At 71.9% G+C, this 230,686-nt stretch carries 179 protein-coding genes, 3 tRNA genes and 7 pseudogenes (2 of these 189 running past the window's edge); 88 read left to right on the forward strand and 101 right to left on the reverse strand.

Going from position 1 to position 230,686, the window contains the following annotated elements; genetic code table 11:
• The 3 genes from wecB to ACSMXR_RS10875 form a co-directional block, all read left to right on the forward strand.
• Positions 1-537 carry the 3' portion of a non-hydrolyzing UDP-N-acetylglucosamine 2-epimerase gene (gene wecB / locus ACSMXR_RS10865; RefSeq protein ID WP_473171735.1) on the forward strand. 567 nt of this gene lie to the left of the window's left edge, so only the last 537 of its 1,104 coding nucleotides appear in the window; its start codon lies off the left edge, out of view; the stop codon is at positions 535-537.
• A gap of 165 nt (positions 538-702) precedes the next feature.
• Positions 703-2,025 carry a glycosyltransferase gene (locus ACSMXR_RS10870; protein WP_381797369.1) on the forward strand — a complete coding sequence of 441 codons (1,323 nt, stop codon included), beginning with the start codon at positions 703-705 and terminating at the stop codon, positions 2,023-2,025.
• Positions 2,022-4,142, forward strand: coding sequence for a glycosyltransferase (locus ACSMXR_RS10875; RefSeq protein ID WP_473171736.1), 2,121 nt, complete (start codon positions 2,022-2,024; stop codon positions 4,140-4,142). Before ACSMXR_RS10870 ends, ACSMXR_RS10875 begins: the two co-directional genes overlap by 4 nt.
• A 72-nt stretch (positions 4,143-4,214) precedes the next feature.
• Here ACSMXR_RS10875 and galE read toward each other — a convergent pair whose 3' ends face one another.
• From galE to ACSMXR_RS10970, 19 genes and pseudogenes are all read right to left on the reverse strand, one after another.
• Complete coding sequence (gene galE / locus ACSMXR_RS10880) at positions 4,215-5,192, reverse strand: UDP-glucose 4-epimerase GalE (protein ID WP_473171737.1); 978 nt, start codon at positions 5,190-5,192, stop codon at positions 4,215-4,217.
• Between the two features lie 2 nt (positions 5,193-5,194).
• Positions 5,195-6,481 (reverse strand): nucleotide sugar dehydrogenase, encoded by a 1,287-nt coding sequence (locus ACSMXR_RS10885; RefSeq protein WP_473171738.1) that lies wholly within the window; start codon positions 6,479-6,481, stop codon positions 5,195-5,197.
• A 4-nt stretch (positions 6,482-6,485) separates the two neighbouring features.
• A complete protein-coding gene (locus tag ACSMXR_RS10890; protein ID WP_473171739.1) occupies positions 6,486-8,099 on the reverse strand; it encodes a glycosyltransferase family 2 protein in 1,614 nt (537 codons plus the stop codon).
• A complete protein-coding gene (locus ACSMXR_RS10895) occupies positions 8,096-9,133 on the reverse strand; it encodes a Gfo/Idh/MocA family protein (RefSeq protein ID WP_473171740.1) in 1,038 nt (345 codons plus the stop codon). Before ACSMXR_RS10895 ends, ACSMXR_RS10890 begins: the two co-directional genes overlap by 4 nt.
• Positions 9,130-10,248, reverse strand: a complete 1,119-nt coding sequence (locus ACSMXR_RS10900) for a DegT/DnrJ/EryC1/StrS family aminotransferase (protein WP_473171741.1) — start codon at positions 10,246-10,248, stop codon at positions 9,130-9,132. The genes ACSMXR_RS10895 and ACSMXR_RS10900 overlap by 4 nt, the downstream gene beginning before the upstream one ends.
• A gap of 335 nt (positions 10,249-10,583) precedes the next feature.
• Positions 10,584-14,834 carry an Rne/Rng family ribonuclease gene (locus tag ACSMXR_RS10905; RefSeq protein ID WP_473171742.1) on the reverse strand — a complete coding sequence of 1,417 codons (4,251 nt, stop codon included), beginning with the start codon at positions 14,832-14,834 and terminating at the stop codon, positions 10,584-10,586.
• Between the two features lie 228 nt (positions 14,835-15,062).
• A complete protein-coding gene (locus ACSMXR_RS10910) occupies positions 15,063-15,845 on the reverse strand; it encodes a TIGR03936 family radical SAM-associated protein (RefSeq protein WP_473171743.1) in 783 nt (260 codons plus the stop codon).
• Positions 15,846-15,988: 143 nt separating this feature from the next.
• A pseudogene (locus tag ACSMXR_RS10915) lies at positions 15,989-17,203 on the reverse strand (hypothetical protein); the annotation flags it as partial.
• Between the two features lie 67 nt (positions 17,204-17,270).
• Complete coding sequence (locus tag ACSMXR_RS10920; protein ID WP_137233048.1) at positions 17,271-19,199, reverse strand: TIGR03960 family B12-binding radical SAM protein; 1,929 nt, start codon at positions 19,197-19,199, stop codon at positions 17,271-17,273.
• Between the two features lie 52 nt (positions 19,200-19,251).
• On the reverse strand, positions 19,252-20,778 hold the full coding sequence (locus tag ACSMXR_RS10925; protein ID WP_473171744.1) for a CYTH and CHAD domain-containing protein: 1,527 nt from the start codon (positions 20,776-20,778) through the stop codon (positions 19,252-19,254).
• 30 nt (positions 20,779-20,808) lie between these two features.
• Positions 20,809-22,002 (reverse strand): rod shape-determining protein RodA, encoded by a 1,194-nt coding sequence (gene rodA, locus ACSMXR_RS10930; protein ID WP_137233046.1) that lies wholly within the window; start codon positions 22,000-22,002, stop codon positions 20,809-20,811.
• On the reverse strand, positions 22,002-24,224 hold the full coding sequence (gene mrdA / locus ACSMXR_RS10935) for a penicillin-binding protein 2 (protein ID WP_473171745.1): 2,223 nt from the start codon (positions 24,222-24,224) through the stop codon (positions 22,002-22,004). The genes rodA and mrdA overlap by 1 nt, the downstream gene beginning before the upstream one ends.
• Before the next feature lie 34 nt (positions 24,225-24,258).
• The gene (gene mreD / locus ACSMXR_RS10940) at positions 24,259-24,924 is read right to left on the reverse strand and encodes a rod shape-determining protein MreD (RefSeq protein WP_103513157.1); all 666 of its coding nucleotides are present in this window, start codon (positions 24,922-24,924) and stop codon (positions 24,259-24,261) included.
• A gap of 11 nt (positions 24,925-24,935) precedes the next feature.
• Positions 24,936-25,985 carry a rod shape-determining protein MreC gene (mreC, locus tag ACSMXR_RS10945; protein ID WP_218527533.1) on the reverse strand — a complete coding sequence of 350 codons (1,050 nt, stop codon included), beginning with the start codon at positions 25,983-25,985 and terminating at the stop codon, positions 24,936-24,938.
• 183 nt (positions 25,986-26,168) lie between these two features.
• Complete coding sequence (locus ACSMXR_RS10950) at positions 26,169-27,188, reverse strand: rod shape-determining protein (protein WP_007448937.1); 1,020 nt, start codon at positions 27,186-27,188, stop codon at positions 26,169-26,171.
• Positions 27,189-27,476: 288 nt separating this feature from the next.
• Entirely contained in the window at positions 27,477-27,890 is a 414-nt protein-coding gene (gene ndk, locus ACSMXR_RS10955; protein ID WP_137233043.1) for a nucleoside-diphosphate kinase, read from the reverse strand.
• A gap of 181 nt (positions 27,891-28,071) precedes the next feature.
• On the reverse strand, positions 28,072-28,425 hold the full coding sequence (locus ACSMXR_RS10960) for a DUF4233 domain-containing protein (RefSeq protein ID WP_137233042.1): 354 nt from the start codon (positions 28,423-28,425) through the stop codon (positions 28,072-28,074).
• Between the two features lie 3 nt (positions 28,426-28,428).
• Positions 28,429-29,952: a bifunctional tetrahydrofolate synthase/dihydrofolate synthase gene (gene folC / locus ACSMXR_RS10965; RefSeq protein WP_137233041.1), complete on the reverse strand. Its 1,524-nt coding sequence runs from the start codon at positions 29,950-29,952 to the stop codon at positions 28,429-28,431.
• A 125-nt stretch (positions 29,953-30,077) separates the two neighbouring features.
• Positions 30,078-32,699: a valine--tRNA ligase gene (locus ACSMXR_RS10970; protein ID WP_473171746.1), complete on the reverse strand. Its 2,622-nt coding sequence runs from the start codon at positions 32,697-32,699 to the stop codon at positions 30,078-30,080.
• Positions 32,700-32,837: 138 nt separating this feature from the next.
• Here ACSMXR_RS10970 and ACSMXR_RS10975 point away from each other — a divergent pair, with 138 nt between their 5' ends.
• A complete protein-coding gene (locus ACSMXR_RS10975) occupies positions 32,838-33,851 on the forward strand; it encodes a hypothetical protein (RefSeq protein ID WP_473171747.1) in 1,014 nt (337 codons plus the stop codon).
• An 88-nt stretch (positions 33,852-33,939) separates the two neighbouring features.
• Here ACSMXR_RS10975 and clpX read toward each other — a convergent pair whose 3' ends face one another.
• The 5 genes from clpX to ACSMXR_RS11000 form a co-directional block, all read right to left on the reverse strand.
• On the reverse strand, positions 33,940-35,238 hold the full coding sequence (gene clpX, locus ACSMXR_RS10980) for an ATP-dependent Clp protease ATP-binding subunit ClpX (RefSeq protein WP_003969179.1): 1,299 nt from the start codon (positions 35,236-35,238) through the stop codon (positions 33,940-33,942).
• Positions 35,239-35,394: 156 nt separating this feature from the next.
• Positions 35,395-36,078, reverse strand: a complete 684-nt coding sequence (locus tag ACSMXR_RS10985; RefSeq protein ID WP_030077756.1) for an ATP-dependent Clp protease proteolytic subunit — start codon at positions 36,076-36,078, stop codon at positions 35,395-35,397.
• An 82-nt stretch (positions 36,079-36,160) separates the two neighbouring features.
• Positions 36,161-36,766, reverse strand: coding sequence for an ATP-dependent Clp protease proteolytic subunit (locus ACSMXR_RS10990; protein ID WP_030077754.1), 606 nt, complete (start codon positions 36,764-36,766; stop codon positions 36,161-36,163).
• A gap of 266 nt (positions 36,767-37,032) precedes the next feature.
• Positions 37,033-38,439, reverse strand: a complete 1,407-nt coding sequence (tig, locus tag ACSMXR_RS10995; protein ID WP_030077752.1) for a trigger factor — start codon at positions 38,437-38,439, stop codon at positions 37,033-37,035.
• Positions 38,440-38,589: 150 nt separating this feature from the next.
• Positions 38,590-38,666 (reverse strand) — tRNA-Pro (locus ACSMXR_RS11000).
• A 200-nt stretch (positions 38,667-38,866) separates the two neighbouring features.
• Between ACSMXR_RS11000 and ACSMXR_RS11005 the strand changes: the two genes are divergently transcribed.
• Positions 38,867-38,940 (forward strand) — tRNA-Gly (locus tag ACSMXR_RS11005).
• A gap of 87 nt (positions 38,941-39,027) precedes the next feature.
• Here ACSMXR_RS11005 and ACSMXR_RS11010 read toward each other — a convergent pair.
• Positions 39,028-39,222 (reverse strand): hypothetical protein, encoded by a 195-nt coding sequence (locus ACSMXR_RS11010; protein ID WP_026290750.1) that lies wholly within the window; start codon positions 39,220-39,222, stop codon positions 39,028-39,030.
• A gap of 512 nt (positions 39,223-39,734) precedes the next feature.
• Here ACSMXR_RS11010 and ACSMXR_RS11015 point away from each other — a divergent pair.
• Positions 39,735-40,913 (forward strand): acyltransferase family protein, encoded by a 1,179-nt coding sequence (locus ACSMXR_RS11015; RefSeq protein ID WP_137233038.1) that lies wholly within the window; start codon positions 39,735-39,737, stop codon positions 40,911-40,913.
• A 110-nt stretch (positions 40,914-41,023) separates the two neighbouring features.
• On the opposite strand, the gene ACSMXR_RS11020 is transcribed toward ACSMXR_RS11015, so the two are convergent.
• Positions 41,024-41,524: an HD domain-containing protein gene (locus ACSMXR_RS11020; RefSeq protein WP_218527529.1), complete on the reverse strand. Its 501-nt coding sequence runs from the start codon at positions 41,522-41,524 to the stop codon at positions 41,024-41,026.
• A gap of 294 nt (positions 41,525-41,818) precedes the next feature.
• Between ACSMXR_RS11020 and ACSMXR_RS11025 the strand changes: the two genes are divergently transcribed.
• Together ACSMXR_RS11025 and ACSMXR_RS11030 are read left to right on the forward strand one after the other, a co-directional pair.
• Complete coding sequence (locus tag ACSMXR_RS11025) at positions 41,819-43,003, forward strand: cation:proton antiporter (protein ID WP_030077749.1); 1,185 nt, start codon at positions 41,819-41,821, stop codon at positions 43,001-43,003.
• A 199-nt stretch (positions 43,004-43,202) separates the two neighbouring features.
• Positions 43,203-44,627, forward strand: coding sequence for an eCIS core domain-containing protein (locus tag ACSMXR_RS11030; RefSeq protein WP_473171748.1), 1,425 nt, complete (start codon positions 43,203-43,205; stop codon positions 44,625-44,627).
• 24 nt (positions 44,628-44,651) lie between these two features.
• Here ACSMXR_RS11030 and ACSMXR_RS11035 read toward each other — a convergent pair whose 3' ends face one another.
• The 3 genes from ACSMXR_RS11035 to ACSMXR_RS11045 all read right to left on the reverse strand — a co-directional run bounded on the left by ACSMXR_RS11035 (position 44,652) and on the right by ACSMXR_RS11045 (position 47,356).
• Positions 44,652-45,746: a PP2C family protein-serine/threonine phosphatase gene (locus tag ACSMXR_RS11035; protein WP_256343284.1), complete on the reverse strand. Its 1,095-nt coding sequence runs from the start codon at positions 45,744-45,746 to the stop codon at positions 44,652-44,654.
• A gap of 203 nt (positions 45,747-45,949) precedes the next feature.
• Positions 45,950-46,774 carry an Fpg/Nei family DNA glycosylase gene (locus tag ACSMXR_RS11040; protein ID WP_364883863.1) on the reverse strand — a complete coding sequence of 275 codons (825 nt, stop codon included), beginning with the start codon at positions 46,772-46,774 and terminating at the stop codon, positions 45,950-45,952.
• Between the two features lie 93 nt (positions 46,775-46,867).
• Positions 46,868-47,356 carry a ribose-5-phosphate isomerase gene (locus tag ACSMXR_RS11045; RefSeq protein WP_010062974.1) on the reverse strand — a complete coding sequence of 163 codons (489 nt, stop codon included), beginning with the start codon at positions 47,354-47,356 and terminating at the stop codon, positions 46,868-46,870.
• Positions 47,357-47,632: 276 nt separating this feature from the next.
• On the opposite strand from ACSMXR_RS11045, the gene ACSMXR_RS11050 reads away from it, so the two are divergent.
• Positions 47,633-49,066 carry an amino acid permease gene (locus ACSMXR_RS11050; RefSeq protein WP_137233033.1) on the forward strand — a complete coding sequence of 478 codons (1,434 nt, stop codon included), beginning with the start codon at positions 47,633-47,635 and terminating at the stop codon, positions 49,064-49,066.
• A gap of 118 nt (positions 49,067-49,184) precedes the next feature.
• Positions 49,185-49,519: pseudogene (locus ACSMXR_RS11055) on the forward strand (FAD-binding protein); the annotation flags it as partial.
• A 7-nt stretch (positions 49,520-49,526) separates the two neighbouring features.
• On the opposite strand, the gene ACSMXR_RS11060 reads toward ACSMXR_RS11055, so the two are convergent.
• Positions 49,527-50,120, reverse strand: a complete 594-nt coding sequence (locus ACSMXR_RS11060; RefSeq protein ID WP_473171749.1) for a biotin transporter BioY — start codon at positions 50,118-50,120, stop codon at positions 49,527-49,529.
• Between the two features lie 284 nt (positions 50,121-50,404).
• Between ACSMXR_RS11060 and ACSMXR_RS11065 the strand changes: the two genes are divergently transcribed.
• From ACSMXR_RS11065 to ACSMXR_RS11075, 3 genes are all read left to right on the forward strand, one after another.
• On the forward strand, positions 50,405-51,859 hold the full coding sequence (locus ACSMXR_RS11065; RefSeq protein WP_473171750.1) for an amino acid permease: 1,455 nt from the start codon (positions 50,405-50,407) through the stop codon (positions 51,857-51,859).
• A gap of 121 nt (positions 51,860-51,980) precedes the next feature.
• A complete protein-coding gene (locus ACSMXR_RS11070) occupies positions 51,981-53,426 on the forward strand; it encodes an amino acid permease (protein ID WP_473171751.1) in 1,446 nt (481 codons plus the stop codon).
• A 228-nt stretch (positions 53,427-53,654) separates the two neighbouring features.
• Positions 53,655-54,734 (forward strand): glycerophosphodiester phosphodiesterase family protein, encoded by a 1,080-nt coding sequence (locus ACSMXR_RS11075; protein WP_473171752.1) that lies wholly within the window; start codon positions 53,655-53,657, stop codon positions 54,732-54,734.
• Positions 54,735-54,840: 106 nt separating this feature from the next.
• On the opposite strand, the gene tkt is transcribed toward ACSMXR_RS11075, so the two are convergent.
• Positions 54,841-57,099, reverse strand: a complete 2,259-nt coding sequence (tkt, locus tag ACSMXR_RS11080; RefSeq protein ID WP_473171753.1) for a transketolase — start codon at positions 57,097-57,099, stop codon at positions 54,841-54,843.
• Positions 57,100-57,290: 191 nt separating this feature from the next.
• On the opposite strand from tkt, the gene ACSMXR_RS11085 reads away from it, so the two are divergent.
• From ACSMXR_RS11085 to ACSMXR_RS11105, 5 genes are all read left to right on the forward strand, one after another.
• Positions 57,291-57,932 carry a superoxide dismutase gene (locus tag ACSMXR_RS11085; protein ID WP_073216666.1) on the forward strand — a complete coding sequence of 214 codons (642 nt, stop codon included), beginning with the start codon at positions 57,291-57,293 and terminating at the stop codon, positions 57,930-57,932.
• A gap of 170 nt (positions 57,933-58,102) precedes the next feature.
• On the forward strand, positions 58,103-58,447 hold the full coding sequence (locus ACSMXR_RS11090) for a metalloregulator ArsR/SmtB family transcription factor (RefSeq protein WP_044370784.1): 345 nt from the start codon (positions 58,103-58,105) through the stop codon (positions 58,445-58,447).
• On the forward strand, positions 58,444-59,223 hold the full coding sequence (locus tag ACSMXR_RS11095) for a DUF2071 domain-containing protein (protein WP_473171754.1): 780 nt from the start codon (positions 58,444-58,446) through the stop codon (positions 59,221-59,223). The genes ACSMXR_RS11090 and ACSMXR_RS11095 overlap by 4 nt, the downstream gene beginning before the upstream one ends.
• Positions 59,224-59,295: 72 nt before the next feature.
• Positions 59,296-59,958, forward strand: coding sequence for a CatB-related O-acetyltransferase (locus tag ACSMXR_RS11100; protein ID WP_473171755.1), 663 nt, complete (start codon positions 59,296-59,298; stop codon positions 59,956-59,958).
• A 30-nt stretch (positions 59,959-59,988) separates the two neighbouring features.
• Positions 59,989-60,510: a hypothetical protein gene (locus tag ACSMXR_RS11105; protein ID WP_381795771.1), complete on the forward strand. Its 522-nt coding sequence runs from the start codon at positions 59,989-59,991 to the stop codon at positions 60,508-60,510.
• A 12-nt stretch (positions 60,511-60,522) separates the two neighbouring features.
• On the opposite strand, the gene ACSMXR_RS11110 is transcribed toward ACSMXR_RS11105, so the two are convergent.
• Both ACSMXR_RS11110 and ACSMXR_RS11115 read right to left on the reverse strand, forming a co-directional pair.
• A complete protein-coding gene (locus ACSMXR_RS11110) occupies positions 60,523-61,140 on the reverse strand; it encodes a hypothetical protein (protein WP_473171756.1) in 618 nt (205 codons plus the stop codon).
• A gap of 124 nt (positions 61,141-61,264) precedes the next feature.
• Positions 61,265-61,630 (reverse strand): annotated as a pseudogene (locus ACSMXR_RS11115) (GNAT family N-acetyltransferase); the annotation flags it as partial.
• A gap of 64 nt (positions 61,631-61,694) precedes the next feature.
• Between ACSMXR_RS11115 and ACSMXR_RS11120 the strand changes: the two are divergent.
• Positions 61,695-62,675: a GNAT family N-acetyltransferase gene (locus ACSMXR_RS11120; protein WP_473171757.1), complete on the forward strand. Its 981-nt coding sequence runs from the start codon at positions 61,695-61,697 to the stop codon at positions 62,673-62,675.
• 97 nt (positions 62,676-62,772) lie between these two features.
• Positions 62,773-63,678, forward strand: a complete 906-nt coding sequence (locus ACSMXR_RS11125; protein ID WP_473171758.1) for a MerR family transcriptional regulator — start codon at positions 62,773-62,775, stop codon at positions 63,676-63,678.
• A 40-nt stretch (positions 63,679-63,718) separates the two neighbouring features.
• Here the strand turns inward: ACSMXR_RS11125 and ACSMXR_RS11130 are convergent, their stop codons facing one another.
• Genes ACSMXR_RS11130 through ACSMXR_RS11140 form a run of 3 tightly spaced genes read right to left on the reverse strand, consistent with a single transcriptional unit; the run spans position 63,719 to position 65,047 of the window.
• Entirely contained in the window at positions 63,719-63,925 is a 207-nt protein-coding gene (locus ACSMXR_RS11130) for a DUF397 domain-containing protein (protein ID WP_473171759.1), read from the reverse strand.
• A gap of 34 nt (positions 63,926-63,959) precedes the next feature.
• Entirely contained in the window at positions 63,960-64,169 is a 210-nt protein-coding gene (locus ACSMXR_RS11135) for a DUF397 domain-containing protein (RefSeq protein WP_473171760.1), read from the reverse strand.
• Positions 64,166-65,047 carry a helix-turn-helix domain-containing protein gene (locus ACSMXR_RS11140; protein WP_473171761.1) on the reverse strand — a complete coding sequence of 294 codons (882 nt, stop codon included), beginning with the start codon at positions 65,045-65,047 and terminating at the stop codon, positions 64,166-64,168. Before ACSMXR_RS11140 ends, ACSMXR_RS11135 begins: the two co-directional genes overlap by 4 nt.
• Positions 65,048-65,301: 254 nt before the next feature.
• Here ACSMXR_RS11140 and ACSMXR_RS11145 point away from each other — a divergent pair, with 254 nt between their 5' ends.
• The 6 genes from ACSMXR_RS11145 (at position 65,302) to ACSMXR_RS11170 (ending at position 69,478) form a co-directional block, all read left to right on the forward strand.
• Positions 65,302-65,655 carry an ATP-binding protein gene (locus tag ACSMXR_RS11145; protein ID WP_364883901.1) on the forward strand — a complete coding sequence of 118 codons (354 nt, stop codon included), beginning with the start codon at positions 65,302-65,304 and terminating at the stop codon, positions 65,653-65,655.
• Between the two features lie 293 nt (positions 65,656-65,948).
• Positions 65,949-66,182 carry a putative ATP-grasp-modified RiPP gene (gene tgmA, locus ACSMXR_RS11150; protein WP_473171762.1) on the forward strand — a complete coding sequence of 78 codons (234 nt, stop codon included), beginning with the start codon at positions 65,949-65,951 and terminating at the stop codon, positions 66,180-66,182.
• A complete protein-coding gene (gene tgmB, locus ACSMXR_RS11155) occupies positions 66,182-67,147 on the forward strand; it encodes an ATP-grasp ribosomal peptide maturase (protein WP_473171763.1) in 966 nt (321 codons plus the stop codon). Before tgmA ends, tgmB begins: the two co-directional genes overlap by 1 nt.
• Entirely contained in the window at positions 67,144-68,292 is a 1,149-nt protein-coding gene (gene tgmC / locus ACSMXR_RS11160; protein ID WP_473171764.1) for an ATP-grasp peptide maturase system methyltransferase, read from the forward strand. The genes tgmB and tgmC overlap by 4 nt, the downstream gene beginning before the upstream one ends.
• Positions 68,293-68,370: 78 nt before the next feature.
• Positions 68,371-68,808, forward strand: coding sequence for a hypothetical protein (locus tag ACSMXR_RS11165; protein WP_364883913.1), 438 nt, complete (start codon positions 68,371-68,373; stop codon positions 68,806-68,808).
• 46 nt (positions 68,809-68,854) lie between these two features.
• Positions 68,855-69,478 (forward strand): SMI1/KNR4 family protein, encoded by a 624-nt coding sequence (locus ACSMXR_RS11170; protein WP_381795761.1) that lies wholly within the window; start codon positions 68,855-68,857, stop codon positions 69,476-69,478.
• A 27-nt stretch (positions 69,479-69,505) separates the two neighbouring features.
• Here the strand turns inward: ACSMXR_RS11170 and ACSMXR_RS11175 are convergent, their stop codons facing one another.
• A complete protein-coding gene (locus tag ACSMXR_RS11175; protein WP_381795758.1) occupies positions 69,506-70,153 on the reverse strand; it encodes a helix-turn-helix domain-containing protein in 648 nt (215 codons plus the stop codon).
• Positions 70,154-70,490: 337 nt separating this feature from the next.
• Between ACSMXR_RS11175 and ACSMXR_RS11180 the strand changes: the two genes are divergently transcribed.
• A complete protein-coding gene (locus ACSMXR_RS11180; RefSeq protein ID WP_137233022.1) occupies positions 70,491-71,939 on the forward strand; it encodes an NCS2 family permease in 1,449 nt (482 codons plus the stop codon).
• 46 nt (positions 71,940-71,985) lie between these two features.
• Here ACSMXR_RS11180 and ACSMXR_RS11185 read toward each other — a convergent pair whose 3' ends face one another.
• Positions 71,986-72,333 carry a VOC family protein gene (locus tag ACSMXR_RS11185; RefSeq protein ID WP_137233021.1) on the reverse strand — a complete coding sequence of 116 codons (348 nt, stop codon included), beginning with the start codon at positions 72,331-72,333 and terminating at the stop codon, positions 71,986-71,988.
• Between the two features lie 106 nt (positions 72,334-72,439).
• Positions 72,440-73,090, reverse strand: a complete 651-nt coding sequence (locus tag ACSMXR_RS11190; protein ID WP_030077705.1) for a mycothiol-dependent nitroreductase Rv2466c family protein — start codon at positions 73,088-73,090, stop codon at positions 72,440-72,442.
• Positions 73,091-73,250: 160 nt separating this feature from the next.
• Between ACSMXR_RS11190 and pepN (ACSMXR_RS11195) the strand changes: the two genes are divergently transcribed.
• From pepN (ACSMXR_RS11195) to ACSMXR_RS11210, 4 genes are all read left to right on the forward strand, one after another.
• Positions 73,251-75,857 (forward strand): aminopeptidase N, encoded by a 2,607-nt coding sequence (gene pepN, locus ACSMXR_RS11195; RefSeq protein ID WP_473171765.1) that lies wholly within the window; start codon positions 73,251-73,253, stop codon positions 75,855-75,857.
• A 212-nt stretch (positions 75,858-76,069) separates the two neighbouring features.
• The gene (locus ACSMXR_RS11200; protein WP_376187882.1) at positions 76,070-77,155 is read left to right on the forward strand and encodes a hypothetical protein; all 1,086 of its coding nucleotides are present in this window, start codon (positions 76,070-76,072) and stop codon (positions 77,153-77,155) included.
• Between the two features lie 288 nt (positions 77,156-77,443).
• Complete coding sequence (locus tag ACSMXR_RS11205; protein ID WP_473171766.1) at positions 77,444-80,752, forward strand: S8 family serine peptidase; 3,309 nt, start codon at positions 77,444-77,446, stop codon at positions 80,750-80,752.
• A gap of 255 nt (positions 80,753-81,007) precedes the next feature.
• Positions 81,008-82,036, forward strand: a complete 1,029-nt coding sequence (locus ACSMXR_RS11210) for an aspartate-semialdehyde dehydrogenase (RefSeq protein WP_098025823.1) — start codon at positions 81,008-81,010, stop codon at positions 82,034-82,036.
• A gap of 77 nt (positions 82,037-82,113) precedes the next feature.
• On the opposite strand, the gene ACSMXR_RS11215 is transcribed toward ACSMXR_RS11210, so the two are convergent.
• Positions 82,114-82,614: a DUF1203 domain-containing protein gene (locus ACSMXR_RS11215; RefSeq protein ID WP_376187885.1), complete on the reverse strand. Its 501-nt coding sequence runs from the start codon at positions 82,612-82,614 to the stop codon at positions 82,114-82,116.
• A gap of 125 nt (positions 82,615-82,739) precedes the next feature.
• Between ACSMXR_RS11215 and pepN (ACSMXR_RS11220) the strand changes: the two genes are divergently transcribed.
• Positions 82,740-85,316: an aminopeptidase N gene (pepN, locus tag ACSMXR_RS11220; protein WP_381795747.1), complete on the forward strand. Its 2,577-nt coding sequence runs from the start codon at positions 82,740-82,742 to the stop codon at positions 85,314-85,316.
• A 197-nt stretch (positions 85,317-85,513) separates the two neighbouring features.
• Positions 85,514-86,047, forward strand: a complete 534-nt coding sequence (locus ACSMXR_RS11225; RefSeq protein ID WP_381849763.1) for a hypothetical protein — start codon at positions 85,514-85,516, stop codon at positions 86,045-86,047.
• A 98-nt stretch (positions 86,048-86,145) separates the two neighbouring features.
• On the opposite strand, the gene alc is transcribed toward ACSMXR_RS11225, so the two are convergent.
• The 5 genes from alc to ACSMXR_RS11250 form a co-directional block, all read right to left on the reverse strand.
• Positions 86,146-87,300, reverse strand: coding sequence for an allantoicase (gene alc, locus ACSMXR_RS11230; RefSeq protein WP_381849760.1), 1,155 nt, complete (start codon positions 87,298-87,300; stop codon positions 86,146-86,148).
• A gap of 65 nt (positions 87,301-87,365) precedes the next feature.
• Positions 87,366-88,274, reverse strand: coding sequence for a LysR substrate-binding domain-containing protein (locus ACSMXR_RS11235; RefSeq protein WP_137233012.1), 909 nt, complete (start codon positions 88,272-88,274; stop codon positions 87,366-87,368).
• A gap of 118 nt (positions 88,275-88,392) precedes the next feature.
• On the reverse strand, positions 88,393-88,623 hold the full coding sequence (locus ACSMXR_RS11240; RefSeq protein WP_432023646.1) for a hypothetical protein: 231 nt from the start codon (positions 88,621-88,623) through the stop codon (positions 88,393-88,395).
• A 20-nt stretch (positions 88,624-88,643) separates the two neighbouring features.
• A complete protein-coding gene (malQ, locus tag ACSMXR_RS11245) occupies positions 88,644-90,845 on the reverse strand; it encodes a 4-alpha-glucanotransferase (protein ID WP_381795743.1) in 2,202 nt (733 codons plus the stop codon).
• A complete protein-coding gene (locus tag ACSMXR_RS11250; RefSeq protein WP_218527502.1) occupies positions 90,846-91,157 on the reverse strand; it encodes a hypothetical protein in 312 nt (103 codons plus the stop codon).
• A gap of 355 nt (positions 91,158-91,512) precedes the next feature.
• On the opposite strand from ACSMXR_RS11250, the gene ACSMXR_RS11255 reads away from it, so the two are divergent.
• The gene (locus ACSMXR_RS11255; RefSeq protein ID WP_473171767.1) at positions 91,513-94,503 is read left to right on the forward strand and encodes a beta-N-acetylglucosaminidase domain-containing protein; all 2,991 of its coding nucleotides are present in this window, start codon (positions 91,513-91,515) and stop codon (positions 94,501-94,503) included.
• A 47-nt stretch (positions 94,504-94,550) separates the two neighbouring features.
• On the opposite strand, the gene ACSMXR_RS11260 is transcribed toward ACSMXR_RS11255, so the two are convergent.
• A complete protein-coding gene (locus ACSMXR_RS11260; protein WP_003969129.1) occupies positions 94,551-95,087 on the reverse strand; it encodes an HNH endonuclease in 537 nt (178 codons plus the stop codon).
• A 314-nt stretch (positions 95,088-95,401) separates the two neighbouring features.
• Between ACSMXR_RS11260 and ACSMXR_RS11265 the strand changes: the two genes are divergently transcribed.
• From ACSMXR_RS11265 to ACSMXR_RS11310, 10 genes are all read left to right on the forward strand, one after another.
• Positions 95,402-96,469, forward strand: a complete 1,068-nt coding sequence (locus tag ACSMXR_RS11265; protein WP_137233008.1) for a mechanosensitive ion channel family protein — start codon at positions 95,402-95,404, stop codon at positions 96,467-96,469.
• A gap of 230 nt (positions 96,470-96,699) precedes the next feature.
• Positions 96,700-97,923 (forward strand): ROK family transcriptional regulator, encoded by a 1,224-nt coding sequence (locus ACSMXR_RS11270; protein WP_218527500.1) that lies wholly within the window; start codon positions 96,700-96,702, stop codon positions 97,921-97,923.
• Positions 97,924-97,981: 58 nt separating this feature from the next.
• Entirely contained in the window at positions 97,982-99,313 is a 1,332-nt protein-coding gene (locus ACSMXR_RS11275) for an ABC transporter substrate-binding protein (RefSeq protein WP_137233006.1), read from the forward strand.
• A gap of 6 nt (positions 99,314-99,319) precedes the next feature.
• A complete protein-coding gene (locus tag ACSMXR_RS11280) occupies positions 99,320-100,261 on the forward strand; it encodes a carbohydrate ABC transporter permease (protein ID WP_137233005.1) in 942 nt (313 codons plus the stop codon).
• Between the two features lie 3 nt (positions 100,262-100,264).
• Positions 100,265-101,176: a carbohydrate ABC transporter permease gene (locus tag ACSMXR_RS11285; RefSeq protein ID WP_381908378.1), complete on the forward strand. Its 912-nt coding sequence runs from the start codon at positions 100,265-100,267 to the stop codon at positions 101,174-101,176.
• A 1-nt stretch (position 101,177) separates the two neighbouring features.
• Positions 101,178-102,443 (forward strand): 6-phospho-beta-glucosidase, encoded by a 1,266-nt coding sequence (locus ACSMXR_RS11290; RefSeq protein WP_473171768.1) that lies wholly within the window; start codon positions 101,178-101,180, stop codon positions 102,441-102,443.
• Entirely contained in the window at positions 102,434-103,408 is a 975-nt protein-coding gene (locus ACSMXR_RS11295) for an N-acetylglucosamine kinase (protein ID WP_473171769.1), read from the forward strand. Before ACSMXR_RS11290 ends, ACSMXR_RS11295 begins: the two co-directional genes overlap by 10 nt.
• Before the next feature lie 303 nt (positions 103,409-103,711).
• Complete coding sequence (locus ACSMXR_RS11300; protein WP_381849747.1) at positions 103,712-105,100, forward strand: hypothetical protein; 1,389 nt, start codon at positions 103,712-103,714, stop codon at positions 105,098-105,100.
• Between the two features lie 11 nt (positions 105,101-105,111).
• Complete coding sequence (locus tag ACSMXR_RS11305; protein WP_364883960.1) at positions 105,112-106,149, forward strand: glutamate ABC transporter substrate-binding protein; 1,038 nt, start codon at positions 105,112-105,114, stop codon at positions 106,147-106,149.
• Positions 106,150-106,254: 105 nt separating this feature from the next.
• On the forward strand, positions 106,255-107,616 hold the full coding sequence (locus tag ACSMXR_RS11310; RefSeq protein ID WP_103507254.1) for a hypothetical protein: 1,362 nt from the start codon (positions 106,255-106,257) through the stop codon (positions 107,614-107,616).
• A 34-nt stretch (positions 107,617-107,650) separates the two neighbouring features.
• On the opposite strand, the gene ACSMXR_RS11315 is transcribed toward ACSMXR_RS11310, so the two are convergent.
• Positions 107,651-107,929 carry a hypothetical protein gene (locus ACSMXR_RS11315; protein ID WP_449657935.1) on the reverse strand — a complete coding sequence of 93 codons (279 nt, stop codon included), beginning with the start codon at positions 107,927-107,929 and terminating at the stop codon, positions 107,651-107,653.
• Here ACSMXR_RS11315 and ACSMXR_RS11320 point away from each other — a divergent pair.
• The 4 genes from ACSMXR_RS11320 to ACSMXR_RS11335 all read left to right on the forward strand — a co-directional run bounded on the left by ACSMXR_RS11320 (position 107,910) and on the right by ACSMXR_RS11335 (position 114,764).
• Positions 107,910-110,450 carry a serine/threonine-protein kinase gene (locus ACSMXR_RS11320; RefSeq protein WP_473171770.1) on the forward strand — a complete coding sequence of 847 codons (2,541 nt, stop codon included), beginning with the start codon at positions 107,910-107,912 and terminating at the stop codon, positions 110,448-110,450. The genes ACSMXR_RS11315 and ACSMXR_RS11320 overlap by 20 nt on opposite strands.
• A gap of 2 nt (positions 110,451-110,452) precedes the next feature.
• The gene (locus ACSMXR_RS11325) at positions 110,453-111,916 is read left to right on the forward strand and encodes a protein phosphatase 2C domain-containing protein (protein ID WP_473171771.1); all 1,464 of its coding nucleotides are present in this window, start codon (positions 110,453-110,455) and stop codon (positions 111,914-111,916) included.
• 19 nt (positions 111,917-111,935) lie between these two features.
• Positions 111,936-113,297: a vWA domain-containing protein gene (locus ACSMXR_RS11330; RefSeq protein WP_376187910.1), complete on the forward strand. Its 1,362-nt coding sequence runs from the start codon at positions 111,936-111,938 to the stop codon at positions 113,295-113,297.
• A gap of 96 nt (positions 113,298-113,393) precedes the next feature.
• Complete coding sequence (locus ACSMXR_RS11335) at positions 113,394-114,764, forward strand: FHA domain-containing protein (protein ID WP_473171772.1); 1,371 nt, start codon at positions 113,394-113,396, stop codon at positions 114,762-114,764.
• A 48-nt stretch (positions 114,765-114,812) separates the two neighbouring features.
• On the opposite strand, the gene ACSMXR_RS11340 is transcribed toward ACSMXR_RS11335, so the two are convergent.
• Positions 114,813-115,805, reverse strand: a complete 993-nt coding sequence (locus ACSMXR_RS11340; RefSeq protein ID WP_473171773.1) for a methyltransferase domain-containing protein — start codon at positions 115,803-115,805, stop codon at positions 114,813-114,815.
• A gap of 110 nt (positions 115,806-115,915) precedes the next feature.
• Between ACSMXR_RS11340 and ACSMXR_RS11345 the strand changes: the two genes are divergently transcribed.
• From ACSMXR_RS11345 to ACSMXR_RS11360, 4 genes are all read left to right on the forward strand, one after another.
• Positions 115,916-116,320: a globin gene (locus tag ACSMXR_RS11345; protein ID WP_030077640.1), complete on the forward strand. Its 405-nt coding sequence runs from the start codon at positions 115,916-115,918 to the stop codon at positions 116,318-116,320.
• Positions 116,321-116,553: 233 nt separating this feature from the next.
• Entirely contained in the window at positions 116,554-119,844 is a 3,291-nt protein-coding gene (locus tag ACSMXR_RS11350) for an FtsX-like permease family protein (RefSeq protein ID WP_473171774.1), read from the forward strand.
• Between the two features lies 1 nt (position 119,845).
• Positions 119,846-122,704: an ABC transporter permease gene (locus ACSMXR_RS11355; protein WP_473171775.1), complete on the forward strand. Its 2,859-nt coding sequence runs from the start codon at positions 119,846-119,848 to the stop codon at positions 122,702-122,704.
• A complete protein-coding gene (locus ACSMXR_RS11360; protein ID WP_381849732.1) occupies positions 122,701-123,732 on the forward strand; it encodes an ABC transporter ATP-binding protein in 1,032 nt (343 codons plus the stop codon). Before ACSMXR_RS11355 ends, ACSMXR_RS11360 begins: the two co-directional genes overlap by 4 nt.
• A gap of 30 nt (positions 123,733-123,762) precedes the next feature.
• Here the strand turns inward: ACSMXR_RS11360 and ACSMXR_RS11365 are convergent, their stop codons facing one another.
• The 7 genes from ACSMXR_RS11365 to ACSMXR_RS11395 all read right to left on the reverse strand — a co-directional run bounded on the left by ACSMXR_RS11365 (position 123,763) and on the right by ACSMXR_RS11395 (position 132,518).
• Positions 123,763-124,464 (reverse strand): DUF8010 domain-containing protein, encoded by a 702-nt coding sequence (locus ACSMXR_RS11365; RefSeq protein WP_137232990.1) that lies wholly within the window; start codon positions 124,462-124,464, stop codon positions 123,763-123,765.
• Positions 124,461-124,883 (reverse strand): acyl-CoA thioesterase, encoded by a 423-nt coding sequence (locus ACSMXR_RS11370; protein WP_030077631.1) that lies wholly within the window; start codon positions 124,881-124,883, stop codon positions 124,461-124,463. Before ACSMXR_RS11370 ends, ACSMXR_RS11365 begins: the two co-directional genes overlap by 4 nt.
• A 5-nt stretch (positions 124,884-124,888) precedes the next feature.
• Positions 124,889-126,553, reverse strand: a complete 1,665-nt coding sequence (gene ettA / locus ACSMXR_RS11375; RefSeq protein WP_137232989.1) for an energy-dependent translational throttle protein EttA — start codon at positions 126,551-126,553, stop codon at positions 124,889-124,891.
• 125 nt (positions 126,554-126,678) lie between these two features.
• Positions 126,679-128,172 carry a Cys-Gln thioester bond-forming surface protein gene (locus ACSMXR_RS11380; protein WP_137232988.1) on the reverse strand — a complete coding sequence of 498 codons (1,494 nt, stop codon included), beginning with the start codon at positions 128,170-128,172 and terminating at the stop codon, positions 126,679-126,681.
• Positions 128,173-128,369: 197 nt separating this feature from the next.
• A complete protein-coding gene (locus ACSMXR_RS11385; protein ID WP_364883991.1) occupies positions 128,370-128,831 on the reverse strand; it encodes a single-stranded DNA-binding protein in 462 nt (153 codons plus the stop codon).
• 112 nt (positions 128,832-128,943) lie between these two features.
• Positions 128,944-130,878 carry a YfjP family GTPase gene (locus tag ACSMXR_RS11390; RefSeq protein ID WP_473171776.1) on the reverse strand — a complete coding sequence of 645 codons (1,935 nt, stop codon included), beginning with the start codon at positions 130,876-130,878 and terminating at the stop codon, positions 128,944-128,946.
• Positions 130,875-132,518, reverse strand: a complete 1,644-nt coding sequence (locus ACSMXR_RS11395; protein ID WP_473171777.1) for an ATP-binding protein — start codon at positions 132,516-132,518, stop codon at positions 130,875-130,877. The genes ACSMXR_RS11390 and ACSMXR_RS11395 overlap by 4 nt, the downstream gene beginning before the upstream one ends.
• Before the next feature lie 306 nt (positions 132,519-132,824).
• On the opposite strand from ACSMXR_RS11395, the gene ACSMXR_RS11400 reads away from it, so the two are divergent.
• Positions 132,825-132,897: transfer RNA gene (locus tag ACSMXR_RS11400), tRNA-Arg, on the forward strand.
• Between the two features lie 219 nt (positions 132,898-133,116).
• Positions 133,117-135,000, forward strand: a complete 1,884-nt coding sequence (locus tag ACSMXR_RS11405) for a TerD family protein (protein WP_473171778.1) — start codon at positions 133,117-133,119, stop codon at positions 134,998-135,000.
• A gap of 72 nt (positions 135,001-135,072) precedes the next feature.
• Here the strand turns inward: ACSMXR_RS11405 and ACSMXR_RS11410 are convergent, their stop codons facing one another.
• The 6 genes from ACSMXR_RS11410 to ACSMXR_RS11435 all read right to left on the reverse strand — a co-directional run bounded on the left by ACSMXR_RS11410 (position 135,073) and on the right by ACSMXR_RS11435 (position 141,204).
• Entirely contained in the window at positions 135,073-135,795 is a 723-nt protein-coding gene (locus tag ACSMXR_RS11410; protein ID WP_473171779.1) for a type I-E CRISPR-associated protein Cas6/Cse3/CasE, read from the reverse strand.
• Between the two features lie 26 nt (positions 135,796-135,821).
• Positions 135,822-136,697, reverse strand: a complete 876-nt coding sequence (cas5e, locus tag ACSMXR_RS11415; protein WP_381849713.1) for a type I-E CRISPR-associated protein Cas5/CasD — start codon at positions 136,695-136,697, stop codon at positions 135,822-135,824.
• Positions 136,694-138,055 (reverse strand): type I-E CRISPR-associated protein Cas7/Cse4/CasC, encoded by a 1,362-nt coding sequence (locus tag ACSMXR_RS11420; RefSeq protein WP_381849710.1) that lies wholly within the window; start codon positions 138,053-138,055, stop codon positions 136,694-136,696. Before ACSMXR_RS11420 ends, cas5e begins: the two co-directional genes overlap by 4 nt.
• The gene (gene casB, locus ACSMXR_RS11425) at positions 138,052-138,648 is read right to left on the reverse strand and encodes a type I-E CRISPR-associated protein Cse2/CasB (RefSeq protein ID WP_381849706.1); all 597 of its coding nucleotides are present in this window, start codon (positions 138,646-138,648) and stop codon (positions 138,052-138,054) included. Before casB ends, ACSMXR_RS11420 begins: the two co-directional genes overlap by 4 nt.
• Positions 138,645-140,219 carry a type I-E CRISPR-associated protein Cse1/CasA gene (gene casA, locus ACSMXR_RS11430; RefSeq protein ID WP_473171780.1) on the reverse strand — a complete coding sequence of 525 codons (1,575 nt, stop codon included), beginning with the start codon at positions 140,217-140,219 and terminating at the stop codon, positions 138,645-138,647. Before casA ends, casB begins: the two co-directional genes overlap by 4 nt.
• An 808-nt stretch (positions 140,220-141,027) precedes the next feature.
• Positions 141,028-141,204, reverse strand: a complete 177-nt coding sequence (locus tag ACSMXR_RS11435; protein ID WP_473171781.1) for a hypothetical protein — start codon at positions 141,202-141,204, stop codon at positions 141,028-141,030.
• A gap of 137 nt (positions 141,205-141,341) precedes the next feature.
• Between ACSMXR_RS11435 and ACSMXR_RS11440 the strand changes: the two genes are divergently transcribed.
• On the forward strand, positions 141,342-145,076 hold the full coding sequence (locus tag ACSMXR_RS11440; protein WP_473171782.1) for a hypothetical protein: 3,735 nt from the start codon (positions 141,342-141,344) through the stop codon (positions 145,074-145,076).
• Positions 145,077-145,089: 13 nt separating this feature from the next.
• On the opposite strand, the gene ACSMXR_RS11445 is transcribed toward ACSMXR_RS11440, so the two are convergent.
• From ACSMXR_RS11445 to ACSMXR_RS11460, 4 genes are all read right to left on the reverse strand, one after another.
• Positions 145,090-145,851, reverse strand: a complete 762-nt coding sequence (locus ACSMXR_RS11445) for an ABC transporter permease subunit (protein WP_473171783.1) — start codon at positions 145,849-145,851, stop codon at positions 145,090-145,092.
• Positions 145,848-146,792 (reverse strand): ABC transporter ATP-binding protein, encoded by a 945-nt coding sequence (locus tag ACSMXR_RS11450; protein WP_473171784.1) that lies wholly within the window; start codon positions 146,790-146,792, stop codon positions 145,848-145,850. The genes ACSMXR_RS11445 and ACSMXR_RS11450 overlap by 4 nt, the downstream gene beginning before the upstream one ends.
• Positions 146,793-146,878: 86 nt before the next feature.
• Complete coding sequence (locus ACSMXR_RS11455) at positions 146,879-147,577, reverse strand: response regulator (RefSeq protein ID WP_376187931.1); 699 nt, start codon at positions 147,575-147,577, stop codon at positions 146,879-146,881.
• The gene (locus ACSMXR_RS11460; RefSeq protein ID WP_473171785.1) at positions 147,574-148,749 is read right to left on the reverse strand and encodes a sensor histidine kinase; all 1,176 of its coding nucleotides are present in this window, start codon (positions 148,747-148,749) and stop codon (positions 147,574-147,576) included. Before ACSMXR_RS11460 ends, ACSMXR_RS11455 begins: the two co-directional genes overlap by 4 nt.
• A 365-nt stretch (positions 148,750-149,114) precedes the next feature.
• On the opposite strand from ACSMXR_RS11460, the gene ACSMXR_RS11465 reads away from it, so the two are divergent.
• Entirely contained in the window at positions 149,115-149,990 is an 876-nt protein-coding gene (locus tag ACSMXR_RS11465) for a peptidoglycan-binding protein (protein ID WP_218527478.1), read from the forward strand.
• A 120-nt stretch (positions 149,991-150,110) separates the two neighbouring features.
• On the opposite strand, the gene ACSMXR_RS11470 is transcribed toward ACSMXR_RS11465, so the two are convergent.
• Positions 150,111-151,580: an FG-GAP-like repeat-containing protein gene (locus ACSMXR_RS11470; RefSeq protein ID WP_473171786.1), complete on the reverse strand. Its 1,470-nt coding sequence runs from the start codon at positions 151,578-151,580 to the stop codon at positions 150,111-150,113.
• Positions 151,581-151,712: 132 nt separating this feature from the next.
• Here ACSMXR_RS11470 and ACSMXR_RS11475 point away from each other — a divergent pair.
• Together ACSMXR_RS11475 and ACSMXR_RS11480 are read left to right on the forward strand one after the other, a co-directional pair.
• Positions 151,713-152,006: pseudogene (locus tag ACSMXR_RS11475) on the forward strand (GNAT family N-acetyltransferase); the annotation flags it as partial.
• Between the two features lie 171 nt (positions 152,007-152,177).
• Positions 152,178-152,477, forward strand: a pseudogene (locus ACSMXR_RS11480) (GNAT family N-acetyltransferase); the annotation flags it as partial.
• Positions 152,478-152,480: 3 nt separating this feature from the next.
• On the opposite strand, the gene ACSMXR_RS11485 reads toward ACSMXR_RS11480, so the two are convergent.
• The 4 genes from ACSMXR_RS11485 to ACSMXR_RS11500 all read right to left on the reverse strand — a co-directional run bounded on the left by ACSMXR_RS11485 (position 152,481) and on the right by ACSMXR_RS11500 (position 158,487).
• A complete protein-coding gene (locus ACSMXR_RS11485) occupies positions 152,481-152,948 on the reverse strand; it encodes an anthrone oxygenase family protein (RefSeq protein WP_381795705.1) in 468 nt (155 codons plus the stop codon).
• A gap of 157 nt (positions 152,949-153,105) precedes the next feature.
• Positions 153,106-154,710, reverse strand: a complete 1,605-nt coding sequence (locus tag ACSMXR_RS11490; protein WP_240805950.1) for a vWA domain-containing protein — start codon at positions 154,708-154,710, stop codon at positions 153,106-153,108.
• Positions 154,711-154,924: 214 nt separating this feature from the next.
• Positions 154,925-155,836 (reverse strand): ABC transporter permease, encoded by a 912-nt coding sequence (locus tag ACSMXR_RS11495; protein WP_030077599.1) that lies wholly within the window; start codon positions 155,834-155,836, stop codon positions 154,925-154,927.
• A complete protein-coding gene (locus tag ACSMXR_RS11500) occupies positions 155,833-158,487 on the reverse strand; it encodes an alpha/beta fold hydrolase (RefSeq protein ID WP_473171787.1) in 2,655 nt (884 codons plus the stop codon). The genes ACSMXR_RS11495 and ACSMXR_RS11500 overlap by 4 nt, the downstream gene beginning before the upstream one ends.
• A 144-nt stretch (positions 158,488-158,631) precedes the next feature.
• Between ACSMXR_RS11500 and ACSMXR_RS11505 the strand changes: the two genes are divergently transcribed.
• Complete coding sequence (locus ACSMXR_RS11505) at positions 158,632-159,057, forward strand: GNAT family N-acetyltransferase (protein ID WP_137232976.1); 426 nt, start codon at positions 158,632-158,634, stop codon at positions 159,055-159,057.
• 566 nt (positions 159,058-159,623) lie between these two features.
• Positions 159,624-160,772, forward strand: coding sequence for a sporulation protein (locus ACSMXR_RS11510; protein WP_240805949.1), 1,149 nt, complete (start codon positions 159,624-159,626; stop codon positions 160,770-160,772).
• A 6-nt stretch (positions 160,773-160,778) separates the two neighbouring features.
• Here ACSMXR_RS11510 and ACSMXR_RS11515 read toward each other — a convergent pair whose 3' ends face one another.
• The 6 genes from ACSMXR_RS11515 to iolC all read right to left on the reverse strand — a co-directional run bounded on the left by ACSMXR_RS11515 (position 160,779) and on the right by iolC (position 167,911).
• Positions 160,779-161,384 (reverse strand): DUF4291 domain-containing protein, encoded by a 606-nt coding sequence (locus ACSMXR_RS11515; protein ID WP_364884020.1) that lies wholly within the window; start codon positions 161,382-161,384, stop codon positions 160,779-160,781.
• Between the two features lie 81 nt (positions 161,385-161,465).
• On the reverse strand, positions 161,466-162,968 hold the full coding sequence (gene mmsA / locus ACSMXR_RS11520; RefSeq protein ID WP_137232973.1) for a CoA-acylating methylmalonate-semialdehyde dehydrogenase: 1,503 nt from the start codon (positions 162,966-162,968) through the stop codon (positions 161,466-161,468).
• Between the two features lie 41 nt (positions 162,969-163,009).
• Positions 163,010-165,019, reverse strand: a complete 2,010-nt coding sequence (iolD, locus tag ACSMXR_RS11525; RefSeq protein WP_473171788.1) for a 3D-(3,5/4)-trihydroxycyclohexane-1,2-dione acylhydrolase (decyclizing) — start codon at positions 165,017-165,019, stop codon at positions 163,010-163,012.
• Positions 165,016-165,936, reverse strand: coding sequence for a 5-deoxy-glucuronate isomerase (gene iolB, locus ACSMXR_RS11530; RefSeq protein WP_381908398.1), 921 nt, complete (start codon positions 165,934-165,936; stop codon positions 165,016-165,018). The genes iolD and iolB overlap by 4 nt, the downstream gene beginning before the upstream one ends.
• Positions 165,933-166,844 (reverse strand): Cgl0159 family (beta/alpha)8-fold protein, encoded by a 912-nt coding sequence (locus ACSMXR_RS11535; protein ID WP_218527468.1) that lies wholly within the window; start codon positions 166,842-166,844, stop codon positions 165,933-165,935. Before ACSMXR_RS11535 ends, iolB begins: the two co-directional genes overlap by 4 nt.
• Entirely contained in the window at positions 166,841-167,911 is a 1,071-nt protein-coding gene (gene iolC, locus ACSMXR_RS11540) for a 5-dehydro-2-deoxygluconokinase (protein ID WP_473171789.1), read from the reverse strand. The genes ACSMXR_RS11535 and iolC overlap by 4 nt, the downstream gene beginning before the upstream one ends.
• Before the next feature lie 146 nt (positions 167,912-168,057).
• Here iolC and ACSMXR_RS11545 point away from each other — a divergent pair, with 146 nt between their 5' ends.
• Positions 168,058-168,993 (forward strand): sugar phosphate isomerase/epimerase family protein, encoded by a 936-nt coding sequence (locus ACSMXR_RS11545; protein ID WP_364884037.1) that lies wholly within the window; start codon positions 168,058-168,060, stop codon positions 168,991-168,993.
• A 60-nt stretch (positions 168,994-169,053) separates the two neighbouring features.
• On the opposite strand, the gene ACSMXR_RS11550 is transcribed toward ACSMXR_RS11545, so the two are convergent.
• Positions 169,054-169,572 carry a DinB family protein gene (locus ACSMXR_RS11550; protein ID WP_473171790.1) on the reverse strand — a complete coding sequence of 173 codons (519 nt, stop codon included), beginning with the start codon at positions 169,570-169,572 and terminating at the stop codon, positions 169,054-169,056.
• Positions 169,573-169,796: 224 nt separating this feature from the next.
• Between ACSMXR_RS11550 and ACSMXR_RS11555 the strand changes: the two genes are divergently transcribed.
• Positions 169,797-169,988: a helix-turn-helix transcriptional regulator gene (locus tag ACSMXR_RS11555; protein WP_010064909.1), complete on the forward strand. Its 192-nt coding sequence runs from the start codon at positions 169,797-169,799 to the stop codon at positions 169,986-169,988.
• 52 nt (positions 169,989-170,040) lie between these two features.
• Here the strand turns inward: ACSMXR_RS11555 and ACSMXR_RS11560 are convergent, their stop codons facing one another.
• Positions 170,041-170,805: a class I SAM-dependent methyltransferase gene (locus tag ACSMXR_RS11560; protein ID WP_364884042.1), complete on the reverse strand. Its 765-nt coding sequence runs from the start codon at positions 170,803-170,805 to the stop codon at positions 170,041-170,043.
• A gap of 229 nt (positions 170,806-171,034) precedes the next feature.
• The gene (locus ACSMXR_RS11565; protein WP_473171791.1) at positions 171,035-173,359 is read right to left on the reverse strand and encodes an MMPL family transporter; all 2,325 of its coding nucleotides are present in this window, start codon (positions 173,357-173,359) and stop codon (positions 171,035-171,037) included.
• A gap of 158 nt (positions 173,360-173,517) precedes the next feature.
• Between ACSMXR_RS11565 and ACSMXR_RS11570 the strand changes: the two genes are divergently transcribed.
• The 3 genes from ACSMXR_RS11570 to ACSMXR_RS11580 all read left to right on the forward strand — a co-directional run bounded on the left by ACSMXR_RS11570 (position 173,518) and on the right by ACSMXR_RS11580 (position 177,178).
• Positions 173,518-174,240 carry a TetR/AcrR family transcriptional regulator gene (locus ACSMXR_RS11570; RefSeq protein ID WP_218527462.1) on the forward strand — a complete coding sequence of 241 codons (723 nt, stop codon included), beginning with the start codon at positions 173,518-173,520 and terminating at the stop codon, positions 174,238-174,240.
• Between the two features lie 170 nt (positions 174,241-174,410).
• Positions 174,411-174,728: a heavy-metal-associated domain-containing protein gene (locus tag ACSMXR_RS11575; RefSeq protein WP_473171792.1), complete on the forward strand. Its 318-nt coding sequence runs from the start codon at positions 174,411-174,413 to the stop codon at positions 174,726-174,728.
• 98 nt (positions 174,729-174,826) lie between these two features.
• Positions 174,827-177,178 (forward strand): heavy metal translocating P-type ATPase, encoded by a 2,352-nt coding sequence (locus ACSMXR_RS11580; RefSeq protein ID WP_473171793.1) that lies wholly within the window; start codon positions 174,827-174,829, stop codon positions 177,176-177,178.
• A gap of 570 nt (positions 177,179-177,748) precedes the next feature.
• On the opposite strand, the gene ACSMXR_RS11585 is transcribed toward ACSMXR_RS11580, so the two are convergent.
• The 3 genes from ACSMXR_RS11585 to ACSMXR_RS11595 form a co-directional block, all read right to left on the reverse strand.
• Positions 177,749-179,047, reverse strand: a complete 1,299-nt coding sequence (locus ACSMXR_RS11585) for a citrate synthase (RefSeq protein ID WP_030085548.1) — start codon at positions 179,045-179,047, stop codon at positions 177,749-177,751.
• 215 nt (positions 179,048-179,262) lie between these two features.
• On the reverse strand, positions 179,263-181,488 hold the full coding sequence (gene recD2, locus ACSMXR_RS11590; RefSeq protein ID WP_218527460.1) for an SF1B family DNA helicase RecD2: 2,226 nt from the start codon (positions 181,486-181,488) through the stop codon (positions 179,263-179,265).
• Positions 181,489-181,549: 61 nt separating this feature from the next.
• Positions 181,550-182,152 (reverse strand): MarR family winged helix-turn-helix transcriptional regulator, encoded by a 603-nt coding sequence (locus tag ACSMXR_RS11595; protein WP_473171794.1) that lies wholly within the window; start codon positions 182,150-182,152, stop codon positions 181,550-181,552.
• A gap of 126 nt (positions 182,153-182,278) precedes the next feature.
• Between ACSMXR_RS11595 and ACSMXR_RS11600 the strand changes: the two are divergent.
• A pseudogene (locus ACSMXR_RS11600) lies at positions 182,279-183,964 on the forward strand (MFS transporter).
• Between the two features lie 16 nt (positions 183,965-183,980).
• On the opposite strand, the gene ACSMXR_RS11605 reads toward ACSMXR_RS11600, so the two are convergent.
• The 3 genes from ACSMXR_RS11605 to ACSMXR_RS11615 all read right to left on the reverse strand — a co-directional run bounded on the left by ACSMXR_RS11605 (position 183,981) and on the right by ACSMXR_RS11615 (position 186,271).
• Positions 183,981-184,670, reverse strand: coding sequence for a response regulator (locus tag ACSMXR_RS11605; RefSeq protein WP_473171795.1), 690 nt, complete (start codon positions 184,668-184,670; stop codon positions 183,981-183,983).
• Complete coding sequence (locus ACSMXR_RS11610; RefSeq protein WP_473171796.1) at positions 184,667-185,821, reverse strand: sensor histidine kinase; 1,155 nt, start codon at positions 185,819-185,821, stop codon at positions 184,667-184,669. Before ACSMXR_RS11610 ends, ACSMXR_RS11605 begins: the two co-directional genes overlap by 4 nt.
• Before the next feature lie 129 nt (positions 185,822-185,950).
• Entirely contained in the window at positions 185,951-186,271 is a 321-nt protein-coding gene (locus tag ACSMXR_RS11615; RefSeq protein WP_473171797.1) for a hypothetical protein, read from the reverse strand.
• 144 nt (positions 186,272-186,415) lie between these two features.
• Here ACSMXR_RS11615 and ACSMXR_RS11620 point away from each other — a divergent pair, with 144 nt between their 5' ends.
• Genes ACSMXR_RS11620 through ACSMXR_RS11630 form a run of 3 tightly spaced genes read left to right on the forward strand, consistent with a single transcriptional unit; the run spans position 186,416 to position 188,004 of the window.
• Complete coding sequence (locus ACSMXR_RS11620; protein WP_473171798.1) at positions 186,416-187,255, forward strand: helix-turn-helix domain-containing protein; 840 nt, start codon at positions 186,416-186,418, stop codon at positions 187,253-187,255.
• On the forward strand, positions 187,227-187,451 hold the full coding sequence (locus ACSMXR_RS11625) for a DUF397 domain-containing protein (protein ID WP_473171799.1): 225 nt from the start codon (positions 187,227-187,229) through the stop codon (positions 187,449-187,451). Before ACSMXR_RS11620 ends, ACSMXR_RS11625 begins: the two co-directional genes overlap by 29 nt.
• Before the next feature lie 13 nt (positions 187,452-187,464).
• A complete protein-coding gene (locus tag ACSMXR_RS11630) occupies positions 187,465-188,004 on the forward strand; it encodes a hypothetical protein (RefSeq protein WP_473171800.1) in 540 nt (179 codons plus the stop codon).
• Here the strand turns inward: ACSMXR_RS11630 and ACSMXR_RS11635 are convergent.
• From ACSMXR_RS11635 to ACSMXR_RS11650, 4 genes are all read right to left on the reverse strand, one after another.
• Entirely contained in the window at positions 188,001-188,657 is a 657-nt protein-coding gene (locus ACSMXR_RS11635; RefSeq protein WP_137232954.1) for a peptidoglycan recognition protein family protein, read from the reverse strand. The two genes, ACSMXR_RS11630 and ACSMXR_RS11635, sit on opposite strands and share 4 nt — an antisense overlap.
• A gap of 96 nt (positions 188,658-188,753) precedes the next feature.
• On the reverse strand, positions 188,754-189,638 hold the full coding sequence (locus tag ACSMXR_RS11640; protein ID WP_473171801.1) for a lysozyme: 885 nt from the start codon (positions 189,636-189,638) through the stop codon (positions 188,754-188,756).
• 247 nt (positions 189,639-189,885) lie between these two features.
• Positions 189,886-190,674, reverse strand: coding sequence for an NPP1 family protein (locus tag ACSMXR_RS11645; RefSeq protein WP_473171802.1), 789 nt, complete (start codon positions 190,672-190,674; stop codon positions 189,886-189,888).
• Between the two features lie 117 nt (positions 190,675-190,791).
• Positions 190,792-192,291, reverse strand: a complete 1,500-nt coding sequence (locus ACSMXR_RS11650; RefSeq protein ID WP_473171803.1) for a glycoside hydrolase family 76 protein — start codon at positions 192,289-192,291, stop codon at positions 190,792-190,794.
• A gap of 274 nt (positions 192,292-192,565) precedes the next feature.
• Here ACSMXR_RS11650 and ACSMXR_RS11655 point away from each other — a divergent pair, with 274 nt between their 5' ends.
• The 3 genes from ACSMXR_RS11655 to ACSMXR_RS11665 all read left to right on the forward strand — a co-directional run bounded on the left by ACSMXR_RS11655 (position 192,566) and on the right by ACSMXR_RS11665 (position 194,503).
• Complete coding sequence (locus ACSMXR_RS11655; RefSeq protein ID WP_473171804.1) at positions 192,566-193,273, forward strand: bleomycin resistance protein; 708 nt, start codon at positions 192,566-192,568, stop codon at positions 193,271-193,273.
• A 428-nt stretch (positions 193,274-193,701) separates the two neighbouring features.
• Positions 193,702-194,061 carry an RNHCP domain-containing protein gene (locus tag ACSMXR_RS11660; RefSeq protein WP_137232949.1) on the forward strand — a complete coding sequence of 120 codons (360 nt, stop codon included), beginning with the start codon at positions 193,702-193,704 and terminating at the stop codon, positions 194,059-194,061.
• A 22-nt stretch (positions 194,062-194,083) separates the two neighbouring features.
• Positions 194,084-194,503 (forward strand): RNHCP domain-containing protein, encoded by a 420-nt coding sequence (locus ACSMXR_RS11665; protein WP_164617456.1) that lies wholly within the window; start codon positions 194,084-194,086, stop codon positions 194,501-194,503.
• Positions 194,504-194,559: 56 nt separating this feature from the next.
• On the opposite strand, the gene ACSMXR_RS11670 is transcribed toward ACSMXR_RS11665, so the two are convergent.
• From ACSMXR_RS11670 to ACSMXR_RS11685, 4 genes are all read right to left on the reverse strand, one after another.
• Positions 194,560-195,114 (reverse strand): DinB family protein, encoded by a 555-nt coding sequence (locus ACSMXR_RS11670; RefSeq protein WP_381908411.1) that lies wholly within the window; start codon positions 195,112-195,114, stop codon positions 194,560-194,562.
• A gap of 202 nt (positions 195,115-195,316) precedes the next feature.
• Positions 195,317-196,162 carry a sugar phosphate isomerase/epimerase family protein gene (locus ACSMXR_RS11675; RefSeq protein WP_381908412.1) on the reverse strand — a complete coding sequence of 282 codons (846 nt, stop codon included), beginning with the start codon at positions 196,160-196,162 and terminating at the stop codon, positions 195,317-195,319.
• Positions 196,159-197,313 carry a dihydrodipicolinate synthase family protein gene (locus ACSMXR_RS11680; protein WP_137232945.1) on the reverse strand — a complete coding sequence of 385 codons (1,155 nt, stop codon included), beginning with the start codon at positions 197,311-197,313 and terminating at the stop codon, positions 196,159-196,161. Before ACSMXR_RS11680 ends, ACSMXR_RS11675 begins: the two co-directional genes overlap by 4 nt.
• Before the next feature lie 40 nt (positions 197,314-197,353).
• The gene (locus ACSMXR_RS11685) at positions 197,354-198,505 is read right to left on the reverse strand and encodes a Gfo/Idh/MocA family protein (RefSeq protein WP_473171805.1); all 1,152 of its coding nucleotides are present in this window, start codon (positions 198,503-198,505) and stop codon (positions 197,354-197,356) included.
• A 109-nt stretch (positions 198,506-198,614) separates the two neighbouring features.
• On the opposite strand from ACSMXR_RS11685, the gene ACSMXR_RS11690 reads away from it, so the two are divergent.
• From ACSMXR_RS11690 to ACSMXR_RS11715, 6 genes are all read left to right on the forward strand, one after another.
• Positions 198,615-199,733: a LacI family DNA-binding transcriptional regulator gene (locus tag ACSMXR_RS11690; protein ID WP_473171806.1), complete on the forward strand. Its 1,119-nt coding sequence runs from the start codon at positions 198,615-198,617 to the stop codon at positions 199,731-199,733.
• Between the two features lie 128 nt (positions 199,734-199,861).
• Entirely contained in the window at positions 199,862-200,377 is a 516-nt protein-coding gene (locus ACSMXR_RS11695) for a hypothetical protein (RefSeq protein ID WP_381795631.1), read from the forward strand.
• Between the two features lie 167 nt (positions 200,378-200,544).
• Positions 200,545-203,844, forward strand: a complete 3,300-nt coding sequence (locus ACSMXR_RS11700) for a type 2 lanthipeptide synthetase LanM family protein (RefSeq protein ID WP_473171807.1) — start codon at positions 200,545-200,547, stop codon at positions 203,842-203,844.
• Positions 203,845-203,921: 77 nt separating this feature from the next.
• Positions 203,922-204,119, forward strand: coding sequence for a hypothetical protein (locus ACSMXR_RS11705; RefSeq protein WP_137232940.1), 198 nt, complete (start codon positions 203,922-203,924; stop codon positions 204,117-204,119).
• 79 nt (positions 204,120-204,198) lie between these two features.
• Positions 204,199-207,132 (forward strand): helix-turn-helix transcriptional regulator, encoded by a 2,934-nt coding sequence (locus ACSMXR_RS11710; RefSeq protein ID WP_473171808.1) that lies wholly within the window; start codon positions 204,199-204,201, stop codon positions 207,130-207,132.
• 205 nt (positions 207,133-207,337) lie between these two features.
• Positions 207,338-209,239: an AfsR/SARP family transcriptional regulator gene (locus ACSMXR_RS11715; protein ID WP_473171809.1), complete on the forward strand. Its 1,902-nt coding sequence runs from the start codon at positions 207,338-207,340 to the stop codon at positions 209,237-209,239.
• On the opposite strand, the gene lanKC is transcribed toward ACSMXR_RS11715, so the two are convergent.
• The 4 genes from lanKC to ACSMXR_RS11735 form a co-directional block, all read right to left on the reverse strand.
• A complete protein-coding gene (lanKC, locus tag ACSMXR_RS11720; RefSeq protein ID WP_473171810.1) occupies positions 209,226-211,913 on the reverse strand; it encodes a class III lanthionine synthetase LanKC in 2,688 nt (895 codons plus the stop codon). The two genes, ACSMXR_RS11715 and lanKC, sit on opposite strands and share 14 nt — an antisense overlap.
• An 11-nt stretch (positions 211,914-211,924) precedes the next feature.
• Positions 211,925-213,196: an MFS transporter gene (locus ACSMXR_RS11725; RefSeq protein WP_218527429.1), complete on the reverse strand. Its 1,272-nt coding sequence runs from the start codon at positions 213,194-213,196 to the stop codon at positions 211,925-211,927.
• 243 nt (positions 213,197-213,439) lie between these two features.
• On the reverse strand, positions 213,440-213,598 hold the full coding sequence (locus tag ACSMXR_RS11730; protein WP_165891054.1) for a hypothetical protein: 159 nt from the start codon (positions 213,596-213,598) through the stop codon (positions 213,440-213,442).
• Between the two features lie 89 nt (positions 213,599-213,687).
• The gene (locus ACSMXR_RS11735; protein WP_170994579.1) at positions 213,688-213,849 is read right to left on the reverse strand and encodes a hypothetical protein; all 162 of its coding nucleotides are present in this window, start codon (positions 213,847-213,849) and stop codon (positions 213,688-213,690) included.
• 334 nt (positions 213,850-214,183) lie between these two features.
• On the opposite strand from ACSMXR_RS11735, the gene ACSMXR_RS11740 reads away from it, so the two are divergent.
• The 7 genes and pseudogenes from ACSMXR_RS11740 to ACSMXR_RS11770 form a co-directional block, all read left to right on the forward strand.
• Positions 214,184-215,347 carry a radical SAM protein gene (locus ACSMXR_RS11740; protein WP_473171811.1) on the forward strand — a complete coding sequence of 388 codons (1,164 nt, stop codon included), beginning with the start codon at positions 214,184-214,186 and terminating at the stop codon, positions 215,345-215,347.
• On the forward strand, positions 215,344-216,108 hold the full coding sequence (locus ACSMXR_RS11745; RefSeq protein WP_218527427.1) for an iron-containing redox enzyme family protein: 765 nt from the start codon (positions 215,344-215,346) through the stop codon (positions 216,106-216,108). The genes ACSMXR_RS11740 and ACSMXR_RS11745 overlap by 4 nt, the downstream gene beginning before the upstream one ends.
• Entirely contained in the window at positions 216,105-216,323 is a 219-nt protein-coding gene (locus ACSMXR_RS11750) for an aroma-sacti cluster domain-containing protein (RefSeq protein ID WP_103508274.1), read from the forward strand. Before ACSMXR_RS11745 ends, ACSMXR_RS11750 begins: the two co-directional genes overlap by 4 nt.
• Positions 216,324-216,413: 90 nt before the next feature.
• Positions 216,414-219,671 (forward strand): adenylate/guanylate cyclase domain-containing protein, encoded by a 3,258-nt coding sequence (locus tag ACSMXR_RS11755; RefSeq protein ID WP_473171812.1) that lies wholly within the window; start codon positions 216,414-216,416, stop codon positions 219,669-219,671.
• 3 nt (positions 219,672-219,674) lie between these two features.
• Complete coding sequence (locus ACSMXR_RS11760) at positions 219,675-220,619, forward strand: S8 family peptidase (protein WP_239144251.1); 945 nt, start codon at positions 219,675-219,677, stop codon at positions 220,617-220,619.
• The gene (locus ACSMXR_RS11765; protein ID WP_337964319.1) at positions 220,603-221,226 is read left to right on the forward strand and encodes a GAF domain-containing protein; all 624 of its coding nucleotides are present in this window, start codon (positions 220,603-220,605) and stop codon (positions 221,224-221,226) included. Before ACSMXR_RS11760 ends, ACSMXR_RS11765 begins: the two co-directional genes overlap by 17 nt.
• Positions 221,227-221,312: 86 nt before the next feature.
• Positions 221,313-221,978 (forward strand): annotated as a pseudogene (locus tag ACSMXR_RS11770) (sugar phosphate isomerase/epimerase family protein); the annotation flags it as partial.
• Here the strand turns inward: ACSMXR_RS11770 and ACSMXR_RS11775 are convergent.
• Positions 221,920-222,966: an EamA family transporter gene (locus ACSMXR_RS11775; RefSeq protein WP_455680180.1), complete on the reverse strand. Its 1,047-nt coding sequence runs from the start codon at positions 222,964-222,966 to the stop codon at positions 221,920-221,922. The pseudogene ACSMXR_RS11770 and the gene ACSMXR_RS11775 overlap by 59 nt on opposite strands.
• A gap of 113 nt (positions 222,967-223,079) precedes the next feature.
• Here ACSMXR_RS11775 and ACSMXR_RS11780 point away from each other — a divergent pair, with 113 nt between their 5' ends.
• From ACSMXR_RS11780 to ACSMXR_RS11790, 3 genes are all read left to right on the forward strand, one after another.
• A complete protein-coding gene (locus ACSMXR_RS11780) occupies positions 223,080-223,988 on the forward strand; it encodes a LysR family transcriptional regulator (protein WP_364884131.1) in 909 nt (302 codons plus the stop codon).
• A gap of 134 nt (positions 223,989-224,122) precedes the next feature.
• Complete coding sequence (locus tag ACSMXR_RS11785; protein ID WP_473171813.1) at positions 224,123-225,955, forward strand: glycoside hydrolase family 3 protein; 1,833 nt, start codon at positions 224,123-224,125, stop codon at positions 225,953-225,955.
• A gap of 126 nt (positions 225,956-226,081) precedes the next feature.
• Positions 226,082-226,744, forward strand: a complete 663-nt coding sequence (locus tag ACSMXR_RS11790; RefSeq protein WP_032787512.1) for a hypothetical protein — start codon at positions 226,082-226,084, stop codon at positions 226,742-226,744.
• A gap of 20 nt (positions 226,745-226,764) precedes the next feature.
• On the opposite strand, the gene ACSMXR_RS11795 is transcribed toward ACSMXR_RS11790, so the two are convergent.
• The 3 genes from ACSMXR_RS11795 to ACSMXR_RS11805 all read right to left on the reverse strand — a co-directional run.
• Positions 226,765-228,246, reverse strand: coding sequence for a S28 family serine protease (locus ACSMXR_RS11795; RefSeq protein ID WP_473171814.1), 1,482 nt, complete (start codon positions 228,244-228,246; stop codon positions 226,765-226,767).
• 91 nt (positions 228,247-228,337) lie between these two features.
• Complete coding sequence (locus ACSMXR_RS11800) at positions 228,338-228,703, reverse strand: hypothetical protein (RefSeq protein WP_137232926.1); 366 nt, start codon at positions 228,701-228,703, stop codon at positions 228,338-228,340.
• A gap of 166 nt (positions 228,704-228,869) precedes the next feature.
• Positions 228,870-230,686 carry the 3' portion of an ABC transporter ATP-binding protein gene (locus ACSMXR_RS11805; protein ID WP_473171815.1) on the reverse strand. It continues 1,915 nt past the right edge of the window, so 1,817 of the gene's 3,732 nt are visible here — the last part of the coding sequence; its start codon lies beyond the right edge, outside the window; it ends in the stop codon at positions 228,870-228,872.

Below are 230,686 nucleotides of genomic sequence, written 5' to 3' on the forward strand. Positions count from 1 at the left end.
GCCCTGCCCGAGGGCATCGACCCCTCGCAGCCGTTCCTGCTGGCCACCCTGCACCGCCCGGACAACACGGACGACCCGGCCCGACTGTCCGCCATCATCGACGCTCTCGCGGGCCTGCCCGTGCCCGTCGCGCTGCTCGCCCACCCGCGCCTCGTGGCGCGCGCCGAGGCCCATGGCATCGAGCTGGCCAGGGGCGCCGTCCACGTCGGGCGGCCGCTGCCCTACGCGGGCCTCGTCGCCGCCGTCCTCGCCTCGTCGGGCGTGGTCACCGACTCGGGAGGCCTCCAGAAGGAAGCTTTCCTCCTGGAGCGGATCACCACGACCATCCGTCCCGAGACCGAGTGGGTGGAAACCATCCACACCGGTTGGAACGTCTTGGTACCCGACCCGCACGAGATGGACCCGGCGCAGTGGGCCGCCACCGTCTCCCGCCCTGTGCCCACGAGTGATCCCGGCACGCCGTACGGCGACGGACACGCCGCGGAAAACGTCGTCCGGATCATGGAAGAGTGGAAAGGGGGCAGCCGGTCCGCGTGACATGCGCAGCGCCGCGTTTGGTGCTAATAGGCATATGTCACCGTGCTAGCGTCACCATTTATGTCAGTGTCTCCCAGGTCTGGGCTGCCCGCGAAAGGCACGCGACCTCATGTGATCTATTTCGCCATCGGTTTTCCACCAGCAGCAAAAAGCTGTGCCTACCGCATGCGCGAAACCGCGAACCAGTTCATCAATGTGGGCTGGGACGTCACCGTCGTCACCATCTCCCAGGAATCATGGGAACTGGACTCCGGCATCGACCTCACCCTGCTGGAGCAGGTCGACCCGCGCGTAAAAGTCGTCGAGCTGCCGCTCTCGCGCGAAGACCTGGAGACGGACATCCGTCTCTTCGACGAGGCGCGGGCTCTCAGCCCCGCCAAGTGGGTCACGGAACTGCGCAAGCGCCAGGCCAAGACCTTCCCCGAGGCCAGCTTCGGTGAGTGGCGCGAGACCCTGGAACAGGCGGCGCTGGACATCCACCAGGAGCACCCCGCGGACCTCCTGGTCGCCAGCTGTGTCCCGTACGTGAACCTGGCCGCAGCTTGGAAGCTGTGGGAGGAAGCGCACGTTCCGTACGCCGTCGACTTCCGCGACGGCTGGTCCATCGACGTCATCGACGGCACGGAGGCCTTCTCCCGCGACTCGGAGCTCGGTCGCTGGGAGCAGAAGATCCTGGACCACGCGGTCTCGCTGTGGGTGGTCAACGACCCGATCGCGGAGCACTACCGCGCCCGCTACCCGGACTTCGCCGATCGCGTGCGTGTCGTGCGCAACGGCTACGACGCGGACAGCTCGCCGGGCCACGCCCACAAGCCGGACCTCGACGCCGGACTCACCTTCGGCTACCTCGGCACGGTGAACTTCACCGCGACGCACCTCGAAACGGTGCTGGACGCCTGGCGCGCGGCGCGCGAGCAGGAACCATTGCTCGCCAACGCCCGTTTCGAGGTCCGCGGCCACATCGGCAACGGTGCGGGCCGCGGAGCAACCCGGCACGCCGAGATACTGAAGGAGGCGGAGGCGGATGGAGTCCACTTCGGCGGACCCGCCTCCAAGGCCGAGGTCGCCGAGATCTATGCGCGCTGGGACGCCATGGTTCTCATCCTCATCGGTGGCCGCTTCGTGACGTCCGGCAAGGTCTACGAGTACATGGCCACGGGACTTCCGATCGTCTCCGCCCATGTCGTGGAGCACGACGCGTCGAACGTGCTGCGGGGCCACCCGCTGTGGACGGGAGCCGTGGGACTCGATGTCGAGGCCATGACCGATGCGTTCATCCGCGCCGCCCACCTGGCGGTCGACACGAGCGACGAGGCCCATGCCGAGGCGATGGCCCACGCCGACCAGTACACGCGGGAGTCGCTGATGACCGTGGCCGTGCGCGAGCTGGTGGACCGTCTGACCGCCGACACATCCGAACCCGTCGGCGTCAAGGGCACGACCGCCCTCCCCGAGAAGTCGATCGTCACCGGAGGACCCGCGTCGTGACCGACGTCCTGTTCATTGCCAGCAAGAGACCCGCGCTGGGCCTCTTCACCGACTCCCTGGTGAAGTTCCGGGAGCGCGGCGCCAAGGTGTACCTCGCCGGCACCTTCAAGATGACCTCGACCGCCGAAGAGCTCACCGACGCCGGGCTGGACGGACTCCACCAGCTGCCGCGCAACCTCAACACGCGCAGCTCCGCCATGCGCCGCAAGGCCAGGAAGTCTCCGGCGGGCATGCGCGTGTGGATGCAGTCGCAGCGGGACCGCTGGCTGCGTCAGCAGGCCCGCACGGCCCATGTGATCGTGGCCCTGGACCCGGCCGCCGTCTACACCGTCTGGCGGCTCGCCCAGTACAACACCACGGCCGAGGCGCACTTCGGTCTCGCTCCGGCGCTCAGGGCCGTCGACCGGATCTCCTCCGAGCCGCCCCGTCCCACGACGCTGCCCCCGGTCGGCGTCGTGGCCCGCGACGTGCGGCGCTCCATCAGCGGGCTTCCCGCCGCGGTGATGCGGACCGCCACCGCGCGCCCGGTGATGCGCTCCACCGTGGGGGCCCGGCTCTGGCGTTCGGCCGTGACCGTCCCCGGTATGCCGGGGACCGTCCGCGCCTCGGCCTCGCGCTACGTGGCCGAGGGCATGGAGGAGGCGGGGCGGATCAGCGGTGCGGCCATAGCGCTCAGTGCCGCGGCCGAGAAGATCCCCGACCTCGCGCTCAAGGCCCAACTGCTCCACGAGAGCGCCATGACCGAGGTCTCCAAGGGCATCAGCCCGCGTGATCTCGGCAAGGCGGTCGACGGACACCTCGCCCACGCCGACGACCAGTTCGCCAAGGGCGATTACGCATCGGCGTCGGTGGCCCTGTACCGGGCGCTCTCCCTCGACTTCCACCGCGTCCTGCACATCGACCAGCTCAGCTCACCGCTGGCCAAGGACGCGGAGGGCTTTGTCGCGCCGCTCCAGAAGTCCCCGGCCTACCGGGCTGTCGCACGGCCCCGCGGCAGGAAGACACCGCCGAAGAGCCCGCCGTCCGACCGGCCGTTGCGGCTGCTGGTGACCACCAGCACCAATGCCAACTTCCTCCAGCACATCCGCACCCGGTACGAGGACCACCCCGGTGTCGAACTGCGGTTCCTGGACCTCGCCGCCCACAAGCCGCTCAAGAAGATCGCCTGGGCCGCGCCCCAGATGCTGGAGGACCGGCTGTCCGGCGGCACATCGGAGTACCAGGACGATGTGGAACGGCTGATGCGGCCGCACCTCGACTGGGCGGACACGGTGTTCGTCGACTGGTCGGTGGGCCCGGCCGCCATGCTGACCACGATCGATCCCGGTGACACCAGGATCGTCGTACGGCTGCACAGCTACGAGGCGTTCACCCGCTGGCCGCACATGACCGACTTCTCGCGGGTGGACGATCTCGTCTTCGTGGCCCCGCATGTGAAGGATCTGGTGACGTCGCTGGTGCCTCAGCTGCGCGAGGCGTCAGCACCTCGGATGCACGTCCTGGACAACGCGATGGAGCTCAAGGGCTTCCTCCGCCCCAAGTCGGCCGACGCGCGCTTCAACCTCGGTCTGATCGGGATCAGCCAGGTCGCCAAGGACCCGCGGTGGGCCGTGGACGTGCTCAACCGCGTGCGCGAGCAGGACGATCGCTACCGGCTTCTCCTCGTCGGCAACGAGATGAGTCCGAAGACGAGCAAGGCCACCGCCGACTACCTGACGCAGCTGCGGCGCGAGCTCAAGCCGCTGGAGGAGTCCGGCGCCGTCGTACGCCTCGGCGCCACCGACGACGTACCGGCCGCGCTCACCGACATCGGGGTCATCCTCAGCTCGTCGGTGCGTGAGGGATGCCATGTGGGTCTGATGGAAGGGGCCGCCAGCGCGGCGGTGCCGGTCGTCCGCGACTGGCCGTTCTACGCCGGAAAGCCGCACAGCGCCCGCACGCTCTACCCGCAGGGCTGGGTCGTGGACTCGCCGGAGGAGGCCGCGAAGCGCATCCTCGAGGTCACGGCGTCCGAGGAGTCCTGGCGTGAGGCCTGCGAGCAGGCTTCCGCGCACGCGGTGGGGACCTGGGACTGGTCCGTCGTCCAGAAGCGCTTCGACGACCTGTTCCTGGGCTGACCCCGGGTCGATACGGCGGAGGGCCCGCACCCACCAGGGTGCGGGCCCTCCGCCGTACAGGTGCGACGCCGGTCAGACGAGCACGCCGGGGTGGCGCAGCCGCCACCCCGCCCAGGCCGACTCGACCATGGTCCGAATGCCGTACCGGGCCGACCACTCCAGCTCCGCGGCGATGGCGTCCACGGAGGCGACCACCCGGGCCGGGTCGCCGGGGCGGCGGGCCCCGGCGACCGGGGGCAGGCCGGTGCGGCCGGTGACGTCGAGGATGATGTCGATCATCTCGGCGACGGAGGAGCCCTCGCCCCGGCCGATGTTCAGGACCAGTTCGGCGGACGGGTCCCGGGCCAGCCGGCGGGCCGCGGCGACGTGGGCGGAGGCGATGTCCTCCACGTGGACGTAGTCGCGGACGCAGGTGCCGTCCGGGGTCGGGTAGTCGTCGCCGAAGATCCGGGGGGCCTCGTCGGCCTCCAGGCGTTCGAAGACCATCGGGACCAGGTTGAAGACGCCTTCGTCGGCCAGCTCCGCCGAAGCGGCTCCGGCGACGTTGAAGTAGCGCAGCGACGCGGTGGCCATGCCGTGCGCCCGGCCGGCCGCGGTCACCAGCCATTCGCCCGCCAGCTTGGTCTCGCCGTACGGGCTGAGCGGGAGGCAGGGGGTCTTCTCGGTGACCAGGTCGACGTCGGGCATGCCGTAGACCGCCGCCGACGAGGAGAACAGGAAGCGCCGGACACCGGCTGCGGCGGCGGCCTCCAGCAGGGTGCGCAGGCCGTCGACGTTCTCGCGGTAGTAGTACAGCGGTCGTTCGACGGACTCCGCGACCTGCTTCTTGCCCGCGATGTGCACGATGCCGGTCACCGCGTGCTCGGCCAGCACCCGGTCGAGGAGCTCCCGGTCCAGGACCGAGCCCACGACGAGCGGGACGCCCTCGGGAAGGCGCTCCGCCCGTCCGGTGCTGAGGTCGTCGAGGACGACGAGGCGCTCCTCGCCCGCCATCTCCGCGACCACGTGGGACCCGATGTAGCCGGCCCCACCGGTGATCAGCCAGGTCATCGTCAGCCGCCGATGACGACGCGGCGTACGCCCGCCCAGTTGGCCGGGTCCGTGGTGCGGCGGCCGTCGACCAGGACGCGGACGTCCGGGAGGTCGGCGGCGGCCAGCTCGCGGTACTCGGCGTGGTCGGCCTGGAGGATCGCCGCGGTGACGGCCTGGTGGCCGTCGTGCGGGACGAGGCCGAGGGCGGTCAGTTCCTCGGGGGTGTACATCGGGTCCGAGACGAACGGCACCGCGCCGCGCGTCTTCAGGGCCTCGACGACGCCGAAGACTCCGGAGAACGCGGTCTCCTTGACGCCGCCCCGGTAGGCCGCGCCCAGCACCAGGACCCCGACGCCGTCCAGGTCGCCGTAGGCGGCGGCCAGCAGGTCGACGGCGTACGAGGGCATCGCGGCGTTGGCCTCGCGGGCCGAGCGCACGACGGTGGCCTCCGGGTCGTTCCACAGGTACATCCGGGGGTAGATCGGGATGCAGTGGCCGCCGACGGCGATGCCGGGCTGGTGGATGTGGCTGTAGGGCTGGCTGTTGCAGGCCTCGATGACCTTCTTGACGTCGATGTCGTTCTGGTCGGCGAACCGGGCGAACTGGTTGGCCAGACCGATGTTGACGTCGCGGTAGGTGGTCTCGGCGAGCTTCGCCAGCTCGGAGGCCTCCGCCGTGCCGAGGTCCCAGACGCCGTTGGGGCGGGGCAGGTCCTCGCGCTCGTCGAAGTCGAGGACGGCCTGGTAGAAGGCGACGCCGCGCTCGGCGGACGCCTCGTCGATGCCGCCGACGAGCTTGGGGTAGCGGCGCAGGTCGGCGAAGACCCGGCCGGTGAGGACGCGCTCCGGGGAGAAGACCAGGTGGAAGTCCTCGCCGGGGGTCAGGCCCGAGCCCTCGGCGAGCATCGGCGCCCAGCGGGTACGGGTGGTGCCGACCGGCAGCGTGGTCTCGTAGCTGACCAGGGTGCCGGGCTTGAGGCCGGCCGCGATGGCCTTGGTGGCGGCGTCCATCCAGCCGAAGTCGGGGGTGCCCTCGGCGTCCACGAAGAGCGGGACGACGACCACGACGGCGTCGGACGCGGCGACCGCGGCCGTGGTGTCCGTGGTGGCGGAGAGCAGGCCGGCGCCGACGGTCTCCTTGAGCAGACGGTCGAGGTCGTGCTCACCGGGGAACGGCTCGGTGGCCGCGTTGACGAGTTCGACGACCTTCTCGTTGACGTCCGCGCCGATGACCTTGTGGCCCTTGGCGGCGAACTGCACGGCGAGCGGAAGTCCGATCTTGCCGAGCGCGACTACACAGATATTCATCGGGTTACTTCCTCTTCGACCTGGACAGCGTGCGGCGCAGCCGTGCGCCCACGCCGGACTTCGGTTCCCGCAGCGGGGCCGTCGTGATCACGAGCCGGCCCTTGGTGTTGATGTTCGCCGAGACGCGGTGGGGGTCGGCGGTCCCCCAGCGGCGCGCCAGCGGCATCGGCTGCCCTTCGGTGCGGACCGGGATCTCGTACGTGGAGCCCGCCACGTCCACGTAGAGGCGGACGCCCCTCTTGGTGCGGGCGGGTGCGAGCGGGATACGGGCGGTCAGCAGGGTGCCGCCGTCCTCGGCCGGGCCGGCGGTGAGCGTGCCGCCGCGCTGCGGGCGCGGGGCGTCTGCCGGGAGCTTGCGCGCGCCGGCCTTGTCCGCGCTCTGCGGCATGGCGCCCTGGGCCAGGGCGACGACGGCCGTCGAGGTGTCGCCGGTGATGCCGACGCGCAGGTTCACCACGCAGGTCAGGTCCGTGCCGTGCTGCTCCCAGCCGGCCGACTCCAGTCGCGTACCGGTGGAGAGGCGGCCCGAGACCGTCTCGCCGAGCACCTCGTAGTAGCGGTCGTCGAGGCCGACGGCCGGGTCCCGGAATCCGGGGTAGGAGGCGAAGGCGCGGTCGCCCTCCAGCAGGAAGGGCGGCGCTCCGTGCTCGGTCTCGTCCGCGATGGCGCGGGTGAGCTCCTGGACGGCGCCGCTGCGGGCGAGGCCGAAGCGCACCCGGCGCTTGACCCCGGTGCCGTCGCGCAGGCCGTCGGTGAAGTAGGCGTCCACCAGTTCGCCGACGCCTTCGCACACCTGGCGGCGGGTGTCGAGGTCGAGTGCGGGGAAGTCCTTCTGCAGGAGCTTGGTCAGCTCCCAGTCGAAGTGGCGCTTGAACACGGCGTCGCGCCGCGGGCCCGCCGGGATCAGGGCCGCCGTGTGCTCCATGATCCGCTGGACGCAGCGGAGCCGGGCCAGGTGGTTCGCCCGGTAGGTGATGTTGCTCGCGTCGCCGCGCTTGACCGCGTAGTAGCAGGTGTAGTCGGAGAGCACGGAGATCTTCCGGGCCCGGACGCACGCCTCGATGGTGAACGGCTGGTCGCTGCCGACCGGCATGTCCTCGGGGAAGCGGAGCCCGTGCTTCTCGACCAGTTCCCGGCGGAAGAGCTTGGTGTTGGCCAGGGTGAAGGGCAGCTCGGAGTCGTCGAGGGTGACGTCGCGGTTGCCGGTGTACAGCTTCTGATGGACGTAACGCCCGTTCGTGCCGACCATCTTGCCGACGACCACGTCGGACTCGTGGGCGTCGGCGTAGCCGACCATCCGCTCCAGCGCCTCTTCGCCCAGGTGGTCGTCCGAGCCGATGAAGTAGACGTAACGGCCGGTCGCCAGGTCGAGGGCGCGGTTGCTCGGAGCGGCCGGGCCGCCCGAGTTGGGCTGGTGGACGACGGTGAAGACGTCGGGGTGGAGCTGGGCGAAGCGGTCGAGTTCCTTGCCGCTGTCGTCGGTCGAGCCGTCGTCGACCGCCACGACCTGGAGCCGCTCGTGGCCGATGCTCTGGCCGACGAGCGAGTCGAGACACTCGGTGAGGTACGGCATCGTGTTGTAGACGGCCACGATCACCGTGACGTCGGGTGTGGTCACCTTCTCGGCTCCTGCTCCTGCTCCTGCTCCTGGCCCCGGTCCGCCGGGATGAGGACCGTGGTGCCGCCGGTGGCGGACTCCAGTACGGAGGCGGCCACCTCGACCGTACGCAGACCCTGGCGCAGCGTGCAGATGTCGGCGGGCTTGCCCTGCACCGCGTCGCGGAACAGTTCGTGCTCGACGAGGAGCGGCTCGCGCTTGGGGATGGCGTAGCGGATCATGTCGCCCTCGGAGACCCCGCGGAAGGCGCGCAGCGCCTCCCACTCGGTGGTGACCGCGGCGTTGGAGTGGAAGGTGAGGTCGGCGGTGAGGGTGTCGGCGATGAAGCAGCCGCGCTCGCCGGTGACCGAGGTGAACCGCTCCTTGAGCGGGCTCAGCCAGTTGACCAGGTGGTTGACCATCGTGCCGTCGGACAGCTGGCCCACGGCGGAGACCATGTCCTCGTGCGGGCGGCCGGACTTGGAGACGGTGTGGGCGGCGATCGAGGTGTACGTCTGCCCGGTGACCCAGCCCGTGAGGTCGATGTCGTGGGTGGCCAGGTCCTTGACCACGCCGACGTCGGCGATCCGGTGCGGGAAGGGGCCCTGGCGGCGGGTGACGACCTGGTAGACGTCGCCCAGCTCGCCGGCCTCCAGGCGGGCGCGGAGCGAGAGCAGGGCCGGGTTGCAGCGTTCGATGTGACCGACGCCGGCCACCAGGCCGCGCGACTCGAAGGCGTCGACGAGGCGGCGGGCGCCCTCGACGGTGTCGGCGAGCGGCTTCTCGACCAGGGCGCTGATCCCGGCGTCGGCGAGCTGGAGGCCGACCTCCTCGTGCAGCGCGGTCGGGCAGGCCACGACGGCGTAGTCGATGCCGAGGGCGATGAGCTCCTCGACGGTGGCGAGGACGGGTGCGCCCTGGGCCCAGCCGTTCTTGTCGCCCATCGGGTCGACGACGCCGACCAGGTCGACGCCTTCCAGGCCCGCGAGGACGCGGGCGTGGTGGCGGCCCATGGAGCCGAGGCCGATGAGCCCGGCCTTCAGTGCGGCGCTCACAGGTTCTCCCCCAGCGCGTTCACGGCGGCGGCGATCCGCGCCAGGTCGCCCTCGGTGAGCGAGGGGTGGACGGGCAGCGAGACGACCTCGGCGGCGGCCCGCTCGGTCTCGGGCAGGTCCCAGGTGCGGCCGGCCTTCTGGTCCGGCTCCCAGTAGGGCTTGAGCCGGTGGATCGGCGTCGGGTAGTAGACCGCGTTGCCGATGCCCGCCTCGGTGAGCTTCGCCATGGCGGCGTCGCGGTCGCCGCTGATCCGCACGGTGTACTGGTGGTAGACGTGCCGGGCGCCCTCGGCCACCGGCGGCGTGGTGACGGCCGGGGCGATGATGTGGGCGTCGAGGTACGCGGCGTTGGCGCGGCGCTGCTCGGTCCAGCCCTCGACCTTGCCGAGCTGTACGCGGCCGACGGCGGCGGACACGTCGGTCATCCGCATGTTGGCGCCGACGATCTCGTTGGCGTACCGCTGCTCCATGCCCTGGTTGCGCAGCAGGCGCAGGGTGCGGGCCAGTTCGGCGTCGGCCGTGGTGACCATGCCGCCTTCGAGGGAGTGCATGTTCTTGGTCGGGTAGAAGCTGAAGGTGCCGCCCGCGCCGAACGCGCCGACGGGGGTGCCGTTCAGGGCCGCCGCGTGGGCCTGGCAGGCGTCCTCGACCACGGCGAGCTTGTGCTTCTCGGCGATGGGCATGAGCTGGTCCATCGCGGCGGGGTGGCCGTAGAGGTGCACCGGCATGATCGCGGCGGTGCGCGGGGTGATGGCGGCTTCGACCGCCGCCGGGTCGAGGCCGAAGCTGCCCGGCTCGATGTCGGCGAACACGACGTCGGCGCCGACGAGGCGGACCGCGTTCGCGGAGGCGGCGAAGGAGAAGGACGGGACGATCACCTCGTCGCCGGGGCCGATGCCGAGCGCGAGCAGCAGCAGGTGAAGGGCCGAGGTGCCCGAGTTGACGGCGACGCAGTGCCGGTCGTCGACCAGGCGCGAGAAGCCTTCCTCGAAAGCGGCGACTTCCGGGCCCTGTACGACGCGACCGCTGCGCAGCACGCGTACGGCGGCCTCGATCTCGTCTTCCCCGATGACCGGGCGGGCAGCGGGAATCGGCTGCTCGTTGATGCTCGTCATGAACGTCCTCCTTGAACACCGCAAGAGCTCGTACCAGGCAGAGCTCCGAGGTGCGGGACGTCTTACCGAGGTCGCGCGTAAACCCCACCGGCGCGATGCCGACGCCCTGCCGAGGAATCCGGCCCGGTCGGTATCGCCGCCGGGCCTTGTCACCAACCGTAGTTTTCGTGAAGAACGCTCACACGCATGGCAACCGCCGTCACATTATCAGGGATTTCTCAGCCCATTTCGGGCTCGTTAACCAGCCCTTGCATCAGTTCTGAAACAAAGCAGGTGTCCCGCCCCGATGTGCTCGGAGCGGGACACCTGAAGATGAACAACCGGTTACGGATGCATCAGTTCGCCGACGAATCGCCCTCCGCGGAAGGCGCGGAAGCCGTTACGGACGGCGACGACTGCTCGGCGGCGACGGTCTTCTTCGTCGTCTTCTTCGCGGCCGTCTTCGCCGTCGTCTTCTTGGCGGCGGTCTTCTTCGCGACGGTCTTCTTGGCGGCCGCCTTCTTTGCCGGGGCCTTCTTGGCGGCGGCCTTGCGGGCCGTCTTCTTCGCGGGGGCCGGCTCGGCGGATTCGGAATCCGGCGTACCGGATTCCGGCGCCGTGGTTTCGGGCTCCTCGGCCTTGGCCTCGGGCGCCGAAGCGACCACGACGATCTCCGCCTCGTCCGACCCGGTGGGCGAGCCCGCCGGAGCGGTGACCTTACGGGTGGCCCGGCGCCGGGCACGCGGCGGGGCGGCCACCGGGGCCTCGGCCTCGGGTGCCTTCTCCGCCGAGGCCTCGGGGGCCGGGGTCTCGGCGGCGGGCGCCTCGACGACCGGGTCCTCGGCCGCGACCGGGTCCGTGGTGGGCTCGGCCGGCCGGACCGGCTCCGCGGCCTGCTTCGGCGAACCCGCCGGGGCGGTCGCCTTACGGGTGGCCCGGCGGCGCGTACGGCCCTGGGGCGCGGCCTCGGCCGGAGCCTCGGGTGCCTCGGGGGTCTCCGCGACCTCCACGACCTCGGTGACCTCCACGGCCTCCGCGGCCGGGGCCTCGGCGGGCGTGTCGACGACCGGCTCGGGCCGGGTCTCGGCGACGGGTGCCTCGGCCTTCGGGGCGCCGGCCGGGGCCGACGCCTTGCGGGAGGCCCGACGGCGGCCACGGCGCGTGGCGGCCGCCTCCGCCTCGGCGGGGCTGCTGTAGAACTCCTCGTCGGCGGTGACCTCGGGCTCCACGGCCACCGGGGCGGCGACCTCGGCGGCCAGCTCGGCCTCGGTCTCGGCGGGCTCGGCCGCGTGCTCGTCGTGGCCGTGCTCGTGGTCCTGGCCCGCGCCGCCGCGGCCGCGCTTCTTGGACTTCTTGCCGCCGCCACCGCCGCCGACGGCCGTCGGCTGCTCCATGTGGACGATGACGCCGCGGCCGTTGCAGTGGACGCAGGTCTCGGAGAAGGACTCCAGCAGACCCTGGCCCACCCGCTTGCGGGTCATCTGGACCAGGCCCAGCGAGGTGACCTCGGCGACCTGGTGCTTGGTGCGGTCGCGGCCCAGGCACTCCAGGAGCCGCCGCAGCACCAGGTCCCGGTTGGACTCCAGCACCATGTCGATGAAGTCGACGACGACGATGCCGCCGAGGTCGCGCAGCCGCAGCTGGCGCACGATCTCCTCGGCCGCCTCCAGGTTGTTCCTGGTGACGGTCTCCTCCAGGTTGCCGCCCTGGCCGGTGAACTTGCCGGTGTTGACGTCGACGACGACCATCGCCTCGGTCTTGTCGATCACCAGCGAACCGCCGCTGGGCAGGTAGACCTTGCGGTCCAGCGCCTTCATCAGCTGCTCGTCGATGCGGTACGTCGCGAAGACGTCGACCTCGGAGGTCCAGCGCGAAAGCCGCTCGGTGAGGTCGGGCGCGACGTGCGAGACATAGCCGTGGATGGTCTCCCACGCCTCGTCGCCGCTGACGATGACCTTGGAGAAGTCCTCGTTGAAGATGTCGCGGACGACCCGGACGGTCATGTCCGGCTCGCCGTAGAGCAGCGTCGGCGCGTTGGAGCCGCTGGTGCCCTTGGCCTTCTTCTGGATGTCCGCCCACTGCTGCTGGAGCCGCTCGACGTCACGGCGCAGCTCGTCCTCGCTCGCGCCCTCGGCGGCGGTGCGCACGATGACGCCCGCGTCCTCGGGGACGATCTTCTTGAGGATGGTCTTGAGGCGGGAGCGCTCGGTGTCGGGCAGCTTGCGGCTGATCCCGGTCATCGAGCCCTCGGGCACGTAGACGAGGTAGCGGCCGGGCAGCGAGACCTGGCTGGTGAGGCGCGCGCCCTTGTGACCGATCGGGTCCTTGGTCACCTGGACCAGGACCGACTGGCCGGACTTGAGCGCGGTCTCGATGCGGCGCGGCCCGTGGGCCATGCCGAGCGCCTCGAAGTTGACCTCACCGGCGTACAGGACGGCGTTGCGGCCCTTGCCGATGTCGACGAACGCGGCCTCCATGGACGGCAGGACGTTCTGGACCTTGCCCAGATAGACGTTGCCGACGTAGCTGGTGGCCTGCTCCTTGTTGACGTAGTGCTCGACGAGCACGTTGTCCTCGAGAACGCCGATCTGGGTGCGCTCGCCGCTCTGGCGGACGACCATCACCCGCTCGACGGCCTCGCGGCGCGCCAGGAACTCCGCCTCGGTGATGATCGGGACGCGGCGGCGGCCCTGCTCGCGGCCCTCGCGGCGGCGCTGCTTCTTGGCCTCCATACGGGTCGAGCCCTTGATGGACTGGACCTCGTCGAAGCCGGTGCCCGGCTCGCGCTCCTCCTTCTTGCGGGGCTCGCGCACCTTGACGACCGTACGCTCCGGGTCGTCGGCGGTGGTGCCGTGCTCGGCCTCGGCGGCGGCGTCACCGCTGCGGCGACGGCGACGGCGACGACGGCGGCTGCTGCTCGAACCGGAGGGAGCGGAGTCGTCGTCCTCGTCGCTCTCCTCGGCGGCGTCCGGGGTCCGGTCCTGGGTCCGGCCCCGGTCCTGCTCGTCCTCGGAGCGGGGCTCCTCGGCGCGGGACGGCGCGGGCGCGTCCTCGGTGTGCTGCTCGTCGTCCGCGTCGCCGGCCTCGCCACGGCGGCGGCGACGGCCACCACGACGGCGACGGCGCGAGGGGCGGTCGCCGTACTCGTCGGTGTCCTCGCCCTCGTGCTCGTCCGCCTCGGCCTCGGGGGCCTCGTCGGCGGGCTGTTCGGCGGGCGTCTCCACCGGGGCGGCCTCGGCGGCCTGCTCGGTCGCCTCGGCCTCACCGCGGCGGCGGCGACGGCGGCGCGAGCCGCCCTGCGGCGCGGCCTCGGCGGGCGCGGGGGCCTGCTCGACCTCGGCGGTCTGCTGCTCCTCGGCCTCGTCGACCTCGTCGTACGCGGCGGAGGAACCGGCCGCGGCAGCGGCGGCGGCTGCCGTCTCGGGGGTCTGGAACATCGGCTCGGCGAAGACCGGGGCCTGGAAGACGGCGACGGCGGGGCGGGTCGCGCGCCGGCCCTTGCGGGTCGGCTCCTCGGTCTTCGCGGTGAACTCGGGGCGGCCGGCGGCGGCGGTGGCCCGGCGGCGCTGACGTCCGCGCGGGGCGGCCTCCTCGACCTCGTCCGCCTCGGCGGCGAGCTCCTCGGCGACGGCGGCGGGCAGGCTCTCGCCGGTCCCGGCGGCCTCGACGGCGGTCTCCACGGGCTCGGCCGCCTGCGGCGTACCGGCGGGCGCGGACGCCTTGCGGGAGGCGCGGCGGCGGGTGCGCGGCGCGGGGGTCTCCTCCGCGGCCTCCGCCTCGGCGGCGGGTGCCTCGGCGGCCGGCGCCGGCTCGGTCGCAGGCTCGGCGACGGGCGCGGCGGCCTGCGGCGCACCGGCCGGGGCCGAAGCGCGGCGGCGGGTGCGGCCGCGCGGGGCCTCGGCGGGCTCCGGCTCGACGACGGCGGCGGGCTCGGCGGCCGGGGCGGGCTCGGCCACCACGGCGGGCTCGACCACGACGGCCTCGGCGGCGGCCGGGGCGCCCGCGGGGGCGGTGGCCTTGCGGGAGGCTCGACGGCGGCGGGGCGCGGGGGTCTCGTCGGGGGTCTCCACGGCGACCACGGTCTCCTCCTCGTCCTCGACGGCCTCGGGGGCGACGTCGGCGACGGACTCGGCCGGGGTCTCGACGACCGGGGCGGGGGTCTCGGCGGCCTCCGGCGCACCGGCCGGGGCGGTCGCCTTGCGGACCGCGCGGCGGCGGGTGCGCGGCGCGGGTGCGGCGGGCTCCTCCTCGGCGGCGGCCGGCTCGGGGGCCTCGGCGGCCGGGGCGGTCTCGACGACCACCGGGGCGGGCTCGGCGGCCGGCTCCGGGGCGCCGGCGGGCGCGGTGGCCTTACGCACGGCGCGGCGGCGCGTACGGGCGGGCGGGGCGGTCTCGGCGACCGTCTCGCCGGGCGTGTCGTCCGCGGCCGGTGCGGCGGACCCGTCGGCCGGTATGGCCGGCATGACGTCCTCGGCGGCGGCCACGGCGCCGCCGGGCGGGCCCGCCGGGCGGGAAGCGGCGCGGCGCCTGCGGCGCGGCGGCAGCTTGTCGCCGGGGGTGTTCTCTTCGTTGTTCCCGGTCGTGCCGGGTTCGTTCGGCTGAGGCATGCGGGCGGTTCTCCCGTCGTGCTCCCGGGCGCCGCGTCTGATTCCGGTCCGGCTCGGTCCGCAGTGGTGCGATACCGCCGTCCGGGGCGCGGGCGCCGCACGGGAACTGATGTCTGGCTCGCCGGTTCCGTATGCGGTGTGCGTACGGCCTGGCGAAAGTCTTGTGGGTCAGTGCGCGGCCCGACCCAGGTGGCTCCCGAGTCGGAGGGCTGCGCTACAACGACCGCCTTACGCGGAACCTGCACCTTCCGGCGCCGTCGCGACGGCTGCCCCGGCGACCACGGGATACGCGGTCGGGGCGGCCTCGCGGTCGGGCGCGAGCGGGTCGGTCACCGTGCCGGACTCCTCGTCGAAGAGCCCCTGCGCCAGCCTCGTCACCGCGGCGGGGACGGGCGGCGCCAGGTCGGCCACAGCTCGGAGACCGGACAGGACGTCGTCGGGTCGCACGGCAGGTGTCACGTGCCGAACAACCAGGCGCAGTATCGCACAGGGCCGCTCGCCCGGCCTATCGGCCGGATCGTCGACGACCCGCAGATCGGCGACGGCGGCACGGGCGTCGAACGTCCGGATGCCGTTCTTGGCCTTGCGCTGGACCTCCACGGTCTCGGCGTCGTCGAAGGCGGCCACGGCCGCGCGGAGCTCCTCGGGGTCGACGCCGTCCAGGCGCAGCTCCCAGACGGAGGCGGTGAGCCGTTCGGCGAGGCCCGAGGTGCGGGCCTCCACCGCGTCGACGATGTCGAGGCCGGCCGGCATCGACGCGTCGAGCAGTCCGCGCAGGACCTCGGGGTCCCGCGTCTCGGTGAGGGCGATCTCCAGGAACTCCGCCTCGCTGCCCGTGCCGGTGGGTGCGGCATTGGCGTAGGAGACCTTGGGGTGGGGCGTGAAGCCCGCCGAATACGCCATCGGCACCTCGGAGCGGCGCAGTGCCCGCTCGAAGGCCCGCTGGAAGTCTCGGTGGCTGGTGAACCGGAGGCGGCCGCGCTTGGTGTAGCGCAGACGGATGCGCTGCACTGCCGGTGCGGGCGGCGGGCCTTCGGGCTGTCGCTTGCCCAGTGGTTCTTCTCCTCGGTGCGGGGCGGGCGCGGTGGCGCGCCGCCCACGAAATACGGGTGGCCCCCGGGGTGCCGCTCCGGCTCACACCCGCTTGACGAATTCTCGCCGAGCGGGGCGCTCTCGGTTGCCTGCGCCGCGCTGGGGACAGTCGTTGTACTACCCAGAGTACGCGCAGGGATCCCCCTCGGTTCCCGGGACCGTGCGCCGTCCGTGGAGCCGACCAGCGCCCGCCAGGCGTCGCGGCGGGCCTGGCGCACGGTTTCCCGGGCGGTCGCGAGGGCCGCGCGGGCGGCCCGGCCGGCCTCGGCGGCGGCGCGCCGGGCCGGGGCCCACACGGAGTCCCGTACGAAGTGGCCGAGGGGGGTGCACACGGTGCGGTACGCCCAGGAGACCGGTGCGCCGATCAGCTGCCACGCGAGCCAGGCGAGGGCCCGGCCGACGGCCCGGGAGACGTACCCGGCGATCCGCCAGGCGACTTCGAACGCGGCGGCGATCTCGCGGCCGACCGGGGTGAGGATCCGGCGGTACGTCCAGGCGATGGGCGCGACGAGCAGCGTCATCACCAGCCAGGCGACCGCGAGGCCGAGACCCCGTCCGGTGGCCGCGATCCCCCGCCAGAGCTGTGCCAGGACCCAGGCGGTGCCCTGCCAGAGCGTGCCCAGGACCCAGGCCGTGCCCTGCCACAGCCTGCTCAGGACCCAGGCCGTGCCGAGGCCGATCGGCGTGAGCACGTTGGCGTACAGCCACACCACCGGGACGACCAGGCCGTAACGGACCACCGGGACGATCGCGTACCGCCACAGGAACTCCAGCGGCACGATCAGCAGCACGGTGAGCAGCCACCCGATGCCGTTGCCGAGGCCGTGGAGCGCCGGGAGGAGCAGGGCGGTGCCGATCCACCGCAGACCGTGGCCGAGCGGGGTGAGGACGGATCCGTACAGCCATACCGCCGGGGCCGCGATGCCGTAGCGGGCGACGGGGACGATCACGTACCGCCACAGGCCGATCCAGGGCCAGACCAGCAGGGCGACGGCCAGCCAGGCGGCGGCCTTGCCGAGCGGGGCGAGGACCCAGGTGTACAGCCAGGTCAGCGGGGTCAGGACGAGCGTGTCGAGGAGCCACACGACGGCCCGGCCCAGCGGGCGGAGCAGGACACGGTCGACGGCGTGCCAGAGCGCGGTGAGCGCGTCCCAGACCATGCGGACGGGCAGGACGAGCACCAGGATGACGATCCGGACCGGGATCCTGATCAGGGTCGTCAGGATGCCCTCGCCGGGCTCGTATCCCTGGGGCGCCTGGTGCTTGCCGTAGTCCATGTCGTCAAGGACGCGTCAGGCCCGGTCCGGGGTTGCCGGACCGGGCCTGTGGTGTGTCACGGAGCTGCTACTTGTTGACCACGCTGAGCGGCAGGAGCTTCTTGCCGGTCGGGCCGATCTGGATGTCCAGGTCGAGCTGCGGGCAGACGCCGCAGTCGAAGCAGGGGGTCCAGCGGCAGTCCTCGACCTCGGTCTCGTCGAGCGCGTCCTGCCAGTCCTCCCAGAGCCAGTCCTTGTCCAGGCCGGAGTCGAGGTGGTCCCAGGGCAGGACCTCCTCGTAGGTGCGCTCGCGGGTGGTGTACCAGTCGACGTCGACGCCGAACTCGGGCAGCGTCTTCTCGGCGCAGTTCATCCAGAGGTCGTAGCTGAAGTGCTCGCGCCAGCCGTCGAAGCGGCCGCCGGACTCGTAGACCGCGCGGATGACGGAGCCGACACGGCGGTCGCCGCGCGAGAGCAGGCCCTCGACGATGCCGGGCTTGCCGTCGTGGTAGCGGAAGCCGATGGAGCGGCCGTACTTCTTGTCGCCGCGGATCTTGTCCCGGAGCTTCTTCAGCCGGGCGTCGGTGTCCTCGGCGCTGAGCTGCGGGGCCCACTGGAAGGGGGTGTGCGGCTTGGGCACGAACCCGCCGATGGAGACGGTGCAGCGGATGTCGTTCTGGCCGGAGACCTCGCGGCCCTTGGCGATGACGTTGACCGCCATGTCGCCGATCTGCAGGACGTCCTCGTCGGTCTCGGTGGGCAGGCCGCACATGAAGTACAGCTTCACCTGACGCCAGCCGTTGCCGTAGGCGGTGGCGACCGTGCGGATCAGGTCCTCCTCCGAGACCATCTTGTTGATGACCTTGCGCATGCGCTCGGAGCCGCCCTCGGGGGCGAAGGTGAGACCGGAGCGACGGCCGTTGCGGGTCAGCTCGTTGGCCAGGTCCACGTTGAACGCGTCGACGCGGGTGGAGGGCAGCGAGAGGCCGATCTTGTCGTCGGTGTAGCGGTCGGCGAGGCCCTTGGCGATGTCGCCGATCTCGCTGTGGTCGGCGGAGGAGAGCGAGAGCAGGCCGACCTCCTCGAAGCCGGTGGCCTTGAGGCCCTTCTCGACCATCTCGCCGATGCCGGTGATGCTTCGCTCCCGCACGGGGCGCGTGATCATGCCGGCCTGGCAGAAACGGCAGCCGCGGGTGCAGCCGCGGAAGATCTCCACCGACATCCGCTCGTGCACGGTCTCCGCGAGCGGGACGAGGGGCTGCTTGGGGTAGGGCCACTCGTCGAGGTCCATCACCGTGTGCTTGGAGACCCGCCACGGCACGCCGGACCGGTTGGGCACGACCCGGCCGATGCGGCCGTCGGGGAGGTACTCGACGTCGTAGAAGCGCGGGACGTAGACGCCGCCGGTCTTCGAGAGCCGGAAGAGCACCTCGTCGCGGCCGCCGGGGCGGCCCTCGGCCTTCCAGGCGCGGATGATCTCGGTGATCTCCAGGACGGCCTGCTCGCCGTCGCCGACGACCGCGCAGTCGATGAAGTCCGCGATCGGCTCGGGGTTGAACGCGGCGTGGCCGCCCGCGAGGACGATCGGGTGGTCCACCGTGCGGTCCTTGGACTCCAGCGGGATGCCCGCGAGGTCCAGGGCGGTGAGCATGTTGGTGTAGCCCAGCTCGGTGGAGAAGCTCAGCCCGAAGACGTCGAACGCGCCGACGGGGCGGTGGCTGTCCACGGTGAACTGGGGCACGTTGTGCTCGCGCATCAGCTCTTCGAGGTCCGGCCAGACGCTGTACGTGCGCTCGGCGAGGACGCCCTCGCGCTCGTTCAGTACCTCGTAGAGGATCATGACGCCCTGGTTGGGGAGCCCGACCTCGTAGGCGTCGGGGTACATCAGGGTCCAGCGGACGTCACAGCTGTCCCAGTCCTTGACGGTGGAGTTCAGCTCACCGCCGACGTACTGGATGGGCTTCTGCACATGCGGGAGCAGAGCTTCGAGCTGTGGGAAGACCGATGCGGCAGACATCTCGCGAACCTTCGTGAGCCGGCAGGGGTGACCATCCAGCGTACCCCGCGTCTCAGTGCTTCAGATCCGCCCGCAGCCCGGGGTCCGACGCGCGGGCCCAGACCTCGGGCAGCTCGCGCTCCCGGGCCTCGGCGGCGGCCTCCTCCTGCCCGTACAGAAGTCCCCAGGTGAACGCGGTCTCGCCCGCCGCGTGCGACTGGATCGCGAGGGTGCGCAGGGCCTCGCGGGCGACGACGCTGTCCTGGTGGTCGCCGAGGACGGTCTGCACGGCCTTCACCCTCTTGGCGAACCGCTTGGCGGGCCTGCCGAGCGCGGGCCGGGCCGACTCGCCCGCGTACCGGGCGCGCTTGGCGGCCTTGCGGGCCTCGTGCATCGCGGTGTCGCGCTCGGGGCCCGGCGGGTGCTCCAGGGCATGGTCCATGCGGCGCGCGAGCTTCTCGTAGTCCCCCAGCACCGCCCGGGGCAGGGCCTTCTCCGGTGCCCGGCGGGCGGCGGGGCGCAGCGGCGGGTCGGCGCTCAGCGCGTCGAGGGCGTCCAGGAGGTCCAGATACCGCTTCCCGTCGAGTACGTCGATGATCCTGCGGCGCGATCCGGTGCGGCGGGCGGCCGACCAGGCGCGGAGGCGGCCGCGCACCGGGCCGAGGGCCAGGGTGGCGGGCAGCGCCTCGACGCGGGCGCCGAGGCGTTCGTCCAGGACCTCCTGGTCGCGGTCGAGGCCCAGTTCGGCGGCGAGCCACTTGAGCTCGGCGCCGAGCGGGTCGGTGACCGCGCGGTCCAGGAGCTTGCGGTGGGTCTTGAAGGTGCTGCGCAGCCGGCGGGTGGCGACGCGCATCTTGTGCACGGAGTCGGGAAGGCCGCGGCGGACAGCGGGGTCGAGGTCGACGATCGTGCGGATCTGCTTGCGTACGTAGGCGAGGACGTGGTCGCCCGCGGTGTGCGGCGCGTTCTTCCTCGGCTTACTCCCGTCCCGTACGGGTGTCGTCTCCGCCAGCGCCCGGGCGAGCTTGGACGCGGAGTGCGCGGGGCGGATCCCGGCCTTGCGCAGCCGCTTCTCGACGGCGTCCAGGACGGCGGGGTCGCCGTCGTCGGCCAGCTCGACCTCGATCTCGGTCCAGGCGGCCGTGGTGCCGCTCCCCTCCCCCGCGAGCCGCTCGGCGCGCACCCGGTCGACGCTGACCTCGGCGAGGAGGGCGCCGTCGGCGGCGGTGAGGTGGTGGACGTCGCGGGCGGAGCGCAGCCGGACGACGGGGGCGAGCTCCGCGTGGCGGACGCGGGAGCGGAGCAGGGCGGCCAGCGGGCGCGGCAGGGTGTCGGCGAGGGGTTCGTGGAGCTCGTCCCGGATGCCGGTGGCGACGGGGAACTTCAGGTGCCAGCCCTCGTCGGCCCCGCCGATCCTGCGGCGGAGCGTGAGGGCGTCGGCGGCGAGGCGGAGGTCCGCGGTGTCGTAGTAGACGGCGTCCAGCTCGGTCAGGCCGCGGTGGACGCTCCGGTCGACCCCGGCCGCCCGGGTCAGGTCGGGCAGCCGGGTGTCGTCGGTGGCTTCGTACTTCCGCTCGATCTCGCGTTTGGTGTCCGCCATGTACGGACACCTACCCGCGAGCGTCCGGGTTCAGGCGGACATGGGCCGTTGCACCCGGATCGACTGGAGCAGTCCGATCGCCACCCAGACGGCGAACATCGAGGATCCTCCGTAGGAGACGAAGGGCAGCGGCAGTCCGGCGACCGGCATGATGCCGAGCGTCATGCCGATGTTCTCGAAGGCCTGGAAGGCGAACCAGGCGATGATCCCGGCGGCGACGACCGTGCCGTACAGCTCGGTGGTCTCGCGGGCGATCCGGCAGGCGCGCCACAGGACGACGCCCAGGAGCAGGATGATCAGGCCCGCGCCGAGGAAGCCCAGCTCCTCACCGGCGACGGTGAAGACGAAGTCGGTCTGCTGCTCGGGCACGAACTGACCGGTGGTCTGGGTGCCTTCGAAGAGTCCGGTGCCGGTGAGTCCGCCGGAGCCGATCGCGATACGGGCCTGGTTGGTGTTGTAGCCGACGCCCGCCGGGTCGAGCGCGGGGTTGGCGAAGGCGGCGAAGCGGGCGATCTGGTAGTCGTCGAGCAGACCGAGCTGCCAGATGGCGACGGCCCCGCCCGCGCCCGCGCCGATGAGGCCGAAGACCCAGCGGTTGGAGGCGCCGGAGGCCAGCAGGACGCCGAGGACGATGACGGCCATGACCATCACCGAGCCGAGGTCCGGCATGAGCATCACGATGGCCATCGGGACGGCCGCGAGGCCGAGCGCCTTGGCGACGGTGCGGTGGTCGGGGTGGGCCTGGTCGCCCGCGTCGACGCGGGCCGCCAGCAGCATCGCCATCACCAGGATGATGGTGATCTTGGTGAACTCGGAGGGCTGGATCGAGAAGCCGGCCGGCAGCTTGATCCAGGCGTGGGCGCCGTTGACCGTGGTGCCGAGCGGGGTGAGGACCGCCAGGACCAGCAGCACCGAGATGCCGTAGAGGACCGGGACGGCCCCGCGCAGGGTGCGGTGGCCGAGCCAGATCGTGCCGATCATCAGGGCGAGGCCGATGCCGGTGTTGAGGGCGTGCCTCAGGAGGAAGAAGTACGGGTCGCCCTGGGTGAGGTGGTCGCGGTTGCGGGTCGCGGACCACACGAGCAGCGAGCCGAGGGCCGAGAGCGCCAGCGCGGCCCCGAGCAGCGGCCAGTCCAGCCGCCGTACGAGGGAGTCGCGGGCGGTCAGCTTGGCCCAGGAGCCCTCGTCGGGGGCGTACCGGGAGACGGAGAATCCACCTGCCATTACGGCTGCCTCCCCGTCGACGCCGGTGACCCGGTGAGTCCGGGCTGGCCACCGGGCTGCAGCGGCAGCTGGGGTTCCTGTCCCCCGGGCTGCTCCTCGGGCGTGACCGGATTGGGGTCGTACGGCTTGACCTTCGGCGCGTAGATCGAGCCGTCGGGCTGGATCTTCGGCAGCGCCTTCTGGGGCTTCGGCAGCAAGGCCCTCTTCTTGTCCTGGTTGCCCTCGGCGTCGAGGCCGTAGAGCGCGTCGTAGATCTTGCGGACCGCGGGCCCGGCGGCGCCGGAGCCGGTGCCGCCCTGGGAGATCGTCATGACGATCGTGTAGTCGTCGGTGTAGGTCGCGAACCACGCGGTGGTCTGCTTGCCGTACACCTGGGCGGTACCGGTCTTGGCGCGCATCGGGATCTTGTCCTGCGGCCAGCCGCCGAACCGCCAGGCGGCGGTGCCGCCGGGCTCGACCACCGAGCGGAGCCCCTTGTCGAGGTCCTTGATGGTCTGGGCGTTGACCGGCAGCTTGCCGCTGGCCTTGGGCTTGATCTCCTGGACGGTCTTGCCGTCGGGGCTGATCACGGCCTTGCCGACGGTGGGCTCGTGGAGGGTGCCGCCGTTGCTGATGGCGGCGTAGGCGGTGGCCATCTGGATGGGGGTGACGAGGACGTCACCCTGGCCGATCGCGTAGTTGATGCTGTCGTAGGCCTTGAGCTGGTTGCCTTCGAGGCAGCTCTCGTACGCGATCTGCTGGACGTAGGTGCCGCCCTTCTTGCCCTCCTTGCACCAGGCGTCCTTGTTCGCCTTCCAGAAGTCCTGCTTCCACTGGCGGTCCGGGATGCGGCCCTTGACCTCGTTGGGCAGGTCGATGCCGGTCTCGGCGCCGAGCCCGAAGTCACGGGCGGTCGTGTAGAACCAGTTCTTGGCGTCCTTCTTGGGCTTTATGCCGCCGTCCTTCACCCACTCCTCGTGGCCGAGGCGGTAGAAGACGGTGTTGCAGGAGTACTTGAGCGCGTCGCCGAGGGTGATGGGGCCGTGGCCCTGGGACTCGAAGTTCGCGAACGTCTGGTTGCCCAGGCTGTAGGAGCTGCTGCACTCGTAGCGGTCGTTGAAGGCGTGGCCGCCGCGTACGGCCGCGCTCGCCGAGACCACCTTGAAGATCGAGCCGGCCGGCGCCTGGCCCTGGATGCCCCGGTTGAGCAGCGGGTAGTTGGACTTCTTGCTGGTGAGCTTGGCGTACTCCTTGCCGGAGATGCCGCCGACCCAGGCGTTGGGGTCGTAGTCGGGCTGGGAGGCCATCGACACGACGCGGCCGGTCTTCGACTCCATGACGACGACGGCGCCGGAGTCGGCCTCGTACTTCCGGCCGGTGATCTTGTCGGTCTCCTGGCGGACGGTCTTCATCGCCTGGGCGAGCTCGTACTCGGCGACCGCCTGAACGCGCGCGTCGAGGCTGGTGACCAGGGTGGAGCCGGACACCGCCGGGTCGTTCTCGGCCTCGCCCATGACGCGGCCGAGGTTGTCGACCTCGTAGCGGGTGACGCCCGCCTTGCCGCGCAGCTCCTTGTCGTACGTGCGCTCAAGACCCGATCGGCCGACCTGGTCGGAGCGCAGATAGGGCGACGGGCCGTCCAGCGCCTGCTGGATCTCGTCGTCGGTGACGGGCGAGAGGTAGCCGAGGACCTGTGCGGTCTTCGCCTTGCCGGGCGCGGTGTAGCGGCGTACGGCGGTGGGTTCGGCGGTGATGCCGGGGAAGTCCTCGGCACGCTCGCGGATCTGGAGGGCCTGCTGGGTGGTGGCCTCGTCGGTGACCGGGATCGGCTGGTAGGGCGATCCGTTCCAGCAGGGCTGGGGGGTCTTGGAGTCGCAGAGGCGGACCTTGTCACGGACGTCCTGGACCTTCATGTCCAGCACGTCGGCGAGCCGGGTGAGGACGCCGACGCCGTCGTCCTTCATCTTCAGCAGCTCGGTGCGGCTGGCGGAGACGACGAGGCGGGTCTCGTTGTCGGCGAGCGGTACGCCGCGGGCGTCGAGGATCGAGCCGCGCACGGCGGGCTGGACGACCTGCTGCACCCCGTTGCCCGCGGCCTCGGCGGTGTACTCGTCGCCGTTGCGGATCTGGAGGTACCAGAGGCGGCCGCCGAGGGTGAGCAGCAGCGAGAAGACGAGGACCTGGATGACGATGAGCCGGATCTGGACCCGCTGGGTCCGCCCGGTCTCGGGAATGTTGCTCACGCGGTTCCCCCGGCGTCCTCTGTCGCGTACGGCTTCACAGTCGCTTGACCCCCTTGATCCTGCCCGCGCGGGCGGCGCGGTTGCGGGCGGCCTTGACGCGCAGGCCGCCGCGCTGGTTGCCGATCCGCAGCCCGGTGCCCGAGGAGAGCCAGCCGGCGGCGACGTCGCTGCCACCGGAGGAGGCCTCGGCGATCGGGTCGTTCTCGGTACGTCTGGCCAGCGCCATGATGAGCGGCACGGTGAACGGCGCCAGCAGCAGGTCGTAGATCGCGGCCGTGAACAGCAGGCTGCCCAGGCCCACATGGCGGGCGGCGGTGTCGCCGACGAGCGCGCCGACGCCCGCGTACAGCAGGGTCGAGCCGATCGCGGCGGCGACGACCACGGCCATCGGGGCGAACGCCGACTTCAGCTGCCCGTTCTCCGGCCGGGCCAGGCCCGCGAGGTAGCCGATGACGCAGAGCACCAGGGCGTAGCGCCCGGCGGCGTGGTCGGCGGGCGGGGCGAGGTCCGCGAGGAGGCCGGCGCCGAAGCCGATGAGGGAGCCGCTGACGGGCCCGTACACGAAGGCGAGTCCGAGGACGGTGAGGAGCAGCAGGTCCGGGACGGCGCCGGGGAGCTGGAGGCGGGCGAGGACGGAGACCTGGATGACCAGGGCGACGACGACCAGGGCGGTGGAGAGCAGAGTCCGGTTGATGCGCATGGGGATCAGCTCTACTCCTGGTCGTTGGCCGCGTTGTCGGGTTGGGCGTTGCCCTGCTGGTCGCCTGCCGCGTCACCGGCGGCGTCGCCGCCCGGTTGCTCGTTGATGTTGCCGACGACCTTGCCGGAGCCGTCCACCAGATCGCCGTTGGGCTGGACGGTGACGGTGACCGTGGGGGTCGGCTTCGGCTTCGCCTTGGCGGGCCGCTTGGGCAGGACCGTGTCGCGCGGGTCCTCGCGGGGGGCCTGGACGACGACGCCGACGATGTCGAGCTTGGTGAACCCGACGTACGGCTTCACGTAGACGGTCCGGGTCAGTTCGCCGCCGGAGGGGTCGACGCGGACGACCTCGCCGACCGGGACGCCGGGCACGAAGGGCTTGTCCTTGCTGGAGCCGAAGGTGACGAGCCGGTCGCCGGCCTTCACCTTGGCCTTGCCGTTGAGGAACTGCACCGACAGCGGGCGCGAGCCCTGGCCGGTGGCGAAGCCGAGCTCGTCGGTCTTCTCCATCCGGGTGCCGACGGTGAAGTCGGGGTCGTTGGCGAGCAGGACCGTCGCGGTGCTGGGCCCGACGGTGGTGACCCGCCCGACCAGCCCCTCCCCGTTGAGGACGGTCATGTCGCGGCGGATGCCGTCGTCGGCACCGGCGTCGATGGTGACCGTCCAGGAGAAGCCCTGGGCCGCTCCTATGGCGATGACCTCGGCGCCCTTGATGCCGTACTGTCCGGCGCCCGCGTTCTTCAGCATGGCGTCGAGCTGGCGGACCCGGCTGTTGGTGCGGTCGTCGCTGCCGAGCTTGGCCTTCAGCGCGGCGTTCTCCTGCTCCAGGGTGGAGATCCGGTCGTGCCGGTTGCCGGAGTCCCGGACGGCCCCTATGGCGTTGCCCACCGGGTCGACCGCTGCCGCTACGCCGTTCTCGACCGGCCCGAAGACGGTGGCCGCGGCCTGCCGCGCGCCGTCGACCGGTGACTCCTCGCCGCCTCGGATATCGACCGTGATCAGGGCGAATGCGATGGCGATCAAGAGCACCAGGAGCAGCCGGCTCTCTCGTGTGTCCCTCACGTGCGGCGGCCGTGCCTTCCTCGTCGGAATGTTCGTGCCTGTGTAGGTGTCGCTGTCCGTACACCGATACGTCTGTCGTCAGGTATCGATACGTGTACAGCAACGATCTATATCAACGATCCGGCGGGCGGAGCCGCAGCGTCCGCGGTCCGCGCGCCGGATCGGGTGATGCTCTGCCCGCCCTTAGCGGCGGGGCTGGGCGTCCAGCACCTGCTGGAGCGCCTCGAACTCCTCGACGCACTTGCCGGAGCCGAGCGCCACCGAGTCCAGCGGGTCCTCGGCGATGTGGATCGGCATGCCCGTCTCGTGGCGCAGCCGCTCGTCCAGACCGCGCAGCAGCGCGCCGCCGCCGGTGAGGACGATGCCGCGGTCCATGACGTCGCCGGACAGCTCGGGCGGGCACTTGTCGAGCGTCGTCTTCACGGCGTCGACGATCGCGTTGACCGGTTCCTCGATGGCCTTGCGGACCTCGGCGGCCGAGATGACGACCGTCTTGGGCAGCCCGGAGACCAGGTCGCGGCCACGGATCTCGGTGTGCTCGTCCTTCTCCAGGTCGAACGCCGAACCGATGGTGATCTTGATCTGTTCGGCGGTCCGCTCACCGAGGAGGAGCGAGTACTCCTTCTTGATGTGCTGGATGATCGCGTTGTCCAGCTCGTCACCGGCGGTGCGGATCGACTGGGCGGTGACGATTCCGCCGAGCGAGATCACCGCGACCTCGGTGGTGCCGCCGCCGATGTCGACCACCATGTTCCCGGTGGCCTCGTGGACCGGGAGGCCGGAGCCGATGGCGGCGGCCATGGGCTCCTCGATGATGTGCACCTGGCGCGCGCCGGCCTGCGTCGATGCCTCGATGACGGCGCGGCGCTCGACCCCGGTGATACCGGAGGGCACGCAGACGACGACCCGGGGGCGGGCGAGATAGCGACGCTTGTGGATCTTGAGGATGAAGTAGCGGAGCATCCGCTCGGTGATCTCGAAGTCGGCGATCACGCCGTCCTTCAGCGGTCGCACGGCAACGATGTTGCCCGGCGTGCGCCCGATCATCTTCTTGGCCTCGGAGCCGACCGCCAGAATTCCGCCGGTGTTGGTGTTGATGGCCACGACGGACGGCTCGTTCAGGACGATGCCGCGCCCCCTGACGTACACCAGCGTGTTGGCAGTCCCGAGGTCGATAGCCATGTCACGGCCGATGAACGACATTGAGTTCCCCTTGTTCCCCATGAGGATGCGTCGGGCCTTCCCAGGTAGCGAAGATGGCTTGTTCTGGTAGGCGAGGTTGGCGCTGCGGGCGTGGAAGCTTCCATCGTAGTGCCGTATGCACGGACACAGCGCGAGGGTCCTTCGCCATTGTGAGCGGAACGGGTGGCCGTTCTACCCATGGTGACGTTACGTCGGAGGGATGCGTTCCCGCGATCCCAAACCCTATGCCGAGGGGCGACCGAATTACTTCGGTCGCCCCTCGCGTACAGCGCTGTTTGGCCGATCGGGTCAGGAAAGTCCCGGAAAGAAAAGCTTCAGTTCTCGCTCTGCGGACTCCTCGGAGTCCGAGGCGTGGATGAGGTTCTCGCGGGTGATCGTGCCGAAGTCACCACGGATCGACCCGGGCGCGGCGGCGATCGGGTCGGTGGGGCCGGCCAGGGTGCGGATGCCCTCGATGACCCGCTCGCCTTCGGCCACCAGGGCGACGACGGGACCGGAGGCCATGAACTCCATGAGCGGCTCGTAGAACGGGCGGCCCTTGTGCTCGCCGTAGTGCTGCTCCAGCGTCTCGTGGTCCAGGGTGCGCAGCTCCAGCGCGGTGATCCGCCACTCGGCCTTGCGCTCGATGCGGCCGACGATCTCGCCGATCAGGCCACGGCGGACCGCGTCGGGCTTGAGCAGGACGAGAGTGCGCTGAGTCATGTACGGCTCCTTGCAAGGCCAGGCATACGGGTGCGGTGAGGGCGAGATTACAGGGGTACGGAGACGGGTCTGCGCCCGGGTTCACCCAGGGTCACCTTCGGGCCCCGGATTTCCGGGGTCCGAAGGCGGGCCGCGCGTGTCGGGCGGACCCCGGCGTGATCCGGCCGGGAGGCTCCGGGCCTCAGGCCGCGGCCTCGCCGGCTTCCTGCCGGGCGGCCCAGTCGGCCTTGGCCTCGTCGATCTTGCGGCCGTAGTGGATCGAGGCCCACCACAGTCCGCCGAAGGCGAGGCCCAGGATGAACATCATCGGGACCACGAACCCGCTGAGGACCAGCGCGACCTGGAGCGCCCAGCCCAGCTGGACGCCGCCGGGCCGGGTGATCATTCCGCACAGCAGCACGGACAGGGCCATGCCGATGCCGCACACCGTCCAGACCAGGGCCATGGAGGCGTCGTCCAGCTTCATCGCGACGAGACCGGCGAAGCCGATCACGAAGAACTCGCCGATCAGCGTCGAGGCGCAGAGCGTCCGCATGTCTCAGCCCCTTCCCAGCAGCAGCCGGGCTTCGCCGACCGTGATCACGGACCCGGTCACCAGCACCCCGGCGCCCGCGTACTCGTCGTCCTCCTCGGCCAGCGTGATCGCCGCCTCCAGCGCGTCGTCGAGCCGCGGCTCGACCTGCACCCGGTCGTCGCCGAAGACCTCGACGGCGATGGCGGCCAGCTCGTCCGCGTCCATCGCGCGCGGGGTGGAGTTCTGCGTGACGACGATCTCGGCGAAGATCGGCTCGAAGGCTTCCAGGAGCCCGCGCACATCCTTGTCGCCGCTGGTGCCGACCACGCCGATCAGCCGGGAGAAGCTGAACGCCTCGGAGATGCCGTCGGAGGCCGCCTTGGCGCCGGCCGGGTTGTGCGCGGCGTCCAGCACGACGGTCGGGCTGGAGCGCACGACCTCCAGCCGGCCCGGCGAGAGCACCGAGGCGAACGCCTTGCGGATCGCGTCGATGTCGAGGGAGCGGGCCTGCTCGGCGCCGATGCCGAAGAACGCCTCGACCGCGGAGAGCGCGACGGCGGCGTTGTGCGCCTGGTGGGCGCCGTACAGCGGGAGGAAGATGTCCTCGTACTCGCCGCCGAGTCCGCGCAGCGTCAGCAGCTGTCCGCCGACCGCGATCTCGCGCGAGGTGACGCCGAACTCCATGCCCTCGCGGGCCACGGTGGCGTCCACCTCGACGGCCTTCTTCAGCATCACCTGTGCGGCGTCCACCGGCTGCTGCGCCAGGATGACCGTGGCGCCCGGCTTGATGACGCCGGCCTTCTCCCCGGCGATCTCGGCCGGCGTGGTGCCGAGCCGGTCGGTGTGGTCCAGCGAGATCGGGGTGACGACGGCGACCGTGGAGTCGATGACGTTGGTGGCGTCCCAGGTGCCGCCCATGCCGACCTCGACGACCGCCACATCGACGGGCGCGTCGGCGAAGGCCGCGTACGCCATGCCGGTGAGGACCTCGAAGAAGGAGAGCCGGTAGGGCTGCTGGGCGTCGACCATCTCGACGTACGGCTTGATGTCCTCGTACGTCTCGATGAACCGCTCGGGCGCGATCGGCGAGCCGTCGAGGCTGATCCGCTCGGTGATCGACTGGACGTGCGGGGAGGTGTAGCGGCCGGTGCGCAGCTCGAAGGCGTTGAGCAGGGCCTCGATCATGCGGGCCGTGCTGGTCTTGCCGTTGGTGCCGGTGATGTGGATGGAGGGGTAGGCGCGCTGCGGTTCGCCGAGGACGTCCATGAGCGCGGCGATCCGGGTGACGGACGGCTCCAGCTTGGTCTCGCCCCAGCGTCCGGCGAGCTCCTGCTCCACCGCGCGCAGTGCCTTGTCGGTCTCGGGATCGGCCGGGCGGGCCGGAACCGCTTCGCCCTGCGGGTGGCCCGAGTGGGTGCGCAGTGTGCGGCTCCCGGCCTCGATCACCGCCAGGTCGGGGTCGCGCTGGGTCGCCTCGTCGACGATCTCCTCGAAGGTGTCGTCGGGATCGGACGCGTCGTGCCGGTCTGAAGGGCGGGGCTCACTCACGGGCCCCAGTCTACGGATGGGCACCGACAACGCACGCAGCGCCCGGCGAACGGTCCGGAAGACGTACGGGGAAGCCCCCGCATCCCCGGTCGGTCGGGGGTACGGGGGCTTCGTCCAGCAGCGAATCAGGTCTGCGGGAGGCCCGCCAGCTGGGCGCCGATCCGCTCGATGTCGGCATCGGCCTTGGCGAGCCGGCCGCGGATCTTGTCGACCACGTTGTCCGGGGCCTTGGCCAGGAAGGCCTCGTTGCCGAGCTTGCCGGTGGCCTGGGCCTTCTCCTTCTGCGCGGCCTCCAGGTCCTTCGTGAGGCGCTTGCGCTCAGCCGCCACGTCGATCGTGCCGGAGAGGTCCAGGGCGACGGTGGCCCCGGCGACCGGGAGGGACGCGGTGGCCTGGAAGCCGTCCCCGGCGGGCTGGAGCCGCAGGAGCTGGCGGATGGCCGCCTCGTGCGGGGCGAGCTCCGTGCCGGTCAGGGTCAGCTCGGCCGGGACCTTCTGGCCGGGCTGGAGACCCTGGTCGTTGCGGAAGCGGCGGACCTCGGTGACGACCTGCTGGACCAGCTCGATCTCCTTCTCGGCCGCGTCGTCGCGGAAGCCGGAGTCGCCCGGCCACTCGGCGATGACGATCGACTCGCGCCCGGTGAGCGCGGTCCACAGCGCCTCCGTGACGAACGGGACGATCGGGTGCAGCAGCCGGAGCATCACGTCCAGGACCTCGCCGAGGACCCGGCCCGAGACCTCGGCCGGGCGGCCGCCCGCGAAGAACGTGGTCTTGGACAGCTCGACGTACCAGTCGAAGACCTCGTCCCACGCGAAGTGGCGCAGCGACTCACTGATCTTGGCGAACTGGAAGTCGTCGTAGAACGCGTCGACCTCGGCGACCGTCTTGTTCAGACGGGACAGGATCCAGCGGTCGGTGACCGACATCTCCTCGACCGGGGGCAGTTCGCCCTCGATCGTCGCGCCGTTCATCAGGGCGAAGCGGGTGGCGTTCCAGATCTTGTTGGAGAACTTCGCCGAACCCTGGACCCATTCCTCGCCGATCGGGACGTCGGTGCCGGGGTTGGCGCCGCGCGCGAGGGTGAAGCGCAGGGCGTCGGAGCCGTACTTGTCCATCCAGTCCAGCGGGTTGACGACGTTGCCGAAGGACTTCGACATCTTCTTGCCGTGCTCGTCGCGGACCATGCCGTGCAGGACGATGGTGGAGAACGGCGGGACGCCGTCGTTGACGTACAGGCCGAACATCATCATCCGGGCGACCCAGAAGAAGAGGATGTCGTAGCCGGTGACCAGGACGGAGTTCGGATAGAACTTCGCGAGGCTGTCGGTCCGTTCGGGCCAGCCGAGGGTGGAGAACGGCCACAGGCCGGAGGAGAACCAGGTGTCCAGGACATCGCTGTCCTGGGTCCAGCCCTCGCCGGTGGGCGCCTCGTCGTCCGGTCCGACGCAGACGACCTCGCCGTTCGGGCCGTACCAGACGGGGATGCGGTGGCCCCACCAGAGCTGGCGCGAGATCGTCCAGTCGTGGAGGTTGTCGACCCAGTCGAAGTAGCGCTTCTCCATCTCCTGCGGGTGGATCTTGACGCTGCCGTCGCGAACCGCGTCACCGGCGGCCTTGGCGAGCGGGGCGACCTTGACCCACCACTGGAGGGAGAGGCGCGGCTCGATGGTGGTCTTGCAGCGCGAGCAGTGCCCGACGGAGTGGACGTAGGGCCGCTTCTCGGCGACGATCCGGCCCTCGGCACGGAGGGCGGCGACGATGGCGGAGCGGGCCTCCAGCCGGTCCAGGCCCTGGAAGGGGCCGGGGACGGTGATGACGGCGCGCTCGTCCAGGACCGTGAGGAACGGCAGGTCGTGGCGCTTGCCGATCTCGAAGTCGTTCGGGTCGTGGGCGGGGGTCACCTTGACCGCGCCGGTGCCGAACTCCGGGTCGACGTGGTGGTCGGCGACGACGGGGATGGTGCGGTCGGTGAGCGGCAGGCTGATCCGCTTGCCGACCAGGTGCTTGTAGCGTTCGTCGTCGGGGTGGACGGCGACGGCCGTGTCACCGAGCATCGTCTCGGCGCGGGTGGTGGCGACGACGATGGTCTCGTCCCCGTCCCCGTACGTCATGGAGACGAGCTCGCCCTCGTCCTCCTGGTACTCGACCTCGATGTCGGAGATCGCGGTGAGACAGCGGGGGCACCAGTTGATGATGCGCTCGGCGCGGTAGATGAGCCCGTCGTCGTACATCTGCTTGAAGACGGTCTGGACGGCCTTGGACAGGCCCTCGTCCATGGTGAAGCGCTCACGGGACCAGGCGACGCCCTCGCCGAGGCGGCGCATCTGGCCGGAGATCTGGCCGCCGGACTCGTTCTTCCACTGCCAGACGCGCTCGACGAAGGCCTCGCGGCCCAGGTCGTGGCGGGACTTGCCCTCCTTGCCGAGCTCGCGCTCGACGACGTTCTGGGTGGCGATGCCGGCGTGGTCCATGCCCGGCTGGTAGAGCGCCTCGTAGCCCTGCATCCGCTTCCGGCGGACGAGGGCGTCGATCAGGGTGTGCTCGAAGGCGTGGCCGAGGTGGAGGGATCCGGTGACGTTCGGCGGCGGGATGACGATGCTGTACGGCGGCTTGTCGCTGTGCTCGTCGGCCTCGAAGTAACCGCGCTCCACCCAGCGCTCGTACAGCTTCCCCTCTACATCGGCCGGCGCGTACTGGGTCGGCAGTTCGGGGTTGCTGGCTGGCTGCTGCGATGAGTTCTCGGTCACGGGAGACAGTTTAGGGCCGTCACAGCTCTGCACTGAAACGGATTGGTTCAGTAACGGTGTCGGGCCCGATCCCCCATGTCAGGACGGCTTCCGTCAGGATGTTCGCAACGCATAAGGAAATCTGGAGGGGACACCGCAATGAGCTACAACCAGCCGGGCCCGTACGGTGGGCAGCCGCCGCAGGGCCAGCCCGGACCGTACGGACAGCAGCCCGGGCCGTACGGCGGCCAGCCGCCGCAGGGCCCCCCGCAGGGCCAGCCCGGTTACGGTTACCCGCAGCAGGCCCCCCAGGGCGTCCCGCCGCAGCAGCCGAACCCGTACGGCCAGCCCCAGCAGCCGCCGCAGGGCTACGGCTACCCGCAGGCCCAGCAGCCGGGCCCGTACGGCCAGCAGCCGCCCACGCCCCCGTACGGCGGCCAGCCTCCGTACGGGGCCCAGCCGCAGCAGCCGAAGAAGAAGACCGGGCTGATCATCGGTGTCTCCGTGGTGGCGCTGGCGGTCATCGCGGGCGGGGTGTACTTCCTGACCTCCGGCGGCGGCAACAGCGATGTGGCGGACTCCACCAAGGGGTACAAGCTGACGCCCCCGGCCTCCGTGGAGGACTACACCAAGGACGCGTCCAAGCCCGCGCCGTCCGGCCCGGTCACCGGTGAGGACAAGGCCGAGGCCGAGGCCATGGGGGTCAAGGACGCCAACAAGGCAGGGGCCCAGTACAAGGCCGGCACCAAGGACAACCCCCTCGCCCAGAAGCTCCTCATCTTCGAGGGCGTCTGGGGTGAGGTCTCGGACCCGGCGAAGACGCTCGACAACGCCTTCTCCAAGGCCGAGAAGAACATGACGAAGGACACCAACAACAGTGGCGCCAAGGGCTCGCTGGTGGGCAGCCCCAAGGAGTTCAAGCCGGAGGGCTTCGACGGCGCCCTGATGAAGTGCCAGGACCTCAAGATGGACACCAGCCAGGGCAGCTCCGGCTCCGCCGCCAAGGGGCCGAAGGAGTTCACCATGCCGGTCTGCATCTGGGCCGACTACAGCACGGTCGGCATCGTCGCCGGTCTCGACGTCGCCTCGGCGCTGACGGAGAAGTCCGTGCCGCAGGAGGACGTGGCCGCCCTCGCCGCCAAGCTGTACAACACCTCCCGCACCAAGATCTGATCTGATCTGATCTGATCGCTCAACGCCGAAGGGGCGCCCGCCGGTTCGTCCGGTGGGCGCCCCTTCGGCGTACGCAAGTCGTCTGCGGCTACGCGGACTTCTCGTGCCGGCCGCCGTCGTTCTTGCCGATCGTGCGCGGCTCGCGCGGGACCAGCGTCGGGTTGACGTTGTTGCGGACGACGTCCGGGGTGATGACGACGCGGGCGACGTCCTTGCGGGACGGGACCTCGTACATCACGGACTGGAGGACTTCCTCCATGATCGCCCGCAGACCGCGCGCACCGGTCTGGCGCAGGATCGCCTGGTCGGCGATGGCCTCCAGCGCCTCGCGCTCGAAGTCCAGCTCCACACCGTCGAGTTCGAAGAGGCGCTGGTACTGCTTGACCAGGGCGTTGCGCGGCTCGATGAGGATCTGGAGCAGGGCCTCGCGGTCCAGGTTGTGGACCGAGGTCAGGACGGGGAGACGGCCGATGAACTCGGGGATCATCCCGAACTTCACCAGGTCCTCCGGCATGACCTCCTGGAACTGGTCGCTCGCCTGGATCTCCAGCTTGGAGCGGATCGTGGCGCCGAAGCCGATGCCCTTGGCGCCGGCCCGGGACTCGATGATCTTCTCCAGGCCGGAGAACGCGCCGCCCACGATGAACAGCACGTTCGTCGTGTCGATCTGGATGAACTCCTGGTGGGGGTGCTTGCGTCCGCCCTGCGGCGGGACGGAGGCGGTGGTGCCCTCCAGGATCTTCAGCAGGGCCTGCTGCACGCCCTCGCCGGAGACATCGCGGGTGATCGACGGGTTCTCGCTCTTGCGGGCGACCTTGTCGATCTCGTCGATGTAGATGATCCCGGTCTCGGCCTTCTTGACGTCGTAGTCGGCCGCCTGGATCAGCTTGAGCAGGATGTTCTCGACGTCCTCGCCGACATAGCCGGCCTCCGTCAGCGCCGTCGCGTCCGCGATGGCGAACGGGACGTTGAGCATGCGGGCGAGCGTCTGCGCGAGGAGCGTCTTGCCGGAACCCGTGGGGCCCAGCAGGAGGATGTTCGACTTGGCGAGCTCGATCGCGTCCTCACGACCCGCGCCGCCGCCGTTCTCCCCGGCCTGGACCCGCTTGTAGTGGTTGTACACCGCGACCGAGAGGGCCTTCTTCGCGGGCTCCTGCCCGACGACGTACCCCTCCAGGAACTCGTAGATCTCGCGAGGCTTGGGAAGCTCTTCCCAGCGCACCTCGCTCGTCTCCGCGAGCTCCTCCTCGATGATCTCGTTGCAGAGATCGATGCACTCGTCGCAGATGTACACACCGGGTCCCGCGATGAGCTTCTTCACCTGCTTCTGGCTCTTTCCGCAGAACGAGCACTTGAGCAGGTCGCCGCCATCACCGATGCGTGCCACGAGGTGCTTCCCCTTCGCCTGGGAGACGCCTGGTTCAGCGGCTCCTGGTGCCTCTATCCGACGGTACCTTGCCTGGGCCCCCGTTCGGGCCCCCCTTGGCACGGTTCACACGGCCGTGGTCGTGCGAACGGAATGTGCCAAGGGGAAAGACCGACGTCAGAGCGATGCGCCCGCGGTGGTCTTGCGGGTGGAAACGATCTGGTCGACCAGACCGTACGCGAGGGCGTCCTCGGCCGTGAGGATCTTGTCGCGCTCGATGTCCTCGCTGATCTTCTCCAGCGGGGTCGTCGAGTGGCGGGCCAGCATCTCCTCCAGCTGCGTCCGCATACGAAGGATCTCGTTGGCCGCGATCTCCAGGTCGGAGAGCTGCTCACGGCCCGTCTGCGAGGACGGCTGGTGGATGAGGACCCGGGCGTGCGGGAGCGCCATGCGCTTGCCCGGGGTGCCCGCGGCGAGCAGGACGGCGGCGGCGGAGGCCGCCTGGCCCATGCAGACCGTCTGGATGTCCGGCTTCACGAACTGCATCGTGTCGTAGATCGCGGTGAGCGCGGTGAACGAGCCGCCGGGGCTGTTGATGTAGATCGAGATGTCGCGGTCGGGGTCCATCGACTCCAGGCACAGCAGCTGCGCCATGACGTCGTTGGCCGAGGCGTCGTCGATCTGGACGCCCAGGAAGATCACGCGCTCCTCGAAGAGCTTCGCGTACGGGTCGTACTCGCGCACGCCCTGCGAGGTGCGCTCCACGAAGCGCGGGACGACGTAGCGGTTGTCCACCTGCGGGCCGGTGTAGAGGCCGCTCGCGGAGGCGCCGGTGTAGTTGTTCATGTGGGTCTTCACCATCCTGGTGGCGTTCTGGGGCTGGAGGTCTCGGCGTACGAGAGGGGCGTGCGGGAGTGGTGCCGACGGTCCGGTGCGGACCGGATCAGGCACCGGTGCCGCCGCCGCCCGGGATGCCCGACGCGAACGTGATGATCTCGTCGATGAGGCCGTACTCCTTGGCCTCCTCCGCCGTGTACCAGCGGTCGCGGTCGCCGTCACGGATGATCGTCTCGACGGTCTGGCCGGAGTGCCGGGCGGTGATCTCCGCCATCCGCGTCTTGGTGCGGAGCAGGTACTCGGCCTGGATCTTGATGTCCGAGGCCGTGCCGCCGATGCCGGCCGAACCCTGGTGCATGAGGATGTCGGTGTTCGGGAGCGCGAAGCGCTTGCCCGCGGCGCCACCGGTGAGCAGGAACTGGCCCATGGAGGCGGCCATGCCCATGCCGATGGTGACGACGTCGTTGGGGATGTACTGCATGGTGTCGTAGACCGCCATGCCGGCCGTCACCGAACCACCGGGGCTGTTGATGTAGAGGTAGATGTCCTTGTCCGGATCAGCGGCAAGGAGGAGAAGCTGTGCGGTGATCTTGTTGGCGATGTCATCGTCGACCTGCTGACCGAGGAAGATGATGCGCTCGCCGAGCAGTCGGCTGTAGACCTGGTCACCGAGGCCTCCACCGAGGGACGGCTCTCCGGCGGCGTAGGGCATCAGATTCGTCACGTATCCACCTGCTCGTCTCTGACGGCTCCGGCCGTCTCAGCGTCTTCGTACCGGGCGGGTGAAGTCACTGCCCCACCCTTCCTCTTCATGGACCCTAACGCGCAGGTGGGACAACGCCATCCCGCTTCCGCAACTGTTCGCTGGGAGCGCAAGGTCCGCAGTGGGCACAAGGGTTCCGGGGCCGTACGGCCCTACGACGACGGGCCCCGAACACAGGAAGCGTTCGGGGCCCGTCGACCGGATCAGGGCGAGGCTCAGGCCTCGTTCTTCTCCTCGGCCTTGTCGTCCGCCTTGTCCTCGGTGGCGGCCTCGGCCGTCTCCGTGGTCCCGGCGGTCTCGGCAGTGTCTTCGTCGTCTTCCAGGTCGACGACCTCACCGTTGGTGTCGACGACCTTGGCGGCCTCGACGACGACGGCGAGCGCCTTGCCGCGGGCGACCTCGCCGACGAGCATCGGCACCTGGCCACCCTCGACGACGGCCTGGGCGAACTGGTCGGGGCTCATGCCGGAGGAGGCAGCGCGCCGCATGAGGTGCTCGGTGAGCTCCTCCTGGTTGACGTTCAGCTTCTCCTTGTTGACGAGCTCGTCCAGGATGAACTGGGTCTTGATGCCCTTGATGGCCTGCTCGGAGGTCTCGTTCTCGAACTCCTCCAGGGTCTTGCCCTGGATCTCGAGGTACTTCTCCAGGTCGAGACCCATCTGGCCGAGCTGGTGGTGCTCCAGGTTGTGCTTGCGGGTCTGGACCTCGTCCGCGAGCAGCTTCTCCGGGATCGGGACCTCGGCGAGCTTCAGCAGCTCCTCCAGGACCCGCTCCTGGGCCTGGGTGGCCTGGTCGTACTGCTTGGTGGTCTCCAGGCGCTTGCGGCTGTCGGCCTTCAGCTCCTCCAGCGTGTCGAACTCGCTGGCCATCTGGGCGAAGTCGTCGTCCAGCTCGGGGAGCTCACGGGCGGCGACGGCGGTGACCTTGACGGTGACCTCCGCAGCCTTGCCCTCGGCGGAGCCGCCCTTCAGCTCGGAGGTGAAGGTGGCCTCGCCTCCGGCCTCCAGGCCGGTCACGGCCTCGTCGATGCCGTCGAGGAGCTCGCCGGAACCGATGGTGTACGAGACACCGTCGGCCACGCCGTCCTCCAGGACCTCGCCGTCGACCTTGGCCTGCAGGTCGATGGTGACGACGTCGCCGTCGGCGGCGGCGCGCTCGACCGGGTTGGTGGCGGCGAAGCGCTCACGGAGCTGCTCCACGGCCTTCTCGACCTCTTCGTCGGTGACCTCAAGGGCGTCGACGGTGACCTCGATGCCGGAGTAGTCCGGGATCTCGATCTCGGGGCGTACGTCAACCTCGGCGGTGAAGGCCAGCAGCTCGCCGTCCTTCAGCTCGGTGATGTCGACCTCGGGCTGGCCGAGGACGTTCAGCTCACCCTCGTTGACCGCCTCGGTGTAGAACTTCGGGAGGGCGTCGTTGACGGCCTCCTCCAGCACCGCACCGCGGCCGAACCGCTGGTCGATGACCCGGGCGGGGATCTTGCCCTTGCGGAAGCCCTTCACCGTGACCTGCTGGTTGATCTTCTTGTACGCCGCGTCGAGGCTGTCCTTGAGCTCCTCGAAGGGCACCTCGATGCTGAGCCGAACCCGAGTCGGGTTCAGGGTCTCCACGGCGCTCTTCACGGTTCGGTCTCCTTGGTGGCTGACTTCTTGGGGTTCTGCTGGGCCGCCGAGTGGCGGCTTCGCGGACCGAGCCCGGTACATCAGACACACGGGCACGCATTTTGCATAGTAACGGCAAGGGGGAGGACTCCCACAATGCGATCTTGCTGGTGGTCGGGGTGGCCGGATTCGAACCGACGACCTTCCGCTCCCAAAGCGGACGCGCTACCAAGCTGCGCCACACCCCGTCGGTGCGACACGTAGGGTACATGCACGGGAGCAGTGGGTCCGCCGCTTTACGAAGCGGCGTCAGGGGTCGGGTCCGGGTCCGGTCCCGCGTCGGATCCGGGTCGGGTCCGACGGCCGGCACAACGGGTGTGCGGGCACCGCCGCCGACCCGCTACGATGCTCTTCGTGCCGCGGTCCACGGACCTGCGGTGCGACGCTTGCGGGCGTAGCTCAATGGTAGAGCCCTAGTCTTCCAAACTAGCTACGCGGGTTCGATTCCCGTCGCCCGCTCCACGCAGTCGAGGGCCGGGCCGGAGGATCATCCTCCGGCCCGGCCCTCGTGCGTCGCGGGCCCCGCCCCGAACGTGGCGGCGGCGGGCCTCAGAAGCTGATCTGGTTGATGGTGTCGGCTATCGAGTTCATGAACCTGTTGATCGACGGGGCCATGCCGGTCGATGCCAGGAAGAAGCCGAAGAGCACGGCGACGATCGCGGGACCGGCCTTGATGGAGCCGCCACGGATCATTACCACCAGGATGACCGCGAACAGCAGCACCATAGACAGTGAAATAGCCACGTCTGATCACACCCTCGGTCGGTCCGCCTTGCCGGCCCGGAAGCGTGCACCACCGCGCGCCCCGTCGAGTCCATCGTGCCACCAACTCCCCCGTGGTTGCTGCCGGGTGACGGAACGAACTGATGTGATCCCGCCATCCTTCACGGGTCGGCGCCGTCGCGAGGACAACCACCGGACGGCGCCCGCACCGCACCCGTGCGCGGGCGGCGCGCGGGGTGCGCCCGGCGCTCGCGCCGTCCTCGCGCTCCCTGTGCGCCGGCTGTGAAATCCCCGCGGCCGAATATCCACCGCGGCGATCGTTTCCGCATCCCCACACTTCATTCACAGCCAATTGACGGCATGGATGCGACGTAATTCACTCCGGTCAACAGCCTGGCGATATGCCCCATTTAAGCGGGATCAAGCGTGTCATAGCGGGCGGTGTTCGACGGTTTCACATTCGAATAGAGGGGAACACGCGATATCTCCCCGCAGTTTTACGCGAGGCAATCGACCGGTCTAAGGTGCCTTAGATGTTCCAAGCTCCGAGCGTATTTCAGAGGGCCCCGCTGCCCCCGGCGACCCGGGAGTCGACCCGGGAGTCGGAGCCCAGACACGAGCAGACGCTCACCGCCACGGCGCCCCGGCCCAGCACCGGGCCCGGTGCGCCGGAGGTCGCCGCTCCGGCGTCCGCGGCGGCACGGAAGCGCGACCCCTACTTCGACAATGTGAAGTATCTGGCCATCGTTCTCGTCGCGGTGGCGCACGCCTGGGAACCCGTGATGGACGGCAGTCGCGCCACCCGGGCGCTGTACATGATCGTGTACACGTTCCACATGCCGGCCTTCATCCTCATCTCCGGCTATTTCTCGCGGTCGTTCGACATGACGCCGTCCAAGGTGAAGCGGCTGATCACCGGCGTCGCGGTGCCGTACGTGCTGTTCGAGACGGCCTATTCGCTCTTCAAGCGGTACGCGGACGATTCGCCCGACATGGCGATCAGCCTTCTCGACCCGTTCTTCCTGACCTGGTTCCTGATCGCCCTGTTCATCTGGCGGGTGACCACGCCGATCTGGCGCACGCTGCGCCATCCGCTGCCGGTGGCGCTCGCCATCGCCATGCTCGCCTCCGTCTCCCCCGACATCGGCGACGACCTCGATCTCCAGCGGGTCCTGCAGTTCCTGCCGTTCTTCGTGCTCGGTCTGCTGCTGAAGCCCGAGCACTTCCAGCTGGTCAGGCGGCGTGAGGTGCGGCTGCTTTCGGTGCCGCTGTTCGCGGGCGCGCTGCTCTTCGCGTACTGGATCGCCCCGCGCATGCAGCTCGGCTGGCTCTACCGGGCCAACAGCGCGCAGGAGATGGACGCCCCGTGGTGGTCGGGCGCGGTGATGACGCTCGCGATGTTCGGCTGCGCCTTGGCCCTGACGATCGGTTTCCTGGCCTGGGTGCCCGGCCGGGCCAGGTGGTTCACGGTGCTCGGCGCCGGAACGATCTGCGGCTATCTGCTGCACGGCTTCCTGATCAAGGGGGCCGAGTACGCGGGGCTGTTCGACCGCTACACCTGGCTCTCCGACCCGGTCGGGCTGGTCGTCGTCTCGCTCGCGGCGGCGGTGGCGGTGACCCTGATGTGCACCCCGCTGGTGGGCCGCGCCCTGAAGTGGGCCACCGAGCCGGACATGACCTGGGCGTTCCGCAAGGACCCCGCGAAGCGCTGAGACCCCGGCGGGCCGGCCGTCCACGGACCCGGCCGCCGCTCCCCTTCCCGCGCTTCTCGCCCTTTCCGCCGACCTACCCCTGATCCACCCGTGGCCGCGCCGCGGGTGGATCAGTGCGTTCCCGGGTTGGCCTGATTCTTTCGGTCCGAGGGTGATTCATCGCCGACCAGCCCCAACAGGCCGCGCACCTGCGCATACTTCGCCGTCAGCCGGGTACGCGTCGCCTCGTCCAGGACCGCGAGGCGGGCGGGATCCGCGTTGTGCGCGAGGTCGGCCTCCTTGATGAGCAGCGCGCCCGGGGTGGCCAGGATCCGCGCGGCGTACGAGGACAGCTCCTCGCCCGGCCGCTTGGTCACCGCCAGGACCATGTCCTTCACCTCCTGCGGCAGCGCGGCCCCGGCCAGCCACCGGGCGGAGAGCGCGTCGTCCTCGACCGCGTCGTGCAGCCAGGCCGCCGCGATCTGCCCGTCGTCGCCGCCCCGTACCCGTACACCTTCGGCCACCGCCGCCAGGTGTTCCCCGTACGGGCGGCCCGCCTTGTCGGTCTGGAGCGCGTGGGCCTCGCGGGCGATGGCCTCCACCTCGGCGAGGCTCAGATCGTGGTCCGTCATGGGACCGACTTTACGACCGCGCCCGGGACGGCGTACGAGGCCGCGTCGGGGGCCTTTCGCGAACTCGCCTGATGCGTACGGCCGTTGGCGTCGCGCCCGACGGGACACCCGTACGGCGCCCGCACGACACCCGTACGGAATTAACGGACAAAAGTTGACAATACGACGGATTCATAGTTGCAGCGTCAATCGTTCGGTAAACTAATTACTGATGGATTCTTGATACCCCCTTGACTCGCTCTTGACCGACCCCGAAGGATCAGGCTCATCGGACACGCAGACACCCTCCTCGCCATGGGCGGCGCCTTCCTGGCCGCTGCCTTCCTCGCCCGCCTCGGCGGCCGTATCGGGCTGCCGACGATCCCCCTGTTCATCCTGGCCGGAATCCTCCTCGGCCCGCACACCCCCGGATACACGCTCCTCTCCAACCCGCACGATCTGGAGATGCTCTCCGCGCTGGGACTCGTCCTCCTGCTCTTCTACTTGGGGCTCGAGTTCCACATGGACGACCTCAAGACGGGTGGCCGGAAGATGGCCATCGCGGGCGGGACGTATCTGGCCCTGAATGTGGGCGCCGGGCTCGGCTTCGGCTTCGCGCTGGGCTGGGGCACCTCGGAGGCGCTGGTCCTCGCCGGTGTCCTCGGTATCTCCTCGTCCGCGATCGTCACCAAGATCCTGGTGGACCTCGGGCGCATCGGTAATCCGGAGACCCGGCCGATCCTCGGCATCATCGTCGTCGAGGACATCTTCCTCGCCCTCTACCTCGCCGCGCTCCAGCCGATCCTGTCCGGTGCGGACAGCCTCTCGTCCGCGCTGATCGACGGCGGCAAGGCCTTCGGCTTCCTGCTGCTGCTCGCGCTGGCGGCCCGGTTCGGCACGAAGCTCATCGGCAAGCTCATGAACACCAAGGACGACGAGCTGCTGGTCATCTCGTTCCTCGGCATGGCCGTCTTCGTCGCCGGTGTCTCCGAGATGTTCGGCGTCGCCGACGCGATCGGCGCGTTCATGGTCGGCCTGATGCTCGGCTCCACCTCGTCGGGCGACCGCATCCTCAAGCTGGTCCACCCGCTGCGGGACGCGTTCGGCGCCATCTTCTTCTTCGCCTTCGGTCTCTCCATCGACCCGGGCGACCTGCCGAGCGTGCTGTGGCCGGTGCTGGCGGCCGTGGCGCTGACGCTCGCCATGAACATCGCGGCCGGTCTGGCCGCGGCGAAGGTGTACTCCTTCGGCGCGCAGGCCACGTCCAACATCGCCACGACGCTCGTCGCCCGCGGTGAGTTCGCGCTCATCCTGGCCACGATGGCGGCGGCCGCCGGACTGGACGAGCGGCTCTCGCCGTTCATCGCCGGTTACGTCCTCCTGCTCGCCGTCCTCGCGCCCCTGGCCGCCGGACGCTCGCACTGGCTGGCCCGCATCCTGCCGGGCGGCCGCAAGAAGGACGACCACCAGGACCAGGAGCAGATACCGGTCTCGGTCTGAACGACGGCGGAAACGGAGAGGCGCCCGATACCCGGAATCCGGGTGGCGGGCGCCTCTCCGCCGTCCGGTGCGCAGACGTCCGGAGGACAGACCGCCCTGTCCGCCCGGCCGGTCAACTGTGCCCTCGGGTACCTGGATCCCCGGGGCGTGCCTCGGCTATGCAGGAAAGGTTCAGCTTCTCAGCAGCGAAGAGGTTTCCATGCACAGTCAGGACGGTCCCGCGAAGACCGGCGCGGAGAGCAGGTCCGCCCCGGTCGCCCGTAAGCCCGAGGCCGCGAGCGGAGTCCCGCCCACCGGGCTCCTCGCCCTCCAGGGCAGTGTCGGGAACGCGGCCGTCGTGCAGATGATGCGGACCCCTGACCGCTCGGCCCTCCAGGACCAGGACCACGAGCACGGCGACGGCTGCGGCCACGGCCGGGCGGACCAGGCCCCCGTGCAGCGCTCGGCGGTCCACGACGTGCTGCGCGGTGCGGGCCGCCCCCTGGACTCCGCCACCCGTACCGACATGGAATCCCGGCTCGGCGCCGACTTCTCCGACGTACGCATCCACAACAACGCCGCCGCCAAGGCCTCCGCCGCCGAGATCGGCGCCCGCGCCTACACCTCCGGCAGCCATGTCGTCATCGGCGACGGCGGCGCGGACAAGCACACCCTCGCCCATGAACTCACCCATGTCATCCAGCAGCGCCAGGGGCAGGTCGCGGGCACGGACAACGGCCGGGGCCTGCGGGTCTCCGACCCCTCCGACCGCTTCGAGCGCGAGGCCGAGGCCAACGCCCGCCGGGTGATGTCGGGTCCGGCCGCCGCCGGGCCCGATGTGCAGCGGGCGGTCTCCGCCCGGAGCCCCGGAGCCGCCGCACCGGCCGTGCAGCGGACCGTGCAGGACCGGCTCACCGATGCCTACTGGGCCGATCAGGCGGCGGGCAAGAAGGCCGTGAAGGCGCCGACCAAGGCGTCCGGCGGCCGCAGGGGCGACGAGATCCTCCAGGTGGTGGGGCCCGGTCTGATCGAGGAGCTGGCCGCGTTGTGCGCCGGGAAGTCCGAGGAGGAACTGAACGCGATGGGCCGGCTCGAACTCTTCCGGACGATGGACGAGAGCGAAGCCGCGGACATCGAGGCCTGGTGGGCGGGGCACGGTGATTCGACCGCGAAGCTGAACGACATGAACCAGTGGATTGTCGACCACAAGGACGATGAGAAGCCTTCGTCCGCGTTCAACAAGCAGTTCGGCGAGACGAAGAAGACAGCGGCCCCGGGCGCCGCGCCGAAGGACGGCACCCTGCCGATCGGCAACCACCTCGGCGACGAGGAACAGGCCCGCTCCTACCTCGACCCCAAGCGTCCCGGGGAGCAGGCGCTGATGAAGTTCGTCCTCCGGCCCGGCGCGCACGAACTGCTGTTCTCGCCCCAGTACATGGCGGTGGACGGAAACGCCGCGAAGCGCACGCCCCAGTCCCTCCGGAACATCCACGGAGGCATGCCGCAGGCCAAGAAGGGCGAAGGGCTGCTCGACGGCTACGTCGGGATCAAGCAGGAGAACCGGGGTGACTTCAGCGTGGCGGTGAGCAGCAAGTGGTCGAAGCTGCTGTTCCAGATATTCGTGGAGCGCATCGAGCGGGTCTGATCCGCGGACCTGCCCCGGGCACCGCTATGCGCGGCGGGAGAGCAGCAGCAGGGCACGGTCGTCGTTGACATCCTTGGCGCAGGCCTCGATCAGATGCCAGGCCGCGCCCTCGAAGCCGGTGGTGACATAGCGGTCGGCTTCGCCCGTCAGCCGGTCGATGCCCTCGGCGATGTCCCGGTCGGAGGCCTCGACCAGTCCGTCGGTGAACAGCATGAGGACGTCGCCGGGTGCGAGCGATCCCTTCACCGCGTCGAACTCGGCCCCGTCGTAGACGCCGAGCAGCGGTCCCTCGCCGGACTTCTCCTCCCACTGCCCGCTGCCCGCGTGCAGTTGGAGGGCGGGCGGGTGGCCCGCGGAGTAGATCTCGTAGTCGCCCGATTCCAGGTCCAGCACCAGATGGATCGAGGTGGCGAAGCCCTCGTCCCAGTCCTGGCGCAGCAGATAGCCGTTGGCGGCGGGCAGGAAGGCGTGCGAGGGCAGCGAGCCGAGCAGCCCGCCGAAGGCGCCGGACAGCAGCAGGGCCCGGGAGCCGGCGTCCATGCCCTTGCCGGACACATCGGTGAGGACGGCCTCCAGGGTGCGGCCCCCGTGGGTGCGGGCCGCGACGACGAAGTCGCCGGAGAACGACTGGCCGCCGGCCGGGCGCAGGGCCATCTCGCGGTGCCAGCCCTGGGGCAGCCGGGGCAGGGAGCTCTGGACCCGGATGCGTTCGCGCAGGTCGAAGAGCATGGTGCCGCCGCGCCGCCAGGGCACGCCGACCCGGGCCCGGAACTGGGCGAGGATCAGCCCGAAGAACCCGCAGGCGGCGACCACCAGCACGGTGCCCGGGGTGACCCGGGCGGGGCCGTCGAGATACGGGCCGAGGGTGAGCGCCTCCACGATCAGCGCACCGGCGGCCGTCGCGTACAGGCCCAGCAGGCTGGCCGGGCGCAGCAGGAGGCCGCCCGCCACGATGGGCAGGGCGAGGGCGGCCGGATCGATCCAGACCGGGCTGACGACGGTGGCGAAGGTGATGGCCGGAATCGTCAGCAGCAGACCGGCCAGGGCGATCCAGTCGGAGCCGTCGCCGCGGAAGTAGTCGACCCCGGATTTACGCAGGGCGATGCGGGCCCGGTGCATCTTTCTGCGCCACCGGGCCCAGAAGTCGTCTACTCCTCCGCTACGGGCCACTGCCGGGACTTTATCCACCCGGACGCGTCCGGTGCAGGGGGACCCCGGTGACAATGCGCTCGAAATGGGGTCGTCCGTGCATCGGAGCCCTGTTCCGCGTGGCATATGACACGGTTCCGGCGGGGCCCGGCCGCCGGAGGCCGCCGCCGGGCTCAGCCGCCGGACGGGCCCGGGGGCTGGCAGCGGGGGCACCAGAAGAGGTTGCGGGCGGCCAGGTCCGCGGTGCGGATCTCCGTACCGCAGATGTGGCAGGGCAGGTTCGCGCGGCGGTAGACGTAGACCTCGCCGCCGTGGTCGTCCTTGCGGGGCGGGCGGCCCATGGCCTCGGGGAGGTGTTCGGGGCGGACGGTGTCGATCCGGTTGTTGCGGACGCCCTCGCGCATCAGCTCGGCCAGGTCCGCCCAGATCGTGTCCCACTGGGCGCGGGTCAGGTCCCGGCCGGTGCGGTACGGGTCGATGCCGTGGCGGAAGAGGACCTCGGCGCGGTAGACGTTGCCGACGCCCGCGATGACCTTCTGGTCCATCAGCAGGGCGGCGATGGTGGTGCGGCTGCGGGAGATCCGCCGCCAGGCGCGCTCCCCGTCCTCGTCGCCGCGCAGCGGGTCGGGGCCCAGGCGCTCGTGTATCGCGCGCTTCTCGGGCTCGGTGATCAGGGCGCAGGTGGTGGGGCCGCGCAGATCGGCGTGGTGGGCCGCGTTGACCAGCCGGAGGCGGACGGTGTCGGTGGGCGGCGGGGGCGGGGCGGCGCCGAAGCCGAGCTTGCCGAAGAGGCCGAGGTGGATGTGGACCCAGCCGGTGTCGCCGAAGCCGAGGAAGAGGTGCTTGCCGTGGGCGTCGGTGGCGGTGAGGGTGTGCCCGTCCAGGAGGGCCGCACTGTCGGAGAACTTGCCCTGCGGGCTGCTCACCCGGACCGGGGCGCCCGCGAACCGTTCGGTGTGGTCGTCGGCGAGGCGGCGGATGGTGTGTCCCTCGGGCACGGCGGGGCTCCTGTGGAAGGGCGGGCGGTGACACGGCCGTGCCGCCGGGTCCGGGACCCGGCGGCACGGGAAGGCGTGGTGCGGGAGGGCCGGTCAGCCCTGCTGCGGGTGGTGGGCGGGGATCGGGGGGAGCTCGCCGGTGTTCTCGTACGCCGAGAGCATCTCGATGCGGCGCGTGTGGCGCTCCTCGTTCGAGTACGGCGTGGAGAGGAAGATCTCGACGAACTTCGTGGACTCCTCGACCGTGTGCATCCGGCCGCCGATCGCGACGACGTTGGCGTTGTTGTGCTCGCGGCCGAGGGCGGCGGTCTGCTCGCTCCAGGCCAGTGCGGCGCGGACGCCCTTGACCTTGTTGGCGGCGATCTGCTCGCCGTTGCCGGAGCCGCCGATCACGATGCCGAGGCTGTCCGGGTCGGCGGCCGTCTTCTCGGCGGCCCGCAGGCAGAACGGCGGGTAGTCGTCCTGGGCGTCGTAGATGTGGGGGCCGCAGTCGACGGCCTCATGGCCGTGGGCGCCGAGCCACTCGACGAGGTGGTTCTTGAGTTCGTAGCCGGCATGGTCGGATCCGAGGTACACGCGCATGGAGCGAAGTGTGGCACGAACTCGGCGGGGCAACCGTCACGGGGCGGTCGTCAGCGGTCCGGAAGGCCCGATCCGATGATTCGCAGGTCTGAGCCCGGTTTTGTGTGGCGAACGCCACTCGGGCAACGATCAGGCAAACGATCCGAATGAGGGGGTTCCCCTTCCGCCTTGTATCGGGCTTGAATGCGTGGCCTTGTCTTCGCATTCACCCCACGGGCACCACCCATGGCGGAGCAGGGCACACCCTCATGCTCGAAAACGTAAGGAATCCCCCCAATGACGTCGCAGACGACGCTGGCGAAGCCGGGCCAGGATCCCGGTGAGCCGGACCGGCCGGACTCGTCGGGCGGGCTTCAGGCCGGCCTGAAGAACCGCCACCTCTCGATGATCGCGATCGGCGGTGTGATCGGCGCCGGACTCTTCGTGGGTTCCAGCGCGGGCATCGCGGCCGCGGGCCCGGCGATTCTGCTGTCGTACGCGATGGTCGGCCTGATGGTCGTCCTCGTGATGCGGATGCTCGGCGAGATGGCCGCCGCCCGGCCCAGCTCCGGTTCCTTCTCCGCCTACGCCGACCAGGCGCTGGGCCGTTGGGCCGGTTTCTCCATCGGCTGGCTCTACTGGTTCTTCTGGGTCGTGGTGCTCGCCGTCGAGGCCACGGCCGGCGCGAAGATCCTGGAGAGCTGGATCCCGGGTGTCCCGCAGTGGGCCTGGGCACTGATCGTGATGGTCGTGCTGACCGCCACCAACCTGGTGTCGGTGGGCAGTTACGGCGAGTTCGAGTTCTGGTTCGCCGGGATCAAGGTCGTGGCGATCGGCGCGTTCGTGGTCGTCGGCTTCCTCGCGGTCTTCGGGCTGCTGCCCGGTTCGGACAACCCCGGGTCGGGTCTGGCCCATCTGACGGACACCGGCGGGTTCTTCCCCGAAGGGCCGGGCGCGATCCTGACCGGTGTGCTGATGGTCGTCTTCTCGTTCATGGGCAGCGAGATCGTGACGCTGGCCGCCGGTGAGTCGTCGGACCCGCAGCGGGCCGTCTCGAAGGCCACCAACAGCGTGATCTGGCGTATCGCCGTCTTCTACCTCGGCTCGATCTTCGTGGTGCTGACCCTGCTGCCGTGGAACGACCCGTCGATCCTGGAGAAGGGCAGCTATGTCGCCGCCCTCGACTCGATCGGGATCCCGCAGGCCGGCAACGTCATGGACTTCATCGTGCTGACGGCCGTGCTGTCCTGCCTCAACTCCGGCCTGTACACGGCCTCCCGGATGGCGTTCTCGCTCGGCGAGCGGGGTGACGCGCCGAAGTCCTTCGCCAAGGTCAACCGGCGCGGTGTGCCGCAGGCGGCGATCCTGTCCTCGGTCGTCTTCGGCTTCGTGGCGGTGTTCTTCAACTACCAGTGGCCCGACACGGTGTTCCAGTTCCTGCTGAACTCCTCCGGCGCGGTCGCGCTCTTCGTGTGGCTGGTCATCTGTTTCACCCAGCTGCGGATGCGCGGGATCATCCTGCGCGAGACCCCCGGCAAGCTGGTCGTCCGGATGTGGCTCTTCCCCTATCTCACCTGGGCGACGATCGCGATGATCTCCTTCGTCCTGGTCTACATGCTGACCGACGACGCCGCGCGCGAGCAGGTCGTGCTGTCGTTGCTGGTCGCGGCGCTGGTGGTGGGCATCTCGCTGTTCCGGGAGATGCGCGGCCGCAAGGCGGTCACCAAGTGATCCATACCTGACGGAGGCTGTCAGGTATCCCGGGGAGGCTCTTCTTCGCACCGCCCACCACGCGAGCGAAGGAGAGCCTCCCCTCTTGGTTTCCGAGTCCGCAGGCGCATCCGCAGGCGGGGACGCGGCGGAGCGCGCGCGGCTGGTGGCCCCGCTGCGGGCGATCGGGCCCGTCCTGGCGGACTCGCTGCGGGAGATGCCGTACGCGGAGAGCCCCACGATCCACCACCACCCGCCGTTCCCGCACGCGTACCCCGGGGAGGGGTTGATGCTCGGGGAGGTGTCCGGGGTGCTGGGGCCACGGCACGGGTGCTGGGGCGGGCGCTGCACTTCTCCTTCGGCGGCGGGGACCGTACGGCCGGTTTCCATGAGCCGGAAACGGCGAAGAGGCTCGCCGGTCTGGTCTCCCAGTACGATCCGGCGGGCCTCTTCGGAGGGCCTTACGAGGGCTGAGGGCTGGTCAGCCGCGCCGGCCCAGCAGCTTCCAGGTGGTCGGCAGGACGCCCATGGCCAGCGCCGCCTTGAGGGCGTCGCCGATCAGGAACGGGGTCAGGCCGGCCGCGACGGCGGCGCTCAGCGACATCCCGGTGGACAGCGCGAGGTAGGGCACGCCGATGGCGTAGATGATCGCGGAGCCGAGCACCATCGTGCCGGCGGTGCGCAGCACCGAGCGGTCGCCGCCGCGGCGGGCGAGGGCGCCGACGACGGTGGCGGCCAGCAGCATGCCGAAGACGTAGCCGAGCGACGGCATGCTCCAGCCCGAGCTGGCCTCGGCGAACCACGGCATGCCGGCCATGCCGACGAGCGCGTACAGCGCGAGCGAGAGGAAGCCGCGGCGGGCGCCCAGCGCGGTGCCGATGAGGAGCGCGGCGAAGGTCTGGCCGGTGACCGGGACCGGGGAGCCGGGGACCGGGACGGCGATCTGGGCCGCGATGCCGGTCAGGGCGGCGCCGCTGAGGACGAGGGCCGCGTCCACGGCGTAACGGTGCCGGGCTGCGGGCAGCAGGTCGGCGAGGACCGCTCCGGAGCGGACGGGGGCGGCAGCAGTGCTCATCGGGACTCCGCGGGTGAGGGCAGGTGGGCCGGGCGGCCCCCGGCGGTCGGGGTGGGGTCGGGCTCCGCCGACGTTAGCCCACGAGTGAACGCTCGATCACCATCAGCCGCCCACAAAGCGGTGGTTGAAGGGTTGGTGGAATTCACACAAAGACTGCGGCGCAATCGCGTTCCCGCGTGACGCTCGTCACGGAGGTGGGGCGGGTGGGGTCCGTTTTGGCGGGAGAGGGACAGCGGCCGCAGACTGTAGGTTCCCCATAAATGATCCGAGAGTGAACCGCACCCATGCACGAGGCTCCCCCCACCCCTGCCGCGCCCCCCGCGCCGCCCGCCGAGCCGCTGGCGCACGGGCTCAAGCAGCGCCATCTGACGATGCTGGGGCTCGGCGGGGTGATCGGGGCCGGGCTGTTCGTCGGTTCGGGCGCCGGGATCGCGGTGGCGGGGCCCGCGATCGTCGTCTCGTATCTGATCGCGGGGGCGCTCGCGATGCTGGTGATGCGGATGCTGGGCGAGATGTCGTCCGCGATGCCCGCCTCCGGTTCGTTCTCCGTGCACGCCGAGCGGGCGCTCGGGCGGTGGGCGGGGTTCAGCGTCGGCTGGCTGTACTGGTTCCTGCTGGTGGTGGTGCTCGCCGTGGAGGCGACGGCGGCCGCTCAGATCGCCCATGGCTGGGTGCCGGGTGTCGAACCGTGGGCGTGGGTGCTGCTGTTCATGGTGGTCTTCACCGCGGCGAACCTGACGGCGGTGAAGAACTTCGGCGAGTTCGAGTTCTGGTTCGCCTCCTTGAAGGTCGGCGCGATCGTCGTCTTCCTGGTGCTCGGCGGGTTGGCGGTCTTCGGCCTGCTCCCGGACACGGACCCGGTGGGGATGACCAACCTGACCGGGCAAGGGGGCTTCCTGCCGAACGGCTGGAGCGGGGTCGTCTCCGGTGTGCTGACCGTGGTGTTCGCCTTCGGCGGCCTGGAGGTCGTCACCATCGCCGCCGCCGAGACGGACGACCCGGCGCGCGCGGTGGGGCGGGCGGTGCGCAGCGCGGTGGTGCGCATCCTCTTCTTCTACGTCGGCTCGATGCTGGTGATCGTGACCGTGCTGCCGTGGACCGCGCAGCAGGCCGGGCTGAGCCCGTATGTGAAGGTGCTGGACGCGATCGGGGTGCCGTCGGCCGGGCAGATCATGAACATCGTGGTGTTCGTGGCGCTGCTCTCCGCGCTCAACGCCAATCTGTACGGCTCCTCCCGCATGATCTTCTCGCTGGCGGAGCGCGGGGAGGCCCCGCGCGGACTGCTGAAGGTGTCGTCCCCCGGAGCCGGGGCGAAGGGCGGTGTGCCGCGACGGGCGGTGCTGGCGTCGGTGGCGTTCGGCTTCGTCTCCGTCCTGCTCAATCTGCTGTGGCCGGACACCGTGTTCCTCTACCTGCTCAACTCGGTCGGCGCGGTGCTGCTGTTCGTGTGGGCGCTGATCGCCGCCTCCCAACTGCGGCTGCGCGCCCGGCTGGAGCGGGAGGCCCCCGAGGCGCTCACGCTGCGGATGTGGTGGTTCCCGTATCTGACGTGGGTGACGCTGGCCGGGCTGCTCGGGGTGCTGCTGCTGATGCTGACCGACGAGGCGGCGCGGCCGCAGGTGCTGTGGTCGGCCGGGGCGACGGCGCTGGTGCTGCTGGTGGCGGTGGGGCGTCAGCGACGGGAGCGGCAGGAGCGGCGGAACGAGTCGTCGGGGAGGGCGAACGCCACCGTCCGGTAGGCGGGTGTGCACCTTGTGTGAGCCTGGTGACCGTATAGCGGACACCCATTCCGTGTGAGCGGTACGGATGCTCAGACTGTGGGCTCGTCCCCTTGTCTCAGCTACCGAACAGAGCTCGTCCATGCCTCGGACCTCCGCGTCTCCCCCCACCGCAGACTCCGCGGCCCCCGCAGGGCCCTCGGCGGACTCCGCGCTCACCCACGGCCTCAAGCAGCGCCACCTCTCGATGATCGCCCTCGGCGGGGTGATCGGCGCCGGTCTCTTCGTCGGCTCGGGCGCCGGGATCGCCGCCGCCGGACCCTCGATCATCGTCGCGTACGCCATCTCCGGGCTGCTCGTCATGATGGTGATGCGGATGCTCGGCGAGATGTCGGCCGCCAATCCGGCGTCCGGCTCCTTCTCCGTGCACGCCGAGCGGGCGATCGGCCCGTGGGCCGGGTTCACCGCGGGCTGGTCCTTCTGGTTCCTGCTCTGCGTGGCCGTGGGCCTGGAGGGCATCGGGGCCGCGCAGATCGTCAGCGGCTGGCTGCCGGGGACACCGGAGTGGGCCTGGGTCGCGCTGTTCATGGTGATCTTCCTGGGCACCAACCTGGCCGCCGTGAAGAACTTCGGTGAGTTCGAGTTCTGGTTCGCCGCGCTCAAGGTCATCGCGATCACGCTGTTCCTGGTGCTCGGCCTGCTGGCGATCCTCGGCGTGCTGCCGGACACGGACTCGCCCGGCCTCACCAACCTCACGGGCGACGGAGGCTTCCTGCCCAAGGGCACGGACGGCTTCATCATCGGACTCCTCGCCTCCGTCTTCGCGTACGGCGGTCTGGAGACCGTCACCATCGCGGCGGCCGAGTCCGAGAACCCGGTGCAGGGCGTCGCGAAGGCGGTCCGTACGGCGATGTGGCGCATCGCGGTCTTCTACATCGGCTCGATGGCGGTCATCGTCACGCTGGTGCCCTGGGACGACCCGAAGGTCGCCGAGGTCGGCCCCTTCTACGCCATGCTCGACCACCTGGGCATCGGCAGCGCCGCGCAGATCATGAACGTGGTCATCCTCATCGCGCTGCTCTCCGCGATGAACGCCAACATCTACGGCGCGTCCCGCATGGCCCGGTCGCTGGTCGCCCGGGGCCAGGGCCCGGCCGTGCTCGGCCGGATCTCGTCCGGGGTGCCGCGCAACGCCGTGCTGTTCTCCTCGGTGTTCGGGTTCCTGTGCGTGCTGCTCAGCTACTGGCGGCCGGACGACGTCTTCCCCTGGCTGCTGAACATGATCGGCGCGGTGATCCTGGTGGTGTGGATCTTCATCGCCGCCTCCCAGCTGATCCTGCGCGGCCGCACGGAGCGCGAGGCTCCGGAGAAGCTGGTCGTGCGGATGTGGTTCTTCCCCGTCGGCACGATCGTCGCCCTGGCGGCCATGGTGGGCATCTTCCTGCTGATGCTGCGCCAGCCGGACACCCGTGACCAGCTGCTGGCCACCGGAGCGCTGACGCTGGTGCTGATCGGTATCGGCCTCGTACGGCAGCGGCGGCGGGGCGGCGACGCCGGTACGGCCGAGATCCCGGCCCAGCGGAAGTAGCTCCCGCTCGGCCGTTCGGCAGCGGTTCCCGCACGGCCTCTACGAACGCCGGGCTCCTCCTCGTACGATCGGGGCGGAGCCCGGCGTTTCGGCATCCGGCGTTCCGGTGTGGGGTTCCGGCGCCGCGTGCACCCGTGGCCAACAGGACATCGCAGGGCCGGGCACCGTACGCCGGGCCGTCATCCGCCCTCGCTTCCGTGGTGGCTCCCACCCACACGAGGAGCCGTCATGTCCGTTGCCCCCAGGCGCCGTTCGATCCTCCTGGCCACCGCCGCCGTCACCGCGGCGGCCACCGCCCCGGCCGTTGCCGCCTCCTCCACCGCCGCCGCCGAGCGTCGCCCGCAGCGGCCCACCTGGCCCCTGGTCATCGGGCATCGCGGGGCGGCGGGCTGGCGGCCCGAGCACACCGCCGACGCGTACACCTATGCCGTACGGGCCGGGGCCGACTGGATCGAGCCGGACCTCGTACCGACGAAGGACCATGTGCTGGTCGTGCGGCACGAGAACGAGATCGGCGGGACGACGGACGTGGCCGGCCGCCCGGAGTTCGCGGACCGCCGCACCACGAAGACGGTCGACGGCAAGGCGGTGACCGGCTGGTTCACCGAGGACTTCACGCTGCGCGAGCTGCGGACGCTGCGCACGGTGGAGCGGCTTCCGCTGGTCCGCGACCGCAACACGGTCTTCGACGGGCGGGGCCGGGTGATGACGTTCCAAGAGGTCGTGGACCTGGCCCGGCGGCTGTCGCGGGAGTCGGGCCGGCGGATCGCGGTGTTCCCGGAGACGAAGCACCCGACGTACTTCCGCTCGATCGGGCTGCCGCTGGAGGAGGAGCTGATCCGGGTGATCCGCCGCAACCGGCTGACCGCCCGGGACTGCGTCGTCCAGTCCTTCGAGCCCGCGAGCCTGCGCCGGGTGGCCGCCGCGCGCCTCGGGCTCCCGCTGTGGCAGGCGCTGGGCACCAGCGGCGGCCCGTACGGGCACGAGCTCACCTACCGGGACATGATGACCCCGGCCGGGCTCCGCGAGATCGCCTCGTACGCGGAGTGGATCGGCCCGGACAAGTCCTCGGTCGTCCCGCCGAACACCCTGCTGGCGGACGCCCACGCGGCGGGCCTGAAGGTCGGCGCGTACACCTTCCGGGCGGAGAACCAGTACCTCCCGGCCGCGTACCGCCGGGGCACCGACGCCAACGCCTTCGGTGACGCGTTCGCGGAGTACGCCTTCCACTACGGGCAGGGCGTGGACGCGGTGGTGACGGACTTCCCGGACATCGCGGTGCAGGCCAGGGACGATCTGCGGGGGTAGCGGGGGTGGCCCGTCGCCGGGCAGGGTCTGGCCGCGGGCGCAGCAGGGGTGGCCCGTCGCCGGTCGGGGCCCGGCCGACGTCGCCGGCGCCACCCCCGGTCGGGGGCTAGCCGACGTCCCCCGTACCGCCCTCGGCCGGTGCCGAGCCGGGCCGTTCCCCGCCGGGCCGGACGGGACCGGCCGCCGCGCGGATGCTCTCCCGCGCGGCCTCCGCGACCGCGCGGGGCGTGATGCCGAACTCCTCGTACAGGCGCTCGTAGGCGGCGGACGCGCCGAAGTGCTCCAGGCTCACCATGCGGCCCGCGTCGCCCACCACGTCCCGCCAGCCCTGGGCGACGGCCGCCTCGACGCTCACCCGGGCCCGGACGGCGGGCGGCAGGACCTCGTCCTGGTAGGCGTACGGCTGCTCGGCGAACCACTCGCGGCAGGGCAGCGAGACCACCCGCGCGTCGACCCCGTCGGCGGCCAGCAACTCCCGCGCCTCCAGGGCGATATGGACCTCGGAGCCGGTGCCGACGAGGATGACGTCGGGCGTCCCGCCGCGACTGTCGGCGAGCACGTAGCCGCCCCGGGCGGCCCCTTCGGCGGAGGCGTACGCGCCGTCGCCCTCGCCGCGTTCCAGGACGGGCAGCGGCTGCCGGGTCAGGGCGAGGCCGGCGGGCCGGTCGTGGTGTTCCAGGACGGTGCGCCAGCAGACGGAGGTCTCGTTCGCGTCGGCGGGCCGTACGACGTCGAGGCCGGGAATCGCGCGGAGTGCGGCCAGTTGCTCGACGGGCTGGTGGGTGGGGCCGTCCTCGCCGAGACCGATGGAGTCATGGGTCCAGACGTAGGCGACCGGCAGCTTCATCAGAGCGGCGAGGCGGACGGCCGGGCGCATGTAGTCGCTGAAGATCAGGAACGTACCGCCGTAGGGCCGGGTGAGGCTCTGGAGCGCGATGCCGTTGAGGATCGCGCCCATGGCGTGCTCGCGGATGCCGAAGTGGAGCGTGCGGCCGTAGGGGTCGCCGGGGAACTCGCCGGTCTGCTTGCGCTCCGGTACGAAGGACGGCTCGCCCTCCATGGTGGTGTTGTTGCTCCCCGCGAGGTCGGCGGAGCCGCCCCACAGTTCGGGCAGCACGGGGGCCAGCGCGGTGAGCACATCGCCGGAGGCCTTGCGGGTGGCGATGCCCTTGGGGTCGGCGTCGAAGACGGGCAGGCTGTCGGTCCAGCCCTCCGGAAGCCGCTGTTCCCGCAGCCGGTCGAGGAGTGCGGCGCGCTCGGGGTGGGCGGCGCGCCACACCTGGTAGCGGGGCTCCCAGGCGCGGTGGGCCGCGGCCCCGCGCTCGACGACCGCGCGGGCGTGCTCCAGTACGTCGTCCTCGACGGTGAAGTCGGCGTCCGGGTCGAAGCCGAGCAGCTTCTTGGTGGCGGCGACCTCGTCGTCGCCGAGCGCGGAGCCGTGGGCCTTGCCGGTGTTCTGCTTGGTGGGCGCGGGCCAGCCGATGATCGTGCGCAGGACGATCAGGGAGGGCCGGCCGTGCTCGCTCTTCGCGGCCTCGACGGCGGCGAGCAGGGCATCGACGTCCTCGACGTAGTCGCCGGTCCGGGTGAAGTCGACCGTCTGGACGTGCCAGTCGTACGCGGCGTAGCGGGCGGCGACGTCCTCGCTGAAGGAGATGTCGGTGTCGTCCTCGATGGAGATGTGGTTGGAGTCGTAGAAGACGATCAGGTTCCCGAGCTCCTGATGTCCCGCCAGCGAACTGGCCTCGGACGTCACGCCCTCCATCAGGTCGCCGTCGGAGGCGACGACGTACACATGGTGGTCGAAGGGGCTGGTGCCGGCGGGCGCGTCGGGGTCGAGGAGGCCGCGTTCGCGGCGGCCCGCCATGGCCATGCCGACGGCGGAGGCGAGCCCCTGCCCGAGCGGCCCGGTGGTGATCTCGACGCCCCGGGTGTGGCGGTACTCGGGGTGGCCGGGGGTGGTGGAGCCCCAGGTGCGCAGCGCCTTCAGATCGTCCAGCTCCATCCCGTACCCGCTCAGATAGAGCTGGATGTAGAGGGTGAGGCTGGAGTGGCCGCAGGAGAGCACGAAGCGGTCCCGGCCGAGCCACCGGTCGTCGGCCGGGTCGTGCCGCATCACCTGCTGGAACAGCAGATACGCCAGCGGGGCCAGGCTCATCGCGGTGCCCGGGTGGCCGTGGCCCGCCTTCTGCACGGCGTCGGCCGCCAGCGCCCGCACGGTGTCGACGGCGCGGACGTCGAGCGGCCCCCAGCCGGCCGCGTCCGCGAGGGGCGGGGCGAGTCGCGGATCGCGGCCACGGGCATCGCGACCGCCTTCGGCATCGTTCGGGCCGGTCGGGCCGTTCGGCGCTTCGGTGGGTGCCATCGAGTCCTCCTGATCGGTGGGGCCGTCGAAGGAGCAAATCACTTCTTCGGGACAAAACGGAGGAGGAGTGGCCTCTCAGGTCCTAGGCCGAAGGGCTGATCACTTCGGAACGCTCCTGCTGTTAGCCTGCTTCTGCACATAGATTGCAATAACAACTGGACGGCATTCCCAGCAGTCGGAGGGCTCGCATCATGGCCACGTACACGCTCCCGGAACTCCCGTACGACTACGCGGCGCTCGAACCGGTCATCAATCCGCAGATCATCGAGCTGCACCACGACAAGCACCACGCCGCATACGTCAAGGGCGCGAACGACACCCTGGAGCAGCTGGAAGAGGCCCGCGACAAGGAGGCCTGGGGCGCGATCAACGGCCTTCAGAAGAACCTCGCGTTCCACCTCTCCGGCCACATCCTGCACTCGATCTACTGGCACAACATGACCGGCGACGGCGGCGGCGAGCCCCTCGCGGCGGACGGCGTGGGCGACCTCGCCGACGCGATCACCGAGTCCTTCGGCTCCTACGCGGGCTTCAAGTCCCAGCTGACGAAGGCCGCCGCCACCACCCAGGGTTCCGGCTGGGGCGTGCTCGCGTACGAGCCCGTGAGCGGCAAGCTGATCGTCGAGCAGGTCTACGACCACCAGGGCAACGTCGGCCAGGGCTCGGTCCCGATCCTGGTCTTCGACGCCTGGGAGCACGCCTTCTACCTTCAGTACAAGAACCAGAAGGTGGACTTCATCGAGGCGATGTGGCAGGTCGTCAACTGGCAGGACGTGGCGAAGCGTTACGCCGCGGCCAAGGAGCGCGCGGACGTACTGCTGCTCGCCCCCTGACCCGACTGCGACGTGACGTCGGCGCACCACAGACGTCCTGCCTCGTGATCGTCTTCTCAACCTTCACCACGGCAGGCGGATGAAAGAAGAGCCCCCGCGAGGACGTGACTCGCGGGGGCTCTTCCATGGCGACTGTTTAGCTGTTTAGCTCATGTGCTAAACATGCACACATGGAATCACGCGCTCTTCCGGCCGACGAAGAGGCGAGCGCCTTCCGCGCGCTCGCCGACCCCACCCGCCGTCAGATCCTGGAGGATCTGCGGGACGGCGAGCTGGCCGCCGGGGAGATCGCGAGCCGGTTCTCGATCAGCGCCCCGTCCATCTCGCGCCATCTGGGCGTCCTCAAGGGCGCCGGGCTCGTCACCGAGCGCCGGGACGCCAACCGCATCCTCTACTCGCTCGCCGAGGAACGGCTCGCCCTGTGCGTGGGCCGCTTCCTCAGCACGGTCTGCCCCGAGCAGATCGTGCTCCGCAACACCAAGTGGCGCTCCGCGCCGGAAGGCGACGCCTCATGATCAGGTCCCGGCTCTCCAGCGTCATCGAACGCCGCCTCCTGGTGAACTACCGGGTCGACCCGTACATCGCGGCGGCCCTGCTGCCCGCGCCGCTGCGCCCCCAACTGGTGCGCGGCCAGGCGGTGGCCGGCATCTGCCTGCTCCGGATCGGCGGCGTCCGCCCTGGCTGGGCCCCGGCCGCGACCGGGCTGACCAGCGAGAACGCGGCGCACCGGATCTCCGTCGAGTGGGACGGGCCGGACGGCGTCGAGCGGGGCGTCTACATCCCGCGCCGCGACACCGCCTCCCGCCTCAACGCCTTCGCGGGCGGCCGGATCTACCCGGGCGAGCACGGCCGCGCGGACTTCACGGTGCGGGAGGAGGCCGACGCCGTACGGGTGGCCTTCGCGACCCGGGACGGCGAGGTGGAGGTCGACGCGACCGTGGAGCCGGCCGCGGAACTGCACGGCAGCGGGCTGTTCGCGGACCTGGCGGAGGCGTCGGAGTTCTTCCGCCTCGGCAGCCGGGGCCTCTCCCCCAACGCCGCGGGCACGCACCTGGACGTCCTCGAACTGTCCACGGACGCCTGGAAGGTGACGGCGGGCCGGCCCCGTACCGTACGCTCCTCGTTCTTCGAGGACCTGGACCGTTTCCCGCCGGGCAGCGCGGTGCTGGACAGCGCGCTGGTGATGCGGGGCGTGGCGGCGGACTGGTCGCAGGGGGAGCCGTTCCGGCTGGGGTGCGGGGCGGGGCCGGGGCCTGCGTCTGGATCGGGACCTGCGGCTGCGGCTGCGTAGGGCGGTCAGGGGGCCGAGGGCCGGGGTGGAAAATACCGGCGGACCGGCGGACGCGGGTGCCACGATGGCGTCATGAGTTCTGCCCCCTCCCCCGCGCCCGTCCCTGCGGACCCGACCGTCCTGCACCCGATGCCCGGCCAGCCGCGCGTGGTGCAGCTGAAGCCGCTGGTCACCTCGCCGCTGGTGGAGGTCGGCGACTACTCGTACTACGACGACCCCGAGCACGCCACGGAGTTCGAGACCCGGAACGTGCTCTACCACTACGGCCCGGAGCGCCTGGTGATCGGGAAGTTCTGCGCGCTGGGCACCGGGGTGCGGTTCATCATGAACGGCTCCAACCACCGGATGGACGGCCCGTCCACCTTCCCGTTCCCGACCCTCGGCGGCTCCTGGGCCGACCACTTCGACCTGCTCACGGGCCTCCCCAACCGGGGCGACACCGTGATCGGCAACGACGTCTGGATCGGCTACGAGGCGGTGATCATGCCGGGCGTCCGCATCGGGCACGGCGCGATCGTCAGCTCGCGGTCGGTGGTCGTCTCGGACATCCCGGACTACGGCATCGTCGGCGGCAACCCGGCGCGCCTGATCCGTACCCGGTACGAGGAGGCGGACATCGCGCGCCTGCTGGCGGTGGCCTGGTGGGACTGGCCGGCGGAGCACCTGACGCGCCACATCCGTACGGTGATGTCGGGCACGGTGGCGGAGCTGGAGGCGGCGGCGCCGGAGGTGTGACACGGCGCGCCGCTGTCTAGGCTGACAGGCGTGCCGAACGAGCTCAGCCACGAGGGCGACACCTTCATCAACTTCCGGAACTACAGGTTCCAGGATGCGAGGTCGGCCGCCTTCCGATGGGTCGACGTCAAGCGGCTGCGTTTCGCGGCGGAACCGGCCGGCGATACGGAGCTGCTCGCCGCGCTCATCGGGCATGAGCAGTTCCGGGACGACTACGCCGGCGGCGGAGTGCTGCCGGACGGGCTCCGGCACGGCCCGTACTGGGTGGAGGCGGTGACCCCCGACGCGTACGGAGCCGTCGGCCGGGAGGAGAGCGACCTCATCCTGCGGGAGTGGGCGAACCAGTTCGAGGACGTGCCCGGCGATCTGGCGACGGATCTGCGGCGGGAGGTGTACGACCGGCTGGCCGCCGCCGAACGCATCTACTACCTGAGCGAGCTCGACGGTGAGGCGGTGCACGACTGGGGCGGTGTGCACAGCGACTTCCACGAGTTCGTGCTCATCGACCGGTCGGCGGGGCGGTTGACCCTGCTCGTCGCGGCCGACGACTGAAGCGGCGTCCGGTCACGGCCGCGGGCGGGCCCGGTCCCGCCGGTGGTACGACCAGGTCACCGCCGCCAGCAGCGGGCCCCACAGCAGAAGAGGGGCGTAGGCGGCGACGAAGAGGACTTCACCGGCCGAGATGCCGGGGTCCGGGCTGGGGGCGGTCAGCAGCCCGCCGAAGAAGAAGACCCACCACAGAACGGTGACCGTGAGGGCGCCCAGCGAGGCGGCGAGCACCGCGAGCCCGCCGTTGACCGGACGCCCTCCGACCAGCGGAATCCAGCGCGGCGCCACGTCGCCCCAGGGCCGCACCAGTCCGAGCGTGAGGTACGAGGCGGCCTCGGCGACCGCACCGATCAGCAGCACGTACGCCAGGCCGATCAGCACGGAGTCGTCCGGGAACGCGGCGAGGAACTCCGCACGCTCCATCACCCCGACCGGCACCCCGAGCACGAGCGCGACGCGCCACAGCCCGGACGGGACGGTCGACCAGGCCGCGACCTGGGCGGCGCGGACCGCCCAGCGCGGGGCGGGCGGCAGCGGCGGGCGGACCGGGACCGGTGGAACCGGTGGCCGCACCGGTGGCGGGCGGCGGGGTTCCGGGCTGGGTTCGGGCGGGGCGGGGTCCGTCGTCGTCATGCCCCGAATCTCGCGTACCGCCCGGCCCGGCACGTCCTGCCGCGTGATGATCCGCCTCCGCCGCCCGGGGGAAGCACGGCGGGCGGGCCCGCGCGATCGCCCGCTCCATCAGGATCCGGCCCAGCCCGCCGCCCCGCCGGTCCGCACAAATCCGGACGGCCTCGATCAGGGCCCTCTCCGCGCCGCCCTGGCCGAGCCCGGGGATGTACGTGGCCTGCAGGCACCCGACAACCGTCCCGCCACCGCGCTCGTCGGCGTCCTCGACGAGAACCAGCATCTCGTTGCGCGGGTCCGCGTCGATCGCCGCGAAGGCGTGCTCGTACGCCTGAGTGACCGTGACGTCCGCCGGGTCCACCACCCGCTCCTCATCGGCGAGCAGAGCGAGCACCGCGGGCAGGTCGGCACGGGTCGCGGGTCGCAGGATGAGGACGAGGGAGGGCTCGGCAGGCATGCCGCCGACCCCAACCGGCCCGCACATGAAGCCGGTCATGCCCCGGAAAACGCGTTCTTCCGCCTGATCAGTACGGCGTACGCTCGCTGACCGGTGAAGCCGCGTGTCCGGCGTGGCGGAAGGGCTCGGTGTGGGCGGCTACGCGTTCCGGCCCTGTCGCGGCGGCGAAGACCACGGTGCGATGGCCGCCGTGCGGCTGGGCTGTGCGGGTCGGGACCGGGTCGACGCCCGCTCCGTCGTGGAAGGAGTCCCGACCGCGGCCGAGATCGCCGCATCGTGCGCCGCGTCGGACGACCCGTCCGAAAACCAGGTCCTGGTGGAGTACGACGGTGGCGTCGTCGGCTACGTGACGGTCAGGTGGTGGGAGGAGCGGGACGGGACGTGGCTGTACCTGCACCGTGGCCACCTGCTGCCCCAACACCGCGGCCGGGGCGTCGGTTCGACCATGCTCGCCTGGGCGGAGGACCGCATCCGCCGGCTCGTACGGCAGCACGGAACGGCGGGGACGGCCGTGCTTGGTGCGAACGCCACGGCCTGCGAACACGACGCGACCGCACTGCTCCTCGCATCCGGCTACCGGCGCGTCTTCAGCCTGGTGGAGCTGGAGCTGACCGATCTCCGGACGCTCCCCGACAGCAGGCCGTTGCCTCCCGGCATACGCGTGGGCGCCGTCGATCGAAGCAGCTATCGGGCGGCCTGGAAGGCGGTCGTCGATTCGTACGCGGATGCCGCCTTCACCGGGACGTGGACGTACGAGAGCTTCCTCGCCACGGCCGACCCGACCTGCTGGCGGGCCGCTTGGGTCGGGGAGCACCTGGGCGGCGTGGCCCTGTGCTCGATCCGCCGGCAGGACCCCACGGCGGGCGAGGTGGAGGAGTTGAGTGTCCGGGCGGAGTCGAGGCGTCTTGGCCTCGGGCGGGCTCTGCTGCTGGACGGGTTGCGCTGTCTCCGTGAACACGGCGCGGAGACAGCCCGGTTGTACACCGGGACCGCGAATCCGCACCGCTCCTACGATCTCTACGAGAGCGTGGGGTTCCGACGTCGGAACGAGTACGTCCGCTACCGGAAGCCGATCGGCGGCTGACGGGGACGCCCGGGGCGGCGTGCCGGGAGTTGCACCTTCCGCAGCGGTATGTGGTCCGGTGGTCTCCTGCCCCGCCCCACCGAGAAAGGCCCTTCTCATGCATGTGTCCTTCGTCCCGCCGCGCCGGGTCAAGATCGGTGACGCAGCGGCATTCGTCGGCACCACACCGCGGGCGATCCGTCACTACCACGAGATCGGCCTGCTCCCCGAGCCCGAGCGAGGCAGCGACGACCGCCGCCGCTACGGGTACGAGGACATGATCCGGCTCCTGTGGATCCGCAGGACGGCCGACGCCGGGATCGCCCTGGACGACATCCGTGACGCCTTCGCCGCCCCGGCTTCCACCGGTGCCGACAGCGACGACGGCATCGCGGGCATCCTGGAACGGCTGGAGGAAGCCCTCGTCGCCCAGGAAGCGGAACTGCGACGCCAGCGAACCGCCGTGCGGCGCATGCGCACGGAAGGCAGCAGGGCGGGCCTGCTATCCGACTTCGTCACCGGCCGCCTCAAGAGCCTGCCCGAGGGCTCGTTGCGCCGGGCGGACCTGGACAGCCTGCTGGTCACCGAGCGGATCTTCGGCCCGCTCGGCGCGGCCGTGCAGGCCTCCCGCTTCATCGCCCTGGCCACCCACCCGGATCTGCGGGAGGAGTCCGACCGCGTCGATGCCGCCGAGGAAGCACTCGACGACACGGTCGCCGTCGACGACCCCCGCGTGGCCCAGGTGGCCGCCGAACGGCACGCCTTCGAAGAGGCGCTGGACGCCGTCATCGAGGACTCCGGCCTGGCGGAGGACGACGACGCGCTCTTCGACGCCTGGGACGCGCTGCACCCCGCTGCCGCCGATGAGGACGAACCCGAGGCCGGCCAGGGCTCCGGCGGGCGGCACGCGTCCATGAGCGCATACGAAGCCATCGGCAGGATGCCCTACGACTTCTCCCCGGCCCGCCTGCGCTGCATGGAACTGGCCGCAGAACTCGCCGCCCACGAGCCACCGGCCTCCTGAACCACGGACCGGGTCCGCTCGCACGGACCGGCCCGAGCCGTCAGCCGCCGAAGGTGCCGGCCTTCACGCCGTCGATGAACGCAGCCCAGTGCGCGGGGCCGAAGAACTGAAGCCCGGCAGCCGGGTCCTTGCTGTCACGGACAGCACGGCCGCCATCGGCGGTGTGGGCGACCTCGACACACTCCTGTTGTCCACCTTGTGAGGCGCTGGACTTCTTGAACTCCGTGACGACCCGCGGGTGTTTCACCGTTGTCTCCTTCACTGAGGTTTCGCTGGGCCGATCAGCCGCCGAAGGTGCCCGCCTTCACGCCGTCGATGAACGCGGCCCAGTGCGCGGGGCCGAAGAACTGAAGCCCGGCAGCCGGGTCCTTGCTGTCACGGACAGCACGGCCGCCATCGGCGGTGTGGGCGACCTCGACACACTCGGTCCCCTGCCCTCCCGAGGAGTACGACGACTTCTCGAAGGAAGACACGATGCCCTGTCTGCTCACGGTTCCTCGTTCCCGGCGGTGATGCTGCTCGCGACTTTCTCGATGAAGGCCATGCTCTCGGTTCGTGTGAGCGCAGCCGACCTGAGTGTGTCAAACGCATGGATGTAACTGGCCATGACGTCCCGCTCTTCGAGGATGATGCAGTTGGCGACCGCATCGACAACGATCACTTCGGGCGATGTCTCCTTGGCGTACGAGAGTCCGACGAACGCGGGCGACACCCGTGCGGCAGCCCATTCGGTGTGCGGCAGCACCTGAATCGTCATGTTGGGCTGCTTGGCCATCCTGTTGAGGTGCGCGAGCTGGGCCCGGTGAACAGCGGGCGACGGCATCGGGCTGGTGATCGCCGGCTCCCAGATCACGGCAGCGAACCGTGCGCCTGTCTCCTCGAAGACGCGACGCCTCTCCTGCCTGACCTTGACAACCATGTCGGCCGCATCTTCGCTGATCACATCCGGGCTGGCGTCGGTCAACGCCCGTGTGTACTCGGGGGTCTGCAGTAGGCCCGGGATGAGAACCGGCTGCCAGGTACGGATGTACGTGGCGTCGGACTCCAGGGACAGAAAGTCGCCCAGAATCTCCCGCACGGGCTGCCCGGCATCGAAATCCATCCACCAGCCACGCTTGTTGCTGTCCCGTGCCAGCTTCTCCAGTAGCTGACGTTCGGCAACGTCCTCCACCTCGTACAGATCAAGCAGCACTCGCACATCACCGACGCGTGCGCTCACCGTGCCCGACTCGATTCGGCTGATCTTCGCCGTGGAACATGCCACCGCCTCGGCTGCGTGTTCCTGGTCAAGACCCACGTTCAGCCGCAGCCGCTTGAGTGCTGCGCCCAGCCTCCGGCTACGCACTGTGGGCTTCCCACCTGCGGGCATAGATTCCCCTCTCCCTCCAGCCAGTCTGCCTGGCAACTGTTCGCTCTCGCTAGCGAGTTGCCACGGACGAGTGAATGCAAGCTTGCATCACAGAATCACTTACTTTGCGTCTGACCGCACACCTAGCGTGGATTACGTCACACCGAGTGCTGACTCCAGCACGCCAGGTGATCTTGGTTCCGCCTGCCCACGACCTTGGGGGACGTATGTCCGGGCGCACAGACAGCAAGAGGTTCCGAGTCCGCAGGGACTCCGTGTCCGCCGCTCGGCGGTACGTCACAACAGTCCTGCTCGACTGGAAGCTCGGCGAACTCGTCGACGACGCGGCGCTGATCACCAGCGAGTTGGCCACCAACGTCATCAGCCACGCCAAAGGCACCGGCGACTACTTCGAGTTGGGGTTACGTCGTCGGAACGGCGTGCTGATCCTGGAAGTCGCCGACTCCTACCAGTGGCTTATGCCGGAGCTGCGCAAGCCCACCGACGACGAGACGTCCGGCCGAGGCCTCCTCATCGTCGACGCGCTCGCCGAGCGGTGGGGCGTACGGCCGCGCCACCCCGGAAAGACCGTCTGGGCCCACCTGCCCATCCGGACCCGGCTGCCATGAAGGCACCCCTGCGCCGTCGGCCGGCACCAAGCCCGCCCTCACCCTTCGCCGAACGGGTCCGCATCGAGGCCGACCCCGCCTACCGCGCCCGGTACTACCCAGGGTTGGACGCGGCGATCGCGCAGCGGGGCCGTTGGCGGTCGGCCGAAGTGGATGCGCTGGTACGGCGGCTGAGGTCGCCGCCCTGACGAACCGGGTGACAGACGCCAGCCCGCCGGAGAGCACCAACCATCACCAGCACACGGAGGTAAGCACTGAGCACCTGCACGCCCGCACCCTGGGGCACAGGCCGGATGGGACCGTACGAGGACACCGTCGCCGTCCCGCGGTTCACCCCCGTACTCGACCCCGGGACGCAGATCGCCGTGATCCTCGACGAGAGCGGCCGCACGGTCGAAATGGGCGGCCACGGCACCAGTACCAGCGGGCTGACGCCGACCCACACCACGCCGGGCGACGGTGCGGCACCGGGTGGCGCGACCGACTCCGACAGCACCGAGTCCTACGACCAGGACCAGTCCGGCTGATGGACGACCGACGCGGGTCGGTGCTGGTGCTGACCAACGTCCACGACGTGACCACGGACGTCGTGCTGCGTGTCCTCGCCGCGCGGCGCGTGCCCGTGGTGCGCTTGGACCCCGGTACCGACCTGCGCGCAGGGGCCTCACTGTCCGCCACGTACGGCACGGGTGTTCAACAGGGCGTCCTGCGCACGCCCAGCCGGGATCTCGATCTCACCCGGGTGCGGTCGGTCTGGGTCCGCAGGCCGTCGCCGTACGAGGGGCCCCGCGGGCTGGACGAGCACGACCGCCGGTTCGCCGCCGAGCAGTCCTTCTGGGGAACCGGGGGCGTCCTCGCGTCTCTTCCAGACGCGCACTACGTCAACCACCCCTGGAAGAACCGTGCGGCCGAATACAAACCCGCTCAGCTCGCGGCGGCGCAGCGGTCCGGGTTCCTCGTGCCCGACACGCTGATCACTCATGTCGCGCAGGAAGCAAGGGAGTTCATCTCCCAGCACCGCGGCGGAGTCGTCTACAAGCCCGTGTGGAACACGTCCTACCGCGTCGACGGCCGACCCCGGAGTGTATGGGTGCGCGCTGTACGTGAGCGGGAGATCACCGATGCGGTGGCGGTCTGCCCTCACCTCTTCCAGGCCCGGGTGCACAAGGCGTTCGACGTGCGGGTGACCGCTGTCGGCCCGTGGTTGTCCGGGGTGCGGATCGACAGCCCGGATCTGGACTGGCGGCGACGGCAGGGCCTCATGCGGTGTGCACCCGTGGATGTGCCCGACGCGGTGAGGAGGTCCGTCAACGCCTACCTCGCCCACTTCCGTCTGGTGTACGGAGCGTTCGACTTCGCCGTAACCCGTGACGGGAACTGGTACTTCCTCGAATGCAACCCCAACGGGCAGTGGGCATGGCAGCCGCCCGACGTCACCGACGGCATCGCCCACGCCCTCGCCGACCAGCTGGAGAAAGGATCCGAAGGATGACCGCTTCCGCTCACCTGCGTACCGCCCTCGCGAACGCACTCGCCGAGGACGGGACGCTCACCGACCCCGGATGGCGCGATGCCGCCGAGGCGGTTCCCCGCGAGCTGTTCCTGGGCTCCTACTTCACAGAGGTCGCCAACAGCGCCCCTACCGCTTTCCGGCCTGTTCACCAGGGCGAGGACGGGTGGCTGGAGGGCGTCTACACCGACCGGACGCTCATCACCCAGCTCGACGGCCGCGTCCGGCCCGGTGATGTGACGGACGGCAGCGTCACGGGCGATCCGACCTCGTCGTCGACCCTGCCGTCCCTGGTGCTCCGCATGTGGCAGCAGCTCGAAGTGGAAGCCGGGCAGAGGGTGTTGGAGGTCGGCACCGGAACCGGCTACTCGACCGCTCTCGGTGCGCATCGTCTCGGCGACGAGCGGCTGACCAGTATCGAGTACGACCCGGTGGTCGGCCGAGCCGCGGCTGCCGCCCTCACGTCGGCCGGGTACGCGCCGCGCCTGGTCATCGGGGACGGCCTGCGGGGAGACCCGGACGCGGGCCCGAGCGCGTACGACCGTCTGATCGCCACGTGCTCGGTCCGGTACATCCCCATGGCCTGGCTGCACCAGGTGAAGCCGGGCGGGAAGATCCTGGTCACCCTCTCCGGCTGGAGCTACGCGTCCGGCCTTGCGCTCCTCACCGTGACCGGCCCCGGGACCACGACGGGGCGGCTCCTGCCCGGGTACACCAGCTTCATGCTCGCGCGCCCGCACGACCGGCCGCCTCGCCCGGCTCTGCCCCTGCTGCCCGGGGCGGAACGGCCGAGCCGGATCGACCCGGCGGTGGTCGGTACGTGGACCGGTGGCTGGGTCGCCCAGCTCGCCGCGCCTGCGGCGGAACGGATGGGTGTGGGGCCGGAGCAGATTCTCTGGGACGTCTCCACCGGTTCGCAGGCGCGGACGGCACCCGGGCCCGATGGCGGGTGGACGGTCGTCCAGCGTGGTCCGGTACGCCTGTGGGACCGGGTCGAGACCGCGATCCGGCTCTGGCAGGGAGCGGGCGAGCCACACCAGGAGGGCTTCGGCATCACGGTCACGGCCGACCGGCAGCGGGTGTGGATCGGCTCCGATGACGGTACGGGGTGGGATCTGCCGGTCTGAGATCCGCCGGTGCGAAACCGGGGCCCGCCCACGGCACCCCGAGGATGAGAACGAAAGCGAACGGAAGAGACCTGCCCCGTGCTCCAATGCACCGCCGTCACCGACGTACCGTTCTTCGAAGCGCTCCTCGCGCTCGCCGACATGGAGGGCGGCCCTCGACACCCGCCCGATGTTCTGGGCCAGGACGACTTTCTGCTCTGCGAGTTGGGCGAGCACGACGAAGCCGCTGAGCATGCCGCCCATCTCTGGGCCGCCGATGTCCCCGATGGCGACGACCGGGACCTGTGGTTCCTCTGGACCGGGGCCGGCGCCCACCGCGTCTACCGGTTCGGCACTCTTCCCCTGTGCCCCGCTCTCCTCCGCGACCTGGCCACCCGCACCGTCACCCCGTGCGCGTACTTCGACCACCACCCCGGGCCGCACTCCTTCTCCGTGACCGACCCGCTCGGCGACCTCATCAGCCAGCACGTCCACAGTGAGGTAAGGCGGCTCACAGCCGAGGAGGACAACTCGTGATGCCGCCGGTCGGCGGCCGTGGGCGTTGTCATACCCACCTGCGACCATGATCGGCATGAGCGAGTCAACTGAGCCTGAAGAGAATGAAGTTGCGGCAGTTCTGACCACGCCGGAGGAGTGGCGGGTCTTTCTGGAGCGATACGGCGAGCTGTACGCGGTCGTTCGCGGTGACGGTGAAGAGCTGGCCGATCTGGACGACGATCAGATCGAGGTCCTGGAGCGAGGGGGGCGGGTCGGGCTGTGGCTGGGTGAGGCTCCGGCTCGGGAGGAAGCGCTGGTGGCGGCCGAGGAGCGTCTCGGGGTGCGGTTCCCGCCGAGCCTGCGGGGATTCTTCCTGGCGAGCAACGGGTGGACGCGCCTTGATGGCTGGGTGGACGAGGTGTATTCGTGCGACCGCGTCGTGTGGATGCGGGACAGCGAGGACGGCGGGCGCGTGGTCGACGTCTACGACTCGATACCCGACAACGAGGACATCGTGGAGCTCTTCCGCCGGTCCATCGAGATCGCCCACGGAGAGGACTTCTGGCTGCTCGATCCGACCGACGTCGGACCGGACGGGGAGTGGGCCGCGTACGCGTTCCCGCCGAAGTACGGCGTCCCGGAGGAGTACCCCGACTTCTCCGCGTTGTTCCACGACGGGTACGAGGACATGCGGGAGGACATGGACTGAGCCGGTACGTCGGGCTTCACGCCCGCATCAGGAGTGATGCGAGGACGACGGATGCTCCGTGGAGCCCGGCAGCCGGGACCAGAAGTGGTCGACGATGTTCTCGACGTAGCGGCGGCCGTCCTCGCCCGACGCGGTGGTGCCGCCCGCCCGGCTCAAGGTGGCCGTCATGAGGGCCTGGTAGTCCTGTTGCATGGCGGCCAACGGGGCCTTCAGGTCGCGGCGGTCCATGGAGATGAGCTTGGCGATGGCGCGGATGTGCGCCTGCCAGCGGGTGGAGACCGCCTCGTGGAGGAGGCGGGCCAGCTCCTCCTCCAGCCTGGTGATGGCGATGAAGTCACGTGGGGGCAGGGCGAGAACCTCGCCCAGCCGGACGGACTGCCGTTTGTCGCCGTCCCACAGACCGGCTTCCTCCATGGCGAGGTACGCGCCGTGGGAGAGGCCGGTGGCGCGGGCGACCTCCTCGGCCGAGATGCCGCGCGCGATGCGGTGTTCGAGCAGGGTGCGCGGTCGCCCCATGAGCTCACTGGGCTGACACCACAACGCGGCTGCGAGAGCGGTGAGTTCGGTCGCGTCCGGCACATGGGTCCCGCGTTCCCACGCGATCACGTGCTCGGGGCTGACATGGGTGGTGCCGAAGGACGCGCGCATGCCGTAGGCGACATGACCGGGCGCCATCCCTAGTTTCTCGCGCAAGGCGCGGGCTGCCCGCGCATTGAAGGGGAGTGGTGGGTGCACATACGGAGCGTAGGGGAGCTGTCACCGACACTTCCATGCCCACTGTCGGCTGCCTGCCGGTTTGACGGAAAAGGTCGCCACCGATTCCGTAGGAAGCCACAGGGCCGAAAAGGTACCAACTGCGCGCTCTACGCGGGTAGTTGCGCTCCTGCCGCTGCCGCGTATGATCCGCTCGCAAGGTGCCGCGATGTGCGTTCGCACAGTGCCTGCCGTTCTTGTCGGGCAGCACCGGCGCCATCTCTTCCCTTCATCATTCGCAGGTCCAGGAGATTCAGCCATGCACTCCAGCACGACCAGCCCGCCGCCCGACGCCAAGCCCGCCGGATCAGAGGGCGCCGTCGACCGGTTCTTCCGCATAAGCGAACGCGGTTCGACCTACATCAGGGAGATACGCGGCGGATTCGCCACGTTCTTCACGATGGCATACATCCTCGTGCTCAACCCGATCATCCTCGGCGGGGCCGAGGACAAGTACGGCGAGCAGCTGGACAACGTGCAGTTGGTCACCGCCACCGCCCTGGTCGCCGCGGTGATGACGCTCATCATGGGTGTGGGCGGCAATCTGCCGCTGGCCCTGGCCGCGGGTCTGGGCATCAACGCCGTCGTCGCTTTCCAGATCGCTCCGTTGATGAGCTGGGAAGACGCGATGGGGCTCATCGTGCTCGAAGGCCTGTTGATCTGCGTACTGGTGATGACCGGGCTGCGCGAGGCGATCATGCACGCCATCCCGCAACCCCTCAAGCAGGCGATCAGCGTCGGCATCGGTCTGTTCATCGCCTTCATCGGCTTCGTGGACGCCGGCTTCGTCACCCGTATCCCCGACGCCGCGAACTCCACCGTGCCCGTCCAGCTCGGCACCGGCACGCTCACCGGCTGGCCGATGCTCGTCTTCTGCCTCGGTGTGCTCCTGACGATCGTCCTGATGACCCGGAAGGTGAAGGGCGCGATCCTGATCAGCATCGTGCTGATGACCGCCGTCGCCATCGTCATCAACGAGATCGCCGACATCAAGGCCTGGGGCCTGACCTCGCCGTCGATTCCCAGCAGCCCCGTCGCCGCGCCCGACTTCGGGCTGCTGTGGCACTTCGATCTGTTCGGCTCGTTCGGTCAGGTCAGCGTTCTGACCGTCGTCCTGCTCATCTTCACCCTCATCCTGTCCGACTTCTTCGACACGATGGGCACCGTCGTGGGCGTCACGGCGGAGGCCGGCCTCCTCGACGAGCGGGGCCAGGTGCCCGGTCTCGGCCGCGTCCTGCTCATCGACGGCGCCGCCGCCGTCGCCGGTGGCGCCATGTCCTCGTCGTCGGCCACCACCTACATCGAGTCCGCCGCGGGTGTCGGTGAGGGAGCCCGTACCGGCTTCGCCAACATGATCACCGGCGGGCTGTTCGCCCTCGCCCTCTTCCTCACGCCCGTCCTGACGATCGTGCCGATGCAGGCGGCGGCGCCGGCCCTCGTCGTGGTCGGGTTCCTGATGATGACCCAGGTCAAGCACATCGACTGGGACCGCTACGAGGTCGCCATCCCGGCCTTCCTCACCATCGTCGTCATGCCGTTCACCTACTCCATCACCAACGGCATCGGCGCCGGGTTCGTCGCCTATGTGGTCATCAAGGCGTGCCTGGGCAAGGCCCGCGAGGTCCACTGGCTGCTGTGGGGCACCGCGGTGCTCTTCCTCGTCTACTTCCTCATCGACCCGCTGGAGCAGGTGCTCGGCATCAAGTAGGGCGATTCCGGGGAGCGGTGGGCCCCAGGGTCCACCGCTCCCCGTTTCAGTGGCTGCCCGCGTCGGCGAGGCAGAACTCGTTGCCCTCCGGGTCCTTGAGGACGGTCCAGGACATCCCCTGCATCGACTGCTCGCCGACCACGGTCGCGCCCAGCTTCGCCAGCCGCTCCACGTCCGCCGGGCGGTCGGGCGAGGTGAAGTCGACATGCACCCGGTTCTTGCCGGGCTTGGGCTCGGGCACCCGCTGGAAGCCGAGCACCAGCGGGGTGGCCGCGAGGACGACGAACGCGTCGTAGTCCTGGACCTCTTCGACGCCGAGCGCCTCGGCCCACCAGGCGGCCAGGGCCTGCGGGTCGGCGCAGTCGATCGTGATCATCTCCGGTGAGATTCGCATGCTCCCCACCGTACGAGCCACCACTGACAACGCCCGGGAACCCGGCCCGCCGGGGTCCCGGGCGCCCTCGGACCGGCGCGGCCTCCAGCCCGTGGGGTTGCCCGCGTCAGTCGAAGATCGGGCCCTGGGTGCGCGTCCGCTTGATCTCGTAGAAGCCCGGGATCGAGGCGACCAGCAGCGTGCCGTCCCACAGCTTCGCCGCCTCCTCGCCCTTGGGCGCGGGGGTGACGACCGGGCCGAAGAAGGCGACCTGCTCGCCGTCCGCGCCGGGGACCGCGATGACCGGGGTGCCGACCTCCTGGCCGACCTTGTCGATGCCCTCCTTGTGGGAGGCGCGCAGCTCGGTGTCGTACGTGTCCTTGTCGGCGTACTCCACGAGGTCCTCGGGCAGGCCCACGTCCTTCAGCGCGGCGGCCACGGCCTCGCGGGTGGGGCCCTCGCCGTTGTTGTGGAAGCGGGTGCCGAGCGCGGTGTAGAGGGGGCCGACGACCTCGTCGCCGTGCAGCTGCCGGGCGGCGACGACGACCCGGACCGGGCCCCAGGCCTTGTTCTCCAGGAGGTCGCGGTACTCCTCCGGCAGTTCGTCCAGCTTGTCCTCGTTCAGGACGGCGAGGCTCATCACGTGCCAGCGGACCTCGACGTCGCGGACCTTCTCCACTTCCAGCATCCAGCGCGAGGTCATCCACGCCCAGGGGCAGAGCGGGTCGAACCAGAAGTCGACCGGGGTCTTGCCGTTGGCCGGGGTGTTCTCGGACATGTCTCTCCTCAGAGGGCTGTTCCACAGAAGGGCGTGTGCCACCTTCGGGCGAGAACGTCTCAGGAGGGCCTCTCATTCCCTGCCTGCGGTCGCCGCGAGACGCATGCAAGGATCAATAGGTTCGAACACGACACATGACGCGCGTCACGAAGGAGTGCCCGTGCCCGGTGAAAACCTGTCCCGCGACGAGGCCCAGCAGAGGGCCGAGCTGCTGACCGTCGACGGTTACGAGGTCGACCTCGACCTGCGGTCCGCCGTCGGCGAGCCCGAGGGGGCCGACGGGGGCGACGGGGACGGCCGTCCGCGGACGTTCCGTTCGCTCACCACGATCCGGTTCCGCTCCGCCCGGGCCGGCGCATCGACCTTCGCCGACCTGGTGGCGCCGGGTGTGGACGCGGTGACCCTGAACGGGAAGCCCCTCGACCCGGCCGTCGTGTTCGACGGCACGCGGGTGGCGCTGGACGGGCTCGTCGAGGGCGAGAACGTGCTCGTGGTCGACGCCCGCTGCGCGTACAGCCGGACCGGCGAGGGCATGCACCGCTTCGTCGACCCGGAGGACGGCGAGGTCTATCTCTACACGCAGTACGAGCCGGCCGACGCCCGCCGCGTCTTCGCCAATTTCGAACAGCCCGACCTGAAGGCCCCCTACCGCTTCCGGGTGACCGCGCCGGCGGACTGGCGGGTCTGGTCCAACGGGGCCGAGGAGTCGCACGAGGGCGGGGTGTGGACCTTCGCCGAGACCAAGCCGATCTCCACGTACATCACCGCCGTCGTCGCCGGTCCGTACCACTACGTGAGCGATCACTACACCCGTACGTTCGACGACGGCTCCACCCTGGAGATCCCGCTCGGCGCGATGTGCCGCAAGGGGCTCGCCCGGCACTTCGACGCGGACGACGTCTTCCTGATCACCAAGCAGGGCCTGGACTTCTTCCACGACAACTTCGACTTCCCCTACCCCTTCGGGAAGTACGACCAGGCGTTCGTGCCCGAGTACAACCTCGGGGCCATGGAGAACCCGGGCATGGTCACCTTCCGCGAGGAGTACATCTACCGCGGCAAGGTCACCACGGCGGCCTACGAGCGGCGTGCCAACGTCATCCTGCACGAGATGGCGCACATGTGGTTCGGCGACCTCGTCACCATGGAGTGGTGGGACGACCTGTGGCTGAAGGAGTCCTTCGCGGACTTCATGGGCGCCTTCTCGATGGTCGAGGCGACCCGCTTCACCAACGGCTGGATCACCTTCGCCAACAACCGCAAGTCCTGGGCCTACCGCGCCGACCAGCTGCCCTCCACGCACCCCATCACGGCCGACATCCGTGACCTGGAGGACGCCAAGCTGAACTTCGACGGGATCACGTACGCCAAGGGCGCCTCGGTCCTGAAGCAGCTCGTGGCGTACGTGGGGCGCGACGCGTTCCTCGAAGGCGCCCGGCGCTACTTCAAGCAGCACGCCTACGGGAACACCCGGCTCGGGGACCTGCTGTCGGTGCTCGCCGAGACCTCCGGTCGGGACATGACCGCCTGGTCGCACTCCTGGCTCCAGACGGCGGGCGTCAATGTGCTCACCCCGGTGCCCACGTACGACGCCGCGGGCACGCTCACCGAGCTGGCCGTCGTCCAGGAGGCCGCAGCCTCGCACCCGGAGCTGCGCCCGCACCGTGTCGCGGTCGGGCTGTACCGGCGTACGCCGGAGGGCGAGCTGACGCGTTACGCGCGCGCCGAGGTGGACGTGGCCGGCGAGCGGACCGTGGTGGACGCGCTGGCCGGGTCCGAGCGGCCCGATCTGATCCTGGTCAACGACGACGACCTCACCTACTGCAAGGTCCGCTTCGACGAGCGGTCGCTGGCCACGCTCCGCGACCACCTGGGCGAGATCACGGACCCGCTGGCCCGCGCCCTGTGCTGGTCGGCGCTGTGGAACCTGACCCGGGACGCGCTGCTGCCGGCCCGCGACTTCGCCGCGCTGGTGCTGGCGTTCGCCGGGCGGGAGAGCGACATCGGCGTGCTCCAGATGCTGCACGCCTGGACGGAGTCGGCGCTGGTCAACTACGCGGCCCCCGACTGGCGCGAGGAGGGCGGCCGGGCGCTGGCCGAGGGTGCGCTGCGGGAGCTGCGGACCGCCGAGCCGGGCAGCCAGCACCAGCTGACCTGGGCCCGCTTCTTCGCGGCGGTCGCCTCGTCCGACGAGGACTTCCAGCTGCTCGGCGGGCTGCTGGACGGCACGGCCCGGGTGGACGGTCTCGACGTGGACCAGGAGCTGCGCTGGTCCTTCCTCTCCCCGCTGGCCTCGCACGGGGTGGCGAACGAGGCGGCGATCGACGCCGAACTGGCCCGCGACGACACGGCGACCGGCAAGCGCCATCACGTACGGTGCCTCGCCTCGCGGCCGTCCGAAGCGGTCAAGGCGCAGGCGTGGGCGGCGGTCGTGGAGTCGGACAAGCTGTCCAACGCGCTGGTCGGGGCGACGATCACCGGCTTCGGGCAGCCCTCCCAGCGGGAGCTGCTCGCGCCGTACGCGTCCCGCTACTTCGAGGTGATCGAGCGGATCTGGGCGGAGCGGTCCATCCAGATCGGCATGAACGTGGTGCGCGGGATGTTCCCCGGGCTCCAGGACAGCCCCGAGACCCTCGCGGCGACCGACGCCTGGCTGACCGAGCACGAGGACGCGGCCCCGGCGCTGCGGCGGCTGGTGCTGGAGGCCCGCGACGATCTCGCGCGGGCGCTGCGCGGCCAGGAGTGCGACCGGTCCGCGGCGGCGTGAGCGGGAGGGAATGAGGGGGCGCTCGGGCGGGGCGTGCGTGCGGCGCGAAAGCGGCGCTCGTACACCCGCCCGAGACGCCCCGCCCCCGATTCCCGGCGCGACGGCCCTTTTCGGTTGTCGAACGTCCGTACTTTAGGACGGCGTTGTCCGGGAATGTCGACGGGCGTGTAACAGGGGTTAGGGCACCCTCCCCGGGCGGGAAACCCCGGGACATGACCCAGAAGAACACCCCGCTCTCCCCCGGCCTCTCCGCTCTCGCCCCGCTCTCCCGGCTCCCCCTCCACCCCGGGGACGTCACGCAGCGTGTCCTGTCCGCCGCGCAGTTGAGGGCGCGGGGCGTGTCCGCCGCGCAGACGTCCGCGCAGTGTCTGCCCGGCGGCCCCTGGCAGCATCTGCTGCCGGGGGTCTATCTGCTGCACCCGGGTCCGCCCACCGGGCAGGAGCGGCTGCACGGAGCGCTGTTGTACGCGGGTCGTCCGCCGGTCTCCGCGCGGCGCGCGCCGGCGGAACCTTCGGACGCGGGATACGGCGAGGCGATGGTCACCGGGATCGCGGCGCTCGCGCTGTACGGCTTCGCCACCGTCGGGGACCTGGGGGCGCTGCACCGGATCGATGTGCTGGTCCCCCGCACCCGGCGGCTGCGGTCCACCCGGTTCGTGGAGGTGCTGCGGACCGCCTCGATGCCGAGCGCGGCGCGGGTGGGCGAGGTGCCCGTCGCCCCGGTGGAGCGGGCCCTGGCGGACGCGGTGGCGGGCACGGACGACGCGGCGGACGTCCGGCGGCTGCTGACCGAGGCGGTGCGCGGCGGGCACTGCGAACCGGCTGCCGTGGTACGGGAGTTGAGCGAGGCGAAGCTGCTGGGGCGGCCCGCCGTGGTGGGCGCGGTCGACGCGCTGCTGGCCGAGGGGCGGACGGTGGCGGAGGCGCGGCTGTACACGATGGTGCGCGAGCACGGGCTGCCGGAGCCGGTGTGGAACGTGGAGCTGCGACAGCCGGGCGGGCCGGGGCTCGGCGGGGTGGACGCCTACTGGCCCGACCAGGCGGTGGCGGTGGAGCTGGACACCCGGGCGCCCCGGTACGGCGTGCCCGGCCGGAGGGGCCGGACCGAGGAGGACCCGCAGTGGTCCGCGTACGCCGCGAAGCGCGAGCATCTGGAGCGGCTCGGGATCACGGTCGTCCACCTCACGCCGAGGAAGCTGCGCGAGGCGGTGGACCAGCAGGCGACGGTCGTACGGACGGCGCTGATGGCGGCGGCCGACCGGGAGCCGGCCGCGTATGTGATGGTGCTGCCGCGCTGAGCGGGCGGGACGTGCGGGCGACGGGCGGGACGTGCGGGCGACGGGCGGGACGACGGACGCCGTGCACGCGGGCCCTCGACGGCCTCTGGTCCGGACCACCACCCCGCACCGGGCGTCACCCGCGTACCGTTTGGCCACTTTCCTCCCTCGTGGCATATCGCGCCCCATGGCGGATCTATGCCATGTCCCTGACTCGTCTCCGTCAACTCTCCACAAACCCCTGTCATTTACGACAGGCTGAGCGGTCATCCGGTACCGAATTCCGGACTCTCTCTTTCAATTACAGGGATGCTGATGACCAAGGAATCCCCCAGCTCCATACCCGGGGCGAGACGCGCGGCTCGTATCGCGGCCGCTGCCGGTCTGGCGGCGGCACTCGCCGCCTCCGGCGCCGCACCGGCCTTCGCCGTCGACGACCCGGCTCCGGCACCCGTCAAACCGGCCGCCACCAGCGACCGGGGCGACAAGCTCGGCAAGGCCGACGCCGATCTCCTGGCGAAGGCCGAGGCCAAGGGCGAGAAGAACATCACCATGATGGTCGCCACCACCCCCGGGGCGACCGAGCAGGTCAGCAAGCAGTTGGATGCCGTCGAGGGCTCCGTGCTCGGCCAGACCTACGACAAGCTCGGCTACGTCCGGGCGACGGTCCCGACGAAGCGCGCCGAGTCCACCATCAAGGCGGCCTCGAAGCTCTCCTCCGTCCTCGGCATCGATCTCAAGCAGGAGATCAAGCTGGACGACCCGACGCCCAAGGGCGACCGGGCCGCCGGAGCGAAGCAGCTGAAGGCCACGGGCAGTTACGCGGCGCCGAACAAGAAGACCCCGGCGAAGAACCCGTACAACCCGTCCTTCGAGACGGGCGCGGTCGACTTCGTCGCGAAGCACCCGAAGGCCGACGGCCGTGGGATCACGATCGGCATCCTGGACTCCGGCGTCGACCTCGGCCACCCGGCCCTGAAGAAGACCACCACCGGCGAGCGCAAGGTCGTCGACTGGGTGACCGCCACCGACCCGGTGAGCGACGGCGACGGCACCTGGCTGCGGATGACCGAGTCCGTCAGCGGCCCGACGTTCACGTCCGGCGGGAAGACCTACTCGGCCCCGGCGGGCAGCTACAAGTTCGCCACCTTCGCCGAGGCGGCCACCACCGGTGGCGAGATGGCGGGCGACCTCAACCGCGACGGTGACACCACCGACGTCTGGGGCGTGCTGTACGACCCGGTCACCGGCACCACGCGGGTCGACCTGAACAACAACGCGGACTTCTCCGACGACAAGGTCCTCAAGCCGTACAAGGAGAAGTTCCAGGTCTCCTACTTCGGTGAGGACGACCCGCGGACCCAGATCTCCGAGCGGATCCCGTTCGTCGTCGAGACCCGCAAGGGTGTCGTCTACAACGCGGCGGGCGCCAAGGCCGACTACGTCAACATCGGTGTCATCGAGGGCGCGCACGGCACGCACGTCGCGGGCATCACCGCGGCCAACGGCCTGTTCGGCGGCGAGATGAACGGCGCCGCCCCCGGCGCCAAGATCGTCTCCTCGCGTGCCTGCACCTGGTCCGGCGGCTGCACCAACATCGCGCTGACCGAGGGCATGATCGACCTCGTCGTCAACCGCGGCGTCGACATCGTCAACATGTCGATCGGCGGCCTGCCGCCGCTGAACGACGGCAACAACGCGCGCGCCGAGCTGTACAAGCGGCTCATCGACATCTACGGCGTGCAGCTGGTCATCTCGGCCGGCAACAGCGGCCCGGGGCTCAACACCATCGGCGACCCGTCCGTCGCCGACCACGTGATCTCGGTGGGCGCGTCGATCTCCAAGGAGACGTGGGCGGCCAACTACGGCTCCAACGTCACCAAGAAGTACGACATGCTGCCCTTCTCCTCGCGCGGTCCGCGTGAGGACGGCGGCTTCACGCCGGTCATCTCGGCTCCGGGTGCGTCCATCAACACCACCCAGACCTGGGCGCCGGGCGGTCCGGTCAAGGAGGCGGGTTACGACCTGCCGGCCGGCTACTCCATGCTCCAGGGCACCTCGATGTCCTCCCCGCAGGTGGCGGGCGCCGCGGCGCTGCTGCTGTCCGCCGCGAAGCAGAAGGACATCGAGCTTCCCCCGGCCGACCTGCGCACCGCGCTGACCAGCACCGCGAGCCACATCAAGGATGTGCCCGCGCATGTCCAGGGCTCCGGTCTGATCGACATCGTCGGCGCCTGGAAGCAGATCGCCAAGCAGGGCAAGCCCGCGCACGAGTTCTCGGTGAAGGCCCCGGTCGACACCGCGATCGACTTCGCGCTCAAGGACCCGGGCTTCGGCACCGGCCTCTACGACCGCGAGGGCGGCCTGAAGGTCGGCGAGACCAAGGTCTACGACGTCGTCGTCACCCGCACCACCGGCCCGGACCGCAATGTCCAGCACCGGCTGACGTGGAAGAACAACGACGGCACCTTCGAGCTCAGCAGCCCCGAGTACGTCTCGCTGCCGCTCGACACGCCGGTCAAGCTCAAGGTCAAGGCCAAGGCGAAGACCGCCGGGGTGCACAGCGCGATCCTGCAGCTCGACGACAAGAAGACCTCCGGCGTCGACCACCAGATCATGACCACGGTCGTCATCGCCCACGAGCTCCAGCAGCCCGGTTACGCCTTCAAGTCGTCCGGCTCGGTGCAGCGCAACGGCACCACGTCGTACTTCGTCAACGTGCCGGAGGGCGCGAAGAACCTCGAGGTCGCCATCAGCGCTCTGCGCTCGGGCAGCCAGACCCGGTTCATCGCCCTGCACCCGTACGGGACGCCGGTCGACCCGACCACGACGACGTTCTGCTACCCGAACTACGAGAACCCGGCCAACACCTGCCGCCCGGACGTGCGTTCCTACCAGAACCCGCAGCCCGGCGTCTGGGAGATCGAGGTCGAGGCGCGTCGTACGTCGCCGCTCCTGGACAACCCGTTCAAGCTGGACGTCTCGCTGCTCGGCGTCTCCTTCGACCCGGCGGTGCAGACCATCGCCGAGGCGAAGGTCGGCACTCCGGCCCCGGTGAACTGGACGGTCACCAACGGCGCCGCCGCCCTCCAGGGCAAGCTCCAGGGCGGCTCGCTGGGCTCGGCCAAGGTGGACAAGCCGTCGATCTCCACGGGTCAGACCCGTGAGACCACGGTCACCATCGGCGCGGGTGTCGAGAAGCTCGACATCGCCGTCGGAGGCACCTCGGACGCCAACGCGGACATCGACCTGTACGTCTTCCGGGGCGCCACGCAGGTCGCCAGCTCGACCACCTCCGGTTCGGACGAGTCGGTCAGCCTGGTCAAGCCCGCCGCGGGCACGTACACGGTCGTCATCGACGGCTACTCGGTCCCGGCCGGGACCACCACGTACGACTACCGCGACGTGTTCTACGCACCCTCGCTCGGCACGATCAAGGTCGACGCCACCAAGGCCGTGAACCTGGCCAACGGCGCCTCGGCCCAGGTCGGCGCCGAGGTCGTGGTCGCCGGAGCGGCTCCCGAGGGCCGTCAGTTCTTCGGCGAGGTCCAGGTGGTCAACGCGCGCGGCACCGCCGCGGGCACCGGCAGCGTCGTGATCGAGAAGGTCACGCCGTAACGGATTCCACCGGCAGGACGGCGGGGCGGGCGCTCTCACGAGCACCCGCCCCGCTGTGCGTGTTCCTCGTCACAGGCCGCGTACGCCGCCGCAGATGTTTCCCCACGCGGGCACGGACATCGCAGAATCTGCGGTCCTCGCACGAAGAGTCCGCAGGTCGGACAATGGATTGGACAAGGCGGGCCGGGACATACGCATCATGGAGCGGCATACGGACCGCACAGACGCACAGGTGTACAGAACAGAGGAGTCCTCGTGAAGGTCGGAATCGTCGGCGCCACCGGTCAGGTCGGCACAGTCATGCTCAGGATCCTGGCCGACCGCAACTTCCCGGTCGACGAGCTGCGGCTGTTCGCCTCCGCCCGGTCCGCGGGCTCCACGATCGACTTCAAGGGCTCCGCGGTCACCGTCGAGGACGCCTCCACGGCCGACTACACCGGCCTGGACATCGTGCTGTTCTCCGCCGGCGGCGCGACCTCGAAGGCGCTGGCCGAGAAGGTCGCCGGGCAGGGCGCCGTGGTGATCGACAACTCCTCCGCCTGGCGCAAGGACCCCGAGGTCCCGCTCGTCGTCTCCGAGGTCAACCCGCACGCGGCGAAGGTCCGCCCCAAGGGCATCATCGCCAACCCGAACTGCACGACGATGGCCGCGATGCCCGTGCTGCGCCCGCTGCACGACGAGGCCGGTCTCGAAGCGCTGACCGTCGCCACCTACCAGGCCGTCTCCGGCTCCGGGCTCGCCGGGGTCTCCGAGCTGCACGGCCAGGCGGCCAAGGTCGTCGCCGACGCCGAGAAGCTGGTCCACGACGGCGAGGCCGTGGACTTCCCCGAGCCGGCCGTCTACAAGCGTCCGATCGCCTTCAACGTGCTGCCGCTGGCGGGCTCGATCGTGGACGACGGCTCGTTCGAGACGGACGAGGAGCAGAAGCTCCGCAACGAGTCCCGCAAGATCCTGGAGATCCCGGAGCTGAAGGTCTCCGGCACCTGCGTCCGGGTCCCGGTCTTCTCCGGCCACTCGCTCCAGATCAACGCCCGCTTCGCCCGCCCGATCGGCGTCGAGCGCGCCTATGAGCTGCTGAAGGACGCCGAGGGCGTCGAGCTGTCCGAGATCCCGACCCCGCTCCAGGCGGCCGGCAAGGACGCGTCGTACGTCGGCCGCATCCGGGTCGACGAGACGGTGGACAACGGCCTCGCGCTGTTCGTCTCCAACGACAACCTCCGCAAGGGCGCGGCGCTGAACGCCGTGCAGATCGCGGAGCTGGTGGCGGCCGAGCTGAAGGGCTGACCAGCCGCGTCACGCGTACGCGTACGGGAAGGGGCGGCCACCGGAGTGCACCGGTGGCCGCCCTTTCGCGTACGTCCTCAGCCCCTGCGCACCTCGAAGTGGAAGCACCCGTACTCCACGGCCCGTACGTGCGCCAGCACCACCTCCGGGTCCGCGAACGCCTCGTCCAGGGCCGCGTCGAAGCCCTTCCCCGGCTCGGCCGGGAGCTCCAGCAGCCGGCCGCCGACGATATGGCCGCGGGCGTCGTAGCGGCGGACCGTGCGCAGCGCGCCCGCCCGTGCGAAGGGGTATCCGGCGCGCTGTGGGTCCGGGCCCGCGCACGCCTCAGCGTGGATGAAGACCGGCCCCTGCTCGTCGTACGCCCCCGGGCTCGCCCCGGTCGTGGCGGCCCAGCGGCGCAGCGGGGCGTAGGAGACGAGGGCGATGCGCTCCCCCGGCTCGCCGCCGCGCAGACAGCAGCGCAGGGGCTCACCGCCCTCGGTCGCGGTGTACGGGCGGCAGGGCCGGCCCGCGTCGTCGGTGGCGCGGAGTTCGGCGAGCGCGGTGGGGCCGATGGGGCGTGGCTGGTGTCCGGTCATGGTGCGAGCGTGCCGCGCCGCGTCGTCCGCGTCCGGCGGAAAACGGACATCGCGCTGGGAGCACGGTACGTGGAAGGATGGCCGGAAACGCCGCTTATCAAGTCGCACACCTAGGAGATGACCGCGTGCCTGGCACGAATCTGACCCGCGAAGAGGCACAGGAGCGGGCGCGCCTGCTGACCGTGGACGCGTACGAGATCGATCTCGACCTCTCCGGAGCGCAGGAGGGCGGCACCTACCGGTCCGTGACCACCGTGCGCTTCGACTGCGCGGAGGCGGGTGCGGAGTCCTTCATCGACCTGGTCGCCCCGGCCGTCCACGACGTGGTGCTGAACGGCAAGGACCTGGACGTGGCCGCCGTGTTCCGCGACGCGCGGATCGCCCTGCCGCATCTGCGCGAGGGCGCCAACGAGCTGAAGGTCGTCGCCGACTGCTCGTACACCAACACCGGTGAGGGCCTGCACCGGTTCGTCGACCCGGTCGACGAGCAGGCCTATCTGTACACGCAGTTCGAGGTCCCGGACGCCCGCCGCGTCTTCGCCTCGTTCGAGCAGCCGGACCTGAAGGCGACGTTCCGGTTCACCGTGAAGGCCCCCTCCGGCTGGACGGTCATCTCGAACGCGCCGACGCCGGAGCCGAAGGACGACGTCTGGGCCTTCGAGCCGACGCCGCGCATCTCCACGTACATCACGGCGCTCATCGTCGGCCCGTACCACTCGGTGCACAGCTCCTACGAGAAGGACGGCCAGTCCGTCCCGCTCGGCATCTACTGCCGCCCCTCGCTGGCGGAGTACCTGGACGCGGACGAGATCTTCGCCGTCACCCGGCAGGGCTTCGAGTGGTTCCAGGAGAAGTTCGACTACGCGTACCCGTTCGCCAAGTACGACCAGCTCTTCGTCCCGGAGTTCAACGCGGGCGCGATGGAGAACGCGGGCGCGGTCACCATCCGCGACCAGTACGTCTTCCGCTCCAAGGTGACGGACGCGGCGTACGAGGTGCGGGCCGAGACGATCCTGCACGAGCTGGCCCACATGTGGTTCGGCGACCTCGTGACGATGGAGTGGTGGAACGACCTCTGGCTGAACGAGTCGTTCGCCACCTACACCTCGATCGCCTGCCAGGCGGACGCGGCGGGCTCGAAGTGGCCGCACTCCTGGACCACGTTCGCCAACTCCATGAAGACCTGGGCGTACCGGCAGGACCAGCTGCCCTCCACGCACCCGATCATGGCGGACATCAGCGACCTGGACGACGTCCTCGTCAACTTCGACGGGATCACGTACGCCAAGGGCGCCTCGGTGCTGAAGCAGCTGGTGGCGTACGTCGGCAAGGACGCGTTCTTCCAGGGCGTGCAGGCGTACTTCAAGGCGCACGCCTTCGGCAACACCCGTCTGTCCGACCTGCTGGGCGCGCTGGAGAAGACCTCGGGCCGCGATCTGAAGACCTGGTCGAAGGCGTGGCTGGAGACGGCGGGCATCAACATCCTCCGCCCGGAGATCGAGACCGACGCGAACGGCGTCGTCACCTCGTTCACCGTGCTCCAGGAGGCCCCCGCGCTGCCCGCCGGCGCGAAGGGCGAGCCGACGCTGCGCCCGCACCGCATCGCCATCGGCGCCTACGACCTCGACGCGGACGGCAAGCTGGTCCGCACCGACCGGATCGAGCTGGACGTCGACGGCGAGCGCACCGACGTTCCCGCCCTGGTGGGCAAGGCCCGTCCGGCGGTCGTCCTGCTCAACGACGACGACCTGTCGTACGCCAAGGTCCGCCTCGACGCCGAGTCGCTGCGGGTCGTCACCGAGCACCTGGGCGACTTCACCGAGTCGCTGCCGCGCGCCCTGAGCTGGGCCTCGGCCTGGGACATGACGCGCGACGGCGAGCTGGCGACCCGCGACTACCTCTCGCTGGTGCTCTCGGGCATCGGCAAGGAGTCGGACATCGGCGTCGTCCAGTCGCTGCACCGCCAGGTGAAGCTGGCGCTGGACCTGTACGCCGCGCCGGAGACCCGCGAGGGCGCGCTCAACCAGTGGACCGACGCGACGCTGGCGCACCTGCGCACGGCGGAGCCGGGCAGCGACCACCAGCTGGCCTGGGCCCGCGCCTTCGCGGCCACGGCCCGCAACCCGCAGCAGCTGGATCTGCTCCAGTCGCTGCTGGACGGCACGGAGGCGATCGAGGGCCTGACCGTCGACACCGAGCTGCGGTGGGCGTTCGTGCAGCGGCTGGCGGCGGCCGGCCTCCTGGACGAGGAGGAGATCGCCGCCGAGTACGAGCGCGACAGGACCGCGGCGGGCGAGCGCCACGCGGCCTCCGCGCGGGCGGCCCAGCCGTCCGAGGAGGCCAAGGCCCGGGCGTGGGCCTCGGTCGTGGACTCCGGCGAGCTGCCGAACTCGCTCCAGGAAGCGGTCATCAGCGGCTTCGTCCAGACGGACCAGCGTGAGCTGCTGGCCCCGTACACGGAGAAGTACTTCGCCTCGGTGAAGGGCGTCTCCGACTCGCGCAGCCACGAGATGGCCCAGCAGATCATCGTGGGCCTCTACCCGTCCCTCCAGGTCTCGCAGGAGACCCTGGACGCCACGGACGCCTGGCTGGCCTCGGCCGAGCCGAGCGCGGCCCTGCGCCGGCTGATGTCGGAGTCGCGGTCCGGTGTGGAGCGCGCCCTGAAGGCCCAGGCGGCGGACGCGGCGGCGGCCACCGCGTAGCGGCGGCCTACGGCCCCGGGGGCGTCCTCTTCGCTGCGGCGGAGGGGGCGCCCTTCGCGTTGTCGGGCGGGCCGGCCCGTGCCCGCCGTTCGGTACTCGCGCATTCGCCGTACGTCCGCGCGCGCCGTGATCTCCCGTGGCCTACGGTCCGAAGGGTCGTCGCATGATGCTTCGGACGCAGGCCACGGGAGGGTCCCATGCCCGGCTTCGCCGCCGTGCCGGTCGCGCTGGCCCTGTGCGCGGGGCTGATGGCGGGCCCCGCCGCGCCGGTGACCGACCGCCCGGACTGCCGGGCCGGTCCGGCGGGCTGCTACGACCTCTACACGTACGGGTACAGCCTGGGGCTGCATCCGTTCACCGGGCCGGACGCCGTACGGCGGCAGCTGACCGACCACTTCTGGCTGTTCCCGGTCAGCGGCGGCTGTGCGGGGCGGATCCGGGCGGGGGCGCGCTGCGAGCTGCTGGGCGGCAATCCGGTCGAGGTGGAGTACATCGGGAACGACTTCTTCCAGATCAACACGCTGCCGGGGCACCAGCTGGGCCGGGGCATGCACATCCGCTTCGCGTTCTCCCGGACCCTCGGCTTCCACACGATGACGGTCCGGGCCTGGCAGGACCGGCCCACCGACTGCACGGGCGAGGTCTTCTGCAACGGGGTGAACCGGGTGTTCGCGTGGGGGACCTGGCGGGTGCTGGCCAAGACGCTGTACGTCACCGCGTACGCCGCCTGAGCCGGGCGGTTCCGCTGGAGACCGCCCGGCGGGCGGGCGCAGGAGCGCAGCCGTCCGCCGGGCGGAGCATGGGGTGCCGAGGTGGCGCGGTTACGGGGTTACGCGCCCGACTCCTCGTAGCGGCGGGTCAGTTCGGCGGTGCCGGACTCCGTGAGGGTGCCGTGCAGCCGCATCCGGGCCACACCGCCGTCGGGGAAGGCGTCGAGGCGGACGTGGGTGACGACGGCCTGGGCGCGCAGCACGAAGCGGTGCGGGGTGTCGGGCTGGAGGCGGGTGCGCGGGATGATCTCGAACCATTCGCCGGTGTCGCCGTTGCGGCCCTGGAGGGCGATCCAGCCGGCGGAGTTGCCCTTGAGGTAGGCGGTGTCGATCTCGATCGCGCGGACCGCGCCCTGGGCGGGAAGGCGGAAGCGGACCCAGTCGTTGGTGTCGCGGACCCGGCGGCGGCGGTTCTCCCAGCCGTCGTCCATCTTGCGGGAGGTGCCCGGCAGGATGATCTGGGTGGGCGAGGAGTAGAAGCGGTCGGAGGCGTCCTCGTACGTACCGCCGTTGAGGACCGAGATCAGGTCGATCGTGCCGAGCGCGGCGAGCCAGGCCGGGTCGGGGACGACCTCGCCGTGCACGCGGAGGCGGGCGATGCCGCCGTCGGGGTGCTGGCAGAGGCGCAGGTGGGTGTAGCGGCGGCCGCCGGTGATCTCGAAGGCGTTGGCGGCGTGGCCGCGCACGGGGGTGGGCGGAAGGATCTCCTCCCACTTCACGTCGTCGGCGAGCAGGTCCTCGGGGCTCGGGGCGCCTTCGACGGCGGTGGCCTGCACCGATACGCGCTGCGGGTAGTTGCCGCGGAAGTGGGCGGTGTCCACGACCAGGCCGCGGACGATGCCGGGCGCGCCGAGGCGGACGATGGCCCAGTCGTGGTCCTCGGGGGCCGGGAAGGGGTGGTCGGCGTCCGCGCCGCGGCGGCGGCGGGTCTCCCAGCCGTCCATGATCTTGCCCTTGTGCCCGAAGTGCTCGGGGTCGAAGACGGCGCGCTCACGGATCAGCAGGTTCTCGCGCTCGGCGAAGAACTCGTCGTTGGCGGCGATCACGCCCGCGCCGAGGCGGCGGTCGGCGAGGTCGACCAGCTCGGTGAAGGGGAGGTCCCCGGCTTCGCGGTAGTCGGCGTACGGGTCGCCGCCGCCGTAGGGCGCGGCGTCATTGGCGTGGGGGTCGGTGTCGGTGTCCTGGAATGTGGTCTCGCTCGCGTCGAAGGTCATGGCTCCTACCTTCGCGCCACCGGACCCATCAGGTCCATCGAAAGTTTTCTCAGATATCGTTCAGCTCAGCTGAACGATGCCGCGATGTCCTTCAGCGCCGCGAGCACTCGGGCCACCGCCGGGCCGCTCTCCGCCCCGTGCCGGACCGCCGCCACCACATGGCGGCGCGGCCGGTCCGCCTCCAGCACCCGCATCACCACGCCCTCGCGGCGCTCCCGGGCGGCCATCCGCGGCACCAGCGCCACGCCCATGCCCGCCTCGACCAGGGCGAGGATCGCGGTCCAGCCTGCGGCGCTGTGGGCCTGCTCGGGAACGAAGCCGGCCGCCTCGCAGGCGGCGGTGGTGATCTCGGACCAGGGTCCGGAGCCGCCGAAGATCCAGCGGTCGGCGGCCAGGTCCGCGAGGCGCAGGGCGGGCGCGGCGGCCAGCGGGTGATCGGCGGGGAGCGCCACGTCCAGCGGGTCGGCGAGCAGCGGGAAGAGGCTGAAGCGGGGGTCGCGGGCGGTGGGCGCGTGGGCGGCCAGCGACAGGGCCAGGTCCACCTCGCCCGCGGTGAGCAGTTCGTACGCCTGGGCGGCCTCGGCCTCCCGTACGCGTACGTCGGGCCCCGGGCGGTCCTCGGCGCGCAGCAGCCGGACGGCGGGGACGACGAGGGCGGGCACGGCGGTGGAGAACGCGGCGACCCTGACCTCGCCGGCCTCGCCGCGCAGATAGCCGGTCAGTTCCGCCTCCGCCCGCTCCAGCTGGGCGAAGACCGCCTCGGCGTGACGCAGGACGAGGTGGGCGGCGTCCGTGAGGCGGACCCGGCGGCCCTGGGCCTCCAGGAGGTCCACCCCGAGCTGCTTGGCCAGGTTGGTGAGCTGCTGGGAGACCGCGGAGGGGGTCATCAGGAGCGCCTCGGCGGTCGCCGTGACCGTGCCCCGGTCGCGCAGGGTGCGCAGGATGCGGAGCTTCTTGACGTCCCACTCGGTCATGGGCGCAACCTACCGGCCCGGCGCGGGCCCCGCGCACGTCCGGGCCCGGACATACGGATGCGCCGCGCGGTAGCTCGTACCGGCGGCGCACCCGTCACGCATGTCGTACGGGGGTGGGTCAGACCTGCTTCTTGGACTTGTCCAGGACCATGACCAGGCCCGTGATCACCACGAACAGGGCGATGGGCGCGACCACGTAGAGACCGATGGTCTCGATCGCGCTCAGGCGCGGAGCCGGGTCGTCACCGTCGTCGGGCGTGAGCGCGAGCGCCGGGGCCGACATGAGCAGCATCATCAGCGTCGTCCCGGCCGCAACGACGCCGGCGCGCATAGCGTTCTTCTTGTCCACGGTGCCAACGTAGCGAACGCCTAAGGACGGCGCTCGCCCGGGGGTGCCGTATGAGGCTTTCGGGGCCTGAGGACCTCCATCAGCGCGTGCAGCCGGGGCGAGGCGGTGATCTCCTCCAGGGTGACCGGATGGCCCTCGGCGTCGGCGATCGGGAGCCGCCAGTTGGGGTACTGGTCCCAGGTGCCCGGAAGATTCTGCGGGCGGCGGTCGCCGACGGTGTCGGGGAGCCAGACGCCGGTCATCCGGGCGGGGGTGCGGAGCAGGAAGCGGTGGACGGCCCGGACGGCGGCCTCCTCGTCGCCGTCGCCCTCGGGGAGCATCCGCAGCCGGGCGAGGAGGGCCAGCCACTCGGCGGTGTCGGTGGCATCCTCGGTCAGCTCCTCCTCCAGCGAGCGGGTGAGCAGGCCGAGGCGATGGCGCAGCGTCACATGATCGCCGGTCAGCCGGGCGGCGGTGGAGGGCAGATCGTGGGTGGTGGCGGTGGCCAGGCAGTCCCGGCGCCACTTCTCCGGGGCGAGCGGGCGGCCGCCGCCCGCCCAGTCGCGCTCGAACCAGAGCACCGAGGTGCCGAGCACACCGCGCCGCGCCAGCGCCTCGCGGACGCCGGGCTCGACGGTGCCGAGGTCCTCGCCGACGACAGCGGCCCCGGCCCGGTGGGCCTCCAGGGCGAGGACGGCGAGCATCGCCTCGGCGTCGTACGTGACGTACGTGCCGTCGGTGGGCGGGCGGCCCTCGGGCACCCACCAGAGCCGGAACAGGCCCATGACGTGGTCGATGCGCAGGGCTCCGGCCCGGGCCAGCAGCCCGCGGAGCAGGCCGCGGTAGGCGGCGTAACCGGTGGCGGCGAGGACGTCGGGGCGCCAGGGCGGCAGGCCCCAGTCCTGGCCGCGCGCGTTGAAGGCGTCGGGGGGCGCGCCGACGGACATGCTGGGGGCGAAGGCGTCCTGCTGGGCCCAGGTGTCGGCGCCTGCCGGATGCACGCCGACGGCGAGGTCGTGGACGATCCCGATACTCATCCCGGCGTCCTCGGCGGACCGCTGGGCGGCGGCGAGCTGGGTGGCGGTCAGCCAGGCGAGGCGGCAGTGGAAGTCGACCCGGTCCAGCAGCTCGGACCGGGCGCGGGCGGTTCCCGGGGAGCGGGGGTCGCGCAGGGCCTCGGGCCAGGTGTGCCAGTCGGGGCCGTGCACCTCGGCGAGCGCGCACCACAGGGCGTGGTCCTCCAGCGCCTGGCCCTGCTCGGCCAGGAAGTCGCAGTAGGCGGCACGGCGGCCGGGCGTGAGGGGCACCTCGACGACCAGCTCCAGGGCCTGGCGCTTCAGCTCCCAGACGGCGTCCCGGTCGATCAGCGCGCCCTTGTTCAGCACGGCCTCGCTGAGGGCGGCGGCGTCCTGCCGGAGGTCGTCGAGGGTGGCCCGGTCGCGGACGTGGCCGTATTCGGGGATCGACTCGACGTGCAGATGGACCGGGTCGGGGAAGCGGCGCGAGGAGGGGCGGTACGGGGACGGGTCGGTGGGGCGTCCCGGAACGGCCGCGTGCAAGGGGTTGACCTGGACGAACCCGGAGCCGAGGGTGCGTCCGGCCCAGTCGGCGAGGTCGGCCAGGTCGCCGAGGTCGCCCATGCCCCAGGAGCGGGCGGAGAGCAGGGAGTAGAGCTGGACCAGGAAGCCGTGCGACCGCTCGGGCGGCTGCGGGACGCGGGCCGGGGCGGCGATGAGGGTGGCCGTGGCCCGACGGTGGTCCGGCGTACGGACGTGGATGCGGTGGACACCGTGGGGCGGCGGAATCCACCAGGCGGGCGCGGCGGCGGGGGCGGTGGAAGCGGAAGCGCCGCCTCCCGGAGGTGTCACGGGCGGCGGCGTCACCGGGGCGGCGGGGGCCGCCGCCCGGGACCGCATGCTCAGCGGGGCGGGCGGGCGGCCCGAGAGGTGTCCCGGGGCCTCGGCCGGCTCCGGCTCGACCGTGACGGTCGAGCCGGGGGGCAGCCCGGCCAGGGCGGGCGGCAGGGGCTCGCCGGCCCAGACCACCACGGTCGGCGGCAGCAGGCGCGAGCGGGACTCCGCGGCGACGAGGCACTTCCGTACGTCCGCCGGAGTGCCGGCGTCGACGCCCAGCGCGGCGAGCACGGCGATGACCGTGTCGTCGGGGACGGACACCGTGACATCCGGCGACGGGGAGTAGGAGGTGGCGACACCGTGCAGTGCGGCGAGCCGGGACAAGCCCATTCAGACTCCTGGGAACTCCAAGCCCCCTGCGGTGCCGGGTGCGGTCGGCTCGCTGGTCAGAGGGGCGACGGCAGCGAGCGGAGGCTCGCTCGTGAGAGGGGTGGCATCGGCGAGCGGAGGCTCGCTGGTCAGTGGCGCGGAATCGGCGAACGAGGATTCACCGAGCAGGAGGGAGACATCGGCGAGCGGCGGACCGCTGATCAGGTGGGCGACATCGGCACGGGGAAGTTCGCTGGTCAGCGGGGCGGATTCGGGCTGGGCGGGGACCTGTTTGGAAAGGGCGGAGAGCAGAAGCTGCGCGGCAGCGGGCATGGTGGCCTCCTGGCCATGGAGAACAGGACACAGCAGGCCTACCCAGGCCTCGCCCCGGCAGACGTGGACGTGATGCAGGCGTTATGACAACGAGCCCAACGTGCTCTGGGTCACATTCCGTTCCCCCGACTGCCAGCTATGGACCGTTTTCAGCCACTCCCGTCCGCCACACCAGCCCCACCGGGCCCGAAGGTGCCGCTATTCCCGGCAAATACGGCACAACGGCCACGCGCATTGACACCCTCGCGCGCGGGTGGTGGGCTCGGACCCCGCCGGGGTCCACCGGCTGCGGGCCGAGGGGGTCGACACGGCGTTCCCGTGCCGGCAGTGGGTACGTACGGAAGGGAAGTGCGACGTGCGGATCGGGCGCAGAAGGCAGGCGACGGCCGTGGCCGCCGCCGTGATCGGCGGGCTCATCGGATCCGTCTCCGTCGCTCCGGCCGCGACGGCCGCCCCCGCCGATCCCGGCCGCCCCGTGGCCGGCGAGGCCGACCGCGCCGACAGCGCGCGCCCGCCGTCCGTCTGGCCCCGGCCGCAGAGCATGAAGACCACCGGGCCCGCCGTGGAGCTGGGCTCCGAGGCCACCCTCGTCGCCGCGCCGGGCTCCGACCCGTACGCCGTCGAGCAGACCCGCTCGCTGCTGCGCGCGGCGGGTGTCACGACGCTGCACGAGAGCCTGCCCGGCGGCGGCCCCGTGGTCCGCCTCGGCGGCACGGGGGCCGGTGAGGCGCTGCGGGCGCTGCGCGCTCCCGACCGGGCCGATCTGCCGTCGGGCGGCTACCGGATCGCGGTCGGCCGGGTCGCCGGACGCGCCACCGTCGCGCTGGACGGGCTCGGCGGCGACGGCCTCTTCCACGCCGTCCAGACCCTGCGGCAACTGGTCACCGGCGGCTCGGTGGCCGGCGTGACCGTACGGGACTGGCCGGGAACCGCCGTACGCGGCATGGCCGAAGGCTTCTACGGACAGCCGTGGACCCGTGAGGAGCGGCTCGACCAGATCTCCTTCATGGGCCGCACCAAACAGAACCGCTATCTCTACGCGGCGGGCGACGACCCCTTCCGGCTGGCGCGCTGGCGCGAGCCGTACCCGGCCGACAAGCGGGCCGACTTCCGGGCGCTGGCCGAGCGGGCGCGCGCCGAGCACGTCACGCTCGGCTGGGCGCTCTCGCCCGGTCAGGCGATGTGCATGGCATCGGACCAGGACGTCAGGGCGCTGACCAAAAAGGTCGACGCGATGTGGGCGCTGGGCGTCCGGGTCTTCCAGTTGCAGTTCCAGGACGTCAGCTACAGCGAGTGGCACTGCGACCTGGACGCGGAGACCTTCGGCAGCGGCCCGAAGGCGGCGGCCCGCGCCCAGGCCCGGGTCGCGGGCGCCCTCGCCCGGCATCTGGAGGAGCGGCACCCGGACGCGGCCCCGCTGTCCGTGCTGCCGACGGAGTTCTACCAGGACGGGTCCACGGACTACCGCACCGCGCTGGCGGCCGAGCTGGACGACCGGGTGCAGGTCGCCTGGACCGGTGTCGGGGTGGTGCCGAAGAAGATCACCGGCGGTGAACTGGCCGGGGCCCGCGCCGCGTTCCGCCATCCGCTGGTGACGATGGACAACTACCCGGTCAACGACTACGCCCAGGACCGCATCTTCCTCGGCCCGTACACCGGCCGGGACCCGGCGGTGGCGAGCGGTTCGGCCGCGCTGCTGGCCAATGCGATGGAGCAGCCGTCCGCCTCCCGGATCCCGCTGTTCACCGCCGCCGACTTCGCCTGGAACCCGAAGGGGTACGACCCCGCCGCGTCCTGGCGGGCGGCGGTCGACGATCTGGCGGGCGGGGACGCGGGGGCCCGGGACGCGCTGCTGGCGCTGGCCGGGAACAGCGCGGGCTCGGTGCTCGGCGCGGAGGAGTCCGCCTACCTCCAGCCCCTGTTCGACGCCTTCTGGAACTCCCGCGCCGACGCCTCACGCCGCGACCGGGCGGCGGCCGAGCTGCGCGCGGCGTTCTCCGTGATGCGGCAGGCCCCCGAGCGGCTGAAGACCCCCGCGGAGGGCCGGCTGACCGACGAGGTGCGGCCCTGGACCGAGCAGCTGGCCCGCTACGGCCGGGCCGGTGAGCTGGTGGTGGACCTGCTCCAGGCCCAGGCCGCCGGGGACGGCGCCGCCGCCTGGCGCACCGAGCTGGCCCTGGAGCCGCTGCGCGAGGAGATCAGGGCGAGCCGGGCCACGGTCGGCAAGGGCGTGCTGGATCCGTTCCTGGACAAGGCGGCGAAGGTGGCCGCCGGGTGGAACGGCACCGACCGCGCCTCGGGCCGGGTCACGAAGGACGCCCACAGCTATACGGTCCGGCTGGACCGGACCCGCCCGGTGGAGGCCGTCACGGCGCTCGCCGAGCCCGGGACCGCCCTCGGCGACGCGGTCGTGGAGGCCCATGTGCCCGGCGAGGGCTGGCACGCCCTGGGGCGGCTCTCGCCGAGCGGCTGGACCCAGACGGCCGCGAAGGGGCTGCGGGCGGACGCCGTACGGGTCACCGTGCCGGAGGCCGCCCGGAGCGCCCCGCCCTCGTATCTGAGCCCCACCCTGCCCCCGGCCCCCGCCCTCGTGACGTCCACCCCGCAGGTGCGCGCCCTGGTGCCGTGGTTCGGCGACGAGCCCGCCGCCACGCTGGACCTGGCGCACGGCGAGACGGACGCGGAGATCGGCGGCGAGCCCCAGCGGGTCGCGGCGCGGCTGGCCGGGCGGCGTCCGGTCGAGGTGAAGGGCAAGCTCACCGCGAAGGCCCCGGAGGGCATCGAGGTGCGGGTCCCGAAGCAGACGACCGTGCCGCGCGGATCGCGTACGGAGGTGCCCGTGGACATCACCGTCCCGAAGGACACCCCGGCGGGCGAGTACGAGGTGCCGCTGACCTTCGGCGGCCAGGAGTCGACGCTGACCGTGCGGGCTTTCCCGCGTACCGGCGGCCCGGATCTGGCGCGTACGGCGACGGCCTCCTCGTCCGGCGACGAGACCCCGGACTTCCCGGCCGCGGCGGCCTCCGACGGCGATCCGGAGACCCGGTGGTCCTCGCCGGTGGAGGACGGGGCCTGGTGGCAGACCGAGCTGCCGAAGCCGGTGCGGCTGGGCCAGGTGGTGCTGAGCTGGCAGGACGCGTACGCCTCCCGCTACCGCATACAGGTCTCCGCCGACGGCCGCACCTGGCGCACCGCCGCGACCGTGGCGGAGGGCCGGGGCGGGCGCGAGTCGGTCCGGATGGACGAGAAGGACGCCCGGTTCATCCGGGTGCAGGGCGAGAGCCGGGGGACGCAGTACGGCTACTCGCTCTGGTCGGTGGAGGCGTACGCGGTCGCGGACGACTGAGCCGTGACGCGGGCCCGGGAACGACGAAGGCCCGGTGACAGCGGGTCCTAGGCGGACACGCCGTCGATCCGGGCCATCACGTCGTCCGCGCCGAACGGTTGCAAGTACGGCAGCCAGCGCGGGTCGCGGTGTCCGGTCCCGATGATCCGCCAGGCCAGGCCGGTCGGCGGGGCGGGCTGATGGCGCAGCCGCCAGCCGAGCTCGGGCAGATGGCGGTCGGCCTTGACGTGGTTGCAGCGGCGGCAGGCCGCCACCACGTTGTCCCAGGCGTGCTGCCCGCCCCGGCTGCGCGGGATGACGTGGTCGACGCTGGTCGCAGCGGCCCCGCAGTACATGCAGCGCCCGCCGTCCCGGGCGAACAGCGCCCGCCTCGTCAGGGGAACGGGCCCCCGGTAGGGGACCCGGACGAAGCGCTTGAGCCGGACCACGCTGGGAGCGGGCACGGCACGGGTGGCACTGTGCAGGAAGGAGCCGGACTCCTCCAGGCAGATGGCCTTGTTTTCCAGGACGAGGACGAGCGCGCGGCGGAGCGGTACGACGCCGAGCGGCTCGTACGACGCGTTGAGAACCAGGACGTGCGGCACGGTGGATGCCTCCTTGTACGCCGGCGGCGCGTGGCTCGCGCCGGGACGATCCGATCTCAGTCTCTCCTCATGCCTGGTCAAAGCGCCACCACGTACGGGTAACGGGCCGGGAGGATTTTTCTCACCCCGGGCCCCGCGCTCCGTTCCGCGGCGCCGGACAGCAGCCTCACCAGGGCGGCCTCCCGCGCTGTGCGATCGGCCACAGCGGAGGTGTTCCCGGTGAGACCTGTCTCTCCTCGCTCCTCGGCAACGATCCACTCCCCCGGCTTCGTTACTGTTGTCGACCAGCCGTCGTCCCCGTGGAGGTCCCTCTCGTGTCCCTGTCCGCCCTCTTGGCCGCAGCCCCGTCTCCCGAGCCGGGCGGCTCGCTGGACGAAGCCGCCGAACACGCCGGGAACGCCGCGGGCTGGGTCGAGGAGAACTGGTCCACCTGGCTCAGCACCGGGTTGCGGATCCTGCTGATCGTGGCGGTTGCGATCACGCTGCGTTATCTGATCCGGCGCGCCCTGACCAACCTCATAGAGCGGATGAACCGCAGCGCCCAGGCGGTGGAGGGCACCGCGCTGGGCGGGCTGCTGGTGAACGCCGAGCGCAGACGCCAGCGCTCGGAGGCGATCGGCTCGGTGCTGCGCTCGGTGGCCTCGTTCGTGATCATGGGCACGGCCGCCCTGATGGTCCTGGGCGCCTTCAAGATCAACCTGGCGCCCCTGCTCGCCTCGGCCGGTGTCGCGGGTGTGGCGCTCGGTTTCGGCGCCCGCAACCTGGTCACGGACTTCCTCTCCGGCGTCTTCATGATCCTGGAGGACCAGTACGGGGTCGGGGACACCATCGACGCGGGGGTGGCCTCCGGCGAGGTCATCGAGGTGGGGCTGCGCGTCACCAAGCTGCGCGGCGACAACGGCGAGATCTGGTACGTCCGCAACGGCGAGGTGAAGCGGATCGGCAACCTCAGCCAGGGCTGGTCCACGGCCGGGGTCGACGTCACCGTGCGCCCCACGGAGAACCTGGAGCACGTCCGCGAGGCGATCACCACCGCCGCGGAGACCCTGACGAAGGAAGAGCCCTGGTCGGAGCGGCTGTGGGGCCCGGTGGAGGTGCTCGGCCTGGACGCGGTCCTGCTGGACTCCATGACGGTGCGGGTCACCGCGAAGACGATGCCGGGCAAGTCGGTGGGCGTGGAGCGCGAGCTGCGCTGGCGCATCAAGCAGGCGCTGGACGACGCGGGCATCCGCATGATCGGCGCGATCCCGCTCCAGACGGAGAGCGAGTCCTCGGCGGACCCGGCGGCGGGCGTGGCCGCACCGTCGGCGTACGCCTCGGCGACCTCCCCGCAGTCGCTGGCGGCGACCCCGATTCCGCCGCCCGCCAATCTGAACAAGTAGGCCCCTTCGCCTTTCCGATTTCCGACGCCCCCGGCCGCCCCCTGGATCCCAGGACGGCGGCCGGGGGCGTCGTCGTGTCGGGTGTCGTGTCAGGTAACGCTTTGATTGCCGGACAGGGGGCACCCATTGACGCCCCGGTGACCTGCGCCCTACCGTCCTCTCAACCGAATAGGAAACTTTCCTAACAGAGTCACGGACGTGAGTTCCTGACAGAGGGCGGTGCATCCACGATGGCGGGAACCACTCCCGGCCCACCCGGCACACCGGGCACCCCGCGGGTGCTGCGGGCCATGAACGACCGGGCCGCCCTCGATCTGCTGCTGGAGCACGGGCCACTCTCCCGGACCCGGATCGGGAAGCTGACCGGGCTCTCCAAGCCCACCGCGTCCCAGCTGCTGGCCCGGCTGGAGGCGGCCGGGCTCGTCGTCGCCACCGGGACCAGTGAGGGGCGGCCCGGGCCCAACGCGCAGCTCTACACCGTGAACGCGCGGGCCGCCCATGTCGCCGGGCTCGATGTGAACGCGCAGCGCATCGTCGCCGCCGTCGCGGACGTGACCGGGCGGACCGTCGGGCGGTTCGAACTGGCGACCCCGGGCCGGCGCGCCGACAGTGTGGTGCGGCAGGTCGCCGACGCGCTGGACGGAGCGGTGAAGGACGCCGGGCTGACCCGCGCCGACGTCCACCGGATCGTCATCGGCACCCCGGGCGCCTTCGACCCGGGGACCGGGCGGCTGCGGTACGCCTCGCATCTGCCCGGCTGGCACTCCCCCACCCTGCTGGACGAGCTGGCCGCGTTCCTGCCGATGCCGGTGGAGTACGAGAACGACGTCAACCTCGTCGCCGTGGCCGAGCAGCGCCTCGGCGCGGCCCGCGGCCACGAGGACTTCGTGCTGCTGTGGAACGAGGAGGGCCTCGGCGCCGCCCTCGTCATCAACGGCCGGCTGCACCGCGGCTTCACCGGCGGCGCGGGCGAGGTCGGCTTCCTGCCGGTGCCGGGCACCCCCCTCGTCCGCCAGGTCGTCAGGGCCAACAGCGGCGGCTTCCAGGAGCTGGCGGGCGCCCAGGCGGTGCCCCGGCTCGCGAAGGCGCTGGGCATCGACACCCCGCAGCAGCCGTACGCGAAGGTCGCCGCCGAACTGCTGACCCGGGCGGCCGACGCGTACGAGCAGGACGAGGCGCTCACCGAGCTGCTGCGCCAGTACGCCCAGCGGCTCGCCACCGGGCTCGCCTCCGTCACCGCCGTCCTGGACCCCGGGCTGATCGTGCTCTCCGGCGAAGCGGTCGCGGCGGGCGGCGAGATCCTGCGCTCCCTGATCCAGTCCGAGCTGGCCGAGCTCGCCGCCTCCCGGCCCCGGCTGGTGGTCGGCGAGATCGACCGTGAACCCGTTCTGCGCGGCGCCCTGGAGAGGGCGCTCGCCGATACCCGCGACGAAGTGTTCGACACCTCGCGCTGAACCGCCCCTTCCCGCATTCCCCGCCGTCTGCCTCTTCCCCGCCCCTGGGAGTTTTGTCATGCGCACAAGCCGTCTCACCACCACCGCTGTCGCCGTCGCCGCGATATCGGTGCTCGCCACCGCGTGTACCGGCCAGTCCGAGGCCGGCGCCTCCGACGACCCGAACGCGAAGACCACGATCAACTTCTGGCACGGCTGGAGCTCGCCCGCCGAGGTGAAGGCGGTCCAGGACAACATCGACCGGTTCGAGAAGGCCCACCCGAACATCACGGTGAAGGTCTCCGGCAACATCAACGACGACAAGCTCAACCAGTCGCTGCGCGCGGGCGGTTCGAACGGGCCCGACGTGGTCTCCTCCTTCACCACCGCCAATGTCGGCAAGTTCTGTTCGTCCGGCGCCTTCGCCGACCTGAAGCCGTTCATCGAGAAGTCGAAGCTGGACCTGGAGAAGACCTTCCCGAAGGTCCTCCTGGACTACACCCAGTTCGAGGGCAAGCGCTGCGCCCTGCCGCTGCTCACCGACGCCTACGGCCTCTACTACAACAAGGACGCCTTCAAGAAGGCCGGGATCACCGCGCCGCCCAAGACGATGTCGGAACTGGCGAGTGTGGCCAAGAAGCTGACGGTGGAGAAGGGCGACAGCTACGAGCAGCTCGGCTTCATGCCGACCTTCCACGGCTACGAGACCGTCGCCGACCACTACCTGTCCTCCTGGGACCACACGTACTTCGACGAGAACGGCAAGTCCAACATCGCCAAGGACCCGGCGTTCGCGGAGATGTTCACGTACCAGAAGAAGCTCGTCGAGCAGCTCGGCGGCTACGCCAAGCTGGAGAAGTACCGCGGCACCTTCGGTGACGAGTGGGGCGCCAAGCACCCCTTCCACACCGGTCAGGTCGCCATGCAGCTGGACGGCGAGTGGCGGCTCGGCATGGCCGAGGACGCGGGCGCCGGCTTCGAGATCGGTGTCGCGCCGATGCCCGTCGCCGACGACGAGGCCGACAGCTACGGCAAGGGCTTCCTCTCCGGCACCATCGTGGGCATCGCCCCGGCCAGCAAGAAGCAGAACGCCGCCTGGGAGCTGGTCAAGTTCATGACCAGCGACACGAAGGCGGTCGTCGACTTCGCCAACGGCATCCGCAATGTGCCCTCCACCTTCGAGGCGCTGAAGTCGCCCGACCTGAAGTTCGACCCGCGGTTCAAGACCTTCCTGGACATCGCCCAGCACCCGAAGTCCAACACCCCCGACGGGGCCGTCAACGGATCGACGTACCAGCAGACGATCCAGGACTTCGGCTACCAGTACGAGAAGGGCGCGGTGAAGGACCTCCAGGCCGGTCTGGAGAAGACCGCGCGGCAGATCGACACCGACATCGCCAAGGCCAAGTAGCCCCCGATGACGACGCACACGCTCCGCTCGAAGCGCCGCAGGTCGGCGCTGCGCACGGCGGCCTTCATGTCGCCGTGGCTGATCGGGTTCTCGGTCTTCTTCGCCTACCCGATGGTCTCGACCGTCTACTTCTCCTTCACGCAGTACGACGGTTTCGGGGCGCCGGTCTTCAACGGGCTGACCAACTGGACGTATGTCTTCAGCGACTACCCGATGTTCTGGCCGTCGCTGCGGAACACGCTGTGGCTGGTGCTCGTGATGGTCACCTGCCGGGTCGTCTTCGGCCTCGGCATCGGCATGCTGATCACGAAGATCAAGACGGGTACCGGACTCTTCCGGACCCTGTTCTATCTGCCCTATCTGGCCCCGCCGGTCGCCGCGACGCTCGCCTTCGTCTTTCTGCTCAACCCCGGTACCGGGCCGGTCAACGCGATTCTCGGGGAGTTCGGGCTGCCGACGCCGGGCTGGTTCAACGACGCCACCTGGTCCAAGCCGGCGCTCACCATGCTCGCGGTGTGGGGCATCGGGGACCTGATGGTCATCTTCATGGCCTCGCTGCTGGACGTGCCGGCCGAGCAGTACGAGGCGGCCGAGCTGGACGGCGCGTCCGCCTGGCAGAAGTTCCGCTTCGTGACCCTGCCGAACATCTCGCCGATCGTGCTGTTCGCCGTGGTGACGGGCGTCATCCAGGCGATGCAGTACTACACCCAGCCGCTCGTCGCCGGAAAGGTCGCCTCCGGGATCATCGGCGGCTCCGGCCAGTCCTTCGAACCCGGCTATCCCGACAAGTCGACACTGACCCTTCCGCAGCTCGTCTACAACCTGGGCTTCCAGCGCTTCGACTACGGCGCCGCCTGTGTCGTCGCCCTCGTCCTGTTCGCCCTGGCCATGGCCTTCACGGCGCTGCTGATGCGGGGCCGCAACAACCTGATCTCGGCCGGTGACTGAGCCATGACCCATCTTCTCGACCCTGTCCGCAAAGCCGCTGCCGCCTCCCCCGAGCGCCCCTCGCGGACGCCCGCGGCCCGCACCGCCCGCCGCAAGGCGCTGCTGCACTGGATCGCCGTGCACTCGCTCGGGATCGCCGCCGCGCTCTTCTTCGTGCTGCCGTTCGTCTTCGTGGTGCTGACCTCGCTGATGAGCGACCAGCAGGCGCTGACCCGCGACCTCACCCCGAACACCTGGGAGTGGGGCAACTACGAGCGGGTCTTCAACACCCCGGGCTTTCTGACCTGGTGGCGCAACACCCTGCTGTACGCGGGCGTCGGCACCGTCCTCACCGTGGTGTCGTCGGTCCCGGTGGCGTACGCGCTGGCGAAGTTCCGCTTCCGGGGCCGCAAACTGTCGCTGATGCTCGTCATCTCGATGATGATGCTGCCGCCGCAGGTCGTCATCATCCCGATGTACCTGTTCTGGGCCAAGCAGATGGACCTGTCCGGCACCCTGTGGCCGCTGATCATCCCGATGGCCTTCGGCGACGCGTTCTCGATCTTCCTGCTGCGGCAGTTCCTGCTGACCATTCCGAACGAGTACCTGGACGCCGCCAAGGTCGACGGCTGCGGTGAGTTCCGCACGCTGATGAAGGTCGTCCTGCCGATGGCCAGGCCGGGCATCGCGGCCATCGCCCTCTTCCAGTTCTTCGCCGCCTGGAACGACTACTTCGGACCGCAGATCTACGCCTCCGAGAACCCGGCCGCCTGGACGCTCAGTTACGGCCTCGAATCCTTCAAGGGCGCACACCACACCGACTGGAACCTGACCATGGCCGCGACCGTTCTGGTCATGGCCCCCGTGATAGCCGTCTTCTTCTTTGCCCAGAAGGCATTCGTCGAGGGCGTCACACTGACCGGAGTAAAGGGCTGACATGAAGCTCGCAGTAGTGGGTGGCGGGTCCACCTACACCCCTGAACTGATCGACGGATTCGCCCGGCTGCGGGACACGCTGCCGATCGAGGAGCTGGTGCTCGTCGATCCGGCGGCCGACCGCCTGGAGCTGGTCGGAGGTCTCGCCCGGCGGATCTTCGCCAAGCAGGACCACGCCGGGAGGATCACGACCACCAGCGACCTCGACGCGGGCGTCGCCGACGCCGACGCGGTCCTGCTCCAGCTGCGGGTCGGCGGACAGGCCGCGCGCGACCAGGACGAGACCTGGCCGCTGGAGTGCGGCTGCGTCGGCCAGGAGACCACCGGCGCCGGCGGCCTGGCCAAGGCGCTGCGCACCGTGCCGGTCGTCCTGGACATCGCCGAGCGGGTCCGCCGCACCAACCCGGACGCCTGGATCATCGACTTCACCAACCCGGTCGGCATCGTCACCCGCGCCCTCCTCCAGGCCGGGCACAAGGCCGTCGGCCTGTGCAACGTGGCGATCGGCTTCCAGCGGAAGTTCGCCCGGCTGCTGGAGGTGGAGCCGGGCCAGGTGCACCTCGACCACGTCGGGCTCAACCATCTGAGCTGGGAGCTGGGGGTGCGCTTCGGCGGCCCGGACGGCGAGAACGTCCTGCCCAAGCTGCTCGCCGAGCACGGCGACACCATCGCCGACGACCTCCGCATGGACCGGCGGATCGTGGACCGGCTCGGCGTCGTGCCCTCCTACTACCTGCGCTACTTCTACGCCCACGACGAGGTGGTCAGGGAGCTCGGCACCAAGCCGTCCCGGGCCGCCGAGGTCGCGGCGATGGAGAAGGAACTCCTCGCGATGTACGGCGACCCGGCGCTGGACGAGAAGCCGGAACTGCTCGCCAAGCGCGGCGGCGCGTTCTACTCCGAGGCGGCCGTGGACCTGGCGGCATCGCTGCTGGGCAACGGCGGTTCCCCGGTCCAGGTGGTCAACACGTACAACAACGGGACGCTGCCGTTCCTCCCCGACGACGCGGTGATCGAGGTCCAGGCCCGGGTCGGGCACGACGGTGCGACGCCGCTGGCCGTCCCGGCGCTGGACCCGCTGTACGCCGGTCTGATCGCCAACGTGACGGCGTACGAGGACCTCGCCCTGGAGGCCGCGCTGCGCGGTGGCCGGGACCGGGTCTTCAAGGCGCTGCTGGCCCACCCGCTGATCGGCCAGTTCGAGTACGCCGAGGGCCTCACCGACCGGCTGATCGCGCACAACCGGGAGCACCTGGCGTGGGCGTGAACGTGTCGGTCGTCGCCATCGACGCGGGCAACAGCAAGACCGACGTGGCGCTGATCGGCGAGGACGGCACGGTGCTGGCCACGGCGCGCGGCGGCGGCTTCCAGCCGCCCGTGGTCGGGGTGGAGGCCGCGATCGACGTGCTGGCCGGCGTCCTGGAGCGGGCGGTCGCGGAGCTGCCGGCTCCGCCCGTCCTCTCCGGTCATGTCTCCGCGTGTCTGGCCAACGCCGATCTGCCGGTCGAGGAGGCCGAGTTGGCCGCCGCGCTGGAGGTCCGGGGATGGGGCTCCTCGGTGGAGGTGCGCAATGACACCTTCGCGATACTGCGCGCCGGGGTGGACGAGCCCCGGGGCGTCGCGGTGGTGTGCGGGGCCGGGATCAACTGCGTGGGCATGACCCCGGACGGGCGGACCGCCCGCTTCCCCGCGATCGGGAGGATATCCGGTGACTGGGGCGGCGGTTCGGGGCTCGCGGAGGAGGCGCTGTGGTTCGCCGCGCGCGCCGAGGACGGGCGCGGTGAGCCGTCCGAGCTGGCCCGTACGCTGCCGGCCCACTTCGGGCTCGACTCGATGTACGGGCTGATCGAGGCGCTGCACCGGGGCGGGATCCCGCTGGAGCGGCGGCACGAGCTGACGCCGGTGCTGTTCGCCACGGCGGCGGGCGGCGACCCGGTGGCCGGCGCGCTGGTGGAGCGGCTGGCCGAGGAGGTGGTGGCGATGGCCTCGGTCGCGCTGAACCGGCTCGGTCTGCTGGAGGAGGAGGTTCCGGTGCTGCTGGGCGGCAGTGTGCTGGCCGCGCGCCATCCGCAGCTGAACGACCGGATCGCCGGACTCCTCGCCGCCCGCGCCCCGAAGGCCGAGGTGCGCGTCGTGTCCGAGCCGCCGGTGCTGGGCGCGGCGCTGCTGGGCCTGGACCGTACGGGCGCGGGGCCGAAGGCCCGTCGGAGGCTGCGCGCGCAGTACGCCTGAGGACCTTCGCGGTTCGCCGTGAGGCAGGGAGCGTCCCCCGCGCGATACGCGTGGGGGACGCTTCTCGTTCGTTCCTCGTACGGGTGAACGCCTGGCGCACGAGGTGCGCGAGGGAACCGATCGGGCTTCTGGAACGTGTACCTGATGGGAAGTCCGTTCACTCAAGCCGTTCGCTCAAGTCCGTTCGCTTATGGGGATGTATACGGGCACGTTGCACCGCTTGCCTTGATCGGCCGCGTCCGTCCTGATCGAATGCGGTGACCGGTGAGGGGAACCGCCGTCAGTGACCGAGGGGGAGGTCGAGTGACACACCCGCCGAGCGGCGGCACGCAGACGTCGCGTACGCCGGACCCGGTGTCCGCGCCCGTCGGCGTGCCCGCACAGCGCCGCACCACCTGGGCCGCGCAGACCGGGCGGCTGCGCGCCGTGGCGACGACCGAGCCCGGCCGGCTCCAGATCATCGGTGCCTTCCTGGCCCTGCTGGTCGTGGCGTTCGGCGCGGTGACGACGCTGGAGATCTCCTCGCGCGCCTCCTCGGCCGACGACGTGGTCAGCCGGAGCCAGCCGCTGAGCGCCGACGCGGCGGACATCTACCGCTTCCTGGCGGACGCGGACACGACGGCGGCCAGTGGGTTCCTCGCGGGCGCGCAGGAGCCCGAGGCCGTGCACGAGCAGTATCGCAAGGACATCGAGGAGGCGGCCCGGCTGCTGGTGAAGGCGTCGGGCAGCACCGACTCCGACAGCACCTCCAGCCGTGAGATAGCCACCCTCAACAAGCTGCTCCCGGTCTACACGGGCCTGATCGAGCGCGCCCGCGCCAACAACCGGCAGGGGCTGCCGCTGGGCGGCGCCTACCTCCGGTACGCGAACCAGAAGATGACCGGTGAGATGCTGCCGGCCGCCGAGCGGCTGTACGCGGCGGAGTCGGGCCGGCTGGAGACGGACTCGGCCGACGCCCGGCAGTGGCCGCTCCTCTCGCTCGGCGCGGGGATCGTGGTCCTCGGCGCCCTGGCGTGGATGCAGCGGCGCACCTACCGCCGGACGAACCGGGTGCTGAACCACGGGCTGTTGGCGGCGACGGCCGCCGCCTCGGTGGTGGTGCTCTGGCTGGCGGTGGGGCATGCGGTGGCCCGTGCGGAGCTGCGGTCGGCGATGGTGCACGGTCAAGCGTCCCTGGATGTGCTCAACGACGCCCGGATCAGCTCCCTGAAGGCGCGCGCCAACGAAAACCTCACCCTGGTGGCGCGCGGCGCGGTGCTGACCCCCGACGGCTCCGCCGACCAGTACGAGGCGGACTACACCACGGGGATGAAGGCGTTGAAGGGCCAGTTGGAGAAGGCCGGGGAGCTGGCGGACGACGAGCGCGGGAGCGCACCGGTGGCCGACGCGGCCGAGGGCGTGGCCGAGTGGCAGGTCCGCCACCGCGAGGCCCGGGCCACGGACGACCACGGCGACTACGACGGCGCCCTGGAGCAGATCATCGGGACCGACAAGTCCACCGGGCAGTCCTTCCAGCAGGTGGACGCCGCGCTGGAGAAGGCGCTCGCCCATGAGCAGAGCGAGTTCACCTCGGCGGCGAAGGACGGGCGCGGGGCCCTGCGCGGTCTGCCGACCGGGGCCGCGGCGCTGGCGGTCCTGGGGGCGGCCGCCGTGATCGTCGGGGTCAACCGCAGGCTCTCGGAGTACCGGTGAGAGGGGCAGCGATGAGCAGGTCGAAGGACCGGCCCGGGCGCGGCGGCCTGCGCGGCTGGGGCGGTGTGACGGGAATGGCGGCGGCCTGCGCGGTCACCGCGGCGCTCACCCTGCTGCCGCTGGCCCACCACGGCGACGGGGCGGCCGGGGGCGGCGCCTCGGGCGGCGGGGCGGTGACGGCCGTCCAGACGCGGGCCGAGGAGTGCACCGAGCCGGAGGCGAGCCTGCCCGCTTCGGGCGACGACGGGCCGAACATCGACACGATCAAGCAGCGCGGCAAGCTGATCGCGGGCGTCGACCAGAACAGCTTCCGCTGGGGCTACCGCAATCCGGAGAGCCGTGAGCTCGAAGGGTTCGACATCGACCTGGTGCGGGCCATCGCCAAGGACATCCTGGGCGACCCGAACGCGGTGATCTTCCGTGCGATCCCCACCAACCAGCGCATCGCCGCGCTGGAGAACGACCGGGTCGACGTCGTCGTGCGGACGATGACGATCAACTGCAAGCGGCTGGAGCAGGTCTCCTTCTCCACCGCCTACTTCCAGGCCGGGCAGCAGGTGCTCGCCCCGAAGGATTCGGCGATCACCGGCTACGACTCCTCGCTGAAGGGCAAGCGGGTCTGCTCGGCCGAGGGCTCCACGGCGTACGAGGCGCTGGAGAAGAAGTCCTTCGGGGCGCTCTACAAGGACGACTACGACGGCACCGAGCGCGACCCGGACCTGCTGACCGTGCCCAACCAGCTGGACTGCCTGGTGCGGCTCCAGCTCGGCGAGGTCGACGCGGTCGTCACGGACAACGCCCTGGCGGCCGGTCAGGCGGCGCAGGACCCGGCGGTGGAGCTCAAGGGGAAGGCCCCGTTCACCACGGAGTACTACGGCGTCGCGACGAAGAAGGGCGCGAACGACCTGGTGGCCCGGGTGAACAAGGTCCTCGTGGACTATCGCGCCGGCGGCGCGAACAGCCCCTGGATGACGTCCTACCAGGAGTGGCTGGCGGCCGGGCTGCCCGGCATCAAGGGGCCGCCCGCGCCCAAGTACCGCACCGACTGACCCCGGCGCACGGCAGTACGCACCGGTCGCGGTGGGCCGGAGCAGACCGAAGCAACCGATCCCGCCGGGCCCACCGGCCCGGCGGGGAGAGCGGAGAGGTGATCGATGGGCGTCGCGGGATCCTTCCCCAGCTTCGCGGGGAGGCCGCCCGGCCCGGTCATGGACCGGGAGGAGGCGGACCGTGCGCTGGCCCGGCTCGGTGCGGAGCACGAGGCCATCGAGACCTCGCTCCTCGCGCTCCAGGACCATGCCGGCCGCCGGCTCCTGGAGGGCGCCGAGCTGACCGGCCTCACCCGGGAGCGCTGGGCCACGACCGAGCAGTCGATCACCCTGCTGTGGGGGTATTTCGACGCGTACGCGGGGGCGCTGTCCGAGGCCCGGGAGATCCGGGCGCGGCGCCGCCATCCGAACCGCGAGGACCTCGTGGCCCTGACCGATCTGCTGCGCGGCGAGGCGGTCACCGTCGCCAACCCGAGTGCCGTGCCGCCGCCTTCGGTCGCGGGCCCGGCCAGGCTCTCCGAGCGGTTCTCGCTCCAGGAGCTGGTGGCCCGGATGAACGAGCTGTACGCCCGGTCCCTGGACATGGTCGTCGCCTCCGACTCCGTCTGGTCGGCGCTGCCCGCCCGGATCGATCTGCTCGCGGCCGAGCTGCACCGGACGCGTTCGCTGGCGCACTCCGTGGGGGTACGGCCCGGTGAGCATCCGGCCGGGGACGATCTGGCGGAGATCACCGAGGAGCTGACCACGCTGCGGGTGCAGGTGATCTCCGACCCGCTGGCGTTCTGGCTGCCGGGTCCGGGCAGTGCCGCGCCCGGCGGCGGCCGCCCGGACACCTCGCGCTACGACCGGGCCGCCCGCGCCCTGGAGGACGTACGGCGGGAGATCGAGGCGGTGCTCGCGGTCCGGCAGGACGCGGAGGCGCGGCTGGTGCGGCTGCGGGACGTGCTCTCGCGGGCCGACCGCACCCTGACGGAGGCCCGGGCGGCGCGTGGCGAGGTGCTGGCGAAGATCGCCGCCTCCGAGGTGCCCGCGGTCAGCGGTCCGCCGACCGCCCTCCAGGAGCGGCTGGCGGCCGCGTCCGACCACCGCAGGCACGCCCAGTGGCACCGGCTCTCGCCGCTGCTGGAGGCGCTGGAGCAGGAGGCCGAGGACGAACTGCTGCGTGCCCGTGAGTCGCTGACCTCGGTGACGGCCCCGCTGGCGGTCCGCGCGGAGCTGCGCGGCCGGCTCGACGCGTACAAGGCGAAGGTGGCCCGGCACGGCCTGGCGGAGGATCCGGTGCTGATCGAGCGGTACGACGCGGCGCGCCGGATGCTGTGGAGCGCGCCGTGCGATCTGCGCGTCGCCGAGCAGGCCGTGCTGCGCTACCAGCACGCGGTCGCTGACATGCTGACGCCGCGCCGGCCCGACGGACCGCAGGACCGGCCGGGCGCGGGCACGGGCGAACAGCAGGGGGAGACACGATGAGTACGCAGTGCCAGCGCCCCGCGTGCGAGGGGAACTACGAGGACATGGGCGGCGGTGAGCTGTACTGCGACACCTGCGGTCTGGCGCCGGTCGTCTCGCCGACGGGCATGGTCTCCTCACCGCCCACCGGGATCGCCGGGGGCGGCCGGGCGAGCAGCCGGGACAGCTCGTCCCAGCGCTCGGGCTCCCGCGCCTCCGCCCGGTCCTCGTCCCGTTCGTCGACCTCGCGCCGTTCGGTCTCGGGCCGGCTGTCGCGCTCGCTGTCCGGGGCGTCCGGCTCCCGTTCGGTGTCGGTGCGTTCCTCGGGCTCCACCTCGGCGACCTCGGCCCGGGGCCGGCTCGGCGTCGGCCTGGTGGAGGTCCCGGACGTGCCGCGGCCCGACCCGCGCACGGCGGTGATGGAGAACCCGGAGGTGCCGGAGCGCAAGCGGTTCTGCTCGCGTTCGGACTGCGGGGCGCCGGTGGGCCGTTCGCGCGGTGAGCGGGAGGGCCGCACCGAGGGGTTCTGCACCAAGTGCGGTCACCCGTACTCCTTCGTGCCGAAGCTGACCGGCGGCGACATCGTGCACGGCCAGTACGAGGTCGTGGGCTGTCTGGCGCACGGCGGGCTCGGCTGGGTGTATCTCGCGGTGGACCGGGCGGTCTCCGACCGCTGGGTGGTCCTCAAGGGCCTGCTGGACACCGGCGACCAGGACGCGATGGCCGCCGCGATCTCCGAGCGCCGCTTCCTCGCCGAGATCGAGCACTCCAACATCGTGCGGATCTACAACTTCGTCGAGCACCTGGACCAGCGGACCGGATCGCTCGACGGCTACATCGTGATGGAGTACGTCGGCGGCAAGGCGCTCAAGGAGATCGCCAACGAGCGCCGCACCCCGGCCGGGAAGCGCGACCCGCTGCCGGTCGAGCAGGCCTGCGCGTACGGGATCGAGGCGCTGGAGGCGCTCGGTCATCTGCACAGCCGCAACCTCCTCTACTGCGACTTCAAGGTCGACAACGCGATCCAGACCGAGGACCAGCTCAAGCTGATCGACATGGGCGCGGTGCGCCGGATGGACGACGACGAGTCGGCGATCTACGGCACGGTGGGCTACCAGGCCCCCGAGGTCGCGGAGGTCGGTCCGTCGGTCGCCTCCGATCTGTACACGGTGGCCCGGACGCTGGCGGTCCTCACCTTCGACTTCCAGGGGTACACGAACGTCTTCGTGGACTCGCTGCCGGACCCGGACAACATCGAGGTGTTCCGCACCTACGAGTCGTTCTACCGGCTGCTGGTGCGGGCCACCGACCCGGACCCGGCCCGGCGGTTCGCCTCCGCCGCGGAGATGGCCGAGCAGCTGACGGGGGTGCTGCGGGAGGTCGTGGCGCTCCAGACGGGCCGGCCGCGCCCGGCCCTGTCGACGCTGTTCGGCGCGGAACTGCGCGTGATCGACACGGAGTTGTTCGCCCGGCAGACGGACGACGTCTCGCGGCTCGGCGGCCGGGACACCGGCTCCGGGCGGGGCGGGCTGTTCGGCCGCCGCAAGGGCCGCGGCCGCCCGTCGTCCGGTGTTCCGGGCCAGGGCGGCACCTGGCAGCCCCACGGCGGTACGGCACCGGCCGCGCCGGGGGCCGTGGCGTCCGCGGTGGCCGGGGCGCTTCCGGTGGGCGCTCAGCCGCCCGGTCCGGCAGGCGGTCAGCCGCCCGGTCCGGCGGGGGCCGCTCCGCTGGCGGCGCCGCCGACCCATGTCCGGGGCTCCGCGCAGGGCGGCGCGCCGCTCGCGTACGCTCCCCCGGCGCAGGTTCCGGTTCCGGCGCCCCGGGCGGCGGAGCAGGCGCAGGACGGCCTGTATGTCGCGACCGCCCCGTACGGCCCCTTCGGGGCGACCGCCGGGGGTGTCCGGCTCGCCCTGTTCGACACCCGGGCGACCTCGCTGGCGCTGCCGGTCCCCCGGGTCGACGCGCTGGACCCGAACGCCGGTTTCCTCGCCGGGCTGATGGCCTCCGCCCCGGCCGAGCTGATCACCGCGCTGCACTCGGTGCCGGCCCCCTCGCTGGAGACCCGGCTGCGGGAGCTGCGGGCCCGGCTGGAGATGCGGGAGCTGGATTCGGCCGCGCGTGCGCTGACCACCCTGGAGGGTGAACACGCGGATGACTGGCGGGTCGTCTGGTATCGGGGCGTCACCTCGCTGGTGACCGGCGACCACGAGACCGCCGCGCTCTCCTTCGACGCGGTCTACGACGCGTTCCCCGGGGAGATGGCGCCCAAGCTGGCGCTCGGGATCTGTGCGGAGGTGCTGGGTCAGCTGGACAACGCCGCCGAGTACTACCGCCTGGTGTGGGCGACCGATCCGGGTTTCGTCAGCGCCGCGTTCGGCCTGGCCCGGGTGCAGATCGCCGCCGGGGAGCGGGCCGCGGCGGTGAGCACCCTGGAGTCGGTGCCGGAGGCCTCGATCCACTACACGGCGGCCAGGGTCGCCGCCGTCCGGGCACGGCTGCGCGAGCGTTCGCACCGGGAGCCGCTGCTGGTCGATCTGACGGCCGCCGGGATCCAGGTGGCGGCGCTGGCCGCCTTCGGTCTGGACCCGGTGCGCCACGAGCAGTTGTCGACCGAGGTACTGGGCAAGGCACTGGACTGGGTACTCTCCGGTAGTCCCGGTGTCCCGGGGCTGGGCGGACCGGCCGCCGGTTCGCCGGACGCGCGCAAGCTGCTCGGCGCCGAACTGAACGAGCGGGGACTGCGGTTCGGGCTGGAGCGCTCGTACCGGATGCTCGCCCGGCTCGCGCAGCGGGGCGACGAGAGGATCGAACTGGTGGAGCGGGCCAACCGTTTCCGCCCCCGGACGTGGGTGTGAAGATGTCTCAGAGCCACCAGCAGCCCGCCCTGTCGAAGTGCCCGGGCTGCGCTGAGCCGCCGGCCGCGGGCGACCTGTTCTGCGGGGCGTGCGGCTACGACCTCTCGGCCGTTCCGGCGCGCCCCGACGACCGGCCCACGATGGCGATCACCGTGCCTCCGGCCGCTCCGGCCGCCGGGGCGGTGCAGTGGCCCGCCGCCGCGGAGACCGACAGTTCGGATGTGCCCGTGCCCGTGCACCATCCGGCGGACCTGCCGGGGACGGACTCGGGCGGCAGGCCGCTGGCGGAGCCGGAGCACGGTCAGCCGGTGGCGGAGCAGGGCGTCGATTCCGAGCCGGGCGCGGCGGCCCAGCCCGGGCAGGTGGACGGGCAGGGTCCGGTGGGTGAACAGGCCGCCGGGTCCGTTCCGGTGCGCCACGACGACCGGGCGGTTCCGGGCGACGCGGCGGATTCCTGTGACTTCGCGCTGGCCGCGCCCGATCCCCGTACGGCGGAGCACACCACCGCGGCCGCCGCCGCTCCGGCCCCCGGGGCGAAGGTCTGTGTGGCCTGCCGCTCCGGCCGGGTGGACCCCGACGGCTACTGCGAGAACTGCGGGCACGCCCAGCCCCGTGAGCGCGACCACATGGAGCAGGAGCTCGACGCGGTGGCCGCCGTCAGCGACCGGGGCCTGCGCCACCACCGCAACGAGGACTCCTTCGCGGTGTCCTCGACCGCGCTGCCCGACGGTTCGCCCGCCGTCGTCGCGATCGTCTGCGACGGCGTCTCCTCGGCGAGCCGGCCCGACGAGGCCTCCGCTGCCGCCGCGAGCGCCGCCAACGAGGCGCTGCTGGAGTCCCTGCCGCGCGGTACGCATCCGCAGCAGGCGATGCACGAGGCGATCGTCGCCGCGTCCGAGGCGGTCAACGCCCTGGCGCAGGAGCCCGCCGGGGCGATGGAGCACGACGCGCACCGCCATCAGAACGCCCCGGCCTGCACCCTGGTCGGCGCGATCGCGGCGGGCGAGCTGCTGATCGTCGGCTGGGTCGGCGACAGCCGGGTCTACTGGGTGCCGGAGGACCGCACCCGGCCGACCGCCCGGCTCACCGAGGACGACTCCTGGGCCGCGCAGATGGTGGCGGCCGGCCTGATGAACGAGGCGGAGGCGTACGCGGACGAACGCGCCCACGCCATCACCGGCTGGCTCGGCGCCGACGCGTACGAACTGGAGCCGCACACCGCCGCGTTCAAGCCGGACCGGCCCGGCCTGGTGGTCGTCTGCACGGACGGTCTGTGGAACTACGCGGAATCCGCCGAGGAGATGGCCGCCGCCGTGCCGGCCGACGCCCGGGAACGACCGCTGCACGCCGCCCAGGTGCTCGTCGGACACGCGCTCGACGGCGGGGGCCACGACAACGTAACAGTGGCACTTCTGCCGTTCGCCGTACGGCCCCAAGGGGCAGGATCGGCCTGCGAAACCGCTTAACCCTCAAGGAGCCGACCAGATGGCCAACTTCTCCAAGTCGAACGTGCCGCAGTTCTCCGTCGAGGTGTACCAGAACGAGTTCCTGCCCGAGGGCGGCCGTGAGGTCAACGCGATCGTCACCGTCACCTCGACCGGTGGCGGCACCACCGGCGGGATACCGCTGGCGGGTGCGGCGCCCTCGCCCGCGTACGGGCCGGGGCAGGCCCCCGACGCGGCCGTGGTGCTGATGGTCGACTGTTCCGGCTCGATGGACTATCCGCCGACGAAGATGCGCAACGCCCGCGACGCGACGGCCGCGGCCATCGACACGCTGCGCGAGGGCACCCGGTTCGCGGTGGTCGCGGGGACGCATGTGGCCAAGGACGTCTATCCGGGCAACGGGCGGCTGGCGGTCGCCGACGCGCAGACGAAGGCCCAGGCCAAGGACGCCCTGCGGAAGCTGAGCGCGGGCGGGGGCACCGCGATCGGCACCTGGCTGCGGCTGGCCGACCGGCTGCTGAACTCCGCGGACGTGTCCATCCGGCACGGCATCCTGCTGACCGACGGCCGCAACGAGCACGAGTCGCCCGAGGATCTGCGCGCGGCCCTGGACTCCTGCGCGGGCCGGTTCACCTGCGACGCCCGCGGGGTGGGCACCGACTGGGAGGTGAAGGAGGTCACCGGCATCGCCGCCGCCCTCCTCGGCACGGCCGACATCGTCGCCGACCCGGCGGGCCTGGCCGCGGACTTCACGCGGATGATGGAGAACGCCATGGGCAAGGAGATCGCGGACGTGGCGCTGCGGCTCTGGACGCCGGTGGGGGTGGAGATCCGGTTCGTGAAGCAGGTCGCGCCCACCGTCGCGGACCTGACCGGGCGGCGCACCGAGGCGGGGCCCCGGGCCGGGGACTATCCGACCGGTTCCTGGGGCGACGAGTCCCGCGACTACCACGTGTGCGTCCAGGTGCCGGAGGCCGGGATCGGCCAGGAGATGCTGGCCGCCCGGGTCTCGCTGATCCTGCCCGACCCTTCGGGCGCGGGCGCCCCGCAGACCTTGTCGCAGGGGCTCGTCCGGGCCGTGTGGACGGACGACATGGTGGCCTCGACCTCGATCAACCCGCAGGTCGCGCACTACACAGGTCAGGCGGAACTGGCACAAGTCATCCAGCAGGGGCTGGACGCACGCAAGTCGGGCGACTTCGACGGCGCGACGGCGAAGCTGGGCCGTGCGGTGCAGCTGGCGTCGGCGTCCGGGAACCAGGACACCGCGAAGCTGCTTTCGAAGGTGGTCGACGTCGTCGATGCCGCGACAGGTACTGTGCGACTGAAGGCGAAGGTCGCGGAAGCGGACGAGATGACCCTCGAAACGCGCTCCACCAAGACCGTTCGCGTCAAGAAGTAACAGCACACGATCACCACTCGATCACCTCGCGGACATGCGCCGCGATCGACAGCATGCGGCCTCCGCGGCCGGAAGAGGAGAGGGGGAAGCGCCGACATGCCGACCTGCCCGAACGGACACCAGTCGGGTTCCGAGGACTGGTGCGAGGTCTGCGGACACCGCATGGCCACCGGCGGTGCGCCCGCGGGCGCCGTGCCCCCGCCTCCGCCGCCGCCCGCACCCGGTTACGGCTACCCGCAGCAGGGTTCCGAGGGCGGCGGGCCCACCATGCAGGCGGAGCTCTGCCCGCAGTGCCGTACGCCGCGTGAGGCGATGGCTCCGTTCTGCGAGGAGTGCCGCTGGAACTTCCTCACCAACACGGCGACCTCGTACACCCCGCTGGCCCCGCAGCACGGCACGCCCAGCGGCCCTCCGCCCGGTCTCAACCTGCCGCCCGGATTCCAGGCGCAGAGCCCCGGCGGCCAGGGCGGTCCGCCCGGTGCGCCGCAGCCGCGCGACCCGTTCGACTACCAGGGCTCGCGCCCCTCGCAGATGAACCGCCCCGCCGAGCCGCTCGCTCCCGAGCAGAACGGTCCGCACGGAAACGGCGGCCCGGGTGGTCAGGGCGGTCAGAGCGGCAACGGCGGTCAGGGCGGGCCTCCGCCGTCGTTCCAGCAGCAGGGCCCTCCGCCGCCGCCCTCGTTCCAGCAGCAGGGCCACCAGCCGCCCGCTCAGCAGCAGGCCGCGCCCTCGACGCGCTCGCCGTTCGAGCCGCAGCAGGCCTCGCCCTTCGCGCCTCCGCAGCAGCAGTCGGCGCCGCCCGCGCCGCCGCAGCCGTCGGGGCACACCGGCGGCGGGGACGACTGGATGCTGCCGCCGCCTTCGCAGGCCCAGCCGCCGCAGCCACCCCAGCAGTTCCAGCAGTCCCCGAGCCCCCACCAGGGCCAGCAGGGGCAGCAGGGCCACGGCCAGGACCCGGGGCAGGGTTACGACCAGGGCCGGCAGCAGCACGGGCAGGACCAGGGCTACGACCAGGGTCAGCAGCACGGTGGGGTGCCCGGCCAGGGCCGGCCCCAGCAGTCCGCCTCCTGGACCGCCGTGATCGCCCCGGACCGCGCGTACTTCCTCGCGATGATGCAGCGCAGCGGCCCCGAGGCGACCGGGCTGAACCTGCCCGCGTACTCCCCGGAGCAGCGGCTTCCGCTCACCGGGAGCCAGGTCACCATCGGGCGCCGCCGGCACAGCACCGGCGAGTCCCCCGACGTCGATCTGTCGGTGCCCCCGGAGGACCCGGGCGTCTCGCACCAGCACGCGGTGCTGGTCCAGCAGCCCGACGGCGGCTGGGCGGTCGTCGACCAGAACTCCACCAACGGCACCACTCTGAACGGCGCCGAGGACCCGATCCAGCCCTACGTCCCCGTGCCGCTGCAGGACGGCGACCAGGTGCACGTCGGGGCATGGACGACGATCACGGTCCGCCGGGACTGAGCACCCACCGCCGCGGGCACCGTCCCGTACGCCTGGCCGCTCGCCGCCTCACCCGGTGGCGAGCGGCCAGGTGTACGGGCCCTGCGGGTCGTCGAGCCAGGCCCACTGCCGCCCCTGGCCGACCGTGATGCCGTACCTCTCCCGCTGCGGGCGGCCCTCGCGCTCCCAGAGGGAGAGGGCCTCGTGCGGATCGAGGGTGCCCGCGGTCAGGGTCAGGAGAAAGCGGAAGAGATCGTCCCCGGCCACCCGGCGCGGCAGTCCGCCGAGATACGGAAGCCCGCCGGGCAGCGGGAGCGCCCCGCGCAGGGGCACGAAGTACGCCGGGGTGTGCAGGAAGTGCCCCTCGGCGCGCGGTCCGTGCGCCGTCGCACGGACCTGGAGCGAGACCAGACCGGTGGCGAGCGGCGCGAGGATCAGCGCCCCCGGACGGCACTGTTCCGGCCAGCTCTGCGGTACGGACGGCAGCGTGCAGGTCGCGATGATCCGGTCGTACGGGGCGCGCCGCGGGCAGCCCCGGGCCCCGTCGCCGGTGATCACCGTCGGGTGGTATCCGGCCGCCGCGAGGTGGGCGCGGGCCGCATCCGTGATCTCCGGGTCCAGATCGACGCTGGTCACGGCGGCGTCGCCGAGCCGGTGGGCGAGCAGCGCCGCGTTGTAGCCGGGGCCGGTGCCGATCTCCAGGACCGTGTCCCCGTCCCGTACGTCCAGGGCGTCGAGCATCAGGGCCATCAGGGACGGCTGACTGGAGGACGAGACGAGTTCGCCGTCCTTGAGCCGGGTGGCCAGCGCCCCGTCCGCGTACACGCCGCGCAGCCAGCGGGAGCGCCGGCCGGGGTCGGGGTCCTCGCCCCAGAGGCGTTCGTAGCCGCCGATTCCGTACACGTAGTAGAACGGCACGAACAGATGGCGGGGCACCTCGGCGAAGGCCGTACGCCAGGCGGGGTCGGCGAATCCGCCCCGGGCGGCGATCTCCCGCACCAGGGCCTCGCGCGCCGCGTCGGCCTCGGCGTCGCGAACGGGTTTCTCTCCCCTCACTCCCATCTCTCCACTGTCCTGCGCCGGAGCCGCGCGGGCGAGCGGCGGACCGGGGGTTCCCGGCCCTTGGTCCTAGGACCCCTGTCCTCGGCCGGTGCGTCTGCGACCATGGACGGGTGACTGAGATTCCGCGCGACACGCTTCAGGAGCAGACCTTCTACGAGCAGGTCGGCGGCGAGGCGACCTTCCGGCGCCTGGTCCACCGCTTCTACGAGGGCGTGGCGGGCGACGAGCTGCTGCGGCCGATGTATCCGGAGGAGGATCTGGGCCCGGCCGAGGAGCGGTTCGCGCTGTTCCTGATGCAGTACTGGGGCGGCCCGCGCACCTACAGCGACCACCGGGGGCACCCGCGGCTGCGGATGCGGCACGCGCCGTTCCGGGTGGACCGGGCGGCGCACGACGCCTGGCTCGGCCATATGCGGGTCGCGCTGGACGAGCTGGGGCTCGCGCCCGAGCACGAGCGGCAGTTGTGGGACTACCTGACGTACGCCGCCGCCTCGATGGTGAACACCGCGGACTGATCGGTTCCGGACCCCTTCGCGACGCGTTCCGGACTGCGGCACAACGCGTTCCGGACCGCTTCGCGACGATCCGTGACCGGACAACTCCGGAATTCGGCGTTCCAACCCCGCATAACGATCACGATCGCATCAAGGTGCGGGTGCAAGCGGTTACCAGAACCTGTTGCCTCTGAAAGCATCACCGGTACGCCGGGGGGCGTGCGCATGCGGTGTTTCCGGGGCTGGGGGATCAGGTGACGGGTTTCGTCCTTCTGCGGGTGAGGGCTCATCGCCTTCTGCTCTCCGCGGCGGTGCTCGCCGTCCTGCTGACCACATCCGTGCTGGCCGCGCTCACCGCGTTCTCCGGATCGGTGGGCGACGCGGCCCTGCGCCACACGCTCACCCACGGATCGGCCGCGTCCGCCGCCCTCGTCGTCTCCGCGTCGGTGGACCACGAGAAGCGCGCGGAGGCCGACGACGCCGTCCGCAAGGCCTCCCGTGACGCGTTCGACGGGCTGCCCGTGACCGTGGGGAAGCTGGAGAGCTCGGGGTCGTACGCGCTGCCGCGGAGCCTCCAGGACCCGGCCGCCCGGCGCGGCGAGCCGGACCTCACCCACTTCGCCGCCCTCGACCGGGGCCGGGTGCGGATCACCGAGGGCAAGGCGCCCGCGGCCCCCGACGGCGCCGGACCCGTCCAGGTCGCGCTGCCCGTCGTCGCCGCCGAGGCCCTGAAGCTGAAGCCGGGCGCCCGGATCACCGTCACCGACCGGCTGCGCGACAAGAAGCAGCGGGTCCTGGTCACCGGCGTCTACGACGCCGCCGACCGGTCCGACCCGTACTGGCAGCTGGATCCGCTCGGCGGGCGCGGGGTGCGCAAGCTGGCGTTCACGACGTACGGTCCGCTGCTCACCGATCCCTCGGTGCTCGCCTCCGGGGCGCTCGGCAAGGGCGAGACCTCCTGGCTGGCGGCCGCCGACTTCGCCACGCTGACCACCGGCTCCCTGGAGGGGCTGCGGAACGCGTCGGCACAGGCCCCGAAGGCGCTGACGGCCGCACCGGTGTTCGCGTCCGGTGTCACCGCGCGCACCTCGCTGCCCACCGTGCTCGACCAGCTCGACCGGGCGCTGCTGGTCTCCCGTTCCACGCTGATGATCGTCGCGGTGCAGCTGGTGCTGCTCGCCGCGTACGCGCTGCTGCTGGTGGCCCGGCTGCTGAACAGCGAGCGCGACGGGGAGCGTGAACTGCTGCGGGCCCGGGGCGGTTCGCGGGGCCGGATCACCTCGTTCGCCGCGATCGAGGCGCTGTTGCTCGCGGTGCCCGCCGCGGTGGTCGCTCCGCTGCTCGCGGGGCCGCTGACCGGGCTGCTGGCCGAGCGCAGCGCCCTGTCCCGGATCGGGCTGAAGGTCGGGGAGGCGTCGGCCGGGACCGTGTGGCTGGTCTCGGCGGCCGTGGCGCTGGCCTGTGCGCTGGCGGTGGTGGCCCCGTCGCTGACGGCCGGGGCGAGCGGCCGCAGGTCCCGGGCCGCCGCGCTGCCCGGTCCGGTGCGGGCGGGCGCGGACCTCGGGCTGCTGCTCATCGCGGCGGTGGCGTACTGGCAGCTGGACCGGCAGTCCGGCAGCGGGGCGCTCACCGGCGACCGGACGGGCAGCCTCGGCATCGACCCCCTGCTGGTCACCGCCCCCGCGCTGGCGCTGCTCGCCGGAACGGTCCTCACACTGCGCCTGCTGCCGCCCGCGGCGAAGCTCGCCGAACGGCGTGCGGCCAAGGGCCGGGGGCTGCCCGCGGCCCTGGCGGGCTGGCAGTTCAGCCGCCGCCCGCTGCGCGGGGCCGGTCCGGTGCTGCTGCTGGTCCTGTCGGTCGCGATGGGCATGCTGGCGATCGGGCAGAGCGCCTCCTGGAACCGCTCGCAGTCCGACCAGGCCGACTTCGGCTCCGGCGCCTCGGTCCGGCTGGTGGGCGGGCACGGCGGCGGTGCGGCGACGGCCGGCGCCTACAGCACCCTGGACGGGGTGCGGCAGGCGGCGCCCGCCTACCGGGCGGACGTGGAGGTCTCCGGCGGGCGGATGGCCGAGGTGCTCGCCCTGGACACGGCCCACGCGGACGAGCGGATGCTGATGCGCTCCGACCTCACCGACAAGAGCCTGCGCCGGGTGTTCGAGACCATCGCCCCGGAGCGGGCCGCGCGCCCCGGGCTCGTACTCCCGAAGGACAGCACCCGGCTGAAGCTGGACGTGCGGATCGCCACGGTGCCGTCGAAGGGCTCCGGGGCCGTCCCGGACACCGGCACGGCGCCACCGGTCGTCACCGTGCTCCTGGAGGACCGCTACGGCCTCCCCTACCGGGCCCTGGCCGGTCCCGTGCCCCTGAACGGCCGCCCGGTCGCCGTGTCCGTACCGGTGTCGGCGGCGGGCGGTCTGGCCGTGACCGGCATCGAGGTGGACGGCGAGGCGCCGTACGGCCACGCGCAGCAGCGCCGGGTCTCGGTGAGCGACGTCCGGGTGGTGACCGGCTCCGGCGCCGAACGCCCGGTGGCGGCGTCGGGGTCGCTGCGCTGGGACGCGGCCATGACGCTCACCGAGTTCGGTGAGGGCCGGCCGGGCAAGGAGCCGGTCCGCAACGGCACGTCGGGCCTGCCGGACTTCACCTACGACACCGGTACCAACAGCGAGGACACCTGGGAGCTGACCAGCGGCCTCCTGCGGATCACCGCCGCCCGGCCGAAGGCCACGGCGGTCAAGGCGGTCGCCACGGACGCCTATCTGAAGAGCACCAACGCGAAGCTGGGCGACGAGATCGACGTCACCCTGGCCGGGAACACCGTCCGGGTGACCCTGGCGGAGTCGGTGCGCCGGCTGCCGACCACCGAGGCCGCCGAGCTGTCCGGGACCGCCGACCCGGCGACGCGCGGCGGCGCGCTGCTGCTGGACCTCAAGGCCGTCACCGAGGTGCTGGCCCACCGGCCGACCGCCACGATCGAGGCGAGCGAATGGTGGCTGAGCACCGCCCCGGGCGACGCCGCGAAGGCGGCCGCCGCCCTGCGCGCGCTGCCGGACACCGACCCGGCCCAGGTGCTGGTCCGCGCGGAGGCCGCCCAGCAGCTGGTGGACGATCCGCTGGGGGCGGGACCGCAGGCGGCGCTGCCGGCCGTCGCGGTGGTCGCCGCCGCGCTGGCGGCGGTCGGCTTCGCGGTCAGCGCCTCCGGGTCCCGGCGCGAACGGTCCGCCGAACTCGGTGTGTTGCGGGCGCTCGGTGCTCCGCGCCGCCAGCTGGCCCGCATGATCGCCGCCGAACAGGGGGTGCTGATCGCCCTCGCGCTGCTGATCGGGCTCGGCATCGGCACGGTGCTGACCCGGGCCGTCGTTCCGCTGATCGTGCTGACCGGGCAGGCGGACCGGCCCGTTCCGCCGGTGCTGGTCGAGCTGCCCGCCGGGCAGGTCGCGGCGCTGCTGGCCGGGGTCGCCGCCCTGCCGCTCGTGATCGTCGCGACGATGGCGCTGCGCCGCGGGGACCCGGCGGTCACGCTGCGCCACCAGGGGGACCACTGATATGAGCAACGACAAGCGGGCGGCCTCCGCCCCGTGGATCCGTACCCGGCTGCGCACCGCGCCCGGTGCGGCGACGGCCCTCGCGGTGCTGGTGCTGGTGACGGCGTTCCTCGCCGCGGCGTTCCCGCGGGCGGTGGACGCGTACGAGACGAAGGGGCTGCGCCACGACATCGCGACGGCGGACGCGGGCCGCAGCACCGTGGAGATCGCCCGCCCGCAGCCCGGTCTCGAACTGCCGCAGGAACAGCGGGAGGCCGAGACGCGGAGCCCCGAGCTGACGCGGGTCGGCGAGGCGCTGCTGAAGGCCCTGCCCGCACCCCTGCGCGCCGACGCCTCGTCGGTCGCGTACGGCGTGCGCACCACGAAGCCGTCCGTCGCGACGGAGCCCTGGCTGCCGAAGCCCGACGCGGTGCCGCCGAAGCTCACGTATGTGGCGCAGTCGGGGCTGAAGGACCACGCGACGCTGGCCTCCGGCGCCTGGCCGACGGCGTCGGGCGGGGTGACCGCGGACTCCCGTGCGGTGCAGGGCGCGGTCACCGAGGAGACGGCGGCGGAGCTGAAGGTGAAGGTCGGCGCGACCATCACGCTGCCCACCGCGGCCCAGGAGCCCATCACGGTGACGATCACCGGCATCGTGGCTCCGCGTGACCCGAAGGGCAGCTACTGGTCGGCCGATCCGCTGCTGCGCAGCCCGTCGCTGGTCCCGGACCCCGGCAGCTCCTTCCCGGTGAACTTCTGGACCGGCACGGTCCTGCTGGCGGAGGACACCGGTCCGGTGCTCCTGAGCACGGCCGCCGAGCCCGTTGTCTTCTGGCGGATCCCGCCCGACCCGACGGGGCTGACCGGCCCCGACGGCTCCCGGCTGACGTCCGTCATCGCCTCGCTGGAGAGCGGCCCCGGGCTGCTGGAGGTGCGGAGGATCGCCGGGGGCACCGCGGTGGTCGGCACCGGACTCGGCACGGTCGTGGAGGCCAACGCGCGGATGCGCGACGCGATCAGCCCCGTGATCGCGGTCGCCGCCCTCGGCATCGGCTCCGTGGCCGCCGTCGTCCTGCTGATGACCGGCGCCCTGATCGCCGCCCGCCGCCGTAACGAACTGGCGCTGATGCGCTCGCGCGGCGGTTCGCTGCGCGGCATCGGCGGCCGGCTGCTCGCGGAGACCGCGGTGACCGTGCTGCCCGCGAGCGCGCTCGGGCTGCTCCTTGCGGTGCTGCTCGTGGGCGAGGGCCGGTGGTGGCCGGGAGCGCTGGCCGCGGCCGGCGTCGGCCTCCTGGTCTGTGTCGCCCTGCCCGTACGGACGACGCTCCAGCACATCCGGCCCACGCTGCACGGCGCCCGCGAGGACATGGTGAGCGCCCGGCCGTCGCGCCGCCGGACCGTGGCCGAACTGACGCTGCTCGTCCTGGCGGTGGGCGCGGTGACGGCGCTGCGGCGTCGCGGTACGTCGACCGGGGGCGGTACCGATCTGCTGGTCAGCGCCGCGCCCGTGCTGGTCGCGCTGATCGCGGCGCTGGTGCTGGTACGGCTCTACCCGCTGCCCCTGCGGCTCGCCACCCGGCCGATGGCCCGGCTGCGCGGCGCGATCGGCTTCCTCTCGCTGGCCCGCGCCGGCCGGTCGTCGGCCGGCGGGGCGCTGCCGCTGCTGGCGCTGCTGCTGGCGCTGGCCACGGCTGCGTTCGGCGGTTCGGTGATCGCGGGCATCGGCGACGCACGGGACGACGCGGCGCTGGCGTCCGTCGGCGCGGACGCCCGGGTCAGCGGCATGGGCGACCGGGTGACGCTGCCGGACGAGCTGGTCCGCACGGTGAGCGGGCTGGACGGCGTGCGGGACGCGGCGCCGGTACGGGTCGAGTACAGCGTGGCGATGCCGGAGGCGGCGGCCGGTGACGACACCGGTACGCGTACGGCTGCTGGTACGGGCACGGCCGGCGACGACGCGGCGGACGCGGGCGACGCGGCGACCGCGGCCCTGGTGGGCGTCGAGCCCGCCTCGTACGCCCGGCTGGCCCGTACCCACGGGCTGCCCGCCTTCCCGGCCGCCCGGCTGCGGGCCACCGGTCCCTCGGCCCCGCTGCCCGAGGGCACGGAGGCCGGCCCGGAGCGGATCCTTCCGGCCATCGCCTCTCCGGCGGTGGCGGCCCGTCTGGGCAAGGAGCCGCGCGCGGTCCGGACGCTGTCCGGGGACTTCCAGGTCCAGGTCGTGGGGACCACCGCGCAGGTCGCCGCGGTCTCCTCCACCGACTTCCTGATCGTGAACGCCGCTTCGCTGGAGCAGAAGGCGCCCACCACCCTGCTCCTGGCCGGCACACCGGACCCCGGAAAGCTGCGCGCGGCCGTCGACGCGAACGGCAAGAAGTTCGTCGTACAGCTGCGTTCCGAGGAGCGCGCGCGGTACGTGAACACCCCGATGCAGGCCGGGGCCGAGCGCATCTACCTCGCGGCGGTCGCGGCGGGCGCCGGATACGCGCTGCTGGCCGTCCTGCTGTCGCTGCTCCAGACCGCGCCGGAGCGCAAGACGCTGCTGGCACGGCTGCGCACGATGGGGCTCACCACCGCACAGGGCAGGCGGCTGCTGGCCTTCGAGGCGACGCCGCAGGCGCTGCTGGCGGCGGGCGGCGGGCTGTTCACCGGCTGGGCGACCATCGCCCTGCTCTCCCCCGGCGTCGATCTGGTCCCGCTGGCGCTCGCCGGCGTCGCCGGGTCGGACACCGGCCCCGTCGCGCTGCGCACCGACCTCTGGTCGCTGGGGCTGCCGGCCGCGGGGGTCGTGGCGCTCGCGGCGGCGGTCGCGGGCGTGCAGGCGTGGTGGGCGAGCCGCCGCGGATCGATCACCGAACTCAGGGCAGGAGACTCCCGATGACCTCGTCCACCGAGACGGCAGACACGGCCCGCACGGCCGGAACGACGCTGGCGGAGCTGGAGCAGCGCGCCGCGGCCCGCCGGGACCGCCCTTCCTACGGGCACGACGCGCTGATCGCCTGCGACCGGGTGGTGCGGATCTTCACCACGGACGGGGTGGAGGTGCAGGCGCTCCAGGGGCTCGATCTGCTGGTCACCGAGGGCGAGTTGATGGCCCTGGTGGGGGCGTCGGGCAGCGGCAAGTCGACGCTGATGAACATCCTGGCGGGCCTGGACGTGCCGACGGCCGGCTCGGCGAAGGTCGCGGGCTGCGATCTGCTGTCGATGGGCCCGAAGGAACGGCTGCGCTACCGCCGGGACGTGGTCGGGTTCGTCTGGCAGCAGACCGCCCGCAATCTGCTCCCGTATCTCTCCGCGATCCAGAACATCACCCTGCCCATGCAGTTGCGCGGCGGTGGGAGCAAGCGCGAACGGGCCGCCCGTGCCGAGTCGTTGCTCACCATGCTGGACATCGCGGACTGCCGCGACCGGCGGCCCCAGCAGCTGTCCGGCGGGCAGCAGCAGCGGGTGGCCATCGCGGTGGCGCTGGCCAACAACCCGTCCGTGCTGCTCGCGGACGAGCCGACCGGTGAGCTGGACTCGGCCACCGGGGAGCAGGTCTTCGCCGCGTTCCGGCGCGCCAACGAGGAGCTGGGCACCTCGATCGTGATCGTCACCCATGACCAGGCGGTCGCGAACGAGGTGCGGCGTACGGTCGCCATCCGCGACGGCCGTACGTCCTCCGAGGTGCTGCGCCGCACGGAGGTGGACGCGGCGACGGGCCAGGAGTCGCAGGTGGCCCGGGAGTACGCGATGCTCGACCGGGCGGGGCGACTCCAGCTGCCCGCGGACTACACGCGGACGCTGGGCATGGAACACCGGGTGCTGCTGGAGCTGGAGCAGGACCACATCGGCGTCTGGCCGGACGCGCACGGGGCTCCGGAGAAGCCGGAGGGGTCTTCGGACCCGCAGGAGAAGCAGGAGAAGTAAGCCGGTCGGGCGGTTCAGCGGTCCGGCGGTTCAGCCGGGCTCGACCGACAGGCCGAGCCCGCCGAGCCCGCCGGCCGGGTCGCGGCGCAGCGCGATCGAGCCGAAGGGCGTCCGCAGCCGCAGCCAGCCGCCCGCGGAGAGCAGCGAGACGGGGAAGTCCGGGTCGGGGCGCAGGAAGCCGAGGGACTGTGCGGCGTGCACGGCGCGCAGGGGCAGGTCCGTGGCGCCGACCGGCCGGGACCAGATCTCGCGGCCGATCCGGTCGCGTTCGGCGCGGGTGCGCAGCTCCTCGGGCAGCGCGTCGTCCCGCGTACGGAATTCGGCGACGGCCGTGTCGAGGGCGGCGCGCAGAGCGTCGGGCCGGGGCAGCCCGGCCTGTTCCCGCCAGGGCCCGCGGGGCGGCAGGACACCGGTCCAGGGCGGCCCGGTGACCGGGGCGGGCAGTGCACCGCCCCGCTGTCCGGAGCCCTCTCCGGAGACGTCGAGTGACTCCAGCAGCTCCCCGGCCGACACCGTGACGTCGAGCGTCTCGGGGCGGTCCAGGCGGGCGGTGCGGATGGCGAGGACCTCGAAGGAGGGCGGGCGGCCGAACACGGCCAGTGCGTCGCCGCCGCCCGCCTGCAACCGGACCGCGGCGGCCCGGTCGTAGTGGAGCAGCCGACCGAGGAAGGCGGCGAGATCCGCCGCCTCCCTCGCGTCGGCGAACTGCAGCGACTGCACGGGCACGGTCATGCCGCGGCGGGCTCCTCTGCGAGGTACTGCTGGAGGAAGAGCTTCTCCTCGGCGGAGATCCGCCGGGGCCGCTCCGCCGCCAGGTCGTACGGCACGACGACGGTCGAGGCGCGTACGTACACCTGGTCGGCGTCCTTGATCTCATAGGCGATCGTCAGGGACGCGGCGCCTATCTTCGTGACCCACGACTCGACGGTCACCGGCTCGTGCCGGTGGACCAACGGCCGTACGTAGTCGATCTCGTGCCGGGCCACGACGGACCCGCCGGAGAACGACGGCGAACCGTCCCCGGGCGCCAGCCGGAACATGAAGTCGATGCGCGCCTCCTCCAGGTAGCGGAGGAAGACCACGTTGTTGACGTGGCCGAAGGCATCCATGTCCGACCAGCGCAGGGGGCAGCTGTAGAGGTGACGAGCCAAGACGATCAGCCTCGCGTGAGCTTCTTGTACGTGGCACGGTGCGGGCGGGCCGCGTCCGCGCCGAGACGCTCGACCTTGTTCTTCTCGTACGACTCGAAGTTGCCCTCGAACCAGTACCACTTGGAGTCACCCTCGTAGGCGAGGATGTGCGTGGCGACGCGGTCCAGGAACCAGCGGTCGTGGGAGATGACCACGGCCGCACCGGGGAACTCCAGCAGCGCGTTCTCCAGCGAGGAGAGCGTCTCGACGTCGAGGTCGTTGGTGGGCTCGTCGAGGAGCAGCAGGTTGCCGCCCTCCTTGAGCGTCAGCGCCAGGTTGAGGCGGTTGCGCTCACCACCGGACAGGACACCGGCCGGCTTCTGCTGGTCCGGGCCCTTGAAGCCGAACGCGGAGACGTAGGCGCGGGACGGCATCTCGACCTGGCCGACGTTGATGTAGTCCAGCTCGTCCGAGACGACGGCCCAGAGGGTCTTCTTCGGGTCGATGTTGGCGCGGGACTGGTCGACGTAGGAGATCTTGACCGTGTCGCCGATCTTGACCGAACCGCTGTCCGGCGTCTCCAGGCCCTGGATCATCTTGAACAGCGTGGTCTTGCCCGCGCCGTTCGGACCGATGACGCCGACGATGCCGTTACGGGGCAGCGTGAACGACAGGTCGTCGATGAGGACCTTGTCGCCGAAGGCCTTCGAGAGGTGCTCGACCTCGACGACGATGGAACCGAGCCGCGGGCCCGGCGGAATCTGGATCTCCTCGAAGTCCAGCTTCCGCATCTTGTCGGCCTCGGCCGCCATCTCCTCGTACCGGGCGAGACGGGCCTTGGACTTGGTCTGGCGCCCCTTGGCGTTCGACCGCACCCACTCCAGCTCTTCCTTGAGACGCTTCTGGCGCTTCTCGTCCTTGCGGCCCTCGACCTTGAGGCGGGCGGCCTTCTTGTCGAGGTAGGTGGAGTAGTTGCCCTCGTAGGGGATCGCGCGGCCGCGGTCGAGCTCCAGGATCCACTCGGCGACGTTGTTCAGGAAGTACCGGTCGTGGGTGACGGCGACGACGGCACCCGCATACTTCGAGAGGTGCTGCTCCAGCCAGTTCACCGACTCGGCGTCCAGGTGGTTGGTGGGCTCGTCGAGGAGGAGCAGGTCCGGGGCCTCGATGAGGAGCTTGCAGAGCGCCACGCGGCGCTTCTCGCCACCGGAGAGGTTGGTGACCGGCCAGTCGCCGGGCGGGCAGCCCAGGGCGTCCATGGCCTGCTCCAGCTGGGCGTCCAGGTCCCACGCGTTGGCGTGGTCCAGGTCCTCCTGGAGCTTGCCCATCTCCTCCATCAGCGCGTCGGAGTAGTCGGTCGCCATGAGCTCGGCGACCTCGTTGAAGCGCTTGAGCTTGCCCATGATCTCGGCGGCGCCGTCCTGGACGTTCTCCAGAACGGTCTTCTCCTCGTCCAGCTTCGGCTCCTGCATGAGGATGCCGACGGTGAACCCGGGCGAGATGAACGCGTCGCCGTTGGACGGCTGCTCCAGGCCCGCCATGATCTTCAGCACCGTGGACTTACCGGCGCCGTTGGGGCCCACGACACCGATCTTCGCGCCGGGCAGGAAGTTCAGATTGACGTCATCGAGAATCACCTTGTCGCCGTGCGCTTTGCGCGTCTTGCGCATGGTGTAGATGTACTCAGCCAAGAGAAACCGTCCGGCAGCAATAGAGGTGTGGGCAGATACACCCATCTTGCCTGACACCCGCCCCCGGACGGAAACCCGTCCACCCACCGACACCGGAGCACCGGTCACCTCATGCGCGTGGGCGCTCACTCACCGTCGGCGCCCGGCTGCTTGCGGCGGAGGAGGAAGACCGCGCCGCCGCCCACGACGAGCAGTCCGATGGCGACCGCGGCGAGCATCGGGGTGGCGCTGGAACCGCCGGTCGCGGCGAGATCGCCCTCCAGCCCCGAGGTGGTGGAGCCGGTGGTGGCCGGGACGGACTGCTGGGCGCTCTGCGTGCCGACGTCGTTGCCCGCGCCGCCCGCCTCCTGACTCTCCTTCTCCAGCACGCTGCCGCTGGTGGCGCAGTCGAGCACCCCGGTGAAGGTCCTGGCGAACCCGGCGGGCCCGGTGATGGTGAAGTCGTACGCCTGGTCCTCGGCGACCGGGACGGTGACCGTGCGGGTGGCCCCGGCGGCGACGGTGTGCTCGGTGCCGGCCAGCTCGAAGGTGAACGGCTCGTCGCCCCGGTTGGCGGCCGTGACGTCCACACCGCCCGCGGCGCAGTTCTTCCGGGCGGTCAGTGCGGGTGCGGCGCCGGTCTCGGCCCAGGTGGCGCTCGCCCGGGCGGAGACCGTGGATTCGCTGGAGCCGGCCAGGATCTGGGTCTGGGTGCGGCCGGCCCCGGCGAAGGCCCGGCCGACCGGCACGGAGGTGGTGGCCTGGACCGCCAGGGAGGCGGTGCCGTCGGCGGTGTCCTTCGGTACGGCGAAGTAGAGCCGGTCCCCGTCCGCGGCGGCGGTGACGGGGGCGCCCTTCTCGTCCGTGACCGCGATGCCGCTGGCCGCCGCGTCCACCGGGGGCGACACCGAGACCTGGTCCGCGTCGGTGCGTACGGTCACGGGGCCGAGCCGCTCACCGGCCCGCCCGGCGACGGCGGCCGGTTCCAGGGTGAGCGAGGCCCGCGGCTCCTTCGTGTCGCGGGCGCTGCGCTGCAGCCAGTCGGCGAGCTTCTCCGCCTGCTTGTCCGATGCGGTGACATCGGCGTTGTCCGAGTAGCGCCAGATGGCGACCTGGGTTCCGGCGGCGGCGGTCCGCTCGGTCAGCGGTCCGGTGCCGGCCGCGTCGGCGAGCGCGGCCAGGTCGTCGACCCGGGGGTAGGAGTGCTGGAGGATCCAGCGGATCTTCCCCGCGTTGCGGTTGCCGCCGAGCGAGGTCTCGGCCCAGGGGGTCTCCAGATACTTCGCCTGGTCCTGGGTGGGGTTGTGGAGGTCGATGCAGTAGGTCTTGAGCTTGCCGCCGCCGTCGACGGTCATCTCGAACAGCCCGGCGGGCAGTTCCTGGGTCCGGTCGGGCGCCCCGTTCTTCCCCGCGATGCGGAGCACGGCGCTGTCGAAGGTCTTCAGCCCGTCGAGCACCGCGGCCGCGCCGCCGTGGTGCCGGCCCGGGTCGTCGGCGGCCGCGGGTCCGGCGCCGACGAGTGCGGCAGCCGCGACGAGACCGGAGAGCAGCAGCGCGGCGACCGGGCGGAGGATCCCGCGGCCCGGAGGCGCCCCTGTCGTGCCGGACGACGCAGCGGACGCTGAAGACGCAGAAAACACAGAATTCCCCTCCGGGCGAGGCCCTCGCGCGTGGTGCGCGTGTGGGGAATGCCTCGCCAGCAGACCCAAGTGACCCATGAGCACTGGGAATCCTAAAGAACGGGCGAAGAGCAGTCCCCCGTACTGCCCTTGTACAACCATTCCGAATCGGAATCGTTATCGCGGGATGCCGTCGGCCATGGCGCCGATCAGCCTTTTCAGGACACTGCCGCCATTGCGCCTCCGTGTTCCGGCTGTTTCGGCGACGTCTCCGCGTCGCCGTCCGTGACCCGTCCCGGACGCTCCGTCAGAACGGGTTCGGTTCTGGCCGCCCGGCGGAAGGCGGCCGTTCCCCGGCTCAGGTCGTGGCCGACGGCGACGGCCTCGACATCGACGAACGTCCGTCGCTGACCGGCCTGTTCCTCCTCGCGGACCTTCAACCGGCCGTGCACGACCAAGGGTTCCCCGACCGAAACGGAACCGGCCAGATTCGTGGCGAGCGTGCGCCAGGACCAGACGGTGTAGAAGCTGGTGCGGCCGTCGGCCCAGAGCTGTTTCTCGCGGTCCCAGCGGCGCGGAGTGACGGCGAAACGGAATCGCGCCATTCCGCCGGTGGCCGTCTCCCGGAACTCCACCGCCGTGGCGGCGTTTCCCACCAGGGTCACCAAGGTCTCGTTCATTTTCCCGCCCCCGTTTTCCTTGTCGCACCGCTTCGTACGGAGTCGGGCGACTCCGTACCGTGTGCGATCTCCATGGTGGACGCCGGGCGGGAATCGCGTCGGGGCCTGTGGACTACCGGCCGGTTGTGGAAAACTTCGTCACCGTCACATACCGCTCGCGCACTTCCCGGTAGCGCACCAGCTCGGCCGCGACGGGGTCCAGGACCCTGGCCCGGCCGCACCCGGCCGCCGCCTCGCGCAGCCGCCGCTCCGCGTCCTGCCCGTACCGTCGGGCCGGCCCCCGGATGGCCGCGGCGCAGGACCACTCCACCAGCGGGCCGCCGACGACCCCGGCGAGCATGATGAGCGCGGGCGTGACGAGACCCGGCTCCAGGACGCCGATGATCTGGCCGACCAGCCATAGGCCGCCGAAGATCTGGAGCAGCGTCATCGACACCTGGGCCAGCACCGCGGCGGGCCACCACTTCGGCCGGGGCGGCTTGGCCGGGCGGCCACCGGGCGGGGAGCCGGGCGGGGTGCCGGCGACGGCGTCCCGGCCCGTCTCCGTTCCGCCGCCCCGCTTGGCCGGGGCGGGGGCCCCGGCCTTGACCGCCAGTTCGTCCAGCGCCTCGGGCAGTCCCTGCGCCCCGGTGAACGCGGCCTCGCGCACCGCCTGCGCCCAGGGGCCCGGCAGCCCGTCGGCGGCGTCGTCCGCGACGATCCGTACCGCCTGCTCGACCCGCTGCCGGGCCGTCAGTTCCTCCTCGGGCGGGGTGAGCGCCTGGCCCATCCGGTCCAGGCTGCCGGGCAGGCCCCGGTTCTCGTACCAGCGCCAGAGCCGCAGCCACGGTGTGCCGCAGGCCCGGCTCGCGTTGCGGCGCCACTCGCGTTCGGCGGCCTGCCCGGCGGCCGCCGCGCCGACGGCCTCGGCCAGCCGGTCGGTGAACTCCTCGCGGGCCCGCTCGCCGAGGCCGGGCCTCCCCTCGGCCACGTACACCGGGCGCAGCCGCGCCGCCGCCGCGTCGATGTCGGCGGAGAGCCGGCGGGTGGCGGCCGTGCGGTCCTGGACGAAGCGGCCGACCATCTCGCGGAGTTCGGGCACCCCGTCGCCGGTGAGCGCGGACAGGGACATGACGGTGGCGCCGGGTTCGCCGTGCTCGCCGAGCGCGATGCCGTCCTCGTCGAGGAGGCGGCGCAGATCGTCGAGGACCAGGTCGGCGGCCTCGCCGGGCAGCCGGTCGGTCTGGTTGAGGACGACGAAGGTGACCTCCGCGTGTCCGGCGAGCGGGCGCAGATAGCGCTCGTGGAGGGCGGCGTCGGCGTACTTCTCCGGATCGACGACCCAGATCACCGCGTCGACCAGGGCCAGGACCCGGTCCACCTGGTCGCGGTGTTCGGTGGCGGCCGAGTCGTGGTCGGGCAGGTCGACCAGGACGAGCCCCTGGAGCGCCTCGTCGAAGGCGGCAGGCCCGGGGTGGGGCCTGCGCCGCAGCCGGCCGGGGACGGCGAGCCGGTCCAGCAGTCCGGCGGCCCCGTCGGTCCAGCTGCACGCGATGGGCTGGGAGGTGGTGGGCCGGCGCAGCCCGGTGTCGGAGATCGGGGCCCCGGCGAGCGCGTTGAACAGGGTCGACTTGCCGCTGCCGGTGGCTCCCGCGATGGCGATGACCGTGTGCCGCGAGGAGAGCCGCTGGCGGGCGGCGGCCTCGTCCAGCACCCGGCCCGCCTCGGCGAGGGTGTCCCGGTCGAGCCGGGCGCGGGAGAGTCCGACGAGTTCGCGCAGGGCGTCGAGCCGGGTGGGCAGCGGCCCGTCGGCGGGGGCGTACGCCTCGACCTGCGGCTGGTCCTCGTCCTGGTCGGGCGTACGCGGTGCGGACTCCCCGGCCTCGCGGGCCTCGGCCGCCGCAGCGCGCCGGGCGATGAGCCCGTCGTCCCAGCGCCCGTCCTTGCGCCCGGCCACGGCCCCGTCCGAAGTCCCCGTCCCCACGCCCGTACCTTCCCCGTCGCCTTTCCCCTCCCCCTTCCCCTTGACGTTCCCCGGGCCCTGGTCCTCGTCCGTGACGGCAGTCATCGCTGCCACCTCTCCTTCTGCAGTACGGAAAGCGCGGCGATCAGTTCGGCCTGGGGTTCGGGGGCGACGTCGAGGGCGTCGAGCGGGGCGAGGCGGCGGTCGCGTTCGCCGCCGAGTACCTGGTCGAGATAGCTGGTCAGCAGCTCACCGCCCTTGTCGCGCAGGCGCAGCGCGCCCTGGGCGCCGATGCGTTCGGCGAGCTGCTCCCCCGCCGTACGGGCGCGCCGTCCGCCGAGGAGGGCGGCGGCGAGCAGTGCGGCGATGCTCTCGGGGGCGGGCGCCACGCTGCGGTCGAGCTGGCGCACCTCCTCCTCGGCCAGTTCCTCCAGGACCCGCCGCCACCGGCGTACGGCGACGGCGATCCGCCCTTCGACGTCCTCGGCGGGCCCCCAGCCCCCGGCCTCCCGCCCGGCCTCCTCGAACCGGAACAGGGCGCCGGCGGGCTCGCGGCGCCACTGGGTGCGGATCTGTTCGTCGGCGGCGGAGACCGAGCACTGGAGCAGGGCCACCAGGCTGTCGACGAGGGCTTCGAGGAGTTCCTCGGGCGAGCTGTAGAGCGGGTAGCCGCGCCACCGGGTCCGCGCGTCCCCGGAGAGCACCGCCCCGCTCTTGAGGCGGCGCCGGATCCGGGCGGCCTCCTTGCCGTAGGCGTCCTCGACCACTCCGGTCAGCCGTACGGAGGCGGCGTACTGGGCGGCGACGGCGGAGGCCAGTCCGGGCATCCGTACGTTGAGCGACTCGATGACGCCGGAGGCGGTGCGCCCCACCGCCTGCTGCCGGGCGGCGGGGTCCTGGGCCCGGTGGGCGAGCCAGGCGCGCAGCGGGGCGACCGCGGTGGTGGGGAGCAGTCCGCTGCCGCCGCCCGCGGATTCGGGGAGTTCGGGGATGGTGAACCGGGGCACGTCCCCGAGTCCGGCCCGGGTGAGCAGGGCCGCGTACTGCCGGGACACCTCGGCGATCACCTGGTGGGGCACCCGGTCGAGGACGGTGACGAGGGCCGCGTCGTACTCCTTCGCGGTACGCAGCAGATGCCAGGGCACCGCGTCGGCGTAGCGCGAGGCGGTGGTGACCATCACCCAGACGTCGGCGGCGCAGATGAGTTCGGCGGCGAGGACGCGGTTGCGGACGACGAGCGAGTCGATGTCGGGGGCGTCCAGCAGCGCGAGCCCGCGGGGCAGGCTCACCGCGGTCTCCACCCGCAGCGCGGTCTCCTCGTCCGCTCCCCGTGCGGCGAGGTCGTCGAGCCCGTCCGGGTCGGGCGCCTGCCCCGGCGGCAGCCAGATCCGGGTCAGCTGCGGCAGCACCCGCACCCCGGCGAACCAGTGGTGATCGTCCGGGTGGCAGACCAGCACCGGGGTCCGCGTGGTGGGCCGCAGCACCCCGGCCTGGCTGACCCGGCACCCCACCAGCGAGTTGACCAGGGTGGACTTCCCGGCCCCGGTGGATCCGCCGATCACGGCGAGCAGCGGGGCCTCGGGGTCCTTGAGGCGTGGCAGGAGGTAGTCGTCGAGCTGGGCAAGGAGTTCGACCCTGGTCTGCCGGGCGCGTTCGGCCCCCGGCAGGGGCAGTGGAAGACGCACGGCGGCGACACGGTCGCGCAGGGCGGAAAGTGCGTCGATGAGCTGAGGCCGTACGTCCATGGTCACCACATGCGAAGAATGCCCAATTTTGAAGCCTTTTTGAAGCGTATAGCCCCCTCTGCGCGGCGGTTCCACCCTCTGGACAGAGTCAGGACAGAGGGGACGAGTGGGGCAGGGGCATAACGAGTGCACAACACCCGGCGCGCGGAAAGCGAAAACCGATGCAGGAATCGCACCCACCTGCGATTATCGGTTCGCTTCACCGAACCTCCACATCGTGCCACGCAGGTGAAGCAACCGGGTCCAGGGGATCGGAGCCCTATCCTTGTCCCGGCACGGCCACGGAACCACCGATCAGGACTCCCGGCCCCCGTAGCTCAGTGGATAGAGCAGGCGCCTTCTAAGCGCTTGGCCGCAGGTTCGAGTCCTGCCGGGGGCGCACGACCGCACGACCGTGAGGCCCTCCGCACAGGAGGGCCTTTCCGTCGCTCGGGGGACGTTAGCGAGCACGGCGTCATGGCGGCGTAAGCGACGGACGGCGGCGACCGGGGGCCGGAGAGACCGCGAGACTGCGCGACCCGCCACCATCTCTCGCATAACCAGGGAAAATGCTCATTCCGGTTGAGGAGTGGGCACGTGCCGGATCATTCTTACGGGCATGACCCTGCGCTCCCCCTCCCCTGACGTGTCCGGCCTGCGCGATTACGCCTTCGACTGGGCGCTGGTGGACGTGGAGACGTCCGGGCTCGTTCCCCGACGGGACCGTGTGCTGTCGATCGCGGTGATGACCATCGGACCGGACGGAGAGCAGACCGGGGAATTCTCGACACTGCTGAACCCGGGGTGCGACCCGGGTCCGGCGCATGTGCACGGACTGACCGCCGAGCGGCTCCTGGGGGCGCCGACGTTCGAGCAGGTGGCAGCGCGCATCGGAGCTCTCCTGCAGGACCGGGTCCTGGTGGCCCACAACGCCCAGTTCGACTACGACTTCCTGGCGCACGAGTTCGCGCGGGCCCGCCTGTACCTGCCGGTGTCCCAGCGGCTGTGCACCCTCGCCCTGAACCGGCAGGTGGACCCGCCCGCGAATGACATGAAACTGGGCACGCTGGCCGCCCACTACGGCGTCCCGCAGACGCGGGCCCACGACGCGGTGGACGACACACGGGTGCTGGCCGGGATCCTGCGAGCGTCGTTGGCCGAGGCCGCGCGGCTCGATCTGCCTCTTCCTCTGGTCCCCTGTCCGCCTCGGCAGAACTCCCGGTTCACACCGCAGCCGCCGAAGACCCCCTGCGCGTACCGCAATCCGGGGCGGCCGGCAGCGGGTGGACCACTCGTGCAGGGCATGAAGATCGCCATCACCGGGGAGACGGCCACCTCACGCGCCGAGCTTGTGGCGCGGTCGGTCGCCGCGGGACTGAACGTCATGAACTCGGTGAGCCGCCACACCAGCGTGCTGGTCACCAACGAGGCGCGTTCAGGGTCCGCGAAGGCCCGGCGGGCCGCCGCCGAGGGCGTGACGGTGATCGACGAGCACTCCTTCCTGAAGCTGCTCGACGACGTACGTCCTGGGACGCCGCACCGGACAGCGGCACCGGAAGGCACCGCCCGGGCTTCGGGGGCGGCCGTCGCCGCACCTCCGACGGCCGCCCCCGCGCCTTCCGCTCCCAGCGCTCCCGCCCTACCCGGAACGGCCCTCCCGTCTCCACGCGGGCCGGCACCGGAGGCCGTCCCCGCAGACCGCCCTCTGACCGGACGACGGGTTCTCGTACTCGGCGGCGCACATCCCGACGCGGCCGCCGCGCGTGCGCGGGTCGTCGAGCTGGGCGGTTCCGCCGCCGTCAATCTCTCGCGCAGCGTCACCGATACCGTCCTCCTGCCGGGAGGAGAGGCCGATCGCCGGATACGGCGGATCACGGAGCTGAGGCTTCCCGTGCACGACGAACACTGGCTGACCGCGCCGACGACCGGCCCCGCCCAGCCCCCGGTACCGGATCATCCGCGAACCACTCTCGTCCTACCGCGTGGCGGTGTGGTGGATCTGCCCACGCAGCAGGAGACCTCGGCACCGTTGTGGCACATCACCGCGGCCTGGGCCCCGCAGGCCGCGTGCGAGATCGACGTCGTCGCCTTCGTGCTCGACGAGGACGGACAGGTCACCTTCGACGAGGACTTCGTCTTCTACGGCGCCCCGGAGAACCCCTCGGGCACCGTGCGGCTGCTCACCGACGGCCCAGCCGAACAGACGATCTCCGTGGACCTCGCCGCGCTGCCGCCCTCCTCCCGCAAGGTCGCCGTCGCCGCCGCCATCGACGGGGAGACGACGTTCGGGGACGTCGGCGCGGTCCAGGTCACCGCGGTCCCCGGCACCGGTGCAGCGCCGCTGGCCAGGGCCACCCTCGACGCCGCCACCACGGAACGCACGCTGCTCCTGGCCGAGTTCTACCGCCGTGGGCCGGTCTGGCGCTTCCGTGCGATCGGCCAGGGGTACGACCACGGGCTCGCCGGCCTGGCACGCGGCTACGGCGTCGACATCACCGACTGAGCAGGCGGACTGCAGGGACAGGCTCCCCTGACAGACGGCAGGGGCAAGCCCCCGTCCCGTCCCGCTGCACGCTCACCGAACCAGGACCAGCCCGCAGCTGTAGGCCCGCCCGTGCCCGAGCCCCGTCGTCAAGGCCCCCACGAACGTCTGCGGATCCGTCACCGTCAGCCTGCCCCTGATCTCCGCACGGACCAGGCGGAGGCCCTTGTGCGGGGCGGGGCTGGAAATGCGGGGCAGCATACGGACGGCCAGCTGGTCGGCCGGGGCGTCGGCGCCCAGGCGGGTCAGGCCGTCCGAAGCGACGGGAGGTTCACCGGGCGGCTGAAGGCGCCGGACGAACCAGGCCTTCACGTGGTCGGGGCGGGTGTGGGCGACCCGTTGGCCGCGGGTCTTCTCCGGGGAGCCCGGTGCGGGTGGGCGGCTGTACACGGGGTTGACGACCGTACGGAAGTCGACCGTGTCGCCCACGGAGTAGGTCCGGTCGATGGTCAGCGTCTCCGGTTCCTCGGCGAGGGCCGCCCTCGGGACGCGGCCCCAGTCTCCGGGGACCTGGGACTGCACGACGAGCGAGAGCCGGGCCTCGCGGAGATTCAGCGTCCAGGTCGACAGGACGCCCATCTGTGCGCGGGCATCGCGGCTGCCGTCGTCGACCCAGCCCTGGAAGCCGCTCATCACCGTCCGATGCATGTCCTGGGCGTCGATCAGCGACTTGGCGGCGTAAGGGTGCCGGGCGTCCAGGGTGAGGAGAGTCTGCGTGGCGACGAACCGTGCGGCCGTGGCGCGGGGCTGCTGCACGGAATGCTGTTTCGCGGGTTGCTGCTTCACAGAATGATGTCCCAGTCCCTGGCGTGCGGATCGATGGTGACGCGGGCCTCTGTCTCCCAGCGCGCGGCATGCTTCGGGCCCATGGCGTGGAAGCTCACCGGCTGGTCCATGACCGGGCCGACGCCGGGCACCGGGCGCTCGCTCTCGATCCAGGCCCATGGCCTGCCGTCCCGGGTGCGCGCAGAGCCGTCGGAGGGCGAGGGCAGCAGCGCCACGGAAGCGAAGGCCTCGGCAAGCGTGCAGGCCATGACGCCGAGGGCCAGCTGACCGGACGGTGGACAGGACTTGCGCCCGAGCCAGAGCAGCCGCTTCGGGTGCTCCAGCGCGTGGGCGATCCGCTCCAGCACCTCCCGCTCGGTGTGCTGAAGGCCCACGAGGAAGGCGGCGTCGGCGAGATACCAGCGCTCGGTGATCATCGAGGTCCTGCGTACCTCGGCGGAGACGAGCGTTCCGGAGAGCGGATCGGCGGAGATCCTCTTCGGGGCTCCGTACCAGTCCCCGACCTCGTGGTGGCCGAAGGTGTCCCCGGTCTCCGCCTCCACCGACGCAGCGGCCGCGGCGGCGCGCCGGTGGTCGGTGACCAGGTCCCGGGGACGCAGTGGATAGCGGCCGGCGCCGACCGTGTGGAAGTCCCGCACCGGTGTGCCGGGGTGGTCGGCCCGTACGCCGAAGAGCAGAGGAGCCAGCTCGGCGAGCGGATCCTGTTCGGGTGTGTCCGGTGGAGGCTCGCGCGGCAGGCCGAGCGCGGCAGCGCACATCCCGATCACCCCCGATTTGGTGGGCCTGCTGTGCGTGTCGCGCTGCCAGAAGCGGCTGGCGACGCCCCAGGACTGCAGCGGGGCGGCGAGCCGGATGAGCAGCACGTGGTTCACGGTGTCAGCTCCCCGATCTCCGTCACGGATGCCACATCGCTCCTGCCCGCCGTCTCGAACTCCTTGACCACGGAATCGATCTGTGGGTCGTAGGTCAGGACGCGCACGCCCGTCAGGTCGGGGCGGCGCTCGCTGACGAAGGCGTGGTGGGCGAGCAGTCTGCGCACCGCCGCGGGCCCGGCCGGCCCTTCCCCGCCCGCGCTCGTCGGGCTCTCGTCAACGGGACGCTGGAAGGCGGCGGCGTAGTTGTAGGGGCGTGCGCCCTCGAAGGCGAGGACCAGGGCGGGCAGCGAGCCGGTGGAGGCCGTGGAGTTCTTCTTCGCCTCGGGGAAGGCTTCCACGAAGGCGTTGACGAACTCCTTCTCGGCCTCGACCGCCGTTTCCGCCGCCTCGGCCTCGGCCATTCCAGCCGCCCGGAGATTGGTGGTCAACTGGGCTCGGTCGAGGACGGCGTGGCGGTAGAAGGTGCCGGAAATCAGCGACTGGTAGCCGGTCATCCCGGCCCCGGAATCGTCCGCCGAGTCGAGGAAGTCCAGGGCGTTGCGCTTGCGGTGCAGCTTGGCGTCGTCCGCGGCCGCGTAGAAGTCGTCGACCTGCTCGGCCTCCTGGACGGTGAAGGCGTGACTGCTCTGCACGGCGCCGTCCACGTTCGGCGAGTCCGCGATCTCGGCCAGGAAGCGCCCGTAGAGCGCGATGTCGATGGCGTCGCGCGGGGCGATGGCGAAGAGCACGGCGTCACGGTGCTGCTTGGGGAGGGGCGGCAACGTGGCCTCGGCGGCGGCTCCCGCGTCCTCCTCCGCAGCCGCTTCGGAACCCTGACGCGCCGTCGCCGTCCGGCCGCCCCTGCGGGTGGACTTCTTCCTGATCTCCTCCTGTGCGAGGAGATACGCGTCCCGCCAGTCGCCCAGCTCGTCCGCGTGCTCCTGGATGTGGGCGGCGATCCTGGTCCCGGTGTCCGCCGGGGCGAAGAGCAGCACCTTGGTCAGGTTGGCCACGGTCTTCTTGGCGGGGTCGCCGAATTTCAGGCCGACGGCCTCGATGACCGCGCGAGCGGTGGCGACGGCGGTGTCGCCGTCCCACCCGTGGTCCTTCTCCAGGGACCGTGCCGTGATGAGCGCCCACTCACGGGTACGAAGTCCCGTGCTGCGCCCCGCCAGGGCGCCGATACCGGCGTTGGCCCGGTCCCGGGCGTGCACCCGTTCGGCCCGGCGGCGCGCCTGGCTGGTGATCATGTGACGTTCCACGCCGCCGTAGACCAGGCTTTTCGGGGATCCGTTCTCGTCCCGGACGGGGAGCACGGCGACCAGTGTCTCCAGGACGTGCAGGGAGAGGAACTGGCTTCGGGGGGCCTTGGTCACGTACTCGTGTCCTTCCGCGTCGACTGATCATTGGTTCCGCCGCCTGCCGTGGTCACGCCTCGGTCGGCCTTGGCGCTGCGACTTCGCGTGGGCGGCTCGTGGAAGTCCACGGTCCACAGGTAGGGAATCCGCGCCTTGCGGTCGTGCCACCGGGTCAGATCGACGGTGAGCCGGCTCCAGGACGGCGGCGGCTGTTCACAGGCGCGCAGGCGGGTGATCGTGTGCTGGAGATGGCGCCACGGGAGGCGACGGCTCGCGACGACGCGCGACAGCAGCCGCTGCGCTCCGGGGTTGTCCGGTCCACGACCGGACCCGTCACCGATCCTTCGGGCGGCGGCGCCGAGGCTGCCCCTTCCGCGCAGGGGGACTGCCGCGCCCTGGTGGTAGACGCCGAAGAGGAACGCGACCTTCTCGTAGACCTCCCGGTGTTCTTCCGGGGCGTACCACCCGGCACGGATGTGGGAGTCGGTCGGCTTGGTGCGGCGCAACTCGGCGAGCTTCCCGTACTCACGGTTGCGTACGAGGCTCATGAGCCAGGCGGTGAGCTGATCACCACCGTGTCCGTCCACGGCGGACAGAAAACGTTCCGTCATCTCGGCCTCTCCTCCCGGAGCTCGGCGGGAGCCTTCGCATCGGTCATGTCCGCTTGGAAACGTCGCTCGGCACGGGCGCGGGCGAGCATGCCCTTCCGGTCCTGTTGCTGCGCGTCGAGCCGATTCCTGAGGAACTCCTCCGCATGCGTGCGGAGCTCCCCGGCGTAGTCACGCAGGGCGAGGGGAACATCCCCACCCCGGGCCGTCTGATCGAGCAGACGCATGAACGGCTCCTTCGCCGCGGGCCAGAACTCCCGCCGGGCGTCGAACCGGGCCATCTGAGCCTTGCGGTCGGTAGGTTTCGGATTCGGGTAGGCCACCTTCCAGGCGGCGTAGGCGGCCCGCTCCAGGGCCCGGGCCACGTACTCGGCGATCTCCGAGCCGTGTCGGGACGCCTCGCACAGGGCCTCACCCTGACTCGGGGCGTAAGGGAAGTGCCCCTCCGTCCAGGCGGCGGCGACGGTCTTGTTGGCGATGATGCCGACGGCCCAGAGCACACACGGCGGTCCGCCTCCTTCGTACGGAAACGTGATCCGTCTCAGCCGTCCGAACAGGCCCGTCGTCTCTCTGGTCGCGGCGGTGTAGAGCGCGTGGGCCTCGCGCCACAGAGCGCGGGTGGGGGACGGCCAGAGCGGCTTGCGGTGGCCGTTCAGCATCGTGCCGAGGATGGCGTCGTCAAGGTCGCGCTCGGGATCGAGAGCGAGAAGTTCACCGGCCCCGATCAACACCTCTTTGACATATACCGGCTGGCCCTTGGGCCCCGGAACCGGCTCCAGGAGCACGGAGCGGCCGAGGTAGCTGTGCAGGTCGGCAGGGCCGGACGTGGGGCGGGCCGGCGGCTTCGTCCTGAACTTCCGACGCTCGAACGTCCCTGTGGTCCACGACCGGTTGAAGTGCCCCGCTTCTCCGCCCGGTGCGGGGTAGAGGTTCAGGCGCAGCGTGTCCGCGAGGGTGCGGCCCTGGACCACGACCCGGATCCGGCCCTGGAGCCGGCCCGCGGCGAGATTGGTCAGCTTCGGGCCCAGCCTCCCGCCGGAGATCCGGGCCCGGCCGGACAGCCCGTAGTGGTGCTGGGTCAGCAGGGCCCTGAACGCGGCGGCGGCCGGAAGCGGCTCGGGATGTTCGAGGTGATGATGGTCGAGGAATTGAACATAGTCCCCCACCCTCTCGATGATGAGCTGGGCCGGCCCCGTCGCGTCTTCGTCGAACTGTGGACGCAACTGGCTGTTCTGCCCCAGGGGCCGTTCCGGATGGAACAGGTCCCAGTCGTCGGCGGATTCCCGGACGAGCCACTTCTCCACCGCGTCGAGGCTGTGCTCCTGGGCCACCCAGGAGGCCCACTCCTGGTCGGAGGACGGAAAGGTCTCGGAGGCGAAGCACAACGCGAGCAGGAATTCGAGGAGGGCGATCCCTTCGCCCGGGGTGGCGCACGAAATGCTGCTCAGCCTGTCTGCCCAACGGAAGACCTCCACCAAGGGAAGGTCGACGGGCTGGCCATCAACAGAGACGACGGGAACACACGGCTCATACCGAGGGTCCCAGGAAGGACGCCGATCACCTGCGGCAGGCACTACAGACAAGGCTCAGCTACCACTTTCACCAGTGGTCACACACGGTCACACCAGATGACGGTAGCAGCGTGCCGCTTAGAATGCGGGCAGTTCGAAGAACTGCCCGCATCCTCAATGGTGTCCACGAGAAGCAGAGTTCACCCCCGCGCACGCGGGGACCCAGCCGAGACACGAGCACTCGCGACGGGCCATTCCTGCGACAGCAGGACAAACAGCTCCCAGCGAAGGCCGCGCGCCTTCAAACGCTAGGCTGATCAACGGTTCAGCGAGTTGTACAGTGCTGTCTCAACGAATCATGTGGCCACTTCCGCCTAGAAGTGGCCACATGATTCATCCGGTCAGGAACTCCGCTTGAGCCCGTTGTGGCGGGCCAGTCGAATGCCCCTTCCGGTGTGGCGTCCTCGGCGGGTTTAGACCGCCGAGGCCGACCACCCGGCCATACCGCTGACGAGTTCCACGACCAGGGGCGCCACGACGGCAACCAGCACCGCATGCACCAGCTGACGCCTCCACGGAGGCACGTAGCCCGCCCCTCTGTGACGCACTGTCAGTCGCGAGCCACACTCTCCGCACATACGGGGCTTCGGTCTCATCAAATGCACAGGCTCCTGTCTCAGCATTTCCATGGGGAGAGGCACTCCCTCCCTCTCGGCACACCTTCCCTCAGGCACCCTGACCTGCTAAGACCCGACACGCCACCATCCGGGTGACACGCGGGCCGAGAAGATGACGCCCAACGGGTCCAACTCTCGTCACACGCGAGTTGGACCGAACTCGCGTAGGCGTGTAGCGCGAAAGCCTCGGCCTCTCACCTGGGCGGGTGCCGCCTCATCAGGATGGTGAGCGTGGCACGCGCGTCACGACGGCGGTCCGGGGCGGGGGCCAACACCGATGTGAGTGCAACGGTGGCGAGGACCGTCGTGTAGACCATGGCTCCAGCGGCGGCGAAGGTCGCCGCGTCGAGGAGGGTAGGGAGTACGGACACGGGTCGTCCTTCCAACAGGTGCCCGGGGTTTCCGACTGCCGGGCTGTGGTGCCACTCTGACGTCCCGAAGGGCAATGCACGAGCGGGGTATGTCGTGATCTTTTAACCGCAGGTCAGGAACCCTACGAAGGAAGAACATGGCGATCGAAAAGGCTTCACGCGGGGACTTCGGTTGCATGCTGACGGAGTTGCTGGCGCACGTCGGCCGGAAGGAAGAAATCAGCCTCTCGGTGTACGCAGACGTGGCGGGCGTGAGCCCGGATACGATCAAGCGCTGGTGTGCTGGGAAGACCGCCCCGCATCGCGATCACACCCCGGGCTTCCAGCGGCTGGTGGTACATCTGCGCCAGAGAGCCGGCGAGCCTGCGGAGTTCAGCGACGAGTGGCGTCAGGCGCTCCTAGCCGCGCAGTGGGAGGGGGATGACCACCGCGGCACCTTGAACGGTCGCGGAGGTAGGCGCCAGGTAATGGCGGCCTACGGGGCCGAGGCCTACGCCGGCAGCGGATGCCGGGACCGTAAGGCCGAACTCAGGCTGATGGAGAAGTTCGTCGACACGAGCGATGAGGAGCGTTCGTACCTCTGGTGGCAGGGGCCTCCACGCGCGGGTGTCTCCGTTCTGCTGACCCGTTTCGTCATGAAGCCACCCGAGAACACGGATGTCGTCGCCTACTTCGTCTCAACGGCTACGGGCTGGAACCGGCGGGAGCACTTTGTGGGCACGATGGTGCGGCAGCTAATGGCACTGATGGAGAGGAGGGTGCCGCGCGCGCCGGAGAAGATCTCCCCCACCGCGCTCCAGATGTATTTTCGCCAGGCGGCTTCCCACTCAGCCAAGAGGAACCGCAGGCTGCTCATCGTGGTCGATGGGCTCGACCGGGACATCGCCTGGCACGGCGGAGCTTCGGATAGTGAGCCGTCAACCAGTGGCAGCATTGCCGCGCTCCTCCCCCATGTACAGGAACGCGCGGCTACAAAGGCCAAACAGCCCAGCAGGAAGGCCTCACCTCGCGTCATCGTGTCGAGCCGCCCCGTCATGGAGCCGCCCTCTGACGTGCCGGCCGACCACCCCCTCCGCCGGGCCGAGACAGTACGTACTCTCCACCCTTCACCTCATGTAACGGATGCTGCATCGGTCGCCCGAACCGAGCTACAGCCGCTCCTCTCATCCGAGTTGGGTCGAACAGTCGCAGGCCTGCTCGCCGTGGCGGGTACAGGTATGCGTGCGCAGGACCTGTCAGAGCTGGCGAACGTAGGGCGCCCCGAGGTCGAGCGGTTGCTGGCCGACGAGGGGAGCCGCTGTCTCGTTGCGGACAATCTGCACCCGGGTAGCTACGCCCTGGCAGGCGACGAGTGGGCACGGGTCACCCGACAGGAGAGCGGGGACGAGGCCCTCGATCGCTGGGCCGAGCTGCTGCACGCCTGGGCCGATTCCTGGCAGGCCCGTGGCTGGCCCGCGCAAACGCCTCCCTACCTCCTGTCGCACTACCTCCGTCTGTTAAAGGCGACCGATCGCTTCGAGCGGTTTGCACTCGATCCGCGCCGGCAGCTGCGGCTCGCGGAGGAAGGACTGCTGGATGAAGCACTGACACAGCTGGACCGGGTGCTAAGGAAGACCGGAGACCTCGGTGCAACTGCACGGGCCGCATTCGCCCGCAGCCTGCTCGCCGGACGAGCGCGGCTCGTACCCAAGGACTTTCCCCGGCTGTTCGCACTTGCCGGAGACGTCGCCCGAGCTAAAGAGCTGGCCCTGTCACCGCCCCAGAGCTCGGCCAAAGCCACACGACTGGTCTACGTGGCGGAGGTCCTCCTCCGGAACCGGAAGTCGAAGAGCGGGGAGACCGCACAGCAGGAGGCTCTGGCCATCGCCCGTGAGGCTGTCGAGTGGGCGGGGCAAGCTACAGCAGACAAGTCGTCGGGCACGGAGACGGTTGAACTTCTGGGGGCGCTGACGTCCGCCGGAATCATCCTCCACGCCTGTGCCCCAGCAGAGTTCGGCAGATCCATACTGCGGTCTGTCGCCGCTTGTGAGGCTGCGGGCTGGACAGACCGAGTGCGCGCTGCAGAAGCCCTGTCTGACAGGGACGACGTCGGCTGGCTCGTCTCCGTGGTGCAGCACGCGGAGGCGCTCAGCAGTCAAGGGCCTGATGAACAGGCCGAAGCACTACAGATCTGGGGTGAACTGTCCGCAAGGGTTCCTGACGGTGACAAGCGCATCCGGTCACTCGTCGCGAATGCCCACAACGTGAACGAGAAGTTGGTACCCAACGGTGCCGCCGCGATCCGATACAGCATCGAGTCGTTCTGCGATGCCCTCGATCCCACATCCAACCCCATACATATCGACCTGCTCGCGCTCGGCGCAAATGCACTGGCACCGAAACAGGGTTCTAGGGCGAAGGAGTTGGCTCTGCGCGCGAAGGAGGCGCTGATCCACGTCGTGGAGAACCCCGAGACTCTCTCGCCTGCGAATCGGGCCCACCTCAACCTCGAACTGTCCACCACGCTCGCACGTGTTCTGAAAGCCCTGCATGACGCTGGGCAGGTGGATAACGCGGCGCTCCTTCTGGGCAAGATCCCGGAGGGCTTGCGCTGGGACGTGCTGGGGGACGACGTCCGGGAGCAGGCTCGCATCTTGAGGGAACAGGCCATCAAATCCCCGAAGGCCGAACATACCAAGGCCTCCACAGATGACGAGTTCAAGGCCATCGAAGAAGTGTTGAGGTCTCACCACGTCCGTGGCCGCCATCTCCTCGCAGAGGCCTTCGCCCGGTGGGGAGGACACAGCTCCGCATCCGGGCCCCGGGGCTGGCAGCTCCCCCTGGCCCAGGCCCTCGCCACCGCCGGGCATGCGCGGGAGGCGGTGCGGCTCGCAGGGCTCTCGCCGGACCCGGGCGAGCGGGCGGGGGCCCTGGCCGTCGTGGCTGCGGGGTGTGCAGCGGGTGGGCGTGGTGCCGAAGCGTTGCGGTACGCGGAGGAGGCCGCGCGGGCTGCCGTGGACCTGGCCGACCCGGCCGTGCGCGGTCTCGTCGCCCAGGCCTTCGCTCATGCCGGTGCGTCCGAGTCCGCGTTGAGCTGGGCCGCTGGTGGCGGACCTTCGGGGAGGGAGCGCGAGCAGGTCGAGCGGTCGCAGGCCGCGGTGGCCGTGGGGCTCGCCCCGTACGACCCCGAAACCGCCGCGCGGATCGTCGGGCAGCAGCTCCTGGAGGTGAGGCGGGCGGCTCTCGTGCCGGGTGGGGAGCGGCATCTCCCCCGGAGCATGGGGCTCATGCTCGCCCTCCCCGATCCCCGGCGGCCCGGCAACGCCTTGTGCACGGCGCTCCAGGAACTGTGCGCCGGGCCGGCCGGGAACATCCAGGGCCGGGACATGCACGCGGTCCTGTTCCATGCGCTGCTCGATGTGAGCGGGTGCCGTTCCGGGGTGGTGCCGCTCGGGGGCAGGTTCGGCCGCTGGGAGCGGTACATGGGCTCCACCCCGTTGCCCGAGGGCGTGCTTCCGGTTGCCGAATGGGCCGTCCTTCATGCCGTCCGGGGCGATGTCCGAGCGGCGCGGGACACGGCCGGGCGGGCCCGGACACCGGAGCGGAGGGTGGCTGCCCTGGCCGCTGTGGCGACCTACCTGGCAGGCGTTCCCGTGATCGTTCCGGCCGCGGACGGCTGGGCGCCGCAGGACACCTCCGTACTGCGTTTCCTCGCACTCGCCGACGCCCTCGGCAACGAGGCCACCCGCGACGAGCACGAGGCCCGCCGCCTCGTACGCGAGGTACTGGCGGGCGAGCACTGGCGGTACGCCTTGCCGCTCCTTCCCCGGTTGGCGCCGGAGGCCCTGCCCCGGCTGGCGGAGGTCGCCTTCGTGCACGGAGGGAACGCATGAGGGGAGTGGTCCCTCAGGCGTCCCGCCGCCGCAGCAGCACCAGTGCGCCGAGCGCGAGCGCCGTCGTGCAGGCGGCGACCAGGAGCAGGGAGGGCCAGGGGCCCAGGCTGCCCACCGTGTCGGCGGCGGCGTCCGAGGTCTGGGTGAGCTTTTCCAGGGCGGCCGTCGGGGAGAGGCCGGCGATCCAGCGTTCGGCGTCGCCGAAGAGCGGGCCGAACAGGGACGGCAGGAGCAGCAGGCCGATCACCGTGGTGACCGCGCCCGCCGAGTGCCGTACGAGGGTGCCGACGGCGAGGCCCAGTACGGCCGCCACCGCGAAGGACGCGGCGATCCCGAACAGGGCGGGCAGCGGCTCGCCCTGGGCGTACCGGCCGTCGGGGAGCATGGCGTCGCCGACGAGGTAGGCGGCCGTGCAGGAGGCCAGGGCGAGGACGTACATCACGCCCGCCACCAGGGCGGCCTTGGCGGCGAGGACCGCGGTGCGGCTGGGCACGGCGGCGAACGTCGTCCGGATGGTGCCGCTGCTGTACTCCCCCGTCACCACCAGCGCGCCCACCACCGCCGCCAGCATCTGGGCGACGACGGAGAGGGTGAGGCTGCCGCCGAGGACCGTGTCGTCGGACTGGAGGCTTCCGGTCGTGGCGACGAACACCGCGCCCAGAACCGGCAGTACGGCGGTCGCCACCGTCGTCCACACCGTGGAGCGCACGCTGCGGAACTTGATCCACTCATAGGCCAGGGCCTGGGATCCGGGAGCGGGTGTCGGCATCGTCATCGGACTGTCTCCTTCCGGCCGGCCGCAGCGGTCCGGTCCTCGGCCCTGTACTCCACCGAGGACTGCGAGAGCGCCGTGTAGACCTCCTCCAGGGAGGAGTGGGCGGGGGTGAGTTCATGGACGGCGACGCCGTGGTCGCGGGCCAGGTCGCCGATGGTGGCCGTGTCCGGTCCTTCGACCCGCCAGCCGCCCGTGGCGTCCAGGCGGACCCGTGCCCCCGCCGTTTCCAGCAGCGCCCGGAGCCTCTCCGGTTCGGGGGACCGTACGAGCGTGTGGGCGCGGGAGTTGGTCTCGATGAAGTCGCGCATCGTCGTGTCCGCGATGAGCCGGCCCTGCCCGATCACGACGATGTGGTCGGCCGTCAGTTCCATCTCGCTCATGAGGTGGCTGGAGAGGAAGACCGTGCGGCCCTCCGCCGCCAGGGACCGCATCAGTCCCCGGATCCAGCGGATGCCCTCGGTGTCGAGGCCGTTGACCGGTTCGTCGAGGATCAGCACCTCCGGGTCCCCGATCAGCGCCGCCGCGATGCCGAGCCGCTGGGCCATGCCGAGCGAGAAGCCCTTGGTGCGCCTGCGGGCCGTCGCTGCGGGCAGGCCCACCAGGTCCAGCACCTCCTCGACGCGGCGGCGCGGGATGCCGTTGCTCGCGGCGAGTCCGGCCAGGTGGTGGTAGGCGGAGCGGCCGCCGTGGACGCCCTTGGCGTCGAGCAGCGAGCCGACCGCGCGCAGCGGTACGGGCAGGTCCACGTAGGCCTTTCCGCCCACGGTGACGCGCCCCGCGCTCGCGGAGTCCAGGCCGAGGATCAGGCGCATGGTGGTCGACTTCCCGGCGCCGTTCGGGCCGAGGAAGCCGGTCACCCGGCCGGGCCGGACGGTGAACGACAGCCGGTCGACGGCGGTCCGCCCGCCGTAGCGTTTGGTGAGTTCCGTTGCTTCGATCATGCGGCCGACGCTACGAGCGGGCCCCGGGTCGCGAATCCTCCGGCGGGAGCCGGGGGCTACTCCGGCGGGAGTAGCCGCCTCCCCGTTCAGCGCTCGCCCGGTCTCACCAGGCCCGTTTCGTACGCGATGACCACCAGCTGGGCCCGGTCGCGGGCGCCCAGCTTCGTCATGGTCCGGCTCACATGGGTCTTCGCGGTCAGCGGGCTCATGATCAGCTCCTTGCCGATCTCCTCGTTGGACAGCCCGGCGGCGACGAGCGCCATCACCTCGCGTTCCCGGCCGGTGAGGACGGCGAGCCGTTCGGCGCCCGCCGCCTCGGGGGCCTTCAGCCGGGCGAACTCCTCGATCACCTGGCGGGTGACGGCGGGGGCGAGCAGACTCCGGCCCGCCGCGACCGTACGGATGGCAGCGCGCAGGTCGTCCGGCTCGATGTCCTTGAGGAGGAAGCCCGCGGCGCCGTGGCGGAGGGCCTCGAAGACGTACGAGTCGACCTGGTACGTGGTGAGCATGACCACGCGGACCCGGTCGAGGGTGCGGTCGGCGGCGATCAGGCGGGTGGCCTCCAGGCCGTCGACCCCGGGCATCCGGATGTCCATCAGCACGACGTCCGGGCGGGTCGTGCGGACCGCCTCGACGGCGCGGGCCCCGTCGGCGGCCTCCGCGACGACGACCAGGTCGTCGGTGAGGTCGAGCAGGGCGCGGAATCCGGCCCGTACGACGGTCTGGTCGTCGGCGAGGACCACACGGACGGGCCTGCTCCCGCCCTCCGGCGCAGGTCGTGTCATGGCGTCGCTCCCTCGGCCGGCAGCACGGCGTGGACGCGGAATCCGCCGCCCGGCACCGGACCGTACGTGACGCCGCCGCCCACCGCGACCGCCCGCTCCCGCATACCGATCAGACCGAAGCCCCGGTCGGCGGGCGGGGCGGCGGGCGGCGGCACGGGCGGGCCGTCGTCCACCACCTCCACGGTCAGCCGGCCGGCGGCACGGGTCACCGACACCGCAGCGTGCCGCGCCGCCGAGTGCTTCACCACGTTGGTCAGCGCCTCCTGCACGATCCGGTACGCCGTGGCCTCGACGACCGCCGGGAAGGCGGCGTCCCCCGTGTCCCGGCGCAGACTGACCCGTACCCCGCCCGCCTCGACCCCCGCCACCAGCTCGTCCAGCTGGTCGAGGCGGGGCGCCGGGGCCGTGGACTCCGCCTCGCGCAGGACGGAGAGCGTGGCGCGCAGTTCCCGTACGGCTTCCTTGCCGGAGGCGCGCACCTGGGTCATCGCCCGCCGTGACACCTCCGGCGCGGCGTCCAGCGCGTCGAGGGCCACCCCGGCCTGCACGGTCATCGCGCTCACCGTGTGCGCGAGGATGTCGTGGATCTCCCGGGCCACCCGCACCCGCTCCTGGCGGACCCGGCGGGCGGCCTCCCGTTCCCGGTCCTCCTCGGCCCGGGCGGCGCGCGCCGCGTACTCCGCGAGCAGCTCCCGGCGGGTCCGCACCACCTCGCCCAGGAGCAGCGGAACGAGCGGCCAGACCATCTCCAGGACCGGCAGCCCCTGCGGGTTCACCACGTCCCGGCCGACCTTCAGCGCCACCGCGCCCGAGACCGTCGCGGCGATCACCCCGGTCCACAGCGTGCGCCGGCGGTCGCCCAGCACCGCGACCGTGTACAGCGCCACGATCACCGGGAGGTTCAGCAGTTCGCCGATGTGCCCGTGCAGCGCCCACCCGGCACACGCCGCCCCGGTCACACAGACCACCGGAACGGGCCAACGGCGGCGGCAGGCGAGCGCCGCCAGCGAGACCGCCAGGAGGGTCCAGGTCAGCGCGTCCGCCTGGCGGTAGCCGGGTTCGTTGACGGCCGCGTCGGCGGTGGTGAACGCCCCCACCACCGCCACCACCAGCAGATCCGCGACGATCGGCGGCAGGGCGCGCGCACGGGCGGCCAGGCGGTCGAAGGTCATCACCCCCTCACGGTAGGAGGCGGGAGGTCCGGCCGCATACGCCGGCGGGAGTAGCCACGGGAGTGGCGTCGGGCGGCTCCGGCGGCCCCGCACCTCGGGCAGGGTTTCGGGCAGGAGTTCGGGCATATCCGGACGGGAGTTCGAGTCCGGTGAAACCTTCCGCCCGACGGGACGTTCGGCGGGGCCCGGCAGCGGGCAAATCGATCAGGGGGCCCGAAGGCGGAATCCCCACCACAGGCGCTCCCGACCGCCCCGACATCCGGCGGGAGTACGCGGCTTTGCGCCGCCGTCCGTCCACCGGTCCCGCCGCCCCCACACCGAAGCGCCCGCGTGACCTACGCACCATCAGGGAAAGGAGCGCCGCGATGGCGACGCCGCTGTCCGCCGACAAGCTGCTCAAAGCCCTCCGCGACGAAGGCCTCCACGTCGTCGAACACCGGAGCTGGCGTACCAACAACCGGAACCACAAGGGTCCCTGGGGTCCCACACACGGGGTGATGATCCATCACACCGTCACCTCGGGCACCGCGTCCTCCGTCGAGCTCTGCTACAACGGCCACTCCGCCCTGCCCGGTCCGCTCTGCCACGGGGTCATCGCCAAGGACGGCACCGTCCACCTCGTGGGGAACGGGCGGGCCAACCACGCCGGACTCGGCGACGACGACGTGCTGCGCGCCGTCATCGCGGAGAAGGCGCTGCCCCCGGACAACGAGGCCAACACCGACGGCAACCGGCACTTCTACGGCTTCGAGTGCATCAACCTCGGTGACGGCAAGGACCCCTGGCCGGCGGCCCAGCTGCTGGCGATCGAGCGGGCCGCCGCGGCCGTCTGCCGGGCGCACGGCTGGTCGCAGCGGTCGGTGATCGGCCACCTGGAGTGGCAGCCGGGCAAGGTCGATCCGCGCGGGTTCACCATGAACTCGATGCGCACCCGGATCGGCAAGCGCCTCGGCGGCGCCCCGGACGGGCCCTCCAAGCCGCCGCCGAAGCCGACGTACGAACCGTTCCCCGGAGCCGCGTTCTTCAAGGTCGGCCGCAACAGCGCGATCGTCACGGCGATGGGCAAGCGGCTGGTGGCCGAGGGGTGCGGACGGTACACGGTGGGTCCGGGTCCCGCCTGGTCCGAGGCCGACCGGAAGTCGTACGCCGCATGGCAGCGCAAGCTGGGCTACTCGGGCTCCGACGCGGACGGCATTCCCGGGAAGAGCAGTTGGGACCGGCTCAAGGTGCCCAACGTGTGACGGGTGAGGAGCGTGTGGCTGGTGAGGTACGTGTGACGGGTACGGGCGGTGGGCCCGGCTAGCCCGGTGTACCGGCGTCGCCCGGCTCTCCTCCCCGCGGGGAGGAGAGCCGGGCGCAGGTCAGCGGTTGAAGCCGCTGCCCAACTGCGCCTTCGTGGCGACCGTGCCGAGCGTCCCGTGGCCGAAGCTGAACGAGCCCTTGGCCACGAGGCCCGAGGCGGTGGCCGGGAACACCCACAGGGAGCCCTCGCCCGCGTTCTCGCCGGGGGCGCCCACGGCCAGTTCGGTGCGGCCGTCGCCGTTCAGGTCGCGCAGGATCGCCGCGCCGCCGAAGCGGTCGCCCTTCTCCACGGCCCCGACGACGTCCGGCGTGCCGTGGTTGAAGCCGTAACTGCCGGTGCCCGTGGGGCCGGTGGCGGTTCCGGGGAGGATGACGAGGCCGCCCGCCGCATCGACCGTGCCCAGCGCCTCGCCGGGCACGCCCACCGCGATCTCGCCGTAGCCGTCGCCGTCGGTGTCCCCGATGGCGACGGACGAACCGAAGCCGTCGCCGTGCTCGGCCGCGCCGGGAACGCCGGGTGAGTCCTGGTTGAGGACGGTGGCCTCGGTGCCCCGCGGTCCGGTCGCGCTGCCCGGTACGTACGTCAGCATGCCGCCCTTGGACAGCGGCAGGTCGAGGTCGCTGTCGTAGCCCCCGACGCCGCGTCCGACGGCGAGGTCGGCGTACCGGTCGTTGTTCACATGGCCGACGGCGATGTGCTCGCCGCCCTCCAGCCGGTAGCCGTCCGCGCCCCTGACCACGGTGAGCTCGGCGCCGAGGCCGTCCGGACCGCCGAGGCCGATCTCGATGCGCCGATCGTCGTACTCGTCACCGCTGTTGGAGACGGCAGCGAGATCGTCGCGGCCGTCGCCGTTCAGGTCGCCCGCCGCCAGGTCGAGATAGCGGTGGTCGTAGCGGTTCGGGACCTCGGTGGTCCGGGCGGCGGCGCCGTCGCGGGTGAAGGGTCCGCTCAGCGCGTACAGATCGGCGTAGCCGGCCCCGGCGATGTCCGGGGCGCCGTCGCCGTCGAAGTCACCGACGGCGAGCTGTCGGCCCATGCCCTCGTACTCCTTCCCGGCCAGCAGGGTCGCCCCGCCCGCCGGTCCGTTGGGCCCGCCCCACAGGACGGTGATGCCGCCCGCGCCCACGGCCGGGCCGATCTTCTCGCCCGGGGAGCCGACGACCAGGTCCGCGTAGCCGTCCCGGTCGAGGTCGGCGGAGGCGACGGAGCCGCCGAAGGTGTCACCGGCTTCCGGGGTGCCGGGCACGCCCGCCGATGCCTGGGTGAACACCCGCTTCGCGGAGTTCTTGATTCCGTTGCGGGATCCGTAGGCCACGCCGACGTATCCGGCGCCCTTGAACCCCTTCACGGTCGCGCCGGGCGCGGCGAACGCCAGGTCCGGATAGCCGTCGCCGTTGAAGTCGGCGCGCGGGCCGTGGGGGTCGGGGGCCGGGGCGGGGGCCGCGTGGGCGGTGGCGGGCAGGGCGACGATGGCGGTGGCCAGGGTGAGGGCCAGGACCACACCGGTGCCGAGTGCTCGGGATGTCACGGGGACTCCTTCTGCTGGGGTGGGTTCGAGTGGCCGCTCGTACTTCTTGAGACCGGCGTACCGGGCGAAGGGTTGTGCCTCGTACGGCAGTTCACCCTCTAGGGTCCGCTCATGACTGCGAAGGACGATGCGATGACGGCTGAGGTGCGAACCGAGGTGCGAACGGTGCGGGCCGGAGAGCTGGACCGGTACGCCGACGGGATCCGCGAGGTGTACGCGCGGGCGTTCGCCGCCCCGCCCTGGAACGAGGATCCGGCGACGGCCGGCGCCTATGCGGAGCGGCTCGCGCGGGACGCGCTGCGGCCCGGGTTCACCGCGGCGGTGGCGACGGCCGGGGGTACGGTGACCAGTTTCGCCACGGCCTGGATCACCCCGGGCGTCTTTCCGGCCGACCGCAGCTACGGGCAGGTCGCCGAGGCGCTCGGGCCTGTCGTCAAACTGCCGTCGTCGCCCGAAGGGCGGCCGGGCGGCGCATGGTGCGTGCGATCGCAAGGCGCCGGAATGGTCTCGTAGCGGAGCTACTTGGCCATTTCGGCAACGCCGCGAGCGTGCGTGCCAGGCGTCGCCCGGCAGACGGCAGTTTGACGACAGGCCCGAGGGCCCGATCGCACGCGGGCGTGGCTGTGCGGCGCGCTGGAGGTGGACGAACTGGCGGTTGCACCCGAGGCCCACGGCTCGGGGCTCGGCGCGGCACTCCTGCACGCGGTGACCGAGGCCGCCCCGGACGGCCGTTGCTGGCTGCTGACCTCCGTACGGGCCGAGGCGGCGCTGCGCCTGTACGAGCGGACCGGCTGGCGGCGGATCGGCGCCCCCGTGCCCGGCGCGGCCGCCCTCGTCGTGCTGCTCGGCCCCCGCCACCCGCAACGGGCCGAGGCGGACGGGCGGGCGGCCGGCTGACTCCTACAGCGCGACCGCCAGCAGGACGCACGCCACCAGGTTGAACGCGGTGCGCACCTGGTGGAAGGTGTTCCAGCGGGACTCGAAGGCCGCGCGGGCCGCGCTGTCGTCGCCGCCCTCGGAGGCGGCGAGGGCGCTGTTGAGCGGGATGTTGCCGGCGATGGTCACCAGGTGGCTGATGACCACGCAGATCAGCGCTCCCAGGACGGCCGGCCCCGTGGTCTCGTCGTGCTCGCCGAGGCCGGTGAAGAACGCGGCGGCGGGAAGCGCGACGGCCCCGACGAACAGGACGAGGAAGACGGGCCCGGGAACCTGCCCGTTGAAGCGGCGCATGGCCGCGGTGAACTGTTCGTCCGTCAGCTCGGCCAGACCGGGCATGACCGCGATCAGGAAGGTCAGCAGGAAGCCCGCGTAGAGGCCGTTGACGATCGCCGAGAGCACCAGGAACAGGGAGGTCATGGCGGACATCATGACCTGCGAGGGTGGCCCCGCACCGGCCTTTTCCCGCATGAATGTACGAGCCGGGGCGCGCGGGGTGAGCCGGGCGCGGCGCACCGGGCGCAGGGCAGGGGGCGCCCGGCCCGGCCAGGTGCCCGCTGCCCTGCCCCGCCCCGCCCCGCCCTTCGCCTCAGCCGATCTCGCCCTCGCTCGATTCCGGTCGGTCGTCCGTGCCTGCGCCGCCCTCCAGCCGGTCGGCCTGTCCGATGGCCGTGGCCAGCTTCCTGACGGCGCTGTCCTCGGTCGTCTCGGCCAGTGCGGACGCCCGGGAGGCGAGTTCACCGAGGCCGGGCGCGCCGGGCAGGTCGCCGTGGCGCAGGTGGTCGGCGAAGTAGGCGGCCACGGCCGCCACTTGCAGCCGGTCGTGCTCGCCGCTCCACAGCGGGCCGTCGATCGCCCCGGTCGTGACGGTTCCGGTCTTCTCCTGGGCCTTGCGGGTCTTGGGGTCGAGCCAGCGTACGGTGGCCTTGGCCACGGTGCCGGACGCGCCCTCGCGCAGCCGTACGGCGTACAGAGCGGTCACCGTGTGGCCGGGGCCGACCTCGCCGCCGTCGACGCTGTCGTCGCGGAAGTCCTCGTCGGCGACCTTGCGGTTCTCGTAGCCGATCAGCCGGAACTGCTGCACGGTCTTCCGGTCGAACGCCACCTGGGCCTTGGCGTCGCGGGCCTGGATTTCGAGGTGGGCGGGCAGCTGGTCGACGAAGACCTTGCGGGCCTGCTCCTCGTCACCGACGTAGGTGGTGTTCCCGTCGCCCTTGTTCGTGAGCGTTTCCATGAACGCGTCGCCGTAGTCGCTGCCGACACCGACGCCGAAGAGGGTGATGCCGTACTCGCGGCGGGCGGAGTCGATCTTCTTCAGGATGGACTCGGCCTCGGTGTCACCGGTGTTGGCGAGGGCGTCGGAGAGGAGCACCACCCGGTTGGTGGCGCCCTCGCGGTGGCCGTCGACGGACTTCTCGTAGCCGAGGGTGATGCCCGCCTCGACGTTGGTGGACTGCGCCGGCCGCATCTCCTCCACCGCGTCCTTGATCCGGTTCCGGTTGCCCTTCACCCGGGTCATCGGCAGCCGGGTCTCGGCCTCGTCGCTGAAGGTGACCAGGGCGATGGAGTCGTCGTCGCGCAGTTCGTCGGTGAGGATGTTCAGCGACTTCCTGACCAGGTCGAGACGGCCGGTCTCGGCCATGGACCCCGAGATGTCGACGACGAACGTGAGCGCGGCGGGCGGCCGTTCGGCGGTGGACGGGGCGGCCTCGGTGGCCAGCCCGACCCGTAGCAGCGACCAGTCGGAGGCTCCGGTTCCGCCGCCCTTCGCGCTCTTCCCGTCCTTCCCGGTGTCGATGCGCGCACCGTCGACGTTCACCGAGAAGCCGGGGCCCTTCGGCCGTTCGTACCCCTGGCGGAAACTGTTGACGAACTCCTCGGGGCGTACGTCCTCGGCGTTGGGCAGACTGCCGTCGCCGAGGGTGCGGCGTGCGTAGCCGTAACTGGCGGTGTCCACGTCCAGGGCGAAGGTGGAGAGATAGTCGGGCGCCTTGACGTCCGGCGCGGCGGAGGCCCCGTTCTCCCCGGACTGCCGGCCCTTCTCGGGCGCCGCCGCGTCCGGCGCGGGCTGCCCGCCGCCGGTCGATCCCTGCCCGTCGCGCTTGCCCGAGGTCAGATCCCGGGTGGTCCCCGAGCCGCCGTCGCTCGCGCTGCATGCGGTGATCAGCAGGGCGCCGGCCAGGAGCAGTGCCATGCCTCCGGCCCGGCGCCCCGCCCGGCCCCCCGCACGCTCTTCGTTTCGTCGGCTGATCCGATACATACGTAACCCCCCACGTCGTCACGGTGTCCTCGACACCTGTGAATGTGACGTACGGGACCGCCGACCGGAGTCGACGAAAGCGTTGCGGAACCATCTCGATGCGGCAACAGGGGGCCGTCCGCGGACGGAAACCCGCGGAACATCAGGTTCAGGACACGATGTCCTTACGACTGAACCCCCGGAAGGCCAGCGCGAACAGAATCAGGGCATAGGTCACTGATACGGCCGCGCCCTTGATCATGCCGCCCCACTCCAGTTGCGGCTGGAGCGCGTCGGCCCAGGCGAACTGCCAGTGCGCGGGCAGGAAGTCGCGCCAGGAGCCGAGTGCGGTGACCGCGTCGAGCACATTGCCGACGATGGTGAGGCCCACCGCGCCGCCGACCGCGCCGAGCGGGGCGTCCGTCTTCGTGGACAGCCAGAACGCCAGGCCCGCGGTGACCAGTTGGGAGACGAAGATGAACGCCACGACGATCGCGAGGCGCGGCACCGTGTCCCCGGCGGCCAGCGCTCCCCCGGTGGGCAGTTTCAGCGGCCCCCAGCCGTAGGCCGCCGTGCCCGCCGCCAGCGCGACGAGCGGCAGCAGCACCATCGCGGCCAGGCTGAAGCCGAGCGCGACGACGAGCTTGGACCACAGCAGCCGGACGCGTGGCACGGGTGCGGCCAGCAGATAGCGCAGCGAGGACCAGCTCGCCTCGGAGGCGACGGTGTCCCCGCAGAACAGGGCCACCGGCACGACCAGCAGGAATCCGGCCGAGACGAACAGCGAGGTGGCGGCGAAGTTCGCGGCGGACTCGGTCGCCACGTCCATCAGGTTGATCCGGCTGCCGCCGCCCCGGCCCCCGCCGCCGTCCTCGCCGTCCGGCGTGCCGCCGATCGCGAAGGCGATGATCAGGATGAAGGGGAGGGCGGCGAGCACCCCGCCCATGAGCAGGGTGCGGCGGCGGCGCAACTGCCGCATGGCCTCGACGCGGAGGGGAAGCGTGCGCCCGGCGCGGTAGCCCGCGGCCTCCGGGTGCTCGGTCTCCACCCGGACCGCGGGCGGCTGGACGGGGGCGCTCATGCTGCTCCTCCGGAGATCAGGGTGAGGAAGGCGTCCTCCAGGCGGCGGTGCGGGCCGACGCCGGTGACCGGGACGTCGAGCCGGACGAGGTCGGCGACGAGCCGCGAGGTGGTGGCCCCGTCGAGGCGGACGAGGAGCCCGCGCCCGTCGTCGGTGCGGACGGCGGAGCCGATGCCGGGCAGCGCGGCGACCTTCTCCGCCAGCGGCTCGGACACCTCCTCGGCCGTGGTCACCAGGATCATGTCGCCGGATCCGGTGATCTCGGCGACGGGTCCGGCCTGCACGAGCCGGCCCCGGTCCATGACGACCAGATGGGTGCAGGACTGCTCGACCTCCGAGAGGAGGTGGCTGGAGACGATGACGGTCCGGCCCCCGGCCGCGTACCGGATCATCACGTCCCGCATCTCGCGGATCTGCGGCGGGTCCAGCCCGTTGGTCGGCTCGTCCAGGATCAGCAGATCCGGCATGCCGAGCATGGCCTGCGCGATGGCGAGCCGCTGCCGCATGCCCTGGGAGTACGTCCGCACCGCACGGGCCAGCGCGTCGCCGAGCCCGGCGATCTCCAGGGCCTCGTCGATGTGGGAGTCCTCGGCGGGCCGGCCGGTGGCCTGCCAGTACAGATCGAGGTTGGCGCGCCCGGAGAGATGCGGCAGGAAGCCCGCGCCCTCGACGAAGGCGCCCACGCGGGAGAGGACCGGGGCACCGGGGCGGATGGCCTGCCCGAAGACGCGGATCTCGCCCTCGTCGGGGGTGATGAGCCCCATGAGCATGCGCAGGGTGGTCGTCTTGCCCGCGCCGTTGGGCCCGAGGAGCCCGAGAACCTGGCCCTTCTCGACGCGGAAGGACAGCTCGCGCACGGCGTAGCGGTCCACGGACTTCGCGTACTTCTTCGAGAGCCCGGTGATCTGGAGCGGTACGTCGGTGAGTTCGGGGTCCGGGGCGGGCGTCGCGGTCCGCCGCCGGGCGGTGAGCAGGAGTGCGGCCGCGATGACGAGGGCGGCGGCCGGGAGGCCCCAGGTCCACCAGGGGAGGGTGGCCGCGGCGGTCTTCACGGCGGGTGCGGTGGGGATGGTCAGCGGTCCGTCGAGGGTGACGCTGTACGTGGCGGGCTCGGCCGGGGAGGCGTAACCGAGGTCCGTCGCGGAGAACACGAGGCGCAGCCGGTGTCCGGCGTCGAACTCGTGGTCCACGGCGGGCAGCGCCAGCTCGATCGGCTTGCCCTGCCGGTCGGGGGTGATCCGGTAGGGGGCGACGAGCTGGTGGGGCAGCACCTGCTGCCTGCCGTCCGGCGACACGTCGTACACCTTGCCGAAGAGCACCGCGTCCCGGTCGCCGTCAGCCTTTACGTTCACCGTGACGGTGGGCGTGCCGGTGACGCGTACGGGGGTGTCCAGCGGGGCGGACTCGAAGCGGCCGAACTGTCCGGGGAAGTCGAGCGAGAGCCCGACGCCGAGGGAGGAGAGCTGGGCGAGTCCGCCGCCGACGCCGGGCACGGCGGAGATGGCGGGCGGCGCGGCCCCGGCCGGGTTGCGGAAGGTCTTGGTCCCGCCGCCGAGCGCGATGTCCCGGCCGCCGCTGCGCAGCCCCGGGTAGGTGTCGCTGCTCGCCCCGCGCAGGAGGGCGGCGCCGTCGGTGGAGTCGACGCCGCCGGTCCGGCTGACGCGGAAGGCGGGCCCGGTTCCGGTGCCGGTGTCCTCCTTGAGATACCGGTCGAACCAGGAGCCGACCCGCCCCTCCACCCGGCTCGTCTCGCTGTCGCCGCCGTCGTGCCCGCCCGAGATCCAGTCGACGGACACGGGTGCGCCGTTGGCGCTGATGGCCTTCTGCATGGCGTCGGCCTGGCCGAGCGGGAACAGGGAGTCGGACTGCCCCTGGAGGAGCAGCGAGGGCACCTTGATGCGGTCGGCGACGGCGGACGGCGACCGTTCGGTGAGGAGCTTCACGGCCTCGGCGTCGGGCTTGCCGCTGACGGCGACCCGTTCGTACATCTCGCAGAGCCGCTTCTCGAACTTCTCGCAGCCGCCGCCGGTGGTGATGAAGATGCCGGCCCAGAGCTTCTTGAAGACCCCGTCGGGGAAGAGGGCGTCGGCGAGGTTCCAGTAGGTGATCACGGGCGCGATGGCGTCGACCCGTTCGTCGTGCCCGGCGGCGAGCAGGGAGACGGCCCCGCCGTAGGAGGCGCCGGTGAGACCGACCCGGGGGTCGCCGTTGCCGTCCAGCTCCACCTCGGGCCGTGTCGCCAGCCAGTCGATGAGCCGGGAGACGTCCTTGACCTCGTGGTCCGGGTCGTTGAGGGAGATCTTCCCGCCGGACTTCCCGAATCCGCGCGCCGACCAGGTCAGCACGGCGTATCCGTCGGCGGCCAGCTTCTCGGCCTGGGCCCGGACGTCGTTCTTGCTGCCGCCGAAGCCGTGCCCGATGAGCACGGCGGGCCGCTTACCGGAACCCTTGGCGTGGAAGTACGAGGTGTCGATCGGCACCCCGTCCATGCGCAGGATCCGGTCCTCGCGCTGCACGGCGGGCGGGCCGTCGTCGGCGACGGCGGACCAGGTGCCGCCGCCCACGAGCACGGCGAGCGCGGCGCCGACCGCGGCCCACCGGCCAGGTGTACGGGGCAGCAGACGCCGCCATCGAGCAGTAGGGGTCTCCATCCCTCGACCCTAAACGGAGGACGCAAGCCGGTTGAGTGCCGCCAGGGGGAGGTGAACGGCCTCCCTGAGAGGTACGCTCCGCCCCCGCCGTACTCCGGACGCGGTACGGAACGCGTACGGAAACCCTTACCCCGGGAGGCCATTGTGGACATTCGCCGCGCCACGACCGTCACGGAGCTCCTGGCCGCCGGCCACCTCTTCGACGCACCACCCCGCGAGCTCTGGGCCACCCGTTTCCTCGCCGCGGACGGTCACGTGATGCTGATCGCGTACGTGGACGGCGTCCCGGCGGGCTTCGTCTCGGGCATCGAGATGCTGCACCCGGACAAGGGCACGGAGATGTGCCTGTACGAACTCGGCGTCGACGAACCGTTCCGCCGCCGGGGCATCGGCAGGGCCCTGACGCTGGCGCTCGTGGACCTCGCCCGGGAGCGGGGGTGCTACGACGTGTGGGTCGGGGTGGAACATGACAACGCGGCGGCCCTGGCGACGTACGGGGCGGCGGGGGCGCGGGACGACGGCGGGTTCCGGGGGCTGGTGTGGGAGTTCGGGGGCGGTGCGTCGCGGTAGGCGGGGCGCCACCCGGCGGAACTATTTTCGGGAACCACGCGAGAAGATCGCATAGAGAAGGAATCCCACCGGCAGGTGAACTTTCAGCGTCACCCCCGGAGAGAGAATCACCGATAACTCGATCAGGTCGAACATTTTCGGACCTCCTTCGCTGAATTCACCGATGAGCGCACCGCCTTTCCGGCCTTGCCGACCGGCAGTCGCCGCTCCCTTCATGAGAGCGCGGGAGGCCGTGCGGCACAGGGCCCACGAGGGGGGCACACACATCGCGGACCCTGCTCACGGAGGTCTCTCGCCGGTACGCTGCGAAAGAAGGAGGAGGCGGCATGGCGGACACGCGAATACCGGAGCGTCAGAGGAATTCACTGCTCGAAGAGATCGTGGCCACATCGGGCATGAGCCACAAAAGACTTGCTCACCGGGTGAACGAACTCGGAGCCCGCGAAGGGCAGGCGGGCCGGTACACCCACACGTCCGTGGCCAACTGGTGCCGCCGCGGAATGATCCCGAAGGGACCCACCCCGCGACTCATCTGCGCTTCCTTATCGGAGGCCCTGGGCAGACCGGTGTCTCTCGCGGAGATCGGGATGCAGGGCGCGGAGCGCGATCCGAGTCTGCTGGGTCTGGAGTTCGCCCGGCGTCAGGACGACGCCGTGACCGAAGCAGCAGCCTATTGGAGCGCAGTGAACCGCCGTCAGTTCCTCACCCGTCAGACCTTCGCCGTCTCGGCTTTCGCCACTCCGTTCAGCCGCTGGCTCATCGACCCGGCGGAACCGACCCGGGCGCGCGAGACCGGCCCCCTGGTCGACCGGGCTCACATCGCGGAGCTCAGGGAGGCCGCCGACCATGCGCGCCAGTGGGACTCGCGCTTCGGCGGGGCGAACCGGAAGTCGGCGTCCCTCACGGAATACCTGTACGGGCGGGTCGCGCCGCTGCTGCACGGCAGCTATTCGGAGTCCGTGGGGCGGGACCTGTTCCGGGTCACGGCGGAGATGGCGCGGCTGGCGGGCTGGACGGCGTTCGACGCGGGCCGGCACGGCATCGCCCAGCGCCATTTCATCCAGGCGCTGCGGCTGGCCCGGGCCGGCGGCGACGCCGACCTGGGCTCGTACGTCCTCGCCACCATGGCGATGCAGTCGCTGATGCGCGGTTTCACGTCCGAGGCCATCGACATGGCGCAGGGCGCGTACCGGCGCGGGCAGACCCTCGATCCCCGCGTGGCGGGCTTCGCGAAGCTGATCGAGGCGCGGTCGCACGCCCGCGCGGGCGACGAGCGGTCGACGAGCGCGTGCATCGCGCAGTCGGAACGGCTGGCCGAACGCGGCACGGACGGTGAGGGGCCGGCCTGGATCGGGTTCTTCACCCAGCACCGCATCATCACGGACGCCGCCGAGGCCTTCCGCGATCTCGGCAACCACCGGGCGACGTTCGCGTGGAACGCCGCCGGCCCCATGCCGTCGGACGCCTTCGCCCGCTCCCGGAGCGTACGGCTCTCGGTGCTGGCCTCCGCGCACGCCCAGAACGGCGACCTCGCCCAGAGCCTGCACCTCGGACGTGAGTCCCTGAACCTCTTCACCCGGCTGGGAAGCCTGCGGGGAATGGAGTATCTGCGCGTCTACGGACGGTCGTTGGAACCGTGGCGCAGAGACCCGCAGGTGGTCACGTACCTCGCCGACGTACGCAGGGCGACACGCTCGCTGGCGGAGGTGGCCTGAGGCGGTTCAGGAGCCGACGGGTACCGGCCGGGGCGCGGCGAGGCCGAGCGGGGTCTCCACCGGCAGCAGGGCGGCGGCCCGGTCCCGCTCACCCGCCCGGACCGCGGCGTGCACCTCGCGGGCGAGCGGGGTGACGTCGCGTACGGACACGGTCCACTCGTCCGCGTACCGCCGGGCGGCCTCGCCGCTGAGGCCGAGCTGGAGGGAGCGGTACGGGAGCGGGTTCAGGTCGAGGTCGCGTTCGGGGTCCCACTGGACCCGGGCGGGGGCGGTGCGCAGGCTCCGCTTCCAGGACGCCCGGTCGGGGTGCACCTCGCGTACGTAGTGGGAGAGTTCGGCGTGCGCGAGGGCCCATTCCAGACCGCTCCGGTCAATCTCGACGGCGAGGACGACCTCCTGGCCCTCCTTCGTGCCCCATCCGCAGCGGTACATCATCCACAGGAAGCTGGGCTTGATCCAGGTCATCCGGTCGCGCTTCCAGGCCTCGGGGAACCGCCCGTCGCGGGCGGCGGGCAGCCCGATGGCGGGGCGGTACGCCTGGTAGACGGTGACCGTGGTGGCGGTGTGGAGCGCGCGGATCTCGTAACGGGGCGGGTGGGGCGGGGTGTTCATGGGCCCCAGGATGCGGGACGCGGGCGCGCCCGGGCATCCGGTTTTCGCCGGATGCCCGGGCGCGGCCGGGGGGTGCGTCGGTCAGTGGTTGCGCGGGAAGCCCAGGTCGACGCCTGCCGGGGCGTCGGCCGGGTCGGGCCAGCGGGTGGTGACGACCTTGCCGCGAGTGTAGAAGTGCACGCCGTCGTTGCCGTAGATGTGGTGGTCGCCGAAGAGCGAGTCCTTCCAGCCGCCGAAGGAGTGGTAGCCCACCGGGACCGGGATCGGGACGTTGACGCCGACCATGCCGGCCTCGACCTCCAGCTGGAAGCGGCGGGCCGCGCCGCCGTCGCGGGTGAAGATCGCGGTGCCGTTGCCGAACGGCGAGGCGTTCATGAGGGCGACGCCGTCCTCGTACGTGTCGACGCGGAGCACGCACAGCACCGGGCCGAAGATCTCGTCCTTGTACGCGTCGGAGTCGGTGGAGACCTTGTCCAGGAGGGACAGGCCGATCCAGTGGCCGTCCTCGAAGCCCTCGACCGTGTGGCCCGTGCCGTCGAGGACGACCTCCGCTCCCTGGGCGGCGGCGCCCGTGACGTAGGAGGCGACCTTGTCGCGGTGGGCGGCGGTGATCAGGGGGCCCATCTCGGAGGCCGGGTCGTTGCCGGGACCGATCGTGATCTTCTCGGCGCGCTCGCGGATCTTGGCGACCAGCTCGTCGCCGATCGCGCCGACCGCGACGACGGCGGAGATCGCCATGCAGCGCTCACCGGCGGAGCCGTACGCCGCCGAGACCGCCGCGTCGGCCGCCGCGTCGAGGTCGGCGTCCGGGAGGACGAGCATGTGGTTCTTCGCGCCGCCGAGCGCCTGGACCCGCTTGCCGTTGGCGGAGGCGGTGGCGTGGATGTAGCGGGCGATGGGGGTGGAGCCGACGAAGGAGACGGCGGCCACGTCGGGGTGGTTCAGGAGGCCGTCCACCGCGATCTTGTCGCCGTGCAGGACGTTGAGGACGCCGTCCGGAAGGCCCGCTTCCGACGCCAGTTCGGCCAGCAGGTTGGCGGCCGAGGGGTCCTTCTCGCTGGGCTTCAGCACGAACGTGTTGCCGCAGGCGATGGCCAGCGGGAACATCCACATCGGCACCATGGCCGGGAAGTTGAACGGGGTGATGCCCGCGACGACGCCGAGCGACTGGCGGATCGAGGAGACGTCGACCCGGTTGGACACCTGGGTGGACAGCTCGCCCTTGAGCTGGGTGGTGATCCCGCAGGCCAGCTCGACGATCTCCAGACCGCGGGCGACCTCGCCCAGCGCGTCCGAGTGCACCTTGCCGTGCTCGGCGGTGATCAGCGCGGCGATGTCGTCGCGGTGGGCGTCCAGCAGCGCGCGGTAGCGGAAGAGGACCGCGGTGCGCTGGGCGAGCGAGGAGGTGCCCCACGTCGCGTACGCGGCCTTCGCCGCCGCCACGGCCGCGTCGACCTCCTCGACGGAGGCGAGCGCCACCTGTGTGGTGACCGCGCCGGTGGCCGGGTCGGTGACCGGACCGTACTGCCCCGACGTGCCCTCCACTGTCTTGCCGCCGATCCAGTGGTTGACGGTCTTCGTCATGACGTACTCCTTCAGGCTTCAGGCAGGCGTGGGGGCCGGTCTCACAGGTGGCGGCGTCGGGCGGCGACCTGCCGGTCGTACTCCTCCCGGGCCTTGAGCGCCGCCGGTCGGCTCGCGGTTTCGGCTACCGGAACATCCCACCACGCCTGTGCCGGAGGCGGGCCCGACACTGTGTCGGGCGTTTCGGTCTCGACGTAGACACAAGTGGGGCCCTCCGCGTCGCGCGCCTCGGAGAGGGCTTTGCGCAGGTCGTCGACGGTGGTGGCGCGCAGGACCCGCAGGCCGAGGGAGGCCGCGTTGGCGGCCAGGTCGACGGGGAGCGGCGGGCCGGTGAAGCCGCCGTCGGCGTCCCGGTGGCGGTAGGCCGTGCCGAAGCGCTCGGCGCCGACCGCTTCGGACAGGCCGCCGATGGAGGCGTACCCGTGGTTCTGCAGGATCAGCAGTTTGAGCGGCAGGTTCTCCTGGACGGCGGTGACGATCTCGGTGGGGTTCATCAGATACGTGCCGTCGCCGACGAGTGCCCAGACGGGGCGGCCCGCACGTCCCTGGCTTCCGGTCGCGAGCAGGACGCCGATCGCGGCCGGGATCTCGTAGCCCATGCAGGAGTAGCCGTACTCGACGTGGTACTGGTCGCGGGAGCGGGCGCGCCAGAGTTTGTGCAGGTCGCCGGGGAGGGAGCCGGCGGCGTTGATGAGGATGTCGTCCTCGGTGACCAGGGTGTCCAGGAGGCCGAGGACCTGGGTCTGGGTGGGGCGCGCGGCGGGGGCTGGGGTGGCGAAGGATGCCTCGACCCGTTCCTCCCACGCCTCCTTCGCGCTGGTGTACTCCGTCTCGTACGCCGGGTCGACCCGGTAGCCGCGTCCGGCGAGCGCCGCCGTCAGCGCCTCCAGGCCCGCGCGGGCGTCGGCGACCAGGGGGAGGGCGCCGAGTTTGTGGGCGTCGAAGCCGGTGATGTTGAGGTGGAGGAAGCGGACCGCCGGATCGGCGAAGAGCGTGCCGGACGCGGTGGTGAAGTCGGAGAAGCGGGTGCCGATACCGATCACCAGGTCGGCGGTGCGGGCCAGTTCGTCGGCGGTGGCGGTGCCGGTGTGGCCGATGCCGCCGACGTCGGCCGGGTGGTCGTGGCGGAGCGCGCCCTTGCCGGCCTGGGTGGAGGCGACCGGGATGCGGGTCGCGGCGGTGAACGCGGCGAGCGTCTCCTCGGCGGCGCTGTGCCGGACCCCGCCACCCGCGACGATCAGGGGGCGGCGGGCGGAGCGGATCGCCCGTACCGCCGCTTCCAGCTCGTACGTGTCGGGGGCGGGCCTGCGGATGTGCCAGTCGCGCTCGGCGAAGAACTCCTCCGGCCAGTCGTACGCCTCCGCCTGTACGTCCTGCGGCAGCGCGAGCGTGACGGCCCCGGTCTCGGCCGGGTCGGCGAGGACGCGCATCGCCTGGAGGGCGGCCGGAATCAGCGCCTCCGGCCGGGTGATCCGGTCGAAGTAGCGCGAGACCGGGCGCAGACAGTCGTTGACGGACACGTCACCCGCGTACGGCACTTCGAGCTGTTGCAGTACGGGGTCGGCGGGCCGGGTCGCGAAGGTGTCGCCGGGCAGGAGGAGGACGGGCAGGCGGTTGATCGTGGCGAGCGCGGCCCCGGTGACGAGGTTGGTGGCTCCCGGGCCGATGGACGTGGTCACCGCGTGCGCCGAGAGCCGCCCGGACTGCCGGGCGTACCCCACGGCCGCGTGCACCATGGCCTGTTCGTTGCGGCCCTGGAGGTAGGGCATGCGGTGCCCGGTGCCGTTGCCGGTGCCGTTGCCGGGGGTGGTTCCGCCGGGGCTGCCTGGGCCGCCGCCCGCCGCCGCTTCCACGAGCGCCTGGCCGATGCCCGCGACATTGCCGTGGCCGAAGATGCCCCAGGTGGCGCTGATGAGCCGCTGCCGGCGGCCGTCGCGCTCGGTGTACTGCCGGGCCAGGAAGGCCACCAGCGCCTGAGCGGTGGTCAGCCGCCGGGTGGGACAGTGGGGGGTCGCGGTACTCGTCGGGCTCGCGGGACTCGTCGGGCTCAAGGCGTTACCTCCGGGCCGGGCGACGGATGCGCCGTGTACAGCGGGAGTCTGGCGTCGATCGGCTCGCCTGGCCAGGTGTCGCGGATCCAGCGGTGGTCGGGATGGTCGCGGATCAGCCAGGCGCGCTCCTCCCCCGGCCCGGCCATCACGTTCAGGTAGTACAGCGTCCGGCCGGGCGGGGCGATGGACGGGCCGTGCCAGCCGTCGGGGATGAGGACGGCGTCACCGCCGCGCACCTCGGCGAGGACGTCCGTACCGCCGTCGCGCGACGGGGAGACGCGGTGGTAGCCGAGACCGCCGTCCTGCACCTCGAAGTAGTAGATCTCCTCCAGTTCGCACTCCTCGCCCGGCACGTCCTCGTCGTGTTTGTGGGGCGGGTAGGAGGACCAGTTGCCGCCGGGGGTGAGGACCTCCACGGCGATCAGCCGGTCGCAGTCGAAGGTGTCGGCGGCGGCGAAGTTGTTCACCTGCCGCGAGCAGGTCCCGGAGCCGCGCAGCTCGACGGGTACCTCCGGCGCGGGGCCGTAGCGAGCGGGGAGTCGTCGCTCGCACTTCGCTCCTGCCAGGGCGAAGCGGCCTCCTGCGCCGGAGGAGATCTGTGCGTGGGCGTCGCGCGGTACGTAGGCGAAGTCGGACACCCCGCTGAACACGCTTTCCCGGCCCAGCAGTTCAAAGGTCCGACCTGCTGTATGCACCGTACAGCCACCGGCCAACGGCAGGACGATCCATTCACTACCGCCGGTGACGAGCGTGTGAACACCGCCCGGCTCCAGCTCCAGCACCCGCAGGGACGAACGGTCCCAGCCGGCCCGAGCGGGATCGATGTCGAGGGCGTACGCCCCGCGCGCGGCGCTGCCCGCCGGGAGGTGGAACGCGGGCTGCCGCCCTCGGCCAGGAGCGGGATGATGCGTCGTCATGCCCCCTCCCTACCCGTCCGGAGCAGCCCTACGGCGGTGTCGACGGCGCCGGCCACGTCCCCGTCGACCGGGTAGAGCAGCGAGCGCCCCACGACCAGCCCGCGCACGGTGGGCAGCCGCAGCGCGTCGCGCCACTTCCCGTACGCGGCGTCCTGGTCCTCGCCGACCTCGCCGCCGAGCAGGACGGCGGGCAGCGTGGAGGCCTCCATCGCCCGGCCCATGGCGTCGGGGTCGTCGGTGACGGGGACCTTGAGCCAGGTGTACGCGGAGGTCCCGGCGAGGCCCGACGCGATGGCGATGGAGGTCGCCACGGCGGCGGCGCCGAGGTCGTTGCGGAGGCGGCCGTCGACGCGGCGGCAGAGGAACGGCTCGACGAAGACGGGCAGCCGGTGCGCGGCCATCGCGTCGATGGTCCGGGCGGCGGTGTGCAGGGTGTCCAGCGAACCGGGGTCGTCGTGGTCGATGCGGAGCAGCAGCTTCCCGGCGTCGAACCCGTGGCGGACCAGGTCGTCGGGGCGGTACCCGGTGAACCGGTCGTCGAGCTCGAACGCGGCGCCGGCCAGCCCGCCGCGGTTCATCGAGCCCATCACGATCTTGTCCTCCAGGGCTCCGAGCAGGAGGAGATCGTCCAGGACGTCGGCGGAGGCGAGCACTCCGTCGACGCCGGGGCGGGAGAGGGCGAGGCAGAGCCGCTCCAGCAGTTCGAAGCGGTTGGCCATGGCGAGCGACCGGTCCCCGACGGCGAGCGCGCCGCGCGCGGGATGGTCGGCCGCGATGATCATCAACCGGTCGCCGGTGGTACGGATCAGCCGCCGCCGCTTCCGTCGCGCGGCGGCCTCGGCCACGGCTTCGGGCCGCTCGGCGCGCAGCCGGACCAGCTCGGAGAGCGAGGGCGCGAGCGGCGTCATGAGCCGGCTCCGGTCCGGGGGGCCGCGGGGGCGCTGGGGGTGGTCGGGGTGCCGGTGGCGGTCGGGGTGCCGGGGTCCGCGGTGACGGCGCCGGCCTCGATGGCTTGCTCGACCTCGTCCGGGAACGGCATCGCGGACGAGCAGGCGAGCCGGGAGGCGACGATCGCGCCGGCCGCGTTCGCGTACCGCACGAGGCGGTCCAGCGGCCACCCGGCGAGCAGCCCATGGCAGAGCGCGCCGCCGAACGCGTCCCCCGCGCCGAGGCCGTTGACCACCTCCACCGGCAGCGGCGGGCAATCGGCGGTGGCGCCGTCACGGTGGACGGCGAGCACGCCCTTCGGCCCCTGCTTGACGACGGCGAGCTCCACCCCGGCCGCGAGCAACGCGCGGGCCGCCGCGTACGGTTCGCGTTCGCCGGTCGCGATGCGGCACTCGTCGACGTTGCCGACGGCGACCGTGGCACGGGCCAGCGCCTCGCGGTACCGCGCGGGCGCCTCGGTGCTGTCGTCGCCCCCGTCCCAGAACATCGGCCGCCAGTCGAGGTCGAAGACGGTCGCCGTCGCCGTACGCGACGCATCCGCCGGGCCGGTGCCGCGCGCGTCGAGGGCGGCCAGCGTGGCGGACCGGCTCGGCTCGGCGCTGAGTCCGGTGCCCGTCATCCAGAAGATCCTGGCCGAGCGCACCGCGTCCAGATCGAGGTCCGGCGCGTGGATCTCCAGGTCAGGGGCCTTGGGCTGCCGGTAGAAGTAGAGCGGGAAGTCGTCCGGCGGGAAGATCTCGCAGAAGGTGACCGGGGTCGGATACTCCGCCACGGCCGTCGCCCAGCGGGCGTCCACGCCGAACCGTGCCAGTTCCTGGTGGAGATACGTGCCGAAGGCGTCCTGCCCGGTCCGGGTGATCACGGCCGTACGCCGCCCCAGCCGGGCCGCCGCCACCGCGACGTTCGTCGGGGAGCCGCCGAGGAACTTGCCGAACGTCTCGACCCGGGCGAGCGGGACCCCGACCTCCAGCGGGTAGAGGTCCACCCCGATCCGCCCCATGGTGATCACGTCGTACGGCTCAGGCATACGCATCCCTTCGGACCGCCGGTTCGCCCCGCCGGTGGCCGGCTGGTCCCAGGTCTAGTCCCCTCCCGGGAACCCTGTCAATATTTTGTCCGGACATTCGGACGAACCCTTGACACTCTTCCGCACCCGCCACGAGGCTGGGCGTTATGACCCCCTCCGTCCGCTCCTCGGCCCGCATCCGTATCGGCTCGGCTCCCGACTCCTGGGGGGTGTGGTTCCCCGACGACCCGAAGCAGGTGCCCTGGCAACGCTTCCTCGACGAGGTGGCCGAGGCCGGGTACGCGTGGATCGAGCTCGGCCCGTACGGCTATCTGCCCACCGACCCCGCCAGGCTGGCCGACGAGACCCGCAGCCGGGGGCTCACGGTCTCCGCCGGCACCGTTTTCACCGGATTGCACCACGGACCGGACGTCTGGGACCGGACCTGGGCGCATGTCGCGGACATCGCCGCACTGACCCGGGCCATGGGCGCCGAACACCTGGTCGTCATCCCCTCCTTCTGGCGCGACGACAAGACGGGCGAGGTGCTGGAGGACCGCACGCTCACGCCCGCCCAGTGGCGGGACCTGACGGCCCAGACGGAGCGGCTGGGCCGGGAGGTCCGGGAGCGGTTCGGGCTGCGGATCGTCGTCCATCCGCACGCCGACACCCACATCGACACCGAGGAGAACGTCAGCCGCTTCCTCGACGCCACCGATCCGGACCTGGTCTCGCTCTGCCTGGACACCGGGCACTACGCCTACTGCGGCGGCGACAGCGTCAAGCTCATCGAGACGTACGGGGAACGCATCGGCTACCTCCATCTCAAGCAGGTCGATCCGGAGATCCTGGCGGCGGTGGTGGCGGAGGAGGTGCCGTTCGGCCCGGCGGTGGCCCGGGGCGTGATGTGCGAGCCGCCCGGCGGAGTCCCCGCCCTGGAACCGGTCCTGGACGCGGCCCGCGCCCTGGACGTCGACCTGTTCGCGATCGTGGAGCAGGACATGTATCCGTGCCCGCCGGACAAGCCGTTCCCCATCGCGCGCCGCACCCGCGAGTTCCTCCGCTCCTGCGGCGGAACCCGCTCGCCCGGCCCGGCATCCTGAGGCCTCCGCCCCGAGACCTCCGATGCCCCGAAGGCCCCCGAGGCCCCCGAGGCCCCCGGGTCAGATTCCCGTGCGCCCGTCGACGCGTTCACGGATCAGGTCGGCGTGGCCGCAGTGCCGGGCGTACTCGCCGATCATGTGCGTGTAGATCCAGCGCAGCGTGACCTGCCCGCCCATGAACGGGCTGGTGTCGTCGAGCGCCCGGGCCGCGCAGTTCTGCCGGGCCGTCGCCACCTCGGCCTCCCACCGCGCGAGCGCCTGCTCGTGGGTGGAGTCCTCGGCGAGCTCCCAGCCGCCCGCGTGGCCCGGAGTCCCGCCGCCGGCCGGAGGGGCGAAGAGCGGTGGGACGTCCTCCTGGGCGAGCACCCGGCGGAACCAGTTCCGCTCGACCTCCGCCAGGTGCTGCAGCAGTCCGAGCAGGGTGATCGGCGAGGGCGCGGCGGCCTCCTCACGCAGGCCCTTCTCGGGCAGGTCGGCGCACTTCTGGGCGAGGGTGGCGCGGTAGAAGTCCAGCCAGCTCTCCAGAGAGGTGCGTTCGTCGGCGAGTGGAGGGGGCATCGGGCGTTCGGAAGTGCTCATGGTCCTCATCGTGGCACCCGGGTCCGACAGTGGCCGCGATCCGCAACACCGGCCCCGGTTCATCCTTTCTGCCACAGCAGTAACCGTTTCGGTACACATATCTCTGTTACGCGGGTTTTCTGTCACAGCCGGGCGACAGCCCCACCCGGCCTGCCGCCCAAGGTCGTTCAACCGAGCACAGGCTGAGTGATCGTCGGCTTGAGAAGTGCAGAGAGGTGTCACCGATGACGGACAGAACGCTCTGGTCCTACAAGGACATTGCCGCGCACATCCAGGTCCAGCCGGACACCGTCCGCTCCTATCGCAAGCACGGGCTCCTTCCGCCGCCCGACCAGGTGAAGAACGGGAAACCGTATTGGTACGGCGACACCGTCCGCGCCTGGGTCGCCTCCCGGCCCCGCAACAGGGGCCGTTGACTCCCGGCGTGGGCACCCCGGCGTCCCGGCGGCTCCAGGCCCCCGCTCCCCGCTACCCCTGGCCGGCGGCCCTGCGAAAGAGGGCCGTCCAGAGGAACGGCTCCCCGAAGAGCGGGGATTCGGGCGCCTCGTCGTTCATCCGGCGCAGTTCCCTCTCCTCCACCTCCGTCAGGCCGGAGAAGACGTGGCGCAGCTCGTCGTCCGTGTAAGCGAGCCCGCCGTGCAGCCCACCCGTCAGATAGAGCTCGGCGTCCGGCAGTTCCGAACCCATCCCGCCCTCCCCGGCGGCGAAGCAGGTGAGCGCGAAGTGACCGCCGGGCGCGAGGCAGCGCTCCAGGAGGGCGAGGTAGCTGATCCGGCGGTGGGGCGGCAGGTGGTGGAAGCAGCCGGAGTCGTAGATCAGGTCGTACGGTCCGGCCAGGGGCGCCCCCGTCGCCGTCAGGGCGAACGCGTCACCGAGGTGGAACCGGATGGAGCCGGCCCCCGCCTTCTCGGCCCGCTCCCGGGCCCAGGCCAGCGCCGCCGGGGAGAGGTCGACCGCGTCGACATCGAAGCCGAGCGACGCCAGGTGCAGCGCGTTGCGGCCGGGCCCACAGCCGAGTTCGAGCACACGGCCCGGGGTGATCAGCCCTTGGCGGACATACGCGTCGAGGTTCTCGTCGGGCTTGTCCGCGAAGAACGGCACCGGCTTCGACCGGTCCGCGTAGAACTCGTCCCACCAGGACGCGCCGCCGGCCGTCCACCGGTCCGCCTCCGGGGCGAACAGGCCGTCCATCAAAGCCAATACGTCGTCTGTCGTACGAACGTTCCGGTCCATCCGGGCCCCCTTTTCCGTTACGGAAATTTTAGGCTCGATGAGCATGAAAGCCCAGGTCAACGGCGCTTTGCCGATGCCGCCGACGGCCCTTTGGCGCCTTCCGGGGCGGGCGGGGAGCCCGGCCCCCGCCCGCCATCCGTTCGGTGCCAGGCTGGCCCGTCAGGCGGCACCCCGAGGCCATTTCCGGCTTCCCCGAGGGCTGTTTCCGAACAGGCTTCCGTCGCCGGTCTCAGCGTCTCGCCGGTTCGGCGATCTCCGCGCCCGCGCCCGATATCCCCTCGGCCTCCGCCGTGGGCCCGGCGCCCCCGGGGCCGCCCCTGTCGCCCGGAGCCTCCGGAGCGGCGGGACCCGCCGGGGTCGAATCCCCTTCGCTCAGGCCGAACCTGCGGTGGAAGGCCCGCAGAGGCGCGGGGGCCCACCAGGTGGAGCGGCCCATCAGCTTCATCACCGCCGGGACCAGCAGGCTGCGCACCACCATGGCGTCCATCAGGACGGCGAGGGCGATACCGAGCCCCAGCATCTTGGTGTTGGTGACCCGCGAGGTGCCGATGGCCACCATCACGACGGCGAGGATCACGGCGGCCGCGGTGATCAGCCCGCCGGTGTGGCGGAGTCCGAAGGTGACGGAGTGCTCGTGGTCGCCGGTGCGGTCGTACTCCTCCTTGATCCGGGATATCAGGAAGACCCCGTAGTCCATGGAGAGCCCGAAGGCCACGCAGAACATCAGGACGGGCAGCGTCGTCTCGATGTCGCCCGTGCTGGTGAAGGCGAGCAGTCCGGAGAGGTTTCCGTCCTGGAAGACCCAGACCACGGCTCCGAACATCGCGGTCAGGCTGAGGGCGTTGAGCACCACCGCCTGGAGCGGGATGAGCACGCTGCCGGTGAGCAGGAAGACCAGGAGCAGGGTCACGACCACGATGATCGCCAGCGCCCAGGGCAGCCGGTCGGCTATGGCGTCCTTGGAGTCGACGAGGACCGCCGCCGTGCCCGTCACCGAGGTGTCGAGGGAGGAGGCGGAGGGCACCGCCCTCAGGTCCCGTACGAGCTGCTGGGTCTCCTCGCCGACGGCTTCGCCCTCGGGCAGCACGCTGTAGTAGGCGACGGAGTCCGCGGTGACCGGGCCGTCGACCCGCAGGACGCCGGGCAGTTGCTCGATGCGGCTCTTCAGGTCCGCGTACTCGGCGGGGGAACCCTGTCCCTCGGCCAGCACCTCCAGGCCGCCGCCGGGGCTGCCGGGGAATCCGTCGCGGATGTGTTCCTGGACGACCCGGGACTCCGCGCCGGCCGGCAGCTGACGGTCGTCCGCCGTGCCGAACTTGACGCCCAGGAAGGGCAGTCCGAGCAGCAGGAGCCCGACGGTGGTGACGACGGCGAAGACGGGCGCCCTGCGCATCACCAGCGCCGCCAGCTTCGCCCAGCCCCGGCCGGGCGAAGCGCCCGCTCCCGTGCCCGCGCTGTCGCCTTCGGGCGAGGTGTCCTTCTTGCGGCGGCGCAGCAGCCGGCGCAGGTCCAGCGAGTTGATCCGGTGGCCGAGCAGGACCAGCGCCGCGGGCAGCAGGATCAGCGCGGCAGCGGCGGCCAGCAGGACCACGGCGATCCCGGCGTAGGCGAAGGACCGCAGGAAGTACTGCGGGAAGACCAGCATGGCCGACAGCGACACGGCCACGGTCAGCGCGGAGAACAGCACCGTACGCCCGGCGGTCCGCAGGGTCGTGCCCACCGCCGTCCGGGGGTCCGCCCCACCTGCCAGCTCCTCGCGGAAGCGGCGGACGATGAACAGGGCGTAGTCGATGGCGAGTCCGAGGCCGAGGGCCGTCGTGAGGTTCATGGCGAAGACCGAGACGTCGGTGAACTCCGTCAGGCCCCGCAACACGGCGTTGGTGCCGAGGATGGCGACGATGCCGACGCCGAGCGGCAGCATCGCGGCCACGGCGCTGCCGAAGACCATGACCAGCAGGACGAGCGTCACCGGCAGGGCGATCAGCTCGGCCCGCAGCAGGTCCTCCTGGATGATCGTCTGCATCTCGTGCTGCACGGCGACGGGCCCGCCGATGGAGACCGTCACCGGCCCCCGCTCCCCCGCGAAGGCCGGGGCTATCCGGTCGAGGGTCTCACCGGCGGTCTTCTCGTCGCCCCCGATCCGGGCGGCGATGATCGCCTCGTGGCCGTCCTCGGAGCGCAGCGCGGGCGATTGCGTCCCCCAGTAGGACCCGATGCCCGAGATCCCCTCCTCGGCCTCCAGCCGCTCGACGAGGCGGGCGGCCTCGGCGGCCACCGCCGGGTCGTCGACGGTCGCGGAGCCGCTGTCCACCAGCAGGAGCAGATTGGGCTGGGAGGCGGGGAACTCCCGCGCCAGCGCCTCGGTCGCATAGGTCGACTCGGCGTCGGGGGCCTGCCAGCCGCCGCTGCCCATCCGGTCCGCCACCCCGCTCCCGGCGAACACGGCGAGTGCGGTGATCACCAGCGCGGCCAGCAGCGCGAGCCGCGGCCGGGCGGTGACGAACCGGGTCCAGCCGCCGACCGAAGGCGGCGCGGAACGGTTGACTTCGGACATGGTGCGGTGTCCCCTTCACCGAGACCCGGGCAGCACAAGGCAGCATGGGTCGGTCGTTGCCACTTACCCTGGCAAACACGAGTAGTCGCTCGCGTTCCACTAGAATGCGAGCGACCACTCGTGTTTGTCAACCGCATCATGAGAGCCGGGGATTGACCGTGTCGGAGGCCAAAGCCACCAAGGGCGCCGCAGCGGACGGAGCGGACGGCGGACCCACCGCCCGTACGGCCGACGGAGCGCCGGGCCCCGCCCGCCCACGCCGCCGCCAGGCCCGCGGCGAGGCCCGTATCGCCCAGCTGCTCCGGGCCGCCGCCAACGTCTTCTGCACCAGCGGCTACACCGCGTCCAGCACCAACGCCATCGCCCGCGAGGCCGGGGTGTCGCCGGGCACGCTCTACCAGTTCTTCCCGAACAAGGAGGCCATCGCCGTCGAGCTCGGCGACCAGCTGCTCAACCGCTGGCGGGACACCTACGGCGCCGCCTTCTCGCAGAGCCATATCGAGCTGCCGCTCGACCGCATGCTGGACGCCATCCTCGACCCGCTGATCGCCTTCAACTGCGAGAACCCGGCCTTCTCCGTCCTGATGCACGGCTCGGAGATCCCCGGCCGGATCACCGAGGAGCACGACACGCTGCACGCCACGATGCTGACGCGGGTCGAATCGGCGCTCGCCTGCTACCTCCCGGACGCGCCCGCCGAGCAGGTCCACCGGATCGCCGACATGGCCTTCATCATCTTCAAGGCCGGGCTGGACCTGGTCATGGCCCACGAGGGCGAGGAGCGCGAGGCCTACATCCAGGAGCTGAAGACGGTCATGTTCCGCTATCTGGACCCCCTGGTCGGCGACGCCGTACTGCAGCGGACCCCGGACGCGCCGTAGACCGTCACCGGCCGCCGCCGCGAACCGCCACCGGCCGACACACGGCACCGCCGGAGCGCATTCATACCCCCTAGGGGTATAGTGTGGAGGAGACGGGGCGCCCCGGAGGCCTCTGCGGCCCCATCCGCCCCGCCGTGCCGCCGAAACGTGTTCGCGAAGAGGAGAACGTCATGACCGCCGAGACCGAGACCGCCCAGTCCACCGGCTCCTGCTGCTCGCCCGCCGGTTCCTGCCACGACGGCGCGGCCGACGTGCGGATCGAGGGGACCGACGCGGTCACCGCCGTGTACGAGGTCAAGGGCATGACCTGCGGCCACTGCGAGGGCGCCGTGTCGGAGGAGATCTCCGCACTCGCGGGCGTGACCTCGGTCGCGGCCGTCGCCGCCACCGGCCTGGTCACCGTCAGCTCCAAGGCCCCGCTGACCGAGGACGCCGTCCGTGCCGCCGTGGACGAGGCCGGGTACGAGCTCCTCGGCCCGGCCGCCTGAGGGCCGGCCCGCAGCAGCACCCCGTTCGTCGTCGGGCCGGCCTCACCAGCCGATACTGGTGGGGTACGGCCCGACCCGCGTTTCCCTGGAGTTCGGACATGGCCAGCACAGCAGCAGCCGACCACCCGGCCGCCGACGCCTCCGAGGCCGAGCTCATGATCGGCGGGATGACCTGCGCCTCGTGTGCGGCCCGCGTCGAGAAGAAGCTCAACCGGATGGACGGCGTCACCGCCACGGTGAACTACGCGACCGAGAAGGCCCGCGTCACCTTCGAGGAGGGGCTGGAGCTGGGCGACCTCGTCGCCACGGTCGAGAAAACCGGCTACACGGCCCGCCCCGTGACCCGACCGGAACGGAAGGCACCGGCAGCGGAAGCCACACCGGCACCGAACGCGGAAGCAGAAGCAGAGACGAAACCGGAACCCGAACCGGAAGCCGAACCGGAAGCGGAAGCAGCCCAGGACGGCGTCGCGGAACCGGACGCCTCCACCGACTCGCTCCGGCAGCGTCTCGTCGTCTCCGCCGTGCTCGCCGTTCCCGTCGTCCTGCTCGCCATGATCCCGGCCTTCCAGTTCGACTACTGGCAGTGGCTGAGCCTCACCCTCGCCGCGCCCGTCGTCGTCTGGGGCGGCCTGCCCTTCCACCGCGCTGCCTGGACCAACGCGAAGCACGGCGCGGCCACGATGGACACCCTGGTCTCGCTCGGCACGCTCGCCGCGTTCGGCTGGTCGCTGTGGGCCCTGTTCCTCGGCGACGCGGGTATGCCCGGCATGCGCCACGGCTTCGACCTCACCGTCTCGCGCGCCGACGCCACCTCGACGATCTACCTGGAGGTGGCGGCCGGGGTCATCACGTTCATCCTGCTGGGCCGCTACCTGGAAGCCCGCGCGAAGCGGAAGTCCGGCGCGGCGCTGCGGGCGCTGATGCATCTGGGCGCCAAGGACGTCGCCGTACTCAGGGCGGGCAGGGAGGTGCGCGTCCCGGCGGGCGAGCTCGTCGTCGGCGATCGCTTCGTCGTGCGTCCCGGGGAGAAGATCGCGACGGACGGAACCGTCGTCGAGGGCTCCTCCGCCGTGGACGCCTCGATGCTCACCGGCGAATCCGTACCCGTCGAGGTCTCGGCCGGCGACACCGTCACCGGAGCCACCCTCAACGCCGGCGGACGCCTCGTCGTCGAAGCCACCCGCGTCGGCACCGACACCCAACTCGCCCGCATGGCCCGCCTCGTCGAAGACGCCCAGAACGGCAAAGCCTCCGCACAACGCCTCGCCGACCGCATCTCCGCCGTCTTCGTCCCCATCGTCATCGCCCTCGCCCTCGCCACCCTCGGCTTCTGGCTCGGCAACGACGCCGGACTCACCGCAGCCTTCACCGCGGCCGTCGCCGTCCTCATCATCGCCTGCCCCTGCGCCCTCGGCCTCGCCACCCCCACCGCCCTCATGGTCGGCACCGGCCGCGGCGCCCAACTCGGCATCCTCATCAAGGGCCCCGAAGTCCTGGAGACCACCCGCCGCGCCGACACCATCGTCCTCGACAAAACCGGCACCGTCACCACCGGCCGCATGACCCTCCAGACCACCCACACCGCCCCCGGAACCGACGAGAAGGAAGTCCTGCGCCTCGCCGGAGCCCTCGAACACGCCTCCGAACACCCCATCGCCCAAGCCATCGCCACCGCCGCCACCGACACCACCGGGCCCCTCCCGACCCCCGAGGACTTCGCCAACATCCCCGGACTCGGCGTCCGGGGCACCGTCGAGGGCCACGCCGTCCTCGTCGGACGGCCCCGCCTCCTCACCGATGCGGCGATCCCGCTCCCGGCCGAGCTGTCGGAGGCCCTGGCGGAGGCCGGGGAGCACGGCCGTACGGCGGTCGTCGTGGCCTGGGACGGCGAGGCGCGAGGTGTGTTCGGGGTGGCGGACGCGGTCAAGGACAGCAGCGCGGAGGCCGTCGCCGAGCTGCGCGCCCTGGGCCTCAGGCCCGTCCTGCTGACCGGCGACAACCGGGCCGTGGCGGAGGCCGTGGCGCGCGAGGTGGGCATCGACGAGGTCCATGCGGAGGTGCTTCCGGAGGACAAGGTGAACGTCGTGAAGAGCCTTCAGGCGGAGGGCCGGGTCGTCGCCATGGTCGGCGACGGGGTGAACGACGCCGCCGCGCTGGCCACGGCAGATCTGGGGCTGGCGATGGGCACCGGGACGGATGCGGCGATCGAGGCGAGCGACCTCACGCTGGTTCGTGGAGATCTCAAGGTGACGGCTGACGCAATCCGCCTCTCCAGGCGTACGCTGGCCACCATCAGGGGCAACCTCTTCTGGGCCTTCGGGTACAACGTTGCGGCCTTGCCCCTGGCTGCAAGTGGCCTGCTCAACCCAATGATCGCGGGAGCCGCCATGGCGTTTTCGTCCGTGTTCGTCGTCACGAACAGCCTACGGTTGCGTGCCTTCACGTAACTTCCACAAAGAGATTTAGATCACACCGAATTCAGGGTAACCATCCGGTGGGTTCGTGAGTCTTAGAGTGCGATGCCAAGGATGTCTTGGGGGACGTCCGATGGAGTGTCTTGGGGGACGCTCCTGTGGCAAGCGTTTGGCCGGGGCACGTGCACCGGGGAGCTTTGAGCGGCCCTCCCGTGCGTACGTACCCCGGCGGATCGCAGCACAACAAGGGAACACAACAGAACACGGGAGCCTCGGCTCCCTGCCAGACGCCCGGCCGGATCCCGTGGGGGGAATCCGCTCCGGGATATGGGAAGCGCCCTGACCGTCGACCCGTGGGGGGATCGGCGGCGGGGCGTTTCTCGCTCTCCCGGCCCTTCCACCCCTCCCCGCCACGCCTTCCCTGCTCCCCACTCCCCCTCCAGGACGCCGAATCGCCCCGGACACCGCGCTCTGTGCGAAGCGCGGTACGCGGGGCGAAGGCAGTCGGCCGAAGAGGCCGGGCACTACGGGCGGTACGGGTTCCGGCGGTGCGGAACCCTGCGGTACGAGGTCCGGATCAGCGGCCTCGACACGAGGTCCGGGTCAGCGGCCCTCGACCGGGACGAAGTCGCGCAGGACCTCGCCGGTGTAGATCTGGCGCGGGCGGCCGATGCGGGAACCCGGCTCCTTGATCATCTCGTGCCACTGGGCGATCCAGCCGGGAAGCCGGCCGAGCGCGAAGAGCACGGTGAACATCTCGGTCGGGAAGCCCATGGCCCGGTAGATCAGACCGGTGTAGAAGTCCACGTTGGGGTAGAGGTTGCGCGAGACGAAGTAGTCGTCGGAGAGCGCGTGCTCCTCCAGCTTGAGCGCGATGTCGAGCAGCTCGTCGGACTTGCCGAGCGCGGACAGCACGTCGTGGGCGGCAGCCTTGATGATCTTGGCGCGCGGGTCGAAGGACTTGTACACCCGGTGGCCGAAGCCCATCAGGCGGACGCCGTCCTCCTTGTTCTTCACCTTGCGGATGAAGGAGTCGACGTCGCCGCCGTTGGCCTGGATGCCTTCCAGCATCTCCAGCACCGACTGGTTGGCGCCACCGTGCAGGGGGCCCCACAGCGCCGAGATACCGGCGGAGATCGAGGCGAACATGTTCGCCTGCGAGGAGCCGACCAGACGCACGGTGGAGGTCGAACAGTTCTGCTCGTGGTCCGCGTGCAGGATGAGCAGCTTGTCCAGCGCCGAGACGACGACCGGGTCCAGCTCGTACTCCTGGGCGGGGACCGAGAAGGTCATGCGCAGGAAGTTCTCGACGTACCCGAGGTCGTTGCGCGGGTAGACGAAGGGGTGGCCGATCGACTTCTTGTAGGCGTACGCCGCGATCGTCGGCAGCTTCGCCAGCAGGCGGATCGTCGACAGGTGACGCTGCTGCTCGTCGAACGGGTTGTGGCTGTCCTGGTAGAACGTGGACAGCGCGCTGACGACCGAGGACAGCATGGCCATCGGGTGGGCGTCGCGCGGGAAGCCGTCGAAGAACCGCTTGACGTCCTCGTGCAGCAGCGTGTGCTGGGTGATCTCGTTCTTGAAGGTCGCCAGCTGGTCGACCTGCGGAAGGTCGCCGTTGATCAGCGTGTACGCGACCTCGAGGAACGACGAGCGCTCGGCGAGCTGCTCGATCGGGTATCCGCGGTAGCGCAGAATGCCCTGCTCACCGTCGAGGTACGTGATGGCGGATTTATAGGCGGCGGTGTTGCCGTATCCGCTGTCCAGCGTCACCAGGCCGGTATTGGCCCGGAGCTTCCCGATGTCGAAGCCCTTGTCGCCGACGGTGCTGTCGATCACCGGGTAGGTGTACTCGTCATCGCCGTACCGCAGTACTACAGCGTTGTTGGTGTGCTCGCTCACGTCATCCCTCACCGACGTAGTGCCTCTTCTTCGAGGTGCCCTGACTGTCTTCCACCCTCCCCCATTCGGCTCAGGAGAGTGCACTCGGGGTCGTCCATTGGACCTACTGACGGCACTGAGTGCCGCCAACTTACTCATCCTGCCCCCTTGACTGCGGTTCCGGAAGACCTCCGTGATGTTTCCCACCGATTTGATCGATCATTTTTGTGCAGGGGTCACGAGAAGTCTTCTCCCGAGCCGCCCCGGAGCCGGAAATCCAGTGCCGTACAGCGTCTGCCTGCGGAAACCGTGCGGACCGCCTGGCCGATCGCCTTACGGGACCCGACCAGCACGACGAGCTTCCTGGCCCGCGTCACGGCGGTGTAGAGCAGATTCCGCTGGAGCATCATCCAGGCGCTGGTGGTGACCGGGATGACGACGGCCGGATACTCGCTGCCCTGGGAGCGGTGGATGGTCATGGCGTACGCGTGGGCCAACTCGTCCAGCTCGTCGAAGTCGTAGCCGATCTCCTCGTCCTCGTCGGTGCGGACGGTGAGCTTCTGTTCGTCCACGTCGAGGCCGGTGACGACGCCGACCGTGCCGTTGAAGACGCCGTTCTCGCCCTTGTCGTAGTTGTTGCGGATCTGGGTGACCTTGTCGCCGACCCGGAAGACCCGGCCGCCGAACCGCTTCTCGGGGAGGTCGGGGCGGGCCGGGGTGACGGCCTGCTGGAGCAGCCCGTTGAGATGGCCCGCACCGGCCGGGCCCCGGTGCATCGGGGCGAGCACCTGCACGTCACGGCGTGGATCGAGGCCGAACTTGGCCGGAATGCGGCGGGCCGCGACATCGACGGCGAGCTTGCCCGCGTCCTCCGTCTCGTCCTCCACGAAGAGGAAGAAGTCGCTCAGCCCCTCGGTGAGCGGCGGCTGTCCGGCGTTGATGCGGTGGGCGTTGGTGACCACGCCGGACTGCTGGGCCTGACGGAAGATCCGGGTGAGCCGGACGGCCGGGACCGGACCGCCCTCCGCGAGCAGATCGCTCAGCACCTCCCCCGCGCCGACCGAGGGCAGCTGGTCGACGTCACCCACGAGCAGGAGGTGGGCACCGGGTGCCACCGCCTTCACGAGCTTGTTGGCGAGCAGCAGATCGAGCATCGACGCCTCGTCCACGACGACCAGATCGGCGTCCAGCGGCCGGTCCCGGTCGTAGGCCGCGTCCCCGCCCGGCTTCAGCTCCAGCAGCCGGTGCACGGTGGAGGCCTCGGCCCCGGTCAGCTCGGCGAGGCGCTTGGCGGCGCGCCCGGTGGGGGCGGCGAGCACCACCTTGGCCTTCTTCGCACGGGCCAGCTCGACGATGGACCGGACGGTGAACGACTTCCCGCAGCCGGGCCCGCCGGTCAGGACGGCCACCTTCCGGCTGAGCGCGAGGCGTACGGCCTCCTCCTGCTCGGGCGCGAGCGAGGCCCCCGTACGCGTGGCGAGCCAGGCCAGGGCCTTGTCCCAGTCCACGTCCTGGAAGGCCGGCATCCGGTCATCGCCGGTGTTCAGCAGCCGTCTGAGCTGCCCGGCGAGGGAGAGCTCGGCGCGGTGGAAGGGGACGAGGTAGACGGCCGTGATCGGTTCGCCGCCCTCCGGGGACGGCACCTTCTCCCGTACGACGCCCTCCGGATCGGCGGCCAGCTCGGCCAGGCACTCGATGACCAGACCGGTGTCGACCTGGAGCAGCTTCACGCCGTCCGCGATGAGCCGTTCCTCGGGCAGGAAACAGTGCCCCTGGTCGGAGGACTGGGACAGGGCGTGCTGGAGTCCGGCCTTGACCCGCTCGGGGCTGTCGTGCGGAATGCCGACCGCCTGGGCGATCCTGTCGGCGGTGAGGAAGCCGATGCCCCAGACGTCGGCGGCCAGCCGGTAGGGCTGGTTCTTCACGACGGAGATCGAGGCGTCCTCGTACTTCTTGTAGATGCGGACGGCGATGGAGGTGGAGACGCCGACGCCCTGGAGGAAGACCATGACCTCCTTGATCGCCTTCTGTTCCTCCCAGGCCGCCGCGATCATCTTCGTGCGTTTGGGGCCGAGGCCGGGGACCTCGACGAGCCGCTTCGGTTCCTGCTCGATGATGTCGAGGGTGTCGACTCCGAAGTGGGTGGTGATCCGGTCGGCCATCACCGGCCCGATGCCCTTGATCAGCCCGGAGCCGAGATAGCGGCGGATGCCCTGGATGGTGGCGGGCAGCACGGTGGTGTAGTTCTCCACGGTGAACTGCTTGCCGTACTGGGAGTGCGAGCCCCAACGGCCCTCCATCCGCAGCGACTCGCCGACCTGCGCGCCGAGCAGCGCACCGACCACGGTGAGGAGATCCCCGGCTCCGCGCCCGGTGTCGACGCGGGCGACCGTGTACCCGTTCTCCTCGTTGGCGTAGGTGATCCGCTCCAGGACACCTTCGAGGACGGCCATGTTGGACATGACCCGACGCTACCGGGTGCCGCTGACAGCGCGGTTCGCGGCAGAGTGCCGGGAGGAGGGATCAGGGGGCGGGGGGCGTCGGGCCGCCGTTCTCGTACTCGTTCGCCAACAGCGCGTCCATGGTGGAGCGCAGGGTGCCGAGGAACTGCTCGAACCGCTGGATCTCCTGCGGTGAGTACGCCGCCATCGCCTCGGCCATCAGCTCGCTGTACGGGCCGAAGAACGCCATGGCGCGCGGCCGGATGCCGGGGCTGCTGCGCAGGGTCACCACCCGGCGGTCGGTGCTTTCGCGGGTACGGACGATGTGGCCCGCCTGTTCCAGCCGCTTGAGGAGGATGGCGGTCGCGCCGGAGGAGAGCGAGACGCGCTCGCTGAGCCGGGCCGGCGAGAGGGGCGCGCCCTGGTCCTCCGCGTAGAGGATCTCGACGAGGGCGGCGGCGTCGGTGGAGTGCAGCCCGAGCCAGGCGGCGAAGCGGCGGGTGAACTCGGTGTAGTTGGCCCCGAAGGCGCGCAGGCCGTCCATCACGTGGTCGACCCGCACGGCCTCGCGGTCGGCCCCGCCCGGCCTGTCCGCTCCTCCCGGCCTGTCTGCTCCGCCCGGACCGTCAGCCCCGCCCGGCCCGTCGGCCGTGCCGTGCCCGTCGGCCCCGCGCCCGTTCGTCATCGGCACTGCCCACTCTCGCTTCCGCTTCCGCCCCGCTTCCGGTTTGACAACCTACCTCGCACTATTTACCTTTGTCGCAAAGATAGATTCCTTTACGGCAAAGCAATCATCGGGAGTCGAAGCATCGTGACCGAACCCGCAGAAGCCTCGCCCACAGCACGTCAGTGGCTGGGCCTCGTCGCCGTGGCGCTCGGCGTGGCCCTGATCGTCGTCGATCTGACGATCGTCAACGTGATCCTCGCGCCGATCATCGAGGACCTCTCCATCGGTTCGTCGCAGGCCCAGTGGATCCAGGAGTCGTACGCGATCACGTTCGCGGCGCTCCTGCTGGTCACCGGACGCCTCAGCGACCTCTACGGCGCACGCCGGATCTTCCTGCTGGGCCTCGCCGCGTTCGGCGCGACGAGCCTGCTGGCGGCGCTGGCCCCGAGCGGCGGCCTGCTGATCCTCGCCCGGTTCGTCCAGGGCGTCGGCGGGGCCATGATGCTGCCCACCTCGCTGGCCCTGCTGAACGCCACGTTCACCGGGCGGGCGCGCGGCCACGCGTTCGCCGTGTGGGGCTCGACCATCGGAGCGGCGGCGGCCGTGGGCCCACTGCTGGGCGGATGACTCGCCGACATCTCCTGGCGCTGGGCCTTCGGCATCAACATCCCGCTGGTCGCGATCATCGTGGCGGGGGTGCTCCGGTATCTGGACGTGTCGCCCCGCACCCGGGGCCGTATCGACGGCGTCGGCGCGGCGCTGTCGGCGGTGGGCCTGGGACTCCTCGCGTTCGTCCTGATCGAGGGGCGCACGTACGGCTGGCTGATGACGACGAAGCCGCTGGGGATCGGGGGCTTCTCCTGGTCCGGCGGGCTCTCGCCGGTGTTCGTCGCGCTGCTCCTGTCCGTACTGGCGCTGGGTGTGTTCTGGCGCAGGCAGGCCGTGCTGAGCCGGGCGGGCGGCGAGCCGCTGATGGACGTGCGGCTGTTCTCCATCCGCTCGTTCCGCAACGGCAACTTCGTGACGCTGATGGTCGGTCTCGGCGAGTTCGGCATCATCGCGGTGCTGCCGCTCTGGCTGCAATTCGCCCTCGGCTACAGCGCGTTCGAGGCGGGTCTCGCCCTCGTCGCCCTGGCCGTCGGCAGTTTCGCCGCCTCCGGGGCGAGCTTCCCGATGGCCGCGACCGTGTCCGCGCTCGCACAGGTCCGGATCGGTCTGGTGCTGGAGGCCGCCGGGCTGACGATGCTGGCCCTGATCGCGTCGACGGACAGCGCCTGGTGGCTGATCGCGCTCGCGCTGTTCGTGTACGGGATTGGCGTCGGCTTCGCCACGGCGCAGGTCACCAACATCGTCCTCGTGGACGTACCGGAACGGAGCGGAGGTCAGGCGTCGGGCATCCAGAGCGCGGCCCGCGAGCTGGGGTCGGCCCTCGGTATCGCCCTCCTGACCACGCTCTTCTTCAGCACCCTGGCCGCCGGAATGACCGACCGGCTCACCCGGGACGGCGTCGCGACGGACGAAGCGGAACGGCTCGGCGGGGTGGTGACGGACAGCGCCGGATCGGTGATCGAGACCCTCGCCGCGGAGCCGCGTACGGCATCGGCGGCGGAGGCGGCCCGCGAGGCGATGGCGGCCGGCGTCCAGGTCTCCGGGTACGTCTGCGCCGGGCTGCTGCTCCTGGCCCTGGCGGCGACGCTGTTCATGGCGCCGAAGGCGCGTACGGAAACCGGGGCGCGTACGCGAGCGGGGGCGACGGCGCCTGCGGACGCGGGGCCGGGAGTTCGCGGGGAGGACCGGGACGAGCGGACTCCGGCTCGGCCGCCGAAGTGACCGAGGCCCGCGCGCGCTACTCCCGTGGGGCCGGGCCGGCCAGTCCGGTCTCCCAGGACCAGGCGGCTATGCCCACCCGGTTACGGGCCTTCACCTTCGCCTGGACGTTGGCGATGTGGGTCTTGGCGGTGCCCGCCGTGATGAAGAGCCTCTCGCCGATCTCGGCGTTGGTGAGGCCCTCGGCGACCAGCCGGGCGATCTCCTGCTCCCGGGCGGTGAGAGGCGACGGAGCCGCGGACGGCGCCGGGGCGGGGGCGGCGGCGGCCGGGGCGAGGCTCCGGAGCAGCCGGACCGTGATCTGGGGGCTGATGAGCATGTCCCCCGCCATCGCCGCCCTGACCCCCTCGATCAGCAGCCCCGGGCCCGAGCGCTTGAGCAGGAAGCCGCAGGCGCCGTCGTGCAGTGCCGTACGTACGTAGTCGTCGTGGTCGAAGGTGGTGACGACGAGGACACGCATCGGGTCGGGCACGCCGGGGCCCGCGAGGCGGCGGGTCAGTTCGAGGCCGTCCAGGCCCGGCATCCGGATGTCGGCGAGGACCAGGTCGGGACGGAGGGTGCGGGCGAGGCCGACGGCGGTGAGGCCGTCCGCCGCCTCGCCGACCACGGTCATGTCGGGCTGCGAGCCGAGAATGAGGCGGAACCCGCTGCGGACGTCCTCCTGGTCGTCGGCGATCAGGATGCGGGTCGGGCCGAGGGGCCTCGTCATGGGGTCTTCTCTTTCGGGAGCGCGCCGGGCAGGTCCTTCGGGAGCGCGACGCTCAGGTCTTTCGGGAGCGCGACGGGCAGGACGGCGGTGAGCCGCCAGCCGCCGTCGCCGTGGGGACCCGCCGAGAGGGTTCCGCCGAGGGCCCGGGCGTGCTCGGTGAGAGCGGGGAGGCCGAGGCCGCCCCGGGAGACGCGCCGGGCCGAAGGCCCTCCCGTGCCACGGTCGTTGGTGACCCGGATCTCCACCGTGGTGGCCGTAGGGGTGAACACGACGGTGGCGCGTGAGGCGCCGGGGGCGTGCCGGCGGATGTTGGTCAAGGCCTCGACGACGATGCGGTACGCGGCGGAGCCCGCCTCCCGGGAGAGCCGCTCCGCGACCGGTCGGGGCAGGTCGAGAGATGCCTCGGTGGCTCCTGCCGCGGTGAAGTTCTCGACGAGGAACGGAAGTTGGGACACATCGGGGAGCGGTTCGGTGGCGGGCACCTCCGGGCCGTGCAGCATTCGCACCGTCCGGTCCATCGCGGCCAGGGCGCTCAGGCCCGCCTTTTCGATGCGTTCCAGGGCGAGCACCGCGTGGGAGGGGTCGGTGGCGGCGACGAAGCGGGCCGCCTGGGCCTGGACGACGATCCCGCTGATGTCGTGGGCGACGAAGTCGTGCAGGTCGCGGGAGAGTTGAAGGCGCTGGGCGCTGCGGGCCTCGGCCACCGCACGCCGACGACGCAGTTCCTGGCGGCGGGGGTAGGCGCCGGCCGCCACCGCACCGACCACGGGAAGAAGCCAGAAGGCGCCGATCCCGATGGATTCCAGAAAGGACTCACCGGTGACCAGCGGCAGCGGCCAGAGGGTCACCGCGAGGGCGGCCACCGGGAGGGCCGAAGCGAGTTCACGCAGAGGCGACCAGCGGGTGACCACGGCCACGAGGAGCAGCAGGAGTGCGGCCTCCACCAGCTTCCAGCCGGAGCCGGCCTGCGGGAGGGCGAAGCTGGTGATCAGGGAGAGGACCGCAGACACCGCGGTCGGGCGGGCGAGGCGGGCGAGCCGCTGACGCGCTGCGGTACGGCGGCAGGCGACGGCCCACCCGAGTGTGCCCGCCGCCACGAGCGACGGCAGGGCGCCGAGCACCATGCCAGCCGGGCCGGTCGATTCCCCCATAGCGACCAGCGTACGGGGGCGGGATGCGGCCGGGCTCTCCGCCGAACGGCACAGAACGGCCGGTCGGAGACGCGAACGTGTGCCGATCGGCAGATGGGATCGCGGGCCGAGGCGGGGCGAACTCCCGGCTCACGGAGCGTCGTCGGCCGGCAGGAGCGCGTCGAGCCGCGCGCCACGGCTCTCCGCGACGCGCACGATCTGGTGCAGCGACTCGGCGAGCCGGCCGGCGAGGAAGCGGACCTGCGGCGCGGTGGATGCGTCGTCGGCCAGCAGGTCGGTGGCGTGGCCGAGCAGTTCGTCCGCCATGTCGAGCTGGATGCTCTCGACCTCGTCGGCCTTCCGCGACACATAGCCGGTGCCGTCCCCCACGACGTAACAGGGCTTGCCGCCCGTGCCGGTCCAGGGCAGGAGCCGCATCGTGGAGGCTTCGGCGTGGGGGGTGTGCTTCATGGGGGCCTGCTTTCGGGAGTGCGGCGGCGTACGGGCTTCGCTTCTTTCCGTAGCGAACCCATCACAGAGTGAGGTCATGAGTCGCTACGCTGCCAGGGGGTCGGGCATGACAGCGCGCTGGTCAGGGCGAGGAGTTGGAGCACCATGGGAACGAAGCGAAGGCCGCGTACGCCTCGGGAGAAGTACGGCGAGGAACTGAAGCTGCGGCGCATCGCGGCAGGGCTGACGCAGGAGGCACTGAGCGAGATGGTCGTCTGCTCGCCGACCCTCATCAGCCACTACGAGGCCGGACGGCGGCTGCCGAGCCCGGAGGATGCGCAGCGGATCGACCGGGCGCTGGGCACGGACGGATTCTTCGCGCGGTGGCTGGAGGATCTGGACCCGGCCTTTGTCCATTACTTCAGGGCCGTCGCCGAGTTGGAGCAGGAAGTCACGGAGATCCGTCACTACGGCGGTCTGCTCATCCCGGGACTGCTCCAGACAAAGGCGTATTCGCGGGCCGTGTTCGAAGCCTTCCGTCCGAACTACCTCGTGGAAGAGCTTGACGAGCTTGTTGTCAGCCGCACCAAACGAGCCCTGCTGCTCGACGAACCTTCGACGCCGGAGACGTGGATCCTGCTGGACGAAGGCGCACTCCGGCGTGAGGTCGGCGGCCCTCAGGTCATGGCCGAGCAACTGCATAAGGTGGCGGACATGGCCGACTCCGGCCGCGTACGCCTGCATGTGCTGCCTCTCTCGTGCGGAGCGCACGCCCTCCTGGAGGGCATGGTCTATTTGCTGTCCTTCGCGGACGCGGCCCCGCTGGCCTATCTCGAGGGCCTCCACAACGGACGCCTGCTGGATGATCCGGCGCTGGTTGCGGCCTGCCACACCTCCTACACTCTCGCTCTGAGTGACGCGGCCTCGCGGCGGAAGTCGGTGGCACTCGTCAGAAGCATCGCGGAGGAGCACGAACATGCACACCACCGAGCCCACCAACGCTGACGGCACGCCCTTCACCGGATGGCGCAAGTCCAGCTACAGCGGTGGGGCCAACGGCGACTGCCTTGAGGTCGCCGACGGCCACGCGACCGTCCCCGTACGCGACAGCAAGTCCCCCGCCGGCCCCGCCGTCCTCTTCTCCGCGGACGGCTGGTCGGCCTTCGTCGCCGCCGTCAAGCACGGTGCGTTCCCGGCCTGACGGGATCGTCGTCATGAAACAACGGGGGCCCAGGAGACGGCGAACGCGCGGCGCACGCATCGGCCTCGCTGCCGCCCTGTCCGTCGCGGCGCTGCTCGGCGCGACCTCGTGCAGCTCGGGTGAGCAGTCCGGGTCGCCCTCGGCGAGCCCCAGCGCGACCAAGTCGGCCCCGGCCCCGACGCCGGACACCACCGATGCCGACGCCGCGAGGACACTCCTGGAGGGGACCTTCGTCAACATGAAGTCCCTCGGCGGCGGTTCCGGTGGGCTGCGACCGCAGTTCGGCGACACACACCCCGCCGCTCCGGACAACGTGCTGAGCGTGACGTTCGCGTTCGCCTGCACGGGAGGCGGCGAGGTGGCGCTGACGTTCACCGTCGCGGACGAGGACGTGCCGTCGGCCAAGGGGACGCAGGTGTGCGACGGCTCTGTATTCCAGCAGAGCATCGAGTTGCCCGAGCCGGGCTCGGTCGGCTTCACGGGTGTCGTCACCGGCACCGAGGACGGCGGTTACGCCTACGCCTACTACCCCGAGAAGGAACAGCTCCCCTAGCCCATGCTCGCCGCGACCTCGCTCCGAAGCTGCGGCAGCTTGTCGTGGAAGATGCCCGGGCAGAGGGTGTCGCCGAAGTCCTTGTGTCCGTACAGGCGGCTCGGCGCGATGGCGTACTGCCCGCAGACGTACGCGCAGAGCGCCACCAGGACGTCCCACTGGGCCTGCGGCGGCTGTGCGCCGTCGTGGTACGCGCCCTCGTTGGCGATGCCGATGGCCTGGTCGTTCTGGCCGGAGGTGTGCGCGGCGAGGACGAAGTCGCTGCCGGTCCGCAGCGTACTGAGGCTGCGGTGGCGGCCTTCGGTGATCCAGCCGCCCCGGCTGACGAGGAAGTGGTAGCCGGTGTCGGTCCACCCGTTCTGGTCCATGTGCAGGTCCTGGACCCAGTGGGCGTGACGGTGGGCCTGGGCGCGGGAGACGTCGGTGGTGTTGTCGCTGACCGTGTGGTGCACGATGATCTTCGTCGGACGCTTCCCGGCCAACTCGATCGACCCCTGTGGCGCGCGGGCCTGCCACTGCGCCGTGCCGTCGATGTCCGGTTCCACGGCGTCGAAGGCGTCGCGGGCGTGGGCCGTGCCCGGTAAGGCGGCTGCGGCCAGGCCGCCGGCACCGGCGAGGAGGACGTGGCGACGGGACGGTTGTGGAAGGTTCACGGCGGGCTCCTGGTGTGAAGGGTGGGCGCACGGTGGGGGGAGGTGGCCGGGTGAGCCGCCTGCGGTCTCACCCGGCCACCCGTCCGAACGGGGAGGCTACGGCGTGTTGTTGGCCAGGGCCTGGAGCCGCGCGAGGCTGCCGTTGAACTTGTTGCGGTCCACGTCGCCGGAGACTCCGCCGACCCGGCCGGTGGCCGAGTACTGCCAGATCGTCCAGGTGGGGAAGCCTGCGGGGATCGTCGGGTTGGCGGTGCCCCAATGGGCCACCCAGAGCGGGGACTTGGCGGACATGCCGGTCCAGCTTCCGGTGCAGGTGTTCCACCAGCTGGCCGTCGTGTAGATGACGACGTCCCGGGTGGTGCGCGCCTTGTACGTGGTGTAGAAGTCGTTGATCCAAGTGCGCATCTGGGTCGTGGAGAGGCCGTAGCACGTGGCTCCGTACGGGTTGTGCTCGATGTCCAGCACGCCGGGAAGGGTCTTGCCGTCCTTGGACCAGCCGCCGCCGTTGCTCGCGAAGTAGCCCGCCTGGGTCGCCCCGTTGGAGATGTCGGGGCGGGCGAAGTGGTACGCGCCCCGGATCAGACCGGCGTTGTAGGAGCCGGTGTAGTTGGCGCTGAAGCTGCTGTCCTTGAAGGACGTGCCCTCGGTGGCCTTCATGTAGGCGAAGTCGATGCCCGCGGCCTTCACCGAACCCCAGTTGATCGACCCCTGCCAGTGCGAGACGTCGATGCCCTGGATGCCGCTGGTGTCCATCGGCGTCACGCCACCCTGCGCGGCCGAGGACGCGAGGCCCTGCTCGATACGGGTGCCGGCGCCCATCCACGCCTGTCCGGACCGGACCGGCTCATCGGGTGAGGGCGGCGCGGCGACGGCCGTGCCCGTGCTGGTCAGGATCAGCGCCGCGGCGCTGCCGAGAGCTCCGGCCAGCAGAGCCCCTCGGGATCTCTTGAGTCGGCGGGACGGAGAACGGTACGCGAGCATGGCCACCTCCGGGCACGTTGACGAGGACGGGATGCGCACGGCATGGCACCCGAGTGGCATCCGATAATCGGATGCCATGCACATGTCACGAGTAAGGCACGGGCACAGAAAGGCGTAAAGGGCCCTTTTGGTCTACACCTGTGCCGTCGCCCCCGACCTGCGAGAACGTGCCGGAGCCGCGAGAACTTTCATTTCTGAAGGTCTGAAAGCCGCTCGCGACGGTCCGGCACCCGTCCTCTCCTTCCGCTCAGCCGGCGGCGGGGTTGAACGGCACCCCCTCCGGAAGCGCCTTCGTCAGATGTCCGGTGAAACGATCGTCCCGGATGCCGATCGTCGCCTTGCCGAAGTCGGCGGCGAGCAGCTTGTCGCGCAGGCCGTCCGGGTAGCCGTTCCAGCCGACCAGCGGTGCGTAGTGCCAGGTGCCGAGGTGGTTCTCCGGAGGCTCGTCCTTGGCGGTGGCCTTGCGGAAGCAGTGGGTGCTCGCGCCGTCCTTGTGATAGACGATCTTGGGGTGCGAGCCGTCGAAGGGGACGTCGGCCGCCTTGTGCACCGTGAAGTTCCCGTGCGCCGAAGTCGCCACGTACTCGGCCTTGTTGTCGTGCACCCAGACCACGATGTGCTCCCAGTCGTGGCGATGGCCACCGAAGAGGCCGCCGGGAGCCACCTGGTCCTTCTCGAAGTAGTACGTGTAGAGGACGGCGCACCAGCCGTTGTCGCACTTCGAGCGGGAGTAGGCGTTGCTGCTGTCCAGGTCGGACCGGTCACGGCAGTCCCCGTACACCGCGCCGCCGAGCTTGAGGCCGGGGGCGATGGTGCCGTCGGGGCCGATGGCCGAGGTGGCGTAGCAGCCGTCCTTGTCGTAGTCGATGGCCGGTTGGAAGGCCCGCTCCAGGTCGTCCGCGTTGCCGGGGAGGGGCGGGGGCGGCGCGGCGTGGGCCATGGTCGCGGAGGCCAGGACCAGGGTGGCCGCGGACAGGGTGACGGTCAGGCCGCGGCGCAGGGCGCGTCCGCGCCGGGTCGGCCGTACTGCGGGCATGGGACTCCTTGAGGAGGGAGGAGGTGGGGCGGGCGGGCGGGCAAAGACGGTGGAGGACACGCGGTCACGCTTGGCCTCCACCGGTTTCACGTCACGGCGTCGCGGTCGGGCGTGGACTCAGCTGTCCTGCGCGGCGTTCATCAGGTCGAGCGCACTGTGCTGGCAGCCGTTGCCGGTGCGGGTGAGGGGACCGGCCCAGTGGGCGCCGTACTGGTCGAGGCTGTTGCGGTTCTTCTCGTGCGCGGTGTCGGCCTGCCGGTCGAGATAGGCGCTGTACGGGCGGTCGGGGAGCGCCTTGTTGAGGATGCCGAGGCCCCTGGCGTAAGCGCCCTTGAAGGAGTCGCCGTCCGTGGTGCAGTCGGAGTCCGGCTCGTACGGCTCGTGGAGCGTTCCGCCGGGGTTGAGGTAGGCGGAGGACGTGGAGGCGTCGGCCAGGGTGCGGGCACTGTCCAGGAGTGACGCGTCGCCGGTGGCGCGGTTGAGTTCGGCGAGGGCGGCCAGGATCACGCCCTGGTTGTACGTCCAGGTCGTGTCGCCGTTGTTGGAGCAGGTGCCGTCGGAGTTCTCGCTCAGGCCGTCGTTGATCGTGTCACCGGAGTTGATCATGCCGCTGCCCTTGAACCAGTTCCACCCGTCCTCGGCGCGCTGGAGATAGGTGGTGTCCCCGGCGATACGGTTGTGGAGCGCGGCGCTGAGCTGGATGTACAGCTCGTTGGTGATCGCGTTCTTGTAGGGCTTGTCGGTCGCCCACTGCACCCCGCCGCCGCACGTGCCGGTCCAGTAGGCGGCCATGTGGTCGGCGTCCTTGCGCGCCGTGTCCAGGTAACGCTGCTCGCCGGTCAGGTCGTACGCCGCCACCCAGGCCAGACCCCACCAACCCGTGTCGTCCAGGTAGGAGTTGGTGAAGTCGCCGCCCTCGGCGCCGATGAGCTTCTCGTAGGTGTTGGAGATCGCGTACGTGTAGCTGGGCATGTGGCTGATCCGGATGTTGTCGATCAGCGAGGTGAGCGCGGTGGCCGAGGTCCACCAGCCGGCGAACTTCCCCGAGCCCCGGTCGTAGTTCATCATCAGGGCTGTCGCCGCGGCCGTGCTCCGGCTTCCGGCGTTCCAGTCGACGCGGGCCCAGCCGGTGCAGGCGATCTCCGATCGGTCGCCGGCCTTTCCGCAGGCGCGGAGCGCGCCGATGCCGCCGGTGTTCCAGTCGTCCACGTTGTACATCTGGGAGCGCCAGCCGGTACGGCCGGAGGGTACGGAGGTGGCACCGAGCTTGCTGCCGGAGGCCCAGGTGCGGCCGCCGTCGAAGGAGCGGTCGAGCCAGGTCTCGTCGCCCGCCGCTCCGTCGTCGATGGAGGCCCAGCCCATGACATCGTTGTCGGAGAGATGAAGGGCGATGGAACGGCCATGGAGGGTCGCGCTGACCGGGACGCGGTCACCGGCGGCGGAGGCGGGGTCGCGGGCGTCGCAGTGCTTGTTGCAGACCTCGGCGGCCGCCCCGGACGCCGGGACCGCCGCGGACGCGGGGCTCGCCGCGACCGGGAGGGCTCCCAGCGCGAGGACGGCAGCCAAGGAGGCCAGCAGGGCCGGCCCGAAGGATCTGAGAGGGGTTCTGGGGAGCATCGGGCTTCCTCCGATGAGTCCTGCGAGGCGGCGGGCGGAGACCGCCCGCCGCCCGCGGGAGAGGTGGGGGGCTCGCTGCCAGAGAACCGGCGTACCCACCTGCCCGTCAAGATCGCACCTGCCGGTCGAAAAGGACATCAGCAGGTCAACACCGCTCGCGCCACCACGATTTGGGACCGAGATTGGGCCCACGGACCCAGCCGGCGGAGCCCGGCCGGACACCTCTCCCCTCGACACTAGCGATAACTGTTCAAATTTGACTAGAGTGCGTCGCATGACCGAGACGACGATCCCTCTGCTGCCCTGCCGGACCTCGCTGATCGAGACCGCCGTCGACTTCTACACCGCCCTGGGCTTCGAGACGACGTACTTGCAGAAGAGCCCGTACGCGTACGCCGTCGTCGAGCGGGGAGCGGTCGAACTCCAGCTGTACGGCATGAAGGACTACGACCCGGCGTCCTCCCACTCCGGGTGCTACGTCCTCACCGACGATGTGGACGGCCTGCATACGGCGTTCCGGGCGGGGCTCAAGGCGGCCTACGGACGCGTCCCGACGCGGGGGCTGCCACGCATCGGTCCGCTGAAGGACATGTCGTACGGGGTGCGGCAGTTCCTGATGACCGACCCGACCGGCAACACGATCCGGATCGGCCAAGCGATCAGCGAGGACCCGAGCCACCGGCCCGCCCCGAAGGAGACGTTCGCCCGCGCGCTGCACATGGCGGACCTCTTCGCGGACTCCAAGCAGGATCTGCCGGGCGCGGCGAAGATCATCGACCGGGTGCTGGGGCTGACGGACGAGCATCCGACCCCGGTGCAGCGCCTGCGGCTGCTCGTCCTGCGCGGGGACATCGCCCAGCGGATGGGCGAGGTGGAACGGGCGGCGGCGCTGCTGGAGGAAGCGGCGGCGGTCCGACTCGACGCGGATCAGCAGACCCTGGCGGGCGACGCGCTGGCCAGGCTGGCGGAGCTTCGGGGCTGAGACGGGGAGAGGGAGAGAGGGAGAGAGGGAAAGGAGAGGGGGAAAGGGAGGACGGGCCGGGCGTCGGCTAATTCGGTGGCCGGTCCCGCTGACCCCTTGTTACGGTGCTCGCTCCTCGACCGTGGACCCGACCGCGGGTGACCTCTGGGCGTGAGCCCTGGAAAGCAGTTGATGTATGCCCCGGACAGTGACTCCGAGCCTCCCTCGTCGCGCCTGTGACGCCGGGGTGACCGGGCCTGACCGTCCGCGGCCGCCGTACGCGGCCGACTGCTGACACCTCACGGCCGGCTGCCGTTCCGCAGCCGTCCGGCCCCGCTCCCCGCACGCCCCTGACGCGAGGGGTGCTCGGTACTTCCCTGCTGCTTCGTTCCTCATCCTCGGCAAGGAGTATCCGGGTGTCTCACGACAACCCCCAGCACCGCTCAGGCATGTCCTCCTCATCCTCGATGTCCTCCCTGGACACCTTCACCTGCGTCCGCTGCGGTCTGACCGTCGCCGCGTACGCGCCCGACGGCAGCCGGCGCAATCACTGCCCCAGCTGCCTGCACTCGCAGCACCTCGTCGACCATGTCGAGGGCGGCCGCTCCGACTGCGAGGGCCGGATGACCCCGATCTCCATCGCGGTGCTGCGCACCGGCGACTGGATGGTCGTCCACCGGTGCACCCGGTGCGACGAGCTGACCTCGAACCCGGTCTGCGGGGACGACAACCAGCTGATCCTGATGCGGATGGCCGTACGTCCGCTGGCCCAGCCGCCCTTCCCGCTCGAAGCCTTCGGTGACCTGTGAACCGGGCGACCGGGGGGCTCCGATGACGCGCCGCAAGCCCCGGCGGGCTTCGGGACGCCGTCCGCAGCGGGCCAAGGACGTGCTGCACGGGCCAGCCGGGGCGCGCGGCGACGCGTTCCGGTGCGTCGGCTGCCGGCTCGACGTACCGCTGGCGGCGCCGGGCACCGCCCACCGTAATCACTGCCCGTCCTGCCTGGTCAGCCTGCATGTGGACGGCCGGGTTCCGGGTGACCGGGCGGCAGGGTGCCGTGGCCGGATGGTGGCCCTGAGCCTGTCGGTGCGGCAGGACGGGGAGTGGATGCTCATCCACCACTGCCTCACGTGCGGGCGGCTCAGCGCCAACCGCATCGCGGGCGACGACAACGCGCTGGCGCTCGTCCGGCTGGCGCTGCGACCGCTCGCGGACGCGGAGATCCCCGTGCGGGCGATGCTCGCGCTGTGATCCCGAGGGCCGTCCGGCACCCGCCGGGCGGCCCTCGGTCGGCCCTGCCTCTCAGGTCACCCCGGGTCCTCGCCCGTCAGGCCGTCGACCGATTCCCGGATCAGGTCGGCGTGGCCGACATGGCGGGCGTACTCCTCGACGAGGTCCAGGAGGATACGGCGGAGGTTCGGGCGTTCGCCGTTGCGGGTGACGTACGCGCCGAGCTGGTCCAGGCCGCCGCCGGTGCTGAGCGCCTCCTCGACGACGGCCCGGGAGCGGGCCGCCGACTCCCGCCACAGCGTGCGCAGTTGCTCGGGGGTGTCCTGGGCGGCGGTGCGATAGGCCCAGTCGGGGTCCTTGTCCCAGTCGACCGCGTCCCAGGGCGCGCCGACCGGGGTGTCGAGCCAGAGGCGGGCGAAGTGGCTGTCCTCGACGTGTGCCAGATGCTTGAGCAGGCCGCCCAGGGTGACGGAGGACGCCCCGACCGTGGCTTGCAGCCCGGCCGCGTCCAGGCCCGAGGTCTTCCAAGCCAGGGTGGCCCGCTGGCGTTCCAGCGCGCCGAGGACGGCTGCCGCCTCCGTACCGGCTAGGGGAGGTTCGGGCCATTCCTGCGCTGCATCGCTCTGGGTCATGGCGGCAGATCCTAATCAACGGCGGGAAAGCGGAATGGGGCCCGGCCTCGCGGCCGGACCCCCCTCGCTTTCCCCTCCCGTCGGGCCTTCCCGTTCCCCCCGGACCCCTCCCCGGAAGTCCCGACGCCATGTGTGACACGGGAGGGTACGCAAAGGTTGCAGCCCTTTACGATCTCTTTACCTTCGGCGGTGTGCGCGCCTCTCAGCAGGCATGTTGCACATAGCGGTCCACCACTTCCGCCAGCGCTTCCGTGCCGTCGCGGGCCCACAGCGCCTCGTTGAAGATCTCCACCTCGATCGGCCCGTCGAACCCGGCGTCCTCCACCCAGCGGCGGAACGCGTGGAAGTCCACGCTCCCGTCGCCCAGTTGTCCCCGGCCCAGCAGGACGCCCGCCGGGAGCGGGGTGATCCAGTCGGCCAGCTGGAAGGAGTGGATACGGCCGCCCGCACCCGCGCGGGCGATCTGGGCGGGCGCCCGGTCGTCCCACCAGAGGTGGTAGGTGTCGACGACCACCCCGACCTGCTCGGCCGGGAAGCGCTCCGCGAGGTCCAGGGCCTGGGCGAGGGTGGAGACCACGCAGCGGTCGGAGGCGTACATCGGGTGGAGCGGTTCGATCGCCAGGCGTACGCCGCGTGCCGCCGCGTACGGGGCCAGTTCCGCCAGCGCCTCGGCCACCCGCTCGCGGGCCCCGTGGAGGTCGCGGCTGCCGGGCGGGAGGCCGCCGGAGACCAGGACCAGGGTGTCGGTGGACAGGCCGGCCGCCTCGTCGATCGCCGCCCGGTTGTCGTCCAGGGCACGGGCGCGTTCGGCCGGGTCGAGGGCGGTGAAGAAGCCGCCCCGGCAGAGGCTGGTGACCTCGATCCCGGCATCGGCGAGCAGCCGTGCCGTGCGCTCGACGCCGTACTCCTGCACCGGGGCCCGCCACAGGCCCACCTTGTCGATGCCCGCCTTGACGCAGCCCTCGGTCAGCTCGGGCAACGACCACTGCTTGAGCGTTTCCTGATTGATGCTCAGACGCGACAGGCCGCCGCCGTCGTCGTTCGTCATCGTGCGCCTCCGTGGACCGCCAGCAGGGCTCGCATACGGTGTTCCGCCAGATCCGGGTCGGGGAACAGGCCCAGCCGGTCGGCCAGTTCGTACGCCTTCGCCAGATGCGGCAGCGAGCGGGCCGACTGGAGGCCGCCCACCATCGTGAAGTGGTCCTGGTGGCCTGCCAGCCAGGCGAGGAAGACCACACCCGTCTTGTAGAAGCGGGTGGGGCGCTGGAAGAGGTGGCGGGAGAGTTCGACGGTGGGGTCGAGGAGGGCCCGGAAGCCGTCCACGTCACCCGTGTCCAGGACCCGTACCGCGTGTGCCGCCAAGGGGCCCAGCGGGTCGAAGATGCCCAACAGAGCGTGGCTGAAGCCGCGTTCGTCGCCCGCGATCAGCTCCGGGTAGTTGAAGTCGTCGCCCGTGTAGCAGCGCACCCCGCCCGGGAGGCGGCGGCGGACGTCGATCTCGCGGGCCGCGTCCAGGAGGGAGATCTTGATGCCGTCGACCTTGTCCGGGTGCTCGGCGATCACCTTCAGGAAGGTGTCCGTGGCCGCGTCCAGGTCCGAACTGCCCCAGTAGCCCTCCAGGGCCGGGTCGAACATCGGGCCCAGCCAGTGCAGGATCACCGGTTCGGACGCCTGGCGCAGGAGGTGGGCGTAGGTGGCGAGGTAGTCCTCCGGGCCGCTCGCCGCCCGGGCCAGCGCGCGGGAGGCCATGAGGATCGGCTGGGCGCCGTGCTCCTCGGCCAGGGCCAGTTGTTCCTCGTACGCGGCCCTGACCTCGGCCAGGGTGGGCGCGGCGCCGTCGTCGGGCAGCTGGTCGGTGCCGACGCCGCAGGCGATCCGGCCGCCCACCGCCTTCGCCTCGGCGGCCGAGCGGCGGATCAGCTCGGCCGCGCCCGCCCAGTCCAGGCCCATCCCGCGCTGCGCGGTGTCCATGGCCTCCGCGACGCCCAGGCCGTGCGCCCACAGGTGGCGGCGGAAGGCGAGCGTGGACTCCCAGTCGACGGCCGCCGGGTCGCCGGGGGCGATGTCGGCGTACGGGTCGGCGACCACATGAGCGGCCGAGAAGACCGTACGGGAGGCGGGGGCCGCCGCGCCCGGCGCGAGGTCGAGCGGGGTGGTGCGGGGCGTGTAGGGGCCCTGTGGGAGGTGGATGGTCGTCATGGCAGCGGCCTCCGACCGCGCGGCGCTCCGGTCGCGCGGGTCACAGGGTCAGCTCCGGGACGTCGAAGCGGCGGCCCTCGGCGGACGACTTCAGGCCCAGCTCGGCCAGTTGGACGCCCCGGGCGCCGGCCAGCAGGTCCCAGGTGTACGGGCTGCCCAGGGCCACATGGCGCAGGAACAGCTCCCACTGCGCCTTGAAGCCGTTGTCGAACTCCTGGTTGTCCGGGATCTCCTGCCACTGGTCGCGGAACGACTCGGTGACCGGGAGGTCCGGGTTCCAGACCGGCTTCGGGGTCGCCGAGCGGTGCTGGACACGGCAGTTGCGCAGGCCGGCCACGGCGGAGCCGTGCGTGCCGTCGACCTGGAACTCCACCAGCTCGTCGCGGTTGACCCGGACCGTCCAGGAGGAGTTGATCTGCGCGACCGCCCCGCCCGCCAGCTGGAAGATGCCGTACGCGGCGTCGTCGGCGGTCGCCTCGTACGGCTTGCCCTGCTCGTCCCAGCGCTGCGGAACATGCGTGTGCACCTGGGCCGTTACGGAGGTGACCTGGCCGAACAGCTCGTGGAGCACGTACTCCCAGTGCGGGAACATGTCGACGACGATGCCGCCGCCGTCCTCCGCGCGGTAGTTCCACGAGGGGCGCTGGGCCTCCTGCCAGTCGCCTTCGAAGACCCAGTAGCCGAACTCCCCGCGCACGGACAGGATCTCGCCGAAGAAGCCGCCGTCGATCAGGCGCTTGAGCTTGCGCAGGCCCGGCAGGAAGATCTTGTCCTGGACGACGCCGTGCTTGATGCCCGTGTCGCGCGCGAGCCGGGCCAGGTCGAGGGCGCCCTCGACGTCCGTGGCGGTCGGCTTCTCGGTGTAGACGTGCTTGCCCGCCGCGATGGCCTTCTTGATCGCCTCCACCCGGGCCGAGGTGACCTGGGCGTCGAAGTAGATCTCGACCGTGTCGTCCGCGAGCACCGCGTCCAGGTCGGTCGACCACTCGGTCAGGCCGTGGAGCCCGGCGATTTCCTCCAGGGCGTGGGCGCGGCGGCCGACGAGTACGGGCTCGGGCCACAGGACCTCGCCGTTGCCGAGATCCAGACCCCCCTGTTCGCGGATCGCGAGGATCGAGCGCACCAGGTGCTGTCGGTATCCCATGCGTCCCGTGACGCCGTTCATGGCGATGCGCACTGTCCTGCGTGTCACGAAGGTCCCTCCATACAGCCGTAGCAAGCGCTTTCTATCGGAGATGACGCTAGCCTGCCGACAGCGGCCGGACAAGAGGGGGCCGCACGTGACCTCACGGAGGACAGCGATGACAGTCACCCTGGCGGATGTGGCGGCCCGCGCCCGGGTGTCCCCGGCCACCGTCTCCCGCGTGCTGAACGGCAACTACCCGGTGGCGGCCTCGACCCGGGAGCGGGTCCTGCGCGCGGTGGACGACCTGGACTATGTGCTCAACGGGCCCGCCAGTTCGCTCGCGGCCGCCACATCGGACCTGGTCGGCATCCTGGTCAACGACATCGCCGACCCGTTCTTCGGGATCATGGCGGGGGCGGCCCAGACGCAGATCGGCGGGCCCGGCGACGGTTCCGGACGGGCGGGCGGCGAGAAGCTGGCCGTCATCTGCAACACCGGCGGCTCCCCGGAGCGCGAACTCACCTATCTCACGCTCCTCCAGCGCCAGCGCGCCGCCGCCGTCGTCCTCACCGGCGGCGCGGTCGAGAACCCGGCACACCAGGCCGCGATGTCGGCGAAGCTGGCGAAGCTCGCGGACGCGGGCACCCGGATCGTCTTCTGCGGGCGGCCCCCGCTGCCCGAGGGCGACGCGCTCGTCGCGGCGCTCGCGTTCGACAACCGGGGCGGCGGACGCCGGCTCACCGAGCACCTGATCTCGCTCGGCCACCGCAGGATCGGTTACGTCGCCGGGCCCCCGGAACGGACCACCACCCGGCACCGCCTGGAGGGCCACCGCGAGGCACTGCGCGCGGCGGGGCTGGACGCGGCTCCGGACGGCGGGCCGGACATCGGGCCCGACAGCGCGACGACCGGCTCCGGGGATCAGGACCGGCTCACCGTGCACGGCCCCTACGACCGGCGCTCGGGCTACGAGGCCACCCTCGAACTCCTGCGCAGGGCACCGGATGTGACCGCGATCGTGGCCGCCAACGACACCGTGGCGCTGGGCGCGTGCGCGGCCGTACGGGACCAGGGGATGCGCATCCCCCAGGACATCTCGGTCGCGGGCTTCGACGACCTGCCGTTCTCGGTGGACGCCGTACCGGCCCTCACGACGGTCCGGCTGCCGCTCTTCGAGGCGGGCGCGCGGGCGGGACGGCTCGCGATGGGCAAGGAGAACCCGCCGCCGGGCGGCATCGCGACGATCGCGGCGGAGCTGATGATCCGGGGGTCGACGGCCGCGCCCCGGGGGTGAGGCTCGGCCGCCGCTTCCTGGAGTGAGCCGGTGCCGCCGCTCCCTGGGGTGAGCCGGTCGGTGTGCGACAGCGCTCCGTCCCCTCTCGTCTCGTCTCGTCTCGTCTCGTCTCGTCTACGGTCGGATTCATGACCAGTGACGACGTAATCGCGCCCGAGGCCATCCGCGCGGCGTGGGACTCCTACCGGGTCCTGGAGAAGCGGACGCCGGACGGGGAGCGCCAGGAAGCACGGCGGCGGGTCCAGGCCGCGGTGGACGCCCACGGGCGCGCGGAGGTGGCCCGGGGGACGGTGTTCCTGGTGGGCGTGCTGACCGGGCTCCTGATCGCCGAACAGTCCGGCGGCGAGGACCGTCTTGATCCGCTCGGCGATCTGATCCCCGCCGTGATCCGCAGACTGCCCGCGTTCGAGTCGGCCGACCCGGCTCAGGTTCCGATGGCCACCGGCGTCCTCATGGCCGCCGCGATGGGCATGGACACCGTGGAGTGGCGCGACCGGTTCGGGCGGATTCCGCCGGAGGAGGCCCTGGTGCACGGCTTCGTGCTGTGGCTGCTCGCCGACCTCTTCGACTCCCTGGTCGGACAGCCCGGCGGCATCGATCGCACGATGCGGGAGACCTTCGACTCCATGGCCGCCGGGCGGTGACCCTGCCGGCGGCCGATTCGCCCTGAATCACCGCCCGTTGGCACGCCGTGCGGGCCGGGACGCGAAAGATGGGGGCGACTCCCCCATGCGCCCGGCCCGCTCCCCCAGCACGATGGATCCGGGCGGCCCGACCGGGACCGGGCCCAGGAGCGGGGAGGTGCGGAGCGGTGGCGGAGAAGGATCTGATCGACAGAGGTACGAGTCGTCGCCTCGCCCCCGCTGCTGCCGCCGCCGCTGTCGCGTACGACGACGACCCGGCCGGGTCCGCCGCATCCGTCTCCCCCTCCCCCGACCCGTTCGAGGGCGCGGCCGGAGAGCCGTGGTGGCTTCCCGGTGTCGTCGGCGGCAGGCCCTCCGGCGAACCCCGCTGGGCGGTCTTCGCCCGGCAGGCCGTCGCGTCGGCGCCGCACGACGTGGTGGTCGCCGACCACGCGTACCCCGGGCTCAGCGGTTTCGGGCCGGTCCTCGCGCCGTTCGTCGAGGCGGCGGCGGAGCGGCTGCGCAGCACGCTCGCGGAGGAGGCGCCAGCGGAGGAGGACGGTCCCGCGGTGGACGGCCTCGTGGTGGACGGTCCCGTCGTGGACAGCCCTCCGGTGGACGGTTCCTCGCTCGTACTCGCCGACTTCCGGCGGCAGTTGACGCGCCGGCTCTCCCGGATCGCGGCACGCACCCTCGTGACGGAGCTGCACGAGGCCCGGCGGCTGGGCCGGTTGAGCGGCGAGGGAACCGAGGAGCGCTTCCGGGACTTCGTCCGGCTGACCGCCCGTCGCGACGGTCTCGCCGGGCTCGTCACCGGCTACCCCGTCCTGGCCCGTCTCCTCGCCACGGCCTGCCTGAACGCGGGCGACGCGTTCGCGGAGATGGCCGTACGGCTCGCCGCCGACCGGCACCTGTTCGCCCCGGCCGGGGTGCTCGGCCACCGGGCCGGCTCGCCTGACGGGGCGCTCGGCGGGAGCGCGGGGCCCGGGGTGCTCACCGGCGTCGAGGCCGGGGCGGGCGACAGCCATCGCGGGGGGCGGTCGGTGATGCTGCTGCGGTTCGCCGACGGCACCCGGCTGGTCTACAAGCCGCGCCCGCTCGCGGCGCACCGGCACTTCAACTCCCTGGTCGAGTGGTTCGGTTCGCTGCCGGGCGCCCCCGAGCTGCGGGTGCTGCGCGTCCTGGACCGGGGCGAGTACGGCTGGGCCGAGTTCGTCGAGGAGCGGCCCTGCGACTCGGTGGCGGAGACCCGGCGGTTCTACCGGCGGCAGGGTGCGCTGCTGGCCCTGCTGCACGCGCTGGACGGTACGGATCTGCACCACGAGAACCTGATCGCCTGTGGCCCGCATCCGGTCCTGGTCGATGTGGAGACCCTGTTCCACCCGCCGCTGGGGCCCGCCCGGTCCGCCGATCCGGCTGCCAGGGCCCTGCACGACTCCGTCCACCGGGTGGGCCTGCTGCCGCAGTTGCTCGTCGGGGACACCTCCGCGCTCGACATGTCCGCCATCGGCGGCGGCCGGGCCGCCTCGTCGCCGATCGAGACCGCCGACTGGGCGGGGCCCGGAACCGACCGGATGCGGCTGGTGCGGCGGGCGGGCCGGTTCACCGAGTCCGCCAACCGGCCCCGGCTGGGCGGCGTGGCGGCCGACCCCTCCGCGTACACCGACGTCCTCTGCGACGGATTCCGCGCCGGGTACAACGCGATCAGCGAGCACCGGAACGAACTCCTGGGCGAGGGCGGGCTGTTGTGGCTCTTCGCCGCCGACGAGGTACGGGTCGTGCCGCGCCCGACCTGGACGTACACGACGCTGCTGGACGAGTCGACCCACCCCGATCTGATGCGGGACGCCGCCGAACGGCATCAGGTGCTGTCGCTGCTGCGCACCCCGCTCCTGGGCGTGCCCGCGCTGCCCGGGGTGGAGGACGAGGAGATCGCGGAGCTGTGGTGCGGTGATGTGCCGGTGTTCTGCACCCGGCCGGGCGGCACGGAGCTCTGGAGCGGCACCGGGCGTACGGTCGCGGGTCCGGCCCCCGACCCGTCCTCGCACGACACCGCGGCGGCCCGGCCCCGCCCTGCCGCGGCCCCGCGCGATCCCGCCCTCCTCAGCGGGCTGGCGCGTGTCGAGGCGAAGGTGCGCGCGATGGACACCGTGGACCGGCAGGACCAGGAACGGATCATCCGGGCGGCCATGGTGAGCACCTCGCCCGAGCCGCCGCACCGGGCGGTTCCGGGCGGCCGGGCCCGGAGCGCGGCGACCGCGCCGGAGCCCGAGCAACTGCTGTCCGCCGCGCGGTCGGTGGGCGACCAGCTGGTCTCCCTCGCCTACCGGCACGAGGGCCGCACCAACTGGATCGGGCTCGAACTGCTCGGCGAGCGCTACTGGCGGCTCACACCGATGGCGGCGGACCTCGCGGGCGGCTACACCGGCCCCGCGCTCTTCCTCGCCCAGCTGGCCGCGCTCACCGGCGCCGCCCGGTACGCGGAGGCGGCCCGTGAGGCGCTCGCCCCGGTCCCGGGGCTGCTGGACGCGCTGCACGGGCGGGCCGACGAGCTCGGGCCCCTGGGCTCCGGCGCCTTCGCGGGCCTCGGCGGCATCGCGTACGCGCTGACCGAGGTGGGCACGCTGCTGGGCGACCGGGAGATCCTGGAGCTGGCAGGTCCGGCCGTCCGGCTGAGCTGTGCGGCGAGCATGGCCGAGGACGGGTACGGGGTGCGCGGCGGGGTGGCGGGCGGGCTGGTCTCGCTGCTCGCGGTGTACCGCGCCACCGGCCGCCCGGAGGCCTGGCGCGGTGCCGAGCGCTGCGCCGAGCGGATCGCCGCCGCCCCGCTCCCCGACTCCGCGGGCTTCGCCGACGGGGCGGCGGGGATCGGCTGGGCGCTGCTGCGGTTCGCCGGGGCCGGGGGCGACGTACGGCACCGGAGCGCCGGTCTGCGGGCGCTGCGCCGGGCGACGGCCCTCGCGGAAGCCGGGGAGGCCGGTCGGGACGTTGCCGGCTCCACCGCCGTCGCGGCTTCCGCCACAGCGGTCGGCGAAGCCACCGCCCCGGCGGAAGCCGCGACGGCGAGGCCCACGGATACGACCGCCGGGCCCGCCTGGTGCGACGGGGCGGCCGGGATCGCGCTGGCGGTCGCGGACAGCCACGACGCGCTGGCGGACCCGGAGCTGGCCGGCTGGCTGGCGGCGCGCTCCGGCGAGCTGGCGGACATCGGTCCGCTCGCCGACGACAGCCTGTGCCACGGCGAGTCGGGGCTGCTCGAACTCCTCGGCCACCGGGCGCTGCCCGCCGCACGGCCCGCGTGGGTACGCCGGGCCGGGACGCTGCTGGCCGCCGCGGACCGCGCGGGACCGCAGTGCGGTACGCCCGGCCGGGTGCCGCACCCGGGGCTGCTCACCGGGCTCTCCGGGATCGGGCACGGGCTGCTCCGGGCCGGGTTCCCCGACCGGATCGGCTCCGCCCTGCTCCTGCGCCCCTCCCGGGCGCCCTGACCCACCCCCGACCACCGTTCCCGATGACCACGCACCGTTGCTGTTTTCCACACCACCCACCAGAGGATGAGGCAGAGATGAAGCAGTTCCGCGAATCGGCCCTGCAGGCGTCCGGCGACATCGCGCACGAGGGCTCGCACGAACACCCGGCCGGGCAGATCTCCTTGGGTTCCACCGGAGGCCTCGGTGCGCGCAGCAGACTCCTCAGCGCCTCGGAGGGCGAGAGCGGCTACAGCCACGACCTCCCCTGGACCACCATGACGGCCCCGTGGTGACCGGATCCTGCCAACTCTGCACCCTATGAATCGAGTTGTCCTACAGCCGTGGAAGTTGTCGCTCCAGTAATCTTCGGCCATGCGAGCCACTTCGCCGGTCATCGTCGGGCGTGACGAGCAGATCGGACTGCTGAGCAGCGCCCTGGACGCCGTACAACGGCGTTCGGGGCGCGCGCTGTTCTTCGTCGGGGAAGCCGGTATCGGGAAGTCCCGGCTGGTGGGCGAATGCGCCTACCGGGCCTACGGATCGGGCATGCCGGTGCTGCGCGGCCGGGCCACCTCGACCGGGCTCGTCGTCCCGTTCCGCCCGCTCGCGGAGGCGCTGGCCTCGCGGTTCCGGGCGGCGGGCACCCCGACCGATCCGGAGCTCGCGCCCTACCATCCGGCGCTGGCCCGGCTGGTCCCGGAGTGGCGCAAGGGCGGGTCGCCGGGCTATCCGGAGACGGTCGTCGAGCTGGCCGAGGCGCTGCTGCGGCTGCTGTCCGTGCTGGGCAGGGAGACGGGCTGCGCGATCCTGCTGGAGGATCTGCACGACTGCGACACGGAGACCGTCGCGGTCGTCGAGTACATCATCGACAACCTCGCCGATCTGCCGGTCCTGTTCCTGGGCACCCTGCGCCCTGAGCCGGGTGCCGCGCTGGACCTCGTACGCTCCGCCGAGCGCCGCCACACCGCCGGCGTGCGGGAGCTGGGCCCGCTGCACGACGCCCAGGTGCGGGCGCTGACCGGTGCGTGTCTGGAGGCGCGGCCCCAGGAGATACCCGAGGCGGTGCACCGGCGGCTGGCCGAACGCGCCGCGGGCAACCCGTACTTGCTGGAAGTGCTGCTGGCGGACCTGCTGGACACCGGCCGGCTCCGGCGCACGGACGACGGCTGGGTGGCGGCTGAGCAGCCGGACGCCTCGGTCCCCTCGGACATCGTCCGCAGCTGGGCGCGCAGGCTGGAGCGGCTGGACGAACCGGTGCGGGACCTCTTACTGGCGTCGGCCACGCTGGGCAGCCAGTTCTCGGTGACCGTGCTCCAGACCGTCACCGGTTTCGAGGACCGGGCCCTGTTCACCCATCTGCGGTCCGCGGTGGAGGCCGGTGTCATCGCCCCGGACGGCGCGGCCCCCGACCGCTACACCTTCCGGCACTCGCTCACCGCCGAGGCCCTGATCTCCTCGCTGGCCCCGGCCGAACGCGCCTCGCTGGCCCGCCGTGCCGCCGATGCCATCGAGCACTCCGGGGAGCCGCTGGACGAGGACGGGCGGCAGCTCGTGGCGTCGTTGCAGCTGGCCGCGGGCAACCGGACGGGGGCGGCCCGCCAGTTCGCGGAGGCGGGCAGACGGATGCTCGCTTCGGGGGCGCACGGCTCCGCCGTGGTGCTGCTGGAGCGGGCGCATCCGCTGGCCGCCGAGGGCGACCGGGCCGCCGTCGCCGAGTCGTTGGCGGTCGCCCGTGCCGAGGGCGGCGATCTGGACGGCGCGCTGGCGCTGGCGGACGCGCTGCCGCCGGTTCCGGCGCGTTCCGAGGCCGCCGCCCGGCGCGGACAGACCCATGTCGAACTCGCCTGGGCGGCGGTCATGGCGGAGCGCACCGCCGACGCGGCGCTCCAGGTGGAGGCGGCCCGGGCCCTGCTCGGCGCGTCGCCGCCGCCCGGCCGCCGGGCCGCGCTCGCGGTGGTCGACGGGTATCTGGCGCTGCTTCCCGGCCATGAGCCCGGGCCCGGGCAGAAGCCCGCGGACCCGGCGGAGGCCGAGCAGGCCGTGCGGGAGGCGGCGGAGACCGCCGAGGCCGAAGGGCTGCCCGTGGTGGCCTGCCAGGCCTGGCAGTTGCTGGCGCTGCTGCGGCGCGAGGAGGGCTTCGACGCCGCGGACGCCGCGCTGGAGCGGATGCTGTCGATCTCCACCGAACACGCCCTGCCGGTCTGGCGGGTGGAGGCGCTGGTGCGGCTCGGCGCCAACGCGTTCATGCGCACCGGGGACGCCTCCCGGCTGCTCTCCGCGCGGGCGGCCGCCACCGAACTGGGCGCGCTGCTGCTGACCCGTACGGTCGACGGGCTGCTCGCCATGAACGCGGTGCTGTGCGCCCGGTGGGAGGAGGCGCAGGAGATCGTCGACCGCTCGGCGGAGGCCAGCGCCCGGGTCGGCGATCTGTCGGCCCACCGCTATCTGCTGCTGGCCGGGGCGACGATGGCCGCGCACCGGGGGCGGCGGCGGGAGATGGACCGGGCGCTGGCCGCGTTCCGGCGGGCCGGAGGCGAGCAGTCGCTGCTGGTGCCGCTCCGGTCGGGGCTGTGCCGGGCGTTCGGGGCGCTGCTGGAGGAGGACCGGGAGCGGGCGGCGGCCGGTCTGGACGAGGCGCTGGCCTGGGAGTTGGACCATCCGAGCTACTACTACCTGAGCGGGCGGTACGGGCTGCGCCCGCTGCTGCGGGTCCTGGCGGGCGAGGCGGACCGGGCGGAGCTGGAGGAGGCGCGGGCCGCTCCGGGCGGCTGCCTCGCCTGGAACCGGCAGTTCCTGGACCTGGCCGACGCGGTGCTGCTGGGGCGGGCGGGTGACCCGGCCGGGGCCGCCCGGCTGATGGCGTCCTTCGGGGTGCGCTCCACCCCCTTCCCGGTCGCCCACCACCTGGGGCTGCGGCTGGTCGCGGACGCGGCCCGCGCGGACGGGTGGGGCGAGCCGGTGGCGTGGCTGCGGACCGCCGAGGAGTACTTCTACGGGGCCGGGGTGCAGCCGGTCGCGTCCGCGTGCCGGGCGGCGCTGCGGCAGGCCGGGGCGAGTGTGGGCCAGCACCGGGGCGGCTGGGACCGGATCCCGTCGCCGCTGCGGACCAGCGGGGTGACGCCGCGCGAGTACGAGGTGTTCGTGCTGCTGCCGGAGCGGCCCGGGAACCAGCAGATCGCCCGGCGGCTGTCCATCTCGCCGCGCACGGTGGAGAAACACATGGCCAGCCTGCTCAGCAAGACGGGGCGCGCGGACCGGGCGGCGCTGTGCGAGTTCGCGGCCGAGTGCGCCGGCGAGGCGGTCTGAGACCTCGCATCAGGGGCGGGCGGAACCTTTGCACCCGGGCCATGGGGGCCGACGCGGGCAACATGGGGGCGTCAGGCGGTTTCGGTCGGGTGCGCGGCCGGAAAATGCGGGCGGGGCCCCGATGTGCGGGGGCCGGACCGGCAGCAGGATCGGGGCGTGCGTACGGCCCACTCCGCCGCCCGTCCCCGTTTCCGGAGGCCCGCTGATGACCCGACCTCCCGTCCGTACCGGTTCCGCAGGTGCGGTGTACTTCTCGCTGCTCGGCCCGCTCACGGCCCGGCTGGACGGCCGCGAGCTGCCGCTCGGCCCGCGAAAACAGCGCCTGGTCCTCGCCACCCTGCTGGCCCGCCCCAACACCCCCGTACCGGTTGATGTGTTGACCGACGCGGTGTGGCCGGACGACCCGCCCCGCACCGCCCGGAAGAACCTCCAGGTGTACGTCAGCGCCGCCCGCGCCCTCCTGGGCCCGGCCGGGGACGGGGGCCGGGACCGGGTGGTGCACGGCTGCGGGGGCTATCTGCTGCGGATCGCCGAGGGCGAGCTGGACACCCTGCGCTTCGGGTCGCTGGCCCGGGCGGGGCGGGCGGAGGCCGGACGGGGCGATCTGCGGTCCGCCGCCCGGCTGTTGCGGGAGGCGCTGGACCTGTGGGAGGGGCCGCCGCTGAACGATCTGCGGGACTCCGCCGGGGTGGCCGAGGAGGCGGACCGGCTGGAGGCCCGCTGTCTGACGGTCTACGAGGACTGGGCGGAGGCGGAGATCGAGCTGGGCCGGGCGGCCGTCGCGGTGGACGGGCTGCGGGACCTGGTCGAGCGCCATCCGCTGCGGGAGCGGCTGCGGGCCGCCTGGATGAACTCGCTGCACCAGTCCGGCCGGCAGGCCGAGGCGCTGGCGGTGTACGACGACTACCGGCAGCTGATGGCACGGGAGTTGGGCCTGGAGCCGAGCCCGGCGATGGCGGCGCTGTACCGCTCGATGCTCGGCCGGGGGCGCGAGGCCCGGCGGCCCGCCGCCGCCCGGGAGGCGTTGAGCGCGGTGGCGCTGCCCGCCTGTACCGGGGCCTTCACCGGTCGCCGCGACGAACTCCGCGATCTGCTCGATGTGTTGGGCGGCGAGGAGCGCGTGGTGGTCGTCTCGGGCCCGGCCGGGGCGGGGAAGTCGGCGCTGGCGGTCCGGGCGGCCCATCTGCTCGGCGACCGGTTCCCCGACGGCCGCGTCCATGTGCGGGTGCGCCGGGAGGACGGTACGGCGCGCGGCCGGGAGGAGATCCTGGCGGAACTGGGGCGGCTGTGCGGGGTGCCGGAGGGGAACGCCGCCCCCGAGGACGCCTGGCAGGAGTGGCTGGCCCGGCACCGGGCGCTGGTCGTCCTGGACGACGTGCCGGACGAGGCGTCCGTACGGGGGCTGCTGCCCCGGTCGGGCGCCTGCTCCGTACTGGTCACCGCCCGGGGGCAGTTGGCCGGGCTCGCCCCGGTGCACCGGATCGCGCTGCCCGTGCTGGCGGACAGCGAGGCCCTGGAGCTGCTGGGCAAGCTGATCGGGATCGGGCGGCTGCGGACCGACCCGGCGGCGGCGTTGCGGATCGTCCGGGCCTGCGGGGCGCTGCCGCTCGCGGTGGAGGTGAGCGGGATGCGGCTGGCGGTGCTGCGGCATCTCCCGCTGGCGGAGTACGCGGCCCGGCTGGAGGATCCGTCGGCCGCGCTGGACGAACTGGTCGCCGGGGACGTCTCCGTACGGCACCGGGTCGCGTCCGGCTGGCAGGATCTGGCGGACGGCGACCGGTGGGTGCTGGGGCGGCTGGCCGGGCTCGCCGAGGCCGGGGGCTTCACCCTGGACCGGGCCACGGCGGCGCTGGGCTGCGGGGAGCGCGCGGCGATCCGGGCCGTCGAGTCGCTGATCGACGCCGGTGCGGTGACCTCGCCCGCCGGAGAGGTCACCGCACACGCCGCGCTGTACGAGGTGCCGCGGCTGCTCGGCCTGTACGCCCGCGAGCGGGGGGCGTCGGGGCGGGGCGGTGGCCTGCCTGCCGACGCCCGCGTGCCCTCCCCCGGCGGCTTACCCGCCCACACCGGCATGCCGGTGGCGGCCGGTCCGCTCAGCCCAGGGTGAGCAGCTTCAGCAGATCGTGCGGGCGGTCGTCGGCGGGGGTTCCGTAGCCGGACCCCTCGGTCTCCGCCCCGTCCGCCCCGTCCGCCCCGTCCGCCCCGTCCGCCCCGTCCGCCCCGGCCAGGAAGTGCAGGGCCAGCAGCAGCCCGGCCGCCCCGGTGGCCAGGTCGGCGGAGCAGCGTCGTAGGCCCGCCCCGGGCACCAGCAGCCGGTCGCCGTCGGCGATCAGGTGCCAGGACAGGTTGCGTACGGAGGCGAGCACCCCCGATCCGGCCGGGCCCCGCTCCAACTGGCGGGCGGTGGCGACGAGTCCGGCCCGGCCGGTGAAGAGCCCCGGCTCCCGGACGAACTCGTTGGTGCAGCCCTTGTGCACCCCGGGCAGCAGTGCGGCGAGCGCGGGCGCCTCGTGCCGGGCCAGGTAGGCGTGGGCGACCAGGGCGAAGCCGCCGCTGCCCTGGTCTAGGTAGAGCAGGTGGCGGCGGCCGTCCTTGACCTGGACGGTGCCGTCGGGCATCGCGACGCAGTGGCCGGAGTCGCGGTACAGGGCGGTGCGGGCGGCGCGCAGCAGCCACTCCTCGCCGGTGAGCGCGTGGAGTTCGAGGTGCAGCAGGGCGACGCCGCTCAGTCCGCGCAGCAGCCCGGCGGAGGGCGGGGCGGTGAGGCCGCCGCCCGCCCCGCCCTCGCCCCGGACCAGGCAGTCCAGATCCCAGGCGGTGCGCAGGGCCGTCTCCAGCAGCTCCGGGTCCGGGGCCGGGCCTGACGCCGGAGCACCGTCCACCGAGCCCGTACCCAGGGCCGACGTACCGGCCGTGGCCAGCCGGAGCGCGGCCAGGGCCGTGCCCGCGCGGCCGGTCAGCAGGTCGGCGCAGGCGGAGGGGTGTGCGGCGGCGGCCCGGGCGAACAGCTCCCGCGCCTCGTCCGGGCGGCCGAGCCGGGCCAACACCGCCGCCGTGCCCGGCAGTCCGTCGAACAGGCCGCCGGGCGACGCCGGGTCGCGATGACGGGCGGCGTCCACGAGCCAGTCCGTCCAGGCGTCCGGGACCGGGGCCCCGACGCGGTGGAGGGCGTACAGGACGCCGGCGGCCCCGTGCGCCAGGTCGCTGCCGCCGGTGGCGAAGGACTTCGGGTCGCCGGGGAAGAGCCGGTCGCCGCGCTCGGGCGTCGCGCCCGCGTGGATTCCGGCGAGCAGCCGGGTGCGCAGGCCCGCCCAGTCGGGGGCGGGGCCGTCGAGGAGGGCGGCGATCTCGCGCTCCCGGTCGTCCGCCACGGTCCGCAGGACGGCGGGGCGGCGCGGGCCCGCGTCGGACGCCAGGCCGTACCTCCGGCGGGCCCAGCGTTCCAGGGTCAGGGCCTTGGCCCGGTCGTGCCCGGCCAGCTCCATGAGCGGCATCAGCATGCTGAGCCAGGTCGCCCAGAGGGCGTAGCCGTCGGCCTCGGCGCCGGGGGTGCCGACGGGCGCCTGGAGGCCCGGCGCGCCCGCCAGCGGGGTGTCCTGGTCGTCGAGACCGACGGCGTACTCGAAGTCGATGAGGGCCACACGGCCGTCGGGGCGGACGATGATGTTGTTGGGGTGCAGATCGCCGAAACGCAGGCCCCGGGCGTGAACAGCGGCCAGGGCGCTGGTGAGTTGTCCGGTGATCGAGTCCACCCATGCGGTGTACGGGGCGAGTTCGGCGGCGGTGCCCGCCCCGCGCACGAGGGCGAAGCGGGCGACGATCTCCTCCAGGAGGGTGTTCCCCTCGATGTGCTCCTCGATGAGGAAGTGGTGTTCCCACACGGTCGTCACCCCGTGCACCTTCGGTACGCAGTCCAGTCCGGCCAGCGCGGTCAGGGCCCGGTGCTCACGGTGCAGCCGGGTCACCGCGTCGTCGCCCGCCCCGTCGAGCCCGCAGTGCGGCCGGGCCTCGCGGAGCACCACCTGCCGGCCGGTGTCCCGGTGCCGGGCGAGGTAGATGCCACCGGCGTTGGAGAACTGGAGGGCCTTGGTGACGGTGTACGGGAACGCGGCGTCCCCGGCGGCGGCGCGGGCGGCCAGATGCGGGCGCAGCGCCCCGGGCACGGTGACCCACGGCGGCACCCGGAACACCACGCCGCGCTCGTCGGGCACCAGGTGGCCCGACGGATGGCGCAGGGCGGGCACCCGTTCGCCGTTCGCGTCCCGGCACCAGCGGGCGGTGAACGCCCCGTACCGCACGTGCACCGGGGTGTCGCCGATCCGGAGGTCGCTGAGGATGTACGGGCCGCTCCGGCCCGCGAGGACCCGGGTCAGCTCGTCGAGCAGCCGCAGGAAGACGGCCTCGTCCGGCGGGTAGAGCGTGAGGAACTTCCCTGCGCCGGAGCGGGACATGTACTTGCCGGACATCAGCAGCAGCGCCTGCTCGCTGCGGAGGAACTTGAACGGCACCCCGTGGGCGAGGCAGACCCGGGTGGTGTCGCGCAGCGTCGCCTCCGCCTCCTCCGGGACCGTGGAGACATGGATCTTCCAGCCCTGCGCGGCCGGTTCACCGCGCTCCGGCACCATCGAGGTCCACAGGCCGCCCGGGGTCCGGCACCAGCCGTCGGGGGGCGGGGCGGAGTCCAGCGGGTAGCGGGTCCCCTCGTCCCGCAGCCGGGCCGGGGTGTCGTAGTACGTACGGTCGGCGAGGCAGTAGAGCTGGGTCTGCTGCGGTCCGGGCACGGCGTTTCTCCTCAGAGTGCGCCGGGACGACCGGCGGTGTCGTGGGCGGGTCGGGGCTCTTCCGCCGGGCGGGCGGGTTCCGGGGCCGCCCCGGCGCGTACGGAGGGGGCGAACGTCACCACGGCCGCCGAGACGGCCAGCACGCACCCGGTCACCCCGAAGGCGGCGCTGCTGCCCAGGGCGGTCAGCAGCGCGCCGCCCGCCAGCGGCCCGAACGGCTGGACCACCGAGGACAGGAAGGAGGCCGCGCTCTGCACCCGGCCGAGCCGGTCCTCCGGGGTGACGATCAGCAGGGTGGAGAGGAAGCCGATGCTGGCGACCGTCGACAGGCCCATGCAGAGCGCGCACAGCAGGCCGGCCAGCAGCGGACTGCTGAGCCAGGCCAGCGCGGCGGCCGTCGCGACGCAGCTCCAGCAGGTGATGACGATGAGCGTCCGGACATGGCGGTCGGGCGCCAGCCGGGGCGCGAGCAGGGCGCCGACGAGGGCGCCCGCCGAGACGCAGGTGATGACGAACCCGCCGCCGAGGCCGGAGCGCCCGCCCTCGGAGAAGACGGCGAGCGCGGTGAAGGTGAGGGCGCCGAACGCGAAGTTCATGCCGAGGCCGAAGACGAGCAGCACCGTACGCAGATAGGGCAGCTGCCACAGGAAGGTGAGCCCGGCGGTGAGCTCCTGGCGGCTGAACACCGAACCGGCCTTGGTCCTGGCCTCCGAGCGGGTCCGCACGAGGGCCACGCAGACCGTCGAGAGGAACAGTCCGACGAACTGGGCGATGAACGGCAGGGCCTGGTGCACGCCGAACAGCGCACCGCCGACGAGCGGGCCGACCAGCCGGACCGTGGAGGTGCGCGCCTGGAGCCGGGCGGTCGCCGTGCCCATCTGGTCCGGCGGCACGACCGCGCGCATCAGACCGAAGGCGGCGGGGGCGTAGACGCTGTTCAGTACGGCGCCCGCGGTCGCGACGAGCAGGACGAGCACCATGGGGGCGTGCCCGTTCCACACGGCGAGGGTCAGGGCGGTCACGGCCGCCAGGCTCCCCACGTCGCACAGCCGCATCAGCCGGCGGCGTTCGACCCGGTCGGCCATCACCCCGCCGGGCAGCATCGTGATCAGCACGGCGCAGATGGACACGGTGCCCACCGCGCCGGCCTGCACAGCGGATCCGGTCTCCCGGAGGATCAGCAGGGGCAGCGCGAGGGCGCCCATCTGGCTGCCCAGAACGGCGAAGAGGCCGCTCATCCAGAGCAGCCGGAAATCCCGGTTGGAGCGGAGCGGCGTGGCCATCGGGGGCTCCCGGAGGTCGTCGGACAGGGCACAGCAGGACATGGTCAGGACATGGGTGAGGTGGCGGGGCAGGGGGCACGAAGCGCGGCGGGGCGGCTCCGGTGTTCGCGGAGCCGCCCCGTACCGCCTGTCCCCGCCTGTCCGCCGGCCGGGCGCCGCGGCGGCGAGGCGTCGGCCTCGGCCCGCCGCGGCGCACGGCCCGGTGTGCTCGGCGCCCTGGTCGGCGCCGCGCTGCGCCTGCGGTCAGCGCTGCGATTCGACGACGCTCAGCACGCTGATGCAGTTGCCGTCGGTCGTGTCGCCGCCCTGCACGGACGTCTCCTGGAGGTCCAGCACGGAGTGCGCCTCGACCTCGGGGGTCTCGTTGGTCTCGTCGCCGGCCGGCTTGGTGTTCTCGGACATGGTCGTCTCCATCCACTCGTCACTTGGTCACTGCGGAACGACCGGAAACCCCGGGCCGCGGAAGGGCCTTGGGCGTCCGGTGTGCGGGGTCAGTTCTCGACGACGCTCAGCACGCTGATGCAGTTGCCGGGGGGCGCGATGATGTCGCGGTCGCCGTGGACGGCGGTCTCCTGGAGGTCCAGGACGGAGTGCGCCTCGACCTCGGGGGTCTCGTTGGCGTCGTCGGCGGCGGGCTTCGTGTTCTCGGACATGGTGGTCTCCATCCACTCGTCACTGCGGGACCCGGGGCCCGTGGGGAACGCCCCTCGGTGTCCGGTGCGGCGGGCCGGTGCCTGCCGTTGCCGAGAAAGTTAGGAAGCCGGGCCTGGTCATCGCTTCGGCGGCGGTATGGCGGCGGTATCGGGCCAGTTCGGGCCCGTCCGGAGCGGGCCGGGCCCGCCTCCGGAGCCTCCGGCGACGGTCCGGGGATCCGTCCCGACCTGGGCCCATACCGCCTTCGAAGCGATTCCGGACCGTCCGCGAACCGGTTCCGCACAGCCTGGGTACGCGCCCGACGCGCACCGGCCCCGAAGGAGGCGGCCCACCATGGAACTCGCCGAACTCGTCGCACGGCGGCCCTTCCCGGCCGCCGGTCTGCTCATCGGCCTCACCCGGCGCTGCCCGCTGCGCTGCGCACACTGCTCGACCGGGTCGGACCTGTTCACCCGACAGGAGCCGGACGGCGGTCAACTGGAGCGCTTCGTCGGCTCGTTCACCGAGGAGAACCGGCCCGACGTCGTCATGCTCACCGGCGGGGAGCCGCTGCTGCTGCCCGCGCTCGCCGAGCGGCTGAGCACGCTGGCCCGCCGCGCCGGATCCCGTACCGCGCTGCTCAGCGGCATGTTCTTCGCCCGGAGCGGCAACGGCCGGAGCGGGAGCACCGGGCGGCGGCGCAGTGGGCGCTACGGCGGTCGGCGGGGCGCGGCGATTCCTCCCGCGATCCTGCGCGCGATCCGCTCAGCCGACCATTTCTCGGCCTCCCTCGACGTCCACCACGAACGCGAGGTCCCGCGCGCCGACGTGTTCCGCGCCCTGCACCGGATCCGGGAGGAGGGCGTGGCCGTGAGCCTGCACCTCACCGGGACCGGCGCGGCCGACCCGTATCTCGCCGGCCTCACCCGGGCGGTGGAGGAGGAGTTCGGCGGACAGGTTCCGTGCCTGGTCAACGAGGTGCGGCCGTTCGGCCGGGCCGCCTCCTGGGCCCGGCCCGCCCGCAGTGGCCCGGACCCGGCGGCGGCGTCGCCGTGCTCGATGGCCGCCTGGCCGGTGGTCGCCTTCGACGGCCGCGTGCTGGCCTGCTGCAACCAGGACACCGTCGACCGGCGGCCCGTCCCGGCCCATCTGGACCTCGGGCACATCGGCGCCGACGACTGGGCGACCGTACGCCGCCGGGCGCTGGAGTCCCCGGTGCTGCGGATGCTCCGCACGGTCGGGCCCACGCATCTGGCCGCCCGGTACGGCTCCGGTCCCCCGGCGGGCTCCTACTGCGAGGGCTGCCGGGCGCTGGGCGACGACGAGGCGGCGGTGGCCGGGGCCCGGGCGGTGGCGGGCGGGGCGGCCGGGGCGCTGCTGGACCTGACGGCGGCGGTACGCGGCTCCCGCGAGGGCGCGCAGGGCGTCGTGCGCCGCCACGGCTGCGCGGCGTACGCCCCGCTGGTCGTCGCGGGCGGACCGGCCCTGCCGGAGACCGGCGCGGAGGACGTCCGATGAGCGCGCCCGCCCACACCTCCGCGGGCGCACCGCCCGGGCGTGCCGGGGCCTCCGCGCGCCTGCGGGTCAAACTCCTGCTGCTGGAGCCGGAGTTCCGGGACGCGACGCACCATATGTGGCGCGCCGAAGGGCTGTTGCCGCGCTACCGGACGTATCTGTGCACCATGCACGCCGTCATCCGCGCCTCCGTCCCGCTGATGGAGCTGGCCCTGCGCCGGGCCCGCCGACTGCAGGCTTCCGGCGACCCGTCGGCGGCGCCGCTCGCCGCGTATCTGGAGGAGCACATCCGGGAGGAGGAGGGCCACGACGACTGGCTGCTGGAGGACCTGCGTGCGGCGGGCGGCACGCCCGAGGACGCGCTCGGCCCGCTGCCCTCGCCGCTGATCGCCTCGCTCGTCGGGTCCCAGTACTACTGGATCGAGCACCATCACCCGGTCGCCCTGCTCGGCTACATCGCCGTACTGGAGGGCTACGCGCCCGCCCCCGGCCTCACCGGCCGGATCGCCCGGCTGACCGGGCTGCCCGCCGCCGCGCTGCGGACCGTACGGGAGCACTCGGTGCTCGACACGGAGCACTTGGACGAGCTGTACGCGCTGCTGGACCGGCTGCCGCTCGGCCGGGAGCGGGAAGCGGCCGTGGCGGTCAGCGCGCTGCACTCCCTCGACGCGCTCACCCGGCTGTTCGTCCGGCTCGGGCGCTCCGCACCGGCGCCGTCGCTGCGGGGAGCCGGACCTGTCCCACCGATGGGAGTCACACCATGACCGGACCACCCGAGAACGGCGAACGGCCCGTGCTGCCCGACGCGTTGTACGAAGCGGGCTTCCCCGTGGACCTCCTCACCGAGGAGCAGCGCGAGGTACTGAGCGGGCTGACGCCGGAGGAACTGGCGCTGCTGCTCGATGTGAAGAGCCGGCTGGACGCCGTCGGTCCCGAGGTACAGGCGCACGGCGAGATCGCCGGCGGCGCGCTGTTCTGACCGGCGACCGATCAGCGGTACGGGCCCGTAGCCGGCGAGCGCCGGAAGCGGGCCCGTACCCGCCCGACATCCCGGAGAGAAGGACCCGCCATGAACTGCCTCTCGTGCCGGCAGGATCTGCCGCCGACGGCCCGCTTCTGTTCCTCCTGCGGAACGCCGTGCGCGACCGCCGCGGACACCGCCGGTACCCCGGCTGCCGCCGCGACCGCTTCCGCCGTCGTCCCGGCCGGTGACGAACGCAAGCCGGTGACCGTGCTGTTCTGCGATCTCGTCGGGTCCACCGCGCTGTCCGGGGTGCTCGATCCGGAGACGCTGCGCACGGTGACGCTGCGGTACTTCGAGGCGATGAGCGCGGAGATCGTGGCGCGGGGCGGCACTCCGGAGAAGTTCATCGGGGACGCGGTGATGGCGGTGTTCGGCGTGCCGGTGGTCCGTGACGACGACGCCCGCCGGGCGCTGGCGGCGGCGCTCGGGATGCGCCGGGCGCTGGCCCGGCTGAACGAGGAGCTGACCGCCACCCTCGGCATCGAGCTGGCCACCCGGATCGGCGTCAACACCGGTCAGGTAGTGGCGGGTTCGGACGCGACCGCCCGGCAGGCCCTGGTCTCCGGGGAGACCGTCAACATCGCCGCCCGGCTGGAGCAGAACGCGGGCCGTGGCGAGATCCTGATCGGCCCGGGGACGCTGCTCGCCGCCGGTCCGACGGTGCGCGCCGAGCCCACCGGGCCGCTGCGGCTGAAGGGCAAGCGGGACAGCGTGGAGGCCTACCGGCTGCTCGCGCTGGGCGCGGACGACCCCGAGCTGCTGCGCCGCTTCGACGTCCCCTTCGTCGGCCGCGACGCCGAGCGGCACGCACTGGACGCCGCCCTGGAACGGGCCGTGACCAGCGGCGGGGCCGGGCTGCTGCGGGTCACCGGGGAGGCGGGCATCGGCAAGACCCGGCTGGTACGGGAGTGGCTGGCGGAGCGGTCGGCGTCCGGCGCGCTGGTGTACGGGGCGGGGCGGTGCCGCAGTTACGGGGACCACGGCACCCTCGCCGCGCTGGCCGACGCGGTCCGTTCGCTGGTCGGCCCCCCGATGAGTCCACCGGCGGGTCCCGCGGAGGCCGACGGGGCGCGGGGCGGAGCCGACGGGCTGGCGGTCGACGACGCGATGGCCCTGCTATCCGGGGGCCTGCTGCGCGACGGCACGCCGAACGCGCCCTTCGAGGACATGTGCGCGGCCCTGACGGCGGTCCTGGAGCGGGCCGCCCGTATCCGCCCGGTCGTGCTGGTGCTGGACGACTGGCACGCGGCGGCCCCGCTGCTGGTCCGCACGGTGCACCGGCTGACGGACGGTTCCGGGTGCGCGGGCGTGCTGGTGCTCTGCGCCGGACGGCCGGACGGGCCGGACGAGGACGGCGAACCCCCGGCCGGTGCGGGGCACCTCCAGCTCACCGGCCTCCCCCACGAGGAGGCGGCCCGGCTCGCCGCCGGTCTCGCCGGTCCGGACGGCGGTCCCGCCCCGGTGGACGACCGGGTCCTGGCACGGGCCGGGGGCAATCCGCTCTACCTGGAACAGCTCCTGGTCGGCGACCGCGAGGACCCGGCGACCGCTTCCCGCCCCGGCGGCGGCCCGGCCCCCGACGAGGATCTGCCGCCCACGCTCCAGGCCCTCCTCGGCGCCCGCATCGGGGCCCTGGCCCGGGCGGAGCGCGGGGTGGTGGACCTGGCCGCCGTGATCGGCCGGGAGTTCACCGCACCGGAACTGGTCCGGCTGGAGCTCTCCGTACAGGCCGGGGAGGGCCACGGCCCCGGTCCGCTCGCGGGCGCGGCCGCCCCGGAGCACCGGCGGCGCGTCGACGAGGCGCTGGCGGTGCTGGGCCGCCGCCGGCTGGTGGAGTCGGGGCCGCCGGGCGGCCGGGAGGAGGCGGCGTACCGGTTCAGCAGCGGGCTGGTCCATGAGGTCGCGTACGCCTCGCTGTCCAAGCGGGCCAAGGCGGACCGCCATGCCTGGGCGGCGGAGCTGCCCAGCGTGCTGCGCGCCGGCGACGGTGCGGTGGGCGGCCATCTGGAGCGCGCCTACCGCTACCGCGCCGAGCTGGGCCTGCTGGACGACGCGGCCCGGCGGCTGCGCGACCGGGCCGCCGCCGCGCTGGGCCGGGCCGGGGCGCAGGCCGCCGCACGGTCCGATCTGCACTGGGCGCACGGGCTGCTGGAACGCGCGGTGGACCTGTGCCCCGGCGACCCGGCGTCGGCGCGGCGGCTCGGCGAGGTCCGCCTCGCGCTGGGCCGCACCGGCGAAGGGGCCGAACTGCTGCGCCGGGTACGGGACTCGGGGGCCGACGCGGTGGAGGCCGCGCATGCCCGGCTCGCGCTCGCGGTGCTGGATCCGGGGGCCGGACCGGGCCCCGCCGCCGTGGCCCGTACCGTACTGCCGGTCTTCGAGGCGGCCGGGGACTCGACCGGCCGGGCCCGCGCGCATCTGCGGCTTGCCCAGCAGTTCCAGCGGTCCGGGCGGCACGAGGAGGCGGAGCGGGACCAGGCGCGGGCCCTGGAGCACGCCGTGCTGGCCGGTGCGGAGCCGGAACGGGCCGGGGCGCTCGGCGCGATCGGCATCTCGCTGTGGCGCGGGCCGGTTCCGGTGCCCGCCGCGGTGGTCCGCTGCCGGACGCTGCTGGCGGCGCACGGTGCGGGCCGGCCCACGGTCCGGGTCACGCTCAACTGCCCGCTGGCGGTGCTGTACGCGCTCCAGGGCCGGACCGAGGAGGCGCAGGGCTGCCTGGCCGAGGCGGAACGGCTGGCCGGGAAGCTGGGGTTCGCGGAGGCGGAGGTCTTCCTGCCGGTGTTCCGGGCGACGGTGGAGGCGCTGTCCGGCCGGAGCGCCGCCGCGCTGGAGCTGCTGGGCCGGGCGGACGCGGCGGCCCGGCGCACGGGGGCGGCCGGGATGCGGACGGCGGTGGCGCTGGACGCGGCCCGCCTGGAGCTGGACGAGGGCCGCGAGGACCTGGCCGCCGCCCGGCTGGCGGGCGTCGGCGACACCTCGGGGCTGAGCCGTGCGGACGCGGTGGATCTGGCGGGGCTGCGGGCCCGGCTGGCGGCCCGGTCCGCACCCGAGGAGGCGGCCGGGCACGCGGACCGGGCGGTCCGGGCCTCGCTGCTCACCGATTCACCGCTGGTGCAGGCGACGGCGGAGCTGGACCGGGCGCACACGTTCGCCGCCCTGGGCCGGTGGCCGGAGGCCGGCGCATCGGCCCGGTCGGCCGGGGCGCACTTCACGGGCAAGGGGCATCTGCCGGGGGTGCGCCGGGTCTCCGGGTTCCTCGCGCACCCGCCCCGGGCCATGGCCACGACGAGGGAGAGGAGCTGACCGATGACGACCACGGAACCGGGACGGACACGGACGGGTACGGGGGCGGGGGCGACCCGGTCGGCCCCGGGAGGAACGCGCACCGGGCCCGGGCAGGGGCTGACCTGGAGTCTGCGCGGGCGCGGCCCCGACGACGTACCGGTGCTCGCGGACGCCGGACCGCCGCTCGGCCGCCCCGCCGGGCCCGCCACCGGACGCGGCGTACGCGTGTGCGTGGTGGATTCGGGGGTGGAGCGGGACCATCCGCTGATCGGCCCGCTGGCCGGTTCCTGGGTGGTCGTCAAGGACGGGGAGAGCGGGGAGATCGCGGTCGAGCCGACGACCACCGGGGACACCTGCGGGCACGGCACCGCGTGCGCGGGCATCGTCCGCAGGACCGCCCCGGAGTGCGAGATCCACAGTGTGCGGGTGCTCGGGGAGCGGTTCTCCGGCACCGGCGACGTCCTGATGGCCGGGCTGCGCTGGGCGGTGGAGCAGCGCTTCGACGTGGTCAACCTCAGTCTGTCGACGACCCGTACCCGGTTCGCGCAGGAGCTGCACAGCCTGGCCGACAGCGCCTACTTCGCCCGTACGGTGATCGTCGCCTCGGCCCACAACACCCCGGTGGAGAGCTTCCCCTGGCGGTTCGCTTCGGTGATCTCGGTGGGCAGCCACCAGGAGGACGATCCCGAACTGCATCTGTACAACCCGGATCCCCCGGTGGAGTTCTTCGGCCCGGGCCAGAACGTGACCGTGCCGTGGCTGGGCGGCCGGACGATCCGCACCACGGGGAACAGCTTCGCCACGCCGTACGTCGCCGGGCTCTGCGCCCGCGTCCTGTCCGCGCATCCGCGGATGACGGCCTTCCAGCTCAAGAACGCCCTCTATCTGTCCGCGGCCAATGTGCGCCACGCACCGCGTCCTTCTTCCACCCCGGCAGGAGATACCCGTGATGACTCCGAGAACTGATTCCGCCGCCCCCTTCTCCGCCGCCGCCACCGCCACGGTCGCCGACGCGCCGCGCAGCGAGTTGCTCCAGTCGGTCGTCGACGTGGCCCGCGCCATCTTCGGGGCCGAGGCCAGTTCGGTCTTCCTGCTCGACGAGGAGGCGGACGAGCTGGTCTTCCAGGCCGTGTCCGGGCAGGGCGAGGAGTTCCTCGTGGGCCGCCGGTTCCCGGCCGGGCGCGGGATCGCCGGGTGGGTGGCGACCTCCGGCGAGCCGATGGTGGTGGACGATCTGAGCGCCGATCCGTCCTTCGACCGTTCGCTGGCGGAGTCGACCGCGTATGTGCCGAACGCCCTGATGGCGGCCCCGCTCATCAGCGACGCCCGGATCCTCGGCGTACTGGAGGTGCTGGATCCGTCCCCGCAGGCCCGGTCGGGCGTCCGGGAGCTGGATCTGCTCGCGATGTTCGCCCGGCAGGCCGCCGCCGCCCTGCGGGTGCTCACGCCGGAGCGGGTGCGCGAGGCCGAGCAGCGCGCGGTGTCCGCCGGGGGCGCGCTGGAGGGTGCGCGGCGCGAGGACGCGCTGAAGTTGCTGGGTAGCCTGGAGCGACTGCTGCGGGGGGTCGGCTGAGGCAGCCGGTGCCACCGGTGTCCGGGAGTAGCCACCGGCCCGGCGGGCAGGAGCGGGGCGTCGGCACCAAGGGAAGGACACGCACGATGAAGCTCGCTTTCTCCACGCTCGGAGTGCCCGGTACGCCGGTCGCCGAGGTCGTCCGGCTCGCCGCCGACCACGGCTACCAGGGGGTGGAGCTGCGCGTCCATCCGGAGGAGCCGGTGCACCTGGGGCTCTCGTCGCTGGAACGGGCCGATGTGGTCGAGGCGTTCAAGGCCGGCGGGGTGGAGATCCTGGCGCTCGCCGGTTATGTGAAGGCGGCAGCCGAGGGCGACGACGAGGCGGTCCTCGCGGAACTGGCCGAGCTGGTGAAGCTCGCCCGGGACCTGGGCGCGTCCTACGTCCGGGTGTTCCCCGGCGGCGGCGACCAGGAGCAGGCGGAGGCCGACGCGACGGCCGCCCGGCGGCTGGGGGCCGCCGCTCCGGCCGCCGCCGACATGGGCGTGAGCATCCTGCTGGAGACCCATGACTCGCACCGGGCGGGCCTCGACGTCGCCCGGGTCGTCGCCACGGTGGGGCATCCCCGGGTCGGCGCGATCTGGGATGTGCTGCACACCTGGCTCGCCGGTGAGGAGCCGGCCGCGAGCCGTGCGGTGCTGGCCCCGCACCTCGGCTACGTACAGGTGAAGGACGTCGCGTCGGCGCAGGACCTCACTCCGCTCGCACTGGGGGCGGGGGCGCTGCCGCTGGCGGAGTGCCTGGACGGGCTGGATCCGGAGACGTGGGTGTGCTGGGAGTACGAGAAGCGCTGGCACCCGGGGGCGGCGGAGCTGCCGGGTCTGCTGGGCGCGGGGCGTGAGCATCTGCTGCGGCTCGGCGCACCGAAGCAGTAGCGGATCCGGCGGGGGGCCCGACGCCCGAGGTCAGCGCCACCCCGCCCACCAGCAGCGCCGCCGCGCACCAGCGCAGCGGGCTCACCTCCTCGCCGAGCACCAGCGCCGCCGAGGACATCCCGAAGACCGGGACGAGCAGGGTGAAGGGCGCCACGGACGAGGCGGGGTACTGCCGGAGCAGGAAGCCCCAGGCTCCGAAGCCGAACACCGTGCTGACCCAGGCGACGAACAGGATGATGCCCGCCCCGCTCCAGTCGAGCGCGGCCAGCGCCTCCGCGTCCCGGTCCGGGCCCTCGAAGAGGAGGGACAGGCCCAGCAGCGGCAGCACCGGGACGGCCGAGACCCAGACCATGAAGGTCAGCGCGTCCTTGGGGGCGGCCCGGCGGGTGAGCACGTTGGACACGCCCCAGCAGGCCGCGGCGCCGACCACGAGGACGAACGCGAGGACCGGGCCGCCCGCGCCCTCGTCCACGGCGGCCACCCCGATGCCCGCGAGTGCGACGGCCATGCCCGCCAGCCGGACCCGGCCGGGCCGTTCGGAGAGGGCGAGGGCGGCGAACAGGGCGGTGAAGACGGCCTGGGCCTGGAGGACCAGGGAGGAGAGCCCGGCGGGCATCCCCTGGTCCATGCCGATGAACAGCAGCCCGAACTTCCCGACCCCCAGGACCAGTCCGACGCCCACGACCCACTTCCAGGCCACCGACGGCCGACCCAGGAGGAAGATCGCGGGCACGGCGGCGACGAGGAAGCGCAGCGCGGAGAAGAGGAGCGGCGGGAAGTGGTCGAGCCCCAGCTCGATCACGACGAAGTTCACGCCCCAGAGTGCCGCGACGAGCACGGCCAGGGCGATATGGCGTGGACGCATGGGGCGAGCATTCAGCAGGATGACCGTGTAGCACCAGCACCGATTCCTTCATGATGGAATTCAGAGCTGCTGAAGAATGCCCCCCGAAAGACGCCCCGAAGGATGAGGTCACCGTGCTCGATCTGGCCCGGCTGCGCGCCCTGCACGCGGTCTCCGTCCACGGCTCCGTCGCGGGCGCGGCGGCCGCCCTCGGCTACACCCCGTCCGCGATCTCCCAGCAGATCACCAAGCTGGAGCGGGAGACCCGGACGACGTTGCTGGAGCGGCGGGGGCGCGGGGTGGCGCTGACCGAGGAGGCGTTGCGGCTGGCCGGCACGGCCCAGCGGCTGCTGGCCATCATGGAGCAGGCGGAGACGGAGCTGGAGGAGCGCCGGGGGCTGCCGACGGGGCGGCTGACGATCGCCGCGTTCGCCTCGGCCGCGCGGGGGCTGCTGCCGGGGGTGCTGGCCGGGCTGGACCGGGACCACCCGGCGCTGGACGTCCGGCTGGACGAGGTGGATCCGCATCTGTCGGTGGACCTGGCCGCGAAGGGGGTCGTCGATCTGGCCGTGGCGCACGACTGGGACATCGCCCCGCTGCCCGCCCCGGAGGGCCTGGCCCAGGCCGTGATCGGGCTCGACCGGTGCGATCTGCTGGTGCCCCGGGGGCATGCGCTGGCCGGGCGGGACGGGGTGCGGCGCGAGGAGCTGGCGCGCGAGCGGTGGATCTGCCAGCCGCCGGGGACGGTGTGCCACGACTGGCTGGTGCGGACGCTGCGCACGGCGGGGCACGAGCCCGACATCCGGCACCGGGCGGAGGAGAACCACACCCAACTCGCCCTGGTGGCCGCCGGTCTGGGCATCGCGATGATGCCCCGGCTGGGCCGGGGGCCGCTCCCGGACGGGGTGGTGGCGGTGCGTCTGGACCCGGTGCCGGAGCGTCGGCTGTACGCCCTGTGGCGTACGGAGGCGGCGCGGCGGCCGGCGATCACGGCCGCGGTGGACGCGCTGCGGGCCCATGGTGCGGCGGCCGGGCTGGTGTGAGGCGAGTCCGACCCGGCCGCCGACTCTTCTGGCGGTACGTCACTCGCGGTCCCGGCCCGGCCCCTTGACCGGAAGTTACTTTCCCTATAAGCGTACTTCCTTGGAAGTTTCTTTCACCCCGGGAAGGAGCTCACGTGCCCCACCGCACCTCAAGACGCACCCTCCTCACCGCCACCGCGGCCGCCACCGCCGCGGCCGCCACCGGCGTCCTCGCCGCCCCCACCGCCGCCTCCGCGCACTCCGCGGACGGCTTCACCGACCACCGGCTGCGGCGGATCATCGCCGGGATGAGCCTGGAGGAGAAGGTCGGCCAGCTCTTCGTGATGCGGGTCTACGGGCACTCCGCCACCGAGCCCGACCAGGCCGACATCGACGCGAACCTCAAGGAGATCGGGGTTCGTACCGCCGCCGAGCTGATCTCCACGTACCACGTCGGCGGCGTCATCTACTTCACCTGGGCGCACAACACCCGCGACCCGCACCAGATCGCCGACCTCTCCAACGGCCTCCAGCGCGCCGCGCTCGCCGAGCGCCACCGGGTGCCGCTGCTCGTCTCCACCGACCAGGAGCACGGCATCGTCTGCCGGGTCGGCGAACCCGCCACCCTGCTGCCGGGCGCGATGGCGCTCGGCGCGGGCGGCTCGCGCTCCGACACCCGGCGGGCCGCCTGGATCGCGGGCGCCGAACTGGCCGCGCTCGGCATCAACCAGAACTACGCGCCGGACGCCGACGTCAACGTCAACCCGGCCAACCCGGTCATCGGCGTACGCTCCTTCGGCTCCGACCCCGACGCGGTGGCCGGCCTGGTCGCCGCGCAGGTGAAGGGCTACCAGGGCGCGGGCATCGCCTCGACCGCCAAGCACTTCCCCGGTCACGGCGACACGAACACCGACAGCCACACCGGGCTGCCCGTCATCAACCACACCCGCGCCCAGTGGGAGGAGCTGGACGCCCCGCCGTTCCGCGCCGCGATCCGGGCCCGGATCGACTCGATCATGACCGCGCACATCGTGGTCCCCGCACTCGACCCGTCCGAGGACCCGGCCACGCTCTCCCGGCCGATCCTCACCGGCATCCTCCGCGAGGAGCTGGGCTACGACGGGGTGGTGGTCACCGACTCGCTCGGCATGGAGGGGGTGCGCACGAAGTACGGCGACGACCGGGTTCCGGTCCTCGCCCTGCTGGCGGGCGTGGACCAGCTGCTCAACCCGCCGAACCTCTCCGTCGCCTGGAACGCCGTGCTGGAGGCCGTCCGCGGCGGCGAGATCAGCGAGGCGAGGATCGACGAATCGATCCTGCGGATCCTGCGGCTGAAGAACGGACTCGGTCTGTTCCGGGACCCGTTCGTCAGTCACCGGGGCGTCGAGCGCACGGTGGGCAGCCGCGCCCACCGGGCCGCCGCCGACCGGATCGCCGAGCGCACGACGACCCTGCTCGCCGACCCGGGCACGCTGCTGCCGCTCTCCCGCCGCACCCACCGCAAGCTGCTGGTGGTGGGCGCCGATCCGGCCTCGCCGTCCGGGACGACGGGCCCGCCGACCGGCACCCTGGCCCACGCCTTCGGCGAACTGGGCTTCACCGCCCGGGCGTTGTCCACCGGTACGGCTCCGGACCAGGCGAAGATCGCCGAAGCGGTCGCCGCCGCCGAGGGCAAGGACGCGGTGGTCGTGGCGACGTACAACGTCACCGCGAACAGCTCACAGCGCACCCTCGTCACGGCCCTCGTGGCGACCGGCGTCCCGGTGATCACCGTCGCCGTCCGCAACCCGTACGACGTCGCCCACCTCACCGGCACCGGAGTCGCGGCGAGCCTCGCCGCGTACTCCTGGACCGATGTCGAACTACGCGCCGCCGCCCGGGTGATCGCTGGCCGCGCCGACCCGGAGGGAACCCTCCCGGTTCCGGTGCAGCGCGCGGACGACCCGACGCAGGTGCTGTACCCGGTGGGCCACGGACTGACGTACTAGCCCTACGGCGACCGGACGGCACCGGCATCCGGCCGCAGACGCAAAGCGCCCCGCGCACCTGGCGTGGCCCCGCTCCGGCGGGCCGCGCCGGGTGTACGTCTTTACGGACGTATCGGGGGTTTCTTCATGGATGAGCACGCTTCCCCGGGGGCCCGGCGCCGGCCGCCCGCCCCGCTGCCGGTCCTGGGCGCGGTCCTGACGGTCGCCGTCGCCGTGGCCGCGCTCCTGCTGACCGCCTGCCGGATCCCGGACGACGGGACGGTCACCGACGACCGGGGGCCCGTACCCGCACAGCCCGGCCCGTCGCCGTACGGCGTGGTCTTCCTCGGGCCCGGCGACTGCAGTTCGCGGGGGCCGGAGATCCGGGAGGTGTCCTGCCGCAGCGAGAAGGCGGCGGCCACCGTCCTGGCCCGGCACCTCGGCACCCCGGACTCGGGCCCGCCCTGCCCCGGCCCCACCGACTTCGTCCTGCACGTCTCCGAGACGGGCACCGGGGCCCGTTCCCGGCTCACCACCGGCTATGCCTGCATGCGGAATCTGGAGCCCCCGCATCCGGGCGACCCGGGGCAGGGCGGCGGCCCGCTGACCGTGGTCGGGGACTGCGTCACGGCGTCGCGCGCGGGCCAGGTCACGGAGACCGCCTGCGAGGACGCGGGCGGACGCGCCCCGCGCTACCGGGTGGAGTCGGCGGTGCAGCGGCGGGCGCAGTGCCCCGGCACCACGGATCTGTTCGTCGCGCTGGGCGGGGACAGGCCGGTGGGCTGCGCCCGCCGGTCACCGGGAAGGTGACCGGCGGACCCAGCTGACCGCTACGGGCGCAGGGTGGCCTCGTCGCGCTCGATCTCACCGTTGCGCTGGTCCAGCTTCGTGTCGAACTTCGCCAGCGGCTTCGCCTTCGACGGGTCCGCCTCGACGGCCGCCGGGGCGACACCCGCCCAGCGCAGGATGTCGGCGGTGGCCTTCGCCTTCTGCGCCTCGGGGAGACCGGAGACCTTCGAGCCGTGGTTGCCGCCGGGGACGGTGTAGACGGCGCTGTCCTTCGCGCCGCGCCCGAGGCGGAACGGCTCCGCGCTCCACGGGTCGTTCTCGCCGTTGACGTACATCATCCGCCGGGCGTTGTGCTTGACCCAGCTGTCGATGTCCCGCATCGCGCCCCGGTCGAACTTCATCGGGATGGAGCGGGGCACGAAGTTGCGCGGGGGCTGGTAGCCGTAGCGGCTCAGGTTGCCGAGCCAGGGCTGCTTGATGTCCGGCGACCCGAGCTGGGTGCCCGCCTGGTAGTAGTACGGGGTGTACGTCTCCAGACCCTGGTCGGCGTAGGCGGAGAAGCCGGAGATGGCGTCGACGGAGTTCCAGATGTCGTCGTCGGTGGCCTTCTTGGCGTCGGCCGGCAGGTCCACGCAGTCGGCGACCAGGCTGTACTGCCAGAACGCCCACGTGTAGTCCATGACCGTGGCCTCGTAGGCGCGGTCGAGCGAACCGATGGTGTTGAACGTCCAGCCGTTGGCGGCGGCCTGCTCCTTGTACTTCTTCTCCAGCGGGGCCCGGCGGATCAGCGCCTCGCGCTGCACACCGGCCAGCTTGTCGCGGCACTCCTTGGTGCCGACGTTGCGGAAGAACCGGTCGTACGCCGAGTCCTCCTTGTTGTCGACGTCGTTGGGCGCGACGTAGGCGACGACGCCGTCCATGTCCTTCGGGTAGAAGCGCTCGAAGTACGTGGCGGTCATGCCGCCCTTGGACCCGCCGGTGGCCAGCCACTTCTTGTCGTAGATCTTCTTCAGCGCCGTGAACACCCGGTGCTGGTCGCTGGCGGCCTGCCAGATGTCCAGCTTGGACCAGTCGGCCGGGGCCGGCCGGGACGGGGTGAAGAAGCGGTACTCCAGCGAGACCTGGTTGCCGTCGACGATCTGCGCCGGCTCACTGCGGCTGGGGTTGGTCGAGACGTTGTAGCCGCTGGTGAAGAAGACCGTCGGGCGGGAGACGTCCTTGTGCAGCAGGGTGATGCGCTGCTGGAACGTGCCCTTGGACGGGCGCCGGTGGTCGACCGGCTGGGTGTAGTTGAGGACGAAGTAGCGGTAGCCCGCGTACGGCTTCTCCTCGATCAGACTCATGCCCGGGATGGCCAGGATGCGGTCCTTGATGTCCTCGTTGCTCGCTTCGCCGCCGACGGCGCCGCTGCTCCGCTTCGCGGCCGGCTCCGCGGCGGTGGCCGCACCGGCCGAGGCCCCCGTGGCTCCGACCGTACCTATGAGCACGGCGAGCGAGAGAACCCCTGTGAGTGACTTGCGCATGCACTCTCCCCTTGATTCACAACAGTCGCCGTGAACTTATCGGGGCAACACACGCCACGCCAGACCCGGTTGTCCGTGTCAGCACAGGATGTCAGCAGAGGATCCATCCGGTGGAGACCGATTTCTTGCCGATCCCGCCGGTGGCCCGGACGCAGCGGTTCAGCGCGTTGACCGTGACCGGCCCGGCCATCTTCGTGTACGAGCCCTTGTCGGAGACGGTGCGTCCGCCGCGCGGCTGGAGCGTGACGCTCATCGTCCGCCGTTTGCCGGGCTTCTTCGCGACGGTCACCGCGCAGACGTGGGCGCGGCTCTTGTAGACGCGCAGCTCTCCCGTGGAGAACCCGACCGTCTTCGCCGGACGGCCGGTGCAGGCGGAGGCGGCCTGTGCGGTGCCGGGGGCGCCGAGGAGGGGGACGAGTCCGAGCAGCAGGGGCAGGACGAGGAGGCGGACCGGCATCGACCGCTTCCTCGCTGCCGCCGGTCGCACGGCCGCCGGTTTCGCGGCCGTCGGTCTCGCCGGTCCCGCAGCTATGTCGAACACATTCGCCCCCACCTGACGTCTGTACGCACCTGTGCGTTCCTGACTACGACGCAGCGGACGGGTGGGAGGTTGCACGGCGGGCTCAGACGCCCGCCGGCTCGTCCTCCCCTATGCCCTCGCCGATGAAGGTGCGCCACAGCCGGGCGTACCGCCCGTCCCGGGCGAGCAGTTCGTCGTGGGTGCCGTCCTCGACGACGCGCCCGTGGTCCATGACCACGACGCGGTCGGCGCGGGCGGCGGTGGTCAGCCGGTGGGCCACCACCAGCGTGGTGCGGCGGCCGGTGAGCCGGTCGGTGGCCTGGTTGACCAGGGCCTCGGTGGCGAGGTCCAGGGCGGCGGTGGCCTCGTCCAGGAGCAGCACGTCCGGGTCGACGAGCTCGGCGCGGGCCAGCGCGATGAGCTGGCGCTGTCCGGCGGAGAGGTTGCGGCCGCGCTCGGCGACCTCGTGGAGGTAGCCGTCCTCCAGCGTGGCGATCATCTCGTGCGCGCCGACCGCGCGGGCGGCGGCCTCCACCTTGGCGTCGGTGGCGTCGGGCAGCCCGTAGGCGATGGCGTCGCGGACCGTGCCGGCGAAGAGGTACGCCTCCTGCGGGACGACGCCGAGGCGGTGCCGGTAGGCGGTCATGTCGAGGCGGCGGAGGTCGGTGCCGTCGGCGGTGACCCGGCCGCTGGTCGGGTCGTAGTACCGGGCGACGAGCTTGACCAGAGTCGACTTCCCGGCCCCGGTCTCCCCGACGAACGCCACCGTCTGGCCGGCCGGGATCCGCAGGTCGACGCCGGTGAGGGCCTCCTCGTCGGAGCCGTACGCGAAGGAGACGTCCTCGAACGCGATCTCGCCGCGCAGCGAGAGCACGTCGAGCGGTTCGTCCGGGTCGGCGGTGGAGGTGGGCTCGCGCAGCAATTCCTGGATGCGGCCGAGCGAGACGGTGGCCTGCTGGTAGCCGTCGAAGACCTGGGAGAGCTGCTGGACGGGGGCGAAGAACAGGTCGATGTAGAGGAGGTAGGCGACCAGCGCGCCGACGGTCAGCGTGCCGTTGTCGATCCGGCCCGCGCCGACGATCATCACGGCGGCGGCGGCGACGGAGGCCAGCAGCTGGACGAACGGGAAGTAGACGGAGATCAGCCACTGGCCGCGTACCCGGGCCTGGCGGTAGTGGTCGCTGCGCTCGGCGTAGCGGGCGGACCCGTCGTGCTCGCGGCCGAAGGCCTGCACGATCCGGAGGCCGGAGACGGACTCCTGGAGGTCGGCGTTGACGGCGCTGATGCGGGTCCGGGCCAGTTCGTACGCCTTGACGCTGCTGCGCCGGAAGAAGAAGGTGCCGACGATCAGCACGGGCAGGGTGGCGAAGACGACCAGGGCGAGCTGGATGTCCAGGACGAGCAGCGCGACCATGATGCCGAAGAAGGTGACCACGGAGACGAACGCGGTGACGAGGCCGGTCTGCAGGAACGTGGAGAGCGCGTCCACGTCCGTCGTCATCCGGGTCATGATCCGGCCGGTCAGCTCGCGCTCGTAGTAGTCGAGGCCGAGGCGCTGGAGCTGGGCGAAGATCTTCAGCCGGAGCGCGTAGAGGATGCGTTCGCCGGTCCGGCCGGTCATCCGGGTCTCGCCGATCTGGGCGGCCCACTGGACGAGCACGACGACCAGCGCGATCGCGGAGGCCGCCCACACCGCGCCGATCGAGATCCGGCTGACGCCCTCGTCGATGCCGTGCCGGATCAGGACCGGCAGCAGCAGGCCCATGCCGGCGTCGACGGCGACCAGCCCGAGGCTGATGAGCAGGGCCGCCCCGAAACCGCGCAGCAGCCGGCGCAGCCCGTAGGACTCCTCCGGGCGCACGGCGGCGGCCTCGTCGACCTCGGGGGTGTCGGTGGCGGGCGGCAGCGCCTCGACCTGGG

The sequence above is a fragment of the Streptomyces sp. DSM 106670 genome, from assembly GCF_055792845.1.

Excerpts from the sequence above, each read along its gene's own strand:
- ACSMXR_RS11270 (WP_218527500.1), top strand. The coding sequence starts at position 96,700 with ATGGCGGGAACCACTCCCGGCCCACCCGGCACACCGGGCACCCCGCGG.
- ACSMXR_RS11535 (WP_218527468.1), bottom strand. The coding sequence starts at position 166,844 with ATGACGCCGCTCGCGCCCTCGCTCTCCGAGCTGGTCCGGCTGCGCGCC.
- ACSMXR_RS11610 (WP_473171796.1), bottom strand. The coding sequence starts at position 185,821 with ATGGGGGAATCGACCGGCCCGGCTGGCATGGTGCTCGGCGCCCTGCCG.
- ACSMXR_RS11565 (WP_473171791.1), bottom strand. The coding sequence starts at position 173,359 with ATGTCCGAAGTCAACCGTTCCGCGCCGCCTTCGGTCGGCGGCTGGACC.
- ACSMXR_RS11035 (WP_256343284.1), bottom strand. The coding sequence starts at position 45,746 with ATGCACCGGGCCCGCATCGCCCTGCGTAAATCCGGGGTCGACTACTTC.
- ACSMXR_RS11555 (WP_010064909.1), top strand. The coding sequence starts at position 169,797 with ATGACGGACAGAACGCTCTGGTCCTACAAGGACATTGCCGCGCACATC.
- ACSMXR_RS11285 (WP_381908378.1), top strand. The coding sequence starts at position 100,265 with ATGACCCATCTTCTCGACCCTGTCCGCAAAGCCGCTGCCGCCTCCCCC.
- ACSMXR_RS11515 (WP_364884020.1), bottom strand. The coding sequence starts at position 161,384 with ATGAACACCCCGCCCCACCCGCCCCGTTACGAGATCCGCGCGCTCCAC.
- ACSMXR_RS11275 (WP_137233006.1), top strand. The coding sequence starts at position 97,982 with ATGCGCACAAGCCGTCTCACCACCACCGCTGTCGCCGTCGCCGCGATA.
- ACSMXR_RS11710 (WP_473171808.1), top strand. The coding sequence starts at position 204,199 with ATGCGAGCCACTTCGCCGGTCATCGTCGGGCGTGACGAGCAGATCGGA.
- ACSMXR_RS11110 (WP_473171756.1), bottom strand. The coding sequence starts at position 61,140 with ATGACGACGACGGACCCCGCCCCGCCCGAACCCAGCCCGGAACCCCGC.
- ACSMXR_RS11630 (WP_473171800.1), top strand. The coding sequence starts at position 187,465 with ATGAAACAACGGGGGCCCAGGAGACGGCGAACGCGCGGCGCACGCATC.
- ACSMXR_RS11680 (WP_137232945.1), bottom strand. The coding sequence starts at position 197,313 with ATGACGACCATCCACCTCCCACAGGGCCCCTACACGCCCCGCACCACC.
- ACSMXR_RS11355 (WP_473171775.1), top strand. The coding sequence starts at position 119,846 with ATGAGCAACGACAAGCGGGCGGCCTCCGCCCCGTGGATCCGTACCCGG.
- ACSMXR_RS11735 (WP_170994579.1), bottom strand. The coding sequence starts at position 213,849 with ATGTCCGAGAACACGAAGCCCGCCGCCGACGACGCCAACGAGACCCCC.
- ACSMXR_RS10920 (WP_137233048.1), bottom strand. The coding sequence starts at position 19,199 with ATGTCTGCCGCATCGGTCTTCCCACAGCTCGAAGCTCTGCTCCCGCAT.
- ACSMXR_RS11290 (WP_473171768.1), top strand. The coding sequence starts at position 101,178 with ATGAAGCTCGCAGTAGTGGGTGGCGGGTCCACCTACACCCCTGAACTG.
- ACSMXR_RS11015 (WP_137233038.1), top strand. The coding sequence starts at position 39,735 with ATGTTCCAAGCTCCGAGCGTATTTCAGAGGGCCCCGCTGCCCCCGGCG.
- ACSMXR_RS11125 (WP_473171758.1), top strand. The coding sequence starts at position 62,773 with ATGCATGTGTCCTTCGTCCCGCCGCGCCGGGTCAAGATCGGTGACGCA.
- iolB (WP_381908398.1), bottom strand. The coding sequence starts at position 165,936 with ATGACGACGCATCATCCCGCTCCTGGCCGAGGGCGGCAGCCCGCGTTC.
- ACSMXR_RS11450 (WP_473171784.1), bottom strand. The coding sequence starts at position 146,792 with ATGATCGAAGCAACGGAACTCACCAAACGCTACGGCGGGCGGACCGCC.
- ACSMXR_RS11330 (WP_376187910.1), top strand. The coding sequence starts at position 111,936 with ATGGCCAACTTCTCCAAGTCGAACGTGCCGCAGTTCTCCGTCGAGGTG.
- ACSMXR_RS11215 (WP_376187885.1), bottom strand. The coding sequence starts at position 82,614 with ATGACCGGACACCAGCCACGCCCCATCGGCCCCACCGCGCTCGCCGAA.
- ACSMXR_RS10960 (WP_137233042.1), bottom strand. The coding sequence starts at position 28,425 with ATGCGGACGCTCTGCGCCTCGACGCTGATCGGCGAGTTCTTCGTGATC.
- ACSMXR_RS11175 (WP_381795758.1), bottom strand. The coding sequence starts at position 70,153 with ATGGCGCCCGGTCATGTCGCCTACGGCATGCGCGCGTCCTTCGGCACC.
- ACSMXR_RS10885 (WP_473171738.1), bottom strand. The coding sequence starts at position 6,481 with ATGAATATCTGTGTAGTCGCGCTCGGCAAGATCGGACTTCCGCTCGCC.
- ACSMXR_RS11725 (WP_218527429.1), bottom strand. The coding sequence starts at position 213,196 with ATGGCCACGCCGCTCCGCTCCAACCGGGATTTCCGGCTGCTCTGGATG.
- ACSMXR_RS11305 (WP_364883960.1), top strand. The coding sequence starts at position 105,112 with ATGAGCAGGTCGAAGGACCGGCCCGGGCGCGGCGGCCTGCGCGGCTGG.
- ACSMXR_RS11625 (WP_473171799.1), top strand. The coding sequence starts at position 187,227 with ATGCACACCACCGAGCCCACCAACGCTGACGGCACGCCCTTCACCGGA.
- ACSMXR_RS11495 (WP_030077599.1), bottom strand. The coding sequence starts at position 155,836 with ATGAGCGCCCCCGTCCAGCCGCCCGCGGTCCGGGTGGAGACCGAGCAC.
- ACSMXR_RS10985 (WP_030077756.1), bottom strand. The coding sequence starts at position 36,078 with ATGGTGAAGACCCACATGAACAACTACACCGGCGCCTCCGCGAGCGGC.
- ACSMXR_RS11795 (WP_473171814.1), bottom strand. The coding sequence starts at position 228,246 with ATGCGCAAGTCACTCACAGGGGTTCTCTCGCTCGCCGTGCTCATAGGT.
- ACSMXR_RS11670 (WP_381908411.1), bottom strand. The coding sequence starts at position 195,114 with ATGACCCAGAGCGATGCAGCGCAGGAATGGCCCGAACCTCCCCTAGCC.
- ACSMXR_RS11250 (WP_218527502.1), bottom strand. The coding sequence starts at position 91,157 with ATGCCCGCTGCCGCGCAGCTTCTGCTCTCCGCCCTTTCCAAACAGGTC.
- ACSMXR_RS11550 (WP_473171790.1), bottom strand. The coding sequence starts at position 169,572 with ATGAGCACTTCCGAACGCCCGATGCCCCCTCCACTCGCCGACGAACGC.
- ACSMXR_RS11740 (WP_473171811.1), top strand. The coding sequence starts at position 214,184 with ATGGAACTCGCCGAACTCGTCGCACGGCGGCCCTTCCCGGCCGCCGGT.
- ACSMXR_RS11200 (WP_376187882.1), top strand. The coding sequence starts at position 76,070 with ATGACCCAGAAGAACACCCCGCTCTCCCCCGGCCTCTCCGCTCTCGCC.
- ACSMXR_RS11490 (WP_240805950.1), bottom strand. The coding sequence starts at position 154,710 with ATGGCACTGCTCCTGGCCGGCGCCCTGCTGATCACCGCATGCAGCGCG.
- ACSMXR_RS11205 (WP_473171766.1), top strand. The coding sequence starts at position 77,444 with ATGCTGATGACCAAGGAATCCCCCAGCTCCATACCCGGGGCGAGACGC.
- ACSMXR_RS11500 (WP_473171787.1), bottom strand. The coding sequence starts at position 158,487 with ATGGAGACCCCTACTGCTCGATGGCGGCGTCTGCTGCCCCGTACACCT.
- ACSMXR_RS11095 (WP_473171754.1), top strand. The coding sequence starts at position 58,444 with ATGATCAGGTCCCGGCTCTCCAGCGTCATCGAACGCCGCCTCCTGGTG.
- ACSMXR_RS11180 (WP_137233022.1), top strand. The coding sequence starts at position 70,491 with ATGCACTCCAGCACGACCAGCCCGCCGCCCGACGCCAAGCCCGCCGGA.
- ACSMXR_RS11385 (WP_364883991.1), bottom strand. The coding sequence starts at position 128,831 with ATGAACGAGACCTTGGTGACCCTGGTGGGAAACGCCGCCACGGCGGTG.
- ACSMXR_RS11745 (WP_218527427.1), top strand. The coding sequence starts at position 215,344 with ATGAGCGCGCCCGCCCACACCTCCGCGGGCGCACCGCCCGGGCGTGCC.
- ACSMXR_RS11030 (WP_473171748.1), top strand. The coding sequence starts at position 43,203 with ATGCACAGTCAGGACGGTCCCGCGAAGACCGGCGCGGAGAGCAGGTCC.
- ACSMXR_RS11545 (WP_364884037.1), top strand. The coding sequence starts at position 168,058 with ATGACCCCCTCCGTCCGCTCCTCGGCCCGCATCCGTATCGGCTCGGCT.
- ACSMXR_RS11140 (WP_473171761.1), bottom strand. The coding sequence starts at position 65,047 with ATGCCCGCAGGTGGGAAGCCCACAGTGCGTAGCCGGAGGCTGGGCGCA.
- ACSMXR_RS11395 (WP_473171777.1), bottom strand. The coding sequence starts at position 132,518 with ATGGACGTACGGCCTCAGCTCATCGACGCACTTTCCGCCCTGCGCGAC.
- rodA (WP_137233046.1), bottom strand. The coding sequence starts at position 22,002 with ATGGCAGGTGGATTCTCCGTCTCCCGGTACGCCCCCGACGAGGGCTCC.
- ACSMXR_RS11045 (WP_010062974.1), bottom strand. The coding sequence starts at position 47,356 with ATGCGCGTGTACCTCGGATCCGACCATGCCGGCTACGAACTCAAGAAC.
- ACSMXR_RS11235 (WP_137233012.1), bottom strand. The coding sequence starts at position 88,274 with ATGACCGAGTGGGACGTCAAGAAGCTCCGCATCCTGCGCACCCTGCGC.
- ACSMXR_RS11620 (WP_473171798.1), top strand. The coding sequence starts at position 186,416 with ATGGGAACGAAGCGAAGGCCGCGTACGCCTCGGGAGAAGTACGGCGAG.
- ACSMXR_RS11655 (WP_473171804.1), top strand. The coding sequence starts at position 192,566 with ATGACCGAGACGACGATCCCTCTGCTGCCCTGCCGGACCTCGCTGATC.
- ACSMXR_RS11605 (WP_473171795.1), bottom strand. The coding sequence starts at position 184,670 with ATGACGAGGCCCCTCGGCCCGACCCGCATCCTGATCGCCGACGACCAG.
- ACSMXR_RS11310 (WP_103507254.1), top strand. The coding sequence starts at position 106,255 with ATGGGCGTCGCGGGATCCTTCCCCAGCTTCGCGGGGAGGCCGCCCGGC.
- ACSMXR_RS11440 (WP_473171782.1), top strand. The coding sequence starts at position 141,342 with ATGGCGATCGAAAAGGCTTCACGCGGGGACTTCGGTTGCATGCTGACG.
- ACSMXR_RS11360 (WP_381849732.1), top strand. The coding sequence starts at position 122,701 with ATGACCTCGTCCACCGAGACGGCAGACACGGCCCGCACGGCCGGAACG.
- ACSMXR_RS11455 (WP_376187931.1), bottom strand. The coding sequence starts at position 147,577 with ATGACACGACCTGCGCCGGAGGGCGGGAGCAGGCCCGTCCGTGTGGTC.
- recD2 (WP_218527460.1), bottom strand. The coding sequence starts at position 181,488 with ATGTCCAACATGGCCGTCCTCGAAGGTGTCCTGGAGCGGATCACCTAC.
- ACSMXR_RS10905 (WP_473171742.1), bottom strand. The coding sequence starts at position 14,834 with ATGCCTCAGCCGAACGAACCCGGCACGACCGGGAACAACGAAGAGAAC.
- tgmC (WP_473171764.1), top strand. The coding sequence starts at position 67,144 with ATGACCGCTTCCGCTCACCTGCGTACCGCCCTCGCGAACGCACTCGCC.
- ACSMXR_RS11640 (WP_473171801.1), bottom strand. The coding sequence starts at position 189,638 with ATGCTCGCGTACCGTTCTCCGTCCCGCCGACTCAAGAGATCCCGAGGG.
- ACSMXR_RS11560 (WP_364884042.1), bottom strand. The coding sequence starts at position 170,805 with ATGGACCGGAACGTTCGTACGACAGACGACGTATTGGCTTTGATGGAC.
- ACSMXR_RS11665 (WP_164617456.1), top strand. The coding sequence starts at position 194,084 with ATGACGCGCCGCAAGCCCCGGCGGGCTTCGGGACGCCGTCCGCAGCGG.
- ACSMXR_RS11445 (WP_473171783.1), bottom strand. The coding sequence starts at position 145,851 with ATGACGATGCCGACACCCGCTCCCGGATCCCAGGCCCTGGCCTATGAG.
- ACSMXR_RS11065 (WP_473171750.1), top strand. The coding sequence starts at position 50,405 with ATGCACGAGGCTCCCCCCACCCCTGCCGCGCCCCCCGCGCCGCCCGCC.
- ndk (WP_137233043.1), bottom strand. The coding sequence starts at position 27,890 with ATGACTCAGCGCACTCTCGTCCTGCTCAAGCCCGACGCGGTCCGCCGT.
- ACSMXR_RS11695 (WP_381795631.1), top strand. The coding sequence starts at position 199,862 with ATGACCAGTGACGACGTAATCGCGCCCGAGGCCATCCGCGCGGCGTGG.
- iolC (WP_473171789.1), bottom strand. The coding sequence starts at position 167,911 with ATGCCTGAGCCGTACGACGTGATCACCATGGGGCGGATCGGGGTGGAC.
- ACSMXR_RS11460 (WP_473171785.1), bottom strand. The coding sequence starts at position 148,749 with ATGACCTTCGACCGCCTGGCCGCCCGTGCGCGCGCCCTGCCGCCGATC.
- ACSMXR_RS11765 (WP_337964319.1), top strand. The coding sequence starts at position 220,603 with ATGACTCCGAGAACTGATTCCGCCGCCCCCTTCTCCGCCGCCGCCACC.
- tgmA (WP_473171762.1), top strand. The coding sequence starts at position 65,949 with ATGGGACCGTACGAGGACACCGTCGCCGTCCCGCGGTTCACCCCCGTA.
- alc (WP_381849760.1), bottom strand. The coding sequence starts at position 87,300 with ATGACCTTCGACGCGAGCGAGACCACATTCCAGGACACCGACACCGAC.
- ACSMXR_RS11800 (WP_137232926.1), bottom strand. The coding sequence starts at position 228,703 with ATGCCGGTCCGCCTCCTCGTCCTGCCCCTGCTGCTCGGACTCGTCCCC.
- ACSMXR_RS11190 (WP_030077705.1), bottom strand. The coding sequence starts at position 73,090 with ATGTCCGAGAACACCCCGGCCAACGGCAAGACCCCGGTCGACTTCTGG.
- ACSMXR_RS11100 (WP_473171755.1), top strand. The coding sequence starts at position 59,296 with ATGAGTTCTGCCCCCTCCCCCGCGCCCGTCCCTGCGGACCCGACCGTC.
- ACSMXR_RS11070 (WP_473171751.1), top strand. The coding sequence starts at position 51,981 with ATGCCTCGGACCTCCGCGTCTCCCCCCACCGCAGACTCCGCGGCCCCC.
- tkt (WP_473171753.1), bottom strand. The coding sequence starts at position 57,099 with ATGGCACCCACCGAAGCGCCGAACGGCCCGACCGGCCCGAACGATGCC.
- ACSMXR_RS11715 (WP_473171809.1), top strand. The coding sequence starts at position 207,338 with ATGACCCGACCTCCCGTCCGTACCGGTTCCGCAGGTGCGGTGTACTTC.
- malQ (WP_381795743.1), bottom strand. The coding sequence starts at position 90,845 with ATGGGCTTGTCCCGGCTCGCCGCACTGCACGGTGTCGCCACCTCCTAC.
- ACSMXR_RS11060 (WP_473171749.1), bottom strand. The coding sequence starts at position 50,120 with ATGAGCACTGCTGCCGCCCCCGTCCGCTCCGGAGCGGTCCTCGCCGAC.
- ACSMXR_RS11485 (WP_381795705.1), bottom strand. The coding sequence starts at position 152,948 with ATGATGTCCGCCATGACCTCCCTGTTCCTGGTGCTCTCGGCGATCGTC.
- ACSMXR_RS11650 (WP_473171803.1), bottom strand. The coding sequence starts at position 192,291 with ATGCTCCCCAGAACCCCTCTCAGATCCTTCGGGCCGGCCCTGCTGGCC.
- ACSMXR_RS11090 (WP_044370784.1), top strand. The coding sequence starts at position 58,103 with ATGGAATCACGCGCTCTTCCGGCCGACGAAGAGGCGAGCGCCTTCCGC.
- ACSMXR_RS11390 (WP_473171776.1), bottom strand. The coding sequence starts at position 130,878 with ATGACTGCCGTCACGGACGAGGACCAGGGCCCGGGGAACGTCAAGGGG.
- ACSMXR_RS11730 (WP_165891054.1), bottom strand. The coding sequence starts at position 213,598 with ATGTCCGAGAACACCAAGCCGGCCGGCGACGAGACCAACGAGACCCCC.
- ACSMXR_RS11325 (WP_473171771.1), top strand. The coding sequence starts at position 110,453 with ATGTCTCAGAGCCACCAGCAGCCCGCCCTGTCGAAGTGCCCGGGCTGC.
- ACSMXR_RS11575 (WP_473171792.1), top strand. The coding sequence starts at position 174,411 with ATGACCGCCGAGACCGAGACCGCCCAGTCCACCGGCTCCTGCTGCTCG.
- ACSMXR_RS10870 (WP_381797369.1), top strand. The coding sequence starts at position 703 with ATGCGCGAAACCGCGAACCAGTTCATCAATGTGGGCTGGGACGTCACC.
- ACSMXR_RS11760 (WP_239144251.1), top strand. The coding sequence starts at position 219,675 with ATGACGACCACGGAACCGGGACGGACACGGACGGGTACGGGGGCGGGG.
- ACSMXR_RS11595 (WP_473171794.1), bottom strand. The coding sequence starts at position 182,152 with ATGACGAACGGGCGCGGGGCCGACGGGCACGGCACGGCCGACGGGCCG.
- ACSMXR_RS11705 (WP_137232940.1), top strand. The coding sequence starts at position 203,922 with ATGAAGCAGTTCCGCGAATCGGCCCTGCAGGCGTCCGGCGACATCGCG.
- ACSMXR_RS11660 (WP_137232949.1), top strand. The coding sequence starts at position 193,702 with ATGTCCTCCTCATCCTCGATGTCCTCCCTGGACACCTTCACCTGCGTC.
- ACSMXR_RS11020 (WP_218527529.1), bottom strand. The coding sequence starts at position 41,524 with ATGACGGACCACGATCTGAGCCTCGCCGAGGTGGAGGCCATCGCCCGC.
- mmsA (WP_137232973.1), bottom strand. The coding sequence starts at position 162,968 with ATGACGAAGACCGTCAACCACTGGATCGGCGGCAAGACAGTGGAGGGC.
- galE (WP_473171737.1), bottom strand. The coding sequence starts at position 5,192 with ATGACCTGGCTGATCACCGGTGGGGCCGGCTACATCGGGTCCCACGTG.
- ACSMXR_RS11075 (WP_473171752.1), top strand. The coding sequence starts at position 53,655 with ATGTCCGTTGCCCCCAGGCGCCGTTCGATCCTCCTGGCCACCGCCGCC.
- ACSMXR_RS11085 (WP_073216666.1), top strand. The coding sequence starts at position 57,291 with ATGGCCACGTACACGCTCCCGGAACTCCCGTACGACTACGCGGCGCTC.
- ACSMXR_RS11280 (WP_137233005.1), top strand. The coding sequence starts at position 99,320 with ATGACGACGCACACGCTCCGCTCGAAGCGCCGCAGGTCGGCGCTGCGC.
- ACSMXR_RS11335 (WP_473171772.1), top strand. The coding sequence starts at position 113,394 with ATGCCGACCTGCCCGAACGGACACCAGTCGGGTTCCGAGGACTGGTGC.
- ACSMXR_RS11775 (WP_455680180.1), bottom strand. The coding sequence starts at position 222,966 with ATGCGTCCACGCCATATCGCCCTGGCCGTGCTCGTCGCGGCACTCTGG.
- ACSMXR_RS10900 (WP_473171741.1), bottom strand. The coding sequence starts at position 10,248 with ATGACGAGCATCAACGAGCAGCCGATTCCCGCTGCCCGCCCGGTCATC.
- ACSMXR_RS11405 (WP_473171778.1), top strand. The coding sequence starts at position 133,117 with ATGACCCTGCGCTCCCCCTCCCCTGACGTGTCCGGCCTGCGCGATTAC.
- ACSMXR_RS11465 (WP_218527478.1), top strand. The coding sequence starts at position 149,115 with ATGGCGACGCCGCTGTCCGCCGACAAGCTGCTCAAAGCCCTCCGCGAC.
- tgmB (WP_473171763.1), top strand. The coding sequence starts at position 66,182 with ATGGACGACCGACGCGGGTCGGTGCTGGTGCTGACCAACGTCCACGAC.
- ACSMXR_RS10950 (WP_007448937.1), bottom strand. The coding sequence starts at position 27,188 with ATGTCGTTCATCGGCCGTGACATGGCTATCGACCTCGGGACTGCCAAC.
- ACSMXR_RS11580 (WP_473171793.1), top strand. The coding sequence starts at position 174,827 with ATGGCCAGCACAGCAGCAGCCGACCACCCGGCCGCCGACGCCTCCGAG.
- ACSMXR_RS11675 (WP_381908412.1), bottom strand. The coding sequence starts at position 196,162 with ATGACGAACGACGACGGCGGCGGCCTGTCGCGTCTGAGCATCAATCAG.
- ACSMXR_RS11225 (WP_381849763.1), top strand. The coding sequence starts at position 85,514 with ATGCCCGGCTTCGCCGCCGTGCCGGTCGCGCTGGCCCTGTGCGCGGGG.
- ACSMXR_RS11690 (WP_473171806.1), top strand. The coding sequence starts at position 198,615 with ATGACAGTCACCCTGGCGGATGTGGCGGCCCGCGCCCGGGTGTCCCCG.
- ACSMXR_RS11750 (WP_103508274.1), top strand. The coding sequence starts at position 216,105 with ATGACCGGACCACCCGAGAACGGCGAACGGCCCGTGCTGCCCGACGCG.
- mreD (WP_103513157.1), bottom strand. The coding sequence starts at position 24,924 with ATGCGCATCAACCGGACTCTGCTCTCCACCGCCCTGGTCGTCGTCGCC.
- ACSMXR_RS11755 (WP_473171812.1), top strand. The coding sequence starts at position 216,414 with ATGAACTGCCTCTCGTGCCGGCAGGATCTGCCGCCGACGGCCCGCTTC.
- ACSMXR_RS10990 (WP_030077754.1), bottom strand. The coding sequence starts at position 36,766 with ATGCCCTACGCCGCCGGAGAGCCGTCCCTCGGTGGAGGCCTCGGTGAC.
- ACSMXR_RS10925 (WP_473171744.1), bottom strand. The coding sequence starts at position 20,778 with ATGGCGGACACCAAACGCGAGATCGAGCGGAAGTACGAAGCCACCGAC.
- ACSMXR_RS11645 (WP_473171802.1), bottom strand. The coding sequence starts at position 190,674 with ATGCCCGCAGTACGGCCGACCCGGCGCGGACGCGCCCTGCGCCGCGGC.
- ACSMXR_RS11615 (WP_473171797.1), bottom strand. The coding sequence starts at position 186,271 with ATGAAGCACACCCCCCACGCCGAAGCCTCCACGATGCGGCTCCTGCCC.
- ACSMXR_RS11365 (WP_137232990.1), bottom strand. The coding sequence starts at position 124,464 with ATGACCGTGCCCGTGCAGTCGCTGCAGTTCGCCGACGCGAGGGAGGCG.
- ACSMXR_RS11170 (WP_381795761.1), top strand. The coding sequence starts at position 68,855 with ATGATCGGCATGAGCGAGTCAACTGAGCCTGAAGAGAATGAAGTTGCG.
- ACSMXR_RS10975 (WP_473171747.1), top strand. The coding sequence starts at position 32,838 with ATGAGCTACAACCAGCCGGGCCCGTACGGTGGGCAGCCGCCGCAGGGC.
- ACSMXR_RS11185 (WP_137233021.1), bottom strand. The coding sequence starts at position 72,333 with ATGCGAATCTCACCGGAGATGATCACGATCGACTGCGCCGACCCGCAG.
- ACSMXR_RS11050 (WP_137233033.1), top strand. The coding sequence starts at position 47,633 with ATGACGTCGCAGACGACGCTGGCGAAGCCGGGCCAGGATCCCGGTGAG.
- ACSMXR_RS11790 (WP_032787512.1), top strand. The coding sequence starts at position 226,082 with ATGGATGAGCACGCTTCCCCGGGGGCCCGGCGCCGGCCGCCCGCCCCG.
- ACSMXR_RS11340 (WP_473171773.1), bottom strand. The coding sequence starts at position 115,805 with ATGGGAGTGAGGGGAGAGAAACCCGTTCGCGACGCCGAGGCCGACGCG.
- casB (WP_381849706.1), bottom strand. The coding sequence starts at position 138,648 with ATGACGGAACGTTTTCTGTCCGCCGTGGACGGACACGGTGGTGATCAG.
- ACSMXR_RS11025 (WP_030077749.1), top strand. The coding sequence starts at position 41,819 with ATGGGCGGCGCCTTCCTGGCCGCTGCCTTCCTCGCCCGCCTCGGCGGC.